Source organism: Brevundimonas lutea (assembly GCF_003704105.1).
Taxonomy (GTDB): domain Bacteria; phylum Pseudomonadota; class Alphaproteobacteria; order Caulobacterales; family Caulobacteraceae; genus Brevundimonas; species Brevundimonas lutea.
In genome coordinates this window covers 1-226,582 of record NZ_QUOQ01000003.1, presented here as the reverse complement: position 1 = coordinate 226,582, position 226,582 = coordinate 1, and the positions used below count along the sequence as shown (strand labels likewise).

Sequence of the window (226,582 nt, the reverse complement as noted above, 5' to 3'; positions counted from 1 at the left end):
CTCTACATGCATTTTCCGGACAAGCGGGCGATCCTGGCGGAGATATGCCGCGAGGCGTTCGAGATGTTGCTGGACCACAGCCGGCGGATCGCGGCCTCAAGCGCCAGTCCGGAGGAAAAGCTGAGAGCGATGACGGCGGACTATGCGCGGTTCGCCCTGCAGCATTCCAACGCCTACAGCCTGATCTACATGACCCGCCCCAGCGAGGCGAAGGAGGGAGCGGAGGACGCCGCCCAGGCCATGGGCGCGGACCTGTATCGCCAGTTTCTGGCGCCGGTGGAGCAGCTGGACGCCGAGGGTCGGCTGACCGCGCCGGTCGAGGTGGCGGCACAGGCGCTGTGGGCGTCGGTGCACGGCGTGGTGTCGCTGCGGATCACCAAGCCCTATCTGGCCTGGGCGGAGGCGGAAACGCTGTGCCGATTGACCACAGACGCTCTGCTCGCCCGGCTGCTGCGCTGAGGTCGGCAGCAGCCGGATTGGCTACGCTGGTGCTGAGCGCCGGTGTGGCAGAAGCGCGGCCCCTGTCGATCCTGTCGCTGGATCAGTGTGCCGACCAGTTCGTACTGGCCATGCGCGAGGAGGGCGACCGCCTGACCCTGTCGCCGCGCGCCGATGACGCAGACTCCTATATGCGCGAGGCGGCGGCCGGGCATCGTCTGGCGCGGCCGGGGCTGGAGGCGGTGGTGATGGCGCGTCCGGATGTGGTGGTGCGCTACTGGGGCGGCGATCCGGCGCTGCTGCGCGGCCTGGAGCGGCGCGGCCTGCCGGTGGTGACCATCCCCGACGCCACGGACTTCCACGGCGTGCGGGCCAATGTGCAGGCGGTGGCCAAAGGCCTGGGCCGGCCGGAGGCGGCCGATCCGCTGGTGGCGGAGATGGATACGGATTTGGCGGCGGCGGGGACAGGGCTTCGGACGCGGTCGGCGCTGTATCTGACGGCGGGCGGGTTCACGGCGGGGGCTGGGACACTGATCGACGCGATGCTGACGGCGGCGGGCCTGCGCAACGCCGCGCCGGCGCCGGGCTTTGGGCCGGTGTCGATCGAGCGGCTGGTGATGCAGCCGCCGGCGCGGTTCGTGCTGGGTTTCTTCGACGATGTGCGACGCGACCGGCGCGGGCCGGGGCGGCATCCTGCGCTGGCGCGGCGCATGGCGGAGCGGCCGAGGATCAGCCTGCCCGCCTCTGAGCTCAGCTGCCCGGCCTGGTTCGCGGCGAGTGCGGCGCGACGTCTGGCGGAGGTGGGAGAATGAGCCGGCTGGAGCTCTGCCTAATGCTGGGGGCCGTGGCGGCGCTGGCGCTGGGTGTCGCCATCGGCGAGACGGTGTTCACCGGGCGCGACTGGGCCGAGGCGTTCGGACAGCCGGGCTCGGCGCCGGCCGAGGTGCTGTGGCAGGTGCGGGCGCCGAGGTCGGTGTGCGCCTTTCTGGTCGGGGCGGCGCTGGCCGTGTCGGGGGCGGTGCTGCAGGGGCTGTTGCGCAACCCGCTGGCCGATCCGGGGGTGCTGGGAGTCTCGGCCTCGGCGGCCCTGGGCGGCGCGCTGGCCCTGATCCTGGGCGCGGGCGCGGCGCCGGGCGTGATCGAGCTGGCCGCCCTGGCCGGCGCGGGGCTGGCGGGCGGCGCCCTGGTCGCCGTGGCGGCGCGGACGCGGTCGCCGGAGACCCTGATCCTGTTCGGGGTGGCGCTGTCGGCCTTCGCGGGCGCCCTGACGGCGCTGGTGTTCAATCTTTCGCCTAGCCCGATCGCGGCGGCCGAGGTGATGAACTGGCTGATGGGGTCGGTGCAGAACCGGTCGTGGATAGACGCCGCCTGGGTGGCGCCCGTGGTGGTTGTGGTCGTGCTGCTGGCGCGAGCGTCGGCGCCGGGCCTGAGGCAGCTGAGCCTGGGCGAGGAGGCGGCCGAGATGTCGGGCCTGTCGATGCGGCGTATGCGGCTGATGGCTGTCTTGGCGGCGGCCCTGGCGGCGGGGGCGGCGACGGCGGTGGCGGGAGTGATCGGCTTCGTCGGCCTGGCGGCGCCGCATCTCGTCAGGGCTGCGGTGAGGGGCGATCCCGGGCGACTGCTGATCCCCTCGGCGCTGGCGGGCGGGCTGATGCTGACCCTGGCCGATGTGCTGGCGCGGACCATGCCGACGGATCAGGAGCTGAAGCTGGGGGTGCTGAGCGCCCTGGTCGGGGCGCCGCTGTTCGCCCTTATCGCCTGGCGCGCGGCGCGCGAGTGGCGGCTGTGAGCGGCCCGGCGCTGGAACTGATCGGGGCGCGGGCTGCGCTGGGTCGCCGGACGGTTCTGGACGGCGTCGTTCTGACCGTCGCGGCCGGAGAGGTGGTGGTGCTGGCCGGGCCGAACGGGGCGGGGAAGACCAGCCTGATGCGGGGGGCGCTGGGTCTGATTCCGCTGGCGGGCGGCGAGGCGCGGCTGGGCGGACAAGCGGTGAGTTCGCTGTCGCCGGGCGACCGGGCGCGGCGGGCGGCCTGGCTGCCGCAACAGCGGCGGCTGGCCTGGAACATGCCGGCGGTCGAGGTGGCGGCGCTGGGGGCGCCGTTCCTGACCGGTTCGGAAGCCGTGGCGCGCGCGCGGCGCTGGCTGGAGCGGCTGGAGGCCGGACATCTGGCGGACCGGGGCGTGGCCGAGATGTCGGGCGGGGAGCGGGCGCGGGTGATGCTGGCCCGTCTGCTGGTCACCGAGGCGCCGCTGCTGGTGCTGGACGAGCCCCTGACCGACCTGGACCCCGACGCCCAGCTGCTCGTGCTGGAGGTGTTGCGCGAGCGGGCGCAGGCGGGGGCGGCGGTGCTGGCCAGCCTGCACGACCTGGGGCTGGCCGCTCGTGCCGGCGACCGGGTGGCGGTGATGGCGAAAGGCCGAATGGCAGCGGTCGGCGCGTCGATGGAGGCTTTGCGGCCGCAAGTCCTGTCCGAGGTGTTCGAACTGACCGGTGCATGGGTGGAGACGAGGTCCGGCCCGGCACTGAGCGTCGAGCGCGCCGTCAGGGCCTAGGGCTCGCCCTGACGAATACGCGCCACCACATCGTCGGCGACCGCGTTCGGCACGGCGAAGCTGAGCACGTACTGGGCGATCTTCCAGCCGTCGTCGGTCCGAACCAGCACACCCGAGCCGCGCGTCTCTCCATAGCTGGCGTTGTCCAGCCGCTCGTCGAACCAGGCCACGTCGCCGGACGGCGCGATATCGATGACCCGTTCGCGGGCGCGGTAGGTCCAGGCCGTGTCGCGCTGGAAATAGGGTTCGGCGAAGGCGCGGAACTCGGTCATGGTCCAGCGCTCGGTCGCGTCGGTGCCGATGAAGCGGGCGCTGGGCGTGAAAAGGTCGAAATAGACCGCTTCATCGGCGCTGGCCGCCGTGGCGTGGAGCTGGTCCAGCACCCGCCCGACCTCGGCCTCGGCGCCGGTTTCGGCGACGGCGGCAACGGGCGCAGAGGGCGCGGCCTCGGTCGGAGGCTGCAGGGCGAGGGCGGCGGACAGGATGAGGGCGCTGATCATTCCGGCAGGCTAGGCCCGTCTGGTGCGGCCGTCGAGCGATCCCGCCGGTGGCCTTGCCATTCGTCCGCAAACCCCCGACATAGCGGGTCCGCCCGGAGCCCTCGGAGACGCCCCCGCCGCCATGGTGACGCTGATCGACACCCTGAAGACGTCGCCGTCGCAGCTGCGTCACCCGGAGAAGGCCAATCGGCCCGAGACGGCGGTGTTGCGCAAGCCGGACTGGCTGCGGGTCAAGGCGCCGGGGTCGGGCCAGTACAACGCCACCAAGGCGATCGTGCACGAGAAGGGGCTGAAGACCGTCTGCGAGGAGGCGGCCTGTCCCAACATCGGCGAGTGCTGGAGCCAGAAGCACGCCACCCTGATGATCATGGGCGACACCTGCACGCGGGCCTGCGCCTTCTGTAACGTCAAGACGGGCCTGCCGCAGCCTTTGGACCCGGAAGAGCCGGGCAAGGTCGGGCTGGCTGTAGCGCAGCTGGGCCTGAACCACGTGGTGATCACCTCGGTCGATCGCGATGACGTCGCCGACGGCGGCGCCACCCACTTCGCCGAGGTTGTGCGTGAGATCCGTCGCCAGGCGCCCCGGACCACGATCGAGATCCTGACACCGGACTTCCTGCGGAAAGATGGCGCGGCCGAGGTGATGATCGACGCGCGACCGGATGTCTTCAACCACAATCTGGAGACCGTGCCGCGCCTGTATCTGAAGATCCGGCCCGGCGCGCGGTACTTCCACTCGCTGCGGCTGCTGCAGCAGGTCAAGGAGCGCGACCCCAACCAGTTCACCAAGTCCGGCATCATGGTCGGTCTGGGCGAGACCAAGGAAGAGGTCATGCAGGTGATGGACGACATGCGCTCGGCGGGCGTCGATTTCATCACAATCGGCCAGTACCTGCAGCCGACCCGCAAGCACGCCGCCATCGACCGGTTCGTGACGCCGGAAGAGTTCAACGCCTATGCCGCCATTGCGCGGGCCAAGGGGTTCCTGATGGTGTCGTCCTCGCCGTTGACCCGCAGCTCGCACCACGCCGGCGACGACTTCGCCCGGCTGAAGGCGGCGCGGCTGGCGCAGACCGGTCGCTGACAGGCACTTGGCCGTCCATCGCGTCACCCGCGTCCTGCCTTACCGGCCGGACCAGCTGGCCCAGCTGGTGGCCGACGTCGGGGCCTATCCGGACTTCGTGCCCTGGGTCAGTTCAATGCGGACCTGGAACGCCCGGAATGAGGGTGACATCAGCAAGTTGGACGCCGAGGCGCACGTCGGGTTCGCCTTTCTGAAGGAGCGGTTCTCGACGTGGGTGAAGCATGATCGCGCGCGGCATGTGGTCGAGGTCGGTCTGTTGCGCGGTCCGTTCAGGCATCTGAAGAACCGCTGGGAATTCCATGACCATCCCGAGGGGTGCCGCGTGGAGTTCATGATCGACTTCGCCTTCAAGACGCGGCTGCTGGACGCCATGCTGCACGCCAATTTCGACCGCGCGGTCGGGCGGCTGATGGGCTGTTTCGAAGCACGGGCGAAGGCGCTGTACGGGCCGGCGGCGGTCTGAGCGTCAGGCGCGGGCGGTCGCGCAGTTGATGGGCGACGTCGCCATGGCCGTCTGCTGAGGCGGCGCGTCGCCGGCCTTCAGGTAATCGCTCCAGTCGAACATGGGCTGTTGGCACAGGCTCGTGCTCAACCGTCCGCCCTCCGCGCCGGCCAGGACGATCACATACTGATCCGCTTCGTAGGTCATGCCGCAGGTTGCGCTGACGGTGTGGTGTTCGATCGTGCGGCTGTCCTGATGCTCGCCCTTGAGGGTGCGCAGGGCCACGAAGCGGGTCTTTGTCATGCCGTCGACACCGGGCGCGGCGGTGCGTTCGACCCGACCGATGAAGACCAATTCGGCGTCGGCCATCTGCGCGGCGGCGCTCTCGGCCCGGAGGCAGCTGCAAGCCTCTGCGCCTGTGGCCGAGAGGAAGAGACCGCTCGCGAGGAGGGCGGCGAGAGCGAGGGGCCTAGGGCTGGGCATCAAAGTCTCCGGTGGCCGGAAAGGCTCAGGGCTGAGGCGTGGTCGTCGTGACGACCGCAGAGCCGCCTGTGTCGGTGACCGGCGGCGGCGCCTGGACCTCCACCACGGCGGGCGGCGGCGGGGTGACGGCAGCCTCGGCCGCGCGGGCGGCGGCGGCGCTGGAGGCCTCCAGACGCGCGCGGGCGTCGGACAGGGCGGCGTCGGCGCGGGCGGCGTTGGCTTCGATCACCGCCTGCTGGGCGGTCGAGGAGGCGATGGCGGCCTCGGTCTGGGCGGCGATCAGGGCGTCGTCGGCGACGTCATCCTCGCGCGTGAACAGCCAGGCCAGGCCGATCAGGATGGCGATCACCAGCAGGCCGATCAGGAACCAGACGGCCGGATTGGCAGGATCGCGAACAGGCACGGTGCGTTCGACGACCACGGTGTCGGTCGGCTCGCGGATGATGACGGTCTCGGTGTCGGGTTCGCGCATGGTCGTCCTCCCGGAGCCAAGGCGGCCCCGCAGCGACGAACGTCAAGCTTGACCGGGAGTTCCGGCCCAGTGACGCGGATCAGACCCGCGTCCAGCCTTCGTCGATGGCCCAGACGGCGAAGGCGTAGTCGTGGGCGACCTCCTTCAGATAGTCGAACCGGCCCGAGGCGCCGCCATGGCCGGCCTCCATGTTGATCTTCAACAGCACCGGCTTGCCCGAGGTGGTGGCGGGCCTGAGGCGCGCGACCCACTTCTCCGGCTCCCAGTAGGTGACGCGCGGGTCGGACAGGCCGCCGGTGGCCAGGATCGGCGGATAGGCCTGAGCGGTGACCTGATCGTACGGGCTGTAGCTCATCATGTAGTCGTAAGCCTCGGCGTCCTCGATCGGATTGCCCCACTCGGGCCATTCCGGCGGCGTCAGCGGCAGGGAGGTGTCGGACATGGTGTTGATCACGTCGACGAAGGGCACCTGGCCGATCACGCCGCCCCACAGATCGGGCCGCATGTTGGTCACGGCGCCCATCAACAGACCTCCCGCTGAGCCGCCCTGGGCGACGATCTTGCCCGCCGAGGCATAGTCGCGATCGATCAGGTGTTCGGCGGCGGCGATGAAGTCGGTGAAGGTGTTCTTCTTGGTGAAGCGGCGGGCCGAGAGGAACCAGTTCCAGCCCTTGTCCGAGCCGCCCCGGATGTGGGCGATAGCGTAGATCCAGCCGCGATCGACCAGGCTGAGCCGGTTGGTCGAGAAGCTGGCCGGCATCGGGATGCCGTAAGAGCCGTAGCCGTAGAGCAGCACGGGCGCCGAGCCATCCACGGGCGTGTCGCGATGGCGCAGCACGGTGACCGGGACCAGCTCGCCGTCCGAAGCCGGGGCGTTCAGCCGCTCGACCACATAGGCGGCCGGATCGTGGCCGGATGGCACCTCCTGCACCTTGCGCAGGGTCCGCTCGCGGGCGGCGAGGTCATAGTCGTAGGTCGAGGTCGGGGTGGACGGCGAATTGTAGGCGTAACGGCTCTGGGTCGTGTCGAACTCCGAGGCGCCCATCAGGGTCAGGGCGTAGGCGGGTTCGTCGACCGCGATTTCGTGCTCGGCGCCCTGGCGGTCGCGGACCACGATCCTGGTGTTGGCGTCGGCGCGTTCCTGGCGGGCGATGTGATCGCGGGTCAGGTCCAGGCTCTCAATGAAGCGGCCGGGCGTGTGGGCGACCAGGTCCGTCCAGTTCGCCTTGGCGGGAGACGCGGTCGGGGCCTCCACGATCTTGAAGTCGATGGCGTCATCGGCGTTGGTCCGGATCACCCAGCGGTCGCCCCAGTGGTCGAGGTCGTACAGGCGGCCGGTATGGCGCGGCTCGACCACCACGGGCGTGCCGGTCGGGTCGGCGGCGGGGATGATGCGGGCTTCGGACGTTTCCTGATTGGCGATGGAGATGACCACGAAGGCGTCGTCGGCGGTGCGGCCGACGCCCTGGAAGAAGCCGTCATCCTGCTCCTCATAGACCAAGGCGATGTCGCCGCCTCGCGCGAGGCGGCGGAAGATCTTGTCCGGGCGGCCGTTGTCGTCGCGGTTGGTCCAGAAGATCCACTGGCTGTCGGGCGAGAAGGTCAGGTTTGCGCTGGCCGACTCGATCGGCTCACCCACCAGCTGGCCGGTCTCCAGATCCTTGACCAGGATGCGGTGGACTTCCGAGCCCTGGCTGTCCTCGGCATAGGCGAACAGTGTGTGGTCAGGACTGTTTCCGACATCGCCGGCTTCCCAATAGGCCTTGCCCTCGGCCTCGGCCGGGCCGTTCAGCAGGACCTGTTCGCCCTCGACCTGACCGACGGGGCGGCGGCACCACAGGGGATGCTGAGCCCCAGCGTCAAAGCGGGTGTAGTATTCCCACGGCCCGTCCTTGGCGGGGACGGAGCTGTCGTCCTCCTTGATGCGGCCGCGCATCTCGCGGAACATCTCGTCCTGCAGTGGCAGGGTCGAGGCCATCATCGCCTCGCGGTAGGCGTTCTCGGCCGTCAGGTGCTCCTTGACGTCGGCCTTGATCAGAGTCGGGTCGCGCAGCACCGCCTGCCAGTTGTCGTCCTTCATCCACTGATACTCATCGACCCGGGTGCGGCCCAGCTGTTCGATGATGACGGGGATCTTCTTGGCGACGGGCGGGGTCGGTGCGGTCATCGAGGCTCCGGTTGAGGACTGGGAAGCGGGGGTCTGGGAAAAGGCGGGGGCGCCCACGGCGGCGGTTGCGGCTGCGGCGGTCGAGGCGGCGAGCATCTGGCGGCGGTTCATGGAAGTCCCCGATGGAGTGGCGGCGGACCTTGTGCCCGCGCGGCCGACGCCGTCAAATGTCAAAGTGTTCATTCAGCCCCAAGACCTGCCGCCGCCCGAAATCGTGGTCGAGGCCCCGGCATCGCCCGCCGCAGCCGCACCGGCCTGGGACCTGACCGTCGGCCTGATCAACGCCACGGTGCAGCTGGACCAGCCGCTCGGCGATGGCACGCGCACGGTCGGGACAGGCTTCCTGGTCGACGCGCCGACGCCGGACGGCCAGCCGCGCACCCTGCTGGTCACCGCCGCCCATGTGCTGGAGCGGATGCCGGATGACGAGGCGCGGGTCGGCTGGCGCAGTCCGCGCGAGGGCGCGGTCGGGTGGCGGTTCGAGCCCCAGCAGGTGGCCATTCGCGACGACGGCGTGGCGCGCTGGACCCGCCATCCGGACCAGGACATCGCCGTGATGCGGATCGAGGCGCCGGAGGCGTTTACACGCGCCGCCATCCCGCTGGGCTGGCTGGCCGAGCGGGACGGCCTGGATACGCTGGGCGTCGGGCCGGGCGACGAGCTGATGGCGCTGGGCTTTCCACGCGGCCTGTCGTCGAACCGGGCCGGATTTCCGATCCTGAGGGTGGGGCGGGTGGCCTCGTGGCCTTTGACGCCGATTGAGGCGTTCCCGACCTTCCTGCTGGATTTCAAGGTCTTCTCCGGCAACTCGGGCGGGCCGGTGTTCTGGACGGCCCAGGCGCGGCGTCGTCCGGGCGTGGTTCCGCCGGATCATCCCTTCGTCGCCGGCGTGCTGGTCCAGTCGGTGATCCTGGACGGCGAGCAGCTGGACATCGGGGTGGTGGCTCACGCCGCATATATCCGCGAGGCGATCGCGGTGATGGATGGAAGCTCACAGCCTGCGCGGACGGCGCAATAAACGCCCGTCTGCCCAGTGAGGGCCGAGGACTAAGCCCGCGCACGCCGGCACGTCATCAGCAACTCACGCAAGCCCTCCTGGACCCCGGCCTTCGCCGGGGAGGCGGTGAATGGTTAGCGCGCGAAGACCTCACGGCCGCCGACGATGGTGCGCTCGACCCGGCCTTGCAGGCGGCGGCCGTCGAAGGGCGAATTCTTGGATTTCGAGCGCAGAGCCTGGGCGTCGATGACGACGGGCGCATTCGGATCGAACACGACCAGATCGGCCGGAGCGCCCTCGGCCAGAACGCCAGCCTCAAGGCCCAGCAGGGCAGCTGGCCCCTGGGTCAGGGGGCGGAGGATTTCCAGCAACTCCAGCCCCGAGGAGTGATGCAGGGTCAGGGCGGCGGGCAGCAGGGTCTCCAGCCCCACGGCGCCGGGCGCGGCCTCGGCAAAGGGGCGGCGCTTGTCCTCGGCCGGGGCGGGGGCGTGGGCCGAGGTGATGGCGTCGATCAGCCCGTCGCGCACCGCCTCGATCAGGGCCTGACGGTCCGCCTCGGTGCGGAGCGACGGGTCGAGGCGGAAGAAGGTGCGATAATCGCCGATGTCCACCTCGTTGAAGCACAGGTGGTTGATCGAGACACTGGCGGCGACCTCCAGACCGCGCGCCCGGCCACGGGCCAGGGCCTCCAGCGCACCCTCGGTCGAGATCTGATCGACCAGGAAGCGGGCGCCGGTCAGCTCGACCAGGGCCAGATCACGCTCAAGCCCCATCCGCTCGGCCAGAGCCGGGGCGCCGGAGAGGCCGAGCCTCCCGGCCAGCTCTCCGCCCGTGGCCACCGCGCCCTCGCAGAGCCATGGATCGGCCGGGCGGTGGGCGATCAGGCCGTTGAAGACGGTGGAGTAGCTCATCACCCTTTGCAGGGTGCGGCTGTTGGCGATGACGCGGTCGCCGTCGGTGAAATAGAGGGCCCCGGCCTCGTCCATCAGACCGATCTCGGCCATGCGGCGGCCGTCGAGGCCGCGCGTGGCGGCGCCGGCCGCGAGGATGCGGACGAGGTTCAGGGCCGCGCCGCGCCTCTGAATGAAGTCGATCATGGCCGGGTCGTCGATAGCGGGGTCGGTGTCCGGCTGGACGACAATGGTGGTGACCCCGCCGGCCGCGGCCGACAGGGCGGCGGACTTCAGCGTCTCCTTGGGCTCGGCGCCCGGCTCGCCGGTCTTGACCCGGATGTCGATCAGGCCGGGCGCGAGGCAGAGGCCGCCGAGATCATGGGTCTGATCCACCGCGCGGCTGGGCGAGCCGTGCAGGACCTCGGCGATCACGCCATTGTCGACGATCACCCCGCCCGGGCCGTCGTAGTCGGTCGCGGGTTCCAGCAGGCGGGCGTTGGCGTAGAGGGTGACGGTCATCGGCCGGCCTCCTCCTCGCGGCGCGTCACTAGCGCGGCCAGCACGGCCATGCGGGCAGCGACGCCCATCTCGACCTGATCCTGGATCAGGGAGATGTCGGGGTCGTCCGCGATGTCGGAATCGATCTCGACGCCCCGGTTCATCGGACCCGGGTGCATGACCCGGACACCGGGCGCCGCATGGGCCAGCTTCTCGCGATCGAGGCCCCAGAAACGGAAATACTCGCGGGTGGACGGGACCAGCGCGCCCTCCATCCGCTCCAGCTGCAGGCGCAGCATCATCACCACGTCGCAGCCGCTCAGACCCTCGCGCATGTCGTGATGCACCTCGCAGCCCCAGCGGCGCGCCTCGGACGGCATCAGGGTCGGCGGGCCGACCAGGCGGACGCGCGCGCCCATCATCTGGAGCAGGGCGACGTTCGAGCGCGCCACGCGGCTGTGGCCGACATCACCGCAGATGGCCACGGTCAGGTTGGAGACATCACCAAAAGCCCGGCGCATGGTCAGCATGTCGAGCAGGGCCTGGGTTGGGTGTTCGTGGCGGCCGTCACCGGCGTTGACCACGGCGCAGCCGACCTTCTGGCTGAGCAGGGCCGCGGCGCCCGAGCCGGAATGGCGCACCACCAGCACGTCGGGCTTCATGGCGTTCAGGGTGGCGGCGGTGTCGATCAGGGTCTCGCCCTTGGCCACCGAGCTGGCCTGGGCCTGGAGCGAGCTGACGTCGGCGCCGAGGCGCTTGGCGGCGATCTCGAACGAGGCCGAGGTGCGGGTCGAATTCTCGAAGAACAGATTGACCACGGTGCGCCCGGCCAGGAGGTCGAGCGTCCGGCCTCCCTGGCGGTTCAGATCGACGAACAGGTCGGCGAGATCGAGCAGCGCCTCGACCGACGGCGGGTCGAGATCGGCGCTGGACAGGAAATGGGGCTTGGGGAACGGGACCAGCCGCGCGCGGATATCTTCGGTGACGGCGGCGGGCTGGGTCATCGAAGCGTCGCTATAGGGGAGGGGAGGCGCGAGGGAAAGCCCGTGTCAGCCGCGCAGCCGATCCAGCGCGCCTTGCAGGATCCAGGCGGCGGCGGTGCGGTCGACGACGCCGGCGCGGCGGCTGCGGGTCAGGTCCAGTTCGTCGATCAGGAACCGCTCGACCGCCGTGGTCGACAGCCGCTCGTCCTGAAAGGCGACGGGGGTGGGCTGGATGCGGTCCAGATTGCGGGCGAAGGCGCGGGCCGACTGAGCGCGCGGTCCCTCCGAACCGTCCATGTTGAGCGGCAGGCCAATGACCAGGGCTGAGGCGTTCCGCGACGCCATCAGCTTCAGAACCGCTGCCGCGTCCTGACCGAATTTTGTCTTGCGGATCAGCTCCAGCGGAGAGGCGATCATGCGGGTGGCGTCCGACGCGGCGACCCCGATGGTCTTCTCGCCCAGATCGAGACCCAGCCAGGGGGTGCCCGGCGGCGTGTGTGCGGCCAGGTCGGCGAGGTCGTGGACCGGCACGCGCTCAGGCCCAGCGGGGCTTGCGCTTGTCGAGGAAGGCGCCGACGCCTTCGCGCCCTTCGTCGGACACCCGAGCGCGGGCGATGCGGCGGGCGGTGTCCTCCATCAGGCGATGGTCGATCTCCTGACCGGCGAGGTCGTTCACCAGCCGCTTGGATTCGCCCATGGCGCCCGGAGCGTTGGCCTGGAGGCTGTCGGTCAGCATGGTCACGAAGCTGTCGATGGCCGCGGCGTCCGGGAGCACCATGTCGATCAGGCCGACATGGGCGGCATAATCGGCGTCCATGGTGTTGCCGGTCAGGAACAGGGCGCGCGCCGTGCGAGGACCGACGGCCTCGATCACATAGGGGGCGATGGTGGCGGGGATCAGACCCAGCTTGACCTCGGAGAAGGCGAACTTGGCGCCGTCGACGGCCACGGCCATGTCGCAGGCGGCGACGATGCCCGCGCCGCCGCCCATGGCGGCGCCCTCGACGATGGCCACGGTCAGGGCCGGGATGTCGTGCAGGGCCTTGAGCATCCTGGCCAGGCCCATGGCGTCTTCGCGGTTATCGCTTTCCGACCAGGTCGCCGCGTCGCGCATCCAGCCCAGATCGGCGCCGGCGCTGAAGGTCCCGCCCGCGCCCCGGATGAAGACGACGCGGACATGGTCGGCCCCATGCAGGGTCTCGAAAGCCTCACGCAGGGCGGCGATAGTGGCGGCGTCGAAGGCGTTCTTCCGGGCCGGGCGATTGATCGTGATGAAGACCTCGCCGGCAGGTGTGGAGTCGATTCTCGCCAGACTGTCGTCGGCGTCGGGCGCCGGGTCGCTGAGCAGCGGATGCGAAATCCGATTGATCTCGGCGGCCTCGGCGTCGGTGACGTCGAGCGGGGCGGGGGACGTCGGGTCGGGCATTGTGGCCTCCGGGAGAACGGCGACAGGGCGAAGGCCTGACCTGCGGGTCGTCACCCTACGACCGGCTTCATGTCGGCCAAGGAAAATGGACGCCTGGAACAGCCATTGCCAGCCCATCATCCAAGATTTCCGAACTGTCTTCGCCGCCGGGAGACGTCGCTCAGGACTTGCCGCCGCCTCTGGGGATTGGCATCACCTCCCGCGCGGGCGGCTAGCTCAGCTGGTCAGAGCACCTCGTTTACACCGAGGGGGTCGGGGGTTCGAACCCCTCGCCGCCCACCATTCTCACGTCGAAGACTTCGCCCTCGCCGCCTCATCCGGCGTCGGAACCTGCACCGCCAGCGTAACGGGCCGCTCCGTCGCTTCGGAGACAAGCTGCGCCGTCCGCGTCTCGATCATCTCTTCCAGCCGCGCCATGAACTCGGCCTTGTCGAGGCCGGTGGGTATGGCGTCGAGGAAGTCCAGCGTCGCCACGCCCGGGTGTTTGCGGAACTCTTCCTGGGGCCAGAACAGGCCGAGGTTGGAGGCGAGGGGAACGACCGGCATGTCGAAGTCGCGGTACATGTGCCAGACGCCAGTCCGATAGCGGAATTTCTCGCCGACCCTGGCCAGATTCCCCTCGGGATAGATGAGGATGCGGCGGCCCTCGGCGTGAGCGTCGGCGCCACGCTGTTTCAGGGCGTCGCGGGCGTCGCGGCCGCCGCAGTTGTTGACCACGATGGCCCCCAGCTTGCGCAACACCGTGCCGAGCAGGGGGAACTTCTCCAGGTGGTCGCCGGTGACGAAGGCGAGGTCGTCGAACTGGTCATAGGTCGCGAAGCCGTCGCCCCAGCTCTGGTGCTTCGAGGCGATGATGAAGGCGCCCGCGGGCAGGCGCTCCTTGCCGCGCACATCAAGCTTGATCCCGGCCAGGATGCGCATGGCCTGGACCATGCGGCGGACATAGCGGCGGATGACCCAGCCGGTCAGGCCGCGCCCGGGCGCCATCGCCGCGATGACGGCCATGAGGGTATAGCCGATGGACAGGGTCCAGTAGGCGACGGCGAAGGCCAGACTGCGCAGCATGGAGCCGTCATCCCACGCCGAGGCGCATCCGTCACGCCGCCAGCAGCGAGGCCTCGGCGTTGACGACGCGGTTGCGGCCGCCGCGCTTGGCGACATACAGGGCCTTGTCGGCGCGGTCGAACAGGTTGCTGGCGGCCTCGCTCGGGGCGCGCTGGGCGACACCGACCGAGAGGGTCACGGCGCCCAGGTCGTCGTTGGTGGAGCGGCGCTTCAGGCTCTTGCCCGCCACCTCCTCACGGAAGACGTTCAGCGCCTCGGTGACGGACGCAGCGTCCTCGCCGGGGAAGATCACCGCGAATTCCTCGCCGCCATAGCGGGCGGCGACGCGCGGCGGATTTGCCAGGCGCGCCAGGACGCTGCCGACATAGCGCAGCACCTGATCGCCGGTCTGGTGCCCCCAGGTGTCGTTGAAGGACTTGAAGTGGTCGATGTCGACGACAGCGAGGGTCACCGTCGTTCCGCCGGCCTGAGCCTCGGCGCACAATCGCTCCAATTCCTCGTCGAAGGCCTTGCGGTTGGCGAGGTTGGTCAGGGCGTCGGTCATGGCGTCGCGACGCACCTGCTCCAGGTGTTCGCGCAGCTTGGAGACCTCACGCGTCGAGGCCTCGAGACGGCCTTCCAGGGTTGCGGCCTCGCGCTGGGCCTTGCTTGTGGCGGTGGCGAGCGATTTGACCACCTTCTTCAGCTGGTTGGCGGGCACGGCGTCATCCATGCCGGCCGAGGCCTCCGCCAGGGTCGCCCCATAGGCGGCCTGGGACTGCTGGGCGCGCGACAGGGCTGCGGAGACGTTGGACAGCTCGCGGTTCAGCACAAGGCCGGCGTCGCGGATTTCCTCGGACAGGCGCGCGCGGGGCAAATGTTCGGCCGCGAGAAGCTCGGCGGCGGCCTCGGTGAACGGCTCGTCGCCGTCCAGCAGCCGGCGCAGGTCCTTGCCAAGCGCCCCTTGCGGGTCGCTGAGGTAATGCAGCCAGAGTTCGAAATTGAGCGGCGTGGGCCAGACACCGGCCGCCTCCATCTCGGCGACGGCGGTTCGGGCCAGGGTGAAGGCCTGCGGGCCCCGAAGGGTCGTCTCGATCTGCGCCGCCATGCCGTATCCCATCCCTCGCCCGCCGTTCTGGCGTGGCGAGGGGAGGGTAGGACCGATCGCCCTTATGCGGAGTTAAGGCGAGGGATCAGCGGCCGATGGGCGCCGGACGCCGCAGGAAGGCGGGGATGTCGCCGCCGAAGCCGGCGCCTTCCAGTTCGCGTTCGCGGCCCTGATCCCTAGCGGGCTTGCCGCCCGGCTTGCGGTCGGCTTGGCGCAGGGCGGGTTCGGGGCGCGTTTCGGGACGCGGCTCAGAACGAGGGGCGACCTTGGGCGCGGCCTGGGCAGCGACCGGAGCCGGGGCCTCGGTCGCCGAGTCGGGCTTGGCGCGACGCGAGCGGCTGCGGCGAGGCTTTTCGGCGGCCGCGTCGGTGGCGGGGACGGGCTGAGCGCTGTCCATCGCCACAGTCGGTGCGACTTCCGCCGACGCGGGGACCGGAGCGGCGTCTGGCTTGGCGCGGCCGCGACGCTCGCCGCGTTCGGGCTTCGCGGCCCGCTCGGGGCGGCCTCGGCCGGCGCCGACCGATGACCAATCGATGTCCAAGGTCAGTTCCTCGGGGTCCATCTTGATCAGCTTCAGCACCTTATCCAGGCCCTTGTCGTCGGCCGGGGTGACGATCATGAAGGTCTGGCCCTTGCGACCGGCGCGGCCGGTTCGGCCGATGCGGTGCACGTAGTCGTCGGCGTGGTGCGAAACGTCGTAGTTGAACACGTGGCTGACGTCGGGGATGTCGAGCCCGCGCGCGGCGACATCGGACGCGACCAGCAGCTTGAGTTCGCCAGAGCGAAACGCCGCCAGCGTCTTCGTGCGCAAGCTCTGATCCAGGTCGCCGTGAATGGGCGCGGCGTCGAACCCATGCGATTTCAGCGACTTGGCGACGACATCGACTTCGGACTTGCGATTGCAGAAGACGATGCCGTTCTTCACGTCGTCGCGGGCCACCAGGGCGCGCAGCGCGGTGCGCTTGGCCTTGGGGTCTGAGGACGGGATGCGGACCAGATACTGGGTGATGGTTTCGGCCGTCATGGCCGGACGCGAGGCCTCGATCCGGGTCGGATCCTTGAGGAACTGGGTGGTCAGGCGGGTGATCTCGGGCGGCATCGTGGCCGAGAAGAACAGGGTCTGGCGCTTGGGCGGCGTCAGTTTGAAGATTCGCTCGATGTCGGGGATGAAGCCCATGTCGAGCATGCGGTCGGCCTCGTCGACGACCATGATCTCGACGCCGGTCAGAAGCATCTTGCCGCGCTCGAACAGGTCCAGCAGCCGGCCGGGCGTGGCGATCAACACGTCAACGCCCTTGTTCAGGGCGGCCACCTGGTCGCCCATGGAGACACCGCCGATCAGCAGCACCCAGCTGAGCTTGGTGCCCTTGGCGTATTTGGCGAAGCTCTCGGCGACCTGGTCCGCCAGTTCACGGGTCGGGGCCAGCACCAGGGCGCGGGGCATGCGCGCTCGGGCGCGGCCGGTGGACAGCTTGTCGACCAGGGGCAGGGTGAAGGCGGCGGTCTTGCCGGTGCCCGTCTGAGCGATGCCCAGAACGTCGCGGCCGGCCAGCGCAACCGGGATGGCCTGGGCCTGAATCGGAGTCGCTTCGGTGTAGCCGGTGTCGGCCACGGCCTTGAGGGTGGTGGGCGAAAGGCCCAGCGTGGTGAATTCGGTCATGTAGTCCTGAATGTGCGGAGACGGGGCGCGAGAGGCGCCTGATCGTCGGGGGGCGATGGTGCGCGTCTCCCCGCGTGGGAGACGTTGCACGGAACCGCCCCTCTCGGGCGAGCGGGCGGCGCGGATTCGCCAAACCTGTTCCGAACAGGCCGTTCATATGGATGACCCCACGGAATAGTCAAGTATTGACGCGCCCTTGGCTGCGGCCTGAGGTCGCGGTGCGCCCTCCAGAGCACGGTTTGACCGCCTCATCGCCAAACATGACAAGCTCTTCACTTGAGCCCGCGGGCGCAACGTGGGCGAGAAGGCGGGAGACCTCAGGTCGCGACCCGCGCGGAACCGCCGCGCCAGAACCAATGCTTCGGGGGAAGTTGAATGATCCGATCCGCACGCCGCCTTCTGCTGGCTACCGCCGGCGCCGTCATCCTGACTGGGTTGCCCGCCATGGCGTCCGCACAGGACGTCGCGCCCGCATGGCCCCAGGCGACCAGCGACCTGCCCGCCGACGAGGCCGTGCGCTTCGGCACCCTGCCCAACGGCATGCGCTACGCCCTGATGGCCAATGATACCCCGCCGGGACAGGCGTCGCTGCGGCTGCGCATCGACGCGGGCTCGCTGCACGAAGGCGAAGATCAGCTGGGTCTGGCCCACTTCACCGAGCACATGCTGTTCAATGGGACGGAAGAGATTCCGGAGAACGACCTGCTCCGGATCCTTGAGCGGCGCGGCCTGGCCTTTGGCGCCGACACCAACGCGACAACCAGCTTTGATCAGACCTTCTACCGCCTCGACCTTCCCCAGACGGATGACGGCACGGTTGACGACGCGCTGAGGATCCTCCGCCAACAGGTTTCATCGGCGCTGATGGATCCCGCCGCCATCGACGCCGAACGAAATGTTATCGTCGGCGAGGAGCGCACCCGCAACACGCCGCAACTGCGATCCGCCATCGCCCAGTTCGGCCTGCTGGCCGAGGGTCAGCGCCTGGCCGACCGGATGCCGATCGGCGACCTCGACATCATTCGCAACGCCCCGGCAGAACGTTTCGTCGCCTTCTATGACGCCTATTACCGGCCCTCTCGGACGACCCTGATCGCGGTCGGGGACTTCGACCTCGACGCCATGGAAGCAAAAATCCGCGATCAGTTCGGCGACTGGACGCCCCGCGCCGCCGACGGGCCCGAGCCGGATCTGGGGCAGATCGCCGATCGTGACGCCGAAACGGCGATCCTGGTCGAGCCCGGCGTCGTCTCGAACGTGCAGATCAACTGGGTGCGGCCGCCCGACCTCGACCCCGATTCGGCGTCGGAGCGACGCGAGGACCTGATCCCGGCCCTTGGCTTGGCGGTCCTGTCACGCCGCTTGGGCGAGATGGCTCGCGCCGACGATCCGCCCTTCATCCAGGCCGGAGCCAGCACGGCGGGGCTGTTCGACACCCTGGAGCTGACGACGGTGCTCGCCGTCTTCAACGAGGGCCAGCACGCGCGCGCCATTCAGACGCTGGAGCAGGAACAGCGCCGTCTCACCCAGTACGGCGTCAGCCAGACCGAGCTCGACCGGGAGATCACCGAGGTCCGCACAGCGCTGGAGAACGCCGTGGCGACCGCTCCGACACGGACCACGCCCGGGCTCGCCAACGCCCTGCTCAGCAACGTCAATGAAGACACCGTTTTCACCACGCCCCAGACCAACCTCGACCAATTCAACGCCGCCGTGGACGGCCTGACCGCCGAGACCGTCAACGCCGCTCTGCCGGCCGTCTTCGCGGGTGAGGGACCGCTGACTCTGATCGTGTCGCCGGTGGCGATTCCGGAGGGTGAGGACGGCATCACCCAGATCATCGAGGCGTCTCGTCAAACGCCCGTGGAGGCGCGCGCAGATCAGGCCGACCTGCAATGGCCCTACGCCGAGTTCGGCGCGCCCGGCCAAGTTACCGACCAGCGCGAGATCGCCGAGATCGGTGCGACTGTCGTGACCTTCGACAATGGCTCGACCCTGACGGTCAAGCCGACGGACTATCGTGAAGATCAGATCCTGGTGGCCTTGCGCACCGGCCGTGGCGAGCTCGCCATGCCGGCTGATCAGCAGAGCGTGCTGGCCATCGGCTCCGGCGTGCTGACGGCTGGCGGCCTGGGCCAGCTGACCGCCGACGATCTGGAACGCGTGCTGTCGGGCCGGGTCTATTCCTCCGGGTTCAGCATCGGCAGCGACGCGTTCGAATTCTCCGGTGCGACGCGGCCCGAAGATCTGGGTCTGCAGATGCAGGTTCTGACCGCTTATCTGACCGATCCCGGCGTGCGCCCGGCGCCGTTCGAGCAGATCAAGGCGATCTTCCCGCAGATCATCGCCCAGAGCTCGGCCACGCCGCAGGGCGTTTTCAGTCTGCGATCGCCGGAACTGCTGGCCAGCGGTGACCAGCGCGCGGCCATTCCCAGCGCCGAGACGCTTCAGTCCTGGAACAACGACCAGCTGAAGGCGGCGATCACCGAGGCGCTGGCGACGGGGGCGGTGCATGTCACCATGGTCGGCGACGTGACCGTGGAGGACGCCATCGCGGCGACGGCTTCGACCGTTGGAGCCCTGCCGCAGCGGGCGGCGGCTCCGGAACCCACCGCGACTTCAGCTGTGCGGCGGTTCCCGCAACCGGTCTCCGAGCCGGTTCAGCTGACCCACACCGGCCCGGCCGAACAGGCCCTGGCCTATGTGGCGTGGCCGGCGACGGATGCCGTCACCGATCACACCGAGGCGCGGACCATCGACATGCTGCATCGGGTCATGACGCTGCGAGCCCTCGAGGAAATCCGGGAACGCCAGGCGCTGACCTACAGCCCGAGCGTGGACTTCAGCGCGTCTCAGACCTTCGAGGACTACGGCTTGATCTCGATGGCCGGACTGGTGACGCCGGAGAACATTCAGCCCTTCTTCGCCGCCGCTGAAGCAATCGCCGCCGACCTCGCCGCCAATCCGATCGACCAGGACGAACTGGACCGCGCCCGCCGTCCCGAGGTCGAGGCCCAGCGCCAGGCCCAGGCCGGTAACGCCTGGTGGTTGTCGGAGCTGTCGGACATCGTCGAGAAACCGGGCGACGTAGGCCAGATCACCACGGCGATCAGCGATCTGGAAGCGGTGACACCCGCCGACATCCAGGCCGCCGCCCAGCGCTATCTGCGGCCGGACACAGCGTGGAAGGCGACGGTCGTGTCGGAAAATCCGCCTTCGACCGCGACGCCTGCGCCCGCCGCGCAGCCAGCGGGCTCCTAAGCCTCAGGGGCGGCGGTCGGGGCTTCAGTCCCGGCCGCCGTTCCGGTCATCAAGCTCGCCATCCGCTCGATGGACTGCGCCAGTTGCTGACGCTCTTGCAGCGCCAGTCGGCTGAAGGCGGTCATGAAGCCATCGCCGAGCAGCCCCGGGCTGTCGGTCAGAGCCTGGCGACCGGCGTCGGTGAGGCGCAGGTGGACGATCCGTCGGTCACGCGTCGAGCGGTAGCGTTCGACCAGGCCCTTGGCCTCCAGCCGGTCCAGCACGGCCACCACGGTCGGCGGCGACATGGCGGCGTCGCGCGACACGGCCTGGGTGGTCACCTGGCCCAGCGACTGAACCGACTGCAGCACCACAAGCTGGGGAATCGTCAGGCCGGTCAGACGGACGATCTCGCGTGAGCGCAGCTCGATGGCCTGGGCCATGCGGCGGACCCCGCGGACAAGGGCCCTCTCGGGGCTCTCGGGCGGAGAGGCGGCGGATGAGTTTGCGGCGGAATCCGGGCGCATTGGGTTGAATCCCTTCGTTCCGAAACTATTTGTGGACGCTGCTTCCACGGATCAAGGAGGGGCCATGTGCGGCCTGAGCGGCGAAATCAATTTCGACGGGCGACCGGCCGACGCCGCCGCGCTGCAAAGAATGACCGACGCCCTGGCGCCGCGAGGGCCTGACGGCTCCGGCATCGTCCTGCGCGACAATGTCGGCCTGGGGCATCGCCGCTTGAAGATTATCGACCTGTCGGAAAAAGCCCAGCAGCCCATGGTCGATTCCGATCTCGGCATCACCCTGGCCTTCAACGGCTGCCTCTATAACTATCCTGAGCTGCGGAAAGAGCTGGAGGCCAAGGGCCACCGCTTCTTCTCGACCGGCGACACCGAGGTGATCATCAAGGCCTGGAAGGAATGGGGCGACCGATGCGTCGACCGCTTCCTGGGCATGTTCGCTTTCGTCCTGCACGAGCGCGACACCGGCGTCGTGGTGATCGCGCGCGACCGGTTCGGCATCAAGCCGCTGTACCTGGCGGAGAAGGGCAGGCGGCTGCGGTTTGCCTCGACCCTGCCGGCCATCCTGGCGGCGGGCGACGTGGACACGGCGATCGATCCGGTCGGCCTGCACCACTACATGAGCTTTCACGCGGTGGTGCCGCCGCCGCACACCATCCTGAAGGGCGTGACCAAGTTTCCGCCGGCGACGATCCGCACGATCCAGCCGGACGGCTCGGCGCGCGACCGGCTGTACTGGGCGCCGGACATGACCCGCCACGCCGAGGACGCCAACCTCTCGGCCGAGGACTGGCGCGACCGGGTGCTGGATAGCCTGCGGACGGCGGTGCGTCGCCGCATGGTCGCCGACGTGCCGGTGGGCGTGCTTCTCTCGGGCGGGGTGGATTCCAGCCTGGTGGTCGGCCTCCTGGCCGAGATGGGCCAGACCGGGCTGATGACCTTCTCGGTCGGGTTCGAGGAAGCCAATGGCGAGAAGGGCGACGAGTTCGTCTATTCCGACCTGATCGCCAAACACTATGACACCAACCACCACCAGATCTTCGTGCCGCACGACCGGCTGATGCAGGCCCTGCCGGGCACGATCCAGGCGATGTCCGAGCCGATGGTCTCCTACGACAACGTCGGCTTCTACCTCCTCAGCCAGGAGGTCTCGAAACACATCAAGGTGGTTCAGTCGGGGCAGGGGGCCGATGAAATCTTCGCCGGCTACCACTGGTATCCGCCGCTCGTTGGGTCCAGCGACCCGGTCGGGGATTACGCCAAGGCTTTCTTCGACCGCGACCATGAGACCCTGAAAACCCAGCTGAACGGGGATTATGTCGCCGACACCGACGTCAGCCGAGCCCTGGTCGAGGCGCATTTCGCGCGGCCGGGCGCCGAGACGCCGGTGGACAAGGCGCTCAGGCTCGACAGCCAGGTGATGCTGGTCGACGACCCGGTGAAGCGGGTGGACAACATGACCATGGCCTGGGGGCTGGAGGCGCGCGTGCCGTTCCTGGACCACGAACTGGTCGAACTGGCCGGGCGCATTCCGCCGGAGCACAAGCTGGCCCAAGGCGGCAAGGGCGTGCTGAAGGAGGCGGCCCGCCAAGTGATCCCGTCCGAGGTGATCGACCGCAAGAAGGGCTATTTCCCCGTGCCGGCCCTCAAATACATCCAGGGCCCCTATCTGGAGATGGTGCGCGACGCCCTGACCAGCCGGGCGGCTCGGGAGCGGGGCCTGTTCCAGCCGGACTATCTGGAGCGGCTGTTCGACGATCCGACGGGACACATCACGCCCCTGCGCGGCTCGGAGCTGTGGCAGGCTGCGGTGCTGGAGATGTGGATGCAGAGCCATGGCGTCTGAACCGCGCCCCAAGCGCGCGCAGCCACACCGCTTGGAGCGCCTGCGCCACGAGGGCCTGAAGCCTCAGGTGAAGGGCCGCGCCGGCATGGCCGAGAACGCCGTGGTCGATTGCGGCTGGGGACGGCTGCTGTTCGCCCAGACCTACCCCGCCGCCGGGCCGTTGATCGAGGCGTTGAGGGCTGAGGGGCCGGACCGGCGCGACATCGCCTTCTATGTGCGCAATCCGCACGTGCTGCTAGCCCAGGCGCCGCAGGAGCTGTTTCTCGACCCGTCGCATACCTATCGGCTGAACCTGGCCACCTATCGCGCGGGCCGGCGGCAACCGCGCGGCTTCTCCGTGCGGCGACTGGCGTCGGAGGCCGACGCCGAGGCGATCAACCGCATCTATGCGACCCGCAAGATGGTCCAGGCCCCTCCAGGCTTCATCTGGTCGCGACGGGATGACCGGACCCTGACCTACCTCGTGGCCGAGGATGCCGTGACCGGTCAGGTGATCGGTACGGTGACCGGGGTGAACCATCAGCGCGGCTTCGGCGATCCGGAGTGCGGCTCGTCCCTGTGGTGCCTGGCGGTCGATCCCCAGGCGACCCTGCCGGGGGTGGGCGAGGCCCTGGTCCGGCGGCTGTCCGAGCATTTCAAGACCCAGGGTCTGAACTACATGGACCTGTCCGTGATGCACGATAACGATCAGGCCATCGCGCTTTACGACAAGCTGGGATTCCGGCGGGTGTCCTTCTTCGGGGTCAAGCGCAAGAACCCGATCAACGAGGCGCTGTTCACGGGGCCGACCGACAATCATGGGCTTAATCCCTACGGCCGGATCATCGTCGACGAGGCGCGGCGGCGCGGCATTCATGTCGAGGTGATCGATGCCGAGGGCGGCCTGTTCCGCCTGACCTGGGGCGGCCGTTCGATCCGCTGTCGCGAGAGCCTGTCGGAGCTGACCTCTGCCGTCGCGCTCAGCATCTGCGACGACAAGCGCATGACCCGGCGGATTGTCGAGGAGGCCGGGGTCCGCGTGCCCGAGCGGTTCGATCCCGAGGACGAGCCCGGCCTGACGGCAGCGCTGGAAACCCACGGACAGCTGGTGGTCAAGCCGGCCCGCGGCGAACAGGGCAAGGGCGTGGCTGTGGGGCTGTCGAATCTGAAAGACGTCCAGGCGGCGATCTCGGCGGCGCGCCAGCTGTGCCCCGAGGTGCTGGTCGAGGAGCAGGTGGCGGGCGAGGATCTGAGGCTGGTGCTGATCGACTACAAGGTGGTGGCGGCGGCGGTGCGGCGGCCGCCTCGCGTGGTCGGCGATGGTCGCTCGACCCTGCGCGCCCTGATCGAGCATCAGAGCCGTCGGCGCATGGCGGCGACGGGCGGGGAGTCGCGCATTCCCCTGGACGGCGAGACCGAGCGCGCCCTGGCCGAGGGCGGCTGGACGCTCGACGATGTGGCGCCGCAGGGCGCGGAGATTACGGTGCGCAAAGCGGCCAATCTTCACCTGGGCGGCACCATCCATGATGTCACCGAGGAGATTCACCCGGCCCTGGTGCGCGCGGCCGTCGCGGCGGCGCGGGCCATCGACATTCCGGTGACTGGCATCGATCTGATGGTGAAATCGCCGCGCGAAGCGGACTATGCCTTCATCGAGGCCAATGAGCGCCCCGGTCTGGCCAATCACGAGCCTCAGCCTACGGCCGAGCGCTTTCTGGACCTGCTGTTCCCGTTGTCTGCTCAAACAGCCGCGCGGACCGCCCTGAACCGCGCCGATCACTGAGGAGCCGCCGTGGCCACGACCGACGCCGATACCCCGCCCGCGATCGATCTCGACTATCTGACCGGCCGCCTCGACGGGCTGCTGAGGACGCCCAGCCCGACCGGCTACACGGACGAAGCGGTGTGGATGCTGTGCCGCGAACTCAAGGCGCTGGGGCTGGAATTCGAACTGACCCGGCGCGGCGCCATCCGCGCCCGCCTGCCGGGCCGCGAAGCCAAGCCGGCCCGTGCGATCGTCGCCCATGTCGATACCCTGGGCGCCCAGGTGAAGGCGGTGAAGGACACCGGCCGGCTGGAGCTGGTCCCCATCGGTCACTGGTCGTCGCGCTTCGCCGAGGGCGCACGGGCGACCGTCTTCTCCGAGGGCGGGGCTTATCGGGGCACCATTTTGCCGCTCAAGGCCTCGGGCCACACCTTCAACGAGGAGGTGGACACCCAGCCGGTCAACTGGCGGCAGGTGGAGCTGCGCATCGACGCCGTGACCCACAGCCGGACGGACACCGAAAAGCTGGGCGTCGACATCGGCGACATCGTCGCCATCGATCCCCAGCCGGAATCCATGGACACGGGCTTCATCGTCTCGCGCCATCTGGACGACAAGGGCGGGGTGGCGGCCATGCTGGCGGCGCTGGAGTGCCTGATCCGCGAGGACAGGACGCCCGAGGTCGACACCTACTGGCTGTTCACCATCGCCGAGGAGGTGGGGCTGGGCGCCTCGTCGGTGCTGGTTCCCGACGTCGCCGCCATGGTGACGGTCGACAACGGCACCACAGCGCCCGGGCAGAACTCGTCGGAGTTCGGCGTAACCATCGCCATGGCCGATCAGACCGGGCCATTCGACTGGCACCTGTCGCGAAAACTGGTCCAGCTGGCGCGCGATCACGCCATTCCGCATCAGAAGGACGTGTTCCGATATTACCGCTCGGATTCGGCGTCGGCGCTGGAGGCGGGGGCCGACATCCGCACCGCCCTGGTCACGTTCGGCATCGACGCCAGCCACGGTTATGAGCGCATCCATCAGAGCGCCCTAGTCGACGTCGCGCGCCTGCTGATCGCCTATGTCGAGAGCCCGGTGGAGATCGAACGCGACGCCAATCCGCTGGCCGGAGTGAAGGGCTTCACCCACCAGCCGACGGAGTAGGCGAGGGCGCTAGTGCTTGACCCGGACATAGGCGCCGGGGGCGGGATCGCCGGCCTTGAGCTTGCCCGACCCGACCTTGCGGGCCTTGATCATCTTGTCGCCGGCCAGGCCTGCCTGCCATTCCGGCCACCAGGAGCCGGGCTTCTTCTCGGCGGCGGCCAACCAGTCGTCGGCGCTCTCGGGCATGGCGTCGTTGGTCCAGTAGCCGTGCTTGTTGGCCGCCGGCGGGTTGATCATGCCGGCGTTGTGGCCTGATCCGCCCAGCAGGAACCGCACCGGCCCGCCGAAGTGGCGACGCTGGGCGTAGGTGGCCCGCCAAGCCGACACGTGGTCGTCGTGAAAGCCGATGATTGTGACCGGCGTCTTCACCGCCTTGAGGTCCAGGGCGACGTCGCCGATGGACATGGCTCCGGGCTGGCTCAGCGCGTTGCGGCGCAGGATCTGGTCGCTGTATTCCTTCAGCGTCCGCGCCGGCATCCGGGCCGCGTCGTCGAACCACCACAGCAGGTCCGAGGCGCGGGCCTCGTCGCCCATCAAATAGTGCTGAACCACCGACGACCAGATCAGGTCGTTGGCCCGCACGGTCGAGAACAGCTGCGCCAGGGCCTGGCCCTCGATATAGCCGCGATGATCGAGGTGGCGATGAAACGCCTTCACATCGCTCTCGCCCGTGAACACCGCCCATTCGCCGATGTCGGAGAAGTCGACCAGGCTGGCGATCAGGGTCGCGGAGGCCACGCGCTCGGCGCGACCGGTTCCCGCCAGCCAGGCCAGGGCCATGGCCGCCAGCGTGCCGCCCAGGCAGTAGGCCACCAGGTCCAGGTCCGGCTCGCCAGTGGCCTGTTCGACCGCGTCCATGGCGGCGACGACGCCCTCGATCACATAGTCGTCCAGCCCCACGTCCGCGTGGCTGGCGTCCGGGTTGACCCAGGAGACGACGAAGACGGTGTGTCCCTGATCCACCAGCCATTTCAGATAGCTGGCCTTGGGCGTCAGATCGAAGAGGTAGAACTTGTTGACCAGCGGCGGCACGAACAGCAGCGGCCGGCGATGCACCTTGTCGGTCGCCGGCGCGTACTGGATCACCTCCATCAGCCGGTTCTGGAACACCACCGCGCCGGGCGTGGCGGCGATGTTGACGCCCAGCTCGAAGTCATTGGGCGCGCGCCGTCCGACCAGGCCGTCGCCCCGCGCGACGTCTTCCAGCAGATGGATCAGGCCGGTGATCAGGCTCATGCCCCCGGTCTCGACCGCGCGGCGTGCGACCTCGGGGTTGGTGTGGGCGAAGTTCGAGGGCGACAGGGCGTAGGTCAGCTGCCGCGCCAGAAAATCGACCTGACGGCGCACATCCTCGCCGACCGGGGCCGCCGCGATGAAGTCCTGGATCTGGCGGCCGGCCAGCAGATAGGCCTGTTTCAGGGCGTCATAGGCCGGTTCGCTCCAGCCCGCGGCCGAGAAGCGGCGATCGCCGCGCGCGGGCGCGGCCACGTCTTCGGTCTCCATCCCCCAGGCGCGCAGCGCCGTGGTGCGCCACAGGGCGGTCCAGTCGCCGAGGTTTTTGGCCTGGGCCTCGACCAGGGCGGCGGGGTTCATCATCACCGCCGTATTGAATTCGACCACGGCGCGGGCCAGCGTCGTGGGATCGTAGGGCAGGGGCTCGGGCGATGTCGCTTTCAGCGCCGCCGTGCGCGCCGCCGCCGTCGCCACCTCGGCCAATCGCGTCAGGGCCTCGGCCGCCACCTCGGGATCGGGCAGGGTGGGGATCGGCGGTTCGCGGCGGGTGTCGGCGACGGTTGCGGTCATCGGGCGGCGCTCCGGTCTCAGGTGGCGGTCAGGACGTCAATCGCCAGGCCGTCATGCGGCGCTACGAACAGCAGGGCCAGCGCGCGGTCGGGATTGGCGGCGGTCCACACAGGGCACATCTCGCCGCAGGCGTCGATCAGGGCGACCGTGTCCATGTCGGCGGTAACGCGGACGGTGGGGGCAGCGAGGGTGTCGAAGGCCATGGGAAGCATCCGTGAGTGGGCGGCAGGTGATGGCGGGACGTTTAGCGTGGCGGATTTGTCTTCGCCATGCCAAGGTTCGCCCGATCGTCGTGCATTTTTGCACGGGAGGGCGGATGGCTGAATTCAATTGGAACGACCTGCGAGCCTTCCTCGCCGTAGCGCGCACGGGCCGGCTGTCGGCGGCGGCCGGGCGTCTCGAGGCGGACCACACCACGGTCGGGCGGCGCATCGCAGCGCTGGAGGCCGAGTTGGGCGCCCGATTGTTCGACCGCACGCCCGGCGGCCACGTCCTCACGCCACACGGCGAACGACTGATGCCGATGGCCGAGACGATGGAGAGCCTGGCCATCCGCGCGGCGGGCGAACTGGGCGAAGCCGATCAGGCCCTGACCGGCGTGGTCCGCATCGGCGCCCCCGAGGGCTTCGGCAGCCACGTCATCGCCCCGCTAATGGCCACCCTGGCCGACCGGCATCCGGAGCTGGAGATCCAGCTGGTGGCCATGCCCGGCCTGGTCAATCTGACCAAGCGCGAGGCCGACATCGCCGTGACCCTTTCGGCGCCCCGCGAGGGACGGCTGGTCTCCCGGCGCCTCACCGACTACCGCCTCAGTCTCTACGCCGCGCCCGCCTATCTGAACGCCCGGCCCCCGATCGCCGGCCGCGCCGACATGAGGGATCACCGCTTCATCGGCTATATCGACGACCTGCTGTATGCCCCCGAGCTGGACTACATGGATGCGCCGGACGTCGAGGTGACGGTGCGGCTGCAGAGCTCCAACCTCATCGCCCAGCTGGAGGCCTGCAAGGCGGGGGCGGGGCTGTGCGTGCTGCCGGACTTCATGGCGGCGTGCGAGCCGGGTCTGGTCCGGGTGCTGCCGCAGGCCGTCCGGCTGGAGCGCTCGCTATGGCTGGTCACCCACGCCGATCTGCGTCGCCTGGCCCGGATTCGCGCCGTCACCAGCCTGATCATCGACGCCGTGCGCGGCGATCGAAAACGCTTCGTCGGAACCTGAGCCTCGCGCCGCCGCTTTGGTCGACAGGCTGTTCGTCCCTCGCGGAGGACATCGTGCGTCGCCTGACCATCATCGAGCACATCTCGCTGGACGGCGTGGTCCAGGCGCCGGGCGGGCGCGACGAGGATCCCGGTTATCCCAACGGCGGCTGGGCCCAGCCGCTGCACGATCCCGCCGTGGGCGCGGCCATCGATGCGGCCCAGGGGACCGGCTTTGACCTGCTGCTGGGCCGGCGCACATACGACATCTTCGCCGGCTACTGGTCGCGCTTCTCGGGCGACCCGATGGCCGACAGCCTGAACGCCGCGACCAAGTTCGTGGCCACCCACCGACCCGACGACCTGTCCTGGGGGCCGGCCGAGGCGATCGGACCGAACCTTGCGGAGGGCGTGCGCCGGCTCAAGGCGACCGAGGGGCCGAACCTGGTCCTGTGGGGCAGTTCGACCGTGACGCCCGTGGTGATCGGGGAGGGGCTGGCGGACACCATCGTGCTGCTGACCTTTCCGGTGCTGCTGGGCTTCGGAAAGCGCATCTTTTCGGAGATCGCCGAACCGCGCGAACTGGCCCTGGTCGGCAGCACGTCCACCGCATCGGGCGTGCTGATCAACACCTACCGCCCCGCCGGGCCGCTGCGCACCGGAACCTTCGACGAACCGACGGCCTGAGCGGCCGGCAATTCAGGGAGACCGATCATGACAGACCTCGTCACCTGCCTGTGGTTCGACCACGGCGAGGCGCGCAAGGCCGGCGAATTCTACGCCGCCACCTTTCCGGACAGCCATGTCGACGCCGGGCACGCCGCGCCCTCGGATTTCCCCGGCGGCGAGCAGGGCATGGAGCTGACGGTGGAGTTCACCGTGCTGGGGCGCGCCTTCGTCGGGCTGAACGGCGGCGACAATTTCAAACCCAACGAGGCGGTCAGCTTCATGGTCGTGACGGGCGATCAGGCGGAGACCGACCGCTACTGGAACGCCATCGTCGGCAATGGCGGTCAGGAGAGCGCGTGCGGCTGGTGCAAGGATCGCTGGGGTTTCTCCTGGCAGATCACACCAAGGCGCTTGCTCGACCTGATGGCCGATCCCGACCCTGCCCGCGCCAAAAAGGCCATGGAGGCGATGATGACAATGCGAAAGATCGACATCGCCACGCTGGACGCGGCGGTCGGCTGATCTAAGCCGCTATACGCTCAGCCGGCTGAGCGCTGACCCGCTCAAGACGCTACGGATCCGTTGCCCTCAAGTCCGCCGTCGTCGATAGGACGAAGGACGCCTCGCCTCGGAGCTACTCACCCCATGGCGAAACCACCACCCAAACTGACAAAAGCCGTCTCAGAGAAAAATCTGGCCTTGCTCGGCGAGCAACGCCTCGCAGGGCTGCTAATGCTGGCGGCAGCGGGTGATCCTGGATTCAAGCGGCGGCTTAGGCTCGAGCTCGCCGCCGAACTCGGCGCGGCTGACCTGGCGGCTGAATTGGACCGCCGACTTGATACGCTGCGCGAGGGACGGGGCCGTATTTCCTGGCGCAAGCGGCCCGCCCTGGTGCGTGAACTGTCGGGCCTGCGCGACCTGATTGTCGACAGGCTGACCGATCAGGACGCGGCCCTGGCCCTGGACCGGCTGATTGCGTGGTTCGACCTTGCCGATCCGCTCGCGGGGCGCGTGAAGGACAGCAGGGGTGAGCTGACGGAGATGTTCGAGGGCGCGGCTCCAGAGATCGCAAGGATCGCCGACCGCGTTGGTGTCGAGGGCGCCGCGCCTCGGCTCCAGTCAGCCCTGGATATGCGAGCGGCGATCTGGGCGCCGGTCCTGGGTCGGGCTGCTCCCGTGATGAGCCAGGCGCTCGCCGGTCGTCTTGCGGCCTTGCTACGACCCGGTCTCGAAACCGCCTCAGCTCGTCGGAGACTGGTGGCGCGCCGGCTGTCGGATCGGGCTGGAGATGTCGACGTCTGGCTGGAAACGCTCACCGCCGAAGAGCGACGTTCGTCGGGGCTGGGCGCCGAGGCGGCGCGGCGACTGGCGAGGGACGGGCGTCCGGCGCAGGCGCGCGCGGCCCTGGAGGCGACACGACCTCCTGTTCCGCGCGTTGTGCGAGGCCGGGAGGAGCGCCGTGATCCAGCGCCTGACGAGCGTTGGCGATCGGCCGAAATCGCCGTGCTGGACGCCGAAGGGCGAACGAAGGAGGCGCTGGAGGCGCGGTGGCTGCAGTTCGAGCGCACCTTGTCGCCCGAGGTGCTGCGCGAGCTGGTGGGACGGCTGGACGACTTCGAGGACGTGGTGGCGATCGACCGGGCGCTGGCGTTCGCCCAGACCTATTTCGATCTCATGCAGGGTGTTTCGTTCCTGATGGACTGGGGCGCGATGCGAGAGGCCGCCGAGGCTGTCCTGGCGCGTCCCGAAGATGTGCGGGGCGACGTCGAGAGCATCCCGCTCTGGGCGTCGCGGCTGGCCGGGCGTCATCCCGAAGCGGCGGCGCTGCTGCTACGCGCCCACGTCCGCGCCCTGGTCGCCCAAGGCCACGGTGGCGATCAACTGGCCGGTGTCCTCGCCGAACTCGATGCCTTGGCCGCCCCGGCCGATAGGGCGACTGCCAACAGGCCGGCATAACCACGCGTCACGCGGTCGATTGCGGAGGTCAGCGCTCACACCCAGAGATGACCGACAGCGTCGGCTTGCAAGCAAAGAGGAAACCTCGGTTTCTCGCGTCCTTCGGCTTCGGCTGACGCTACGCAACGACCGCAGGACGGCGTGCTGGCGGGTGAGCGGGCTGCAAAACACCGGTCGCGTCCGCGGACACCAGCCGACTTACAAGTTCAGCTTGAGTCGTGTCGGAACAGGGTTACGCTAAAGGGTCAGGTGGGCCCAAACGGCCATCCGATGGAGTTCGTGGTGGCCCCAGTCGAGACACAGTCGATGCTCCGCCGATGGCGCGACGGCGACGCGACGGCGCGTGATCGCCTCATGGAGCAACTCTATCCGGAACTCGAGCGCATCGCGGCCGCGCGACTCCGTCACGAGGCGACGTCATCCTTGGCGACCTCGGATCTCGTCAACGACGCCGTCCTTCGACTTATGGCGACCGAGAACCTTCAGATTCGGGATCGCGCGCATCTGCTGGCGCTCGCCTCCCGGGTTATGCAGCATATCCTCGTCGACCACGCGCGGGCCAAGATGTCCGGTCGCCGGCGACATGTGAAGGTTGAATTGACCACTCAGGCGCAGCGAGGTCCTCGCATCGATCTTCTGGCGCTCGATGCCGCCTTGATCCGCCTGAAGGTCCTGGACGAGGCGCTCATGGACCTCGTGAACATGCGCTACTTCGGCGGAATGACGATCGAAGACATCGCCGCGGTGACCGGGCTGTCCGCCCCTACGGTCAAGCGGAGATGGGAAACGGCCCGTGCCTGGCTTGCGGACGCGTTGGCTCAGCCGATTCCTTCATGACGTCGGCGGCGGACGAGCGTGCCGCGCTGGAGCTGTTCGAAAGCCTCTTGGACGTTCCCGAGGCCGACAGGGAGCGCTGGCTCGCCGCGCGGTCGCCATCTCCCGAAGTCCTGTCGCGGCTTGAAGCCCTGCGTGCCGCGATCTTTCAGTCTGAAATTGCGACCGGCGGCGCTTTGTCGGCGCTGGATGAGGAACCGCCACCCGAACGTCTCGGCGCCTACGCCATCGTGGGATTGATCGGCCGGGGAGGGATGGGATCCGTCTATCTCGGCCAGCGCGCGACCGGCGACTTCGCCCACGCGGTCGCGATAAAGATCATCAAGCCAGGCTTGCTGTCGGACGCCTTGATCGAGCGGTTCCAACACGAACGCCAGATCCTGGCGCGCCTGACCCATCCCAATATCGCCCGGCTTTACGATGGTGGGGCGACGGCGGCGGGCTCGCCGTACATCGTCATGGAGTATGTCGACGGCCGCCCGCTCGACCAATGGGTCGGAGACACAGCGCCGGAAGCGGCCGTACGGTTTCGCATCTTTCTGGACATCTGCGGCGCCGTCGCGTTCGCGAACCGAAACCTGATCGTCCACCGGGATGTCACTCCTGGAAATGTTCTGATCACCCCTGAAGGGGTCGCAAAACTGATCGATTTCGGAATCTCCCGAAATGTGGATCATCAGACGACGCCGTCGGATAACGCCGCGCCGTCTCACACGCCCGGCTTCGCCGCGCCGGAACGGCTGGCGGGTTTGGAGGTGTCGACCGCGACGGATGTCTTTTCACTGGGAAGACTGCTGGAGGCTATGGTTCGACCGGGGCCGGCTGATCGCGAACTGCGCGCGATCATTGATAAGGCGACCGCGCCGCGACCCGACGATCGCTACGCGACGGCCGACGCCTTGCACGACGACGTCGTCGCCCTGAGGTCCGGCCGCCCCGTCAAGGCCATGCCGTCCAGTGGGACCTACCTGCTGCGGAAGTTCATCGGCAGGCACCCGTTCGCGACAGCAGGGGCGGCGGGGACCGTGCTTTTGCTCTCCGCCGGTCTCGCGGTGACCCTGACGGCATACGCGGTCGCCGAGCAGGCGCGTCGGGCCGAGGCGGCGCGCTTCGATGAGGTGCGCAGCCTGGCCAGCTTCATGTTGTTCGATCTCAACGCCTCAATGGATCGTATCGCGGGAACAACCGCCGCACGCGCAGCCGTGGCCCGCCGCGCGCAGCACTATCTCGCGGCTCTCGCACGTTCTCCCGAGGCGTCCCCGGACCTGAAGCTCGAAGCGGCCAAAGGTTTCGTGGCCCTGGCGCGCACCCAGGGCGTGCCGGCCCAGCCCAACCTTGGGGACACACCCCAAGCGAAGACCAATCTCGAGACGGCGATAGCGATGCTGCGCGATCCGCAACTGACCGCGTCGCCGAACGCACGTCCGGTCCTGATCGAGGCTTTGACCTCACTCGCGCTGGTTCAGGCCCATGCCGACGGCGACACGTCCGCGGCAGGTCAATCGCTCGCGAAGGCCGAGCAGATATTGGCGCTGGCGCCGAGATCTCCCGAGCGCGCCTGGCGCGAGGCGCGTCGCAGCTTTCGCCGCGCCCAGCTGGAAATCGCCACGCTCGAGAATGATCCAGATCGGCTCGATCGCCTGGCTCTGGCGCTTGAAGGCGACCAGACGGGCTGGCCTCCTTCGGAGCGACGGTCGCAAGCGGCCATGCTGGACCAGGCCTATGCAGACTATTACCGGGCCAGCGCCGGATACCTGCGCGACGATTTCAACGGCGGCCTGGTGGCGGCAAGGCGCGCCGATCGGCGCTTCAAGCAACTGGATACCGGATCGCGCGGCGATCCGGTCGTGCTCTACGCGCGAGCCTGGAATGCATACCTGGGATACGGCCTGGCCTCGGGCCTGCCGGACGGCGAAGCAGAAATGGACCGTTTTCGCTCAGACGCCCAGGCGACTCTGGACCGGCTGCTCGCGATCGAATCCGATGACGCCGCGCTCAAGTCCTTTGCAGGCAATATGCGCCAGATCCACGCCCAGGCCATGAGCCTCAAGGGTCGCCATGCCGAAGCGCTCGCGATCCAGGCCGAGGCGCTCGACTTTTACGAATCCGGACTGGGTACTGAACGGACTTCAGGTCGGCTCAGTCGATTGGCGATCGCTCATCACGTCATGGGTCAGATCGCCGACGAGGCAGGACAGCAAGGACGGGCCTGCGTTCATCACCGGCAAGCCAAGACCCTGATCGATGAACTCGCGGCGCGGCGAGAGCTGATTGGATACCTCGCGGATTTGTCGCCGGATGTGGCCGCGAACCTGGCGACCTGTGCGGCGTCAGCGCCCCGGCGGCCACCGCCGTGATCCGATTCTGGTCAAACCGACGCTAGACCCATCGGAGCCACCGGTGGGGCTCGGTATCGGGGAAGATCGTGTCCATGGATAAGTCGAACCAGACGGCGCGCTTCGTGCTGACCGAGCGGGCGACGCTACAGTCGCCGATTTCCTTGGCGTATGCGGCGAGCGCCAGCGCAATGGCGGCGGAGCCGCAGGCGATAAGAGAGCTCATCGTCGGAACTTCCAGTTCCGAAGACATCACGAGCGCTGGCCGGCTCGCCATCATCCTGGGTGAAGGCGGCGCCGATCGGATCAGTATCCACTCGTCGACCACGGACGCCCTGGTGTTCGGAGGCGCCGGTTCCGACACCATCAGCTCTCAGGGCTACTTCCTGTACGCGGTCGGAGGGGCCGGGGCCGACGTGCTCGAGGCGTCATGGATGGGGCGACTGTGGGGAGGAGAGGCCACGGTCAGCATTGATGCCCCCACCGTGCTGTCGGACAACTACTCCAACCTCAATGCCCGGTTCGACGATCTGGTGGACGACCAGGTGCGAGACGAACTTCGCGGCGGCCGGTCGAGCTGGGACGACGTCTATGTTGGCCGCTACGACGTCGCCAGCGACGCGGGCGGAGGGGCCGACCAGGCGTTCCTGGTGTTTCAGGCCTTCTCCAAGGGTGTCACGCTGGACCTGTCGGGCGATGACGCGCTCGCTGTCGCGACCAAGGCGCTGGACGCCTCCGTGGTCGGGTTCGAGTATTTCACCTTCCTCGGCTCTCCGGGGCCGGACATCGTGACGGTCGGCCTGGATGTCAGCGCCGTCCACGGAGGCGCCGGCAACGATGTACTCACCGTCGATCCCGACCTGGATTGGGGATCGGACTGGATGAACCTCTATGGTGGGGCCGGATCCGACATCCTCACGGGCGGGACGGCGAACGATCAGTTGATCGCCAATGACGATGGTTTCGACGGGGACCAGCTCTTCGGAGGCGCCGGCCGAGACATCGGTTACGTCAGTGACAACGACAGCTTCGACGGTGGAGAAGGGGACGACCTCTGCTCCGTGAGCTTCGAGCACCGGGCCGAGGGCGTGCGGCTCGACCTGCGCCGCAGTGTCGAGCAGCGGCTGGAGCAGGCCACCGGCGGGACCTATCTGAACGTCGAACGCTTCAGCGTGGCCGGCACAAACCACGGCGACGTCATTCGCGCCTCAAGCGGGCTCTATGTCGACGGTTTGGGTGGCGACGACATCCTCTACGGCCATGCGGGAGCGGACCTGCTCACCGGCGGGTGGGGAGACGACATCCTCCACACCGGCGGCGACGAGGGCGGTGGCGACAGCTTGCGAGGCGACGCCGGCGACGACACGGTCGTCTTCACCGGCAAATCCACCGATTACGAGATCGGAGAGAAGGTAGCGGTGGTCAACCTCGTACAGGTCACGCTGAAAAGCGATCCCGACGTGGTGCATTACCTTTACAGTATCGAGCGCCTTCAGTTCTCGGACACGACGATCCGCATCGACCGAGAGCCCGAGATTCCCCTCCTTAGGCTGGGGACGGATGGCGTGGATTATCTCAAGGGAGGCTACACTCCTCAATCGGGCCTGGTCGTCACGCTCAGGGGATTGGGCGGGGACGACTTCGTCCTGGGAAGCGACGGACAGGAAATTCTGGACGGTGGCGACGGGGTCGATGTGCTGGTCGGCGATGGTGGCGACGATGTCTATATCGTCGACCGACTGGAAGACCGGGTTCTTGAAGGGGCCAGCGGCGGCATCGACACCATCGTGGCCGGGTTTAGCTATTCGTTGGCTGGCCGGCCCCATGTCGAGAACCTCACCCTCACCGGGTCGAAGGACATCGATGGCCGAGGAAGCGACCTGAATAATGTGCTCATCGGCAATGCCGGGAAGAACCTGCTGACCGGTGGCAAGGGCGACGACACCTATCATGTCCAGACCCAGGGCGACCGGGTCGCCGAGAAGGCGAACGAGGGGACCGACCTGGTGATATCGTCAATCAGCTGGTCGCTGGACGGGTCGCAGGTCGAGAACCTGACCCTGACGGGGTCGGCTGCGCTGAACGGCGTCGGCAACGCCCTGAACAACGTCATCACCGGGAACGCCGGGAAGAATGTGCTCACCGGGGGCCGGGGCGACGACACCTACATCGTGCAGACGCTTGGCGACCGGGTCGTCGAGCGCAGCGGTGAGGGCCGCGATCACGTGGTCTCCTCGATCGGCTTCAGTCTGGCGGGTCAGTACATCGAAAACCTGACCCTGACCGGCACGGCGTCGATCAATGGGTCCGGCAACAGTCTCGACAACGTTCTGACGGGCAATGCCGGCGTCAATGTCTTGTCCGGCGGAACGGGAAACGACACCTACGTGGTCCAGACCGCGGGCGACCGTGTGGTGGAACTGAACGGTCAGGGCGTGGACCGGGTGCTGTCCTCGGTCAGCTTCAGCCTGGCGGGCCAGTATGTCGAACATCTGACGCTGACGGGCTCCGGCGCCATCAATGGAACGGGCAACAGCCTGGCGAATACTCTGGTCGGCAATGCCGGGAAGAACGTTCTTGCCGGGGCCCAGGGCAATGACACCTATGTTGTCCAGACCGTCGGCGATCGGGTTCTGGAAAAGGACGGCCAAGGGTCCGACCATGTGTTGTCATCGGTGAGCTTCGACCTGTCCGGACAGTTCATCGAAGCGCTGACCCTGACCGGGTCTGCGGACATCAATGCGGCCGGCAACAGTCTGGCCAACACCATTGCAGGCAACGCCGGCGACAACCGGATCTACGGCGCAGGCGGGCAGGACAGACTGTCAGGGGGCGGGGGAGCCGACACCTTCATCTTCCGCAGTACGACGGACTCGACGGTGGCCCTGTCGGACCGCATCACCGATCTGTCCCGCGACGATCTGATCGACCTGTCAGCCATTGATGCGAACACGGCGGCCGCGGGCAATCAGGCCTTCAGCCTCGTCGACAGCTTCACCAACGTCGCTGGCCAGGCCCGGCTGACCTTCTCGGACGGGGTCACCATGCTCGATCTGGACATCAACGGGGATGGCCGATCGGACTTTCTCCTCCGCATCCAGGGCGACCATCGGGACCACGACGGCTGGGTCCTCTGATCGACCGACACGACCTCCGGCGGCTCGGCTCGGCGTCGCTGATGGCGGACAGGGTGGGTGTCCCATCGCCCTTGTCGATCAAGCGCATAGAGATCCTAGCCGCGCCAGCCCTGTAAGGGCTCTCGCGCGGCAGGGTTAGGACCTAGAAGCGAGCGTTCGCCGGTTTCCGCGCGCGCAGGATTTCCGTCTCGGTGGGCTGTCTCAGCACCTCGAGCGTCTCGCCGGTCCACCGGATCAATCCCAGACGACGCATGGCCTCGAGCCAGCCCTCCATGGGCCACCGGCCCCATTTGGCGCGGAAGTGGCGGGCGTTGACGGTCAGAGCGTCGAAGTGCTGCAACGGCGGATCGCAGCCGTCGTGGTGCTGATGAAAGACCGGATGGCCTCCGAGAAAGATCAGCGGCAGTCCGGCCCGGGCGACCTGGAACCCGAAGTCGGTGTCCTCGGCGCCGTAGCCCACATAGGCGGGGTCGAACCCGCCGAGCCGCTGGAAGGTCTCCCGCCTCAGCGCGAAGGCCAGGGACCAGAACAGGCCCGGATTGGATTCAAGCCGCTCGCCGGACGGCGGGAAAGGGCGGACGGGGTGGGGCTCTGCCAGGGCCCGGAGTGCGGCGTCGGCGGCGGGATAGGGCGCGTCCTGTGCGGGCAGGTAGAGCGCTTCTGGGCAGACGACCGCATCGGTCCGGGCGAGGCGTTCCGCCAGGCGTCCGATCAGTGCGGCCGACACGATGCAGTCGACATCGAGGAAGAGCAGAATATCGCCGGAGGCCTCGTGGGCGGCGAGATTGCGCGCCCCGGCCAGGGGAAGGTCGGCGCCGGACAGGGTGAGATGTCGTGTGGGCGCTTGCGCCCCCCGGATCTCCAGGGGCCGATCGCTCATGTCGACGATGACGATCTCATCGGGGGCGACCGACGATCGCGACACGCCCGCGATCAGTTGGTCGAGATGAGCCTGGCGATCGCGAACCAGGGTGAGGACGCTGACGCTCAGCATCGTCGCCGCCACAGGTCGAGGCGGTACCGCGCGCGGCGTTCGTCTGAGCGCCGGTCGAGGATATCGGAGAGACCCGTCCAGAGCCGGTCCGTGGCGCCGTCGGCGGTCTGGGGATAGTCCGTCGGGCCGGTGTAGTGGACGAGCAGCAGATCGCCGCCGCGCTCGAGCGACTCGCGAACGAAGGCGGCGCAGCGGTCCAGATCGCCGTCGCTCCAGTAATAGGCCACTTCCGACAGGACCATCAGATCGAACGCTCCGACGGGTCGCGTTCCGGGGAAATCCATGCGCTCGAGCCTGACGTTGCCAAGCGGCGCCAGGCGTTCGGCGGCCCGTCCGATGGCGCGCGCGCTGATGTCGACGGCGACGAGGGATGAACAGGTCGTCGCCAGACGCTCGGTCAACACGCCCCCGGCGCATCCGACCTCGAGCCCGCGTTCGTAGCGGCGTCCGGCCAGGGCGGAGAGACTCCGGTCGAACTTGCGGCGCTCATAGTCGCGCGACGCCAGCCCCCAGGGGTCCGTATCGCCCTCGAAGATATCCTCGAAATAGCGACGTGGGAGCGAGGCCTCACCCATGTGGGACGGTCACGGGGTAAAGCCGGTCAGACCGAGCCGCGAGAGACGGCTCGCGCGGAAGGCGGAAGCCCGGGCCGAACAGGGCGCTGGTCTGGCTCCGATGTCGGGCCAGGGCGCCGGCGCGCATGCCGGCCCGGAGCGGCCTGCTGGCGTAGCCTGACCGGGCGGTTGCGTCCGGGTGGCTCCAGACGTGATATTCGAACAGCGCCACGGGGCGAAGCGCCCGGGCGACCAGGGCGCGGGCCAGGCGGGCGGCCGCCTGATGGTCGCAGTGCGCGTCCGCGAGCGATGTCACGGCGATCGCGTCGATCCGTCGCCCTCTGACGGTCCAGGCCAGCCGCCGCAGGCTGCGGTCCCAGAGAGGGTCTCCAGGCGCGGGCGGATGGGCGTCGGGCCAGTCGAGGAACTCGGGTCGGCAAGCCGCGCGTCCCGCAAGGCTGCGGAGGGCGGCGCAGGCCTCGCGACGGCGCTCGGAGACTAGCCGGGCGGTGAATCCGTGTTCCCCCGGGGCGTGCGACCCCGCGCCGTCGGTCAGGATGACGACGCCGCCCAGGCGATCGTCCGCCGCCGCCTCGTGGATCAGCGCGCCCGCGCCCAGGGTTTCGTCGTCCGCGTGGGGGGCGATCACCAGCCAGCGCGCCGACTTCCAGGCGGACCGAGCCAGGGGCGTCGGATATCCCCGCGGTCTCACCACAGCGCGCCCCCATCCCCCCAGATGTCGGACCTAAGCCAGGCTTGGGCCGCCTGATCCCTGACCTGGTCCGGCTGCGCCTGTCTCAGGTAGAGGCTCAGGTCCCGTGAAACCTTGTCGATCCGCTCGCCGTCGAAGGCGCTTCGCGTGCCGATGGCGCGGGCCGCCCTCTCCATCACGTCCAGGGCAGCGCGCTCGACCACGCCTCGGGTGACGCGCGCCACATCCTCGGCGCCCGGCGCGCCTTCGGCGAATCGCCGCGCCGCCTCCCTGACCCAGAGATGGGCGGTGCGCGCGGCGGTGGCGGCCTCAATGAATTTCATGCGCTGCAGCGGGTCTTGCCGGGCGGCGTCTGAAAGACCGTCCCGCAGCGCCATCACCAGGGCCTCGACGCCGCCGAGCTGAACGGCGGTGAAGCGCCAGGCGCCGGCGGTGAACCGCGGCTCGCGATCGTAATCTCCGGGCTCGCCCAAGAGCGCCCACGGCTCAGCGATCATGCCGGAGACGTCATAGGACCCGCTGACGGTCGCCTTCATGCCGCGCACCCGCCAGGCGCCGAGATCGGTCCGGCTCGGATCGTCGGCGGCCACAAGGCAGAGTCGACGCTCGCCCCGCTCCGGCGCCGCGGTGATGAGGGCGTAGTCCAGGCTTCCGGCCCCCGTGGCGAAGATCTTGCGTCCCTCGAGCCGGCCGGCGTCACCCAGCCGCACACCCGGAGGCGGCTCCGTCGCCCAGACCCCGAAGACGCAACCGCGCGTGAGCGCCTGGGCGAGCCACGCCAGCTGGGCCGGGGTCGCGTACCAGTCGAAAAGCGCCAGGGCGTTGAGGTGACCCTCGAAGATGCGGCCGACGCTGAGGTCGGCGCGTCCTACCTCCCTGAGCGCGTCCATCATGGCCAGGGCCTGGGCCTCCGCGGTGTCGAAGGCGTCGCCGCCCGACCGCTCCGGCGCGAACCGTGTCATCAGGCCGGCGGCCCGCAGACGGTCGAGGCTCTCTGTCGGAAAACGCGGCGAGGCGTCATAGCGAACGCCGAGCGCGACCAGAGCGTCCATCCAGTCCGGCGGCTCGGGGGCGAGGTCTTGGCGGGCGACGGTCATGATCGGACGGGTCCTTCATCGGCCAGGTCCAGCAGCCAGCGCGCCGCGGCCTCGGGACCGCCGCCGCACAGCGTCGCGCGAGGTCGGGTCGACCGGGCCTCTTCCAGGATTTCGGGCCAGGCCTCGGGGTCCGGCCAGGTCTTCAGGACGACGGCGGCGCCGGCGCGGGCCAGGGCCGCGCCCTTGGCGACCTGTTCGCCATGCGGCCGGTCTTCGGGGATGCAGACGAAGGGCTTGCCGGCGGCCAGCACCCGCTCGACCAGTCCATCGCCCGCGCCGCCGACGACGATCTCGGCCTCGGCGATCCGGCGTTCGACATCCTCCACCCAGCCGAGGAGTTCGACGTTGTCGGGCGGGTCTGCGTCACGCGTCACGGGCCCGGCCACGGTCCATCGGATCTTGGGAGCGGCGGTGGCGGCGGCCGCAACGGTTGACAGGGGGAGCGGCGATCCCCCCGCGCCGCGCACCACAAGCACGCCATGCCCCGGTGCGAGGCCCGTCGTCGCCCGCGGCGCCAGATAGTGGGTCTTGGCCCGGATCCAGTCGGGCGTGTCCTCGGCCTCAAGCGCCTCGGCGAAAGGCGAGATCAGCCCCCCGGCGGCCCGGAAGGCTTCCATATGGGCGGGGTCGCGACGCGAACCCGACAGGCGGACGTAGACGGTCGGGGTCGAGGCCAGTCGGCTCAGCATGGCGATCTCGACCGACACATCGACCACCATCAGGGCGGGTCTCTCGCGCGCGATGAAGGCGGTGATCAGGGCGACACGGTCGCGGACGCCCTGAAGCCGTTGGGGATCATAGTGCAGGGCCGCGGTCCCCGCCGCCGGACGGCCCGCGGCGAATTCGGACACCCTGTCGGGCCGGTCATCGGGCAGGTCGATCGCGCGCAGGGTCGGGTCCGCATGCCGCTGATTGAGGCCCGTGCCCAAGAGGACGAACCGTTCGGGGGCCTGGCGGGCGAGGCTGACGGCGCGCTGCCGGTGCCCCTCGCCCTGGTGATGGGCATAGTAGCCGATGATCGCGCTCATGCCGCCTCGCGGCCTGCGGAGGATGCCCAGCCGGCCAGGTTCATGTCGCAGGGGAGGGCGGGGAGATCCCGCTCTTCGATCGCCACCCGGCGGTCGTCGCCCGATGCGCCCCGCGTGCGGCGTCGCCACAGGGCCCGTCGGCGCCAATGGTCGAGGGACGGGGCCATGATGGGAAGGCCCGCCGCGGCCTTACGGCGGACCAGCTCGTCGGCCATACCGCCCGCGGCGCGCCCCGCCAGTCGAACCGAGACGCGGGTCCAGACGTCATGGGGGTGGGCCAGGAGGGCGCCGGTCGCTCGCGCGGCGTCGACCAGGGCGCGATCTTCTCCGGTCGGCAGGAGCGGCACGCCGCCGGCCGCTTCATAGGTGGTGGCCGTCATGGCAAGGCTCGCGCCCGTATGGTCGCCGTGACGGGGCGGGGGATCCCAGGCGCGAGGATCGAGGGCGTCCTCGATGGCGCGCACCGCCGTCCAGTAGTCATCCCAGAGCCGCGCCTGGCGTTCGAGCGCCTCGTCCCCCGGATCGCGGTCGTCACGCGCCAGCCGCCCGCCGATGACGTCGGCGGGACCGTCGAGGGCCTCGAGGGTCAGCCTCACCCAGTCGGGGGGCGGCCGGGTGTCGGCGTCTGTGGAGATGAGCACGCCGTCGGGTCCGAGCTCAGCGGCGCCCCAGTCCATGACCGCTTTGCGCGCCGCGCCGGCATGCGGGACGGTCGAAGCCTCGGCGTCAATGCGCCAGCGGAGATCGAGCCGGTCCGCGAACCGCATCCGGGCCGCGTGAAGCCGCTCCTCCGTGGCGTCCGCGGAGGGGGTGTCGTTGACCCATACAAAGACAGGCGTGCGTTGGCCGAGGTCCTGCGCGGCCAGCGCCCCGAGGAGGACGGGCAGGCGGGCCGCCTCGTTGCGCGCGGGCACACAGACGCAGAAACGGGCGCGGCTCATGCGATCAGCCGTTCGCCGTCGGGCAGGACCGCCGGTTCCCGCATCGCGGCGATGGCGTCGGCGTAGAGCTCGAGATAGGCGTCGAGCATGGCCTCGGCGTCACAGGCGGCCTGAGCGCGCGCGCGACAGGCGGCCCGTGACAGGGACACGGCGGTCAGGGCGGCCCGGGCGAGATCGACGGCGTCTCCGGGCGCGGCGAGCACGCCGGTGTCCGGCGTCACGATTTCGGGGATGGCGCCGCGGGCGAAGGCCGCGACCGGCGTGCCGCAGGCGAGCGATTCGGCGACGACCAGGCCATAGGGCTCGTCCCAGCAGGGGGTGCACAGAAAGGCCGAGGCCTGGCCAATGGCCACCGACAGTGCGGCGTGATCCAGATGACCCAGATAGGTGACGTCCGGGCCCAGCCGCGGCCGGATTTCCCGGTCGTGGTAGTCGGCGTCCAGCAGCGGCCCGGCGAAGCGCAGCGGCAGGCCCGCGATTCGGGCGGCGTCCAGGGCCAGATGCAGGCCCTTCTCGGGCACCACCCTGCCGAACCAGATGAGGTGGGCCTGTCCGGTGGGTTCGGGCTGGAACCCGAACCGGGTCAGTTCGATGCCGTTGGGAATGATCCGGTCGAGCGGCCGGACCGAACGCCATCGCCGACCGAGATCTTCGGACACGCCGACGAAATGGGCATGGGGCGAGCGGCATTCCCGCACCCCGCTTTCCAGCCAGCAGAAGGGCGGCGTGTGGAGGGTGGTCACAAGCGGCATGGGCAGAGCGTCCGCCATGGCTGCCGGGAGATAGTGGAGGCTGTTGTTCTGGACCACGTCGAAATCGCTGCGCCTCAGGCGGTTCATCAGGGCGAGATAGGCGTGGTGTTCGCGAAAAAAGGCGACGTCGTGCGCCTCGGTCGTCCCGACGCTGAGCAGCGCCGTCTCGGGGCAGATCGCCTCGAGCCCGAGCGTCGGATCGGAGCGGGTCGAGGCGAACAGGGTGACCTCGTGGCCCCGGTCGCGCAGGGCGCGGCACATCAGGTGGGTGTGCATCTCCAGGCCGCCGGCGAAGGGCTCGGCGATGGAGTGTTTGAGGTGAGCGATGACTCCGATGTGCACGCTTGTTCCGCCCCTTCGGCCCGCGCAACGGTGGCGGCCAGCGGATGGCCAAGCCTCGCAGGATACCATTGGTTCCTATGTCCCGCAGGCGGCAGAGGCGATTGCTTGATCGCGCCTATCCTGCACCGAAGACAGTCGATGACCTTGCCGTGCCTGACGTGGCGTGATGTCCAAGCCCGCAATAGAGCTTTGCGCAGGACAGGGGTCGGCCGACACGGGGATCGGATTGCACTGGGTCGATCTCTGGGAAACAAGCACCGGGCGATCCGGCACGCCGGGTCTCAGAGGGTTTTCGTTGCGCCGCTCGCGAGGCGGATGTGTGGAGGTGCGGCACAGTCATGTCCGAAAAGCCATTCGGCAACCGGTTCCTGGACGCGCTCTCCTTGGAGGATCGCCAGGCGCTGACGCCTCGCCTTCGCGCCGCCTTTCTGGAGACCGACCAGATCATCATCGATCAGGGGTCTCGGGTCAGCGAGGTCCATTTTCCAATCGACGCCCAGCTCGCCAACCAGGTCCGGTTTCCCGACGGTCGCGCCATCGAGACGGCGGTCGTCGGTCGCGAAGGCCTCAGCGGCCTGGCGCCCTTCATGGCCGACACGGTCTGTGCCTGGGAGGTGGTGGTGCGCTCGGGCGGCCGCGTTCATGTCATCGACGCCCAGGTTCTACGATCCCTCAGCGAGGAACGGCCGACCCTCATGCGTCGCCTTCTGGCGCTCACCGACTTCTATCAGACCCAGGCGTCCCAGACGGCCGCCTGCAATGCGCTCCACCCGGTTCTGCCCCGTGTCGCGCGCTGGCTGCTGACGGCGCGGGATCTTGCCGACGGGGACCGGATCCGGTTCACCCAGGAAGAATTCGCGCGACTGCTGGGCGCCCAGAGAAGCACGGTCAGCGAAGCCGCTCACCAACTCAAGGCGCGCGCGCTCATCGACTATCGGCGGGGTCAGATCCTCATTCGCGACCGGTCCGGGCTCGAGGCCGTGGCCTGTGACTGCTATGGGCTGCTCCGCGCAAAAATGGCCGAGGTCGGCCTCGGATAGATTGGGAGTACGGTTCAGGGAACTCCGCCGTCGCCCGCCAATTGAGCGCGCATGCTGCGTTATTGTTTCGACCTCCATGACGGGCGCACCCTGAGGGATGCGGATGGAGAGTTGCATCGCGACCACGCGTCCGCGCTGCTCCGCTCCAGCGACGAGGGCTTCCACTGGAGCGCTGTTCGACATGTCCCTGAGATGCTGGGCTGTGACATAGGCGTCCGGGAAGACGGTAGATGTCGTTGACTTCGCCGAGGACGGCGATCTCGCCGGGTTCGTCGATACGGTCGTCGACCACATAGCCGGGCCGGACGCGGCCGTGCTCTGACGCCCGTCTAGACGCCCGGATCCTGACTCTCCGCGATGATCGGGCCCGAGGTCGTTCGCGTGATCCCTCGGCTCCCGGATACCGGCGACGGGATCGCAGCCCAATCCCGAGGCGCCTCTAGAGGGCTTCGGCGACGGCGCGCGGCCCCGCAAGGGCGCCGGCCAACGCCATCCGGGCCCGCTTCGTTTCTCGATGCGGCGGATCGCCGAACATGCGGGCGTACTCGCGGCTGAACTGGGAGACGCTCTCATAGCCGACGGAGAAGGCCGCCGAGCCGGCGCGCTCGCCTTCGGTCAGCATGCGACGCCGGGCGTCCAGCAGCCGCAGATGCTTCTGATACTGAAGCGGCGACATCGCGGTGAGCGACTTGAAATGCTGATGGAAGGCCGAAGGGCTCATGCCCGCCAGGCTCGCCAGCTCGCCCACGCTGAGCGGTTCGTCGAAATGATCGCGGAGGTGATGGATGGCCACGGCGATGCGCCGGGGCGGACCTTCGGGCAGGACCATGCGGGCGACATTGGCGGCCGCCTTGCCGGTCATCAGCCAGTAGGCGATCTCCCGCATCACCCCCGGGTAAAGAATTTCGACCGCCGCGGGCTGCTCGACCAGCTCGATCAGGCGGATCATGGCCGCGGCGATCCGCTCATCGACCTCCTCGACGACCAGCCCCAGGCCCGCCGGGCCGCCGGGGCGGGCGGTTTTGTCCATCCGGGTGACGACATCGAGAATGATGTCGGGATCGAGCGCCAGGGTCGCGCCAATGAAGGGCTTTTCCGGGGTGGCCTCGATGATCTCGCTGAGCACCGGCACCTCGACCGTGATCACCAGCGACTGCATATGGCCATAGGTCAGGGTGCTGTCACCGATCATTACCCGCTTGGCCGCCTGGGCGATCAGGCACAGGGACGGGCGATAGGTCATGTGTCGGGGCGGCACGACGCCATGGGTCCGGATCAGTCGCAAACCCGGCACCGGAGTTTCGATCCCGCCGTTCTCGACGCCCTGTCGGTCGAGAATCCCGGCGATGGCGTCGATCAGTCGGCTGGTCATCGAAACCTCCATTGTATGACCCAAGGGCTACGCCCTTGCGTTCCGGTCCGCAATGCGGGTTGGAGTTTTAGGCAAGAAACGCGGCGCATCCGACATTCGCTTTTTCGACGCGTCCCTCACCCTGAGGCTTCAACTTCCGCCCTGATCCGGAGCCCAGCCATGACCCGATGGACCGCCGCAGACATCCCGCCCCAGACCGGCAAGACCGCCCTTGTGACCGGCTCGGCCGGGCTCGGCTTCGAGACCGCTCGCGAACTGGCGCGCGCCGGCGCCCGGGTCATCGTCGCCAGCCGCAATCCCGAGACCGGGGCCGAGGCCATCGCCCGGATCAAGGCGGAGATCCCGAACGCGGTGCTCAATTTCGAGGCGGTGGATCTGTCCAGCCTGGCCTCGGTCTCCGCCCTGGCCGCCCGGCTCCGGGCCCAGACGGACGCGCTGAACCTGCTGGTCAACAATGCGGGGGTGATGACGCCGCCGCGCCGCATGGAGACCCCCGACGGCTTCGAGCTCCAGTTCGGGACCAACCATCTGGCTCATTTCGCCCTGACCGGCCTGCTCTTGCCGCTGCTGGTCAACGCGGGCCAGGCGCGGGTGGTGACCCTGTCCAGTATCGCGGCGCGGGGCGGCAGGATCGATTTCGCCGACCTCCAGCAGACCGACTATCGCCCCATGCCCGCCTATTCCCAATCCAAGCTGGCGTGCCTGATGTTCGGGCTGGAGCTGCAGCGGCGGAGCGTCGCGGAGGGCTGGGGCCTGACCAGCATCCCCGTCCATCCGGGTATTTCGCGCACCGGGCTGCTCTACAACACGCCGGGCGGAGCCAGCGGCGTGCGGCGCGCGATGCGCGCGATGCTTTGGTTCCTTTTCCAGCCGGTGCCGCAGGGCGCTCTGCCGAGCCTTTTCGCCGCCACGGCCCCGCAGGCGCGGGGCGGGGTATACTATGGCCCCGACGGCCGGGCCGAGCTAAGCGGCTTTCCCGCAGAGGCCCGCATTCCCGCGCCAGCGACGGACGAAGCGGCCTGTCGGCGTCTGTGGGAGGTGTCCGAGGCCCTGACCGGCGTGCGGTTCGAGGCCGGCCGATGACCGCCGTTGATAGCAGCGCCCCTGCCTATGCCGGCGGATGGCGGTTGTGGGCCCTGTTGGCGGCGCTGCTGCTGATCAGCGCCATCAGCCAGATCGACCGCATCCTGCCCTTCATCCTGGCCGAAGCGATCAAGACCGACCTGGGGCTCAGCGACACCCAGATCGGCCTGCTGACCGGGGCCGCCTTCGCGGTCTGCTACACCCTCCTGTCGCTCCCCTTGGCGAGGATGGCGGACCGGGGTTCGCCTCGGCTCGTGCTGCTGGGGTGTCTGCTGGTCTGGAGCGTCATGACGGCGCTGGGCGGACTGGCGGCCGGCTTCGCCGTCCTCGCCCTGACCCGGTTCGGCGTCGCTTTCGGGGAAGCGGGCGCCATGCCCGCCGGGCACGCCCTGATCGCCCGGCAGGTGGAGCCCTCGCGGCGTGGCCTGGCGCTCGGCCTGTTCTCCATGGGCATTCCGCTGGGCACCATGGTCGGCTTCACCGCCGGCGGAGCCATGGCCGACACCGTGGGCTGGCGCACGGCCCTGGTCGGTGCGGGGGCGCTTGGCGGCCTGGCGTTCCTCCTCGCGGCCCTGGTCATCCGGCCAACGCCGCCGCGGCCCCGCGCCGCGGCCGACCGCACGCCCTTTTTCCGGGAGGCCCTGCGTCTCGTGGCGGCGCCGGGCTTTCGATGGCTGTTCGCAGCCGCGGTCCTGATCGGCTTCGCCTCCGTGCCCTTCTACGTCTTCGCCTCCCCCTTTTTGATCCGAACCCACGGCCTCACGGCCGGCGAGGCCGGCCTGTCGTTCGGCCTGCTGCAGGGCGGCCTCGGCGTCGTTGGTGCCCTGCTGGGCGGACGGGGCTTCGATCGGGCCATGCGCTCCGGGCGGGGCCGCATCATCGGCCTGCCGGGCTGGCTGTTCCTCGTCGCGGCCGCCACGACCGCCGCGGCCCTGTTCGCGCCGACCGCATGGATGTCGATTGTCCTGTTCGTGCCGACGATGTTCAGCTTCGCCCTCCTGCTGCCCTGGGCCTTCGGCGCGGCGCATCTGGTGGCGGGTCCGGGCAAGCAGGCCATGGCCACCAGCCTGATGTTGATCGGATCGGGCCTCGTCGGGCCCGCGCTCGGTCCCGTCATCGTCGGGGCCGTCAGCGACGCCGCGGCCGCCGATGGTCTGGGCAACTCCCTGGGCCTTGGGCTTCTGGTCGTGCCTCTGGCGAGCGCCTTGACGGGCATCGCCACCCTCGTCGCCAATGAGCGCATCGCCGCGACGCTGCGGCGCCCCTGATCCCTCTGAAAAACCCCAACCATGACAGATGGCGCCCAACGCCCTCCAGAACGGCTTGGGGTTTGAGGGAGAAGGGGCTTCCGACTGGCGCTATCGGTGACGGCTGTGGGCGACTCCCGAACTCTGAACTTATACGGAAGGAGGGGCGCCGGCACCCGGCATCGGCAGACGCGCGCAGCCGGACCGTCACCGAGCGGGCGAGACCCGGGCCGCTCGATCCTGGTTGAAAATGGAACGTCCCGACGCCGAGGTTGCTGATTGATGTACGCGGCGCCCGACGCGGCTTGCTGCAGGCGCCCCCGCCGAGGAGGAGAGCAACGTGCGATTAGTGAAACTTCCCGACCAGACCGATGTCCCGGCGCTGGGGCAGGGGACCTGGCGGATGGGCGAGGATGCCGGGCGGCGCGAAGAGGAGATCGCAGCCCTGCGCACAGGCATAGACCTTGGCATGACCCTGATCGACACGGCCGAGATGTATGGCGATGGGGCAACCGAGACCCTGCTCGGCGATGCCCTGGAGGGCGTTCGCGACCAGGTCTTCCTGGTCAGCAAGGTCTATCCGCACAATGCCGGACGAGGCCGTATCGAAAAGGCATGCGAATCCAGTCTGCGGCGGCTCAAGACAGATCGCCTCGACCTATATCTGCTGCATTGGCGCGGCTCCGTGCCGCTCGAGGAGACGATCGAGGGCATGGACGCCTTGATCAAGGCCGGCAAAATCCGCCGGTGGGGGGTCAGCAACTTCGATACCGCGGACATGGAGCAGCTGCTGCGCGCCGGCGGGCAGGCCTGCGCGACCAACCAAATCCTCTACAATGTGACGGAAAGGGGGGCGGAGTTTGATCTGCTGCCGCGACTGGCCGAGCATGGCACGCCGGCCATGGCCTACAGCCCGATCGGCCAGGGCGAGCTGCCGACGTCTCCCGGTCTCTCCGCCGTCGCCGGGCGCCACGACGCCACGCCTTTCCAGGTCGCCCTGGCGTGGGTGCTTCGCGATCCCCGGATCATCGCCATCCCCAAGGCCGGCGACGCGGCCCATGTCGCCGATAATCGCCGCGCCCTGGACCTATCTTTGACGTCGGAGGATCTAGCGGCGATCGACGCCGATTTCCCGGCTCCGACTCGCAAGACACGCCTCGCCATGCTCTGACGCCAGGTGGGGCTGTCGCCGGGCTTGGGGGGAGTCGGCGAGCTCATGGGTTGCCGCTGAATCTCGAACGTCTTCAGTCGCTCGTTGGGATTGACCGTTTGGCAGGACGCCCGCTGGCTGCGCGCCGAAACAGGGCCGCGGAAGCCAGCCAGATCAGGCAGAAGACGATGCTGAGCACGATGACCGGCCTCGGCCAGCTTTCCGAACCCTCACCCCATCCACGCAGGACCGCAAGGACGCCGATGACAGCCTGGATCAGGGCGGCCGACGTCATTGACAGGACGAGGCCGTCGGCGCGGAAGCGGCTGGCCACCGCGCCTACGAAGGCCGCAAGGATCACGGCCAGATAGAGGAGGTTGGCGGGATGGTCCTCCGATCCGATGATGCCCACGGCGCCGTTGATCCAGAGCAGCAGCACGAAGGCGAGAACGGCGAGGCCCGCGCCGATCCGATAGGACCAGTCGCGCGATGCTCGCACAGCCAGTTCCCCGATGCCCCCTGCGCCGAGCAGAACGACGCCGGCGAAGACGAAATCGGATGTCGTCCACCGCACCTCGTCGGTGAAGCGCATGGCGATGGCGGGGGCGATGAGCAGCCCGGCCACCGCCGTCCAGCCGATGAGGCGTAGCGTCCGGGTCAGGCGGTCGGTGAGGGGGGGTGCGAGATCGTTCGTCATTGCCTTGGTTTCCGGCTTGGGTGAGGTTCGCACGGTGACCGTCAGGGCGATGAAAGTCCTGACATGGAGATGAGGGAATCCTGAAATCGTGGCGGGCCCCTATCGTTTCGATCGCTATGTTCTGGACCCTGCGGACCGCCGGCTGACCGAGGACGGACAGACGGTGGCGTTGCCGGGCCGGTGCCTGGATGCGCTCATCCTACTGGTCGCCGAGCCAGGCCGGCTGGTCACCAAGGCGCGCTTCATGAGCGAGGTGTGGAACGGCGTGCCGGTGACCGACGAGGCGCTGACGCAGTGCGTGCGCACCCTGCGCAAGGCCCTGGGCGACGAGGCGGGGCGGGCGTCCTTCATCCAGACCGTGCCCCGGCACGGCTATCGTTTCATCGCTCCGGTGGAGCAGGCAGAAGCGACCCCACCCGGCGCCGCCAGCATCGCAACGCCTCCAACGGTTGGTTCGACGGCGGTGACCCCGGCAGTCAGCGGCCCAGGCACGCGGTTTGTGGAGCGCCTGATCGGCCTGGGCCGAGCCGGTCTGATCGGCGGCGGCGTCGCCGGTCTGGTCGGCGGCCTCATCTACGGGTTCGCGGGCGTGGCGGACGGCGGGGGCGGGGCGGTATCCGGCCTGCTGGTGCTCGCCGCCCTAACGTCAGGGGTCGGGATGGTCGGGGGAGCGGGCGTGGGCTTCGGGGTCGGAGCGGCGGCCGCCGCTTCCAAGAGGCGCCTTCCATGGTTTCTGATCGGAGGCGCGGGCGGCGGCTTGGTCGTGGGTGCGGTGGTGCGGCTCGTGGGCCTGGACGCCTTCTCCCTGCTGTTCGGCGCGGCGCCGACGGCGATGACGGGGGCGGGGGAGGGGCTGATGCTGGGCGCGGCGATCGGCGCCGGGGTCTGGATCGCGCGCGGTCGGACGCGGCGGGTAGCCCTGTTGGCCGGCGCCGTTCTCACCGGCTTGGCGGGCGTGGGCGCCGCCCTGCTCGGGGGGCGGTTGATGGGCGGAAGCCTGGCGGCCCTTGCGACCCAGTTCCCCGCTGCGAGAGTGAACCTGAATCAGGTAAGCAGCCTGTTGGGCGAAGCGACCTTCGGACCGGTCAGCCAAATGGTGACCGCCGGACTGGAGGGCGCCGTGTTCGGCGCCGCCATGGTGCTGGCGCTCGATCTTGAGCTCCTTCATCGGCCGACCGGCAGACCTGCAGCAGGAGAATGACGCCGCTATGCTCCGACGTATTCGACAGGCCGCCTCACACCCCCAACGCCGCCGTCCGCGCGTTTCCTGACGTGCGGCCATCACACTCCCTCAGCCACTTCGACGTCTGCATCACGACCTTCGTTGCTGCTCGGAATGTCTGTTTACCTTCCCCACCTGAGCTTGCGCCGCACCTCCCGAACTACTCGGCAGCGGCCGCCGTTTTCGACCATGCAGCTCGGTTGACGTAGCTGAGGAGCGCGGCGGGGAATGCGACGCCCGCCGTTACGAGCGCCAGTGCGGTCCCAAGCGCGCCTTGCGAGCCGGAGCCCAGCGAGTCGCTCAGGATCCCCACGAGCGGCGGTCCTAGCCCGAGGCCCACAAGGCTGACGGTTGCGAAATAGACGGCGTTGCCCGCTCCCCGCAGGCGGCCGGGGACAAGGGGCTGAAAACTGGCGAGCGCCGCGACGGCGACGGCGCCCAGCACCAGCGCCAGAGCAAAGAAGGCCGCCGCGACCTCAACCGGGCCTTCGGCGGCGCCCAGGAGGGCGGCGCAAGGTGCGGCGGGGAGGAACACCAGGGCCAGCGCCGTGGCGGGCGAACGGCCGGTGCGCCGCATCCTGTCGATCAGGCTTCCACCCAGAAAATGTCCCGCAGGGCCGGCGATCAGAACCACGACACCAGCCAACATCGCGCCCTGCGCCTGTTCAAGCCCGGCCGCGCGGACGAAGAGGCTGGGCGCCCAGGCTCCGAGCGCCTGGGTCAGCAGGATCGCGGCCGAGGACACGGTCAGATGAATGCCCAGCGCCAGGCGATGACGTCTGGCCCATCGAAAGGCGTCTCCGTTCGCTATTCGTACCGCACCGAGCATCGGCGGCGGCTCGGCCATGCGGAACAGCAAGACGGCCAGGATCAGGTTGGGGACCGCCGTCAGGAAGAACATCAGCCGCCAGGGGGCGGGCGCCCGGAGGTCTGGCCAAGCCCCGGAGACGGCGGCGAAAAGCGCCAGGAGCGCTCCGCCCGCAAGCAGCGCCCCGCTTCGCCCGAGCGCCGCTCCGGACGTGAAGGCCGCCACCCTGCGTCCTCCTCCACCCGGCGGTGATTCCTGCAGCAGGATGGACAGCGCCGCGGGCGCCAAGGCCGCCTGGCCAAGCCCGACGACAAGCCTGGCGACCAGCAAATGCTCCCAGGTTTGCGCCAGCCCCAGGGCCGCCGAAGCCAGGCTCCATACCACCAGGCTCCAGGCGATGAGGCGGTAGCGTCGGGCCCGGTCCACCCACGCCCCGGCCAGGATGGTGCCAAAAATGTAGGCGATCACGAAGGCCGGGCCCAGCAGCAGACCCATGGCGCCGTCGCTGGCGCCGAACCGGGCCTGGAGCACGGGCGCGGCCACGGCGGGCAGAACGCGGTCGGCGTGTGCGGCGAAATGGACGCCGGCCAGCAACAGGACCGCGGGAGCCAGCCGGAATTCCGGCGGGCGTTCCGCGGCGGGGCCGTCCCGACCCGACGTCAACGGAACTCCGCCATCCATGCCGTCCATCGCTGACGGGCGGCGTTCGCCGCCGGATCTTCGCGACTGGCGGCGCGATAACGACCGGGGCTGATTCCCGTCACGGCCCGGAATTGCCGGCTCATATGGCTCGCGTCCGCGAAACCGAGGCGCTCCGCGAAATCGGCCAGCTGTTCAGCGCCCCCATCCACCAGAAGGCGTTCGAGCCGCGCCAAACGCACCTTGCGGACAAAATTGACCACGCCTCCGTCGGGCTCGGTCAGCCGATAAAGGGTGGCGCGGGACAGCGCGCAGGCTTGAGCGATCTCCAGCGGGTCCAGGTCCCGTCGCGTCAGATTGGCTTCCACATAGTCACGGATCAAGGCGCGGCGGATCATCATGCGGCGCAGACGATCGGCTCCCGCCTGGCGCCGCCCCTCCGACCGCAGCATGTCCAACATGATGAGAAGCAGGCGTGGCCCCTCCAGCGCTAGTCCAATAGGATCGCCCTCCGCCCATTCCGCCATGCGACGTCGCAGCACCGCTGTGCGTGCAGGGCTGATGAAGCGCCCGTGCGCCGAGTCCGCGGCCGCGGCCATCACAAGGGGCCGGGCGATGCTGGCCGTCAGGAGATGCACGTCCACCAGCCTCAATCGCATGGGCAGGCGCGTGTCCAGCAACACCGCCTCGCCTTCCGCCAGAGCCTGGAATCCATCTCCGCAGTCGACCTCGGCAGAGCCTCCGAGGTTCAGCTGCAGTGTGAAATGATCAAAGCCGTTCGCGACGACGTGCTCGGGTCTGCGCTCATGGCGCAGGCCGCGCAGCCTCCGATCGAACAGGATAACCCGGTCGAGACGGATGGCGGTGATATCGGCGCGGAAATTCCCAGCCTCCTGAAACGCCTCGCCTCCGCGGGCGTACAGCCGGCAATAGTCCTCCCAGCTCGCGCCGGGCTCGTCGCAGCCGCCCCTGAACCTGAAGCTGTCGCCCGGCAAGGGAGGACGGGCGTTCGCTGACGTTTCCCGAGGTGCGATTGGCCGGGCTGAACTCGGGCTCATAGGATCCTCAGTCTGCGCCGCCTCCCATCATACCGCTCTAGACGCCTCGGCCTTCGAGTTGTCGGTCGGAGTAAATCAAGGATCACGTCAATCGGCCGCAGGCGGAAACAGGCTGAACAACCCCGCGACTGCGCAGCCTGACCGCATCCGGGCCCAGACGACAAGCGCAAGGATCAACCGAATGCGGGAATTCGACATGGCGGGGGGTCAGCTCGAACAATCGTCGGGCGCGGCCAAGGTTGAGACGCACAGACATTTGGAACGCGGGGTCGAGGCGGTAACACCGGTCTCGCAAGTTCTCACCCCGCCCCGCGCGGAAAACACTGACCAGGCCTCGGGCCCGGTCTCACCCGGAGTTCCCATGAAGCGCCTTATGCTCGGAGCGGCCGCTGCTCTCGCCTGCGCCCATCCCGCCGCCGCGACCGCCCAGGAAAGCGGCGAGGTTGTCCTGGCCTTCTACGAACGCGGCGGCAGCTGGGTCTATCCCGCCACGGTCAGGTCGGTCTCAGGGGATTGGGTGACGCTGGAATGGGACACCGGCTCGACCAGCGTCGTCGACAGGAGCCGCGTCGGGCTGTTTCACTGGACGGTTGGCAGCGAGCTGAATTGCAAATGGGATGTCGACGGGAAGTTCTACACGGCGCGGATCACCCGGATGGGTGATGACGGGAGAAGCATGAGCATCGTCTGGACAATGGACAACTCGAGGGACCGCATCACCACCAGCAAGTGTCGCTCTGCGGGTTAGCCGGGCGAACCACCGAGGCAACGTCGCTTCTTTTCGCAAGAGGCGGCGCCGCCTCTCCACCGGACACCCGGCGCCAGCGCGGGCGCCCGTGTGGCAGTGGAAAAAGGCCATCCGGTCCTGACCGGTGGCTGGAGGCGCTCACGGCGAGATTTCGTTCCTACGACCAGTGCACACTCGGGGGTCTGACTACATGCGCTCGTTGCTGATCGTCGCCACAACTACCGCCGTCTTGGCGGCCTGCTCGCTTGCCGAGCCGTCGCCCGCATCGGGGCCCACCGCGGCGACGTTGGCCCCGCCGGCAACCGCCGAGGCGCTTCCGGCGCTGGTCGGGGAGTCAGCCCCCAACCGCGCCCTCGCGTGCTACGCTCTGAGCACGCTTCATGCGCAGGCGGAGCAGAGCCAATGGCGACCGCGGTATGAGAAGATCGCGGCCCTCTGGGCAAACGAAGTGCTGCGCCAGGCCGGCGGCGACGCGGCCACAGCCGACCGGCGTCGGACGGAGGCAGTCGAGGCGCTTCGCTCCACGCCCGAGGCCGTCCGCCGCGCGGCGAAGAGTTCGTGCAGCGACGTTCCCGTGTCGGACACGGAAAATATGGCCGGGGAGCAACTCCGCCTGACCCAGACAAGCCAGGACATCTATGCTGAGGATTGGGAGCGTCCCCTTGCGATTGCCGACCTCCCGGAACTGATAGGCGAGGGGGCGGAATCCCGCACGGTGTATTGCCAGGTGTTCACCGCCCTGCAGGCAGCAGAGGGCGGAGCCGATCGCCGGCGCTATCAGCCTGCCTCTGATCTTTGGGGGCTGCAGAACCGGCGCGAGAACGACGGAAGCGCGGAGGCGGCGGCCCAGTTTGCGGCGAGCACCACCGCCTTCATCACGACAAACGGGCCGCCCCGGCCAGTGCTTCGCACGGCGGCTGACCAGTGCGTGGCGGCGGCCCCTCCGGAGCAGCCGGACGCATGAAACCCGTCATTCCTCCCACGATGACAAGGCCGCCTCCCAAGCGTGTCATGCCGATCGCGGCCTTCGCTCTGGCGGCGGCCGCCTGTTCGCCGGATCCGACATCGACGGCGCAGGTAGCGCCTGGAGCCTCGGCCGGGTCCGAGGACGGGGCCGCCATGGTGGATGCGTCAGGTTTCGCCGGCGCGGAGGCCTTCTTGCGGGACGCCCTGGCCGTGTACGCGTCGCCGGTCGGCGCGGAGGCGAACGACGCGAGGCCGGCGGACAGGGGCACGCCCGCCCAAATCCGGCGTCTGTTCACCCCGGCCTTGGCCCAAAGGCTGATCCGCGACGCCGCCATCGAAGGCGGCGCCGGCATCGGCTTCGACCCGGTCTGCATGTGCAATGACGACTCCGCGCTGGTGACGCGTTCCTTCGAGTTCGCCCCGCAACCCGACGGCCGCGTTCGGTCGACGGTGTCCTTCGATTCATTCGACTCATCCGGTGTGAATTATCCTTCGGTCCTGATTTATTCGCTCGAACAGACGCCCGCGGGCTGGCGCATCGCCGAGGTGATGGACCGGAGAGGGACGCAGGACGATGTGAGCCTTCTTCAGACCCTGGGGTTGGACTAGTGGCTGCCGTCTCTGCATCCGGCCGCCGCCGTTCATTTTTGCGCAGACCTCGTCGAGCTGCCGCCGAGGCTCCTGCTGGCGCATACATCGGGTCTTGCCGTGCCTTTGGAATACCTTCCAACACCGCGCTGTCCTTGAATGGCCAAGGCGGTAAGATTCGTGCGGCGCCGCATTGGCGCGTGGGGCCATCACTATGACGTCGACATCCGTTTACCTCGCCGCGCTGGGCGCGATTTCGCTTGCCGCCTGCGGGCAGCCCGCCGGTTCCGCCAGCTCCGCTGCACCACCGGCTCCTGCCGGCTCCCCGGAGCCGACGGCTACGCCCGACAGCGGCCCTCGCGTGGTGGTGGACAATGAGACCGGCATTCAGATCACGCCGGCCGCCGGGGGTGCGGCGGTCACGGTGCCGTTTGGCACGGAACGCACGCAGGCTCAGGCGATGCTGGTCGCGGCGCTGGGTCAGCCCAGCGAGATGATGAACCCGGACTGCCCTTGGGGGCCCGCCACGCTGTGGGATTGGCCGTCAGGAGCCGCGGTGGTCGTGAACAATGAACTGGTAGGATGGACCGGGGACGGCGGGGATTTCGGCTATACCTGCATCGCGGACTAGATGGGCTCTCCCCGGGACCTGTCAGTCAACCGGAAACTCTGTCTGTCGGATCGCTGACAACTTCGCCGGGCCTGACCCCATACGACCACAACCAGGCGCCGCACCGCGGCGACGGAGGCTGCGACCACAGTTGAGAGGAGAGCCGGCGGTTTCCCCCCGAGGCGGGGGCCATCAACGTCCGGCACGCGCCAGCAGCGGTCATTGGCATCGGTCCCGAAAGCAGACCTTCATCGGGGCGATCGTCGCAGGTCCGCAACCGACCCGTTGCGGACTCCGGGTGAAGACCGGGTTTCACGACGAGGCGGGCGCCTCTCCGTGGGTGATGGTGAGGGATCGCGCCGGGGTGGAGCGCGACGCCAGACTGGCCGTGAACAGTCCAAGGCCGGAGGTCGGCAAGAGCGCGACGGTGAGATCGGGACCCAGAGGTCTGGCCCAGCTGGCGCAGGTCGGGGCGCGGGCCTGGAGCGTTGACGATGCGCCTGGCGGGGACCGATGGAGCCGCGAGACGGGTCGCGGAGATCATCGACCGGTGCTTCTTCGGCAGAGCCTGGCGCCTTCGTGAAACTTTCTCTGCGTCGATCCGCGCGGCGCTGCGTTTGACAGCTTGCGGGCATCCGCTGGGTGCGCGCACTCTGCAAAGCCGGGTAACAGGGAGGGCGAATGACGTCAGCATTCGACGAAATGACCGGCGACGGGTCGGGAGGGGTGCGCGACAGCTACCGCGCACTGGCGTCCTGGCTGGAACTGGCGCCTCCCGATTTGCTTCAGGCGCGGTCACGCCAGGCGGAGCTGTTCTTCCGCCGAATGGGCGTGACCTTCGCCGTCTATGGGGACGCCGAGTCCAGCGAACGACTGATCCCGTTCGATGTCGTGCCCCGTATCATCGACATGGAGGAATGGGCCCATCTGGAACGGGGATTGAGTCAGCGGGTGACGGCGATCAACGCCTTCCTGCGCGACATCTATGGACCCCAGGAGTGCCTCAGGGCCGGCGTTGTCCCGGCGGAGCTCATCCTGACAAATCCGCAGTATCGGCCTGAGATGCAGGGCCACCGTCCTCCCGGCGATGTCTGGTGTCACATCGCCGGCATCGACCTGGTTCGCACGGGCGAGGACGGGTTTTACGTTCTGGAGGACAATGTCCGCACCCCGAGCGGCGTCTCCTACATGCTGGAGAACCGCGAAATGATGATGCGGCTCTTTCCCGATCTGTTCGCGGAACATCGCGTCCGGCCGGTCGATGGTTACATCGATAGTCTTTTGACATCACTTCAGGATACGGCCCCTGAACGGGCGGGGGACGATCCCACCATCGTGGTGCTCACGCCCGGTCCATTTAACTCCGCCTATTACGAACACAGTTTCCTGGCCGACAAGCTGGGGGTGGAGCTGGTCGAGGGCGGCGATCTGTTTGTCGACGACGATACTGTCTTCATGCGGACGACGGAGGGGCCGAAACGCGTCGACGTCATCTATCGCCGCATCGACGACGACTACCTGGATCCCTTGACCTTCAGGCCGGACTCCACCGTCGGCGTCCCGGGCCTCATGGCCGCCTATCATGCGGGACGAGTCACCCTGGCCAATGCGGTCGGGACCGGGGTCGCGGACGACAAGGCGGTCTACACCTACATGCCCGAAATCATTCGCTTCTTCACGGGCGAGGACGCTCTCCTGAAGAACGTGCCGACCTGGCGCTGTCGTGAGCCCGAGGCCCTCAAGACGGTGCTGGAGCGGCTGGATGAGCTGGTGGTCAAGGAGGTCAGCGGGTCGGGAGGCTACGGCATGCTCGTCGGTCCGGCGGCGACGAAGGCCGAGATCGCCGATTTCCGCGCCCGGCTCACGGCAAATCCCAACGATTTCGTCGCCCAACCCACACTCGGCCTGTCCACGGCGCCCACGCTCGACGGCGGCGAACTCTGTTCGCGCCATGTGGACCTGAGGCCCTTCGTGTTGACCGGCCCCGCCGAGAGCCGCGTGACGCCGGGCGGCCTCACGCGGGTGGCTTTGAAGCCGGGCTCGCTGGTGGTGAATTCCAGCCAGGGCGGCGGCACCAAGGACACTTGGGTGCTGGACGTCTGATGCTTTCCAGGACCGCAGCAAATCTCTACTGGACCGGCCGCTACATGGAGCGTGCCGATTTTCTCGCGCGGATCCTCGAGGCGGCCATCCGCCTGGCCGCCCTGCCGGCGAAAGACGATCCCGCTGTGACCGCTTGGGCGAGCGCGGTGGCGTCCTCGGGCGTCAAAGCCGCCTTCGACAGCACGGGCCGCACGCCGTCGGAGAAGTCCGTGCGCGAGTTCCTGGCTTTCGGCGCGGATAATTCCACTTCGATCAAGGCGTGCATCACCCGCGCCCGCGCCAACGCCCGGTCCGTCCGAACGGCGCTGACGATCGAGCTTTGGGAAGCCATCAACGGCGCCTGGAACGGGCTGAACGAGATCGGCGAACCGACCCGCCGCGCCGACTTCATCAACTTCCTGGATTTCGTGAAGTCGACATCCCTGGCGGTGGAGGGGGCGACGTCGCGGACGATGCTGCGCAACGACGCCTACTGGTTCCTGCGCCTGGGCATGGCGATCGAGCGCGCCGACAATACCGCTCGCCTGCTGGACGTAAAATATCATCTGCTGCTCCCGCCCGGCGAGCGCGTGGGGGGGCAGCTGGACTATTTTCAGTGGACCACCTTGCTCCGGGAGGTTTCGGCCCTGACCGCCTATCGCTGGGTCTATCGGGAATCCGTGCGGCCCTGGCTCGTGGCGGATCTGATGGTGCTGAACCGCCAGATGCCGCGCTCGCTGGCCAGCTGCCAGGGGATGATCGTCAGCTATCTGGAACGGCTGGCGACGGATTACGGCCGGCGCGGGCCGGCTCAGCGTCTGGCCTCCGCTCGTCTCGCGCGGTTCGAAGAGGCGCGCATCGAGGACATCTTCCAGTCCGGACTGCACGAATACATCCAGGCCTTTCTGAGCGAGAATCATGCGCTCGGCGCGGCGATCCATGACCAGTATCTGATCTGACCATGCGGATACGGATCGACCACACCACCCGGTATGACTACGCCCGAGCGGCGCGTTCCATCATTCAGGTGCTGCGCCTGACGCCCCGTTCCTGCGAAGGCCAGCAGGTCAGGGACTGGCGCATCGAGACCGATGTCGACACCCGTTTGCGTCGGTCCGAGGACGCCTTCGGCAACATTGTCCACACGCTCTATACCGAGCGTCCGACAAACATTCTGACAATCCGCGTCTCCGGCGAGGTGTCCACCGTCGATACCGGCGGCGTCGTGCGCGGACAGACGGAGAAGTTGTCGGAGCTCGTCTATCTGCGCGAAACGCCACTGACGCGCGCGGATGCGGCCCTGAACGCCTACGCGCACGCAATCGGCGACGGCCGAACGCTTGACCGGCTTCACGCCCTGATGGCGGCGATACACCGGGACGTGGCGTTCCAGGTGGGCGCCACCTCCGCCGCCCATTCCGCCGCCGAGGCCTTCACACAACGACGCGGGGTCTGTCAGGACCATGCGCAGATCTTCATCAGCTGCGCGCGGCGACTGGGCGTGCCCGCGCGCTATGTCTCCGGCCACCTGAGCCGACTGGACGGTCTGTACGAACAGGAGGCGGCCCATGCCTGGGCAGAGGCCTATGTCGAAGGTCTGGGCTGGGTCGGCTTCGATCCCGCCAACGGGATCTCCCCGACGGAGCACTATGTTCGCGTCGCCATCGGCCTGGACGCGCTAGGCGCATCGCCAATCCGAGGTACGAGTTACGGGGGAGGGGACGAGCACCTGTCCGTCGCCCTACATGTGCGTCCCGTACAGCAGCAGCGGCAACAGCAGCATCAGACGAGGGCGGGCGGTCTTTAATCTGCTAGCCTCAGACGATTCGCATCGCGGGGAGCGAACGGGCGCCATGACCTATTGCGTCGGCATGCTGGTGAATGAGGGGTTGGCGATGATCGCCGACACCCGCACCAACGCGGGCGTGGACAACATCTCCTCCTATCGCAAGCTGCACCTCTACAAGGGCACGGGAGACCGGATCCTGGCGGTCTGCACCGCCGGAAACCTGTCGGCGACGCAGACGGCCCTGGCCCTGTTGGCCGAAGGGGTGACCTTGCCCGACTCCGAGGGGCCCGAGACGCTGGAGACGGCGCCGACCTTGTTCCGCGCCGCTCAAATCCTCGGTCACGCCCTGGCCACGGTGCGCGCCACCCTGAATACGCCGCCGACGCCGACCGCCGACAGTCTGAACGTCAATGCATCCATGCTGCTCGGCGGCCAGATCGCAGGTGGCAAGATGGGACTCTACCTCATCTACGGGCAGGGCAACTTCATCGAATGCGGCTCGGACACGCCTTACCTTCAGGTCGGCGAACTGAAATACGGCAAACCGATCCTTGATCGCGCGCTGCGCGCCGACACACCGCTCTCGGAGGCGGTGAAGCTGGGTCTGATCTCTTTCGACTCGACCATCCGTTCCAACATCGCTGTTGGCCCGCCCCTGGATCTCATCGTCATGCCGCGCGACCAGATGGTCGGTGTTGAGCGACGGATCGCTCCGGATGACGCTTACTTTCGCGATCTTGGCCGCCGCTGGTCGGAGGCCCTGGCGACCGCCCATCGGGCCATGCCGAATCCGCCCTGGATGAATGACGCGGACGCTGTCAAGTTGAGCGCGGCCGTCGCCTGACCGCGCGCTCGGCCGTCGGAGGCCGGCGCCAGGAACACCCCCGGCTGGGCGGCGTTGACGCGTGATCCTCCCTCCTTCGAGACGCTTCCATGAAACTGCGCGTACGCGCCCAACTGACGTACCGCTTCGATCCGCCAACCGACGCCATTTACAAGATGCAGGTGGCTCACTGGCCGGGTCAGCACATCCTTGAAGAGACACTGACTTTCGATCCCTCCGTCGCCTTTAACGAGGACGAGCACGCCGAGTCCGGATCACGGACATTGCGCTGTCATGTCGAGGGAGAGGTGACGCTGAGCTATGAGGCCGTGGTCGAGAACGGCCAGCTGCAAGACCTGTCGCTGAACGTGGCGCAGCACGACTGGAATGAGTTGCCGGCCGACGTGCTGCCCTATCTGTCGCCCAGCCGCTATTGTCCGTCAGACCAGTTCGGCCGGTTCGCGACGCGCCAGTTCGGCGAAACCTCGGGCGGCGCGCGCGTGTCCGCGATTCTGGATTGGATCGCCGCCAACATCGATTACGAGCGCGGCGTTTCCGATACCGAGACCACGGCGGCGAGAACCTTCATCGACCGCGCCGGGGTGTGTCGCGACTTCACCCATCTCGGCATAACCCTCTGCCGCGCGTCCGGCATCCCGGCCAGAGCCGTCAGCGCCTATGCCCTTCAGCTGGAGCCGCCCGACTTCCACGCCGTCTTCGAGGTCTGGTTGAACCACAGCTGGTGGCTGGTCGACCCGACCCGCCTCGCGCCGGTGGCCGGATTGGTGCGGATCGCCAGCGGGCGCGACGCCGCCGACATCGCATTCCTGACCACGCAGGAACGCTGCGAAGTTATCCGTCAAGTGGTGACGGTCACCCCCGCCTAGATCGCGCGGGGGCCGTCATAGCCGCATCTGGCGCAGACCCGACCTCAGGGCGCTGAGAGCCGTGCACACGTATGGGCGGGCGGCAGGCTTTAGTCACTTGGTCACGAGGCAGGAACAGACTGTCAGGATGATCTCCCGGGACAGACTCATCGTATCTGCATCTGCGCTGCCCGCCGTCCTAGGCTTCGGCATTGCATTGGGCGTCACAGGCAAACTCATCGTTTCAGCGGTCGTCGGAGCTGTCGCCTGTACTGTCGCAGCAGCTATCTCGCTGACGCCGCCCGTGCAGAGCGCACGAACTCGCCTGCTGCGCCGTAAGTATCCCACCGGCTTCTAGATCGAACGATTCTCAGCTCCCTGGCGCCGGCGGTTCGGAAAGAGCCGAAGCGGACTTTGAGCCGGCGCCAGCCGAACGTCTGCTCTCCGGCGGTCAGCCAACGTCCGCTGCTGGCGCTTTGCGGACGCCGAGCTAGCGACGAACAGCGAAAGTCTGCCAAGCTGACTAGTCCGCGCTCCAATGAGGAACGCTTGGTGGGACACAAAATTCAATCCATGGAAACATGAACTGAATCAGGGTCTGTGGCGGACAGGTTGTCCGCCAGGAGCTTCTGTCGGGACGCCCAGGAGGTGTCGTCGCGGCCACGCGGCCTGCGCGCTTGTACATTCCGCATCACCGTCGCGCTACGGTCGTACAACTCCGTCGAATTTTCGGCCCTCGCCTGGACCGCCAACGCCTCGGCCAGGAGCGACTGGCCGATCGCCCAAGACGCCGAGTCCGGATCGGTGAACACGTCCGCGGCGGCCTCGGCATACCGAACCGCCTCGGCCGCTTCGGTTGCGCCAGCGGGATGCAGCCGCAGCGCGTATTCCCGCTTCATCATGCTGGCCATAAAATTGGCGCTGAAGAAGAAGAAGGATTCCGCCGATCCGCCCCGCGGCGTGTCGGCCACGGCCATCGTTATGATATCTGCCGCTTCGCGATACTGCTCCAGCGTCGCCGCTCGCGTTCCCGGATAGATCTGGATGGCCAGCCAATAGTTCAATTCGCCTCGGATGTCCGGCGCCTCCGCCGTGGCGGGAGACTCCAGCGCTTGACGGTAGTGGTTGATGGTCGCCGTCTCGCTCCAGCGGCCATGCTGGCGCATCATGTCGCCCAGGTCGCGCTGGGCGATCAGCCAGGCGCGTGGCTCCTCGCTTGGCGAGATCAATTCCGCGGCCTGGGTCACGCGCGAGATCGCCTCGGCGATCAACTCCGGCCGGTCCTCGGTCCGGTTCTGCACCTCGAGGGCCTCGGCCAGGTTGAGCGAAGCTATTCCGACGCTTTGTCGGTCCACTTCAACCGACGTGCGATCGATAACCCGGCGGTAAAGCGAGACAGCGCGCTCCAGATCGGCCGGATCGGCGGTCAGGTTGTGGCGCTGGCTGATCACGCCGCTCCCCCCCCAGCCCCCCGTCCGGCTGCGATGGTGTTCTGACGTCTGACCGACTTATGGAACCAGCCCAGACCCGGGGCGCTGTTGTGCGATGCAACATAACAGGCGTTTCGCGATCGTGGCCGGCGGTCTATCCCTCAACTACGCCAGGATCGGCGCGGGACACCCCGTGGTCTTCATCCACGGCGCCCTGACGACGCTCGACGATGGCCTGATCGCCCTGGCCGAGGCCTTGGCGCCTGGCCATGAACTGATCGCCTTCGACCGGCCGGGGCACGGCGACAGCCAGGCCGACGGCGGATCCGGCTCCGCCTGGCGCCAGGCGCGGCTGATTCATGAGGCGGTTCAGGCGCTCGGCCTCGATCGGCCCACCCTCGTCGGTCATTCCTTCGGCGGTTCGGTCGCGACGGCCTATGCGATGCTGTTCCCGGACGACATCTCCGGCTGCGTCGCCATCGCGCCCATCGCCTTCCCCGAACCCCGTCTGGAGCAGATGATGTTCGGATCGCGCGCCGTTCCGGGCGTCGGCGAGCTCACCAACGCCATGGCGGCGCCCGTGGACGCCCTAATTCTCCCCCTGCTGTGGCATGCCATGTTCCTTCCGCAGGCCATGCCGACCGGCTTCGCCGCCGAGTTCCCCTTCGCCCAGGCCGGTCGGCGCTCCCAGCTGCGTGCGGATGGGCAGGACGCGCTCAACATGGCTGTCGATCTGACCCGCAGCGCCCTGAGCTATGCCGGCGCCCGCGTTCCCCTGAAGGTGCTGCAGGGCGACCGGGACGCCGTGGTCAATCCCCTCGTCCACGGACGACGTCTGGCTGCTCTGTGGCCGGGCGGAGAGTTCATCAACCTCCCCGGCCTGGGTCACATGGCGCACCATTTCGCTCAGGATGCGGTCGTGGATGCGATCGCTGCGGTCGGGGGCGCCGCTCCATCGACATCGCGGCGGACGTCGCCCTCTAGGAAGCTCGCCGTCGCCTGATCTCCCCGGCCGCGCCTCGGGTCCGGGGCTCCGGGGTCGGAGCGGCGGACGCCCGAGCGGGCGGCTGGGTCGGCATTTCGATCTCTTCCCGCAGGGTGAAGCGACGGAGCGATCAACAATCGCGTCTTCGCCTCAATCTGCGGAGACCCGCAGCCTATGATCCCCCTCCACAAGAAGGACCGAGCGCATGAAGGAATCCAAGGGAAAGTCCAAGAAGGCCGGCCCGCCGAAACAGAACGCCTCCCAGCCGAGCCTCAAGACGCTGCCGTCCGGCCCTCCCGCGAAACCGAAGAAATAGCCTTCGGCCGGGCGGCGGGGCGTCGCCGCCGGGCGACGCGCCTATTGCGGGCCGGCGCTATCCGGCCTGGCGCACCGTCTCGACGCTCGGCGGTCCCGGGCGAAGAGAGGCGAGCGCATCGAACAGCGCCGATGGGCTGATTGGCTTGGGGAGGTGGAAGCCGGCGCCCGCGGCCAGGCTGGCCTCGACATGCTCCGGCAGGCTGTTGGCCGTCAGCATGATGATCGGTGTGGGCGCGCGGCCGTCGCGCGACTCAATCGCGCGAATGGCCCGGGTTGCGGTGACCCCGTCCATGACGGGCATCATCATGTCCATGAGAATGACGTCGAACGGCGCCGACTGGAAGGCGGCGACCGCCTGGGCGCCGTCCTCCACGCAGGTCGTCTCGGCCTCGATCGTCTGCAGGATGAGCTCGGCCACCCGGCGGTTGGTCGGATTGTCGTCCACCACGAGAACGCGGTCCAGGCCCGGCCCGGGTGACGGCGTCACCGTCGGCGCGGTCGTTGCGGCCGCGACCTCGCTGAGCGGTAGGGTGAACCAGAAGGTGGCGCCCCGGCCCGGGACGCTCTCGCAGTCCAGCACTCCGCCCATGGCTCCGACCAGCTCGCTGCAGATCGCCAGGCCGAGGCCCGAGCCGCCGAACCGGCGCGTGATGGCGCCGTCCGCCTGCTGAAACCGACCGAAGATCTTGTCGCGCTGGTCGGCGCTGAAGCCGATCCCCGTATCGCGAACCTCGAAGCGGTAGCTGTCGCCGCTGCGCGCGACGCGGATGGAGACGGCGCCGGTCTCGGTGAATTTCACCGCGTTGGCCACAAGATTGGTCAGCACCTGTTTCAGGCGCAGAGCGTCGGCGGCGACATGAACGCGGACGTCGTCGTCCAGGCTCAGGTTGAGCGCCACCCCCTTGGCTTCCGCAGCCAGGGCGGCGATCGCCGCGACGTCCTCGACCACGCCCGCCAGGGATGTCGGCGCGGGTGTAATCTCGAGCTCGCCGGCTTCGATCCGCGCCAGATCGAGGATGTCGCCGATGAGGCGGCCCAGCTGGTCGGAGGAGGATTTGATGATGGCGGTGAGATCGCGCTGGTGGTCGGACTGTGGGGTTTGCGACAGGAGATCGACGACCGCGACGACGCCGTTCAGGGGGGTGCGGAGCTCGTGGCTCATATTGGTCAGGAAGGTCGTCTTGGCCTGATTGGCGGCCTCGGCCTCGGCGATGGCGGCTCGTAGCGCCGAGGCCTGGGCGACCCGTTCGGAAATGTCGCGGATATGGGCGTGGATGTGCGGCACGCCGTGGACCTGGGCGACCGACATCCACAGCTCGATGTCGATGAACCCGCCGTCCGCGTGGCAGGCGCGCAGCTCGATCCGTCGCCCGACTCGCGCACCCCCGCGTTCTCTCCAGGCGTTCAGGCCCTGGCGATGGGCCGCTTTCTGCTCGGGCGGCACGATGATATCGATATTGTGGCCCAAGGCCTCGTCGGCCCTGCGGCCGAACAGCCGCTCGGCGCCGTCGGACCATTCGATGATGACACCGTGGTCGTCGCATTCGATCAGGGCGTCCGCGGAAGCGGTCAGCGCCGTGTGAAGCGCCTGTTCTCGATGCCTTGCGGCGAGATCCTCGCCGACGACCCTGGCCAGACGGCCGAGGGAGCGGGCGACGGCGGGATCGAAGTCCCGGGGTGATGGGTCGAAGACGCAGACCGTGCCGACCGCGTGTCCGTTCACCATCACCGGAGCGCCCGCGTAGAAACGCAGGTGTGGCGCGCTGGTCACCGACTTGAGCTTGCTGACGCGAAAATCCTCGCGGGCGTCCGCGATCCAGGTCGTCCGCTCCGCGTCGGCGATGACGTGGGTGCAGAAGGAGGACCACCGGCAGGCCTCCGCCGTGGGGTAGTCAGAGACGGCGCCGGAAAACCAGACCCGTTTCGCGTCCACCAGGGACACGAGCCCCCAGCGCGCTCCGGTGAGCTCGCGCGCCATCTCGGCGATCTCGTCGTGCTGGGGGGGGCGGCCATGGTCCAGGAGGCCGAACGAGCGAACCATGTCTATGCGGGCGGCTTCGCTTGTCAGGGTCGGCAAGGTGATCATCGGGGCATCCGCGGGGCGCCGCCGCGCGTGGCCCGGGGGCCCGGCGTTGCGACGGTCAAGGGTTGGCGGGAAGGGGGGGCGGGGAGCGGGGCGGCGAGACCGAACGGCGGAAGACGGCGTGAGATCGCGCCGGCCCTCGGCGTCTTGAGGCCGTGAGACCTGGCTGTCCACGAACCCTGTCGGGCCGGGTGTGGGGCGGGGGCACGCCGCCGGTGCGCGCCCAAGGGCCCGTCGGGAGGCGTGGCTGACGTCAGGGACGCCCGTCCCTGGGTCACAAATCCGGCGTCGCTTATCCGCGGCGGGACATCTCCAGAAGAGACAGCTCGCGCGTCGAGCGAAACGAGGGCGGTTTCGCTCATCTTGAAGATTCGACCCAATGACATGCAGCGGGAGAAGCCGAAGATCACACGTGACAGATTAACTTATGATGTAGACCAAGATTGATGAGGGCGTTTAACGGCTCGCGGTTTCGCGCTCATCGGGCCGGCGACGCGACGCGCCGTTCGGGCCGCATGGGGCCAGGTCAGACCCCGGACGCGTCGAGCCTCAGGCTGCGGCTGATCCCGGCCAGGATCGCGCCGGGTCCGCCCGGGTCCGCGGTCTCGTCGGGAGGTTCGGACCAGACGTCGGCCTCCGCCTCGGCGGCGATGTCGACGATCTCAAGGGCGTCGGCGACGGTGATCACCCTTTGTGCGATAAGGCCGTGCATAAGGCTTTCCACCAGAAGTATCGCCGCCTGGCCGTTGGCGTCCGGCGGCGTCGGCATGACGCCGTCGCCGTTTCGACCTGTGTTCTCGATAGACATCGCAATCTCCATACCCGCCATTCATCTCGACCATAACGTGATGATCGAAGCCTGCCGGGTTTGACGATCTAAGGGATGCAGGACGAGGAACCTCTTACCTACATCAACTTTGTATAATAACGAAGAGCAATATCTTAAACTGGCGTCGCGTGAGACCCTGTCCCATGAGCAATCGGTTTATCGATAAGCTGAAGGGATTCGCCAGCCTCACCGCGACGGAGAGCGCGGCCCTGGCGGCGCTGACGGCTACGCCCCGGCCCTATCCGGCGAAACACGACCTGATCCGGGAGGGCGATCGGCCCGGACCGGTCTTCGTGGTGCTCGACGGCTGGGCGTGTCGCTACAAGATCCTGCCCAACGGCTCGCGCCAGGTTCTCGCCTATCTGATGCCTGGCGATTCCTGCGATCTGCACATCGGCCTGCTGGCCGAGATGGATCACAGCATCCAGACCGTCACCCCGGCCGTGGTGGCGACGATCGAGCGCGCGGACATGGACGCCTTGATGGGCAGGCACCCCGGGATCGGCAAAGCCATGTATGTCGGCCAACTGATCGACGAAGGCACCATGCGGGCCTGGATCACCAGCATGGGCCGCAGGGCCTCCATCGAGCGCGTCGCCCATCTGATGTGCGAACTCTATCTGCGCGCCCGGAATATCGGCCTGACCCTCGAGCCGCGCCTGGCGCTGCCGCTGTCGCAGTCGATGCTAGCGGACTCGCTCGGCATGACGCCCGTGCACCTCAACCGCGTCATGAAGGAGCTGCGTGGAAGCGGCGCCATGACGCTCCAGCGCGGCAGTCTGATTATCGAGGATCCGGCCCGGCTGATACGCATCGCCGGTTTCGACGAGAACTATCTGCACCGGCGGCTTCGCACCGGGGTCCGGTGATTCCAGATGGGGGCGGACACCCGGCGACCTGTTGGCTGCGACCCGAGGCGTCGCTCTCGCTCCAAGGCGATGCCCGGCCGGCGAGGAAAGGGGTGATCGCACCGCCGGAGCGGACCTCAGCGTCAGTGGGTTCGAAGCGCCTCCCCGGCGGGCCGCATTCGTCGATCCAGGCGGAGCGGACGTTTGATCACGGCGGGGGACATCCATGCGACCCTGCGGGCCTCGCCGGGCTCATGTGCCGGCGACCTTATTCAGCGGCTGGCGGTCGATGTGTTCGGCAGAGCGCATTGAGATCGCGCGCCAGTTGGGGGCCGAACAGGCGCTCCGCCTATCGGGCCATGGGGTTTCGCACCGCCATCGACGATTTCGGGGCCGGGTTCGCCGGCCTTGGCCTCCTGACCAAGTTCCAGCCCGACATCGTCAAGCTGGACATGGACCTGATCCGCGGGATCGATCGGGACACCATCAAACAGGTGGTCGTGCGCAACACCCTGGAAATGTTGCGCGACCTGGGGATCCGGCCAGTTTGCGAAGGGGTGGAGACGGCCGACGAATACGCCGCGCTGGTCGATCTGGGCGTGGAGCTCATGCAGGGCTACCTGTTCGCGAAGCCCGCCCTGGCCCAGAGGCCGCAAGTGACTTGGCCGCAACTCGGGCGGGCCCGAGCGACCGGCGGCGCCGGGACCCGCTGAGAGCCTCCGATCTCCACTGCCTCGCGTCGCCCGCAACAGCCGGTCGATCCAAGACGGCCGGTGGGAAGGCTTACAAGCGAGCCGGAGACAGAGGGGCGTGCTCAGGCATACTCGTTATCGAAGCCCTTGAAGGTTCATCGAACCCGACGGACGCCAAGCGCGCGAACAGTTCACGGGGGCGGAGCTGGATCGCTGAATGGCGGAGCCCGGGGCGATCAGCTCACGTCATGCTTGGCGCGGAGACCTTGCGTAGGCCGGGTCCGAAGATCGTCCCCCGTGTTGGTCCGAATTCCGCCCACGATCCCTCGTCAGGTTCCCGTGCTGGTCAGACCGGCCGCGTACACAGTGGCGCCGGTGACCCGGCAAGGCGGATCCTGATGCAAACGAAGAGCGCGGCCGGCCGGACCGAGATGCGCCAAGATCGGTCATTCGAGCACAGGCTAAAACGCGACATTCAGAGACATCTTGAGACTTTTAGAGGGTCCGCTCGCTGGAGGGAGCAAACCTCATGAGCGGTAACACCACCCGCCGGGGCGTCAGTCTCGCTGGAGGCTCTCCGGATGCCGTCATCCCCGGCGGTCTGCTCGCGACCTTTGTCGTCGGCGTCATCCTCGGTTCGCTCACCGGCCATCTATCCGCGCCGCGGCGCCAACCCGCGGTCCTCGGTCGGGTCGCCCTGCTCCTGGCCTGCGCCGCCGCACTGAGCGCGGTCGATCGACCGCTGCTGGCGGCGATCGCCATGGCCCTGGCCATGGGAGCCGAGAATGCCGTGTTCGAGCTCAACGGTGAGGTCCGGATCGGCTTGACCTATATGACCGGCACCCTGGTCAAGCTAGGCCAGAGGATCACCGCCGCCCTGCTGGGCGGCGACCGGTTCGGCTGACTGCCCTATCTGTTCCGGTGGATGGGGCTGGCCGCGGGCGGGTTAGCGGGCGCCCTGACCTATGCCCGCCTTGGGGTCAGCGGGCTGTGGATCGCTACAGGCGTCGCCGGCGCGCTTGAGGTTGTGGCCGCCAGGATGTGGGGCCCGGCCGGCGTGAACCGGACTCCGACGCCGTTTGACGGCGTTGATCAGGCCGCCATGCTGCCTGTCCGGACGAACCGAGTGTGCCAGGACAGGGCCTCGTCTAGCAGCATCGGCGTCTGCAGGCCGTAGGATCCCTTGAGCGCGCGCTGATAATAGTCCTCCAGCATCGGGCGGAAGCTCGGATGGGCGCAGGTGTCGATGATGACGCGCGCCCGCTGCTTGGGCGACAGGCCGCGCAGGTCGGCCAGGCCCTGTTCGGTCACGATGACCTGGACGTCCTGGTTGATGTGATCGACGTGGGAGACGGCGGGCACCAGGGTCGAGATCTTGCCACCCTTGGCCGTGGAAGCGCTCATAAAGATGGAGATATAGGCGTTGCGCGCGAAATCTCCGGAGCCGCCGATCCCGTTCTGGATGCGCGATCCCATGACATGGGTCGAGTTCACATTGCCGTAGATGTCGGCCTCAATCATGCCGTTCATGGCGATGCAGCCCAGGCGCCGGATCACCTCGGGGTGGTTGCTGATCTCCTGCGGCCTGAGGATGATCCGGTCGCGGTATTCGCCCATGTTGTGATTGACCCGCTCGGTCAGCTCGGGGCTGAGGCTGAGCGCGGTCGAAGACGCGACGCGAAGCTTGCCGCTGTCCATCAGCGCCATCATCCCGTCCTGAATAACCTCGGTGTAGGCGGTCAGATCCTCGAACGGCGCGTCAATTAGGCCGGTCAGCACGGCGTTGGCCGTATTGCCGACGCCCGATTGGAGCGGCAGCAGCGACGGCGGCAGACGTCCTTTCGACACCTCGTGCTCGAGGAATTCCAGCAGATGTCCGGCGATGGCGAGGTCGTCCGCACCGGGCGCGGTGAAACCGGCGTTGCGGTCGGGCCTGTCGGTCTCGACGATGGCCACGATCTTGTTGGGGTCGCAGCGGAAGCAGGGCTCGCCGATGCGGTCCCCGGCCCGGATCAGCGGGATCGGCACCCGGTTCGGTGGCAGCGCCGTGCCATAGTAGATGTCGTGCATCCCCAGGAGCTCCGGGTTCTGCCACCGGTTGACCTCGAGGATCACCTGAGCGGCCCGATCCAACCAGGTCTTATTGTTGCCGACCGAGGAGGCCGGTATCAGCGCCCCGTCCTCGCGGATGCCGGTGACCTGGATGATGGCAGTGTCCAGCGGGCCGAGGAAACCCTGCCAAGCCACCGGGGCGACCTGGCTCAGATGCATGTCGAAATAGGCCATCTCGCCGCGATTGATCCGGTCGCGGCAGGTCGGATCGGAGTTGTAGGGCCGCCGGAACTCGATGCCGTCCGCCTTGGCCAGGGCTCCGTCTAGTTCCGGGCCGGTTGAGGCGCCCGTCCAGATCCGCAGTTTGAAGGGCCGGCCCGCCGCATGCTCCGCCTCGATCCGGGCCGCAAGCGCGAGCGGCACGGCCGTCGGATAACCCGAGGCGGTAAACCCGCTGAGACCGACCGTCGTGTTGGGCGCGATCAGCAGGGCGGCGTCCTCGGCCGACATGACCTTGGCGCGGTGTGAGGTGCTGGCGATGCGGTGGTCAGTCATGGTCTGATCTTTCCCAGGTCCTGATATGGCCCTGCCAATAGGTGAAAGCCCCGGCCGGCATTTCCCACGACACCTCGCCGAAGAACGGCAGCCAGACGCCGTCATGGAGCCGGTAGTGCGAGAAGGCGCCGCGCCAGGGCGCCGGCGCGGTGACGCCGTCGATCAGGGCCCCCCGGTCCGGCGCGAAAGCGCCCGCGATGCGCCCCTCCCTGTCCAGGTCGAGGGTGACCTCGGCCGCGCTCTCGCCCGAGCCCGCCCCGACCATCAGCCGGTCCGGCCCCTCCTCGCGCCAGCGCAGGCCGGTGTTGCGCAGAATGGCGTCCGGTGCCCAAGGCAGTTCCGCCAGATAACGCATCAGCTCGCCTCGGGTCAGCTGCGCCGTCGGCGCGGCATGGGCCAGCCGGACGATGCCGAGCGCCCGGACATCGAGGATGCCGGACCCGTCCACCAGGGCATCCCGCACCGACACCATGCCGAGCGGGCCGGTTCGCGCCTTCCAGTCGAAGGCGCAGCGGGCGACCGAGATCGTCTGACGCGCCGTGAACATTCCCCAGGCTGCCGCCGCCGACTGTCTCATTCGGCCGGTCTGAGTCAGGCGAACGGACGCTGGCCCCTTCGAGCGCGCACCGAGCCTGCGGGCCAAGTCGGCGACGCCGGACGGCAATCGCGCGGACAGGACGTCGTCTTGACCTGACATCAGTCCCGGCTCGTCCGAGGATTCCGGTTGAGCTCGATCAATGGCTCAGCAACAGACAGACCGGCGACCGGTCCAGCAGGCCACGAGTCACGCCGCCCACCACCCACTCGCGCAGACGGGCGTGGCCGTACCCCCCGGCGACGATGAGACCGGCTCGATGTTGCTTGGCGACCCCGATGATCTGGTCAGCCCTCGGACCGCCGTCGCCACTGATGACCTGAGCCGCGGCGATGACATCGTGCCGGCTGAGGAAGGATGCAACGTCCTCAACCCGCACCCACGCGTCATTGACTTGCCCAGGCGCGCAGACTTCGACCACATGCACGATGGATGAGGCCGCTAGCAGCGGCAGGGCCGATGCGACCGCGCGCTGCGCTTCCTGGCAATCCCTCCACGCGACAACGGCCGGAGCCCCGATCGGACTTCTTGCGGGTGCCGGCGGCACGATCAGGACCGGGCGACCGGCGGCCATCAGCACATCCGCAGGATCGGGAGAGCGCGTCGGCGCGCGAGCCGGATCGCGACGCCCGAGAACGGCAATGTCGGCGGCGCGCAAAGCGGCCACGACGAGATCCGAGGGATAGCCCGCCGCGCCGCGCCACTCGCCCTGATCGGCGTCGTCGCCCAACGCTGTCCGGAAGACGGTCTCGGCCCTCGCGAGATCGGCCTGGGCCATATCCCGGAACAGGCCGGCGGTCTCTCCCACCATGGCTCCGACGGCATACGGGTCTGCCTGCGGGCTGTCCGGCAGACTGCCAGCGATGCCGATCACCCGCGCCTTCGATAGCCCGGCGATTTCGCGGGCCAGGAGAATGCGTGCGAGGGCTTGGGGGCCCTCATCGACGTATACCAGCAGGCTGGCGAAGCGCATGGCGTCTGATCCCGTTCGCGACGATCAGACTCGCTCCCGACTATGCCCGCATTGATCCGGATCAACGATGTCGATCGGCGGTGATGGCAAACGGAGGGCTGATCGGGAACCTCCATGAAACACGTCGTCGTCATTGTCTGTGCTATCGCAGTGGGCAGTTGCGGAAGCCTTGAACCCACGCAGCCGACGCGGCCGGGCCTGTCAGACATTGTCAGCAGTATGCCATCCCCACAGCGCGGGACAGCCTACGCTCAGGCCAACTGCGCCAGCTGTCATGCGACTGGAAGCAGCGGCGAAAGCCCATTGCTTGTGGCTCCGCCGTTCAGGTCTCTAAGCCTGCGTTATCCGGTATCGGATCTGGCCGAAGCCTTCGCCGAGGGGATTATCACCGCTCATCCGGCGATGCCCGAATTCGAAATGACGCCGAGCGAGAACGCCGATCTGATTGCCTATCTCGAAAGCGTACAGTCGCCCACAGATCCGGGAACTTAGCCTATGTTGTTACGCAGCTCCGAAATCCATGATGTCGTTCGTAATCTCTTAGCAAACCAGCTAGGGATTGAGGGCTACAAAGCGTATAGTCACAAATGTTCGACACGCCCACGCTGCAGCTTAAGCCGCGATCACCTCCTCTTCCCGGGTGCGAGGAAAGGTCCAAACTGAGCGACTGCTCCAGTTGCGGCGCGCGCGCCCTGACCGTCTGCGGCGCGGTAGACGATCCCGACCTGCAACGCCTGAGCGACCTGGCCGAGGTCATCACCTTGAAGGCCGGCGCCGTGCTGGTGCGGGAAGGAGACCCGGCCCCGCATGTGTTCACCCTCACGTCGGGGTCGATCAGGGTCTATAAGCTGCTGCCCGACGGCCGCAGACAGATCACCGGCTTCCTGTTCGCCGGAGACTTTCTCGGGCTGGCAATCGGCGATGCGTATGTCTTCACGGCCGAAGCCATGGAGGCCTCGATCGTCTGCCGATTTCGCAAGGGTCCGTTTCGAGCGCTGATCGAGACCTCGTCGCCGCTCGAACATATGCTTCTGCACCGGACCATGCATGAACTGGCGGCTGCCCAGAACCAGATGCTGCTTCTCGGCCGCAAGACGGCGATCGAACGAATGGCCTATTTTCTGCTGGATCTTCCCGGTCACGATCCTGCACGCCCAATCGCGCCGGGACATGTCAGATTGCCGATGAAACGGGCTGAGATCGCCGATTACCTCGGTCTGACCATCGAGACCGTCAGCCGGGTCCTCACCCGCATGAAGGTCAAGGGCTTGATCTCGACGCCGTCGCTGAACGAACTCATCATCGAACGACCCGACCGGATGCGGCAGCACGCCCTGGGCGAAGTCTAACGACCGCCCCCCCTCCGGGCCGGTCGTCCAGACCCTAGGACTGGGCCAGTCGCGTCAGGGCGAATGTGGCCAGCAGCGCGGCAATCAGGCTGAACAGGACGCTGGAGCCGACATTAGCGGCGTTTGGATGATCGCGTACGGCCGCGGATAGGTGGCGCCGCGTGGTCGCGGCGGCCCGCTTGCCGTCCTGGCGCAAGTGATCGGCCATGTGGCTCAGGTCATGCGTCGATCTGGCGACGGCACTTGGCCCTTTCGAGCCGGGACCGTTCGAGGCGGCCCCGACGTCAGGCGCCAGCGCATTGGTCACGTCGTGCATATCGTTGGGCAGAGGCTCGGAAGTGGATCGGGTCATGGGGGCTCTTTCAGGTGACGAGATGATCCAACCTCATGATCCGGCTGGGGTCTGTGATCTGGATCAAGGCGATGCATCGGGGCAGGCCCTACGCATCTGGCACTGCCGAGGATCCGGGCCCGCCGGGCTTGGCGTCGGCAGCCGGTCTCTTGGAGGCCCAAGAAATGACCATGAACGCCCTCGCGCCACCTTCGGACATCGCCACCAACCTTGCGCTGTCCCTTATCGCGGCCTCTGTCGCACCTGTCCTCCTGCTGGACGAGGAGCTGACAATCGTGGCCGCGAGCGTGTCGTTCCGTGACGCCTTCAACGTGGGTTTCGACGACATTCCGGGTGCAAGGCTGGCCGATCTCGGTGATGGGGAATGGAACACGCCTCAGCTCTGGTCCCTGCTCAAGGCCACGGCCTATGGGCAGGCTTCGATCACAGCCTATGAGATGGAGCTTCAGTCAGCTGAAGGCCCCAAATACCTCGTGCTGAATGCTCAGAGGCTGGACAGCGGGATCGGCCAAGGGATCCGGCTGCTGCTCTCGATCCAGGACGTCACTGAGATGCGTGCAAGCGATCGGGAGAAGGACGCCCTGGTCCGCGACAAGGCCATCCTGGTGCAGGAGATGCAGCACCGCATCGCCAACAGCCTGCAGATCATCGCCAGTGTCCTGATGCAGAGCGTGCGCAAGGTCGGCGCGGACGAAAGCCGCGATCATCTGCTCGACGCGCACCAGCGGATCATGTCGGTCGCAGCTGTCCAGCGTCAGCTCACCAAGTCCACGCTCGGCGATGTAGAACTACGTGGCTACTTTGCTGACCTGTGTCGCAGCATCGGCGACTCGATGATCCGGGACCACAACCGGCTGAGGCTGACCGCGTCTGTCGATGACAGCGTCGCCAACTCCGGCAAGGCCGTCAGTCTGGGCCTGATCGTGACCGAACTGGTGATCAACGCCCTCAAACACGCCTTTCCCAAGGATCGTGAGGGGCAGATCACGGTCGATTACCGGGCTATCGGCCCAGGCTGGGTGCTGACCGTCTGCGACGATGGTGTCGGCATGCCCAGAGGCGCCGGCAGCCCCAAGCCCGGGCTTGGAACCGGGATCATCACGGCCCTGGCCACTCAGCTCGGCGCGGTCATTCAGATCGTCGACGCCAAACCCGGCGTGCGGGCCTCGATCACCTGTGATCCATCACTCGCTCATTCGTCCTGAAAGGACATCCACCTTGGTCAACTCGATCCTGTCCCCTGGCGACAAGGCCCTCGCTGAAGAACGCGAGGCGCAGCCCGCCATCCACCACCCGGCGCGCGGCTTCTCCGACCGGTTCGCCCTTGGCTTCACCAAACTCCTGAGATTCTCGGCCGACACATTCTTCGCTAAACGCTACGGCCACCGCGCGATCGTGCTTGAAACCGTGGCGGCCGTTCCGGGCATGGTCGGCGCCACCATCCAGCACCTGACCTGCCTGCGCCGCATGAAGGACGATGACGGCTGGATCCGCACCCTGATGGAGGAGGCGGAGAACGAGCGCATGCACCTGATGACCTTCATCGAGGTGGCCAAGCCGACCTATTTTGAGCGACTGGTGATCCAGCTCGCCCAGGGCATCTTCTACATCATCTTCTTCCTGCTCTACCTGGTGTCATCACGCACCGCGCACAGGCTCGTCGGTTATTTCGAGGAAGAGGCCGTCATCAGCTACACCCTGTATCTGAAGGAGATTGACGAGGGCCGATCGCCGAATGTGCCGGCCCCGGCAATCGCCATCCACTATTGGAATCTACCGGCGGACGCGACGCTGCGTGACGTGGTTCTGGTGGTGCGGGCCGACGAGGCCCATCACCGGGATGTCAACCACGGCTTTGCCAGCAGCCTCGGTGGCACGCCGGTCGAGCGCTCTGCCGCGGCTCCTTATCCGCCGCACGCGGCTGAGCTCCGCGCCTAGGAGATCGCTCGATGTCCAGCCGCCTGCATGCCGAGCGCCATCTTGTGGGGCGCGTGGGCTGGCTGCGGGCGGCCGTCCTCGGCGCGAACGACGGCATCGTCTCGACCGCGAGCCTGATCGTCGGTGTCGCCGCCGCGGAGGTAGGCCGCAGCGGCATCCTCATCGCCGGGGTCGCCGGTCTGGTCGCGGGGGCCATGTCGATGGCGGCCGGGGAGTATGTGTCCGTCAGCTCGCAGGCCGACGCGGAGAAGGCCGACCTAGACCGGGAACGCGCCGAGCTGGCAGCCTCACCAGAGGGAGAGTTGAGGGAGCTGGCAGGCTTGTTCGTGGCGCGCGGTCTGACGCCGGCTCTGGCCCATGACGTCGCCACACTGCTAACCGCGGCCGACGCCCTGAGCGCCCATGCACGCGAGGAACTGGGCATCTCGTCACTCACCACCGCCCGCCCCATCCAGGCGGCCCTGGCATCGGCGGCGGCTTTCTCGATCGGGGCGGCGGTGCCGCTTCTGGTGGCTGTCGCGGTGCCGGCGTCGGCAACGGTTTTCGCGGTTACAGCCGCCGCAGTTCTCAGCCTGGGGATCCTGGGCGCCGTCGGGGCGACGGTGGGCGGGGCCAGACCATGGACGCCTGTCCTACGCGTTACCCTGTGGGGCGTGGTGGCCATGGCGATCACGGCCGGTATCGGCCGCCTGTTCGGCGCTGTCTTATGAAGGCACTGCATGATGCCAGTGCCGTCGGGGCGATCGGTCGCGAGCATTTCGCCCTCATTGGCGCTGGGCACGTCGGCGCGCCGACGGCTTATTCCCGAATAGTCAGTTCGAACGTCGATCAAAGAGGCACCGCACCTAAAGCCGCAAAAGGGCTCGACGCGAACTCTCAACGGGCTGCCTAAAGCGGACGATCAAGCCATGGCGTGCACCAAAACGTCCGGCACGTTATAACGTATCGTCAACTGGTGGCGCTCATTTTTTGGACCTCTGCCGGCCAGAGCCTCTAGCGTCACGACCTCAGCCGCATCCGCTCCTTCCAAGCCCTGGAGTTGTGGATTCTCTCGATGGGATTGCGTTTGGGTTGGCGCTCTTGCGGTTCCGGCCGGCGCTCTATAGCCGGCGCCGCGGGCGCGCCAGCTTGATGTCCGTGCCGGATCTGTAAAAGAATTTCCGGAAGGCTCGGAGCCGCAAGAATCCTCTCAATCGTCTCATCGTCATAGTCATCCGCGCTTGCCTCGTCCTCTGGTGGACAGGCGAGAGCATTGAGCAGCTCGAACGGGTCAAGGGGTTTATTCATAGTAGTTCTCCATGATTCGACCACCGTGATCATGTTAAATTATGGTAAAAAATGTCCCAGCACATTTCTCCTCTGTTTGTGATCTGCCAGCCCATCACGAATTCTGGTTTTCAACATGGGGTGCAGGTGACAGAGAGCTGTGGTCTGTCACTTCAGGCGGAAATGTCACCCCCAATCGCGCGCAAGTCGGGGGTTTCGCGTGGATTTTCTTCCACGTTTTCAACGCCCGTAATGCATTCTTCCCAAGACGCTGGGCAAACAGGTCGCGTCACTTGGCGCATCAATGGGTGCGCGGCGAAACACCATTTTGTCCTGAGCGCACACCTTTGGGGAGGCGCCAAATACGTTACAAATGAGGGTGGCGGACAGGGTGGGATTCGAACCCACGGTGGGCTTCCACCCACGGCGGTTTTCAAGACCGCTGCCTTAAACCACTCGGCCACCTGTCCTCGACCGCGCATCTAGCGGGGAAGTGAAGCGCGCGGAAGGGGCGGGATGGTCAAGCGGGATTAACCAAAGCTGAAATCCTCGCGGGCATGCTGGCCGCCATCCGTTGAGGAGCGTCCGATGCCGACCGCCTTTCGACCGCCGCTGGTCGCCGCCTTGGCCCTGGCGAGCCTGACCGCGGCCTGCGCCTCAGGCGGCCGAGGGGGCGGAGCGTCCTTGCCCGTGGTTAGTGATCCGGCGCCCATCGTGTCCGGGACCATGCGGCCGTACCGGATCGCCGGGCGACTGTACCAGCCCGCCGAGGACCCCGACTATGAGGAGGTCGGCATGGCCTCCTGGTACGGCGGCCAGCATCACGGGCGGGCCACCGCCTCGGGCGAGCGGTTCGACATGAACGCCCTGTCGGCGGCCCACAAGACCCTGCCCCTGCCGGGTCTGGTCGAGGTCACCAATCTGGAGACGGGGCGCAGCGCCGTGGTGCGGCTGAACGACCGGGGCCCGTTCTCGGATGGTCGGATCATCGACCTGTCGCGCGCCGCCGCCGAGGAGATCGGCATGCTGGCGGCCGGAGTGGCGCGGGTGCGGGTGCGTTATCTGGGTCCGGCGCCGCGCCAGGGTGGGGCTGGCCCGGTGCGCCAAGCGGGACATCAAGCGGCGCGCTCCGATCCGCCTCGTCGCGGGCGCGGCGATGACGCCATCTGGGTACAGGCCGGCTCGTTCAGCGAGCGTGACAACGCCCGCCGCGCGGCCGAGCGTCTGGGCGGCGACGCACGGGTCGACGATGTCCGCAGCGGCGGCCGACGCCTCTATCGTGTTCTCGTCGGGCCGTGGAGCGACGCCAACGCCGCCGAGCGCCGTCGCATGGCCGTGGTGGCCGAGGGCTTTTCGGACGCCATGCTGATCTCGAGCGATTCTGGCGCCTGAAGGCTTGCCTTGAGGCCGCCGGGCGTCATCTTGGCGGCGTGACTCGCGGGCGTTTCATCACTTTCGAAGGCGGGGAGGGGACGGGTAAGTCCACCCAGGCCCGCCGCCTGGCCGACGCCCTGCGGGCGGATGGGCGCGAGGTCGTGCTGACTCGCGAGCCTGGCGGATCGCCGGGCGCCGAGGCGGTGCGCGATCTGGTCGTCAACGGCGACAAGGACCGCTGGTCGCCGGTCGCCGAGACCCTGCTGATGTACGCCGCCCGCGCCGATCACCTGGACCGCATCATTCGGCCGGCCCTGGCGCGCGGCGCCTGGGTGGTGTGCGACCGATTTTCCGACTCAACCCGCGCCTATCAGGGCCTAGCGGGGGGCGCGGCGCCGGAGTTGATCGAGGCCATCGACGCCGCCGTCGTGGGCCCCGACCGGCCGGATCTGACCCTGATCTTCGACCTGCCGCCCGAGACAGGGCTTGAACGGGCGGCGGCTCGAGGCGGCGAGGCGCGGTTCGAGGCCAAGGGCGCGGACTATCATCGGAAACTGGCAAACGCCTTCCGCACGCTGGCGGGGCGCGGCGAGGGGCGAGTGCTGATCGACGCCTCGGGCGCGCCCGATGAGGTCGCCGCGCGGGTCGACGCGGCGTTGCGCCAGGCCCTGCCGCTGGAGGCGGGCGCGTGAGCGAGCATCCGCGGGACGCCTTCGACACGGTTCCGGCCCCGGGGGCCGAGGCGGCCTTCCTCGACGCGCTGGATCGCGGGCGGCTGCACCACGCCTGGCTGCTGACCGGGGCGCAGGGGCGGGGCAAGGCGACCTTCGCCTTTCGCGCCGCCCGTCGTTTGCTGGGCGCACGGCCGGACCCCCAGCGCGGGCCCTTGGGCGCGCGCCCCGACGATCCGGTCAGCCGCCTGGTCACCGCTCAGTCCCATCCCGACCTGATGGTGCTGGAGCGCGCCATCGAGGGCGGCAAGCTCAAGAAGTCCATCTCGGTCGACCAAGCGCGCGAGCTGCCGGAGTTCTTCTCCATGAGCCCATCGGTGGCGGCCTGGCGGGTGGCCATCGTCGACGCCGCCGATGACCTGAACCCAAACGCCGCCAATGCCTTGCTGAAAATCCTTGAAGAGCCACCGGAGAAGGGCGTGGTGTTTTTGGTGTCGCACGCGCCCGGACGCCTGCTGCCGACCATCCGCTCGCGCTGCCGTCGCCTGGCCTTTCCGGCGTGGACGGAGGATCGGCTGTTTGACCTGGTCCGCGATCGGTTGGGCGCCACAGAGGAGGCGGCCCGAGCAGCCGCCGCCATGGCGCAGGGGTCGCCCGGTCAGGCTCTGGCGCTCGCCGGCGCGGCGGCGTCCGAGCTGGACCAGCTTGCGCGGCGCTGGATCGCCGAAGGTCCGCGCGACGCAGCGGAGACGATCAGCCTGGCCGACAGTTTCCGCAAGGGTGACGGCGCCCAGCGCTTCGACATGCTGTTCGACCGGCTGCGAGCCGCCGCGCGCGAGCAGGCGGTGACGGCGGGGCAGGGGGGCGTGCGCTGGGCCGAGCTGTGGTCGCGACTGGGCGAGCTGCCCGATCAGGTGGCCGGGCTCAATCTCGACCGCGGGGAGGCCCTGGCCGTGGCCGTAAGCGAGATCGAGCGGGCGCGCCGCCAGTCGGGACGGGCCGCCGCCTAATGTTGATCGACAGCCACGTCAATCTTCACGCGCCCCAGTTCGACGAGGACCGCGACGCCGTCATCGCTCGCGCCCGCGAGGCGGGGATCGGGCTGATGGTCGAGATCTCCGACCGGCTGTCGACCTTCGAGGCCACCCATGCCCTGGCCATGGCGCATCCGGACATCTGGTGCACCGTGGGCGTCCATCCGCACGAGGCGCGGCATTACACCGATCTGACGCCTGATCGGTTGCTCGAACTGGCGCAGCGCCCTCGCGTGGTCGGCATCGGTGAGTGTGGGCTGGATTTCCACTACGACCTCAGCCCCCGCGACACCCAGGCCGAGGTGTTCCGCGCCCATATCCATGCGGCCCGTCAGAGCGGGCTGCCGCTGGTCGTGCACACGCGTGAAGCCGATGACGTCATGACCGCCACCCTGCGCGAAGAGACGGCGGATGGGCCGTTCCGGTTCTTGATGCACTGCTATACGTCGGGTGCTCAACTTGCGGAAATAGCGGCCGATTTTGGCGCCTGGTTCTCGGTTTCCGGCATCGCTACCTTCAAGGCGGCCGAGGATGTGCGCGAGCGCGTCCGCGCCATGCCGCCCGAACGCATCATCGTCGAGACCGACTGCCCCTATCTGGCCCCCGTGCCGCACCGGGGCCGGCGCAACGAGCCGGCCTATGTCACCCATGTGCTGGACGCCCTGGCCCAGATCCGGGGCTGGAGCCGCGACGAGACGGAGGCCCGCACCACGGAGGCCTTCTTCGCCCTGTTCGACCGTATCGAGCGGCCGGCATGAGCGGCGAGCTGGAGATCACCATCCTCGGCTGCGGCTCGTCAGGCGGCGTGCCGCGCGGAGACGGCGACTGGGGCGACTGCGATCCGACCGAGCCCCGAAACCGCCGTACCCGCTGCTCGCTGCTGGCACGCCGGCGCGGGGAGGGGGGCCAGACCACGGTCGTGATCGACACATCGCCGGACCTGCGCGCCCAGTTGCTGGCGGCGGAGGTCACCGCCCTGGATGCGGTGCTCTACACCCACGACCACGCCGATCAGACCCACGGCATCGACGACCTGCGCGTCTTCGCCCTGCGGCGGCGGGAGAAGATCCCGTGCTGGATGGACGCGGCCACGCACGCCGCCCTCACGCACCGCTTCGACTACATCTTCGCGCCGAAACTGGGTTATCCCGCGATTTGCGAGCCTGTGGATATCCCGCCCTTCGGCGCCGCGTCCGAGGTGCGAGGCCTGGGCGGCGCCATTCCGATCACCACCTACGATCAGGCCCACGGGCCCATCCGCGCTGTCGGATACCGTCTAGGAAATGTCAGCTATTCCAGTGATGTATCAGACATTGATGAGGCAGCATTGGAAGTCGTGCGCGGCTCGGCTGTGTGGATCGTCGACGCCCTGCGCTGGACGCCGCACCCGACCCACGCCCATGTGGACAAGGCTCTGGACTGGATCGCGCGCGCCGGCGTCGGCCGCGCCATCCTGACCAACCTGCATATCGACCTGGACTACGCCACCCTGAAGGCGCGCCTGCCCGAGGGCGTCGAGCCCGCCCATGACGGCATGACCTTCACCGTTCCGATGTAGCGGGGAGGGGCGACCCGAACGGCCGCCCCAAACCGGATCAGAACCGGCCCTTCAGGCCCACGGCGAAAGTGCGGCCGTATTCCTCGAACTGGAAGGTGTAGCGCTCCTCGCCCTGATAGAGCTCCAGAGGATCGTTCAGCAGGTTCTGGGCCTCGAAAAGCACCTCGACCGCCGGGGTGATCCGGTAGGACGCGGTAAAATCCAGCTGCTGGCTGTCCCGGACGAACAGGTCGAAGTTCTTGTCGTCGCCGATCTCCTCCAGATACTCGCCGCGGAAGGCGTAGCTGAGCCGACCCGAGAAGCCGCCGCGCTCATAGCCGACGTAGAGGTTGGCGGTCTCTTCGGCGGTCTGGGGCAGGGAGAAGGTGTCCGAACGGCCGTCCACAGTGAATTCGGAGTCCAACAAGGTCAGATTGGCGCCGACCAGCAGGCCCTGCATGGCGCCCGACCAGACGCCCAGGTCCTGCTGGACATTGAACTCGAGACCCCGGATCGACGCCTCGGTTCCGTTGACCGGGCGGGTCACGTCGAAGCCCGGGAACTCCGCGTCGTCCTGGAAGGTGCGCTCGACGATGAAGCCGTCGATGTCTTTCGAGAAGACGCCGAAGGACACGACCGAGCCGCTGCCGGCGTACCAGTCGATCATCAGGTCCAGATTGGCTGACTCATAGGGGTCCAGCTCCGGATTGCCGGCCTCGATCTCCAGGTCCTCAGTGTTGATCTCTGCGCGTGGCGAGATGTCCGAAAAGCTGGGCCGGGCGATGGTGTTCGACCAGGCCGCGCGGATCACCAGATCGGGCGTGGGCTCGTAGCGCACATGCACGCCCGGCAGCACATTGGTGTAGTCGGTGCTGACCGAGCGCGACGACAGGCTGAGATCGCCGTTGTCGTCGAAGGTCAGCTGATTGCCGTCGGCGTCGAACCGGGTGTTCTCGACCCGGGCGCCGGCGATCACCCGCCAAGGACCGTTGTCCCAGGTGCCCATCAGATAACCGGCGGTGACGTCTTCGGTCGCCTGAAAGTCCTCGGCGTCCAGCAGCACCAGGTTCTCGGCCGCGTCCTGGGGGCGCTCGGCGAAGCCGCCCTGATTGAAGAAGTCGACGAAGGCGCCGCTGGAAATGCCGTCGCCCAGCGGATGGAAGGGATAGTTGAAACCCGAACCCGTGAATTGGTCCAGGCGCGCGTCAGGCACGTCCCGCAGCTCGGCCTCGCCGGGATCGGAGTCCTTGTCCTTGGTCCGGTAATCCAGGCCGGCCTTGATCGTCAGGCCCGGCATGAAGGCGTCGGCTCGGGTGACGTCCAGGGTCAGGTTGGTGTCGTTGTCGTCGACGAAGATCGGCGCGATCACCGCCCGGTCCAGTACATAGTTGGCGTTGTCGAGGTAGCCGGGGTTGTCGATGGTGAAGCTGGGGATGCCGCGCCCGTAGGTCACATTCGCCGTGCCGCCCGAGACGTCGTTCTCGAACCGGCCCTCGACCTCGTCGGCGACGTTCTCGTCGGTGATGGAGTGGCCCAGCTGGTATTCGACGGTCCACAGGCCGCGCACGTGCTCGCCGCCGGCGGACAGGGCGAAGGTTTCCTGCTCCTTGGTGCGGAAGCGGATGCGGCGGCGGAAGGCGTCCTCGGGGATGTCGGACCAAGTGACGGTGTCGCCCTCGACCGCCGTCACCTCGCCATCGGCGAACACGAAGCCGCTGCGCTGGCGTGTCTCGGCGTCCTTGAAGCGGCTGAACAGGCCGTTGGCGTAGAAGGTGTCCTCGCCAGACGGCCGGTATTCCAGGTTCAGATTGGCCCCGAAGCGCTCGCGGTTCACGAAATACTTCCGGGCGTCGATTTCCTCGATGACGAAGACGTCGTCGCCCAGATCGTCGTTGAAATCGTAGACCGCCTCGATGTTGTCCGACTGGAAGTTCCGGTCGACGAAGTTCACGCCGGCCGAGACGCCGAAGTCAGGCGCGCCGCCGCTCAGCGAGAATACGTCGCTGAAGTTGAGCCGCAGATCGGGGCTCCAGTCCTCGCTGAGCTCGGCGTAGGAACCCTCGACACGATAACGGAAATTCTGGCGGCGGCTCTCGTCGAACGGCGAGCCTGAGCGCACGTCGATGGCGCCGCCGACGGCGTCACCCGGCATGTCGGGAGTAGGGACCTTGACGATTTCCAAGAGGTCGATCGAGCCCGCAGGGATGACGTCCAGCGGCACGGCGCGGTCGCCGGCCTCGGGCGTGCCGATGCGCATGCCATTGATGGTCACGGTCGACAGGCCGGGCGGCACGCCGCGCACGCTGACGAACCGACCTTCGCCCTGGTCGCGGGTGATCGACACGCCCGGCAGGCGCGACAGGCTTTCGGCCACGTTCTGATCGACGAACTGGCCGACGTCGTCGGCGGCCACATAGTTGGCGATGGCGTCCGAGCGACGGTAGTTGGCCAGCGCGTCTTCCTGGGCGATCCGCTGCGACTGGACGACGATCTCGTCCAGAACCGTGACGTCGTCCTGTTGCGGCTGTGCCAGCGCGGGCGTGGCCACGGCGGTCAGTAGCGCGATGGCGGAGGTGGAGGCGAGCGCGCGGCGAGCGGTCATGATGTCGATCCCTCGACGCGACCCTCCGAATCCGGAGCGTTTCCAGCGCGTCGTGAGCCCGCCTATGAAGCCGCTGCATGACAGCTTGGCTGTGGTTCCTTGTCAGAATGACGAAACGACCGTCTGCGGTCACTGTGTCGCGGATAGCGTTGTGATCCGAGCACACTGAACGTCACATTTCGCATAATATATCTTAGGCGCATTGTGGATCATGCGAACCGGCTTCTCCCGAGCCGCGCCAGCCTGCTACCCTTCCGACCTCAGAGAGGATCGAAAATGGCGGGTCTCAAGGACAAGCGCGGCTTCATCGACAAGGACCGGCTGGACCTGTCCGAGCGCAAGGCCGTGGAATACTGGATGAAGCGCTGGGGCGTCAGTCGCGACCAGATCACCGCCGCCCACCGCAAGGTCGGCCGCCTGACCAAGGACATCGCGGCCGAGCTGGGCAAGAAGCGCTAAACGGCGGCGCCTATTCCTCGGCCGCCTCGACCCGCTCATTGACCAGCACCGGCGCGCCGTAGCCCAAGGCCTCGAGACGCCCCGCCTGGGTCGCGGCGTCCCCGACCACGACATAGGTCATGGCGTCGGTGCGGATCAGCCGGCTCGCCAGCGCCTGGATCTGCTCCACGGTCATCGCCTCGGTGACCGCCTGTTCGCGGGCCACATAATCGCGCGGCAGGCCATAGTCGCCAATATTGGCCAAGAGGCCCAGCTTGGCGCCGGCCGTCTCGAACGACCGCGCGCGGCTCTTGGTCATGTAGCTCTGCGTTACGTCGAGATCCTCGGCCGTGAAGGTCGCGCCAAAGTCGCGGGCGATGTCGCGGGTCAGGGCCGCGGCCTCCAGCGTCACATTGGCCCGCACCGGGCTGGCGATGCTGAACGTCCCGAAGTCATCACCGCCCGCGAAGCCCGAACGGATTCCGTAGGTATAGCCCTGCCCCTCGCGCAGTTGCTGGGTCAGGCGAGACGCGAAACCGCCACCGCCCAGCCGGTAGTTCATCATGGTGGCCGGATAATAGTCCGGATCGGCTCGCGTCAGAGCCGGATAGCCGAACATCAGCACCGACTGGCTGGCTCCCGGCACATCGTAGAAGACCACACGCGACGCCTCGGGCGCGGCCGGACGCGGCCATTCCGGAACCTCGACCTCGCGCGCCTGCCAGCGCGTGCCCAGCCCCTGTAGAGCCGCCGTGACCGTGGCCTGATCGACGTCGCCGACCACGCGAACGCGGGCGATGTTCGGCGCCAGGTTCGTGCTCATGTATCGCTTGAGGTCGTCCATGGTCAGGGCGGCCACCGAGGCCTCCGTGCCCAGGGCGCTGTCAGCCAGGATGTGGTCCTCGCCGTAGGTGACCAGGTCGAACACCCGCGCGGCCCGCAGCATCGGCACGGCGCGCTGGCTCTGGATCGCGGAGGTGGTGGCCGCCTTGGCCAGAGCCAGTTCGGTCTCGTCCCAGCGCGGCTCCAGCAGCACCTCTTCGACCAGGGCCATCGTCGGCGCGAAATTGCGCGCCAGGGTCCGGCCGGAAATGACGAACCGCTCGTCCTCGGCCCGGATGTTCAGGGTCGCGCCCAGCGACTTCAGGGCGTTCTCCAGCTCGGCCGGCGTTTTGTCGGCCGTGCCCTTGTCCATCAGCTGCGCCAGCAGATTGGCCGCGCCGGGTCGCTCCGGATCGTCGAACAGGCGGCCACCGTCGATGGTGATCTCGAAACTGGCCAGAGGAACCTCGTCGTCCTGGATGCCCATCACGGTCAGGCCGTTCGGCAGGCTGGCGTCCCAGATGGCCGGAACCTCGACCACCGGCGTGGCGCCGGACGGCGGCTCCTGGGTGCGGTCGAAGCTGGAAGGCGTGCGGGCCACCTGGGCCCCCTGCCCCGCCGCGGGATCGACCGCCGCCTCCGCCCCCTGGACGATCGGCTCGATCACAACCTCGGCCTGGGTCGAGCCCTCCAGGGCCAGGGCCAATTGCCCCTGCGGCACGAAGCTGGTCGCCACGTGCGGGCGATCCTTGATGTAGGTGCGGTAGACCCGCATCACGTCCTCGGCGGTGACGGCGCGCAGGGCCGCCAACTCCGCGTCTGCCGAGCCGCCGAACAGGTCGTAGCGTGCCAGGCTCGACGCCTTCTGCAACACGCTGCCGAGGCGGCCGTAGAAATTCGCCTCGTTCATGGTCTTGATGCGCGCCAGGGCCTCGGCGTCGACACCGTCCCGCTCGAACCGGGCGAAGCCAGCATCCAGCGCGGCGCGCACCGTGTCCAGATCGACTCCTTCGAAGCCGCGCACCACGACATAGGCCTCGCCGGCCAGGCGGCCGTTGTCGGAATAGGCGATGACCTCGTCGGTCAGCTTCTCCTCGTCCACGAGCACGGCCGTCAGCGGCGATTCCTTGCCGTCCGTCAGCAGCTCCTGCAGCACATCCAGCGCCTGCTCGTCCGGGTGCATCCGCGGCACGGTCGGCCACACCAGGGTCAGTTCTGGCAGCTGGGCGAACTGGTCCTCGTGGAACAGGCTTATGGTGTCCGACAGCTGGGCCGGCCGGGGCTCAGGCTCGGCCACAGGCGATCCTGCAGGGATCTCGGCGAAGTATTTCTCGACCCAGGCTCGCGCCTGCGCGGTATCGAAGTCGCCGGCGACGACCAGGGTGGCGTTGCCGGGCGTGTAATGCTGCCGATAGAAGCCGCGCACGTCCTCAAGCGTCGCCGCATCCAGATCGGCCAATGAGCCGATCACCGACCAACTGTACGGATGGTCGGCGGGATAGAGCGCGCCGGGGATCACCGTGTGGGTGTGGCCATAGGGCTGGGTGTCGACCGACTGCCGCTTCTCGTTCTTCACGACCTGCTTCTCCTTGGCGAGAACAGGGTCAGTGACGGTGTTGATGAAATAGCCCAGCTTGTCCGCCTCGGCCCAGATCATCTTCTCCAGGGCGTCGTTGGGCACGGTCTGGAGATAGTCGGTGATGTCGCGGCTGGTCGAGCCGTTGGCGCCTGAGCCGCCGATCCGGGCGCTCATGGCGTCCAGCCCGCCGGGACCCAGGTTCTCTGAATTCAGAAAGAACAGATGCTCGAACAGGTGGGCGAAGCCGGTGCGCCCCGGCAGTTCGCTGGCCGATCCCACATGCGCCGCCAGCACAACGGCGACCACGGGGTCGGAGCGGTCGATGTGGAACACCACCTTGAGGCCGTTCTCCAGCCGGAACTCCTCGACCGGCATCAGGCTCTCGGTTGAGGCCGACGCGGCCGGGACAGCCCCCTGCCCGGCTTGCTGAGCCACCACCGGCGCAGCGATCGACATCAGAGCGACGGCCGACAGACCGGCCAGCAGTGTGGATTTTAGGCGCATGGATCAGTTTCCCTCGAGGCCGGACACGCTAGCGGGGGGAACTGGAGCCGGAAAGAGCGTCAGGGACGATCGCGGATTAACAATCGTCCACACCGACCTATCCCGCCTCCCCGGCGTAGGCCGGGGGCCAGGAGGGCTTGTGTGAGATCGTTGCGAGGGTCGGCGCTCGCTGTCCTGGACCCCGGCCTACGCCGGGGAGGCGGAGCGATTTAGGCAGGCGCAAACTCAGCCAGCCTACCCCTGCCCCAGGATGTCCTCGGGTGTCTCGACCACCTGCAGCTGGCGCTCGACCCAGTAGGAGTCGATGTGGATCGCCGTGCGGGCCGTGTTGTTCTTGACCGGCTTCAACTCGGCGATCATCCGCACGTGGTCCAGGTTCACCCAGTGGACCTTGCCGTCGTGGTTGGTGACCCGCGCGAAGCGACCGCTCATATGTGAATCACCCGGCCATAGGCGTCCAGCGCGGCCTCGTGCATGGCCTCGGACATGGTCGGGTGCGGATAGACCGTGCCCTGGATGTCCTCCTCGGTCGCCTCCATGGTGATGGCGGTGACATAGCCCTGGATCATCTCAGTGACCTCGGCGCCGATCATGTGAGCGCCGATCAGGGCGCCGGTCCTGGCGTCGAAGATGGTCTTGACGAAGCCGTCGGTGTCGCCCGAGGCGATGGCCTTGCCGTTCACCTTGAAGGGGAAGCGGCCGATCTTGACCTCGCGCTTGGCGTCGCGCGCGCCCTGTTCGGTGATCCCGACCGAGGCGACCTGGGGCTGGGAATAGGTGCAGCCGGCGATCGGCGAGTGGACGTTGGGGGTCGCGAAGCCGGCGATGTGCTCGGCGGCGTGGATGCCTTCGTGCGAGGCCTTGTGCGCCAGCCAGGGCGCGCCGGTGCAGTCGCCGATGGCGTACAGACCTTTGACGTTGGTCTGGCAGTGCTTGTCGGTCTTGATGTGCCCGCGGTCCAGCTCGACGCCCAGCGCCTCCAGACCGATGCCGTCGGTGTTGGCGGTGATGCCCACTGCCGAGATGCAGACCTCGGCCTCCAGGGTCTCGGCCTTGCCCTTGGCCTCCAGCGACACCTGCACGCCCGCCCCGCCCTTGGCGACCTTGGTCACCTTGGCGTCGACGCGGAACTTCATGCCGCGTTTCTCGAAGGATTTCTGAGCAGCCTTGGATACCTCCTCATCCTCCACCGGAAGGATGCGCGGCAGGGCCTCGACCACGGTGACCTCGCAGCCCAGGGCCCGGTAGAAGCTGCCGAACTCGATGCCGATGGCGCCCGAGCCGATGACGATAAGGCTCTTGGGCATCTTCTTGGGCGCCATGGCCTCGCGGTAGGCCCAGATGCGCTCACCGTCGGCTTCCAGCCCGATTTGCGGCAGCGCGCGGGCGCGGGCGCCGACGGCCAGCATCACCGTCTTGGCCTCGACCGTGCGCGACTTGCCGTCCTTTAGCGCGATGACGACCTTGGGGGCCGAGCCGCCCTTCTCGAGCTTGGCGGTCCCCTCGATCACCTCGATCTTGTTCTTCTTCATCAGAAAGCCGACGCCGGCGTTCAGCTGTTTCGCCACGCCGCGCGAGCGCTGGATGATGGCGTCGAAGTCGAAGCCGACCTTGTCGGCGGACAGGCCATAGTCCTTGAGGTGGCTCAGGCTCTCGTACTTCTCGCCGGACTTCAGCAGGGCCTTGGTGGGGATGCAGCCCCAGTTCAGGCAGATGCCGCCCAGATTCTCGCGCTCGACGATGGCGACCTTCAGGCCCAGCTGGCTGGCGCGGATCGCGGCGACATAGCCGCCCGGGCCCGAACCGATGACGATGAGATCGAAGTCAGCCACGCGCGTCCTCGCTTCTTCACAGGGGGTTTCCGCGTCCTCTTAACGCGCGACCGGGGCCGGGGGCCACACCCCCGCTTCGCTGAAACCGAAAGTCAGGCCGAGATGAAGGTGACGAAGGCCTCGCGATCCATGGCCGACAACGCGATGACGATGGCGACAGGCATGACCGCCAGCAGAACATAGGCGGCGAGATGCACGGTTCCCCGCCATAACGCCTGGCCTCGACTCAGGCCGTAGTACCGCGCAGCCGCCACAGTGACATAGGCCAGATAGGGCGGGATGAAGACCCAACCCGGCAGGGCGGCTCCCCATTTGTTGGCCAGCGCCAGCAGAATCAGCAGGGCGAAGGCCGTGACGTGGCCCCAAAGGGCGAAGATGAGGTGCTCCATCAACATCCGGCGTCGCCCGAAGAAGGGCGCGAGCAGCAGGGCGTAGGCCGGCAGCAGCAGCCAGACAACGTTAGGCAGCCATGCCGTCAGCCGCTCGGCGACAATCGCCAACTCCCGGTTGTTCTGGTTTTCGTAAAGCAGGTTCTGACGATCGTACTCGGTCGAAGCGCGTGCCGCCTCGGCCTCGATCGCCGCCGTGACCCGGGGATCGACGCCCGGTTCCACCGTCCGCTGCATCCAGACTTCGGCCTGGGCGACATTGGTCAGGTGCACCGTGTATCCGTTCGGATCGGCGCGCGCGGTGATCGGCGCGGCGGGATCGATCGGCTGGGCGACGAACTGGTACATCGACACGCCGGCGAAATTCAGGGTCAGCAGGAACAGCGCCGTCATCACCACGAACAGCTTGGTCGGCGACTGATAAATGCTGCCCGCCGCGTCGCGGCAGGCTTCGAGATAGCGGCCCGGCTTGATGATGAGGGCGACCAGGGTCTTGGCGGTGCGGCCGTCGACCAGGTTTGTTTCGGAAAACGCCTCCTCGGCCCACTCCCTTAGCGGACGGGGCGTGGCCTCGCCGTCCTGTCCGCAGGCGTGGCAATAGCGGCCGGCACGCGCGACGCCGCACGCGCCGCAAGCCTCGGCATGGGAGGCGGTGACACCGTCCGCGACTTGATCGACCATCCGCCCCTCCCCTCGCCTCCAATTAGAAGCGCGAACGACGGTTCGGCAAGCGCCCAGATCGACTGGCCCGATCAGGCCAGCATGGTCACCGGGTCTTCGATCATCTGCTTGAAGACCTGCAGGAACCTCGCGCCCACCGCGCCATCGACCACGCGGTGATCGCAGGTCAGGGTGACGGTCATGACCGTGGCGACCGCCAGCTGGCCGTCCTTGACCACCGGCCGCTGTTCGCCCGCGCCCACACTCATGATCGCGCCCTGGGGCTCGTTGATGATCGAGGCGAAGCTCTTGATGCCGAACATGCCCAGGTTCGAAACCGAGAAGGTGCCGCCCTGGAACTCGTCGGGCTTCAGCTTGCGGTCGCGGGCGCGCTTGGCCAGGTCCTTGGATTCGGCCGAGATCTGACGCAGCGACTTGGTTTCGGCCTTCCTGATGATCGGGGTGATCAGGCCGCCGTCGATGGCCACCGCCATGGCCACGTCGGCGTTGTGGTGCATGGCGATGCCTTCCGGCGTGTAGCTGGCGTTGGCCTCCGGCACGGCCTTCAGGGCCATCGCGCTGGCCTTGATGACAAAGTCGTTGACCGAAACCTTGACCCCGTCCTTCTCCAGCATGGCGTTGACGCGCGCGCGGGCGGCCAGCAGGCCGTCGATGTCGCAGTCGATCGTCAGGGGGAAGTGCGGCACGTCGCGGAAGCTGTCGGTCAGGCGCCGCGCGATGGCCTTGCGCATGCCATCCAGCGGCACGAGGTCATAGCTGCCGGCCGGGATGCCCTGCTGCTCCAGCGACTGAACCTTGCGAGGTTCGGCGGCAGGCGCGGACGCCGAAGCCGAAGCCTTGGCGCCGCCCTTGCCTACGCTCTCGATGTCCGCCTTGACGATACGACCATGCGGCCCGGTGCCCTTGAGCGAGGCGAGGTCGAGACCGGCCTCCTTGGCCAGTCGGCGCGCCAGGGGCGAGGCGAAGATGCGTTCGCCGTCCTTGGTCGGCGCGGCCTGGGCTTTGGTATCGGGCGACTGCGCAGGTTTCACGTCCGACTTGGCCGGAGCCTCGGACTTCTGCGCTTCCTTGGCCTTGGCCGGCTCGGCCTTGGCGTCATCCTTCTTCGGCGCCGGCGCGACATCGTCTCCCGACAGGCGGGCGATCGGCGTGTTGACCTTCACGCCCTCGGTCCCGGCCTCGACCAGAATTTCCAGAACCTCGCCCTCGTCGACGGCCTCGACCTCCATGGTCGCCTTGTCGGTCTCAATCTCGGCGATCACATCGCCGGCCGACACGGTGTCGCCGACCTTGACGTGCCATTTGGCCAGCACGCCCTCTTCCATGGTGGGCGACAGGGCGGGCATCAGGATGTCGGTCATTGCACGCTTCCCTTGGCGCTGGGTTCGGCGACGGTCTTGACGTTGTCGGCCTTCACCACCTCGCTGATCCCCGTGAGGATGCGATCATAGGCCTGTTTCTCGTTCTGGCCGTGACGCACCGCATAGCCGTGCGCCATGTGCCGCGCGGCATAGGCCAGCATGCGGCCGAACTGGGTCGGATCGTTGAAGGCCGGCTTGATCGACATCACCGGCTCGTTCTTCGACCACCACATCCGCAGAATCTCGATCGCCTCCGGATCGGCGGCGACGCTCTCCGGCGTGGTCAGCTGGTGTTCCGGCGCCTCGCTCACGCCACCACCGCCTTCACGGCCTTGACGATCTTGTCCACGCCCGGCAGCGACAGCGCCTCCAGATTGGCGGCGTAGGGCAGCGGGACGTCCTCCTGGTGTACGCGCAGGGGCGGGGCGTCCAGATAGTCGAAGGCGTGCTCGATCACCCGGGCCACCACCTCGGCGCCAACGCCCATCGGACCCCAGCCTTCCTCGGCCGAAACCAGGCGGTTGGTCTTCTTGACGCTCTCGACGATCGTCTCGTGATCCAGCGGTCGCAGCGTGCGCAAGTCGATCACCTCGGCCTCGATCCCCTCCTCCGCCAGCTTCTCGGCGGCGGCCAGGGCGAAGCCGACCATGCGGCTGTGCGAGGTGATGGTGACGTCCGTGCCCTCGCGCCGGACCTTGGCCTTGCCGATGGGGACAAGATAGTCCTCCACGTCCGGGACGTCGAACTCCAAGCCGTACATCATCTCGTGCTCGAGGAAGACGACGGGGTTGGGATCACGGATGGCCGATTTCAGCAGGCCCTTGGCGTCGGCCGCGTCATAGGGGGCGACGACCTTCAGACCCGGCACATGGGCGTACCAGCTGGAATAGTCCTGGCTGTGCTGGGCGCCGACCCGGCTGGCCGCGCCATTGGGGCCGCGGAACACGATCGGGGCCTTGATCTGGCCGCCCGACATATACAGCGTCTTGGCCGCCGAGTTGATGACGTGGTCGATGGCCTGCATGCCGAAGTTCCAGGTCATGAACTCAACGATCGGCTTCAGCCCCGCCATCGCGGCGCCGACGCCCAGGCCGGCGAAGCCGTGCTCGGTGATTGGGGTGTCGATGACACGTTTGTCGCCGAACTCCTGCAGCAGCTCGCGGCTGACCTTGTAGGCGCCCTGATACTGGGCGACTTCCTCGCCCATCAGGAAAACGTCGGGATCGCGCCGCATCTCCTCGGCCATGGCGTCGCGCAGGGCGTCGCGGATGGTCGTCTTGACCAGCTTGGCGTCGGCCGGGATTTCCGGGTCCTTCAGCGTCTTCTTGGGCGTGACGGGCGCGGGGCCTTCGCCCTCGGGGCGGGTCTCGGCGGCCTCGGGGGCCTTCTTCTCAAGATCCCCGGCCTTTTCGGCCTTGGCGTCGTCCTTGGGCGCCTCTGCCTTCGGCGCGGGCGCGGCGTCGTCACCGGACAGGCGGGCGATCGGCGTATTGACCTTCACGCCCTCCGCGCCTTCCTCGACCAGGATCTCGGTGACCTCGCCCTCGTCGACGGCCTCGACCTCCATGGTCGCCTTGTCGGTCTCGATCTCGGCGATCACATCCCCGGCCGAGACGGTGTCCCCCACCTTGACGTGCCACTTCGACAGCGTGCCCTCCTCCATGGTGGGCGACAGCGCCGGCATCAGAATGTCGGTCACTGGGCGGCCTCCGTATAGACGTCGGTATAGAGTTCGGACGGGTCGGGCTCGGGGCTTTCCTGGGCGAACTGGACGGCCTCGGCGACGATGGCCTTGATCTCGGCGTCGATGGCCTTGAGCTCGTCCTCGCTGGCGTTCGCGGCCTGGAGCAGGGTCTTGATGTGGTCGATCGGGTCGCGGGTCTTCTTGACCTCGTCGACCTCCTCCTTGGTCCGGTACTTGGCTGGGTCGGACATCGAGTGGCCGCGATAGCGGTAGGTCTTCACCTCGAGGATGTAGGGTCCCTCGCCTGCCCGGGCGCGGTCCACGGCCTTTTTCACCGCGTCACGCACGGCGATCACGTCCATGCCGTCGACCTGTTCGCCGGGGATGCCGAAGCTGGCGCCGCGCTGGCTGAGATTGGTCGTGGACGACGAGCGGTCGATGCTCGTGCCCATGGCGTACTGGTTGTTTTCGATGATGTAGATGGCCGGCAGCTTCCACAGCTGGGCCATGTTGAAGCTCTCATAGACCTGGCCCTGGTTGGCCGCGCCGTCGCCGAAATAGATGAAGCTGACCGAGTCATCGCCCCTGTACCAGCCGGCGAAGGCCAGGCCCGTGCCCAGCGCCACCTGCGCCCCGACGATGCCGTGGCCGCCATAGAAGCCGGTCGGCACGTCGAACATGTGCATCGAGCCGCCCTTGCCCTTGGACGAGCCCCCGATGCGGCCCGTCAGCTCGGCCATGACCTCCTTGGGATCCATGCCGGCGGTCAGCATGTGGCCGTGGTCGCGATAGCCGGTGATGATCCGGTCGTGCCCCTGTTTGATCGAGGCCTGCACGCCCACCGCCACGGCTTCCTGGCCGATATACAGGTGGCAGAAACCGCCGATCAGACCCATGCCGTACAGCTGGCCCGCCCGCTCCTCGAAACGGCGGATCAGCACCATCTCGCGGTAGTAGCCCAAGAGCTCGTCCTTGGACGCGCCGATATCGTTCGCCAGCTTTTGCGGAGCGTCTTTCGACGCGCTCTTCTGGGCCGCGGCCTTCGCCATCCGGCATCCTCCGATGGGACCCCTCAGGGCCTCTTATCGCCAGGGTCCGAAGACCCTCTTCGCGTTAGGGAAAGGGCGCTTTAGCCGCTTCGTTCCCACAAGGCAAAACCGCCAAGCGGGGCTGTAACGGAAGTTCAGGAAGCGGTGACGGCGTTCCGGTCCAGCCGGATCACATAGTCGCGAGGATCGGCGAATCCGAGCACGACGCGGGCCCGCTCCTCCAGCAGGTCGCGCGACAGGTTGTCGGTGCGCAGATACAGCGCCCGCACCTCAAGGTCGGCTCTCTGCTCCTGAAGGCTTTCCAGCTGCGCCGTGCGGCGCTCCAGCATGGCGTCGCGGTCGGCGCCGGTCAGCAGGCCGCGCTGACCCGTCAGGGCCTGGACCCCGAAATAGACGATCAGCAACGCCAGACACGCGGTGGGGAGGTAAGGCTTCATCCGTTCGGGCAACTCTGACGCTCCTTCTGAGCGCGAACAAAACACGGTTGCTCATGCGTGCCCGAAAATGCCTAACGAACCGTAGCTTGGCCTTAACAGCAGAGGCGTGAGTTCAGAGGCCTACGCCCTCGTCAAACCCCAGCATCAGATTGAGGTTCTGTACCGCCGCGCCCGACGCGCCCTTGCCCAGATTGTCGAGCAGAGCGACCAGCCGGACCTGACCGCCATTCCGGTCGCCGAACACATGCAGGCGCAGGCGGTTGGTGCCGTTCAAGCTCTCAGGATCGATCCCGGTCATGGCCTCGCTCTCGGCCAGCGGCATGACGTCGACGAACCGGGCGCCGTCATAGGCCTCGGCCAGCACGGCATGGACCGCCGCCACCGATGGCGCCCCCGGCAGGGCGGCCAGATGCAGCGGGACTTCGACCAGCATGCCCTGGCGATAGGCCCCCACCGCCGGGGCGAACAGCACCGGCCGCGTCAGACCCGCGTGCGCCGTCATCTCCGGCACGTGTTTGTGGCCCAGCGCCAGGCCATAGGCGCGATAGGGAGGCGCGCCCTGCCCGCTCTCGAACTCGGCGATCATCGCCTTGCCCCCGCCGGAGTATCCGCTGACCGCGTTGACGGTCATGGGCTGGTCCGCCGGGATCAGTCCCGCCCGCACCAGCGGCGCGACCAGCGCCAGAAAGCCGGTCGGATAGCAGCCGGGGTTCGACACCCGAGTTGCCCCCGCGATGGCCTCGCGCTGTCCCGGCCGTAGTTCCGCGAACCCATAGACCCAGGCCGGATCGACCCGATAGGCGGTCGAGGCGTCGATCACCTTCACCGCCGGATTGTCGATCATCCCCACGGCCTCGCGGGCCGCCTCGTCCGGCAGGCACAGGATCACCGCATCGGCCGCGTTCAGCGCCTCGCGTCGCGCCGCGACGTCCCGCCGCCGGTCGCCCAGCAGGATCAGCTCCAGATCGTCGCGCGCCTCCAGCCGCCGCAACACATCCAGCCCGGTCGTCCCGGCCTCGCCGTCGATGAAGAGGGTGTGCACCGTCGTCTCCTGGTTCGCGACCCAACAACGAGAAAAGAAAAAGGCGCTCCGGGTTTCCCCGAAGCGCCCCTTCGTAATCCCACTGCCGGGATCGGCAGTTAGCGCTTCGAGAACTGGAAGCTGCGGCGGGCCTTGGCGCGGCCGTACTTCTTGCGCTCGACGACGCGGCTGTCGCGGGTCAGGAAGCCGTGCGGCTTCAGCAGCTTGCGCAGCTCCGGCTCGTAATGCGTCAGGGCGTGCGACAGGCCGTGGCGGATGGCGCCGGCCTGGCCCGACAGGCCCGAGCCCTCGACCGTCACATCGACGTCGAACTGGGTGGCGCGGTCGGTCACCTGCAGCGGCTGGGCGATCATCATGCGCAGCACGGGGCGAGCGAAATACTGCTCCTGGTCCTTGCCGTTGATGGTGATCTTGCCGGAGCCCGGCTTGATCCACACGCGGGCGATGGCGTTCTTGCGCTTGCCGGTCGAATAGGCGCGGCCCTGGGCGTCCAGCTTCTGGGTGTATTCCGGGGCGGCCTCGGCGGTCGTTCCCAGGCCCTTCAGGGCGTCGAAACCGGTGGCGGCCTCGGTGTTGGTCACGTCGGTCATGCTCAGACGCTCCGGGTGTTCTTGGAGTTCAGCGACTTAAAGTCGATGGTCTCGGGCGATTGGGCCTGGTGGGTGTGCTCGGCGCCGGCGAACAGGCGCAGGTGCGTCATCTGCTGGCGAGCCAGCGGGCTCTCCTTGGGCAGCATGCGCTCGACGGCCTTTTCCAGCACGCGCTCGGGGAAGCGGCCGTTGAGCACCTTCTCCGGGGTGGTGGACTTCACGCCGCCCGGGTGACCGGTGTGACGGTAATAGACCTTGTCGGTGGCCTTGGCGCCCGTGAAGACGACCTTGTCGACGTTGGTCACGACGACATAGTCGCCGCAATCGACGTGCGGGGTGTAGTCGCCGCGGTGCTTGCCGCGCAGACGATTGGCGATGAAGGTCGCGAGGCGGCCCACCACGACGCCTTCGGCGTCGATGTGGATCCACTTCTTCTCGACCTCGGCCGGCTTCAGCGAAGCCGTGGTGCTCTTCAGCATCGGGAGGGTTCCTGGAGGGACGAAAGCGGGGTCGAACCGGGGACCGGTCCGAGCGAAGGCGGGCTGATACAGGAGGTGGGCGTGGCCGTCAACGCGCTTGGCGGCAACGAAAACGGTATAAACAATGGAAATCGTTCGTAAATCTAATTGCGGTATTAAAATACCTACAATCCGCCACCTCTGATCGACACAAACCGCCTCGGCTGAGAGCGCAGGACCACCCACAGATTGACCGTGCCGATGGCCAGCACTGCCGCCGCGCCAGCCTGATGCAGGGCACCAAGCGACAGCGGGACTGCGTGGATCAGGGTCATCACCCCCAGGACCGCCTGCAGCCACAGCGAGGCCGCCAAGGCGTAGCCCCAGAACCCCATCCCCTCGGCCAGCCGCCAGCGGAAGGCCTGCAATGCATAGAGGCTGCCCATCAGCAGCAGGGCGTAGGCCCAGACCCGGTGGACGAACTGAACCAGCCCCTGGTCATGAAGGAAGGCCACGGCCCCCTGCCCCCAATCGACTGGTGGGAAGACCTGGCCGTTCATCAGCGGCCAGTCGGTATAGACGAAGCCGGCCTTGGCGCCCGCCACCAGCCCGCCCAGCAGACACTGGAGGAAAACCGCGCCCAATAGGAGGGCCGCGCCCCGGGCCCACCCCTGCGGCGACCGCGACGGCTCCGGCCCGTTCCAGGCCTCGAGCCCGGTCCAGATCAGCCCCATGAAGATCAGTAGGGCCAGGCCCAGGTGGGTCGCCAGCCGCTCGGGCGCGACATCGACCCGATCGACCAGCCCGCTGGCCACCATCCACCAGCCGATCAGCCCCTGCAGGCCGCCCAGCCCCAGCAGCACGACGCAGCGCCAGATCAGCCGGCGCGGCATCCGCCGGATGACCAGGAACACCAGGAAGGGCACAGCGAAGGCCACGCCGATGATCCGCCCCAGGAACCGATGCGCCCACTCCCACCAGTAGATGCCCTTGAATTCGTTCAGGCTCATGCCGGCGTTGACCAGCTCGTACTGGGGGATCTGGCGATACTGGTCGAAGGCCGCGCGCCAGTCGGCATCGCTCAGGGGCGGTATGGCGCCCAGTAACGGCTTCCACTCGGTGATCGACAGGCCCGAGCCGGTCAGGCGTGTGACCCCGCCGACCACGACCATGGCGAACACCAACGCCGCCACGCCGAACAGCCACAGGGCCACGGCGCGGGATCGATCGGGTGGGGCGAAACGGCTCATTCGACGACGGTCATCTCAACGGCTAAGAACGCCCGGCGGATATGCCCGCCGCGGCGGCCGGACGCCAGCGCCAGGCGCCATCAGGAGATCGTGAGCCTTGCAGTATCTCGACTGGATCGTGGCTATCGGCCTGACGGTGGCGTTGGCCGTCGGGGTCGACATGGCCAGCGGGCGGCGCGGCATCATCAAGCATCTGCTGGTCTCGGCCAGCGGCGCCGTCGCGGGCGCTTTCCTGGGCGTGCGCGTCTTTCAGACAGCGACCTTCAACGGCTGGGCCTGGGTAGGCTGGACGGCCATGGGCGCCGCCCTGGCGCTGGCCGTCTTTCTTTTGACCCGCAGCAAGCGATGACGCCGAGAGCTCCCAATCTGCGACGTCGCCGGGCCATCGCCGCCCTGGCCACCATCGTCTTCCTGATCGCCTATGTCTGGGCGGTGGTGTCGTTCAGCCCGATGGTGCCCGACAACCCGTGGATCGAGTTGCTGTACTACGCCGTGGCCGGAATCGCCTGGGGCGTGCCGCTGTTTCCCCTTCTGGCTTGGGCCGAGGGCGGCGCCAAGAAGCGGCGTTGAACGCGAAACGGGCGGCGGGATCGCTCCCGGCCGCCCGTTCTCTCGGATCTCTCGATTACAGAGAGATGGTCGGAGCGACAGGATTCGAACCTGCGACCCCTTGACCCCCAGTCAAGTGCGCTACCAGGCTGCGCCACGCTCCGAGAGGCGGTCCCTATAGACGTGACCGCGCGCGCCGCAAAGCCCCGAGCCCGGCTTTTTCCGATGCGGCCCGATCAGGCGATTTTCGCCATCTCGCCGGTGATCCGCTCGGCAACCTTCAGCCGGTCGGCCGGGGTCGGCCAGTCGCCGGAGACAACGATCTTTTGATCCGGCCGAATGCGCCAGAAGGCCTGGTTCTTCTGGATCAGTCCGACCAAGCCCGCCGGGTTGGGGAAGGCGTTGTTGCGCAGCGTCAGCACCGCGCCCTTGGGCCCGATGTCGATGCGCTCGATACAGGCCTTCTTGCAGCGGGCCTTGATCTCGACGATGCGCAGCAGCTGTTTGGCCTCGTCCGGCAGGGGGCCGAAACGGTCGATCAGTTCGGCGGCCAGGGCCTCGCGGTCGGCCCCCTCCTCGGCGTCCGACAACCGTCGGTACAGGCTCAGGCGGACGTTCAGGTCCGGCACATAGTCCTCGGGGATCAGCACAGCGGCGCCGACATTGATCTGGGGCGACCAGCCGCGATCGGGGGCCTGTTCGCCCTGTTCCTTAAGCTCGGCGACGGCGTCCTCCAGCATCTGCTGATACAGCTCCACCCCGACCTCGCGAATGTGGCCCGACTGCTCGTCACCCAGCAGATTGCCGCCGCCCCGCTGGTCAAGGTCGTGGCTGGCCAGCTGGAAGCCGGCGCCCAGGTTGTCCAGCGACTGCAGCACCTGCAGCCGGCGCTCGGCCGACAGGGTCATGGGCTTGGTCGGATCTGTGGTCAGATAGGCGAAGGCCCGCGCCTTGGCCCGGCCGACCCGGCCTCGGATCTGATACAGCTGGGCCAGGCCGAACATGTCGGCGCGGTGGACCACCAGGGTGTTGGCCGTGGGGATATCCAGCCCCGACTCGACGATGGTGGTCGACACAAGCACGTCGTACTCGCCGTCGTAGAAGGCGCTCATCACCGCTTCCAGCTGCGTCGCCGCCATCTGGCCGTGGCCGACCACGAACTTCACCTCGGGCACCTGTTCGCGCAGGAACCGCTCAATGTCCGGCAGGTCCTTCAGGCGCGGCGCGACATAATAGCCCTGACCGCCGCGATATTTCTCGCGCAGCAGCGCCTCACGCACCGTCACCGGATCCCACGGCAGCACATACGTCCGCACCGCCAGGCGATCGACGGGAGGGGTGGCGATGATCGACATCTCGCGGATGCCCGACAGCGCCATCTGGAGTGTGCGGGGGATCGGCGTAGCGGTCAGCGTCAGCAGGTGGACGTCGGCGCGCAGGCTCTTCAGCTTCTCCTTGTGCTTGACGCCGAAGTGTTGCTCCTCGTCGACGATCACCAGGCCCAGGTCCTTGAACCCGACCTGTTCGGACAGGACGGCATGAGTGCCGACCACGATCTCGATCGAGCCATCTTTCAGACCCGCGCGCGTCTCGGCGGCCTCCTTGGCCGGGACCATGCGCGACAGCTGGCGCACCTTGACCGGCCAGCCGGCGAACCTTTCGGTAAAGGTCTTGTAGTGCTGCCGCGACAGCAGGGTGGTCGGGCAGACCACCGCCACCTGATGGCCGCTCATGGCCGCCACGAAAGCCGCGCGCAGAGCCACCTCGGTCTTGCCGAAGCCGACGTCGCCGCAGATCAGCCGGTCCATAGGCTGGCCCTTGCCCAGGTCCTCCAGCACGTCGCCGATGGCGTTCAGCTGGTCCTCGGTCTCCTCATAGGGAAAGCGGGCGCAGAATTCGGCGAACAGCCCCTGCGGCGGGGTGACGGCGTCGGTGGTGCGTAGCGCCCTCTTGGCGGCCAGGGCGATCAGCCCCTCGGCCATGGCGCGCAGCCGCTCTTTTGCTTTCGCCTTCCTCGCCTGCCAGCCCGCCCCGCCCAGCCGGTCCAGCTGCACGCCGTCGCTGTCGGTCCCGTAGCGGGTCAGCAGGTCGATGTTCTCGACCGGCAGGTAGAGCTTCGACTCCCCTGCGTAGATCAGCTCCAGGCAGTCGTGCGGCGCCTGCTGGATATCCAGCGTCTTCAGGCCTTCGTAGCGGCCGATGCCGTGATCCAGGTGAACCACCAGATCGCCGGTCGTCAGGGCCGAGGCCTCGGCCAGGAAATTCGACGCCCGGCGCTTGCGGCGCGGCCGGGCCAGCCGGTCGCCCAGGATGTCGGTCTCGGAGATGACCGCCAGGTCGCCGGAGACGAAGCCATGCTCCACCGGCAGGACGGCGCGCAGATACATCTCGGGATTGGCCCGCAGCACGTCGGCGTGGTCCCGGACGGCGACGACCGGCTCCAGGCCATGATCGCCCAGCATGATGGCTAGCCGGTCCGACGAGCCCTCGGTCCAGGAGGCAAACAGCACCCGCTTGCCTGCGGCCTTCAGGGCCTGGGCGTGGGCGGCGACGGCCTCGAACAGATTGACGCTGTCCTGGGCCCGCTCGGCGGCGAAGGTGCGGCCCAGCAGGCCGCCCAGATCCTCGGCGCCGTCGGCCTGAAACGGGCTGAAGCGACGAACCCGGTGATCGGCTACGGCTCGGGTCCAGGCCACATCATCGAGATAAAGCCGGTCGGGCGGCAGCGCACGTTGGGCCGCGCCGCCCTTGCCATTGGCGGCCTCGGCGCGCGCCTCGGCGGCGTCGGCGGCGATGGCCCAGCGTTCCTCGCGGGCCTGATCCACATTGTGGTCGAGGAAAAGCTGCGAACCCTCTGGCAGATAATCGAAAAGGCTTTCCAGCCGCTCGTAGAGTAGCGGGATCCAGTGCTCCAGACCCTGCCGCCGCGCGCCTTCGCTGACCGCGACATAGAGGGGGTCGTCCGTGCCCGCGCCGAACAGGTTCAGATAGCCGCTGCGGAACCGCGAGATGGTCTCGGGCGACAGCAGCGCCTCCGACACCGGGGCCAGGGTCACGGCTTTCAGCTGACGGGTCGAGCGCTGCGTGGCCGGATCGAAGGCGCGGATCGATTCCAGCTCTGAACCGAACAGGTCCAGCCTCACCGGCTCGTCGAAGCCTGGCGGGAACACGTCGATCACCCCGCCTCGAATGGCGAACTCGCCCCGCTCCGACACGGTCGAGGCCCGGACATAGCCGTTGACGGAGAAATACCGCTCCAGCGCCGCCGTATCGACCTCGCGCCCAACCTTGGTCTCGAAGCCGGCGGCCTCGGTCACCTCGCGCGGCGGCGTCTTCTGCGTCGCCGAGGCCACCGTGGCGATGACCAGCAACGGCGTCTTGTCGGCGGGATCGCGGGCCGCCAGCCGGGTCAGGGCGGCCATACGCTGGGCCTGGACCGCCGGTGTCGGGCTCAAGCGGTCATAGGGCAGGCAGTCCCAGGCCGGAAACTCTAGGGTTTCAACACCATCGGAGAAGAAGTCGAACGCTTGGGAGAACGCCGCCGCGCGCTGATAGTCGCGCGCCACGAACAGGGCCACCCCGCCCTCGGCCTTCAGCCGCTCGGCCGCCGCCAGTGCGTCCAGCCCCTCGGGCGCGCCGGACAGGGTCAGGTCATCGACCACGCCGGTCGGATTGGCGCGGGCGTCCATCAGCCGATCCCCTTGCGGACCTCGGCGGCCACCTCGTCGCGCAAAAAGGCCTGGAGCCGGCGCATCACCGGGCCGTCCATCTCGGCCGGGACCGGGTTGCGGCCCACGATCCACGGATAGAGAAACTCATCGTCCACGTCCAAGAGACGCTCCAAATCACTGATTTCCTGTTCGGACAGGGCCTCGCCGTGCCGGTCCACGAAGGGGCCCATCACCAGATCGGACTCGCGCGTTCCCCGCCGCCAGGCGCGAAAGGCGATACGCTGCAAACGGGTCTTCACGCACGGGTCGGCGTCGGCCACGGGGTCTCCGGTCCGGTCAAACAACTGGGTGGGTTCACATAGCGTTCCGCCACGCCCGGCGCCACACTGAGCGGTGATGCGGCCGGAGATTCTCTTTTCCCTGTTCGCCGGGTCCGACAGCCTGAAGGGCGTCGGCCCGCGCCTGAAGCCGCTCGTCGAGAAGCTGGCGGGGCCGCTGGTGCGCGACGTGCTGTTCCTCAGTCCCTCCGGCGTGCTGCGCCGCCGGCGTACCACCTCAACTCAGGCCATCGAGGGCGAAATCGCCGTGATGGAGGTGCTTGTCGACAGCCACATCGCGCCCAAGAAGCCCGGACAGCCGTTCAAGGTCCGCGCGTCGGACGACACCGGCTTCGTCCATCTGATCTGGTTCGGCGGCTCGCCTCAGCACGTCCAGCGCCTGCTGCCACGCGGCGAGCCACGCATCGTCTCCGGCAAGGTCGAGCGGTTCAACAACGAGGTGCAGATCGCCCATCCGGATGTGCTGACCCTCGACAAGATCGACGAACTGCCGATGTCCGAGCCGGTCTATCCGGCCACAGCCGGCCTGACCTCGCGGGTGCTGCGGCGGATCGTGCTGGCGGCGCTGGATCAGGCGCCCGAGCTGCCGGAATGGCAGGATTCGACTTGGCTGGCGCGCCAGGGCTGGACCGGCTGGCGACCGGCGATCCAAGCGCTGCACGAACCCCAGACCGAGGCGGATGTCGGACCGGACGCGCCGCACCGTCAACGCTTGGCCTATGACGAACTGCTGGCGCACCAGCTGGCTCTGGCCCGCCGTCGCGCGGCGCGGGTCGCCGCCCCCGCTCCGGTGATCCGCCCCGGCGAGGCCTCAGACGTCGTCGAGACCGCCCTGCCCTTTCGCTTGACCGGCGCGCAGGTTCAGGCCCTGGCCGAAATCCGCGGGGATCTGGCCTCAGGCCGCCAGATGGGCCGGTTGCTGCAGGGCGACGTGGGCTCGGGCAAGACGGCGGTCGCCGCTCTGGCCATGGCCGACGCGGCGTCGTCCGGTGTCCAGGCCGCCCTGATGGCTCCGACCGAGATTCTCGCGCGCCAGCACCACGAGCGCCTGGCGCCTCTGTTCGCCCGCGCCGGCATCGACACCGTGCTGCTGACCGGCCGCGACACGGCGGCCGAGCGGCGCGGCCGGCTGCTGGCGCTGGCCGAGGGCTCGGCCGGCGTCGCCATCGGCACCCACGCCCTGTTCCAGGATGGCGTGCGGTTCAGGCGGCTGGGCCTGGCGGTGATCGATGAGCAGCACCGGTTCGGGGTCAACGAACGCCAGCGGCTGCAGGCCAAGGGCGACCCGGCCGTGGGCGCGGTCCACCTGCTGACCATGTCGGCGACGCCCATCCCGCGCACCCTGGAGATGACCCAGTACGGCGATCTGGAGGTCTCGCGCCTGACCGAGAAGCCGCCTGGCCGCACCCCAATCACCACGGCGGTCCTGCCGCTGGCCCGGCTGGAGGAGGTGGCCGAGCGGCTCAAACGCGCCGTGGCCGAGGGCGCGCAGGCCTACTGGATCTGCCCGCTGGTCGCCGAATCCGAGGCCGCCGACCTGGCCGCCGCCGAGGGCCGCGTGGTCGAGCTGCGCACCCGGCTAGGCGTCGAGGTCGGGCTGGCGCACGGCCAGATGCCGGGCCCGGATCGGGAGAGCGTCATGGCCGCCTTCGCCGCCGGGACCATCCCCGTTCTGGTCGCCACCACGGTGGTCGAGGTCGGGGTCGATGTGCCCAACGCCACCATCATGGTCATCGAGCACTCCGACCGGTTCGGCCTGGCGCAGCTGCACCAGCTGCGCGGACGCGTCGGGCGCGGCGAGCGGGCCAGTTCCTGCATCCTGCTGTACGGCTCGGGCGAGAGCGGCGAGTTGGGCGAGACGGCGCGCCAGCGGCTCGAGACCCTGCGCCGCACCGACGACGGCTTCGAGATCGCCGAGGAGGACTTTCGTCTGCGCGGCGGCGGCGATCCTCTGGGCCTGCGCCAAAGCGGGTTTCCGGCCTATCGCTTCGCCGATCCGGTGCGGCACGGGGGCTTGATGATGGCGGCCTATGACGACGCCCGACTGGTGCTCAACCGCGATCCCGAACTGGTTACCGAGCGGGGTCGGGCGATCCAGGTTCTGGAGGCGCTGTTCGACTGGCGCTCGCACCGGCCGGGGAGCGACTGACCGGATTGGCCTCGCGCCAGAAGGTCAGACGCCCTTCGACATCCTGTTCAAGATCAGCCCAGAACAGATTGTAGGGGCTTGCCATTCGCCGCTCGGTCCAGCTGCCTTCCGGGTGGAAAGCGGGCGAATTTGGCTCGCTGAAGCGTAGCACGCCGTCACGGCACTGGGTCGCCGTCAGCCGCGACTGGATCGGCGGCCGTGCGCCCCATTCGAGGCCCGTGGCGCTGGCCCCGCCGCGATGGCGCCGGGCGTCGGCGGCCTGGTCGCTGGCCGCGCCGAGCACGGGATTGACGCACAGGGGCGTGCGCTCGCCCAGGTCCTCCAGCCACCCCTGATCGTTCCAGACCACGGCGCGGCGCAGGCGGCGGTTGACCGCGCTCTCGTCGCCCTCGCCCACTGCCGACCAAGCGACGACGCAGCCCACTTGGATCGGGGACGTGCAGGCCAGAACGGCGGCATCCTGATCGTAGCGATCGGCCGGGACCAGGGTGTCGATCAGATAGACCGCGGCCAGACGGCCCCGCAGCGCCTCATCGGCGGCCACCCGCTCGCGGAGAAGCCGGTCCAGAAGATCAGCCCCCTGCTCTACCCCCGCCAGCACGATCGGCCCTTCGGGATGGCGCGCCAGCCAGGCCTCGAAGGCCTCGGCGATATCGCGATAGGCGAAGGCGCGGGCCTCGCGCGCGTCATCACGCAGCGTCAGACGGGCGTAGAGGCCGGCCTGGCGATAGCGGGGCGCGCTTATCACCCCCGCCCGCGCGAACGGCCCGGCGTAATTCGGCAGCACGACGCGTTCCAGAAAGGCGTCGGCGCGCGGGTCGCCAATCGGGGCCAGCCATTCGGCGCCGGCGAAGGTGGTTGGGTGCACGAAGAACACCGCCGCGTCGCCCGAGCCCTGGGGCAGCACGGCGTCGCGCAGGGCCCAGGCTCCTGGGTCGGCGTAATCGGGCGCCGGCGGTGGGTCGTAAGCCTGGAACGGAATATTGGGATCCAGCTTGGCCCGCAGGATGTCGCCGCGCCAAACGGCGATCCCGGCCGCGACCACCAGCACCAGGACCAGCAGCAGCCAGCCGCAACCCTGGCGCAAGGTCAGGCGTGCTCGGCGGCGCGCCACCCTAGGCCGCCTTCATCGATAGGGGTCCGGCCGGCTCAGGAAATCCTGGACGTAGCGCTGGACCCCCTCCTCCAGCGGCGTGGAGGCGCCGGTCCAGCCGGCGGAACGGATCCGATCCATCCGCGCCTCGGTGAAATACTGATACCGGTCGCGGATCACCTCGGGTATGTCGATGAAGCCGATGTCGGGCTCGTGTCCGGCGGCGGCGAAGGTCGCCCTGGCCAGATCGAGGAAGGATCGCGCCTGGCCGGATCCGGCGTTGAACACACCCGAGACCTCGGGGCTGTCCAGCAGCCACAGAACCATATCAACCACGTCGTCGACGAAAACGAAGTCACGCAGTTGCTCGCCGTCGGCGTAGTCGGGACGGTGCGAGCGGAACAGCTCGACCCGCTCGCCCGCCGCGACCTTGGGCCAGATCTGGGCCACGACCGATTTCATGCCGGCCTTATGATATTCGTTCGGCCCGTAGACGTTGAAGAACTTCAGTCCTGCCCACTGCGGCGGCGCCGCTTCCCGATCGGCCTTGGCGCGGGCGTGAATGTCGAACAGGCTTTTCGAGTAACCATAGGCGTTTAGCGGTCGGAGCGATTTAAGGCTCTCAAGATCGTCCGCGTCGTCGAACCCAGCCTCTCCGTCGCCATAGGTGGCGGCCGAGGAGGCGTAGACCAGCCGCCGGTCGCGCACGGCGCACCAGTCGAACAGGTCGCGGCTGAGGGTGAAGTTGGAATGGATGATGTGGTCGGCGTCCGACTCGGTGGTCGAGGACACCGCCCCCATGTGCACCACGGCCTCGATCCGCTCGCCGTGCTGCTCCAGCTGATCGAACAGAACCTCGGGCGCCCAGAAATCGTGGATGGCGTGTTTAGCGATATTCCGCCACTTGCCGCTGTCGGCCGCGCGCAGCCGATCGACAACCACAACATCGGCCCCGCCCCGCTCGGACAGGCGCGCCACGATGTTCGAGCCGATGAAGCCCGCCCCGCCGGTGACCACGATCATTGGGCGGCTCATGGCTTGTCCTTCATCTTCTCGATGGTGCGGGTCGTCGAAAAGCCGTCCTTGAAGTCCGCCAATCGCACCTCGCCGCCCCAGCTCTCGACCAGATCGCCGCCGACCACCCCGTCACGCGTGTAGTCCGAGCCCTTGATCAGCACATCGGGCTTCAACCGCTCGATCAGGGCCAGAGGCGTCGGGTCGTCAAAGGCGGTGACGCGGTCGACGCTGGCCAGGCCGCCGATCACCACGGCGCGGCTGTCGAGGTCGTTGACCGGCCGACCCTCGCCTTTCAGCCGTCGCACCGACTCGTCGGTGTTCAGGGCCACGATCAGCCGGTCGCACCAGCCGCGCGCCTGGGCCAGATAGGCGACGTGGCCCCGGTGCAGGATGTCGAAACAGCCGTTGGTGAAGCCGACGCGAACACCCTGCCGCTTCCAGGCTTCGACCTCCTCGTAGAGGATGTCGATCGGCGTGACCTTGGCGTGAGCGATGGCGGCATGGCCGGTCATCTCGGCGTCGATCAGCTCGGCGGGCGTCACCACGGCGGTGCCGCTCTTCCCGACCACGACGCCCGAAGCCAGAATGGCGAAGGCCACCGCCTCCTCCAGATCCGCGCCCGCCCCGATGGCCAGGCCCAGGGCCGCCAGCACCGTGTCGCCGGCGCCGGAGACGTCGAACACCTCGCGCGCCCGGCCGGGGACGTGGACGACGGGGGCGCCCCTCCGCATCAGGCTCATGCCCTTGCCCGCACGCGTGACGATCAGGGCCTGGGCCTCGCAGCGCTCCATCAGCGCGTTCAGCGCCGCCTCGACCTCGGTGTCTGTTCCCGTCGGCAGACCGGTGGCGGCGGCCAGTTCGGAGGCGTTGGGCTTGATCACCGCCACGGCGCCGTAGCGGGCGAAGTCATGGCCCTTGGGATCCACGATCACGGGCTGGCCCGTGGCGACCGCGGCGCGCGCCACGGCTTCGCTCACCGCGCCCTTGGCGTAATCTGAGAGAAGAATGACGGAACTGTCTGAGAAAGCCTGCGTCTTGACCAAGACGTCGCCACCAGAGGCTTCGGTTTCGGCGTCCAGCCGAAGCAACTGCTGCCCGGCCGCAACAAAGCGCGTTTTGACCGTCGTGACGCCATGGCCCGCGACCTGGAGGAAGGTGTCGATGCCCTCCTCGCGCCCAAGGGCGGCCTTCAATTCACGCGCCGCGGCGTCGTCACCGATCAGCCCGGCCAGCCGCGCCCGACCGCCCAGGGCCGCGACGTTTCGAGCCACATTGCCAACGGCGCCCGGCATGGCGACCTCGCGCTGGGCCTTGAGAACCGGGATGGGCGCTTCAGGCGAGATGCGGCTGACTTCGCCATAGACATAGCGATCCAGCATCAGGTCGCCGACGCAGGCGACGCTGACCCCATTGATCCGATCGAGCAGGCTCTGAAGCTGGCCGAGGTCCATGGTCACGGAGCTATCTCGCGGGCGGCGCGGCGTCCAGTCAGGCCGCCGCCCTAGCTTCGCCCTTGAACCCGCTCTTGCGCGCCAAGTCGTCGAAGGCGATCAGTTCGGCGGCCAGGGCCTCGAACTGATTTAGCGGCACCATGTTCGGGCCATCAGACGGCGCATTATCCGGGTCTTGGTGGGTTTCCATGAACACGGCGTCGACGCCCACGGCCACGGCGGCGCGCGCCAGAACCGGCACGAACTCGCGCTGGCCGCCCGAGGAGGTCCCCTGCCCGCCCGGCTGCTGGACGCTGTGGGTGGCGTCGAACACTACAGGGCAACCGATGTCGCGCAGCACCGGCAGGGCGCGCATGTCCGAAACCAGAGTGTTGTAGCCGAAACTGGCGCCGCGCTCGCAGGCCATGACATTAGGGTTTCCGGCGCCGGTCACCTTGGCGATGACATTCTTCATGTCCCAAGGCGCGAGGAACTGGCCCTTCTTGATGTTGATGGCTTTGCCGGTGGCGGCGGCGGCCAGCAGCAGATCGGTCTGACGGCTGAGGAAGGCGGGGATCTGCAGCACATCCACCACCTCACCGGCGATTCGGCAGTGCTCCTCGGTGTGAACGTCCGTCAGAACGGGAAGGCCCAGGGTGTCGCGGATCTCGGCGAAAATCGGCAGCGAGCCCTCTAGGCCAAAACCACGCGCGGCGCCGGCCGAGGTCCGGTTCGCCTTGTCGAAACTGGTCTTGTAGATGATGCCGACGTCCAGCCGCTGGCCGATCTCCTTCAGGGCCGAGGCCATCTCCAGCGCGTGCTGGCGGCTCTCCAGCTGGCACGGACCGGCGATGAAGACGATGCGCTGGCCGCCGCCGATGGAGACGGGGCGCGACAGGCCCTCGGAAATGTCGATGACGGCGTTGGGTCGGCTCACGGATCGGTCCTTCGGATCTGCGGGAGGCTGGTTTGCGGCGGGGCGATGCGGCCAACAGGTGGCGTCGCGCGTTCGATGCCGCAAGCTAGCATGCGGGGGCCGAGCATGGCGACTGACGAGACGACAGCGATCCTGTGGCTGCGGCGCGACCTGCGCCTGGCCGACAACCCGGCCCTGAACGCCGCCGCCGAGGCCGATCGGGTCGTTCCGGTCTTCATCCTGGACGACAGTCTGCTGGGCCGGCCGATGGGCGCGGCGTCTCTTTGGTGGCTGGACAAGTCGCTGCGGGCGTTAGCTGGGGCGCTGGAAGACAAGGGTGCGCCCCTGATCCTGCGACGCGGGGATTCCGAAGCCGAACTTCGCCGCCTGGTCGAGCAGACGGGCGCCGCGCGGGTGTGCTGGAACCGACTGGTCGAGCCCGAGGCGGCCGAGCGCGACGGCGACATTCGTCAGGGGCTGGAGGCGGACGGGGTCGAGGTGGAGGTCTTCGACGGCCTGACCCTGGCCAAACCGGGGACGATACGGACCCAGACGGACGGTCCGTACAAGGTCTATACCCCGTTCGCCAACGCACTGTGGAAGGCGGCCGAGCCGCCGCCGCACACGACGGGACCACGGCAGATGAAGTCCGTGTCGCGTCTGCAGAGCGACGACATCGACGACTGGAAGCTGCACCCGACCCGGCCCGACTGGTCGAAAGACTTCGACGGGACGCCCGGCGAGGACGGCGCCAAGGCCGCCTTGCGCCGCTTTCTGGACGGGGCCCTGGACGACTATGCCGATGGACGCGACATCCCGGGCAAGCTGGGCACCAGCCGCCTGTCGCCGCACCTGCACTGGGGCGAGATCAGTCCCTGGCGAGCGATCGAGGCGGCGCGCGACAGCCGGGGGCCCGCCGCCCAGGCCGATAAGTTCGCCTCCGAGGTCGCCTGGCGCGAGTTCTCGGCGCATCTGCTGCACGACTTCCCGCAGATGGTCGAAAAGGCCTTCCGCCCTGAGTACGACCGCATGCCCTGGCGCACCGACGCAGAAGGGCTGGAGGCCTGGAAACGCGGCCAGACCGGCTATCCCATCGTCGACGCCGGCATGCGCCAGCTGTGGGCCGCCGGCTGGATGCACAACCGGGTTCGGATGATCGTGGCGTCGTTCCTGATCAAAGACCTGCTGATCGACTGGCGCGAGGGCGAGGCCTGGTTCTGGGACACCCTTGTGGACGCCGATCTCGCGAACAATGTGCAGAACTGGCAGTGGGTCGCGGGATCCGGGGCCGACGCGGCGCCGTATTTCCGTATCTACAACCCGGTCACCCAAGGCGAGAAATTCGATGGCGACGGCGCCTATGTGCGGAAATGGGTTCCCGAGCTTTCCCGGCTCGACAGGCGCTGGCTGCATGCGCCGTGGACCGCGCCGGCCGAGGCGCTGGAGCGCGCGGACGTCAAGCTTGGCCGTGACTATCCGCGCCCGATCGTGGATCATGCCGAGGCGCGCAAGCGGGCGCTTGACGCGCTCAAGTCAGTCGGATCGTCCGACGCCGAGGATTGAGGCCCCATGACCGCTGTCGCCTATCAGCAGGATCCAATTCCGCACGGCGCGCCGCCGGTGGCGCGCATGCTGCTGCGCCTGCTTGGGCAGAACTGGAGCATCGGACGGCTGCACGTCACCCTGCCGGGCGGCGCCACCCATGACATGACCGGGTCCGAACCGGGCCCCAGGGGCGCGATCACCATTCACGACTGGCGTTTCGCGCGCCGGGTGCTGCGCTCCGGCGATATCGGATTCGCCGAGGGCTATGTGGAAGGCGAATGGGACACGCCCGATCTCGCCGCCCTGCTGGAGGCCCTGGCCCGAAATCACGATAACATTCGCCGGCTGTTCGACGGCAACGCGCTGATGAAGGTGGTCAACTGGGTCGGTCACCGGCTGAACCGCAACAGCCGAGCCGGCGCCAAGTCGAACATCCACGCCCACTACGATCTGGGCAACGCCTTCTATTCGGCCTGGCTCGACCCCTCGATGACCTATTCCTCGGCGGTGTTCGCCGGGCCCAACGATAGCCTCGAGGCGGCCCAGGTGCGCAAATACGAAACCTTGGCGCGGGCCATGGACCTGAAGCCGGGCATGAGCGTGCTGGAGATCGGCTGCGGCTGGGGCGGGTTCGCCGAATACGCCGCGCGCGAGATCGGCGCCCAGGTCACGGCCATCACCATCTCCAGGGAACAGCACGCCTTTGCGTCCGAGCGGATCGCACGGGCAGGACTGACGGACCGCGCCGACATCCGCCTGATCGACTATCGCGACGTCGAGGGTCGCTTCGACCGGGTCGCATCGATCGAGATGTTCGAGGCGGTCGGCCAGGAATATTGGCCGGCCTATTTCGGCAAGATTCGCCAGTCGCTGACCGCCGGCGGCAAGGCCGGCCTGCAGATCATCACCATCCAGGACGCGCTGTTCGGCGGCTACAACAAGAGGACCGACTTCATCCAGAAATACATTTTTCCCGGCGGCATGCTGCCCAGCGAGGCGACGCTGAAGCCCGTGATTGCGGGGGCCGAGTTGAGCTGGTCGGCGGTGGAGCGGTTCGGCCTGTCCTACGCCGAGACCTTGGCGGAATGGATGCGGCGGTTCGACGCCGCCTGGCCGGGCATCGCACGGATGGGATTCGACGAGCGATTCCGCCGACTGTGGCGCTTTTATCTGGCCTATTGCGAGGCGGGATTCCGGTCTCGCCGAACGGACGTGATCCAGCTCGTGCTCGAGGCCTAGGGCGCGTCATGACCGGCCCGCTGATCTCGACCGACGACCTCGAGCGGGACTTGCGCAACCCCGATCTGAGAATCCTCGACGCCAGCTGGCATCTGGACGGAACCAACGCCCGCAAGGCCTTCGAGGCGGCGCGCATTCCCAAAGCCCGCTTCTTCGATTTGGACGCGGTGTCGGACCAGGACAGTTCCCTCCCCCACATGCTGCCGTCGCCCGAGGCCTTCGCGGCCTCGATGGGCGCGCTGGGCATCCGCGAGAGCGACGACATCGTCGTCTATGACGCCCTGGGCCTGTTCTCGGCCGCCCGGGCCTGGTGGATGCTGCGGGTCATGGGCGCCGAAAGGGTTCGGGTTTTGGACGGCGGCCTGCCGGCCTGGCGCGCGGAAGGGCGTCTGTTGCAGACCGGGCCGATGACGCGGCCCAGGCCGGTGGCGTTCCACGCCCGCCTGGACGCCGAGGCCGTCGCCGATCGATCCGATGTCGCCGCCTCCCTGAATGATCCGGCGCGGCGGGTCCTCGACGCACGCCCCGAGCCCCGGTTCACGGGCCGAGCCGAAGAGCCTCGGCCGGGGCTGAGGGTCGGCCACATGCCCGGCGCGGCGAACCTGCCGTTCAAGGGTCTCCTGACCCAGGATGGCCATCTGCAGCCGGGCGACCAGCTGGCCGCGGCCTTCCGAGACGCGGGCCTTCAAGACGACCAGATCGCCCTCACCACCTGTGGGTCCGGTGTGACCGCGGCCGTGCTCAGCCTGGCGCTTGCGGTGCTGGGCCGCGACAACCGGCTATACGACGGCAGCTGGGCCGAATGGGGCGCCGATGACGGAGGGCCGGTGGTCACCGGCGATGCCGGGCCTCCACCTCGCTGAGCGCGATCGGCAGCGCGCGATGGGGCGGCAAGCCCAGACGGGTCGCCGCCGCAGCCAGCCAGCCGGCGTGGATAAGCCGCACCTCGACGGGAATAGACGCGAGACCGAGCCCCTGGGCCGCCGCGAACCGATGCCGACCGCAGGTATGACGCACCAGGGCACCGTCCGCCGCCACCGCCACCCCGATGTCTCGCTCCACCCACTCGCGCCACGGCGCGCGCCGGAGGGCGGGAGGCGGTCGCCGTTCGGACGACGCCCGGCTCACGGCCTGCAGCCCCTGGCGTTCGAGGCTCTCAATCAGGGCGAGCCCCCGCAGATAGTGACGGTCAAGATCGGAGATCGACTTCAAGGAGACGCCGTCGCGGCGCGGCGCCTGGCCCGCCGCGATCTGCTCGGCGAGCACCCGGTAACGGCTGGTGCGTCGGAAGTCCGCGCGCCAACGGCAGAGGTCGAGCATCTCGACATGCGAGCGACTGTCGCTGACCGGATAGGTGATCTCGCGCCAGTCGCCGCCATCCACGAAGGCCTGGTCGGCGCTGCGCACGTCGCCGTCGTCGTCCCAGGCGTCGGCCAGTCTGTGGGTCAGTCGGACAGGATCGATCCGCAGGTCCAGCGCCTCGCCGAACACCAGTCGCGCCTGGCCTGGAGACACCGCCGCCCCGCGCCCCCGCGCCGCCCGCTGCTCCACGACGTGGTCGAACCGACGCCCGAACCCGATGGCCGCGCCAAGCCCATGAAGCGGCGAGACCTTCCCCAGCCAGCGCCGCAGCCCGTCCCCGACCGGTGCGCCGCCGTCGCGGACCCGCACCAGGCGATAGGCGGGCGGCGACGGCGCCTCCATGACGTCAGGCGACGACGGGCCGGGCCGGATCCAGCTCGGCCGCGTCCTCGGCGCTGATGTCGGGCTCGCCGCGCGACACCACCGTGGCCACCACCAGATCGCCGGCCACATTCAGGGTGGTGCGGCACATGTCGAGGAAGCGGTCGACGCCCAGCACCAGGCCGATGCCCTCGGGCGGCACCCCGACCATGGCCAGGATCATGGCGATGACCGGCAGCGAGCCGGCGGGCACTCCGGCCGTGCCGATGCCGCCCAGGATACAGACCAGCATGACAACCACCTGCTGACCGATCGACAGTTCGATGCCGAAGAACTGGGCCAGAAACAGCACCGTGACGCCCTCGAACAGGGCCGTGCCGTTCTGGTTGGCCGTGGCGCCGACGGTCAGCACGAAACGGGCGATGCGGCGCGGCAGCTTCAGGGTCTCGTCGGCGACCCTCAGCACCACGGGCAGACTGGCGTTGGACGAGGAGGTGGCGAAGGCCACGACCATGGCCTCGCGAATGTCGCTGAAGAACTGGATTGGGTTACGCTTGCCCAGGCTCCAGACCAGGATCGGATAGACCACGAACATGTGGATCGCCATGGCCAGCACGGCCACGCCGACGAAGGCCCCCAGCCGGATCAGCAGGTCCCAGCCGAACACCGCCGCCAGGTTGAACATCAGGCAGGCGACTGCGATCGGGGCCAGCCGGATCACCAGGGTGATGAGCTTCATCATCACCTCGAACAGGCCCTCGATGGTCTCCTGCAGCCGGTCCGTCGCCGGGCTCTTGGCCAGCACCAGGCCAATGCCGAACAGCAGGGCGAAGACCATCACTGACAGGATCTGGTTTTCGCTGGCCGCGAGGAAGATGTTCGAGGGGATCATCTCCAGGAAGAACGAGCCGGCGCTGACGCCCTCGGGCGCGTTGCCGACGATACCGGCGGCGCCCTCGGCGCCCTGGGCCAACAGCTGCTGGGCCAGCACCGGATCCACCCCATCGCCGGGCCGCAGCACATTGACCAGGACCAGTCCGATGACCACGGCGATGGCCGACACACAGATGGTGAACAGCAACGTCTTCCAGCCGACCCGACCGAGCGCCGACAGGTCGCCCATCTCCGCCACGCCCATGACCAGGGCCGAGAAAAGCAGCGGGATGACCAGCATGAACAGCAGACGCAGGAAGATCTGACCCGCCGGGCCGGTGATGTTGTCGATCACCCACTGGACGGCGAAGGCGTCGCCCGACCCGGTCAGATTGACCGCCAGACCGCCGAGCAGACCGACGGCGAACCCGATCAGCATCCACCAGTGCAGCGCCAGCTTCTTGCGCACCACGGGCGCGTCGGTCGTCATGGTCATGCGGTGTTCCCCCTCGGAAGTCCCATGGCTCAGCGAATCGGCAGGCCGTAGATCAGGCCACGGGGCTGAGCGTTCCATTGTGCGTTGAGACCGCGCGCCAGGTCGAGCGCCGACCGCTCACCCAGATTGCGGTCGAAGATTTCGCCATAGTTTCCGCCGGCCAGGATGGCCTGCAGGGCCCAGTCCTGCTCCATGCCCAGCATGGCGCCAAACTCGCCCTCGGCGCCCAGCAGGCGACGCACGCGCGGATCGGGAGACGTCTCCGCAAGATCCTCGGCGGTCTCCTGGGTGACGCCCAACTCCTCGGCCAGGATCACGGCGTTCAGGGTCCAGCGCACGATGTCGGTCCAGGCCGCGTCGTCGCTGGAGGTCACGGGACCCAGCGGCTCCTTGGAGATGACGTCGGGCAGCACGGCGTGCTGGCCGGGCGCGCTCAGCGCCGTACGCGCGGCGGCCAGGGCCGACAGGTCGGCGGTGAAAGCGTCGCATTCCTCGCGGTCATAGGCGTCGCGCGCCTCGCGCTCGCTGGCCACCACCACGGGCGTGTACTCCAGCTGGCGGCTACGGAAATAGTCGTCGAGATTCAGCTGGGTGGTCGAGGAAGCCTGGACGCACACCCGGGCTCCGTTCAGCTCGGATGCGCTGGTCAGGTTCAGCTCGCGCCGCACCAGAAAGCCCTGGCCGTCGTAGTAGTTGACCCCGGCGAACTCGAGGCCTTCGCCGCCGTCGCGGGTCATGGTCCAGGAGGTGTTGCGCCACAGCACATCGACCCGGCCACTCCGCAAAGCGGCAAAGCGGTCCTGGGTGTTCAGCGGCACGAACCGCACCGCGTCCGGATCGCCCAGGGCCGCCGCCGCCAGAGCCCGGCAGAAGTCGATGTCGAAGCCCCGCCACTGACCCCGATTGTCGGTATAGGCGAAGCCGACCAGCCCCTCATTGACGCCGCAGTTCAGCCGACCGCGGGCGCGGATGGCGGCCAGCGTTTCGCTCTCCTGCGGTTCGATCTCTCCGGTTTCGATCGGCGCGGGCGGGGCGACCTCGGCCTCCGGCTCGGCACCCCGGTCGCCGCAGGCCATGAGGACCAGGCCCGAGACCAGGGTCAGGACGGCCCCTCTGGCCGCCGCGCCGAATTCCGTCATCGTGCGCCTCCGCTTCCCCCCGCATCCGGTGTTAGAAGGCCCGAGGCCCCCGTGGCAACCTTGGACCCGCCGAAATGGACGGCTCAAGTAGCGCGAGGCGCGATAGCCGCAAATGAAATGCCGATGAGCGAACACGACTCCACCCGCCTGATCCGAGCCGCGACCTCACGGCCGACCGAGGGCCGACGGCCGGTCAGCCCGCCGGTGGAGCGCGCCTCGACCCTGCTGAACCCGTCGGTTGGCGTCATGCGCGACGAGAGCCTCGGGCCGGTCTATGGCATCGACGGCCTGGCGCCGCAGCGGGCCCTGGCCCAGCTGGTCGCCGATCTGGAGCGGGCCGAACGGGTGACCCTGACCTCGTCGGGCCTGTCGGCCGTGACCCTGCCGATCCTGGCTCTGGCGCGGGCCGGCGACGAGGTGCTGACCACCGACGCCGTCTATGGCCCTAGTCGCCGCTTCCTGACGCGCTTCATGGCCGAGCGCGGCGTGACCACGCGCTTGCACCCGGCCGAGGCCACGGCCGCCGAGATCGCCGCCATGATCGGCGAACGGACCCGCATCGTGCTGATCGAATCTCCCGCCAGCCTGACGTTCGAGATGATCGACGTCCCGGCCCTGGCCACAGCCGCGCGGGCGAAGAGCGTGGTCACGATCATGGACAACACCTGGGCGGCCGGTGTGGCCTTCAAACCGCTGGTCCACGGCGTCGATGTCAGCGTCCAGGCCCTGACCAAATATGTCGGCGGCCATTCCGATCTGCTGATGGGCGCCGTGGCGACGGCGGACGCGCGGCTGGGTCGCCTCATTCATCAGGCCGCCGAGGACCTGGGCGGCCACGTCTCGCCCGACGACGCCTGGCTGGCCCTGCGCGGCGCCCGTACCCTCAAGACCCGGCTGGACCGCCACGCCGCCTCGGCGCTGCAGGTCGCGGAGTGGCTGGCGGACCATCCCAAGGTCGCCCGCGTCCTCTACCCGCCCCTGCCCGGCTCGGTCGGCCACGATCTTTGGGCGCGCGACTACACCGGCGCGGCCGGTCTGATGGGCGTGGTGCTGAACGGGGGCGCGGAAGCCGAGGCCGAAGCCATCCTCGACCGCCTCACCCTGTTCGGCCTCGGCTATTCCTGGGGCGGCTTCGAGAGCCTGGCGACGCACGAGACGGGTCAGTTGGGCTTCAGACAGGCCCCGCCGAGGCTGGAAGGCCCGCTAATCCGCCTGCACATTGGACTGGAGAATGCGGACGATTTGATCGCAGACCTCGAGGGCGCGTTTGCCGGGGTGGTCCCATGAGACGACGGCGCCCTCGGGTCGATTGGGTGCATCTGGCGCTTTGGACGGCGCCGTTTGTGGTCGCGGTCGTGATCGCCATCCTCATGATCGTCCCGGTGTGGAATCTGGGTGGGTGGCTGAGCTAGGACAGCCGATAGTCGTATCGAAATCCGCCCTTAACCGGCGGCGTGCCACCCTCCTCCGCATGCAGCACCGACTGGATCAGATGCGGCGTCGGGCGGCGCGTTATCTCGAACGCAAGCCGATGGCCGTCCGCCCCGCGCGGGGCGTGCTGAGCCTCAGCTTCGACGACATTCCGATGTCCGCCTGGACCGAGGCTGGACCTGTGCTGGCCCAGCATGGGGTCAAGGCCACCTACTATGTCTGTGGCGGCCTGGCGGGCGGGCGTAACCTCGACCTGCCGCAGTTCGAGACCGAGCATCTGCAGGCCCTGCACGCGGCCGGCCACGAGGTCGGCTGCCACACCTATGAACACGCCAGCGTCTTGAGGCTCAGTCCGGCCGATCTGGCCGCCAGCCTGGAGCGAAACGCCCGCTGGGTGAGCGAACGGCTGCACGGCTATCGGATGACGACCTTCGCCTATCCCTTCGGCGACTGCGCTCTGGAGGCCAAGCCGGTGATCGCCGGGCGGTTCGACCTGGGACGGGGTGTGCGCGACGGGATCAACGCCGGCCGCGCCGACCGCGCCAATCTCCAAGCCATCGGTCTGGAGAGCCGCCGCTTGCCCGGATACGACCTGGAGGCGCTGGTTCAGCAGACGGCCGACAGCCGGGGCTGGCTGATCGCCTATGGCCACGACGTCTCGGACCGGCCAACGCCCTATGGCTGCACGGTCGAGGATCTGGATCAGTTGATCCGCCTGGCACGGGCCGCCGACCTGGACATCCTGCCGGTGGGCGAAGCGTGGGGCCGGATGGGCGGCTAGGCCGCCTCGCGCACCTCTTCGACCACGCGGCCCTTGGCCCAGGCGATCAGTTCGGCGCGGGGCCAGGCCACCAGCCAGCCGCTCGGAACATACTCGCCCGACTCGATCATGGCCCGCCGCGTGGGCGATGAGGCCGCCGCGCGTTCGCTGTGGATCGGCGCCGGGCCCTGGTGCACGATGAAGGCGCCGCCCTTCAGCGGATTGAGCCTGAGATAGGCCAGACGAGGGCTGATTGTCTCCAGCGGCGGATCATAGAACCAGGACGAGCCGATCATGCCGCCCAGTTCGGGCCGGCGCTCGCAGATCGCCGCCGCCGTGGCCCAGGCGCGATCCCAGCCGGCCTCGTTGAAATCCTCCAGCTGGCGCGCCTCGGTGTGCACCTCCAGCCACGGCTTGTTCCAGCCGAACGATCGCACATAGGCCAGCAAAGGCGCCCAGCCGTGGCCGCCCAGGCCGTTTCGGACGATCTGGCCCGGCCCCAGCGGCGAGGACAGGTCGATGGTCTGGGTCCGCGCGCCCGGCACGCTCAGCGCCAGGACGAAGCGCACGTCCTTGGCCCAATAGTCGCGATCATAGGGATCGGCGCCGGCGGTCAGGAAGTCGGCTAGCTTGTCGATCCAGTAGGGGTAAAGCTCCATGACCTCGGGCGGCAGGTCGGCGTCGCGCGCCGTCGCCGGCAGGTCCAGCGCCCAGCGGGCGACCAGACCGCGTCGCATCGCGTCGGACGCGCCCTCGCCGAGAGCCGTGTCGGCGGCCTCGGCCGGCAGGTCGAAATTCCAGTGCGAGGCGCTTTCGCGGGCGGGCCGCACGGCGGCGGTCGCGGCCTGGTCGACACGCGCTCGGTCGGCGGCGTCGAGGCGATCGAGGACGGCCTGGAAGGCCGTAGCTTGGGTGGGTGTCAGGCGTTCCATACGCGTACCTTGGCACACGCGGGTGTGCGAAGATTTAAGCGCCAAGGTGAACGAATTGGCGCGCCCGGCAGGACTCGAACCTGCAACCGTCCGCTTAGAAGGCGGATGCTCTATCCGGTTGAGCTACGGGCGCATCGAGCGGCTCAGTAGCGCAAGGCGCGATAGCCGCTAAGGCAAATACTTGGCTCAAGTAGCGCGAAGCGCGATGGCCGCCAATCAGTGCGTCCAGGGCTGGCGTCTGCCGGGGGCGAAGTTGTCGGCATAGGCCTTGAGGATCATCGGGGCGGCCTTGGGCTCGACCAGGCGGAAGGCGATGCCGTGGCGCTCGGCATAGGCGACCGCCTCCTCCTGGGTCTCGAAGGTCAGGCGCACCTGGCCGTTCATGTCCGTCGAGGAGGTCCAGCCCATCAGGGGGTCGATTGTGCGCGCCGAGGCGGGCTCGAATTCCAAAATCCAGTCGCGGGTCTTGGCCTTGCCGGACTGCATGGCGGTCTTTGCCGGGCGATAGATGCGGGCGAGCATGGGCGGGTCTCGGTGACGACGGGCGTGGCGTCGTCATACAACGCTTTGGACGGGGCTCAAGGCGCATCAGATGCGACGAAATGCAGAGAGGGCTTTATTTCGCCGCTGTGCAGGTCCATATAGTCCCCGTCGACATCTCTGCGTTACGCACTATCTCTTCTGCTACGCATTGAGATCCGCCGTTTCCCTAGACCGACAGGACCGCTGGAATTCTCCATCGATCCCACGCCAACTGGAGGTCATGATATGGCTACCGGCACCGTCAAATGGTTCAACCCCACCAAGGGCTTCGGCTTCATCGAGCCCAGCGAAGGCGGCAATGACGTCTTCGTGCACATCTCGGCCGTCGAGCGCGCCGGCCTGGCCACCCTGAACGAGGGCCAGACCGTCAGCTACGAGCTGGAGCAGGACAAGCGCAGCGGCAAGATGTCCGCCGGCCAACTGCAAGCCGGCTGATCGACCCGATCACCGTCTGAAGAGCCCCGCCGGCGCAAGTTGGCGGGGTTTCTTTTTGGGCGGGGCCGAAGCGCGTTGCGGCCGTGGCTCCGCCATGTCAGAAGCGCGCGGTTCGGAGCGTAGCGCAGCCTGGTAGCGCATCTGCTTTGGGAGCAGAGGGTCGCAGGTTCGAATCCTGCCGCTCCGACCAGTCCCCTAGTTTTCGAAGAACGGATGCCGGACCTCGTCACCCGCTTCGGCGCCGATTTCTTCCATGCGGCCGGCGCGGACCTCCAGCACGCCCGTGGCGGCGCCGTTCGACGGAATGCCGGTGTCGGAGTTGGGGGTGGTGTGGCGGGCGATGGAAACGATCCGGCCCGCCCCATCGATATAGACGATGTCCAGCGGGCTGGGCGTGTTGCGCATCCAGAAGCTGCGTTCGGCGCTATCATCGAACTGGAACAGCATGCCCCGGTCGTCGCCCAGCGGAGGCCGGAACATCAGGCCTTGGGCGCGCTCCGCCTCGGTGTCGGCGATCTCGACCCAGAAGTCGTGCTGGCCGTTGTCGGTGACGACGCTGAGCCGCTGCATCGGTTCGCCGGTCGGTCCTTCGGGCGGCGGCTCACGCCCGGCGCAGGCCGTCAGGGCGAGGGATAAACCTGCCGCCAGCAAAGCGTTTTTTATCATGGACATGAACACGCCCTCTTACTCGAAGGGCGAGGATCAGTCGCCCGACTGGATGTCCGCCACAACCAGTCCGCGAGGCCCTTGAGCGAACCGGACCCGGACCTGATCCCCGGGCGCCAGATCGGCCAGGCCGCAGCGGCGCAGCGTCTCGATGTGCACGAAGATATCGTCGTCCTGGCCCTCGCGCACCACGAAACCGTAGCCCTTGGTGCGATTGAACCATTTCACCACGGCCGCCTCGGCGTCTCCGGGCAGAGGCGTCGGCGCGGGCCGCGAGGGACGTCGCAGGAGATCGCCCTCAAATTGCCGAGGCGGCGGGGCGCTGGCAAAGGCTTCCAAATCCTCGATGGCGACGACCTGCCAGCCCTTGGGGCGGCGCGCGACCTGGCAGCGGATCGCCGCCCCCTCGCCCGCCGTCTGGTGCCCCGCGTCGCGAAGGCTGGTGATGTGCAACAGAACGTCCCGACCATCCGTCAGCAACGGATCGTCCGGCACGATGAAACCGTACCCCTTGCCGGCGTCGAACCACTTAACGCGACCTGTGATCGCAACGGCCGCCGGCGCTTCCAGCGCCTCGGTCTCGATACTCGTCATAGCCCCCTCGCCGCCTTACCTCGGCGGATGGGTCAGCTTAACACGGTTATCCCAACTGAAAATATCGAATTTCGATAAGCAACGCTTGGAAGCGCTCACACGCCTGAGGCGCCGTCCAGCACCGCACGCACGCGGCGCGCCAAGTCGGTGCGGCGGTAGGGCTTGCCGATCAGCTCGTACCCCGCGCGTTCGGCCTCGTCGCCGATATCGACGGCGCGGTCGGCCCAGCCGGTCGTCAACAGGATCTTGCGCTGCGGGTCGCGCTTGTGAACCTCGTTGGCCAGGGTGACCCCGTTCATGCCCCCCGGCATGACGATGTCCGTGAACAGAAGGTCGAACATCACACCATCGTCGATCCGTTGCAGAGCCTCGATGGCCGTGGCGGCGGTGACGACCGTGTAGCCGAAATCCTCGAGAATTCCGCAGCCCATCTGGCGCACCTCGGCGTTGTCTTCCACCATGAGGATCGTCTCAGTCCCGCCGCGAGGGGCCCGGCCGGGAGCCTCGGACGGGGTCGCCTCCTCCCCGGCGGCCGAGGGGAAGATCAGACGCACCGTGGCGCCCTGCCCCTCGACGGAGTCGATCTCCAGCCGCCCATGGCTCTGCCGCATGAAGCCATAGACCATGGCCAGGCCCATGCCGGTCCCCTGTCCCACCTCCTTGGTGGTGAAGAAGGGCTCGGTCACGCGCGACAGGATGTCCGGAGGAATGCCCCCGCCGGAATCTTCGACAGTGAGCTCCACGTACTCACCAGGCGTGAGGCCCAAGGCGTTCCCGGGACCCAAGCTTCGGTTGTGCGTCCGGATACAGACCTTGCCCCCGTCCGGCATGGCGTCACGCGCATTGATCAGGATGTTGAGCAGCGCCACCTCGGCCTGAACCGGGTCGACCCGCGCCAGTTTCAGATCGTCCGCGAAAGCGCTGTCGATCTCGATGGACGAGCCGAGGGTGCGATCCACCAGTTCGCGCAGCCGATCGACCAGGCGGTTCAGATTGGTCGGCCGACCGTCCAGTCGCTGTTTGCGGGCGAAAGCCAGCATTTGGCCGGTCAGGGTTTCGGCGCGCCTCGACGCTTCCAGCGCGGCCTCCAATCGACGACGCAGGGCCGGATCGTCGGTCCGGGTCAGCGCCGAATCGAGATTGCCCATCACCACGGTCAGCAGATTGTTGAAGTCATGGGCGATGCCGCCGGTCAGCTGGCCAACCGCCTCCATCTTCTGGGCCTGACGCAGCGCGTCCTCGGCGTCCTTGCGTCGCGAGACGTCCAGCTGGGAGGCGAAGAAGTAAAGCAGCCGACCATCGGACGCGAACACCGGGCTGATGAACAGGGCGTTCCAGAAGGCCGAGCCATCCTTGCGGTAGTTGAGGATCTCGACGGCGATGTCGGTGCGTTTCTCGATCGCATTGCGGACGGCGGCGACCGTCTCGCGGTCAGTGTCCTCGCCTTGGAGAAACCGGCAATTCCGGCCCACCAGCTCGTCCGTCGCGTAGCCGGACAGCTCGTGAAAGGCGACATTGGCGAAGACGATCGGATTGTCCGGCAGGTTGGGGTCGGTGACGATCATCGGCATCCGCGTCATCTCGACTGCGGCGAAGAAGATGTCGTCCTGGCCCGAAAAGCCCTCGGCGCTGACCGAGGGATGGGCCGGGTGTTTGAGGGCTGCGGGTTCGCTCATGCCGTTCCTGTCGCATACTTCGCCAATGGCGAAGCCAGATCAAAATGCGAAGGGGGCTGAAAGGCTCCGCGTGGCAGTCCCTAGGGGAATCGAACCCCTCTTTTCAGGTTGAAAACCTGACGTCCTAACCGATAGACGAAGGGACCGCTGCGCGGAGAGCGGGCGATATAGCCGCCGATTCCGTAGGTCGCAACCCCTTTCGGGGCGCGAATGTCGCCTCAGCTGCGGCGCGGGTCGTGAATATCGTCGATCTCGAACTGGACGCCCCGGCGACCGTTCCAGTCATCGGCCTTGAGACGCCCCGCCACGTCCAGCCCGCCCTGCCCGTTCAGGAGCGCGCGACCGCTCGGGAGGTCCGCCACACGCCAGGCGATGGCCCGGATCGAGGCGCCGTCCGGGGCGACCAGACGACAGCGCACATGACCGCCGTTCATGGCCACCGGCTCGCGCGCCTGGACGCCGGACAGGGCGAAGACCGGCTCGGGATTGCCAGGGCCAAAGGGGGTCAGCTGCTCGAACTGGTCGAACAGGTCGCGGGTAGCGGCGCGCGGTTCAATCAGGGCGTCGATTTCCAGCGCGTCGAGGGCCGCCGCATCGGCACACTCCCCGGCCAGCAGGGCGTTTAGCCGCTCGCGCACCGCCGCGACACCACCCGGCGCCACGGCCAGGCCCGCCGCCATGGCGTGACCGCCGCCGGACAGCAGCAGGCCCTCGTCGAACGCCCCCTGCACCGCCCGGCCCAGGTTCACGCCTGGCTGGGACCGGCCCGAGCCCTTGCCGACCCCTGTGGCGGGATCCACGCCGATGACGACGACGGGCTTTCGCCACCGCTCTCGCAGGCGTCCGGCGACGATTCCGACCACCCCGGGATGCCAGTCCTCGCCCTCGACCACGATGACCGCGCTGTCGTCGGCGTGGGCGCCTGCGGCCTCGACGCGGCGCACCGCGGCCTCGGTGACCTCGCGCTCGACCTCGCGGCGGGCGGTGTTTAGGGCGTCCAGCTCCTCGGCCAGATCATGGGCCTCGGCCGGGTCGTCGGTGGACAGCAGGCGCGCGCCCAGGTCGGCGCGGCCGATGCGGCCGCCGGCGTTGATCCGCGGCCCGAGCACCCAGCCGGCGTGGCTGGACTTGGCGGGACCCGGCTCCATGCCGGCGACGGACAGCAGAGCCCTCAAACCCGGATTGGACCAGCTCGACATGGCCTGGAGGCCCAACTTTGCGAGCGCCCGATTGAAGCCGGTCAGGCGGGTGACGTCGCAGATGGCCCCCAGCGCGGCCAGGTCTAGCCAGGCCCGCAGGTCGGGCTCGGGCCGGTCGGCGAACATCCCTCGCCGCCGCGCCTCGCGGTTCAGGGCGGCCAGCAGCACGAACACCACCCCCGCCGCCGCAAGATCGCCCTGGCCCGACCTGTCGCCCGGCCGGTTCGGATTGACCACTGCGCGGCAGGCGGGTGGGCGGTCGCGCATCAGGTGGTGGTCGATCACCACCACCTCCAGCCCGATCGAACAGGCGTGGGCCACGGCCTCGACCGCCGCCGCGCCGCAGTCGACGGTGATGACCAGTTCGGCCCCCTGCCCCTTCAGCGTCTCGAAGGCGCGGGGGCTGGGGCCATAGCCTTCGGTCAGGCGGTCGGGAACATAGAAGGGCAGCTCCGCCCCCATGGCCCGGAACCAGCGGATCAGCAGGGCCGCGCTGGAAGCTCCGTCCACGTCGTAGTCGGCGAACACATGGACGCGTCGCCCGGCCTGAACCGCATCGACGATGGCCTCGGCCGCCGTATCCATGTCGGTGAAGCTGGACGGATCGGGAAACAACGCCCGTAATGTCGGACGCAGGAAGTTTTCGGCGCCGTCGGCATCGACGCCGCGCGCCGCCAGAGCCCGCGCCAGGGGTTCGCTCAGCCCCTGCCCCTGGCTAAGGGCGCGGACCACGGCCGGATCGGCGGCGCGCTGGCGCCAGACCCGGTCGGTCAGCGACCGCTCGACGCCCAAGAAGGCGACAGGTCCCGCCAGGGCGCCGCCGTCGGCCATCAGGCCGGGCGCACGGTGTGGATGCGCCGCACCGTCTTGGAGGCCGAATCCATCACCACCGTATGGGTCGACACCTGGCCCCCTGAGACCCGCACTCCGTCCAGCATGGCCCCCTTGGTCACGCCGGTGGCGACGAAGATGGCCTGGTCAGAGACCAGTTCGTCCAGCGCGTATTTGCGCTCGAAGTCGGTGACGCCGGTGCGGCGCGCGCGCTCGCGCTCGTCGTCATTGCGGAAGATCAAACGGCCCTGGAAGAAGCCACCGACGCATTTCAGGGCCGCGGCCGCCAGCACGCCTTCAGGCGCCCCGCCGGAGCCGAGATAGAGGTCGATGCCCGTCTCAGGCTCGGCGGTGTGGATCACACCCGCGACGTCGCCGTCGGTGATCAGCAGCACCTTGGCGCCGACCGAACGCAGCGCCGCGATCAGTTCGGCGTGTCGCGGCCGGTCCATGACGCAGACGGTGATGTCTTCCGGCGACACACCCTTGGCCTTGGCGAGGGCGCGGACATTGTCCTCCGGACTGTTGTCCAAGTCGACCGTTCCGGCTGGATAGCCCGGCCCGATGGCGATCTTGTCCATATAGGTGTCGGGCGCGTGCAGCAGGCCGCCCCGAGGTGCAAAGGCGACGACGGCCAGGGCGTTGGCCATGGCCTTGGCCGTCAGGGTCGTGCCCTCCAGCGGGTCCAGGGCGATGTCGATGGCCGGTCCCTTGCCGGTTCCCACCTCCTCGCCGATGAACAGCATGGGCGCCTCGTCGCGCTCGCCCTCACCGATGACGATCCGGCCCTGAATATCGAGGGCGTTCAGGGCGGTGCGCATGGCGTCCACAGCCACCTGATCGGCGGCCTTTTCGTCGCCACGACCGGTTAGATGGTGCGCGGCGATGGCGGCGCGCTCGGTCACCTCAGCGGCCTGGGCGACCAAGGCGGCCCAAGTGGCGGCGTCAAGGCCTTTCGCGGAAGCGGTCATGGTGTCTCCTCGGGTGCTGTTGTCCCCGGATTCGCAGGTCCGGGTGAAGGTCTGGAGACAGACTGTGTCAGTCTCGGTCGTAGGGCCCGGGCGTCCTGGGCGATCAGTCGCGGTCGATGGGCGGCGGCGGCGTTGCGCGCCGACGCAGTCTCTCGGCCTCGGCCTCGATGTCCTCACGCGTCTGGACGGCGATCGGCGCGGCGAGTGTTTGATCCACGCGCGATTGAATGGCCGCGCCCAAGGCGGCGGGATCCTCGGTGTCCCACTCGATGGCCTCCACCTCGGCCGACAAAGCCTGTTGCGTCACGCCCAAGGTGCTGACCTCGGCGGCGATCTGGGTCGCAGTGGGCAGGCCGACGGGCTCCGGAGGAAAATCCTCCCAGCGGGGATACTCGCGATTGGCGGCCACCAGGGCATCGACGCGGGCCGACACCGGAGAGGCCTCGTCGGTCACCGTATCGAAGGGGGTGGCTGCGCACCCGCCCAGCAACGCGAGACCGGCGGTCAGGCCCGCCGTCGTCAGCGCGATCTTTTTCGGAAGGCGGGCGTTCATTTCGACGGCGGTCATATGCCACAATCCGCCCGTGAGGAAGGGCGACCGCCGCCCGAGCCCCGAGAGGATCCGCCCATGGCCGACGCCCCCGAGACGCCGCGCCCGCCCCGCAAGGCCGGCCGCCCCACCTCGGCCAAGCGCAAGACGCCGAAGGCTGCCAAGGCGAAGGCGTCGAAATCCGATACGCTCGTGGCCGCCCCGTCGCCCAAGGCGCCTCCGGAGGCGCCGAAGCCGGAACTCGTTCCCGAAGCCCGTCCCGGCGGCGCGCCAACCGCTGGGATGTCCGCCGCCTTCCCCGGCGCCGAGCATCAGGCGATGCTAGAGACCCTTTCGGTCAATCTGGCCAAGGCGGCGATGACGGCTCAGGCGGCCCTGGCTGAGGCGGCTATGGCCCAGGCCGGCCGCGCCGCGCCGGGCGCCCTGCCCTCGGCCGACCCCATGAACATCGCCCCGGCCATGACCGAGGTGATGACCGGCCTTGCCGCCCGGCCCGAAAAGCTTTTCGCCGCCCAGGCCGATCTGTTCGGCCGCTATATGGAACTGTGGTCCACCACCACCCGCCGCATGGCCGGCGAGGCCGTCGAGGCTCCCAAGGCCACCGACAAGCGGTTCAAGGATCCGGCCTGGAGCGAGAATCCGGCCTTCGAGGCGATCAAGTCGTCCTATCTGATCACCGCCGACTGGATGAACGGGCTGGTGTCCGGGGTCGAGGGCGTCGATCCGCGCACCAAGCGGAGGGCCGAGTTCTTCACCAAGCTGCTGACCGACGCCTTCTCGCCCGCCAACTTTCTCGCCTCTAACCCGGCGGCGCTGAAGGCGCTGGCCGAGACCAATGGCGAGAGCCTGGTCAAGGGGATGCAGAACTTCGCCGAGGACATGGAGCGCGGGCGCGGCAAGCTGAAGATCAGCCAGGCCGACTATGGCCGCTTCGTCGTCGGCGAGAATGTCGCCACCGCGCCGGGCCAGGTGGTTTGGCGCGATGACCTGTTCGAGCTGATCCAGTACGACGCCGTGACCGATAAACAGCGCGCGGTGCCGCTGCTGATCTTCCCGCCCTGGATCAACAAGTTCTACATTCTGGACCTGCAGCCGGCGAACTCGATGATCCGCTGGCTTTCCGCCCAGGGCTTCACCGTCTTCGTCTGCTCCTGGGTCAATCCAGATGTCGACAAGGCCGCCTACGGCTTCGACGAATATTTGAGGAAGGGCATCTACGCCGCGGTCTCCAAGGTGATGGAGCAGACCGGCTCCGCGAGGATCAACACCGTCGGCTACTGCATCGGCGGCACTCTGTTGGGCGCGGCTCTGGCGCACATGGCCCAGACGGGGGTCCAACCGGTTTCCTCGGCGACCTTCTTCGCCGCCCAGCACGATTTCCACGAGGCCGGCGATCTGTTGCTCTTCACCGATGAGCACTGGCTCTCCGAGATCGAGCAACAGATGGATGCGGCCGGCGGTGTGCTGCCTGGCGCGGCCATGGCCGACACCTTCAATGCGCTGAGGGCCAACGACCTGATCTGGTCGTTCTTCGTGTCCAACTATCTGATGGGCAAGGCGCCCCCGGTGTTCGACCTTTTGTTCTGGAACGCCGACCAGACCCGAATGCCCAAGAAGCTGCACCTGGATTATCTGCGCCAGATGTACGGCCGCAACGCCCTGACCCAGGGCCAATTCGTCATCGGCGGCGAGACCGTCGACCTGTCGAAGGTCACCATCCCCCTGTATTTCCAGGCCAGCCGCGAGGACCACATCGCGCCGATGAACTCGGTCTATCGCTCGGCCCAGGCCTTCCGCGGCGCGGACGTGACCTACACCCTGGCCGGATCGGGCCACATCGCGGGCGTGGTCAACGCGCCCGACGCCAACAAGTACAATCACTGGATCAACGACGATCTGCCCGACAGCCTGGCCGACTGGCAGGCCGGCGCGGTCGAACATCCGGGCAGTTGGTGGACCCACTGGGCGACATGGCTGCATGAGAAGTCGGGTGACTGGATTCCGGCCCGCGATCCCGCCAAGGGTCCCCTCCCCGCGTTGGAGCCCGCCCCCGGCAGCTATGTGAAGGTGAAGTCTTGAACCGCATTGGGCCGAATGGCCTCCTCGCCGTCGCCACCGCGTTCGCCTTCCTGCTCGTGATCGCGTCGGTGACCGTATACGGCGGCGACCAGCCGTGGTGGCGGCACATCGTCACTGCTGTTGTGGTCGTGATCGCTTACATCCTGCTGCAGCCCCTGGCCCGCAAGCTGATGAAGACCGAGCGGCGTCCGCTAGTCAGCGCGGAAGCGCCGGATGCGGCCGTCTGGGCCTCGATCTATCCCGGCATCCTGATCCTGAGCTCCGCCCTGCCGATGATCTTTCCCGGCGTCAGCTTCGGCCTGCTGGTGGTCATCGGGGCCGTGATCTTTGGCGCGACGATCGAGTCCGCACGCGCGGCGCGAGACGGCGCCTAGGTCGGTACGAACTTCAGCGCCACGCCGTTGTTGCAGTAGCGCTTACCGGTCGGGCGCGGGCCATCGTCGAACACATGGCCCTGATGCCCCAAGCAGCGGGCGCAGTGATACTCCGTGCGCGGAATGCCGATATCGAAGTCGGTCTTGGTGCTGATGTTGTCGGCCATTACCTGCCAGAAGCTGGGCCAGCCGGTGCGGCTGTCGTACTTCCAGTCTGAGCGGAACAGCGGCAAGTCGCAGCCTCGGCAGACGAAGGTCCCGGTCCTTTTCTCGTCATCAAGCGGACTGGTGAAGGGACGCTCCGTTCCCGCCTGGCGCAGCACGCGATAGCTGGCCGCCGGCAGCCGCTCGCGCCACTGGGCGGCCGTCATCCGACGAAACGGCGAGTTCGCATAGCGAGCCTCGCTGGCCTGGGCAGCCTCCGGGGTGCAGCCCGCCAGCGTCATGGCGCCGGCGGACAGGAGAAGGTGACGTCTGGACACGGTCATGGCTCAGATACGCTCGTTCGCCGCAAACAGTTGCTGATCGGGCGGTTTCGCCTAGATCTGCCCTCGGACGCTCGCTGCGATCAGGCGCAGACGCTTGAGCGGTTCCGGGGCATCCGGGTCGCGCAGGCTGGCGACGGCGACGGCGGGAAAGGCCGCAGGGGGCAGGGTTCTCAAGGCGCGATTGGCCGTCGGGCGCAGCGCGGTGGCTTCGTCACGCTTCCCCGTCAGGACCAGGCCGCGGACACGCGCCGCATCGACGACCGCATCGTCATGTCCCGATCCGGCCAGAATGCGGACCGCCGCCTGCATCGGTCCGACGAAAAGGGCGTCAAGATCATGGGGCTCACGCCGGACGCGGCCGATGTGAGCCTCGATCAGGTCGTCGAACGCGTCCTTACGCAGTTCGGCGCGAGCGATGACCGGAGCCAAGGCCTCCAGCACGGGATGCCCCTTCCTCGGCCGCCCTGCGAACAGGTCGCCCAGCTGGTCCCGCCACCAGGTGAAGCGCATCTCGGCGAGCAGCGGCTGGCTGACGCGCGTCGGGATCGCCGCCAACTCCGCCTCGAAGGCGTAAAGGGCGATCAGCTGCGCTCGCGCCTCCGGATCGACAACCAGCCGGCTGGCCAGCCATCTGTCGATGTCAGCCTCTCGAACCCGGTCATCGAGGTCGCTGTTCACGTCGGCGCAGCGGCCGGTCGTAAACTGTTCATCAACGACCAGCCGAACGCCAGCATGAAGAGCCCGAGGGTCGTTTCCATGCCGCGCTGATACAGGCCGACCAGTTCAACCTCGGCGACAATGGCGGGAAAGCCGACGATATTCGCGGCCAGGGCCACGAACCCGATCGCCGCCAGCCATCGGGCACGGCTGATCGCGGCCCACAGCGAGAGGAGCAACACACCGAGGATGGCGCACAGGTAGCCGAGGACGGCGAACAGATCGTGCAGCATGGCCGCGGGCGACGGATCGGCGCGGCTGCACTCGAAATCGCAGGGATAGACCCCCGCTCCGGTCATCCCGATCCCGTTCATGGCGAGAAGAATGCAGGCGACCACCGCCAAGGCGCTTCGCCGAAGAATCCACGCGGCCATGATGAAGAAGACCGTGACCAGCAGTCCGTTCGGGACAAAGCCCCACTGGCTGACAACGCCGCCCGTCGGCGCTCCCGTCGCGCCGAGTTCGCTGATGTACTGGCGCGCATGATCATAGCCTTGATAATGCCATCCGCCCCAGACGACCGCGACGAGCAGCGCGCCTACACCGGCGACGATGCTGGCGAATGCGATGCGACTGAGCCCCCTGTCAGACAACTGCGTTCCCCATTCCCCAGGAGAGACGCCGACCTCAGGGCCGGCTGGCCATGCCCAGCTTGATCGGTTCGGCCTCCTCGACCGCGCCGCCGCGCTTCACACCCCACAGCAGGATGATCGGCGTGCCGACGTAGATCGAGGAATAGGTGCCGATGATGATGCCCATCATCAGGGCGATGGAGAAGCCGAACAGCGCCTCGCCGCCCAGCAGGGCCAATGCCGCCAGCACCATGATGGCGGTGATGCCGGTGATGATGGTGCGGCTCAGCGTCTCGTTGATCGACAGATCGATCACCTCGCGCAGCGGCATGGTCTTGTACTTGCGCAGGTTCTCGCGGAGGCGGTCGAACACCACGACGGTGTCGTTCATCGAATAGCCGATCACGGTCAGGATGGCCGCCACCATGTTCAGGCTGAACTCCAGCCGGAACAGGGCGATGACCCCAAACGTCAGGATCACATCGTGCACCAGGCCAGCGATGGCGCCGAAGCCGAACTGAGGCTCGAACCGGAACCAGATATAGAGGAACATCAACACTACGGCCGAACCCAGCGCCAGCATGCCGGACATGAACAGCTCGCCGGACACCTTGGAGCCGACCACGCTGACCCCGGAATAGGTCACCTCGCCGACCGCGTCGGAAATGGCCGCCTCCACGCGCTGAACCACCTCGGTCTGGTCCTCGCCCTCGGGAATCTGGAAGCGGACGATGGCGTTGGATTCGCTGTCGATGCCTTGGACCTGGACGTCGCCAAGACCAGTTTCGCCGACCGCATCGCGCACCGCGCCGAGGTCGAGCACCTGTCCGGCGGGCTTGGCGACCTCAAGCGACGCGCCGCCGCGGAAGTCGATGCCCATATTCAGGCCGGGATAGAAACAGGCCACGATGGACGCGGCGCAAACCACCGCCGAAATAACGCCCATGATCGGGGCGTAGCGAACGAAGCGGAAGTTCGTCTTCTGCGGCAGCAGCTTGATGAGGGGCCATCCACGCATGATCACGCCGCCTCCGAGATCGGCAGTTTCTTCGGCTTGGCGGTCTTGAGCCAGTAGGCCAGCAGCACCTGCGACACCATCACCGCAGAGAACATCGAGGTGAACACGCCGATGGTCAGGGTCCACGCGAAGCCCCGCACCGGACCGGCCCCGAAGACGAACATGATCATGGCCGCGACCAGCGTGGTGAGGTTGGCGTCGATGATGGTGCCCATCGCCTTGTTGAAGCCCGCGTCCATCGAGGCGATTACCGATCGACCCTGGCGCGCCTCGTCGCGCATACGCTCATAGATCAGCACGTTGGCGTCGACGGCCACGGCGAAGGTCAGGATCAGACCGGCGATGCCCGGCAGGGTCAGGGTCGCGCCGGTCATCGACATGGCGGCGATGATCAGCAGACCGTTCAACACCAGGCCGATTACCGAGATGCCGCCGAACAGGAAGCCATAAGCCAGGATCATGAACACCACGATGATCACCGCCCCCACGGCGGTGGAGATCGCGCCGGCCGCCACCGCGTCGGCGCCCAGCTCGGCGGTCACCGTGCGGCGCTCCTCGACATTCAGCGGCGCCGGCAGGGCGCCGCCGTTCAGCAGATTCACCAGCTCGGACGCCTGCGCGATCGTGAACGACCCCGTGATCTGGCCCGAACCGGTCAGAATCGGAGAGATGATCGTCGGGGCCGAGATGATATTGCCGTCCAGAATGATGGCGAAGGGTCGGCCCACGTTCTGGCTGGTGGCCTCACCAAATCGACGAGACCCCTGCGAATCGAAGCGGAAGTCGATGGCCGGACGACCCGATTGATCCGATCCGACCGAGGCGTGGGTCAGGTTTTCGCCAGAGACCAGCACCCGACGCTTGACCAGCATCGGTTGGCCCAATTCTTCGTTGATCAGCAGTTCGGCGTCCGGCGGCACCCGGCCGGCCTGAGCCTCGGCGACGGAGTTGTCGACGTCGACCATCTGGAAGGTCAGCTGAGCCGTCTGGCCGATCACCCGCTCAAGCTGGGCCGGATCGCTCTCCCCCGGGGCCTGGACCACGATGCGGTTGGCGCCCTGGCGGGTAATGGAGGGCTCACGTGTGCCCAGGCTATCGACGCGGCGGCGAACCACCTCGATGGCCTGATCCACCGCCTGCGGCCCCATGCCGTCCAGCGCCTGACGCGTGAATGTGAAGCGAATGCGGTTGTCGCCGATGCGCTGGACCGCGCGGTCGGCCACCCCCTGGGTGCCCAGTCGCACAAGGTTCTGCAGAGCCTCGACGCCCGCGTCCTGGGCCGAGGCGTCGGACAGGGTGATAACGGCGCCGTCCGCCTGAGGGGCGATCGAGGCCACGCCGACCCCGGCTTCCTGCAGGGTCACCCGGGCATCTTCGACCAGGTTCTCGACCCGGCTTTGCTGAAGCTCGCCCGTATCGACCTCGAGCAAAAGGTAGGATCCGCCCTGTAGGTCGAGGCCCAGGTTCAACGTGTTCTTAGGCAGAAACCCCGGCAGCGCCGCGCGCTGGTCCGCGGTCAGCATGTTGGGCAGGGCGAACAGGATCGCGAAAGCGGCGGCCACCAGGACCAGGATCACTTTCCAGCGGGCGATATTGACCATCAGTGCTTATCCGGGCCGGCCAAGCGAGACGCTCAGGCCTTGGTGTCGTTGGCGATGACGGGCTGACCCTTGGTGCGGACTTCCGACACCATCGACTTGATGACCCGGACATTCACGCCCTGGGCGATCTCGACCATGGCTTCGGCGTCCTCAACGCGGGTGACCTTACCGACCATGCCGTTGGACATCACCACCGTGTCGCCCCGCTTGATGCCCGACACCATCGCCTGGTGCTGCTTCACGCGCTTCTGCTGGGGCCGGATCAGCATGAAATAGAACAGCACGAAGATCGCGATGAACGGCAGGAACTGAATAAGAGTGGTGGAAAGTCCGTCGGCGGGCATGTCGGCTCCAGGCAGGCACGAAGGGGCGCGCCATGCGCCGCCCCCGAAAGCAAGGCGCGGAACCTAGGGGGGCAGCCGATGATTTGCAACGCGGCCAATGATCATCCTCGGGCCCAAGGAGCGACAGGGGCAAGAAGATCAGTTTTGCTCGGCCTCGGCATCCTCGCGACCGGCCTCACGACGCGACGAGATGACCTCGTTAGTGACAGCAGATACCTGGCTGCCTGGATTGACCCTCGGCGGGTGGGTTGCATACAGCGCCCTGAGGTATGTCATGTCCCAGTCGGTCAATCCCGACGGCGCGTCCTCGTCCGAAAACAGGCCCAGGATCGTGCGATAGCCGTCCACGGTGGCGTCGGGGTCAATCTGGGCAAGCGTCACCATGGCGGCGTAGTCGGCGAGTTGCGCCACCGTCTTTCCGCGCATCTGATCGATGTCGATGATGACGAAGGCGCGAACGATGTCGTCGCGGATCTGGCTCGACAGGCGGGAGGCCGCGAAGCGGTCGATGACCGGCGCGTCTGGCCCTCCCGTCGCCGAATTCGTCTGGCCCGGCAGGCGTATGGCGATCGTGCCGGTATCGGAATCGATCGGCATGCTGGTCACCCACCACCGCACCGGCCGTTCTTCATCCTGGAAGGCGCGCAGTGCGCTGGCGCCGAGATCCGTCGCCGATGACCCCAGCCTGAAGGTGCTGGGCTCGCGCTGAACCCACTGATCAGCTACTGCGCGTCCGTCTTCGGCCGCGATGATGAAGATGTTGGGGCTACAGCCCGGATCGCCCGGCGTCAGCCCCAGCTCTTGGGCCACGCCGGATACGCGATCGGCAATGGCCTGCGCGGTGTCCGGGCGCAGATTGACGACCCCCACGCACAAGTTCGAATGCCACCGGGCCAGACCGCGACGGCGGGCCGGCGCCGCGATCTCGTTGACGAAATCCCGGACGTAGGTGTCGAGTTGACGCCCTTCCACGACGATTTCGTCCAGCACCGTCGTGTCGTCATCGATTGGCGGCACGGCCTGGGGCTGGGTCGCGAGCAGACCCGCCGCCGCGACCAACGAAATCAGAGACATGGCTTGAACCTTCTACCGACATGGCTCCCCAGCCCCGGGCAGCCTCGGCCGCGTTCGACGCGAGGTCAACCTAAGGTTTTGTAATGTCGCCGCTGTCGGCAGCGACACATGGCCGCGACGATCAGTCCTCGTCTTCGTCCTTGAGCAGGTCGTCCTTGGAGATCGGCTCGTCGGTCACCTTGGCCTGGCCGAACACCAGGTCGCAGACCTTCTCCTCGTAGATCGGGGCGCGCATCTGGGCGGCGGCGTTCGGGTTCTGGCGGTAGAAGTCCAGCACCTGCTTCTCCTGGCCCGGATAGTTGCGGGCTTCGGCCATCAGGGCGTTGTTCAGCTCCTGATCGGTCACCTGGACATTGTTGGCGCGACCGATCTCGGCCAGCACCAGGCCCAGACGCACGCGGCGCTCGGCGATCTTGCGGTATTCTTCCTTCAGCTTCTTGTCGGACTTCTTCTTGTCCTCGTCCGACAAGCGGTCGGCCTTCTTGTCGGCCTCGACCTGCTGCCAGATGCCCTCGAACTCGGCGTCGACCATCTTGGGCGGCAGGGCGAAGTCGTGACCCTCGTCCAGCTGGTCCAGCAGCGCGCGCTTCAGCTTGAAACGCGACATCCGCTGGTACTGCTGGTTCAGGTTCTGGCCCAGCAGCTCCTTCAGCTTGTCCAGCGATTCGAGGCCCAGGCGCGTGGCCAGTTCGTCGTTCAGCTCGGCGTCCTTGGGCGCCTTGATGGCCTTGACGGTGACGTCGAAGGTCGCGGCCTTGCCGGCCAGATGGGCCGCCTGATACTGCTCGGGGAAGGTCACGTTCAGGACCTTCTCGTCGCCGACCTTGGCGCCCTTCAGCTGCTCTTCGAAGCCGGGGATGAACTGGTTGGAGCCGATCACCAGATTGGCGTCCTCGGCCGAACCGCCCTCGAACACTTCGCCGTCCAGCTTGCCGACGAAATCGATGGTGACCTGGTCGCCGTCGGCGGCCTTCACGGCCTTGCCCTTCTTGTCTTCGTAGGTCTTGGCCTGTCCGGCCAGATCCTTCAGCGCCTCGTCAATGTCGGCGTCCGAGGCCTCATAAACCGGGCGGGTCAGTTTCAATTTCTTGGGATCGACCGGGGTGAAGTCCGGCATCACCTCCAGCGACATTTCGTAAGAGAGGTCCTCCTGGCCGGCGACGACCTTGTCCATGTCGCTGGTCAGCTTCATCTCGGCCGGGGCGGCGGGGCGCACCTTGGCTTCGTCCAGGGCCTTCTGGCTGGTCTCGTTCAGCGTGGTGTTGACGATCTCGCCCATCAGGTCGCGGCCGAAGGTCTTGCGCACGTGCGACGGCGGCACCTTGCCCGGACGGAATCCCTTCAGGCGCAGCTGCGGCTGCACTTCCTTGATCTTGGCGTCCAGCTTCGCGTTCAGCTCGGTGGCCGGCACGGTGACGGCGATAACGCGGCTGAGGCCTTCGGTGGACTTTTCGACGACTTGCATGGGTGACGCTTCGGGGACGGGCCGCACGGGCGGCGAAGGATGGGACGAGACCTAAGGGGCGCGCGCGGACGCTCGGGCGCGCCGGCGGCTCGCTTCGGAAGGCGGCTCTTATGTCGATTTGCCCCCGGAAGGTCAATGTGGAGCGACGCCGCCGCTTGCCCCGACCCGCCACGCCGCTATGTCAGCGGCATGGCCTCCTCCCCCACTCCCATCGCCGCCTTCATCGCCCCGGTCACGCCGCTGCAACAGAACTGCACGGTCGTCTGGTGTTTGAAGACACTCAAGGCTGCAGTTATCGATCCCGGCGGTGAGGTCGACAAGGTGCTGGTCGAGGTCGCCCGGCGCGGCCTGACGGTGGAGAAGATCTGGATCACCCACGGCCACCTCGACCATGCTGGCGGCGCCGCCGAGATGGCCGAAAAGACCGGCGCGCCGATCGAAGGCCCCCACCCTGCCGATCAGTTCTGGATCGACGGCATCCCGCAACAGGGCCAGATGTACGGCATCCCGGGCCTGCGCAGCTTCACCCCCGACCGCTGGCTGGACGAAGGCGACACCCTCCAGGTCGGCGAGACCCGTTGGGAGGTCTATCACACCCCCGGACACACCCCCGGCCACCTGATCTTCTTCAACCGCGAGGCCCGCTTCGCCCAGGTCGGGGACGTGCTATTCCAGGGCTCGATCGGCCGCACCGACTTCCCCCAGGGCGACCACGAGGCCCTGCTGACCTCAGTCCAGACCAAGCTCTGGCCGCTGGGCGACGACGTGGCCTTCGTCCCCGGCCACGGCCCCGGCTCGACATTCGGCCGCGAGCGCCAGACCAACCCCTTTGTCTCGGATCAGGCGCTCGCGAACCGCGCCCGTTAACCTCTGCGCCCAAAAAACGAGCGGTTTACCCTGTTGGCTTCGATCCTCTGTCGGGGCACATCGGGGGTCACGACGATTCAGCGGACGGAGGGGCGCATGGCCCGGATGGAGCGGCGTCTCGGCGCCTGGGCGGCGCGCGCGGCGGGTCTTGTGGTCCTGACCCTGGCGGCGGCGGCGTGCAGCACCTATCCCGAGGGTCCTCGCTATCCGATCTACGCCGAGCCACCAGCGCAGCCGCGGCCTTATACGCCCCCGCCGGCCGAGCAGCCCGACACGCCGCCCGCGCCGGACGACATCGTCCCGCCGCGCCCCATGCCCGTCGATCCGATCGAGGCCGAGGCCCTGCCGCCGACCACGGATCCGACCCCCACCTGGCCCCAATCGCCGCCGCCCACGACCGCACCGCCCGCAACGCCACCCCCCGAATGGCGTCCGGCCGAGCCTGCCTCCATGACGCCCGGAGCCGGCTATCTGATCCAGACCGGCGACACCCTGTCCGGCATCGCCCGGCGCTTTCAGACGCCGGTGCAGATCCTTATTGATCTGAACGGCCTAGGTCCGCGCGGCGCCCTGACCCAGGGCCAGACCCTGATCCTGCCCGACAGCGCCGTCGACACCGGACGCGATCCCTACGCCACCGGCCCGTCGCCTCGCGGCGTGCGCGTCCCCAACGGCGCCGCCCCGCCCCCGCCGCCTCCGCCGCCCTCGGGCAATCCCGCCGCTCCGGCGCCGGTCAGCGATTCGGCAGATGGTCGCGGTGTGTTCCAATGGCCCGTGCGCGGCGAGGTCATCCGCCGGTTCGGCCCGGTCGGCACCGGCGAGCGCAACAACGGCATAAATATCGGCGCTTCGGCCGGCGCCCCGGTCAACGCCGCCGCCGCCGGGCGGGTGGCCTATGTCGGCGATGATCTGGTCGGTCAGGGATTGGTCGTGCTCCTGATCCACGCCGACGGCTGGCGCAGTGTGTACGGCCATCTCGGCTCAAGCCTGGTCGAGGACGGCGACGAGGTGCGTCAGGGCCAGCAGATCGGCACGGTGGGCCTGACCGCCGGCGACGGCCGCCCCTCCATGCACTTCGAGACCCGCCGAATGCAGGGCGACGACCCCACGCCCATCGATCCTCTTAGCCTGCTGCCGCGCTAGGGGGTTCGCGGGAACATCCCCGGCGAGGCGGCGCTTCTCTTCGATCATCCTGAGCGAGGAGAGCCCATGAAGGCCGTCGTCCTGAACTGCACCCTGAAGCCGTCGCCGGCGACCTCGTCGACAGAGGCGCTGGCCAAGGTGGTGTTCGCCGAACTGGAGAAGGGCGGCGCCGAGGTCGAACTGATCCGGCTGGTCGATCTGGACATCAAGCCCGGGGTCACCGGCGACGAGGGCGACGGCGATCAGTGGCCGGACGTGGACGAAAAGCTCAAGGCCGCTGACATCGTGGTCTTCGCCACCCCGACCTGGCTGGGGCAGATGTCGAGCGTCTGCCTGCGCGCCCTGGAGCGCATGGACGCCTGGTTCGCTGAAACCGACCACTCGGGTCGCCCGGTCGCGTTTGGCAAGGTGGCCGGTGTGGTCATCACCGGCAACGAAGACGGCGCCCACAATATTGTCGCCACGGTCTGTCAGGGCCTGATCGACATGGGCTTCACTATCCCGGGCCAGTCCTGGACCTACTGGCACCTCGGCCCGGGCCCTGGTCCTGACTATGTCGAGACCGATCAGGGGCACGACTATTCCGACCGCGTCGGCCGCAATGCCGCCCGCAACCTGATCGCTCTGGCCAAGGTCATGAAGCCGGAAGTCTATCCGGTCCCGGAAAGCGGCGACTAGGCTCAGGCCGCCGGGATCACCGCCCCGTCGTATTTCTCGGCGATGAAGTCGCGCACCTCCTGGCTGCGCAGCACCTCCGCCAGCGTCTGGATGCGGCGGTCGTTGGTGTCCTCGGGCCGGGCGACCAGATAGTTCACATAGGGGCTGTCGCCGCCCTCAAGAGCGCGAGCGTCGGTGCGTGGATTTAGCCCCGCATCCAGCGCGTAGTTGGTGTTGATCACCGCCAGATCGACCTGGTCGAGAATGCGGGGGATGGTCGCCGCCTCAATCTCGCGGAAGGTCAGGCCCTTGGGATTGCCGGTGATGTCGCGCACGGTCTGCAGCGGGTTGTCGCCGTCTCGCAACTGGATTAGCCCCGCGCTCTGAAGCAGCAGTAGCGAGCGCCCGGTGTTCGAGGCGTCGTTGGGCAAGGCCACTTCGCCCCCGTTCGGCACCGCCTCGATTGAGGCGTGACGGCGCGAATAAGCGCCCAGCGGCTCCACATGCACCCCCGCAACCGTCACCAGGTTCGTGCTGCGCGCGGCATTGAACTCATCCAGATAGGGCTTGGTCTGGAAATAGTTGGCGTCGATCCGGCCCTCCGCAAGTTGGACATTCGGCTGAACGTAGTCGTTGAAAACCCGAACCTCGATCGGAGCACCGCGCTCCGCCATCAGCGGCTCGATGAATTCCAGGATTTCGGCATGCGGAACGGCGGTGGCGCCGACCACCAGGGCGGCCTCGGCGTCCGGGGTCGCCTCGCCCCGAGAACAGGCGGCCACGATCAGGCTGGCGGCGGCGAGAAGGATCAGGCGTCGGGTCATGTCATGTCTCGGGGGAGCGAGAGGGCGGAAGGGCTGTTCTAGCGTGGTGAAACGCGACTGGCGAGCCTAGAGCGCGAGCGGAATCGACCGGGTGCGCTGGACGATCAGCGGATGCACGCCGGCGGCGGCGCAGACGATGCTGGGCTGGCGCGGATCGGCCCGGTTGAAGGCCCACGGGCGACCGTGATGATCGGTGACCAGAGCACCGGCCTCGGTCGCCACCAGAGCGCCGGCGGCGATGTCCCAGTCCCATTTCGGCGTCAGGGCCAGGGTGGCATCGAAGGCGCCGGACGCCACCAGAGCCATACGGTAGGCGATGGCGTTGCGGCGTTCGAACCGCATCGGCGGCCACGGCTCGACCCATTGCGGTCCTTCCAGGATCCGGGCGTCGGCCAGCACCGAGGCGTCATCCAGGCTGGCGACGTCCGCCGCCGCGATGGGCTGGCCGTTCAGTCGGGCGCCGCCGCCCAGGGTCGCCTCGAAGGTCTCGTTCAGGGCCGGGGCATGGATCACCGCCGCGACCGGTTGGTCTCCGTCGATGACAGCGATGGGCACGCACCACCACGGCCGGTCCTTCATGAAGGCGACCGTGCCGTCGATGGGGTCGACCACGAAGATTCGTCGCCGGGTCAGCCGCTCCGGGGCGTCGGCCGTCTCTTCCGACAGCCAGCCATAATCGGGGCGCGCGCTCAGCAGGCGATTCCGCAGCAGGGCGTCGACCTTGAGGTCGGCGCTGGTCACGGGTGATCCGCCGGGCTTGGAGCGGATATCGAGCCCTTTCGCCCGCTCGCTCAGCGCCAGGGCGCCGGCCTCGGCGGCGGCGGCGCGGATCAGCGCCAGGTCGTCGAGAAGCTCAGCGCTCATTTGCCCGCGATGGCGACGCGGTCGATCAACAGGCTGGGCGTGTTGAAGCTGGAGCGGAACTCCAGGTCGGAGCCCACCACCAGCCGCTTGTAGAGCTCCGTCAGGGGGCCCGCGACCGTGACCTCGCTGACCGGATAGGCCCGCTCGCCGTCCTCGAACCAGTAGCCCGACACCCCCGCCGACCAGTCGCCAGTGTTGGGGTTCAGCGACGGCCCGAACATTGAGGTAACCACCAGTCCCCTGCCCGCCTCACGCATGAGGCCGGCGAGGTCGTGCTCGCCCGGCTCGACATGGAGATTGTGGCTCGACACGCCGGCCGCGCCAGCGCCGCCGCGCGAGGCATGACCGGTTGTTTCGAGGCCCAGTTGCGCCGCGGCCGCCGTGTTCAGCAGCCAGGTGTTGATCACGCCCTTGGTGACCAGCTCGCGCCGTTCCACCTCGACCCCCTCGTCGTCGAAGGGCGTCGAGCCCAGCCCGCGCGGCCGGAACGGATCGTCGATCAGGGTGACGCCGTCCGACAACACCGGCTGGCCCAGCCGATCCTTCACGAAGCTGACGCCGCGCGCCACGGCGGCGCCCGACATGGCCTGGACCAGGGGCGAGATGATCTGGCCCGAGACCCGATTGTCGAAGATCACCGGCGCGGTGGTCGAGCCGATCTTGCGCGGGCCCAGGCGGGCGACGGCGCGATGTCCCGCCTGCTCGCCGATCCAGTGGGCGCCGGGCAGGTCGGTCAGGTGCCGCGTGGCGCGGTTTTCGCTGCCGCGCTCCATGCCCCCGCCGTCCTTCTGGGCGATGACGCCGACGCCCAGCGCGTGGGACGATCCGCGATGCCGCCCGTCGAACCCATGAGAGGTGACCAGCCGCCAAGTCCCCTCGGACCAGCTGGCCTCGCCGCCTTCGGATTTGGCTACGCCGTCCACGGCGCGTGCCGCCGCCTCTGCCTCGACCGCAGCGGCCTCAAGCTGTTCGGCCGATCGCTCCACCCCGTCGAACAGGTCCAGATCGCGGTGCGGGCCGCGCGCCAGCCGATCCTCGGGCGCCAGCGTGGAATAGGGATCTTCAGGGGCCAGCTTCGCCATGGCCACGGCCCTGTCTACCAGTCTCTCCAGCGTCCGCTCGGACAGGTCCGAGGCGGACACCGTCGCCTGCCGCCGGCCGATGAAGACGCGCAGGCCCAGGTCGCGGCTCTCCTCGCGCTCGACCGATTCCAGGGCCCCGTTTCTGACCCCCACCGACAGTGTGCTGCGATCGGCGAAGACGCACTCGGCGGCGTCGGCGCCGCCCTTGAGGGCGCGCTGGATCAGGTCGGGGAGCAAATCAGTGGATGTGTCAGAAGCCATGCCCCGATATGGCCGGGCCGTCCCGTCAGCGCAACGCGTCAGACCACGGCGTAGGCGATCAGCACGATGGCGGTGATCAGCAGAGGCATCCAGGTGAACATCATCCCGACCACCCGGCCGATCGACGACGAAGGCAGGAAGATCAGCCCAGCCGCATGAACCACACGCCCGAACAGCAGGGCGCCGCCCAGGCCGTGGATCAGATAAGCCGGGGCCGAGAGCACGGCCAGCAGCACCAGCGCGGCTATGCCGACCGGCAGATATTCGGTGGCGTTCCCGAAGGCCCGGATGGCCTGGGCCAACTCCGGCACACCGCCGTCGCCGAACGCCACCAGATGCCGACGACGCCGCCGCACCACCAGGCTGGACAGCCCCAGCAGCAGCAGCATGCCCAGGCCCGCCCACAGCGCTGCGGCCTGAGCCGAGGCGGTGACCCCGTCCACCGTCAGGTCTCCCGCGCGATGGGATAGAGGCGATACCGGTCGTCGTAATAGGGCGTCCGCTCATAGAACCACTGCAGCCGCGCGTCGCCATCGGCGGCGAAGTCCGGCTCGGCCGCCAGCTTGGTTTCAAACTCGGCCTTCAGGGCGGGATCGGCGGCCAGCATGCGGTCGGCCAGGGGCGCGATGGCGTAGGCCTCCATGTATTCGACCCGGTTCAGCACCTCGGGGATCATGCCCCAGGCGAAGAAGCCCTCCGACGATTGCGGCTCCAGCAACAGCACGGCCACGTCCCCGAGGGGCTGATCCGTCGAGACACGGACCGAGCCGGGCGGGAAGGCCCAGTTGCGACGCTCGGCTTCGACCGTCTTGACGGAGATCGGCACATGGCCCTCGTTGGTGCGGGCCGACACCACCGGATCCACCAGCCGCAGCATGTCGACGGTCACGGTCCGCGGAGCGTCCAGCGTCTCCATCGTCACGCCGTGCAGGCGCAGCCGCTCGATCAGGTCCGGCCGATGGCCCGGAACCCAATAGGCCTGGGGCCGATCCAGCATGAGGGTGGGACGGGACACGTAGAAGGGCACCTGCCACAACTCGGGGTCGGGCTCGCCCAGCCAGCGGATTTCGTCGCGCCCGGACGCCTCGCTGCGATAGGTGTCATAGCGGATGCCCTTGAAGGCGCGGGTGTAGGCCGGCTCGGGATCGCTCTCGAAATTGGCCGGCACCTGTTCAGGACGCAATGCGCTGTCCTCGGCCACGGCGCGGCGCAGGTCGGCGCCCTGTTCAGCCAGGAGGCGCATCGCCTCTTCCAGGAAGACGTAGGTTCCCAGCACCCGCTGCTCATGCGGCTTCAGGCTGTGGTTCTCGATCAGGATGGTCGGCACATGCGCCGCCGAGCCCCAGCCGTTTGAAAAGCGCTCGCCGAGGCCCCCGTCCGATAGCCCCGCCCTGGGGTTCGCATCGTCGATGCCGAAGACCAGCTCGCCAGGGATATGCCCCTGCCCTTCCAGCGCCGCGTTCATGGCCGGCTTGAAGGTGTCGTCCAGCCAGCGCGCCGTGGCCGGACTGCGGCTCCACACGCCGTTCTCGCCGTTGAAGCCGTAGGTGACGTCGTACTGGTAATCCAGGCCGTCGGTGACGTGGATGTCGACATAGAGGTCGGGCCGGTACTTCAGGATCAGGCCGCGCACCGCCTGCATCTCGATCTGGTCCAGCTTCATGTAGTCGCGGTTGAGGTTCTGGTTGGTCGCGGTGTGACGCCAGCCCTGGACGCGCGGCCCACGCTGGTTCGGGCGCGAATAGGCGCCCGCCCGCTCGTGCCCATCCACAGACAGGATCGGCACCAGGATCAGATTGACCCGATCGAGCAAGCCGTCCTTGCCGTACATGGCGATATCGCGGAGCAGCATCATGCCGGCGTCCTTGCCGTCGATCTCGCCCGGATGGATGCCGGCCTGGGCCAGCAGAACCGGCTTGGCCGGATCAAAGGTCGCGCCGTCCTTGGACGCGATCACGGCGTAAATGGGCCGACCCTCAGGCGACACGCCGAACGCCTCGATGCGGATCAACTCCGAGGCCGCATCCAGCCGGTCGAACCAGGCGCGCGTGTCGGCGTAGTCTGGCGAGAAGTCATGCTCGGAATCGGCCTCAAAGGCGGTGACCCACGGATCGGCGGTGTCACGCAGCAGCGACCGGCTGGCCCCATCCCACGCCGGCGCCGGCGGCAGGAAGTCCTGATCCCACGGCGCGGCGTTGGAAACGGGCGGCGGGGTCTGGGACATCACGGGACTCGACGACAGGAGGGTCAGGCTTAGGGCGGCAACGGCCGCGGCGATCAAGGCGCTTCGCATGGGCCAAGGCATGGCCCGGATGTCGTCGAACGGCAAGGCCGTCCGCAAAGCTCAGGACGGAGGCCGCGCCGAGGTCAGCCCGGCGCGGCCGATGGCGTCAGTAGGGACTAACGCCGCAGTTGCAGATTACGCCCTTGGGCTGCAGTTTCTGGCAACGTTCCAAGCAGTCGCCACCCTGGCCGCTGGCCGAGCATTGCCAGACGCACTCGCAATAGCCGGCGCAGTTGGCCGCCGCACAGGCGGGCTGGTTGTTGGCGGTGGCTCCGCCGGTGAGGGTCAAGGCCGCCGCGACGGCGAGGCCCGACATGATTGTGCGTAGCTTCCTCATCGTTGGTCTCCCTATCAGAGCCCCCTTGGAGCCCAGACTTTCAGTGCAGACCGCCCAAGGCCAATCACAGGGCGTAACACGGTAGGGTTACCGGCAGCGCGTTCGCAACCTGTGATGCCTCGTCGCTAATCCGGGCCGCCACTCGCCGTACGGGTCGCGGCCGCCTTCTCCGTCAGTTTTCGCAGGGCCGTGGTCACAGCCGAGCCATAAAGCTGGCCCTGCACGTCGGTGTAGTGTTCGGCCATCAGCCGCTTCTTGATGTCGCTGACGCTGGCGCATTCGCCGCTCTCCGCCAGCTGATAGGCGCGTTCGAGTGTCGTTGGTCGATGATTCATGGCTCTGATATGGTGACGCTTGGCCCGAATTCCAGTTCGGCTATTCCGCCTCACCCACTAGGTCTGGTGACGCGACTTCGCGCCGTTCGGACGTGGAGCCCGCATATCTCTCTTCCAGCCACCGCAGCGGCTGGAAAAATTGATAGGCAAAGTCACCCATCCGCGAAGTCGGATAGACAACATGCATTCGGCCGTCGGGCGACCTGGAGGCGCCGTGTTCGCCGCGGTAGGCGACATAAGTCCCCGCCCAGATCACCAGAAGGAACAGCGCCGGGCCCAGCAGCGTCCAGCCGTGACGCCTTACTCCCATATCGGCGAGCCGTCGCCCGGCAGCCCGAGCCGATCCCACATCTCCGAGACCCGCTGGACCACCGCCTCATCCATGCGGATTTCCTCGCCCCACTCCCGCTTGGTCTCGGGCGGCCACTTGTCGGTGGCGTCCAGGCCGATCTTGGAGCCCAGGCCGCTCTCCGGGCTGGCGAAGTCCAGATAGTCGATGGGGGTGTTCTCGATGACGGTGATGTCGCGCGCCGGGTCCATCTTGGTGGACAGGGCCCACATCACGTCCTTCCAGTCGCGGGCGTCGATGTCGTGGTCCACGACGATGACCCACTTGGTGTACATGAACTGCCGCAGATAGCTCCACACGCCCAGCATCACCCGCTTGGCGTGGCCGGGATAGGCCTTCTTCATCGACACCACGGCGATCCGATAACTGCACCCCTCGGGCGGCAGCCAGAAGTCCACGATCTCCGGAAACTGCTGGCGCAGCAGGGGGATGAAGACCTCGTTCAGCGCCTCGCCCAGCACGCTGGGCTCGTCCGGCGGCCGGCCGGTGAAGGTGGACAGATAGATTGGGTCCTTGCGCCGCGTGATCGCCGTCACTCGGAACACCGGGAAGGTCTCGACCGAATTGTAATAGCCGGTGTGATCGCCGTAGGGCCCCTCCGCCGCGTGCTCGTCCAGAAGCACCTCGCCCTCCAGCACGATCTCGGCCTGGGCCGGAACCATCAGGGGCTGGGTCTTGCAGGCGACCAGCTCGGCCTTGGCCCCGCGCAGCAGGCCGGCGAACTGATACTCAGACAGGGTGTCCGGCACCGGCGTCACCGCCGCCAGGATCGTCCCGGGATCGGCCCCCAGCACCACCGCCACCGGCAACGGCTCGCGTTTTCCGGCCTTCTTGTGCCGGGCGTAGTGCTGGGCGCCGCCCCGGTGGGCCAGCCAGCGCATGATGGCGCGGTCGCGCCCCAGCACCTGCATCCGGTAGATGCCCAGGTTGAAGTTATCCTCGCGGTCGTCCGACGGACCCTTGGTCACCACCAGGCCCCAGGTGATCAGCGGCGCGGGTTCTCCCGGCCAGCAGGTCTGGATCGGGAGAGACCCCAAATCGATCCGGTCGCCGGTCTCGACCACCTCCTGCACCGGCGCCTTCTTCACCGTCTTCGGCCGCATGCCCATCACAGTCTGCGCCAGGGGCAGCATCTCCCAGGCGTCTTTCAGGCCCCGCGGCGGCTCGGGATTGCGCAGGAAGGCCAGCAGCTCGCCCACCTCGCGCAGTTCGCCCGCCGTGGTCCGCTCGCGGCCCTCCAGAGTAACCCCCATGGCCACCCGCTTCACCGTGCCGAACAGATTGACCAGCACCGGAATGTCCGACGGCGTCCCGTCCGCCTTCACCGGCCGTTCGAACAGAACCGCCGGCCCGCCGTTCCGCAGCAGACGCGTCTGGATCTCGGTCATCTCCAGCACGGTCGAGACCGGCTCGGACACCCGCACCAGCTCGCCCGCCGCCTCCAGCCGGTCGATGAAGTCACGCAGGGATCTGTAGGCCATAGGAACTCCGCCGAACGTCAGCCGAGACGCCTATCCCACCCGCTCTTCCCTGTCATCGCGTCTGAACCTCGCGGATCAGGGAGCCGAACAGGTTGACGTAGTCGTCGGTCCAGGGCCGCACCTCCGTGTCGCCGATGGTGCGCCAGCGCGGGTCGCTTCGGAATTCGGCCAGTCCCTGCTCGGTCGGCGACAGGATCACCACCTCGGCCGAGGCGTCGGCCATCTCGCCGCCCTCGTTGGTTTCGCCGTACAGTTGGTGCAGCTCCGGCGCCCCAAGCCGACGCGCCGCGGCGATGACCGGTTGGGTGATCTCCAGGTTGCGGTTGGATAGATGCAGCACCACCACCCCATTCTCCTTGACCTTGTTGAGATAGGTCTGGAGCGCCTCGACGGTCAGCAGGTGCGTGGGAATTGCGTCCGAGGAAAAGGCGTCGACCAGCAGCAGATCGTACTGGCGATCGGGCTGTTGCTCGATGGTCAGGCGCGCGTCGCCCAGCACCGTGTCAACGGGAGCTTGGGCGCAGCCGTTGATGAAGCTGAACCAGTTCGGGTCGCGCGAAAGTCGATCCACCATAGGATCGATCTCGAAGAAGGTCATTCGGTCGTCCGGACGCACATAGGCGGCCATCCCGCCCGAGCCCTGACCGATCACCCCGATCGTGCTGTCCCAACGCCGAAGCTGGACAGCCTCGGTCACCTGACCGATCGGTCCTGTTCGCGAGTAGTAGAGCGTGGGACTGCAGGCGAATTCGGGATTGCGCGCCTGGGCTCCGTGCAGGGTCGTCCCGTGCATCAGCATGTGAACATTGCCGCCCATCTGCGGATCGTTGAACCCGGCGACCCGCATGACGCCGAAGAAGCTCCGCTCGGTATGCAGCCAGTCGTATCGACTGACGACCTGGTGCGACGACAGGGTGACGATGGCGATGGCGCAGGCGAACAACAGCGCCCGGTCCCGGATCATGAAGGCGGCGATGGCCGCCCCGCCGTAGAGGAAGCGCGCGATCATCTCGATATCCTGAACCGAGATGATCGACAGCGCCTCGGGGTTATGGAGCACGTACTGGATCGCCAGCGGCGGCCCCAGACAGATGACGACGACGGGGGCCAGCCACATCCACTCGATCGACGTCGCCCGGCCCTTGCCCCAAGGCCGAAACAGCGCCGTGAGCACCAGAACAAGCGGGTATTCGATCACGGTCTGGAAAACGACCGGCGCCAGCAGGGCCGTGAAGGCCCCGCCCACGACGCCGCCCAGCGACATCAGCAGATAGAATTCCGTCAGCCGGTCCGGGGCCGGACGCCGCGCCGCCAGCAGTTGGTGGCACATCAGCGTCGTGAAGAAGAAGGTGGCGATGTGGATGGCGAAGATCACCGCCCACTCGCCCGTCTTGAACGGCAGCAGCCCCAGGCACGCCGCCACCAGAGCCGCCTGGATCGTCAGCGTCAGCCACAGCGGGATCCACGGTCGCGACTGGAAAGCGATGACGAAGGTCAGCAGATAGAGCGCCAGCGGGATGACCCATAGGAAGGGTGCTGACGCCACGTCCGTGGTGAGGTGGGCAGTGACCCCCAGCATCAGGCTGGACGGCGCGGCCGCTAGCAGAACCCACCGACCCTTTTCCAGCCAGGGGATTGGCGCTGAGCGCGGCAGGACCGGCGCCTCGGCTAGCCCCTCGGCGCGTCGCCGCCAGACGACGAAGGCGAGCGCGGCGATCAGAACGATGAAGGCGCCGTAGCCCCCGGTCCAGCCGTAACGCTGGCCGCTGAGCGTCATCAGGGGCTCGATCACCACCGGATAGGAAATCAGGGCAAGGAAACTGCCGAGGTTGCTGGCGGCGTAGAGCACATAGGGATTCTGCCCGTCGTGGTGGCCGGCCCGGACCCGTGCGAACCAGGCCTGCAAAAGTGGCGCGGTGGCGGACAGCACGGCGAAAGGCGCGCCCACCGAAATCGCCAGGGTGCCGAGCAGCCAAACGATCGGCTGGGCCGGGTTCGGGTCGCCGAGGGCGCCGTTGATCGACAGCGGCAGCAGGGAGGCGGCCAAAAGCAGCAGGGCCAGATGAATTCCTACCTGCGCCTTTATCGACCGCACGCGTTGCAGAAGGTGGGCGTAGAGATAACCGGCCAGCAGCGCGGCCTGAAAAAACACCATGGCGGTGTTCCAGACGGACGGCGACCCGCCGAGCGTCGGCAGCACCAGCTTGGTGATCATCGGCTGCACCGCGAACACCAGCGACGCCGACAGGAAGATCGCGAGGGCGAACAGCGCCGGGGTCAGCGGATCGCCCCGGGTGAGGCCAGGCTCGGGCGCGGCGGTGTCGGCGACGGCGTCAGTCATACGGCGATCTCGGCAGAGCGGTGGTATGGACCGCGCCCCCGTGGACGGTCCCTCGATCTCCCCTTATCCCGACTCGCGAAACTTGGAGAGGCGACATGTTCGCACCCCCGATCATCGATCGCGCTGAAGCCGTCATCCGACGCGCCACGGCCCGCGGCCTGCGCCTGAGGACGGCTGAAAGCTGCACCGGCGGTCTGGTCGCCGGCGCGCTGACGGCGATCGACGGGTCGTCTTCGGCAGTCGATCGAGGCTTCGTCACCTATTCGAATGAGGCCAAGTCAGCGCTGCTCGGCGTTCCGGCAGCGGTGATCGAGGCGCATGGCGCGGTGTCGCGCGAGACCGCGGAGGCCATGGCGCGCGGGGCCGTCGCCGGCGCCCTGGACGTACTGGCCATCTCCATCACCGGGATCGCCGGCCCAGGAGGCGGTTCGCCCGAAAAACCCGTCGGCTTGGTGTGGTTTGGCGTGGCGCTTGGTGATCGGGTCGAGACCGTGGAGCGCCGGTTCGGCGTCCTCGGCCGCGATCAGGTCCGCCAGGCGGCGGTCGAGGTGGCGCTAGACCTGATGCTCGACACACTGACCCCGCCGTCATGAGCGAAACAAAAGTGGATGCTCGCGGACACCGCTGCCCGGTCCCTACCTTGCGACTGCGCAAGGCGCTGTCGCTTGCGATGCCGGGAGAGACCGTCATCCTGCTGGCCACAGACCCGATGGCGCGTATCGACGCGCCGCATCTGGCGGCTCAGCTGGGGGCCGAGGTCATCGGTGTGACCGAGACGGACGGCGTCCTCACCATCACCGTACGGACCGACGCGAAGACAGGCTGACGACTTCGGCCGGTTCAACGCCGCGATCGGCGCGGGCCAGAACGGCCTTTCGCTCGGCCTCGCGGCGCGCCAGGATTTCCAGCTCGGTGGTGAAGGCCCCGCCGTAGAAGACGGCGTTGACGTTCCACGACAGCCAGATGAGCAGAATCACCACGGCACCCACCGAACCGTAGGTCGCGCCCAGATGCACGATCTGCTCGACATAGATGGCGCAAAGCCAGGAGAAAACCATCGACATCGCGGTCGCGACCAGCCCTCCGGCCAGCGCCGGCGCCCAGGCGACCCGCACTTTGTGCGACATCGCGTATCGATAAAGACAGGTCAGGCCGAAGGCGAGGCCGAGCGGCGGCCAGAGCTGATCCCAATGGAGCCCGCCTGTGGCGGCTCCGACCGCAGCGTGCTCCATGATGCGGGCCGTCACAACCGCGCCCGAAACGAGCGTGAACAGGCCAAAAGCGAACAAAGCCACCACGAAGGCCAGCATGTTGAACTTGAAGAAGCCATGCGGCTCCTTCTCATCATGAATCAAGTTCAAACCAGCCAGCAAGGCCTTGAATCCCCTATGCGCGGCATAGGCGCCGATGACCAAAGCCACGGCGCTCTGGGCCGAGATGCTGCGCGCCGAAGCGGTCGTCAGGCGGGTCACCTCGCCTTCGAACACCGTCCGCGCGGCATAGGGTAGAGCCTCGGCCAGGGCAGCCGCCTGTGTCGTCGCCTGGCCGGTGGTCAGGACCACCTTGTAGAAGCCGATCAGGATGGCGATCGCGGGAAACACCGCCAGCAGCGCGAAAAAGGACACCCCGCCGGTGTAGAGCATCACGTCCCGGCCCCAGCTGCGCGCGAAGGCGCGACCCGCCAGTCGGGTCCAGAAGGCCAGGGAGGTGTAGTCGACGGCGTCTCGGCTCAACAACAGCGCTCGCTCCTTTGTCGGGCTGGCGACCCTAATCCAGCTTGTCCCCGATCGAAAGCGGCGACGCGGTTTCGCTCTCACCCGCCTGTCGATATAGCTGGGACCGGATGACGGCGGGACGAGGGGATTCGGCATTGGAACGACAGGCGCGCGTGCTGCTCCTGGCCGCGACCGACGCCGTGGTCGAGCCGCTGTCGATCGGGCTGGACGCCCTGGGGTGGCGCAGCATCACGGCCCGCTCATCTGCCGCGGCGGCGGCGGCTCTGGCCGACGGACAGATCGAAGCCGTTGTCATCGACACTCAAGGCGCTCCGGCCGATCTGGCTGCCGCAACCCTCCGCGCGGCCGCGGCGCCGCGCAGGATCGCCGTGGTGGGTGTCGGAGACGGTGCGATCGAGGGCCTGGACAGCCGCATGGCGGACCCTGTCCACCCCGCACAATTGGCCCTGCGTCTCGAGCAACTGATCCGCGCCGCGGTCGCGGAGGAAGAGTTCGATCTGCGCAAACAGACCTTCGCGGACCACGGCGAGGCCGATCTGGTGATTGAGGAGAGCGCCACGCCGCCGCGTATCCTGGTGGCCGGTCAGGCGGATCGTCGGTTCCTGGCCCTCTCCAACGCCCTGTCAGAGCGCGGCGCCGAGACTGTGGCCGCCCCCACTCCCTACACCGCCTTCGACTTCCTGCATGAGAGCGCCTTCGACGCGGCGGTGCTGTGGGGCGGCGCGGATCATGCGCCTGCCCTGTCGATAGCGGCCGGCATGAAGCGCAATACGCGCCTCTACCATATCCCTCTTGTTCTGTATCTACGTCAGCAGGGCGAGATAAACCTTGGAGAAATATACAACAAAGGTATGGCCGATGTCGCCTCGGCCGATACGGCGGAAGACGAGACCGCCGATCGGATAATGGCCTTGGCCCGGACCTATCGCCGGCATCAGGCGATCCGCCGGGCTCTGGAATCGGTGCGCGGGTCCAGCCTGACCGACGCCGCAACCGGTCTGGTCACGCGAGAGGTGTTCGCCGCCCACCTGGCGCGTGTGGCCGAGGGCGCGCGCGCGAGACGCAGGGCGCTGTCGGCCTGTATCCTGCGGGTCGCTCCGACACAGTCCGTCAATCAGGCGCGTCAGGACGGCTGGCTGGATCGCGCCATGCCCCAGATCGGCTCAATGCTGTCGCGACTGGTTCGGGCTGAGGACACCGCCGCGCGGCTGGCGCCGGAGGTGTTCGCCCTGGCCCTGCCCGCCACTCCCGGCCCGGCCGCCCGTCTCGCCGCCCAGCGCATCGCCGCCGTGATCGGCTGCACCGCCTTCGACGCCGGTCAGGACAAGCCGCCCTTCGTGGTCGAATTCGAGATCGGCTGCGCCGATCTGCTCCCTGGCGAGGACCCGGCCGACCTGCTGGAGCGCGCATCGCGAGCATTAGGTCGCTAGGGCTACTGACCTTTCGGTGAACTTGACCGTAAGCCGACGCGTTCGGGTCGGATGCCGAACGATCCCCTTGCCTCTCCGGCGCCCTGGTGGACCCTCGCGCGGGGCGACGGACCGGTGCTGGCCACCGCCATCCACGACGGCCACGCCGTGCGCACCGCCCTCGCCGACCGCTTCGCCCTGGATGACGCCGGGCGACTGCGGGAAGAGGACCCGTTCACCGGCGACGCCATCCACGACGCGCCGAACCGTTTCGTCGCCCATCGCTCGCGGTTCGAGGTCGATCTCAACCGCCCGCTCGACACCGCCGTCTACCAGAGCCCCGACCAGTGCTGGGGGCTGGAGGTGTGGCGTTCGGCTCTGACCCCGGCTGAGGTCGAGGCCTCTCGCGACTATCATCGTCGCGCCTATGCCGAATTGGGCCGGGTCACCGATCAGATGGCCGAGGACTTCCCCGCCTTCGTCGTCCTTGATGTCCACAGCTACAACCATCGCCGCGACGGCGCCGACGCCGCGCCGACGCCGGTCGAGAAGGCTCCGGACATCAATATCGGCACCTTCTCCATGCCGCGTGAGCGGTGGGCGCACGTGGTCGATCCCTACCTCTCGTTCCTCTCTGACTACGATTTCAACGGCCGTCGCCTGTCCGTCGCCGAGAACCTGGCCTTTCAGGGCAAGGGCGAATGGAGCCGCTTCGTCCATGACCGACACCCGAAGCAAGGCTGCGCCATCGCCTTCGAGTTCAAGAAGTTCTTCATGGACGAATGGACCGGCGCCCCGGACCCTGCCGAGCTGGACGCCATGCGTCGGCTGATGCGCGACTCCGTCGCCGTCCTTGGCGACCTGATCCAGAGCCGCGACCCATGAGCGAACGGGGGGCGCCGACCGAGGCCGAGTTCATCCAAGACCTTTCGGCGCGCATCGCCGCCGGCAAGTCGGTGCGCCGCAAGCTGCCCGCCGGCGGCCGCATCCATGTCGACCGCCCCCTGCCCTTCGTGGTCGTCCACCGCCGTCGCCGCACCCGCTCGGCCAGCGCCGCCCTGGGCGTGGCCAGCGCCAGCCCGGTCTACGCCATCTGGCCGATGAAGGCCGAGGGCGACGCCTTCGCCTACGATCTGGTCGAAGCCCTCAGCCAGACCCTCGACCGGTCCCTCGGCGCCTTTCTGGTCGCCGAGCTCTACGACCTGCCGGTGCCCGAAACCGACAAGGCCGATTCCGCCGCCCCCACGCCGTATCGCTTCCAGGTCGGAGCCTCGGACCATCCTGAGGCGCGCCGCGCCGCCCAGGCCCTCAGGACCGCTCTCGAAAAGCTGGAGCTGGAACGCCAGACGCCGCGCATCGACCCCCGGCCCGAGCATCAGGATCTGATCGCCCTGCCCGCCGACACGCCGCGCATATCCCTCGGCATTCCCCGCACCTATCGTACGCCCGGCGGCGAGGGGGTGTTTCCCGGCGTCCTGCACGATCTCCAGACCGGCGTCCTGGACGCTCTGCTCCACGCCCTGTGCGGCGTCGTCGCCGCCTCGGACCTGCCGACGCCCAAACACTACCGCGCCCTGGGCCGCCGAGGCTTCATCCGCGCCGCCCGCCATGTGGACGGCCAGTTGGCGGACGTGGCGAGCGGCTTCGACTTCCTGCTCTCGGTCTCGCCGATCAACACCGCCCAGGCCTGGGAGACCTTCCGCGACGGCGGACGGGATCACGAGCCCGTCTTCCATTACCGTCCCCTCACCGTCGACGCCTCGCGCGAAAAACGCGCCCTCTACGCCATCGATGTCGACGGCGTCGAAGACCCCGTTCTCGAGACCCTGTTTCGCGAAAAGCAGCAGGAGATCGACCTGCAGCTGACGATGCTCCAGTCGCGCCAGACGCCACGCTTCCGCGACGCGTCGGTCATGCTCTACGGCCGCGTCCGTGACCGTCTGGCCGAACAGGCCGCCGCCGTCCTGGCCTCACTCAACGCCCGGGACCCCGCCCCGACCGACGAGGAGGACGCGCCCGACACCGTCGATTGCCACGCCGTGCGCGACGCCGCCACCGCTTTGGTCGCCTGCTATCGCAAGCGTCTGGACGACTTCAAGGCCGACATCAGCCTCCGCGACGACGTCACCGGGCTGATGGTCTCCGGCCCCCGGCTGATGATCTCGCGACACACCCAAATGCGCGCCACACGCGTCGATCCGCTGCTTCAGCACGAGGTCAGCATCCACCTGCTCACCTATTTCACCGGCAAGCAGCAGGGCCTGCAGATCTTCCGCTCGGGCCTGGCCGGCTATGAAGGCATCCAAGAAGGTCTCGGCGTCTTCGCCGAATTCGCCGTCGACGGCCTGACCCGCGAGCGTATGCGCTTGCTCGCCGCCCGGGTGATCGCCGTGCGCGCCATGATCGACGGCGCGGGCTTTCTCGAAGCCTGGCGACTGCTCACCCGCGACCACGGCGTCTCCTCGCGCATGGCCTTCCACATCTGCGCGCGAGCCTATCGCTCCGGCGGACTGGCCAAGGATTACATCTACTTGCAGGGCCTTCTGGATGTGCTGGACTGGCTGGCCTCAGGCCGCTCCCTGACTCCGTTCTGGTCCGGAAAGATCGCCATGGCCCATGTGCCAGTGATCGACGAACTGCACGAGCGCGGCTTCCTGCGCCCGGCTGCGGTCACGCCCGAATTTCTCGACCGGGATCAGGCTCGCGCCAATCTCGACCGCGCCGCCGGGGGTCTGACCCTCGCCGATCTCCTCTGACCCAAAGGACGCCCGCCATGCAGATCGCCTTCTTCGTCAATGGCCTCGACAGCGAGCACCCCCATTACACCACCACTATCCTGGCCAATGAATGCGTCCGGCGCGGTCACTCGGTGGTCTACATCACGCCCGGCGACTTCGTGATCCAGGGCGACAACTCCATGTGCGTCCACGCCACCTGCGTTCCGAAGAAGAAGTACCGCACCTTCAAGGAGTTCTTCGCGGCTCTTCAGGAGAACAGCGAACGGCGCCTGATGCCGATCGAGGAGATCGACGTTCTGATGCTCAGGAACGATCCCTCCAACGATGCCGGAGAGCGCCCTTGGGCCGAGGGCGCCGGCATCCTGTTCGGCCGTGAAGCCGCGCGACGCGGCGTGCTGGTGCTGAACGATCCCGACGGCCTCGCCCGTGCGGTGAACAAGCTCTATTTCCAGGGCTTCCCCGAAGAGGTCCGCGCCGAAACCCTGATCTCCAAGACCGCCGCCGACATCAAGGCCTTCTCCGAGGCGCACGGAGGCAAGGTCATTTTGAAACCCCTCCAGGGCTCGGGCGGTCAGGGTGTCTTCGCGGTCGGCGGCAAGGACGCGCCAAACCTCAACCAGATGATCGAGGCCATCGGGCGGGACGGCTACATCATCGCCCAAGCTTATCTACCGGCCGCGTCGAAGGGCGATATCCGCCTGTTTCTGATGAACGGCGTCCCGCTCAGGATCGGCGCCAAATATTGCGCCTTGCGCCGCGTCGCCGCCAAGGGCGACATCCGCTCCAACGTCCACGCCGGGGGCTCGATGGAGGCCGCCGAGATCGGCGAAACCGAACTGCGCCTGGCCGAGGTCATCCGCCCCAAACTGGTCCGCGACGGCATGTTCCTGGTCGGCATCGACATCGTCGGCGACAAGATCCTGGAGGTGAACGTCTTCAGTCCGGGCAACCTTCACACCTGCTCCAAGCTTGCCGGGGTCCGGTTTTCCACCCCGATTCTGGAGTCGATCGAGCGCAAGATGGAAATCCGCCGCGAACCGTCCTGCAGCCTGGATAATCAGGCGCTCTCGGTGCTTTAGGGCGTCAGCTTGCCAAGGCGGCCAGCAGGCGGGCGCGGGCGTATTCGACCTGATCGAGCGCGCGCTTCAGGGCGCGGTTTGGCACGACCTCGCGTTCGACCGTTCCCGCCGTCGCACCCGACGCGCCAGGCCCCACCAGAACGGCGTCGAGGCCGCCCTCGTCATACAGACGCTGAACGCCCTTCAAGGTCAGCCCCTCGTCGTGCAAACGTCGGCGGATCGCCGTCAGCACCGCGACATCGGTAGGGCGGTAGAAGCGCCGGCCGCCCGCTCGCTTGACCGGCTCCACGAAGTCGAACCGGCTCTCCCAGAAACGCAGCACATGCTGGGCGACGCCGATCTCGGCCGCCGCCTCGGAAATGCTCTGGAACGCCTTGGGGCCCTTGGACACCGTCAGGCCTGGCCGCCGTCGACACGCGCCTTCATGATCTGCGACGCGCGGAAGCTTATGACCCTGCGCGGATGAATGGCGGCCGGTTCGCCGGTCTTGGGATTGCGGCCCATGCGGGCGCGCTTCTCTCGAACTTGGAAGACGCCAAAGCCGGACAGTTTGACCGTCTCGCCGCGCTCCAGGCTCTCGACGATCAGTTCCAGCGTACGTTCGACCATGCCGGCGCACTCCTGCCGCGGCAGGCCCAGTTCCTCATGGACGGCTTCGCACAGGTCCGCCCTCGTCAAGGTCTGCGACAATTACCCCTCCCCAAACCTCAAGCACCGGCACTCGCGGGGCGCCATCCAAGCCCAAGCGCGCCGCGAATCATAGTCCAGAAACGCGTTAATGCGCTGGAATGCCGCTGATCACATACGGATCGCGCAGGCGCCCCAGGTCAGGCCGCCACCCATGGCCTCCATCAGCACCAGGTCTCCGGGCTTGATCCGCCCATCCCTGAGCGCAACGTCCAGGGCAAGCGGAATGGACGCCGCCGAGGTATTGGCGTGGTCGGCTACGGTCAGGATCACCTTGTCCTCGTCCAGCCCCAGACGGTCGCCGACGCCCTTGATGATCCGCTGGTTGGCCTGGTGCGGCACGAACCAGTCGACTTCGGACACCTCGATGCCGGCCGCCTCGGCCGCCGCCGTCACCGCCTCGGCGATGTTGATCACCGCGTGGCGGAACACCTGGTTGCCGGCCATGCGCAGATGCCCCACGGTGCCGGTGGTGGCCGGTCCGCCGTCGACATACAGCAGGTCCGTCTTGGTCCCATCGCAGCGCAGGGCGAAGCCCAGCATGCCCGTGTCGGCCTTGGTCCCCTGCCCTTCGCGCGGCTCCAGCACCACCGCCCCGGCCCCGTCTCCGAACAGCACGCAGGTCGAGCGGTCGGTCCAATCCATCAGGCGGGTCATCTCCTCGGCGCCGATGACCAAGGCGCATTTCGACAACCCCCGCGCCACGAAGCCGTCGGCGACGCTCAGCGCATAGACGAAGCCTGAGCAGACCGCCTGTACGTCAAAGGCGATGCCCACGCCCGCGCCCAGCTTGCGCTGCACGATCGAGGCGGTGGCGGGAAAGGTCATGTCCGGCGTGGTCGTCGCGACAACGATCAGGTCCACCTCGTCCGCCGTGCGGCCCGCGGCCTCCAGGGCGCGGCGCGCGGCCTCGACCGCCAGGTCGCTGGTCGGCTGGTCGTCGCGGGCCTTGTGGCGCCGGCGGATGCCGGTGCGCTCGCGGATCCATTCATCGGTCGTCTCGACCAGTTCGGCCAGGTCGGCATTGGTGACCACCTGTTCCGGCAGATAGGCGCCGGTGCCGGTGATGGCGCTGCGGATCACGCTCACTTGCTACTCTCCTGGGCGCCCGCCTTCACCAGACCGGCGACCCGACCCAGGCTCGCGCCCACCTTGTCCAGATAGTCGCTGCGGCCCAGTTCCGCCGCGATGCGGATGGCGTTGCCGAAGCCGCGCGCGTCGGCGCCGCCATGCGACTTGACCACGATGCCGTTCAGACCCAGCAGCGGCCCGCCGTTGATGGCGCTGGGGTCGATCTTCTGGGCCATCTTCCTCAGGGCCGGCATCGCCAGGGCGGCGCCCAGTTTCGACTGGATTCCGCTGGTCAGGGCCTCGCGCAGCAGGGCGTTGATGAAACGCGCCGTGCCCTCGGCCGTTTTCAGCGCGATATTGCCGGTGAAGCCGTCGGTGACCACGACGTCCACCGTGCCCTTGGCGATGTCGTCGCCCTCGACGAAGCCGTGATATGCGACCAGATCCGACGCCCTCAGGATCGCCGCCGCCTCGCGCACCTCGTCATGGCCCTTCACGTCCTCGGATCCGATATTCAGCAGGCCGACGGTCGGCGTCTGCGAACCGTGCACCGCCTGGTGAAAGGCCGCGCCCATGATGGCGAAGTCCAGCAGCTGCTCGGCGTCGCTCTCGACATTGGCGCCGACGTCCAGCACCGCCGTCACCCCTTTCAGGGTCGGCCAGCTGGCCACGATGGCCGGGCGCTCCAGGCCGGGCGCCGACATCCGCAGCCGCAGCTTGGAGATGGCCATCAGGGCGCCGGTGTTGCCCGCCGACACCGCCGCCGAGGCACGGCCGTCCTTGACCGCCTCAATGGCGTTCCACATCGACGAGCCCTTGCCCCGCCGCATGGCCTGGGCGGGCTTCTCGTCGCCTGCGATGACCTTCTCGGCCGGCCAGACTTCGGATCGGGCCGCCACCTCGGGGTGTTTTCTCAGCTCAGCCTCGATCGCCGCCTGATCGCCGTGCAGCAGGAAACGGGTCACACCGTCGTCGCGTCGCTTCAGCCAGTCGGCCACGCCGCCGACAACCACGGGCGGACCAAGGTCGCCGCCCATGGCGTCCAACGACAGGATGAGGGGGGAAGCCACGCTGGGAATCGCTCCTCGGTCCGGGGATGAAGGACCGCTCAGGGTCGGCGACGATAGCGCCGGGCGCCGGGGATGCAACCGGCCTGCCGCCGGGTCAAGTGCCGCCGCCGGCATCCTTCGGTTTCAAACGATTGAGCACATCGAAGGGCGAGCTTTCGCGCGGACCATCCGGCTGTGCGAATTCCGCGCCAGGCTTGCGAGGGAACGGGTCGAGACTCAGCGCCAGCTGCTCCAAGGCGTAAGCGGCCAGATCGACCACGCCCTCGACCTCGTCGGGCGTATCCTCCTCCAGGCTGATGTCGATCTCCTCGGCCGGCCCGCGCGGATGCTCGACGGCCTCCACCAGGCCGATTTCAAAAGGCGCGTCGATGGTGACCGGCAGCGGCTCCAGCGTCAGGCCGCAGGTCTGCACAGCCTCGGCCCGCACACGACCCGAAAGCATCCAGCCGCGCCCGGACGGCTTTAGCGACACCTCTGCAGAGAGCGCGTCCAGCCCCTGCAAATCCAGCGCCTTCATTACCCGGCCGCGCGTCGCAGCATCAGCCTCCAGCCGTCGCTCCAGGCAATTGCCGATCTCATTCAGGCGGATCGTCTCGCTCCACGGCAAATCGCTCACGCCGCCACTCCTTCCACCACGTTCGGCCAGATCACCCGTCCAGCGGACAGGTCGCTCATCTTCTGGTTCTCCAGCGACGCGCGGGCCTTAAGGGCGTAAACGCTCAGCAGTCCAGCTTCGGAAGCCTCAGGCCGATCGTAGACGTTACGCGCCAGCGCCGAGGACAGCCCCGCCTCATCTCCAGCTTTCAGAAGCGGCTCGTAAGTCGCCATACGCCCGTACAGCTGCTCGCCCAGCTTGCGCATCTTCTTGGGCACGGTGGTGTCGCCAACGCCCAGTTCGCGCAGCGTGTCGTCCAGCGCCGCCACATAGACATCGAACAGGGCCTGCCCGGCCTCACGCCCGGCCTCACCATCGTCCCGCAGGCGCATCACCAGCAGCAGCATATGCAAGGTGTAGAGTTCGAAACGGGCGTCGATCTCGTCGGCGACGCCGAGCCGCGCGTAGAACGCCGGCTGGCGAGCCTGACTGACCACCGCGGCGTACATCCGCTCGCCGGCGACGCGACCCGATCCAGATCCGAACAGACGCTTTAGCAAGTGGGTCATCCTCCTGCGGCTTTGCCCCTTTTCGGCCGCGGCGTTGAACTAATCCTCCGGCCCGGCTAGGTCAAAGACCGCATCAGTCTCAGGCGTCCCGCATGTTCCGTCCCGCCGTTCTTGTCACCGCCGCTCTTCTGATCGGGACCTCGGCGTGCGCGCCCCAGATCGGCCGCCACGGCTTTCAACCGGTTGATGTGACGCCGGGAGAGATCGAGACCGGGGTGGATACGAAGTCGACCGTGCTGGCCCGCCTGGGCTCACCTTCGGCAACCTCCACGTTCGAGGACAACATCTGGTATTACATAAGCCAGACGACCGAACGGTATACGTGGAACCCATCGGGCGTCGCGGCCAGGTCGGTCACGGCGATCAGCTTCAATGAAGGTGACGACACGGTCGCCGAAGTTCGCCAGCTGGGCCTCGAAGATGGTCAGCAAGTGGCCATGAACGGGCGAGAGACACCCACACGCGGCCGCGAGCTGTCGGCGATCGAGCAAATTCTCGGCACCGTGGGCCGTGGCCAGCTGCCGCGCACAGAAGACGACGTCCCGGGCCAGCGCCGGCCTGACTAAAGCTCAGATCGCCATCGCGCCGCCAAGCATCATGCCCAGCACGGCGGCGGCGACGGCGCCCAGGACCACGATGATCCAGCTGCTGTCCGCCTCTTGATTGGGCGATGCGGCCATCTCCCCCATGTCATTGGCTGGGCGGATCGGTTCGCGACGCGGCTCCGGCGAACGCCAGGCGACAGATGCATAGGCTTGCGGCGCGGGGCCGCGATCGAGGCGGGGGGTGGTCCTGAACTGCTCCATGCCGGAGACAACGGAAAGCGGCCGGCGCCGTTCCGCCATGTTTTCACACCGACTGAACCGCTTAGGCGCGGTTCCTGGTCGGGGCGTGGGCCAATCGTAGCAGGTTCGCCGCCCCCGGCGCGCCGAAGGGCGTCCCCGCCAGGATCAGGATACGCTGACCATTGCTGGCCAGGCCGAATTCCATGGCCGCGTCGACAGCGTCGTCGGTGAGGCTTTCCAGCGACTCGGGTTGCTTGCCCAGTCGCGGCTCCAGTCCCCAGACCAGTGCGAGCCGTCGTGCAGTTTCGGGCTTGGGCGTCAGCGCCAGCACTGGCTGCAGCGGACGCTCGCGCGCCATGCGCCGCGCGGTCCCGCCAGTGGTGGTGAACACCACCATACAGGCCGTCGATTGCGCCTCGGCGGCCTTGCGCGCAGCCGCCACCAGGGCGTCGACATCGTGTTCATCCATACCGGCGTGCTCGGCGTCCATCAGTCCGGGCCACAGCGGATCGCGCTCCACCCGTTCGATGATCCGGCTCATGATGCCGACGGCCTCCAGCGGATAGTCGCCCGACGCCGTTTCGGCCGACAGCATCAGGGCGTCGGCGCCCTCATAGACGGCGTTGGCGACGTCGGAGGCCTCGGCCCGGGTCGGCGCCGGCGCCGAGGTCATGGACTCCAGCATCTGGGTGGCCACGATCGCCGGCACGCCGCGCTGGCGGGCTGCGCGCAGGATGCGCTTCTGGGCCACCGGGACCTCTTCGGGGTCCAGCTCGACCCCCAGATCGCCGCGCGCCACCATCACGCCGTCGCAGTAGTCGAGGATGCTGTCCAGCTGCTCCAGGGCCTGGGGCTTTTCGATCTTTGCGAGGCAGGCGGCCTTGCCGTCCACCAGCCGCCGCAGCTCGGCCATGTCTTCGGCTCGCTGAACGAAGCTGAGCGCCACCCAGTCGACGCCAAGCCGCAGGGCGAAGGCCAGATCCTCACGATCCTTGGGCGTCAGCGCCGAGATTGGGATCGAGGCCTGGGGCACGGCCACGCCCTTGCGGTCCGACAGCTTCGAGCCGCTCTCGACCTCGACATCCGCCCAGTCGTCGGCGCGATCGACGACCTTGAGCCGAACCCGCCCGTCGTCGAGCAGCAGCATCATGCCGGGCCGCAGCGCCTCGAAGATCTCCGGGTGCGGCATCGAGACGCGCGTGGTGTCTCCAGGCGTCGGATCGAGATCCAGCCTCAGCCGGTCGCCCGGCTTGATGTCGATGGCGGTGTCGCGAAACTTGCCAAGACGCAGCTTTGGACCTTGCAGGTCGGCCAGCACGCCAAGAGGGCGCTTTACCGCCAGCTCGGCGCCACGCACAGCCTTCAATGCGGCGGCATGATCCTCGTGAGACCCGTGGCTAAAGTTCAGCCTGAAGACGTCAGCGCCCGCTTGGGCCAGCGCCTTCACGGTCCCCGGCGCGCGGCTGGCGGGGCCCAAGGTGGCGACGATGCGGGCGCGGCGGGCTCTGTTCATGTCCGGGCCTCAACGTCTCGGAATGCGGGCTGTTGCGTGACTGTTGTGCCCACATTCCTTAGGCGCGTTAAGCCAGCGAGATGCAGCGAAACCTGAATTGAGCCCCTGATCGGACGCGAGACAGGATCGTTGGTCAGCGCAGGCTACCGTGTTCTGCGCAGAACAGGTCGTGAGCCCTGGCTCCGACGTCAATCAATGCGTTGGCTCCTGAAGCCACGCCCCAAGCGCCTAGCGAGATGACGAGAGCGATCATCACGCGACGCTGCCGACGTGTTTCGGTCTTCGCATTCATGGTGTGCTCCTTCCAGCTGCGGCACCCTAAGTCCAAGCCGGTCTCACAGGGAAAGCAATTCGGATCGATAGCTCTAATCAGCCGCGGCAGGTGGTCTGCGCAACAAGGAAAGGGCCCGACGTTGCCGCCGGGCCCTTCCTAACTCACTCGCCTGAAGCTCAGCTCTCGCTGTGTTCCAGTTCTGCGGCCAGATCGGCCGGCAGCGGCTCGACAGCCGCCTCACGCTGCGCGGTCAGCTTGGCGTCTCGCTCGTTGGCGATCTTCTGCAGAGCCCGGAGATAGGCGCCGGTGCCCGCCGGGATCAGCCGGCCGACGATGACGTTCTCCTTGAGGCCTTCCAACGTGTCCTTCTTGCCGTTGACCGAAGCGTCGGTGAGGACGCGGGTGGTCTCCTGGAAGGACGCCGCCGAAATGAAGCTGCGGGTCTGCAGCGACGCCTTGGTGATGCCGAGCAGCACGGGCTGAACCGTGGCCGGGCGAGCCTTCTTGCCCAGCTTGGCGTTTTCCTCGGCCGCTTCTCCGGCGTCGACGTGATCACCCTTGATCAGGGTGGTGTCACCCGAATCCAGGATTTCGACCTTCTGCAGCATCTGGCGAACGATCACCTCGATGTGCTTGTCGTTGATCGGCACGCCCTGCAGTCGATAGACCTCCTGAACCTCGTTGACGAGGTATTCGGCCAGCGACTCGACCCCCTGGATGCGCAGCAGATCGTGCGGATCCGGGTTGCCGTCGATGATGTAGTCGCCCTTCTGGATCAGATCGCCGTCCTGAACGGAGATATGCTTGCCCTTGGGGATCAGGAACTCGACCGGATCCGCCTGGTTGCCGTCCGCGTCCGGCTCCGGGGTGATCTTGATGCGGCGCTTGTTCTTGTAGTCGCGCCCGAATTCGACACGACCGTCCATCTCGGCGATGACCGCGCAGTCCTTGGGACGACGCGCTTCGAACAGCTCCGCCACCCGCGGCAGACCGCCGGTGATGTCGCGGGTCTTGGCGCCCTCGGTGGGCAGGCGGGCCAGCACATCGCCGGGCTTGACCGTGTCACCGTTGGCCACCGACAGGATCGCTCCGACCGGCAGCAGATACCGGGCGTCTCCGCCGGACGACAGCTTGGCGTAGGTCTCGCCCGACACCACACCCAAGGCCGGACGCAGGTCCGAACCGCGCGGGCTGGCGCGCCAGTCGGTGACAACGCGCTGGGTGATGCCCGTGGCCTCGTCCGTCTCTTCCTTGACGCTCAGGCCGTCGGCCAGGTCCTCGAAGCGAACGTTGCCGCCCACCTCCGTCAGGATCGGGGTGGTGTAGGGATCCCACTCCGCCAGACGCTGGCCACGCTTGATCTCAGCCCCTTCGGCCACGCGGATGCGCGCGCCGTACGGGATCTTGTGGCTCTCGCGGTCCTTGCCGTCGACGACGACCGTGACCACGACGTTGCGGCTCATGGAGACCAGGTCGCCGTGCGCCGCCTTCACCGTCGGGCCGACGATCTTGGCCTTACCGGCGTTGGTCGCTTCGACGAAGGAGGTCTCGGCCACCTGGGCGGTGCCGCCGATGTGGAAGGTCCGCATCGTCAGCTGGGTGCCCGGCTCGCCGATCGACTGAGCCGCGATGACGCCCACGGCCTCGCCCATGTTGACGTTGGTGCCGCGCGCCAGGTCACGGCCATAGCAGGCCGCGCAGATACCGGCCTCGGCCTCGCAGGTCAGGGCCGAACGGACCTTGACCGACTGAACACCAGCAGCGTCCAGAATCTCGACCTCTTCCTCCTGCAGATAGGTGTCGGCCGGAAGCAGCACGGTGTCCGTGCCGGGCTCCTTGATGTCCTCGGCCGCATAGCGACCCAGGACGCGAGCGCCCAGCGAGACCAGCACGTCGCCGCCCTCGACCACGGCGCGCAGGGTGATGCCCCGCGTCGAGCCGCAGTCTTCCTCGGTGACGATGGAATCCTGGGCCACGTCCACCAGACGGCGGGTCAGATAGCCCGAGTTGGCGGTCTTGAGCGCGGTGTCGGCCAGACCCTTACGGGCGCCGTGGGTGGAGTTGAAGTACTCCAGCACGGTCAGGCCTTCCTTGAAGTTGGAGGTGATCGGCGTCTCGATGATCTCGCCCGAGGGCTTGGCCATCAGCCCGCGCATGCCGCCCAGTTGCTTCATCTGGGCCTGCGAACCGCGGGCGCCGGAGTTGGCCATCATAAATACCGAGTTGATCTCGGCAGTCCGGCCGTCCGGCAGCAGCTTCACCTGGGCGATCTCGCCCATCATGGCGTCGGCGATCTTGTCCGTGGACTTGGCCCAGGCGTCGACGACCTTGTTATACTTCTCGCCCCGCGTGATCAGGCCGTCGGCATACTGCTGTTCGTACTCCTCGACCTGCTTGCGGGTGCTCTCGACGATTTCGATCTTGGCGGCCGGAATGACGATGTCGTCCTTGCCGAACGAGATGCCGGCCTTGGCCGCCTCGCGGAAGCCCAGCTGCATCATCTGGTCGGCGAAGATCACCGTCGCCTTCTGACCGCAGTGGCGATAGACCACGTCGATCAGATTGCCGATCTCTTTCTTGGTCAGGTTCTTCTCAAGCAGGCGATAGCCGACGTTCGGGTTGCGCGGCAGCAGCGCCCCGAGCTTCATCCGGCCCGGGGTCGTGTCGATGACCTTGGTCACTTCCTTGCCTTCGGCGTCCTGCTCGGTCCAGCGCGCCTTGATCTTGGTGTGCAGGGTCACAACGCCGGCGTCGAGCGCCGCGTCGATCTCGCCGATGTTGGCGAACAGCTTGCCCTCGCCGGGTTCGCCGTCCTTGACCAGGGACATGTAGTACAGGCCCAGGACGATATCCTGCGACGGCACGATGATCGGCTTGCCGTTGGCCGGCGACAGGATGTTGTTGGTCGACATCATCAGCACGCGCGCTTCCAACTGGGCTTCAAGGCTCAGCGGAACGTGCACGGCCATCTGGTCGCCGTCGAAGTCGGCGTTGAAGGCGGTGCAGACCAGCGGGTGCAGGCGAATGGCCTTGCCCTCGATCAGCTTGGGCTCGAACGCCTGGATGCCCAGACGGTGCAGCGTCGGAGCGCGGTTCAGCAGCACCGGGTGCTCGCGGATCACCTCGTCGAGGATATCCCAAACCTGCGGCTGCTCACGCTCGACCATCCGCTTGGACTGTTTGACCGTGCCCGACAGGCCCTTGGCGTCCAGCCGCGCATAGATGAACGGCTTGAACAGCTCCAGCGCCATCTTCTTGGGCAGGCCGCACTCGTGCAGCTTCAGTTCGGGACCCACGGTGATGACCGAACGGCCCGAATAGTCGACGCGCTTGCCCAGCAGGTTCTGGCGGAAGCGGCCCTGCTTGCCCTTCAGCATGTCGGCCAGCGACTTCAGCGGCCGCTTGTTGGCGCCGGTGATGACCCGGCCGCGACGGCCGTTGTCGAACAGGGCGTCGACCGATTCCTGCAGCATCCGCTTTTCGTTGCGGATGATGATGTCCGGCGCGCGCAGCTCCATTAGCCGCTTCAGGCGGTTGTTCCGGTTGATGACGCGGCGGTACAGGTCGTTCAGGTCGGACGTGGCGAAGCGACCGCCGTCCAGCGGCACCAGCGGGCGCAGTTCCGGTGGGATCACCGGCACGACGGTCAGCACCATCCACTCGGGCTTGTTGCCGCTCTCGATGAACGCTTCCATCAGCTTCAGGCGCTTGGAGGCCTTCTTGGCCTTCAGCTCCGAGGGGCTGTCAGCCAACTCGGCGCGGTGCTTCTCGGCCTCGGCGTGCAGGTCGATGCCCATCAAGAGGCCACGAACGGCCTCGGCCCCGATCTCGGCGGTGAAGCCGTCGTCGCCGAACTCTTCCTGATAGGCGTAGAACTCGTCCTCGGTCAGCAGCTGGTTCTGCTTCAGCGGGGTCAGGCCCGGCTCGGTGACGATGTAGTTCTCGAAATACAGGACGCGCTCGACGTCCTTCAGCGCCATGTCCAGCATCAGCGAGATGCGGCTGGGCAGCGACTTCAGGAACCAGATGTGGGCCACGGGCGCGGCCAGCTCGATGTGGCCCATGCGCTCGCGACGGACGCGGGCCAAGGTGACCTCAACGCCGCACTTCTCGCAGATGATGCCCTTGTACTTCATGCGCTTGTACTTGCCGCACAGGCATTCGTAGTCCTTGGTCGGGCCAAAGATACGGGCGCAGAACAGGCCGTCACGCTCGGGCTTGAACGTGCGGTAGTTGATGGTCTCGGGCTTCTTGATTTCACCGAACGACCACGACCGGATCTTCTCCGGAGAGGCCAGGGCGATACGGATCTGGTCGAAGGTCGGGGTGACCGGGACCGGATTGAAGATGTTCAGGACTTCCTGGTTCATCTTTGGCAGTTCCTTCTGCGGCGACGCCGCGAAAATCGTTCAGAGACGGAGGGCGATCGAACCGCCCTCCCCGCCTCGCGACGGAGAGGGCTCAAGGCTTCGATCAGCTGTTCTCCAGCTCCACGTTCAGACCCAGCGAGCGCATTTCCTTGATGAGCACGTTGAAGCTCTCCGGAATGCCCGCCTCGAAGCTGTCGTCGCCGCGGACGATGGCCTCGTAGACCTTGGTGCGGCCGGCGACGTCGTCGGACTTCACCGTCAACATCTCCTGCAGGGTGTAGGCCGCGCCATAGGCTTCCAGCGCCCACACTTCCATCTCGCCGAAGCGCTGGCCGCCGAACTGGGCCTTGCCGCCCAGCGGCTGCTGGGTGACCAGGCTGTACGGCCCGATGGAGCGGGCGTGGATCTTGTCGTCCACCAGGTGGTGCAGCTTCAGCATGTAGATGTAGCCGACCGTGACGGGGCGCTTGAACCGCTCCCCGGTCTGGCCGTCGAACAGCCACGACTGACCCGAACGTTCCAGGCCCGCCTTCTCCAGCAGGTCCTCGATGTCGTTGATGTGGGCGCCGTCAAACACCGGCGTGGCGAAGGGCACGCCCTTGGACAGGTTCTGCGCCAGTTCGATCAGCTCGCCTTCGTCCTGCGGCAGGGGCGTTTCCTTGCCGTAGATTTCGGTCAGCCGCTCGACCAGCGCCTTCTTCTGCCCGCCGTGCTGCCAGGCCTCGAGCAGGCCCGAGATCTGCTTGCCCAGACCCGCCGCGGCCCACCCCAGGTGGGTCTCGAAGATCTGGCCGATATTCATGCGCGACGGCACGCCCAGCGGGTTCAGCACGATATCGACGTGGGTGCCGTCCTCCAGGTGCGGCATGTCCTCGATCGGCAGGATCTTGGAAATGACGCCCTTGTTGCCGTGACGGCCGGCCATCTTGTCGCCGGGCTGAAGCTTGCGCTTCACCGCGACGAAGACCTTGACCATCTTCATCACGCCCGGGGGCAGTTCGTCGCCGCGTTGCAGCTTCTCGACCTTGTCCTCAAAGCGACGGTCCAGAGCCTTACGGGCGGTTTCGAACTGGGCCTTCATGGCCTCCAGTTCGCCCATGGCCTTTTCGTCGTCGAGGGCGACCTGCCACCACAGGCCGCGCGACAGTTCGCCCAGCTTGTCCTCGGTGACCTCGCCGCGACCCAGGCCCTTAGGACCCGAGACGGCGTTCTTGCCGATCAACAGCGGCTTCAGGCGGCCGTAGACGTTGCGCTCCAGGATCTTGAGCTCGTCGTCACGGTCCTTGCCGAGACGCTCGATCTCGTCGCGCTCGATCGACAGGGCGCGTTCGTCCTTGTCGACGCCGTGACGGTTGAACACGCGCACGTCCACGATGGTGCCGGCGACGCCCGGCGGCAGACGCAGCGACGTATCGCGCACGTCCGAGGCCTTTTCGCCGAAGATGGCGCGCAGCAGCTTCTCTTCCGGCGTCATCGGGCTTTCGCCCTTGGGCGTGACCTTGCCGCACAGGATGTCGCCGGGCTGGACCTCGGCGCCGATCGCCACGATGCCCGCTTCGTCGAGGTTGCGCAGGGCCTCCTCGCCGACATTCGGGATATCGCGGGTGATCTCTTCCGGCCCCAGCTTGGTGTCGCGGGCCATGACCTCGAACTCCTCGATGTGGATCGAGGTGAAGACGTCGTCGCGCACGATCCGCTCGGAGATCAGGATCGAGTCTTCGAAGTTGTAGCCATTCCAGGGCATGAAGGCGACGAGGGCGTTGCGGCCCAGCGCCAGTTCACCCAGGTCGGTCGACGGGCCGTCGGCGATGACGTCGCCGGCCTTCACCGCGTCACCCACGCGCACGATCGGGCGCTGGTTGATGCAGGTCGACTGGTTGGAGCGCTGGAACTTCGACAGGCGATAGATGTCCACGCCCGAACGGCCGGCGTCCTGCTCATTGGTGGCGCGCACCACGATGCGCGTGCCGTCGATCTGGTCGACGACACCGTCGCGGCGGGCCACGACCACGGCGCCGGAGTCACGCGCGACCACATCCTCCATCCCGGTGCCGACCAGCGGCGCGTCGGCGCGCACCAGCGGCACGGCCTGACGCTGCATGTTGGCGCCCATCAGGGCCCGATTGGCGTCGTCGTTCTCCAGGAAGGGGATTAGCGCCGCAGCCACCGACACCACCTGCTTGGGGGAGACGTCCATCATGTCGACGGCGTCCTTGTTGAGCAGCTGGGACTCACCGTTGATCCGGCCGGGGACCAGGTCCTCGACGATCTCGCCCGACCTCAGCTCGATGTTGGCCTGGGCGATCGTGTACTTCGCCTCTTCCATCGCCGAGATGTAGACCACCTCCTCGGTGGCCTTGCCGTCCTTCACACGCCGGTACGGGCTCTCGATGAAGCCGTACTTGTTGACGCGGGCGTGGGTGGCCAGCGAGTTGATCAGGCCGATGTTCGGGCCTTCCGGCGTCTCGATCGGGCAGATGCGGCCATAGTGGGTCGGGTGCACGTCGCGCACCTCGAAGCCGGCCCGCTCACGCGTCAGACCGCCCGGGCCAAGCGCCGACAGGCGACGCTTGTGGGTGATCTCCGACAGCGGATTGGTCTGGTCCATGAACTGCGACAGCTGCGAGCTGCCGAAGAACTCACGCACCGCCGCCGCCGCCGGCTTGGCGTTGATCAGGTCGTGCGGCATGACCGTGTCGATATCGACGGAGCTCATCCGCTCCTTGATGGCCCGCTCCATGCGCAGCAGGCCGACGCGGTACTGGTTTTCCAGCAGTTCGCCGACCGAACGCACCCGGCGGTTGCCCAGGTTGTCGATGTCGTCGATCTCGCCGCGGCCGTCCTTCAGCCCGACCAGGATCTGCAGCACCTTCAGCACGTCTTCCTGACGCAGCACGCGGATCTCGTCGGAAACCTCGGGGGTCTCCAGACGCATGTTCATCTTCACCCGGCCGACCGACGACAGGTCGTAGCGTTCGGAATCGAAGAACAGCGAATTGAACATCGCCTCGGCCGCTTCCGGCGTCGGCGGCTCGCCCGGGCGCATCACGCGATAGATGTCGAACAGGGCGTCCTCGCGGGCCGAGTTCTTGTCCACCCGCAGGGTGTTGCGCATGTAGCCGCCGACCGTGACGTGGTCGATGTCCAGCACGTCGATGGTGGTGAAGCCGTTCGCTTCCAGCAGCTCGATCGTGGCCTGGTCCAGCTCGTCGCCGGCCTCGGCGTAGATCTCGCCCGTCTGCATGTTGACGGCGTCATTGGCCAGATAGCGGGTCAGCAGGGCGTCAGGCGCCAGCAGCAGCGACTTCAGGCCGCCGTCGGCCAGCTTCTTGGCCTGGCGGGCGCTGATCTTGGTCCCGGCCGGAGCCGCGATCTCGCCGGTCTCGGCGTCGACAAGGTCGAACTCGGGCTTCACCCCGCGCCAGCGCTCGGGCTTGTAGGGCGTGACCCAGCCTTCGCCGCGCTTTTCGTAGGGCACGGTCTCGTAGAAGGTCTTGAGGATCTCCTCGCCGTCCATGCCCAGGGCCATCAGGAAGGTGGTGGCGGGCAGCTTCCGGCGGCGGTCGATACGGACATAGACAATGTCTTTGGCGTCGAATTCAAAGTCGAGCCACGAGCCGCGATACGGGATCACCCGGGCGGCGAACAGCAGCTTGCCCGAGGCGTGGGTCTTGCCCTTGTCGTGGTCGAAGAAGACGCCCGGCGAACGGTGCATCTGCGAGACGATGACGCGCTCGGTGCCGTTGACGACAAAGGTGCCCTTGTCCGTCATGAGCGGGATATCGCCCATGTAGACGTCCTGCTCCTTGATGTCCTTGACCGACCGGGCCTGGGTCTCCTCGTCGGTCTCGAACACGATCAGGCGCAGCTTGACCTTCAGCGGCGCGGCATAGGTCATGTCGCGCTGGATGCATTCCTCGACGTCGTACTTGGGCTCCTCGAACTCATAGGAGACGTATTCGAGGATGGCGCGCTCGTTGAAGTCCTTGATCGGGAACACCGACTTGAAGACCGTCTCGATGCCCTCGTCCTTGCGCTGGCCCGGACGGACGTCGCGCTGCAGGAACTGCTCGTAGGAGCTGCGCTGCACGTCGATCAGGTTCGGCATCGCCACCGCTTCGGGGATGCGGCCGAACGAGCGACGGATGCGCTTCTTGCCGGTGAAGGTCTGGGCGGAGGCGATCTGGCCGTTGATGGTGAGGCCGCCGGTGGAGTCTGCCATGTATCGTTCCCAATGCGCCAGGCTCGGGGCCGGCGTCGAAATGCAGCGGCCACGGCTTCGCCTGCTGGCGACCCGTGACCATCGGTTTCGGCGTCCACCCTCGGTCCGGGGAAGGACCAGGACGCCTGAAATGTCGGGCTCCCTTGGGGAGGAGCGCGCCTTCGCACCGGTCGGAGGGCGACAAACCGGGCCTCGGCGCTTTCGCGCGAAATTCTCTGGAATCTGCGGGAGGCGCACATATACGCCGTTCTTCGGCGAAATAAAGGCCCCAAGGCCCGGAAGGAGGGTGAAAAATACCGGCTGGCCTGTCGGGCTGGCGATGCTAAGCCTCACCGCATGATCCGCGCCCTCGCCCTCGCCCCCGCCGCCTTCCTCGCCGTCGCCTGCGCCAGCGCGCCGCCGGTCGATCTGACCGCTCCTCCCGAAGTCCGCCCCGCGACCGGCGAGGCCAGCCAGGCCAACTGGGAGGCGGGTCAGCAGGCCTATCTGGACTGGAGCGCCCAGCGGAAGGACTGGACGACCACGGCCAGTGGTCTTCAGTATCGGCGCGTCTCGGACGAAATGCCGCAAGGCGACCAGCCGGCGGAAACCGACACCGTGCGCGTCCATTATCGCGGCGTCTTCATCGACGGCCGCGAGTTCGACAGCTCCTACAGCCGCAACGAACCGGCCGAGTTCCCGCTGAACCGCGTCATCGATGGCTGGACCGAGGGCGTCGCCCTGATGCGCGAGGGCGAGACCTTCGACTTCGTCATTCCCGCCAATCTGGCCTACGGCTCGCGGGTCATGGGCGGCGGCGAAATCCCGGCCAATTCGACCCTGCTGTTCCGGGTCCAGTTGCTCGAGGTCAATCCGGCTGCATGACGTCGGCGCGCCCCCGAGCCCAACGCTCTTCGATCAGATCGGCGACCCGGTCCGCGACGTCGGTCATCGGCAGTTCGGGGTTGGCGGCGAAATAGGCCTCCCGCCGAGCCTCCAGCGCGGTGCGCTCCGGCGTATCGCCAGTCAGGGCGCGGACCTTGGCCTTAAGTTCCTCAGGGTTCGACGCCTGATCCGCCACCCCCATGCCCGGCAGATCCACGACATAGGGTTCGCCCGTCGTGTTGATCGACAGCGTCGGCACCCCCAGCACGGCGGCCTCCAGCCCGACGTTCGAGAACTGGGTGATCACCAGATCGGCGGCCCGGATCATGGCGTAGATGTCTCCGTCTCGCGTGACCCTCACATCGCCGGACGACACGTCATCGACGCGACGCCGAATCACCGCCATCTGCGCGTCGGTCGTGCGCGGGTGCAGCTTGACGATCAGGGTCACGCCCTTCAGCCCGCCGGCCGCACCGGCGACCAGATCGGTGACATCTTCGCCCAGCGCGCCCTGCGAATGCTGGGCGCCATAGACGACCAGGGTCCGGTCATCGGCGATCTCCAGCCCCGCGCGCGCCTGGGCCCTGTCGATCTTCAGGATCGTCTTCAGCTGGTCGCTGATCATCACCGACCCGGCGCGGCGCACCTCTTGGCCCGGCGTGTCGCCAAGGCATCGATAGACCTCGATCTGATCCTCGCTGATCCCGAGGTAGGTCGGCGCCAGTGAGGGGCGGTATCGGGGGTTCGCACTGATGAAGAAGACCTGCAGGTCGATCACCGGCACGCCGAGCCGATTGGCGGCGACCGTCAGCCCCCTCGCCGCCGTCATCCGCCCGGGCACGGTCACCACGGCGCCGACCTGGCCGGTCTTCACCCGCGCCACGAGATCCTCGATGGCGTCGAGGTCGGCCGCAAGCGTCCGGACCAGCACCGTCGTCAGCCGCCAGATATTGCCTCGTACCGGATCCAGCACGGGCACTGCTCGCCCTTCGCCCGCCAGGTGATCGTGTAGCCGCGACAGCGCCGCCTTGACGGCGGTCTGGGCGTCGTCAGAGGGATCGGGCATGTCCGCGACCGCCTCGATCGGCAGGCGCGCCAGCTTCGCCCAGCGGTCGGCCCCCGTCTTGTGCCCGTTGAACACCTCGAGCAGATAGCCGCGCTCGGCCAGCCGAGCTGACAGGGACGCGCAGGCCTTGAGGTAGCTCGGATCGGCCAGATTGGAGGTCAGCAGCATTCGGCTGCGTGCGCCCCCTCCCCGGCTCGCTGGCGACAGACCCTCAAGCGGGTTGGACAGAGGGGCTTCCTCCGCCGGACCCATGGCCGCGCGAGCGAAGGCCAGCAGCCGGTCTTCCTTGGCCGTCGGATCGGTCCACAGCGCATTTAGCTTGTCGCGTTCGGCCCGCGTTTCGACGTCGCTGGCGATCAAAACGTCGAACCCCTGCCGATCCAGCAGCCAGGCCAGCTCAAGGCCGGCGCCGATCCGCCCATCGCGCAGAACGACGAGAATACGCCGGGCCGCCGCGCTTCGCAGGTGCGCGATCAGGTCCAGCTGCTTCTTGTAATGCGGATAGAGGCGATCCTCGACCGCCAGCGCCACCACGTCCCGCCAGCCGGCGTCCGACGTGTCGCAAATGACCTCGGCCACACGTTCGGCCGCGCTCCGGCACGCCATGATGCAGTCGACGACGGGCTGCGAGTTGAGGTCGATGGACAGAGCGGAGATCGGAGTGGTCGATCTCGAGGCGATCTCTCCCTCCGGAATGTCCGCCATCCTGATTTCGCGGAGCGCCCCGCGATGTTCAGATAGAAAGTCATCCAGAGCCGGCCGCGTCTTGCCAAAGGTGACCAGGACATCGATCGGCTCTGAAATCGCGCTCGGGGCCTCAATCGACGCGGCGCTGAACAGCTTGCCGGCGCGATAGACGCCCCAGCCGTGAGAACACACCGGCCCGTGTTCTGTCAGCACGCGTGCCCTCGCGAGGGCGGCCCGTCCACGCCGCAATGTCACCGGATCGAGATCGTCCGCCTTGTGCGCGGCAATGAGAGCAGCAGCCGCGAAATGTCTCGATAGAGATTCGAGCGGCTCCACAGCCTCGCGCCACGGAAAATCCGCGCCCCGCTTGCCTTCACGTCGAACCACTTCGACAAAGCCGTTGATGACCGACAGGGGGCGACGTCGAGCCAGATGACGACGAACCTCCACCTTTAGCCCAGCGTCCTGATCGCTCAGGGCGAACAGCAACCGCAGCAGGGTGACGGTCGACACATCCTTGAGGTGCGGGCCGAAGTGGCGCCGATCAATTTCCAGCCGACTGAACAGGTCGGCCAGTCGAAAAACCTGAACGACATCGCCCTGCCCCGAGATCAAGGTTTGAACCAGGTCTCCTGTTTTTTCCTGTCTGCGCAGCGTATCCAGCAAGCGATAGGCATACAGCCCGTTCCTAGGCTCCTTTTGAGCCACGAAGCGGATCAACGTTTCAGCTTCCGCGTAGCGCTTCGCGCCGATCAACTTTTTGAAGACGGCGTGAGCCCAGGCGACTGAGGCCTCTCCTTGGCGCGCGAGGTCGATTATTTCCGATGCGCTGACATGGTCCGCCGCCAACGCAGCGACGCGCCCTCCAATCTCACTGTCAGCGTCAACTTCGCTGCGGGCCGCATCAATGAAAAGCGCTAACGCGCTTGCTTCCTGGCCGTCGAAGACAGCGATCAACTCGGAAATTCTGGCTGTCGAGATCACCGCACGACCGCTGGTCCAGGTCTCTGAGCTCCCACCGACGGGCCCAGGTGCAGTCACAAGTTCCGGCGCGAGCGCTTCATCCGGCCTGCTGGCTGGCGAGGATTGGAGCGACTTCAAGATTCTGAGCATGGCGCCGTTCTTCTTGAAGTGTTTGTGCAGCCGAGCCTAGACCACGCGCGCTTGGGTAAGCGCAACTCCTGATCGTCCCCTTCGCGCAGATGCTTCGATCACGATCGCTCGGACGCGTTCTTTCGCGCCAGCTTCTCCAGCACCCGCCCTCGCCCCTTGGCCAAGGCATGGATCACCCCGCGAAAGGTCGCGACTTCCTGCTCGGTGAAGGCGGCGCGGCCCAGCATGACGCGCAGGTTCTGGCTCATGGATCGCTTCTTCTCCGGCGGATGGAAAAAGCCGCCGGCGTCGAGCTCGGCCTCCAGGTGCTCGTACATGCCGACCAGCAGGGCGTTGGCCGCCGGAGGATCGCCCTCGCGAAACCTGGGCGGCGGGGCGTCCAGCAGCCGGGTGCGCCACTCATAGGCGTTGATCGCCACCGCCTGGGCCAGGTTCAGTGAGTGATGGCGCGGGTCGATAGGGATGGTGACGATGCCGGCGCACAGCACGATGTCCGCGGTCTCCAGTCCCGCCCGCTCGCCGCCGAACAGCAGGCCGACGCCTAGGCCCGAAGCGCTGTCGTCGTACAGGCGCTCCACTGCCTGGCGCGGGGTCAGGACGGGCTGGCGCGTCTCGCGCGGGCGGGCCGTGGTGGCGAAGACGGTGGTCAGGTCGGCCATGGCCTCCGCCACGCTGTCGAAAAGCCGCACCCCCTCCAGCACCCAGTCGGCACCCGACGCGGTGGCCCAGGCCCGGTCCTGGGGCCAGCCGTCGCGCGGGCTGACCAGCCTGAGCTCGCCCAGGCCGAAATTGGCCATCACCCGCGCCACCGCACCGATATTGTCGGCCAGCTGGGGCTTGTCGAGGATGACGACGGGGGGCGTGAGGTCCATGCCGCCTCCTCTAGCGACCCTGCCGCGCCGGAACCAGTGAGGAGCTGTGGATCGGGGGATGACGTCGTCCCGCCAGCCTGCCATTCCTTCGCCATGCGCCCATTCGCCCCCCTCGCCGCCGCCATGATGCTCGCCGCGCCCGCAGCGGCGCAGACCGACCAGCAGACGGCGGCCCCGCCCGATCGCCACACCCTGTCTCTAGCCGCTGGCTACAAGGCCGCCTTCCTGTGCAGCGGCCTGTTCAACGCCGGGCTGGATCGGGAGACGGTCGCGGAAGACGACCTCACCCGAATCTATGTCGAGCTACGCCAGCCGGTTCAGGACTTGCCAGCCGTCATCGACCGCGAGGCGCGCACCGTGTCCGTCGCCTTCGCAGAGGACTTCCCGGCGCGGGTTGCCGTGTGGCGGCCCCATCTCGGTTGCGTCCAGGCCCCGCCTGGCGGGAACGCGGATACGCCCCTGCCTCGCGTGACCGTTGAGGGACCGGACCTGGCCGCTACCGACGCCCTGCCCTGGCCAATGGGCGATGCCGGCGCGGCGCCCGCGGCACCACCCTCCCCGGCCCTTTCAGCTCTGGTCGATAGCGCCTTCGACCGCGCCAGCTTCGGCGAAGGGTCCGAGACCACCGCCGTCATCGTGGTCAAGGACGGCCGGATCATCGCCGAACAGTACCGCGACGGTTTCGGCCCCCACGTCTCCCAGCGCACATGGTCTGTGGGCAAGAGCCTGGCGGCCAGCGTCATCGGCGCGGCGGTGATGGATGGGATCATCGACGTTGACGCCCCGGCCCCGGTGCCCGAGTGGCGCCGCGATGGCGATCCGCGAGGAGCCATCACCACAGAAGACCTTCTGCATATGGCCAGCGGGCTGTGGACCGAAGGACCGGGCAACCGCACCGACGATGTCTATTTCGGCGGCACGCTGGTGGCCGAACGTTCGGCGGGCCTGCCGCAGGAGGCGATGCCGGGCGCGCGCTGGCGCTACGCCAACAACGACACCCTGCTGGCCATGCGCGGGCTGCGCGGGGCCATGAACGACGATGACCGCTTCCTCGCCTATCCGTTTGAGCGCGTGTTCTGGAAGATCGGCATGACCCGCACGGTCCCGGAGACCGACTGGGGCGGCGACTTCATCTTCTCCAGCCAGGTCTGGACCACGGCGCGCGATCTGGCGCGCCTGGGCCTGCTGTATCTGAACGACGGACTGTGGAACGGCGAGCGGGTGCTGCCCCAGGGCTGGGCCGACTATGTGGCGACCCCGGCGCCGGCCCAGCCGGCCAATGCGGCCACCGGCGGCGCGGGCTATGGCGCGCAGTTCTGGCTGTTCGGTCCCGACCAGGACCTGCCCCAGGGGACCTACGCCGCCCAGGGCAATCGCGGCCAGTATCTGATGATCGTTCCCAGCCGGGACGTTCTGATCGTCCGGCGCGGCTTCGACTCCGTCGGGCCAGGCGGCGAGGGCTTCGATATCGCCCGCTTCAGCGCAGAAGTGCTCTCGGCGCTGGAAGACTGATCAGGCGGCCAGGCTGACCACGCCAGCGTCGATCCAGCGACGGGCGGCGCGCTGGGCTTCGGAGATGTCCTCGGAGTCCATCTCCTGGCTCAGTTCCTTGCGATAGACGCGGGCTTCGACCGAGCCCTTCATCGCCGCCAGATTGAAGATCATGTGAGCCGAGACACGGTCCATCGGGCAGCCGCCCTGGCCGGTCGAATACATCAGCCCGAGCCGGAACAGGGCGTCGCCGTCCATTTCCGGGGTCGGCAGGGGCATGGCCCCCTCCTGGTCGTGCGCGATTTCCTGCGCGTTCATCGGTTCATCCTCCGCACGAGACCTTTCTGGTCCCGATCCTGGATAACGATGAAACGCCGCCAGCCTTGAAGTTAAAGTTAATGACGACCCGGGCGGAAAAGCCTTTTTTGTAAACGACTTATGACCGTCGGCTAGCGGCCACGCTGCCCGAACAGCATCTTGCGGGCCGCCTCGGCGTCCTTTCCCGACGCTCCGAGGTCACCGCGCAGGTCGTCGCCGAGGGCCCGTCCCCGCTGCACAGCCTCGCGCCCACCGACGCGGTCAAGCCAGGCTTTCAGGTTCGGAAATTCGTCGATCGACTGCCCCTGTGGCCCCGGCAGGATCCACGGCCAAATGGCCATGTCGGCGATGGAGTAGTCACCCGCCACGAACTCCCGCTCGGCCAGGCGTCTATCCAGCACGCCGTATAGGCGATGCGTCTCGTCGGTGTAGCGCCTGACCCCATAGGCGATCTGGCGCTGATCCTTGATCAGAGCCGGCGCGTATTGGCGAAAGTGATGGGTCTGGCCCGCCATCGGCCCCAGGCCGCCGACCTGCCAGAACAGCCACTGATCCACCTCGGCACGGGCGCGGACATCCGTCGGATAGAATTGCCTCGACTTGTTTCCGAGATACTGGAGGATCGCCCCACTCTCGAAGATCGATAGCGGCTCTCCGCCCGGCCCGTCGGGATCGACGATGGCCGGCATGCGGTTGTTGGGGCTGATCGCCAGAAACTCGGGCCGGAACTGTTCGCCGGCGCCGATGTTCACCGGCTTCAACTCATACGGCAGGCCCATCTCCTCGAGGGCGATCGACACCTTCCAGCCGTTGGGCGTGGGCCAGTACCAGAGCTCTATCGGGGCGGGCATGGGCGTCTCCTGTAACAGATGATGATGCCGATCTGGGGTGGGCGCCCGCCACACGCAACGTCGCCGACTGAACCGGCCGTTCAGGACGGGTTCATGCGGCGGCCGCGATCCTGCCGTCATGTTTAACGGGCCGGGCGGCCGTCTCCGTCGCGCGGCCCGCATCGAGGAGACGATGATGAAGACCTTCTGGAAGGCGACCGCCCTGGCCTTTGCCCTGACCGTGGCCGCCGCGCCGGCCATCGCCGAGGCCCAGCCCCGTCAGGATCGCCGCGAATGGCGCCAGGACCGCCGCGAGGATCGACGCGAGTTCCGCCAGGACCGCCGTGGTCCCGAGCGTAACTTTCGACAGGACCGCCGTCAGGATCGACGCGAGTATCAGCGCGATCGCCGCCAGGACCAGCGTTGGGACCGTCGAAATGATCGACGCGACAACCGCTGGGACCGCAGGGATGACCGGCGCGAATGGCGGCAGGATCGTCGGGTGGATTACCGCTGGGATCGTTCGAACCGGAACTGGTATGTCGGTCGGCCCGAGTTTCGGGACTATCGCGGCCATCGCGCCGGCTACTGGTACGCTCCCAGCTACGGCTATCACCGCGTTCAGCCGCGCTATGCCAACTACAGCTGGAGGCGCGGCTCGGTACTGCCCTACGAGTACCGCCGCTACTATGTGAACGACCCCTACTTCTACAACCTGCGCCCCGCCCCACGGGGCTATCGCTGGGTTCACGCCAATAATGACATCCTGCTGGTGGCCTTGGCCACCGGGGTCATCGCCGACACCCTGCTCAACGTCTACTGAAGACGCCGCAAAGGCGCTCACGCCGCACCGAGGACCCCGTCCAGTCGCCTGGACGGGGTCTTTGCTTGCGCGCCTTGTCGGCCGCCCGACAATCAGCGTTCAGTCCGGGTTCATGGACAGATTGCGATTGTGCATGTGAGCCGCCCATTCAGGGCGTGCGGGGATCAAGAGGACCATGAAGCGTTCGCTCATGATGGCCGCCTCGGTCATCGCCTTCATTCTTCCGGCGCTCAGCCCGACGGTGGTCGCGGCTCAGGAGCGCGGCCGCGAGGCCCGCGCCGAGCGCCCCAGCCGGGCCGAGCGCCCGCAACGCCCGGCGCGCGCCGAACGCCCCCAGCGTCAGGCCCGCCAGGAGCGCCCGACCCGAGAGCGGCCCGAACCTGCCGTTCGACAGGAGCGCCCTGAGCGGCCAGATCGTCCCAGCCGTCCGGTCGAGGCGGAACGCCCGGTGTCGCGCCCCGACCCCCGACCTGAGCGCCCGGACCGCCCTGAAAGGCCGGATCGCCCCGGCCGTCCCGTCGAGGCGGACACGCCGGTGTCGCGCCCCGAGCCGCGTCCCGATCGGCCCCAGCGGCCCAATCGTCCCGAGCGACCCGACAGGCCCGACCGCCCCGACAGGCCCGACCGCCCGGATCGCCCGGGCGCCGGGTCGGGCTGGAGCGGCGGCGACCGCGACGGCCGCTGGAACAGCAACCGCGATCGCTGGCAGCCGCCGCGCAATTTCGACGGCCGTCGCGAGGATCGCCGCCGCGAATATCGCCGTCAGCTGGAACGAGACTGGAACCGCGATCGCTGGCTGAATGACTGGCGTTATCGTCACGGCTACGACTGGTGGCGCGGCAACGACTGGTTCGGCGGCTACTCCGGATCCCGCTGGGGCTGGTACTACGCGCCGGGCTACGGCTACTGGCAGGTGCCGCGCGCCTATTACAACCGCACCTGGCGCGTCGGCGACTTCCTGCCGGATGCTTTCTGGCGCTATCGCCTGAACGATCACCGCTTCTACGGCCTGCCCTGGCCGCCGGAGGGCGCGCGCTGGGTCTATGTCGACAACAGCCTGTACCTGATCGACGAGTACGACGGCTACATCATCGACGTCATCCGAGACGCATGGCGCTGGTGACCTGGAACTGAGAGCCCAATCAAGACGAAGCCCCGCCGGTCAATCCGGCGGGGCTTCTGATTCACAGGCCGTGAAGCGAGGCGTTCAGGCGAACACTTCGGCCGTCTCCGGCGTCGAGGGCCCGCGGATGTCTCGATAAGCCGCCATCGCCGGGCTGAGAAAGATTGCGTACGTCAGCGCGCTGATGCCCGAGCTGAGCACAATGTAGGCAATCATCGCCGGCGTCAGGTAGGTGGAAAGGCTCGACATGTCGGGAGCCATCATCTGGCTCACATCCCCGCCGAACGCGAGCATCAGCGCCATGCCCATGAACCAGCCGAGCAGCGCGACAAGCACACCAAGAACAACAGCCAGCAGGTAGCAGCCGAACAGGCGCCAGAAGTAACCCTTCGTCGCTCCCCACGATTGAAAGATGCGGATCCGCCGGTCGAGAAACGTCATCGGTCCGGCGAAGGAGAACTTCACGTAAAAGGCGATGCTGGCCACGAACATGCCCAGATAGATCAGAGCCATCATAATGAATATGCCGGCGATGTTGGGATCGCCTCCACTACCTGTCGCCGCCGCGAGAACGCCGCCGATGATCGCCACGACCAGTGTGACAGCGAAAATGACCACGAACCCGAGGATGCCGACAATCAGCGCGACTAGGATTTGTCGGACCTCGTCGGCCCCCAGGCGCAGGAATCCCAATCGATCCGCCGCGTCGGTCAGGGTCGCGCGATAAACGGCAGTCGTCAGTACCCCGATGAAAACCAACGTGACCGGGATCAGCACGGCGTAGAGGCCGATCAGGGGGGCGAACAGATCCATCATCTCTTCGGGACTTCCGCTCGGGTCGCCACCCATCTGCATCAGCGAGGTCAACGACGACCCAGCGATAAGGATCATCGAGACGATGGTGACGATATTGAACGCCAGCGTCGCCAAAGCCCAGGCGATGACCGCACGCGGATGTCTGCGCGCCAGTCGGAATCCTTCCAATGCAGCGTCGGTCGCGGAAAACGCCATGACCCGATCCCCTTTCAGGTTTGAACAGCCGCTTCGACCCTAGACGACCCGCCCGCCCCCGTCAGCGGCCTTCGCGAGGGAAGCGGATTAAGCTTTGGTCATGGGGCGGCACGCGTCGGCTGGCCCGCCGTCGGCGCGGGCGCTAGAAGCCCGCCATGACCTCCCCCTCCCCCATCCATGTCATCGGCGGCGGCCTGGCCGGTTCCGAGGCCGCCTGGCAGATCGCCGAGGCCGGCGTGCCCGTCATCTTGCACGAGATGCGCGGCGTGCCCGGCGTGAAGACCGACGCCCACCACACCGACGGCCTGGCCGAGCTGGTCTGCTCCAACTCCTTCCGCTCGGATGACTGGGAGCACAACGCCGTCGGGCTGCTGCACGCCGAGATGCGGGCGCTGGGGTCGATCATCATGGCCTGCGGGGACGCGCATCAGGTGCCGGCCGGCGGCGCGCTGGCCGTGGACCGCGAGGGCTTCTCCCAGGCCGTCACCGCGAAACTGGAGGCGCACCCGCTCGTCACTCTCGTGCGCGAGGAGATCGCCGGTCTGCCGCCGGGAGAGTGGGACAAGGTCATCGTCGCCACCGGCCCCCTCACCTCCCCCGCCCTGGCCGAGGCGATTCTGGAGACGACGGGCGAGGAGAGCCTCAGCTTCTTCGACGCCATCGCCCCCATCGTCCACGCCGACTCGATCGACTTCGACATCGCCTGGCGACAGTCGCGCTATGACAAGGCCGGGCCGGGCGGCGACGCCGCCGCCTACGTCAACTGTCCGATGGACAAGGCCCAGTACGACGCCTTCATCGAAGCCCTGCTCGACGGCCCCAAGGCCGAGTTCAAGGACTGGGAACACGTGCCCTATTTCGACGGCTGCCTGCCGATTGAGGTCATGGCTGAGCGTGGCCGTGAGACCCTGCGTCATGGCCCCATGAAGCCGGTCGGCCTGACCAATCCGCGCGACCCGACCGTCAAGCCTCACGCCATCGTTCAACTGCGCCAGGACAATGCGCTGGGGACCCTGTTCAACATGGTTGGTTTCCAGACCAAGCTGAAGCACGGGGCGCAGGCCGAGACCTTCCGCATGATCCCGGGCCTGCAGAACGCCCAGTTCGCGCGTCTGGGCGGCCTGCACCGCAACACCTTCCTGAACTCGCCCAAGCTGCTGGACCGGCAGTTGCGCCTCAAGGCCATGCCGCGCCTGCGCTTCGCCGGCCAGGTGACGGGGGTCGAGGGTTACGTCGAATCGGCCGCGATGGGTCTGCTGACGGGTCGATTGGCGGCGGCCGAGAGGCTGGCGGAGGCTGGAAGGGGCCAACCGATCGAGCCGCCGCCGCCCGCGACGGCGATGGGCGCCCTCGTCGGGCATATCACCGGCGGGCACCTGGAGGGCTCCAAGTTCCAGCCGATGAACATCAACTACGGCCTGTTGCCGCCGCTGGAGGCGCCGCGCGTCGACGAGAACGGGGCCCGCATCCCGCCCAAGGACCGCGGCCGGGCCAAGAAGCGGCTGATGAGCGTGCGCGCGCTGGAGGCGCTCAAGACGTGGCGGGATGCGGCCTGATGGCGGACGAAGCCGAACTGGAGCGGCTAACGGCTCGGCGCGTGACACTGATCTACCGCCTCGACCTCATCGCGAGGGGCGCCCAGATCACCTATGACGACGGCACGCCCGTCGACATGGCGTCTGAAAAGGCGCGGCTGGAGACCGAGGTAGCCCGGCTAGATCGCCGTATCGACGCCCTGACCCAGACCCTCCACTGATGATCCCGTCCCGCGAGCGGTCTCCCACCGAGTTCGTGCGCGCGGCCATGCGCCGCCGTGTCACCGCCGTGTTCAACGACGCCACCAAGGGCGAGCGGCCGGTGATGCGGCGGGCGGACGCGCTGTTCCCCCCAGACTCGGTGGCCTGGCGGGTCCACGGCGACGTGGTCTGCATGCTGACCGGCGGTATCGCCAGCCTGATGCTGCAGATGCTGCATCCCAAGGTGCTGGCCGGCGTGTGGGATCATTCCGACTTTCGCGCCGACATGCACGGACGGCTGAAGCGGACCGCGAAGTTCATCAGCGTCACCACCTTCGATTCGGCGCCTCGCGCCGAAGCCCTGCTGGAACGTATCAACGCCATCCACGGCCAGGTCAGGGGCGTGCTGCCGAACGGCGAGCCCTATGACGCCTTGGACCCGCGCCTCCTGGCCTGGGTCCATGTCACCGAGGCGATGTGTTTCCTCGAGGGCTGGCGCCGCTACGGCGAGCCGGACATGAGCCGGGCCGACCAGGATCGCTATTTCGACGAGATGGCGCGGATCGCCGGCCCCCTCGGCGCCGATCCGATCCCGCGATCCCGCGGCGAGGCGGAGGCCTTCATTCAAATCATGCGCCCCGAACTGGTCAGCGACGAGCGGACGCAGGAGGTGCGCGACCTGGTCCTGCGCCAGAACCTCGGCGCCTGGCACACGGCCCCGGCGGCGCGCGTGATCATGGCGGCCGGCGTCGACCTGCTGCCCGCGTGGGCGCGACAGCTTCATCGGCTGCCTCGAAGCCCTGTCGACGCCTTCGCGGCCGCCCAGGCCAAAGCGATGGCCAGAACGGTCCGGTGGGCCTACGCCACCTCGGCCAACGTGCGCGTCTGGCCGCAGGATGTCCGCGAATTTCCTTGGCGATGAAGCCCGACGGGTCGGATCATCCTGACGGGGTTCGGCCCGCCGCGAGCGTCAGTTTCGCCTGACACACTATGCGGCTAGAAGAGCCGTACCGGGTCCAATCAGGCCGCGTCCGAGGTTTCGATGGAAAACCACCTCAAAGCGCTCCGCACCCGGCGAGGCTGGACTCAGGCCCGTCTCGGCCAGGCGCTGGGCGTCTCCCGCCAGGCGGTCAACGCACTCGAAACCGAACGCCACGATCCGTCCCTGGAGCTCGCCTACCGCATCGCGGCGGAGTTCGACCGCCCGCTGGAGGAGATCTTTCCCAACCCTCACAGGTGAGCGTCAGGCCGGGCCTGGATCTCAGCCCAACAACATGCGGTCGCCGAAATAGTCGGCCTGGTCGCCCAGCAGTTCCTCGATGCGGAGCAGCTGGTTGTATTTGGCGGTGCGGTCCGAACGGGCCAGCGAGCCGGTCTTGATCTGTCCGCAGTTGGTGGCGACGGCCAGGTCGGCGATGGTCGAATCCTCGGTCTCGCCGGAGCGGTGGCTCATCACCGAGGTGTAGCCCGCCCGGTGGGCCAGATCGACGGCATCCAGAGTCTCGGACAGGGTGCCGATCTGGTTGACCTTGATCAGGATGGAGTTGGCCAGGCCCTCTCCGATGCCGGCGGCCAGACGCGCCGGGTTGGTTACGAACAGGTCGTCGCCGACCAGCTGGATCTTGTCGCCCAGACGCTCGGTCAGGGCCTTCCAGCCCTCGAAGTCGTCCTCGCCCATGCCGTCCTCGATCGAGACGATCGGGAAGCGTTCGCACAGGTCGGCCAGGTAGGCGGCCATGCCCTCGGCATCCAGCGTCTTGCCCTCTCCGGTCATGGCGTATTTGCCGTCCTTGAAGAACTCGGTCGAGGCGACGTCCAGCGCGAGGTGGAAGTCCTCGCCGGCCAGATAGCCGGCCGCCTGACCCGCCTTGGTGATGAAGGCCAGGGCCTCGTCGGCCGACTTCAGGTTGGGGGCGAAGCCGCCCTCGTCGCCGACATTGGTGTTGTGTCCGGCGTCCTTCAGTTGCTTCTTCAAGGCGTGGAAGATCTCGGCGCCCATGCGTAGGGCTTCCGAGAAATTCTCCGCCCCGGTCGGCAGGATCATGAATTCCTGGATGTCGATCGGATTGTCGGCGTGGGCCCCGCCGTTGATGATGTTCATCATCGGCGTCGGCAGCATGCGGGCCGAGACCCCGCCGACATAGCGATACAGCGGCAGGCCGGCCGAGATGGCGCTGGCCTTGGCGGCGGCCAGGCTGACACCCAGGATGGCGTTGGCGCCCAGCCGCGACTTGTTCTCGGTCCCGTCCAGCTCGATCAGGGCGCCGTCGAGGCGGCGCTGGTCCTCGGCGTCGAAACCCGACAGGGCGTCGAAGATTTCGCCGTTGACGGCGTCCACCGCCTTCTCGACCCCCTTGCCGCCCCAGCGCTCCTTGTCGCCGTCACGCAGTTCGACCGCTTCGTGCGCGCCTGTCGAGGCGCCCGAGGGCACGGCGGCGCGACCGAAGCTGCCGTCCTCCAGCGTCACGTCCACCTCGACCGTCGGATTGCCGCGGCTGTCCAGGATCTGGCGGGCAGTGATATCGACGATGTCGGTCATGACGAGAGGTCCGGTCGTGAAGGATGAGCGCGCGGTTTAGCGGGCGGCGGGCGGTATTCCAACGGCCTTCATGACCTGAGCGGGGCGGGTTCTTCACAACGAACACGACGATCTCACAAGGGGCACGACGAGAGCGGCGCTCTCTTCAACGTTTGCGGTCACCGCCGAAAGGTCAGGCAAGGCGCTGACGCGCCGCAGTCCCGTTGTGTTCGTTGTGGACCCGTCGTGCCCTCTGTGATGAACCTCTCACCCAGAAGATATTCGGAGAAGGCTTTCATGATGACTCGACGGGACATGGCGATGGCGGCCGGGGCGGCCTCGGTCATCGGACTGGCGGGACGCGTGGCGGCGCAGGGGGCGGCCCCCATCGCCCTCGCCTCAGGCGATCCCTGGCCGCCGCGCGAAACGATCCCGCTGTGGCCGAATGGGCTGCCGGGCGGGGACAGCAACCGCCCGGCCTTTAATCCGTCGATCAACGGCGCTCCGGACGATCGGCAGCTTTGGCTGCGAGGCGTGTCCGACCCGGCCATCCACATCTACCGCCCCGAAACGCCCAATGGCGTGGGCGTGCTGTCGATCCCGGGCGGCGGCTACGACTTCGTTTCCTTCGAGAACGAAGGCGCCAACATCGCTCACGCTCTGACGCCTCACGGCTACACCGTGTTCGTGCTCAGCTACCGCCTGCCCGGCGAGGGCTGGGCGGACGGTCCGGACGTGGTGCTTCAGGACGCCCAGCGCGCCATGCGGCTGATCCGAAGCGGAGCCGACGGCTTCGGCGTGCGGCCCGACCGGCTGGCGGCGCTTGGATTCTCGGCCGGGGGGCATCTGGCCGGCATGCTGGCGGTGGCGCACGAGAGGTCGGTCTATGAGCCGATGGACGCCGCTGACACCGTCCCGGCCCGGCCGGACGCGCTGGGCCTGGCCTATCCGTTGGTCGGGTTCGATCGGAAGTTCACGAGTTCGGGATCGTCGGGCAAGCTGCTGGGCGCAGACCCGACGCCGGAGCAGCTGGCCGCCTGGTCGCCGGTTGGACTGATCGACGAGGCCGTGCCGCCCAGTTTTCTGGTCCACTCCCTCGACGACGGGCTGGTGGGATCCCAGAACCCGATCGCCTGGGCCGAAGCGGTGCGGGACGCCGGTCAGAAGGTGGAGCTGCATCTGTTTGATTCCGGCGGTCATGGCTATGGCCCCGCCACTCGGCCGGGACACCCGGCGGCGTCCTGGCCCGACCTGTTCGACGCCTGGCTGACGCGCCGCTTCGAGGTTTGAACCGTCCAGCAATCGTGGCGGGTTCTGGGCAAGCCATGCCACAATATTGACGTTGGGTAAGCCGCACCCTGCCGTTGTGGGAGGCTGATCCCCGGCCTCCGAGGCGGAGGCGTGATCGATGATGATGATGGCGACGGGCGGCCCTGGACTGGTCAGCCCTCTGGAGTTCGGCCAGACCCGCAAGCCCATGCCGAAATGGCTGTTCGGCGCGGTGGCGGCGTCGGTGCTTATTCACGGCGCGGCGGGCGTCTGGCTGTACAATCAAAGGTTCGAGATGCCGGTGATCGAGACGCCGCCGGAATCCAAGCCGATCGACACTATCCTCTGGCAACGACCCAAGGCTGCGTCCCCGCCCGTGGCGCAAAAGACGGCGCCCCAAACGCCGGTGCACGATCCGATCATTACCACCCAGCCGCGCGTGACCATTCCGCTGACGCCGCCGGACGTGATTCCCACCGAAATCGCCGTCGGGTCGCTGGTCAGCACGACGCCAAGCTCCGCACCCAGCGAAGCTGGCACGACCAACGCCGTCGAGGCGCCCACCGCGCCCGCGGTGATCACACGTCCGGAGTGGATCCAGAAGCCGACAGGCGCCCAGTTGCTGGACGTCTACCCCAATCGGGCTCTCGACAAGGGCGTGGCCGGGTCGGCGACCCTGCGCTGCACAGTCACCGCGGCGGGTCGCCTGTCGGGGTGTTCGGTCGCGTCCGAAACGCCCGGCGGCTACGGATTCGGCCGCGCGGCAATGAGCCTGACCCGCTACTTCGCCGTCAGTCCGCGTCTGGTGGATGGCCGGCCGGTGGCGGGCGCCGAGGTGGATATCCCGATCCGCTTCAACGCCGGCTAGGGTCGTAGAAACCGGTCGGGATCGAGGGCGGGCTCAGGCCCGGGTCGGCCCTCGATCCCCGCCAGCACCGCCCGCGCGACGAGAGGAGCCAGCATCCAGCCGTTGCGGCGGGGCGCCAGAGCCAGATGCAGACGGTCGCCTACCGGTCCGGCCATCGGCAATCCGTCGGGGCTAGCGCCCCTCACGCCGACACGCGCGACCCCCTCGCTAATCGGAGCGCCGACCAGGGCTTCGCCCAGCTGCCTGTGCCGCCAGATGGTCTCGACATCCTCGGAAAGGTCTCGACGACCGGTCTCCATCGTGGCTCCGATAAGCAGGCGACCGGGGCGCCCCGGGGCGGCATAGCCTTCGGCGGCGCGTTGGACGCGCGACGCCTGTCCTTCGGCCTCAAGCAGCTGGCCCCTGATCGGCTGGATGCCGTCGATCAGGCCAGCGACTGACTCCGGCAGACCAGTTAGCGAAGGCGCGATTCCTGTGGCCAGCAGCAGATGGCGGCCGGTGAGTTGGCGGCCGTCGCCGAGGTGAACCGACCAGCCCTCCCCACTCCGCTCAGTCGCCACGGCCTGCTGCTCGATCAGTTCCAGGCCGTTGCTCTTGCGCAGGACGGCCAGCGCCGCCACGGGCTCGACCCGCGCTTCATCGAGCACGCGCACGACCTCCCCCGCGGTCCGGCCGTCGAACCCCAGCGCCTTCAGCCGCGCCAGACGCTTTTCAGGATCCGGGCCCAGCCAGTCCGAATCCTCCCGATGCAGCGCGAGACCGAATCGTTCGGCGAAATCAGGCCACAGAGCCGCGGCGCGGCGCAAAAAGGCTGCTCGTTCCGGATCGCAGCCCTCCAGCACGCCTTCCAGCGCCGGGGCGATCATTCCGGCGGCCACGGACGAGGCGTTGGCTCCGCCGGGATCGACTACGGCGACTGCGCGACCGGACGCGCCAAGCTCGGCCGCTGCGGCGAGTCCGAGGACGCCGGCGCCCAGAACGATCACATCAGGGGAAGAGGGCATGGCCGGCACGGGCGCTGGATCGCGCCCGGCGAACGGCTTGGCAAGCCTATTCGGCCGCCATGCGCGCGCTTTCGGCCTCGTCGAGGCGCCGTCCTAGCGCCGCGTGCTGCTCCCACAGCGCCTTGGGCAGACGGTCGCCGAACCGATCGTAGAAGGCCGGGATCAGTGCCGCTTCCTCGCGCCAGACGTCGATATCGACGCCCAGCAGGGTGTCCATCGCACCGTCGGACAGGGTCAGGCCGGAGGTGTTGATCTGGCCTGGCTTGGGGGTCAGGCCGATCGGCGTCTCAACCGCCCCGACCTCGTCCTCCAGCCGCCGGACGATCCAGTCCAGCACGCGGACATTGTCGCCGAAGCCGGGCCAGACAAATCGTCCCTGATCGTCTTTTCGGAACCAGTTGACGAAGAAGACCTTGGGCAGATGCGCCGGGTCGCGCCCCTCGCCCATAGACAGCCAATGGCCGAAATAATCGCCCATGTTGTAGCCGCAGAAGGGCAACATGGCGAAAGGATCGCGGCGCAGCTCGCCGATGGCGTTCTCCGCCGCCGCCGTGCCTTCCGAGGCCACGGTCGAGCCCATGAAAACGCCGTGCGCCCAGTCATAGGCCTGGGTCACCAGCGGCACGGCGGAGGCGCGGCGGCCGCCGAACAGGATGGCCGAGATCGGCACGCCGCGCGGGTCTTCCCACTCCGGCGCGATGGTCGGGCACTGGCCGGCCGGGGCGGCGAAGCGGGCGTTCGGGTGGGCCGCCGGCTCACCACACGCGGGATCAAACGGGCGACCCTTCCAGTCTGTCAGGCCTTCGGGCGCGATCCTGGTCAGTCCCTCCCACCACACGTCGCCGTCGGCGGTGCGGGCGGTGTTGGTGAAGATGGTGTTGGAGCCCAGGGTGGCGATGGCGTTGGCGTTGGTCTCCGCGCTCGTCCCCGGCGCCACGCCGAAGAAGCCGGCCTCGGGGTTGACTGCATACAGCCGCCCGTCATCGTCGAACCGCATCCAGGCGATGTCGTCGCCCACCGTCTCGGCCTTCCAGCCCGGCAGCGTCGGCTGGAGCATGGCAAGATTGGTCTTGCCGCAGGCCGAGGGGAAGGCGGCGGCGACATAGTGCACGCGCTGCTTCGGGTCGGTCAGCTTCAGGATCAGCATGTGCTCGGCCAGCCAGCCCTCGTCGCGGGCCATCACCGAGGCGATACGCAGGGCGTAGCATTTCTTGCCCAACAGGGCGTTGCCGCCATAGCCGGAGCCGTAAGACCAGATCTCGCGGCTCTCGGGGAAATGGACGATCCACTTGTCGGGATTGCAGGGCCAGGCGACGTCGGCCTGACCCTCGGCCAGGGGCGCGCCCAAGGTGTGGATGCAGGGCACGAACACGCCGTCCTCTCCCAGGGCCTCGAGCGCCTGCGCCCCCATGCGGGTCATCACCCCCATCGAAAGGGCGACATAGCCGCTGTCGGTCAGCTCGACGCCCAAGGCGCTGATGGGCGAGCCGATCGGGCCCATGGAAAAGGGCACGACATACATCGTCCGCCCGGCCATGCAGCCGTCGAACAGTCCGTCCAGCCGCGCGCGCATCTCGGCCGGATCGGCCCAGTTGTTGGTCGGGCCGGCGTCGGCCTTCTCCTCGGAGCAGATGAAGGTGCGGCTCTCGACCCGGGCGACATCGCCGGGATCGGAGGCGGCGTAGAAGCTGCCGGGCTTCTTTTCGGGATCCAGCGGTATCAGGGTGCCGCGCTCGACCAGATCGGCGGCGATGGCCTCCCGTTCGGCCTCGGAGCCGTCGCACCAGTGGATGCGCGCCGGTTTGGTCAGGGCGGCGATCTCCGCGACCCAGGTCCGGAGACCCGCATGCGTCGTCGGGGCCGGGCTTAATCCCGGAATGGTTTGCTCGCTCATGCCCGTCTCCTGATGCTCCCGGTCCGGCGCTCTTGCTGGCGCCGTGACCGCGCGATCGCATCGATCACGCTCTGTTACAGGCGGGAGGAAGCACCGGCGATGCACCGCCGTCAACCACGGCACGTTTCGTGCGCGACACTGGCCCACAGTTCAGTATCGGGGCGAATTCCGGTCGCGCGCGATGACGATAGAGCCTAAGTCGGGCGCATGACCGACTTGCCCGATCTCCCGCCCGGCGCCCTCACCTCACCGTCCGTGGGACGCAACGCCGAGCCGATTCTCAAGGTGCTCGCCCCGCTGGTGCGTCCGGGCGCCGAGGTTCTCGAGCTGGCCTCCGGCTCCGGAGAACACGCCGCCATCTTTTCGCGCGTCCTCAAGGACGTGAAATGGCGACCCACCGACCCGGACCCGGAGGCTCGACGCAGCATCGAGGCGTGGCGGGCGGCTCACGGCGGAGACAATCTGCTGCCCGCGCTCGATGTCGACGCCGCCGCACCGACCTCATGGCCCCGTCCGCCGATGGAAGGCCCCTACGATCTGGTTGTGGCCATCAACCTGATCCACATCAGCCCCTGGGCGGCGACCCAGGGTCTGATGATGGGATCGGCCGTGGTGCTGAAGCCCGGCGGCGCGCTATTCCTCTATGGACCGTACCGCGAAGCCGACGTCCCGCTCGCGCTCTCCAATGCGACCTTCGACGAGGGCTTGAAGGCGCGCGATCCGTCCTGGGGCCTGCGCGACCTCGACGAGGTTAAGGCGATCGCCGCCGACAATGGTCTGACCTTCGAAGCCCGCCACGAGATGCCGGCCAACAATCTGAGCCTGGTGTTCCGCAAGGTCTGACGACCGTTACCCCGATTTAACTCGACCGGGCGTCCCCTCTTCCCGCAGACAGGGAGCGATATCGGGGGTTCGCGTTCGCCATGTCCTTGGCTCTGGCCACACTTCTGTATGAATGGCGTCGCTACATGGCGGCGGTGATGGCGCTCGCGCTGTCCGGCCTGCTGGTGCTTGCCATGACCGGCGTGTTCATCGGCATCGGCAAGGGCTTCACCGCCCAGATCGAGCGTTCCAGCGCCGACATCATCATCATGCAGCCCGGCGCCAAGACCCTGTTCGGCGGCCCCTCGGGCGTGCCGCGCCGCTTCATTCCTCAGGTCTACAACCATCCCGCCGTGGACGAGGTTCAGCCCTTCGACATGGCCGGCGGCACCTTCCAGTCGGTGCGCGACGTCGATCCGACGATGAGCCAGGCCGAGCGCGCAAAGATGGGCGCGCCCAAGCAGAACTTTGTCATGACCCAGATCATCGACACCAATGAGGGTGCGGTGACGATCCCGACCGACTATTCCGAGGAGTTGGTCGACGCCCTGCGCCAGCCCTACACGGTGGCGATCGACGAAACGACCCTGCCCAAGCTGGGCGTCAAGCTGGGCGACAAGGCGCTCTACAACGGCCAGACCGTAACCGTGGCGGCGGTGCTCAGCGGCTATCCCAGCATGATGCAGCCGGCCATCGTCATGTCGCGCGATACCCTACGGCGCGTGGGCCAGGCGGACACCGGACCCCGCGTCGGCCCGCTGATGGTCAAGCTGGCCGACGGATCCCAGCCGGAGATCGTCAGCGCCCAGATCAACGCCATGGGTAAGGGTCAGTGGAAGGCCTGGACGCGTGACGAACTGGCCCAGGCCAACGCCAACGCCATGTTCGAGGAAGGCATCCTGGTCATCATCATCGGCGGCTGTGTGGTGCTGGGCGTCATCATCGGGGTGGCCATCACCTGGCAAACCCTGCGCGGCGCCATCATGGCCAACATCAAGGAATTCGCCTCCCTGCGCGCCTTGGGCGTCAGCATGGGAAGTCTCCGCCGCATCGTGCTGGAGCTCAGCTTCTGGGTCGGCTGCGTCGGCGTGGTGGCGGCCATCACCCTGACGTGGCTAATCGGCCTTTTGGCCTCGGCCAACGCCGTGATCATCGCCCTGCCCCCGATCCTTCTGATCATCGTCGGCGGCGGCCTGATCGCCATCGCCATGCTCTCCGGCCTCCTGTCGCTCGGCATCCTGCGCAAGAGCCAACCCGCGGACCTGCTGCGATGAACGCCCACACCAAGGTTCACGGAGCCCACGGCGACTTCGCCGTCGAGGCCAAGGGGCTGGTCAAGCGCTTCAAGAGCGGCCGTGGCTTCGTCGAGGTGCTGAAGGGCGTGGACTTCGACGCCCGCCACGGCGATCTGACCATGGTCATGGGCCCGTCCGGCTCGGGCAAATCGACCCTGATCGCGGCCCTGTCCGGCCTGCTGCGGCCGGAAAAGGGACAGGTGGACGCCCTGGACGTCGACAATCTCTGGAAGCTGTCGCCCGGCCGCATCGACAAGTTCCGCCTGGACCACTGCGGCTTCATCTTCCAGGGCTTCAACCTGTTCCCGGCCCTGACGGCTCTGCAGCAGGTCGAGACAGTGTTGAAGTATCAGGGCCTGTCCAAGGATCGGGCCAGGAAGCGCGCCACCCTCGCTCTGGAAGAGGTCGGCCTGGGGCCACGCCTTCACCAGAAACCGTCGTCGCTGTCGGGTGGCGAAAAGCAACGTGTCGCCATCGCCCGCGCCCTCGCCAAGGACCCGAAAATCCTGTTCGCTGACGAACCGACCTCGGCGCTGGACGGCGAGAACGGCCAGGTGGTCATCCGCCTGCTGCGCCGCGCGGCCTCCGATCACGGCGCCGCCGTCATCTGCGTCACCCACGACCCGCGCCTCGAGGCCTGGGCCGACCGGGTCATCCACATCGAGGATGGCGTGATCGTCAGCGATGAACGCCGCGTCCCCGACCCCAACGCCGTCCTGGCGTCCCACCACTGATCTTGTGACCGGATAAGCCCATGCCCGCCTTCCTGAAAAACAAGTGGCTCTGGATCGGCCTGATCCTGCTGGTGCTGATCGTCGGCGGCTTCCTGTTCATGCAGCGCTCGGCCCAGGCGCGCCTCGCCGCCGTCGAGAAGGCCGCGGAGACGGAGGTCGAAAGCCCTTACGCCGCCATCGCCAATGGGCGCGTCGATGTCGAGGGCGGCCTGATCCAGGTCGCGGCGAGGCGCGGCGGCGTGGTGCGCGACGTACTGGTTCAGGAGGGTGACATGGTGGTGGCCGGCCAGATTCTGGCCCGCCAGGAAGACGACGAGCCGCGCCTGGCCCTGTCCCGCGCCCAGGCCGAGGTGGCCCAGGCCGAGAGCCAGATCGCCATGACCGACGTCGAGATCAACACCGCCCAGCGCGAGTTCGAGCGTCTGCAGGGGCTGGTCGACAGCAATTTCATCGCCGCCCAGCGTATCGATCAGGCCCGCGACGCCATCGCCACCGCCCAGGCCCGTCGCCAGTCGCAGCAGGCCGCCGTGGCGACCGCCCGCGCCCGGCTGCGTGAGGCCGCCTATAATCTGGAGCTGACTGTGATCCGCGCGCCGACGGCGGGCCGGATCGTGCGCCGCTATGCCAACCCGGGCGCCGGCGCCTCGACCCTGAACGTCTCGACCATGTTTGATCTGGAGCCGGATACCGAGCGGATCGTCCGCGCCGAAATCGTCGAGGCCGACATCCCCAGCATCTCCGCCGGCCAGGCCGTGGAGATCCAGCCCGAGGGCGATCCATCCAAGAACTACGTCGGCGCCGTCATGCGTCGCGCGGCGGTGTTCGGGGCCCGCAAACTGGCCTCCGACGATCCGTCCCAGCGGTCGGACGAGCGTGTGGTCGAGGTGGTGGTCTCGGCCGGCGACGCGCCGCTGCTGATCGGTCAGCGGGTGCTGGTCAAGTTCATGAAGCCCGGCGAAGCCGCCGGCGCGCCTCGCGAAGCCTCGGTCGGCGTTCCGCCCGAACGGGCCATGAAGAAGGTCGGCTAAACCGGGTCAACGACCCTCGAACCGCCCCGGCCGCTTCTCGATCACCGCACTGACACCTTCCCGGTGGTCGTCGGTCAGGTGGGCCAGCGCCTGCGTCGCCGCTGACAGCTCCAGCATCTGGTCCAGGCTCATGTCCCGACCCTGACGCAGCAGTGACTTGGCTATGCGCAGGGCCTGGGGCGGCTGGGCGGCCACGACCTCCGCCTCGGCCAGCGCCTCGGCCATCAGCCTCTCGTGAGGCACGACCCGGTTGACCAGCCCCCAGCGCTCTGCCGTCTCTGCGTCGATGCTGCGGCCGGTGAACAACATCTCCGCCGCCCGGGCATGGCCGATGTTGCGCGGCAGCAGCCACGAACCCCCGTCGCCCGGGATCAGCCCCAGCTTGAGAAATGGAACGCCGAAGCTGGCCCGGTCCGAGGCGATCCGGATGTCGGCCAGCCCGGCGATATCGCAGCCCAGCCCCATCGCCGGCCCGTTGATCGCCGCGATCAGCGGCAACTCCAGTCCGTATAGGCTGCGCACGATCCGGTGCACGACGCGGCGATAGCGCTCGCGGATTTCCGCGCCAGATCCTGCGAACAGGTCGCGGCGGTCACGCATGGCCTTCAGGTCGCCCCCGGCCGAGAACGCCCTGCCCTCCCCCGTCAGCACGACGCAGCGGATGTCGCCATCGCCGTTGGCGGCGTCGCAGGCCGCCGCGAATGCGTCGCCATCGGTGAGGTCCGGTAGGGCGTTCAGCCGGTCGGGCCGGGCCAGGGTCCAGATCAGGACGCCGCCACGGCGTTCGGTGCGGATCAGATCGGACATTCCCGGCTCCAGACGTGCAAAACCCCGGCCTTGGTGAAGACCGGGGCGTCGGACCGCAAGGGCCGTTGGGATCAGAAGGCGGCTCTGGGCGCCTTCAGGCTGTTGGTCAGCCGCTCCAGCGGGCGACGCCGCAGCCTGTTGACCGGCATGTTCCGCACGTTCAGCGCCGTTCCGCCCATCAGGGCGAAGCCCATCAGCGCGTCCTGCAGTCTGTGGATTCGATCGTTCATGAGGTCTCCTTTCGAAAGAACGATGAAGGGAGACGCGAGCCCTTTCGGGCCGATCACTGGGGGCGTGGACCGCCCTCTTCGTCGTTTCGCATCGCGTCGGAGATGGTTTCCAGCTAGGCCGTTTTCAAGATGTCGCCTCCGAAAGCCATCGCCACCCCGTGCATCAAGGTCTGTGTCGTCGACGGCGCCTCGGGTCTCTGCCTGGGCTGCTTGCGCACCCTGCCGGAGATCGCGGAATGGGCTCTCTTCACTGACGAGAGACGCGAGCAGGTCATGGCCGACCTGCCGTCTCGCCGTGACCGCCTGCCTCCCGAAATGCGGTGACCGGAGCCTCGCCCGCGTTAACCTTCGCCTAGGCACGTCTTTTCACCGGACTCATACGGCCGTCGGTTCATAAGGGCTCTCATCAGCCGCAGAAGCGGCGCGTGCGTGAGTGCGATGGTGCGGATCGACCTGTCATCCCTGGGCCTTGTAGCGGTGGCCACGTCCGTCGCCCTGCTGACCGTCCACGGCTTCGAGGCCATGGCGTCCGATCGCGAGGCTGTTCCGGCCCCGGTCGTCGCCGTCGCCGCGCCTGCCAAACCAGCCACCGGCGGCGTGGCGCGCGTTGATCGCGCGGACGACGGTCACTATTGGGCCGAGGCCGAAATGGACGGCCGGCGGGTGCGGCTTCTGGTCGATACCGGCGCCAGCACGGTCGCCCTGACCCGCGACGACGCGTTGCGCCTGGGTCATCGCCTGATCGCGTCAGACTTCGACCAGGTGGTCCATACCGCCGGCGGCGAAACTCGCGCCGCTCGCGTTCGGCTGCGAACCGTTTCGGTCGATGGCGTCGAGGTGGCGGGCGTCGAGGCCCTGGTTGTCGAGCGCGGTCTCAAGACGTCCCTACTGGGCATGAGCTATCTGGGTCGCCTGTCGAAGATCGAGGCCACGCCCGATCGCCTGACCCTGACGGCCTAGAGCGCCTTCACCACCACCGAGATCGCCGTCAGCGCCAGGAAGACCGCGAAGGCGCGGCGCAAGGTGCGGCGATCCAGCCGGTGGGCCAGCCGCGCGCCGTAGGGGGCTACGCCCACGGTCACTACGCCCATGATCAGGGCTCCGGGCAGATTGACAAACCCCAGGGACAACGGCGGCCGTCCGTCGGCGCTCCAACCGAAGGCGATGAACCCCAGCGCCGCCGGCAGGCCGATGGCCAGACCGAAGCCCGAGGCGGTCGCCACCGCCTGGTGGATGGGGCGACCGCACAGGGTCATCAGCATGCCGCCCAGGCTGCCGCCGCCCACCCCCATCATCGCCGACAACAGGCCGATCAGCGTCCCCAGCAGGCCGCGCAGCGGGCCGTCAGGCAAGTCGCGCCTCAGCGTTATCCGCTCAGGAAGCAGGCCCATCTGGGCCGCCACCAGCATCAGACAGGCCGCATAGACGATGCCCAGCGCGGCCATCGAGGCGAATCCGGCGATGATCGCCCCGATCAGCCCGCCCAGAGCCACCCACGGCGTCCACTGGCGCAGCACCGTCTCATCGACCGCGCCATGCCCCCTGTGCGCGGCCAGCGATCGGACCGACACCGCCACGATGACCGCCAGCGACGTCCCCACCGCCACATGCAGATTGTGCTCGCCGCCCACGCCCAGCACCGAAAAGGCGTAGAACAGCGCCGGCACCATCACCGTGCCGCCCCCGACGCCGAACAACCCGGCCACCAGCCCCGCCAGCACCCCCGCCGCCAACAGGGCCGCCACCAGCCCGGCCAGTTCGGCCAGCGGCAGACTGGTCACGCGGCCTGATCCGCGCGGCTGTCGCGCCGCGCCTCGGCCTCGCGCACCGCGTCCATGGCGCGATCGACCACCTCCAAGGCCGCTCCCGGGGCGATCGCCTCCACGGTCAGGATGCGGCGGAACGTTCGCGCGCCCGGACGACCGTGCATCACGCCCAGCATGTGCCGGGTCATAGACGCCAGGCCGATACCCTCTTCCAGCCGCGCGGTCAGATAGGGCTTGTAGGCCTCGATCGCGCTGAACGGATCGATGTCCGACCCCGCCTCGCCGAACAGCCGCCGATCGACCTGACCCAGGAGAGCCGGCTCATGATAGGCGACGCGCCCCAGCATGACACCATCCAATTGGACGCCATCGGCGTCATCCAAATGGGTTTCGGCCTCGTCCAGCGAGGCGATTCCGCCGTTGATGACCACGGTCAGCTCAGGCCGTTCGCGCTTCAACCGCCGCACCAGGGCGTAGTCCAGCGGCGGGATGTCCCGGTTCTCCTTGGGCGACAGGCCCTTCAGCCAGGCCTTGCGGGCGTGTACGATGAAGGTGGTGATGCCGACGGCCGCGGAGGCGTCGACCGTGGCGAACAGGCTCTCGCTCGGCTCCTGATCGTCTACGCCGATCCGGCATTTGACCGTGGCGGGCACGGCGACCGCCTCGCGGATCGCCGCCATACACTCGGCGACCAGTTGGGGCTCGCGCATCAGGCAGGCGCCGAACCGTCCCGACTGCACCCGGTCGGACGGGCAGCCGACGTTCAGATTGATCTCGTCGTAGCCCATGTCGGCGCCGATCCGCGCCGCCTCGGCCAGCTGCGCCGGCTCGGACCCTCCCAATTGCAGCGCCACGGGATGCTCGCACGGATCGAAGCCCAGCAGCCGCTCGCGGTCGCCGTGGATCACCGCCGGCGCCGTGACCATCTCCGTATAGAGCAGCGCCCGCCGCGTCAGGACGCGGTGGAACGCCCGGCAATGCCGGTCCGTCCAGTCCATCATCGGGGCGACGGACAGCCTGTGGGCGGGAACGGCCGTCACGCGGAACGCCTCCTCGAAGAAACGGCGCACCGCCTAGCGCGAAACCCGGCCTAGGGCGAGCCTTGGGCCGAGACATCGCCCTTCACGTGCTGGTCCAGCCAGCGGGTCATTTCCCAAAGCGTATGGCCGACCGACTCGCGGGCGCGATAGCCGTGGGCCTCCAGCGGCAGGACGACATAGCGGACCGTCGCCCCGTGTCCCTTCAGGGCCGCGTAGAAGCGCTCGGACTGCACCGGGAAGGTGCCGGAATTGTCGTCGTCCTGGCCGTGGATCAGCAGGATCGGCTCATTGACCTGATCGGCGAAGGTGAAGGGCGACATCTCCGTGTAGGTGTCGCCGGCCTCCCAATAGGTGCGCTGCTCGGCCTGAAAGCCGAACGGCGTCAGGGTGCGGTTATAGGCGCCCGAGCGCGCGATCCCGGCCTTGAACAGGTCGGTGTGGGCCAGCAGGTTGGCAGTCATGAAGGCGCCGTAGCTGTGGCCGCCCACGGCGATCCGGTTCGGATCGGCGACGCCGCGATCGACCACCGCCTTAACCGCCGCCTCGGCGCTCATGCGCAGCTGTTCGATATAGGTGTCGTTGGGCTCGGCCCCGTCGCGGCCGACGATCGGCATGGTCGGGTTGTCGAGCACTGCATAGCCCTGGGTCAGCAGGAACAGATGGCTGGAGCCACCGGGCCGCACGAAGCGGTTGTCGGTATCCACCACCTGACCGGCCACGGCGGCGTCGGTGAATTCGGCCGGATAGGCCCACATCACCAGCGGCAGCGGCCCGTCACGCTGGGCGTCATAGCCCTCGGGCAGATAGAGGGTGCCCGACAGCTGCACCCCGTCCGCGCGCTCATAGGCGATCAGCTCACGGGACACATTGGCCAGCTGCGGCGCCGGGTCGGGGAAGTTGGTCAGGGCCGTCAGGCTGTTCGAGGCCACGTCGCGGATCTGTAGGTTGGGCGGATCCAGCCGCGTCTCCCGCCGCGTCACCAGCCGCCGGCCCTCGGGGTCCAGCAGGCCGACGATGGTTTCATATTCACCAGAGACCGAGGCCCACAGCCGCTCGATCTCGCCGCTCTGGATGTTCTGCTTGGCCAGGAAGGGGAAGGAGCCCTGGCGCGTCGCGCCCGCGCCTTCCAGCAGGATGGCGTCGCCGCCGTCGACGAATTGCATGACGTACCGGCCCTGGTCATTGGGTTCGACCAGGGGCGATCCGGGATCGTTGTACCGATCCTGATAGTTGCGCTCGACCAGCACACGTCCCTGCCCCGGCTGGGACGGATCGACGAGGTAGCGCGCCTCGCTGCGGTCGTTGAACCAGCGGCTGTTGACGATGGCCACATCATCGCGGCCCCAGTCCACGCCGGAATAGCGCTTGTCGAGATCGATCAGGGTTGTCGGCTCGCCCGAGAAGGGCGCGGCCAGCATGAAGACACGGTCGCGCACGGCGGCCTCGGCGCGGCTGTCGCCGCCGTCCTGGGCCTCGGTCCAGACCAGGGTCGCGTCCGCGTCGGCGCGCCAGTTGATCGAGCGCGGGCCGGTGGCCACCGAGTCAAACGGCGGCGGAATGTTGTCGCGCAACGGCAGGTCGGCGACCTGATGCACCACCTGGCCATTCAGATCGGTGACCGTCACCTCGGACGGGAACAGGGCGGCGGGCACCACATAGCTGTACGGCCGCTTGGCCCGGGTCTGCAGCAGGAAGCGGCCGTCCGGCGACGGCGACACGCCCAGGATCACGCCCGGTTCGCCGATCGGCCGCGCGGCGCCGTTCAGCGGTAAGAGGGTTAGCTGGCTGGTGAAATAGTGGTCGAACAGGGCCTCGTCCCCGGCGTTCGACAGCAGGTCCTGATAGGTCCGGACCGGCGCGGCGCGTCCGGCCGTCTCCTCGACGATCGGACCGGTCGGCGGCCGACTGACGTCGGGCGCCGCGCCCCGGCCTTCCGGCGTCATGCGGGCGACCAGGCCGGAGCCGTCAGGCAGCCAGGAAAAGCCCGAGCCCGAAGCGGCGTTGACCCGCGCATCCGTCAGCCGCCGCGCCTCGCCCGAGGCGGCGTCGGCGACCCACAGCTCCAGCCCGTCCGCCTGCCCCATCAGGAAGGCGACATGATCCCCCGTCGGCGACCAGGACGGCGCCGTCAACCGCGCGCCCCCCGGCAGGGCGACGCGACGCGGCTCGCCGCCCGCGACCGGCTGGAAGCTGATGCCGGTCAGCCAGCTGACCCGACTGTTGGCCGGCCCGTTGTTTCGCGGATTGATGCGATAGCCGGCCAGCTTGAGCATCGGCTCGGCCAGCTCCGAGATCGGCGGCAGGTTCGACCGATCGAACAGCGCCAGCCTCTCGCGTTCAGGGCTCAGGCTCGGCGTTGGGGTGGGGTCGGTGTCCAGAATGGCGTCGATCGGCGCGGGTGCATCCTGATAGGCCGGCCCCGCCTGCGCGGCCGCGTCCTGCGCCAGCACCGGCCCGGTCATCGCCAGTCCCGCCGCCAGGATCAGCGCCGTTGTCGCCACGCCCATCGATCGTCCGTGCATCCTCGTCCCCGTCTCTCATCGCCCGGCCGAGTCGCCGGGTCGCAATCTATCGACCACCGATCCCACGAAGACCAGCCCGGCGGACCCGGCGCGGCGACGTGTCCTCAGCGTTTCGCCGCCAGCACCGCCTCGCGCCCGACCGTCAGGCGGACGGTGATGACCTCGCCCACGGTCGGCGGCGACCCTGTCGCTCGAAACCGCGCCCGCGCCGCGCCGCGCGCCACCGACACCTGATGCTCCGCCCCCAGAAACCGCACCCCCGTCACGCGCGCCTCGACGCCCTCGGCCGCTGGCGTCAGCTGGTCGGAGCGGACAAGGACACTCGCCAGACCCTCAGGGACGCCGTGCGCCTGCACGGGCCCGAACGCCGTCTCCGCCACCCCATCGACGACCGTCGCCTCCAGCACCTGGATCTCCCCAAGCAGTTCTGCCGCCACCGCCGAGACCGGGGCGCGGTAGCAGGCCTCGGGCGTCCCCGTCTGCAGGATGCGCCCGCCGTCCATCAGCGCCAGATCGTCGGCCATCATCAGGGCGTCCTCGGCGTCGTGGGTGACCACCAGCACCGCCGCGCCCTGGGTCCTGAGCACCGTCAGCAGATGGTCCCTCACCTCGCCGCGCAGATGCCGGTCGAGGCCCGAGAACGGTTCGTCCAGCAGGATCACGCCCGGCTCCCGCGCCAGAGCCCGGGCCAGGGCCACGCGCTGCTGCTCACCGCCCGACAACTGATGCGGCCAGGCCGCCGCGCGGTCGGCCAGGTGGACCCGATCCAGCTCGGCCAGAGCCCGCTTGCGTCGCCGCTCGCGCGGCAGATGGCGCAGGCCGAAGGTGACGTTGTCGAGCACGCTCAGATGCGGAAACAGGGCGTAGTCCTGGAACAGCAAGCCGATGCCCCGGTCCTGCGGCGCGACCTGGCGCCCGGGTTCCGACAGCAGCCGGTCGCCCAGATGGATCGAGCCGGCGTCCACCGGCTCAAGCCCGGCGATCTGGCGCAACAGGGTGCTCTTGCCACAGCCCGAGGGTCCGAGCAGCGCCGTGATCCGACCGGGCGTCAGAGTGAGGTCCGCGTCCTCCACCGCCATCCGCCCGCCATAGCGACGGGTCGCCCCCCGCACGGTCAGCACCTCGCCCGTCATGCGTCCGACCCCGGCCGCGAAGCCGCCACCCGGCGGGTCAGCCAGATCACGCCCGGCAGGGCCAGACCGACGATGATCAGCGACGGCCATCCGGCCTGGGGCAGGCGTTCGTCCAGGGCGTAGTTGGAGGCCATGACCGCCAGGGTGTCGAAGTTGAACGGCCTGAGGATCAGGGTCGCGGGCAGTTCCTTGAGCACATCCACCAGTACGATCAAACCGGCCGTGAGCAGCGCGCCCCGCGCCAGCGGCAGCCGCACCGCCCAGGCAGCGCCCAGTTCCGAGCGCCCCAGAGCCCGAGCCGACCGCACCATCGACGGCGTCACCTTGGCCAGGCCGGCCTCGATCGGCTCGACCGCCGCCGCCATCAGTCGGGCGGCATAGGCGTAAATCAGCAGGATCACTCCGGCGCCCAGACCCGTCGTCGCCCCGGGGATCAGGCTCCAGACCAGACCGGCGGGCAGCAGCAGTCCGATCGCCATCACCGCCCCCGGCGTCGCATAGCCCAGCCCAGCCACCCGCGCCGTGACCGGCAGCTTGTCCGCTCCGAGGGCCAGCAGGGTCGCCAAGGCCACGGTTACCACCGCGCCCGTCACGCCCATCAACAGGGTGTTGCGTCCGGCCTCGATCAGGCGTGGCCACTCCGGCCTGACATCGATCGAACTGACCAGCAGCCACCCCATCGGCAGGATCAAAGCGACCGTCAGCAGCAGGACGCAGAAGCCCGTCGCCAGGGCCGCGCGCCATCCCTTGAGGTCCGTCACCGGCAGCGGCCGCCAGCGGGCGCCTGTCGTCTCGAAGCCCCGGCCCTTTCGTCCCCACCGCTCCAGCCACAGCAGCACGGCCGCCGTCGCCATCAGCGGCAGGGCGAACTGGGCCGCCGAGGCGGTCGAGCCATAGACCGACCAGGCCCGCACCACACCAGTGGTCAGGGTCTGGACCGCCAGGAACTGCACCGCGCCGTAGTCGGCCAGGGTCTCCATCACCGCCAGGGCCACGCCCGCCGCCAAGGCCGGCCGAGCCAGCGGCACTGCCACGCGCCACACAGCGCGCGCCGGACTGGCGCCAAGCATCCGCGCGGCCTCCACGGCGCTGACCGACTGGTTCACCAGGGCGGCGCGCATGGCCAGATAGACGTAGGGGTAGAAGGCGCAGCCCAGCACCAGCACCGCGCCGGGGACGGATCGCATCTGGATCGCCAGATCGAACCCCAGCGCGTCCCGCATCCAGAATCTCAGCGGCCCGGCCACGTCCAGCAGGTCGGCATAGGCATAGGCCAGGGCGAAGGCCGGGGCCGCCAGCGGCAGGGCCAGGGCCCAGGCGAACACCCCCCGTCCCGGAAACCGGTGCATCACCACCAGCCACGCCGCGACCGATCCCACGACGGCGGTGACCAACGCCACCAGCGCCGCCAGCACAGCCGAGGTCAGGGCGTAGCGGGCCACGTCCCGCGCGGCGATGTCCGCGCCCGGTCCCGACAGGGCCGCGATCACCACCCCGACCAGAGGCAGCAGCGCCGTCGCCGCCGCCAGCAGGGCCAGCAGCCGCAATGGCGAAGGCCCGCCCCGTCTCGCGACCAGGCGGGCCTCCTTCCTGTTCGTGGCGTCGGTCGCCGTTATCGCCAGCCCGCCGCGCTGATCATCGACTGGGCCTGGGCTTGGTTCTGACCATAGACCGCCACCGACATCGGATGGGCCGTGAAGTCGGCGTAGGCGTCGACCGGGGCTGGCGCGGCCACGTCGGGACTGGCCGGGAACTCGTTATTATACTGCGACACCAGGGTCTGTGCCTCCGGCGACGACAGGAATTCCAGCAGGCGCACGGCGTTGTCGCGGTTCGGCGCATTGGCCGCCACGCCGCCGCCCGAGATGTTCACATGCGAGCCCTGGCCGTCCAGCGACGGGAAGGCCAGCTTGACCGTCTCGGTGACCTCGCGATCACCCGCGTCGTCCCCGTTGGCCAGGCGGATATAGTAATAGCTGTTGGTCAGGGCGACCTCACACACCCCTGCGGCGATGGCCCGGATCTGGTCGCGGTCGCCGCCTTCGGGCGTGCGGGCCAGGTTGGCGACCACCCCCTCCACCCACTGTTGCGTCTTCTCGGGGCCCCAGGCCTCGATCAGGGCGCCCACCAGCGACAGGTTGTAGACGTTGTCGCCCGAGCGGACGCACAACCGGCCGCGGAAGCGCGGCGAGGCCAGTTCCTCATAGGTATCGACCTCCTCGGGCTGCACCTTGGTCGAATCATAGGCCACCACGCGCGCGCGACGCGAGAAGCCGTACCATTCGCCGCCCGGCGCCCGCAGGTTCGCGGGGATGCGGCTGTTCAGGGTCTCGGAGCTGGTCGATTGCAGCAGGCCGGCGTTCTGGGCGCGCCACATCGCGCCCGCGTCGGCGGTCACGAATACGTCGGCGGGGCTGTTGTCCCCCTCGGCCTCCATGCGCGCGATCAGCTGGTCGGCGTTGCCCTCGATCCGGTTGATGCGGATGCCGGTCTGCTCCTCGAACATCTCGTACAGGCGCAGGTCTGCGTCGTAGTGACGGGCCGTATAGAGATTGACCTCGCCTCCCTCCCCGGCCGCGGGCGCGGCGTCGGTGGCCTCGCCCTGCTGACCGCAGGCGGCGACGACGAGGGCCGCCAGGGCGACGAACAGGGACGGGTTCGGACGACGGATCATGGGCTCAGCTCCACTGTTGGTCCGCCACGCCTACAGACGTTGAGAATGTTTCGCAAGAACAGTCGCCGCGGCGGCCTGACGCAGGTGCGTCCTCAGTCCGCCTCTTCCGTAACCACAACGCCCTGACGACGCGGCGTCACATATGGCGCGGGCTGCGGCGTGACCATGTTGCCGCGCATCAGCTGTCGACCCGCCGTCAGGCCGCCGGTCAACTGCAGGTCCAGACGCGCCGCGTCGCGGCGGCGGACATCCTCGATGGTGTCGCGGGCCCGCTCTTCATCAGCGCCCAGTTCGATCAGCACCGCCTCACCGAACTTCAGCGCCGATTCGAACGTCTCACGGATCTGGTAATCGACGCCGGCCTCGATCAGCCGGATCGAGTGGCCCCGATCGAAGGCCCTGGCAAACACCTTGGTCAGTGGGAACTCGGCCTTCATCAGCTCGACGATCCGGTCGGCGACCTCGGGCTTGTCGACGCAGACCAGCACCGCCTCCACCGACCCCGCGCCGGAGGCGTGCAGCACGTCCAGCCGCGAGCCGTCGCCGTAATAGACCTTGAACCCGAACTGGGCCGCCGCCTGGATCATGTCCACGTCGTTCTCGATGATGGAGACCTCGACATCGCGGGCCAGCAGCGGCTGGGACACCACCTGGGCGAACCGGCCGAAGCCGATGATCAGCACCTCGCCCCTCAGGCCGTCCGCCCGCTCCACGTCCACCACGCCGTCCACATCGGGCTCCTCGGCCGGCAGGAACCGTTGCATGACGATCATGGTCAGCGGGGTCAAAGCCATGGACAGGATGACGATCGCGCTCATCACCGACCCGGCCCGGGCGTCGAACACCCCGGCGGTCAGGGCGGCAGCGTAGAGCACGAAGGCGAACTCGCCGCCCTGGGCGAAAAGCACGCTGCGCTCCAGCGCCTCGCGATGGCCGGCCTTGAACAGCCGGGCGATGCCGTAGATGCCCAGGCCCTTGACCACCATGAAGGCCAGCAGACCCGCCAGCACCACGCGCCAGTCGGCGACAACCACGCCAAGATCCAGCGACATGCCCACCGACAGGAAGAACAGGCCCAGCAGGATCGCCCGGAACGGCTCGACATCGGCCTCCAGCTGATGCCGAAAGGTCGAGTCCGACAGCAGCACCCCGGCCAGGAAGGCGCCCATGGCCATCGACAGCCCGCCCATGTCCATGGCCCAGGCCGCCAGCACCACCACCAGCAGGGCCGCGGCCGTCATGGTCTCGCGCCCGCCGTTCTTGGCCAGGAAGCGGAACACTGGGTTGGAGACGTAGCGGCCGGCGATCAGCACCGCGACCAGCACCGCCACCGCCAGGCCCACGGACTGCCACCACGGCGGCGCCGTCTCGCCGGCCGTGCCCATGACGCTGGCCAGTATGGCCACGATCGACAGCAGCGGCACGATGGCCAGGTCTTCCAGCAGCAGGATCGACACCGCCCTCTGGCCCGCCGGGCTGCCGCGCTCACCACGCTCCTCCAGCGTCTGCATGATCACGGCGGTGGAACTGAGCACGAAACCCATCGCGCCGATAAAGGCTACGGGCGCCGACACGCCCGCCGCCATGGCCACAAGGGTCAGCAACAGGCCGCAAGTCATCACCTGAGCCGCGCCCAGGCCGAAGATCTCGCGCCTCAGGCTCCACAGCCGATGCGGCCGCATCTCCAGACCGATAATGAAAAGAAAGATGACCACGCCGAACTCGGCGACGTGCAGGATGGTCTCGGGTTCGGAGAACAGCCTCAGACCGAACGGCCCGATGATCACGCCCGCCGCCAGATAGCCGAGCACAGAGCCAAGCCCCAGCTTGCGGAACACCGGCGCGGCGATAACGCCGGCGCCCAGCAGGGCAGCGACCTGCGCCAATCCGATTGTCGCGCCCGCTTCCGCCATTGTCGCCCCCGTATCCAAGTCTGACTATGGGGGTCCGGGCCCGGAATGGCGAGGGGCGGCTAGACCTTCTCGGCCAACAATGCTTCGCGGTAAGGATCGACCCAGATATTGCGGGCCCTAGTGCTGCGCTCGGCGTGATAGATGTGAGCGAGTTCGGCATAGCTGCGGTCGAAATCGTCGTTGACGAAGATGTAGTCAAAGTCGCCGCAGTGTTCGATCTCGGTCTTGGCGTTGCGGATCCGCCGCTCGATCACCTCCTCGGCGTCCTGGGACCGAGTCACCAGACGGCGACGGAGCTCGGCCAGACTGGGCGGCAGGATGAACACCCGCACCGCGTCACCCGGGCATTTTTCGGCGATGTCGCGGGCGCCCTGCCAGTCGATGTCGAACAGCACGTCGCGACCTTCGGCCAGAGCCCGGTCGATGGGGGCGCGCGGAGAACCGTAGCGCGCGCCGTGGACATTGGCCCACTCCAGGAAGGCGTCGGCCTCCACCAGTCGGTCGAACTCGGCGTCGTCGACGAAATGATAGTCGCGGTCGGCCACTTCGCCCGGACGGATCGGACGCGTGGTCATCGACACGGACAGTTCAAGCCCCCCGTGGTCGGCCATCAGCCGACGGCACAGCGAAGTCTTGCCGGCCCCCGACGGGCTGGCGACGATCAGGAGGACGCCCCGGCGGGGCGTGCGGTCATTCGACATTCTGAATCTGTTCGCGCAACTGTTCGATGGTGGCCTTCAGCTCAAGGCCCACGGCGGTCAGAGCCGTGGTCGCGGACTTGGAGCACAGGGTGTTCGCCTCCCTCATGAACTCCTGCATCAGAAAGTCCAGCTTACGACCGGCGGGAGGCGCGGAAATCAGGGCACGGGCGGCGGCGATATGAGCCCTCAGCCGGTCGATCTCCTCGCGCACGTCGGCGCGCACGGCCAGGGACGCCGCCTCGGTGACGATGCGGTCCTCAAGCCCGTCGGCTTCCGGCGCCAGCTCTCGCATGCGACGGGTGAAGCGCTCGCGGATGGTGTCGGTCTGAGACGCCGCTTCGGTCTCGGCTTGGCCGACCAGGGTCTCGATCCGGTCGATGAAGCCGAGGATGACGGGCCGGAGCGCGGCCCCCTCGCCCTCCCGCGCCGCCTTCAGCGCGTCCAGCGCGGCGGCGATGTCGGCGGCGATCGCGCTTTGCACGGCTGCCAAAGCCTCGGCGTCGTCGGCCTCCTCGGCGACCTCGACCACGCCCCTCAACGACAACAGGCCGTGAGCGCTGGCCGGCGTCGCGCCCGAAGCCTCCAGCTCCCTGGCCAACGCCAGATACTGATCCAACGCCGCGCGATTGATCGCCAGGGCGCCCTGGCCAGCCGTGCGCCTGGCCTGAACCCCTACGGTCAGTTGGCCCCGCGCGAAACGCGCCTGGGCGGCGTCGCGGGCGGCTTTCTCGAGAGCGTCAAAGCCGGGCGGTCCCCGGAACCGCACCTCCAGCGATCGGCCGTTCACCGAGCGCGCCTCGACCGTCCAGCTCCAGTCGCCCGCCGCGCCCTCGGCCCGCCCAAAGCCCGTCATGCCCGAAAGCGCCGTCATTCTCCGGGCTCGATCAGGGTGATTCTGGCACGTCCGGTATTCTCCACCGAGGGAACTGGGCCGGCCGTCTCGTCGACCGACTCGGGCCCGCCCGGCAGCCCAGCCGGCGGCGCGGCGCCCTCGGTGCCTGACCCTGCTGCACGACGCTCGGCCTCGATCTGGCGCCAGCGCGCGACATTGACGAGATGTTCGTCGAACGTGCGCGCGAAGACGTGCCCGCCCGTCCCGTCGGCGACGAAGAAGAACTCGTTCGAGGCTGGCGGATTCAGAACTGCCTCGATCGCCTCGCGGCCCGGATTGGCGATCGGCGTCGGCGGCAGGCCGCCGTTCAGATAGGTGTTCCAGGGCGTGTCGGCCTGTAGTTCCGACAAACGCAGGCCCCGTCCCAGCGGCCGACCCTGACTGACGCCATAGACCACGGTCGGATCGCTCTCCAGCCGCATGCCCTGACGGATCCGGTTGGAAAAGACGGCGGCGACGCGCGGCCGCTCGGCCTGAACCCCGGTTTCCTTCTCGACGATCGAGGCCAGGATCAGCGCCTCCTCCGGCGTGCGGACCACGCTGCGCGGACCTCGCGCGGTCGCCCAGAGCTCGGCAAGGTTCTCCTCCTGGGCCTGCTGCATCCGGCGGATCACCGAGGCGCGCGTTTCACCCCGCGTGACCTCATAGGTTTCGGGCCACAGTGAGCCTTCCTCGGGAATGTCGGCCACCTCGCCGGTCAGCACCGGCTCGTCGTTGAGAATGTCGACCGCCTGGGCCGAGGACCAGCCCTCCGGAATGGTCACGAAGTGACGCACCACCCGGCCGTTGACGAGCATGTCGATGACTCCGGAAAGCGATGCCCGGTCCGGAATTTCATATTCGCCCGCCCGGATGCGCCGATCCGCGCCGGTCAGGGCGACGGCGGCCTTGAACAGGTCGGTGGAACGGATCACCCCCGCCTGGTGCAGTCGCACGCCAATGGCGTCCACGCCCGCGCCAGATGGCAGCACGACAATGGTCTGATCTCCGTCCCGGGCGCTCGGTCCCGGCCCCCAATAGACGATCCACAGCGACGCCAGCGCCACGATGAGGAAGACGCTGACCGTCGCGGTCGCGCCCAGCAGCCAGCCCGCAGGCCCACGTCCGCGCTCGACGCGGTCCCGCCGCCAGAACGGCCTCATGCGACCCGCTTGAAAATGACGGAGGCATTGGTGCCGCCGAAGCCGAAGCTGTTGGACATCGCCACCTCGATCGCCTTGGCCTTGCCCTTGTGTGGGACCAGGTCGATCGCCGTCTCGTGCTCGGGGTCGTCCAGATTGATCGTCGGCGGCGCCATCTGGTCGCGGATGGCCAGGACGGAGAAGATGCTCTCGATCGCCCCGGCGGCGCCCAGCAGGTGCCCCGTCATCGACTTGGTCGAGGAGACAGCCAGATCCCTGGCATGATCCCCGACCAGCCGCTCAATGGCCTTCAGCTCGATCCAGTCGGCCATGGTCGAGGTGCCGTGGGCGTTGACGTAGTCCAGGTCCGACGGCTCCAGCCCAGCGCGCTTCAGGGCCGCCTTCATAGCCCGGAGGCCGCCGTCGCCGTCCTCGGCCGGGGCCGTGATGTGATAGGCGTCGCCGCTCATGCCGTAGCCGACGACCTCGGCGTAGATCTTCGCCCCCCGCGCCTTGGCGTGCTCGTACTCCTCCAGCACCATGATACCGGCGCCCTCACCCATGACGAAGCCCGCGTGGCCACGATCGTAGGGCCGCGACGCCTTCTCCGGCGTGTCGTTGTAGGCGGTGCACAGCGCCTTGCAGGCCAGGAAACCGGCGATGCCGATCGGGACGATGGAGCTCTCCGCCCCACCCGCGACCATGACGTCGGCGTCGTCCAGCGCGATCATCCGGGCTGCATCGCCGATGGCGTGGGCACCGGTGGCGCAGGCGGTGACGACCGAGTGATTGGGCCCCTTCAGGCCGTGACGGATCGAAATCTGGCCCGAAGTCAGGTTGATCAGGGCAGAGGGGATGAAGAAGGGGCTGACCCGGCGCGGGCCCTGTTCCTTCAGGATGATGGCGGTGTCGGCGATGGGACCCAGGCCGCCGATGCCGGAGCCGACCATCACCCCGGTCCGCTCCCGATCCTCGTCACTCTCGGGCTTCCAGCCGGCGTCGGCCAGGGCTTCGTCCGCCGCGGCGATGGCGTAGACGATGAAGTCGTCCACCCGCTTCCTGTCCTTGGGCGACATCACCTTCTCATGGTCGAACACGCCCGGCGTGTCGGGGGCGCCGCCGCCCCGTCCGTCCACCGACGGAATCTCGCCGGCGATGGTGCAGCCATAGCCCTCTGTGTCGAAGGACGTGATCGGCCCGATGCCTGAGCGGCCCTCCAGAATGCCCTTCCAGCTGTGCTCCACGCCCCAGCCTAGCGGGGTCAGAAGGCCTAGGCCGGTGACGACGACACGACGCATGTCGGGGCGCTCCTTCACTGTGAATCGCGGGCGGACAATAGGGGCGGTTTCAGGCCGCCGCTAGGTTTCGGGCCAAAACGAACAACGGCCGCCGGTGCGCCCGGCGGCCGTCGAAAATCCGTTCGGACTGCCGAAATCAGCCGGCGGTCTTCTCGTCGATGAACTTCACGGCGTCGCCGACGGTCTGGATGTGCTCGGCGGCGTCATCCGGGATCTCGATGTCGAATTCTTCCTCGAAGGCCATGACCAGTTCGACGTTGTCGAGCGAGTCGGCGCCCAGGTCGTCGATGAAGCTGGCCTTTTCCGTGACCTTGTCCGGATCGGCGTCCAGGTGGTCGATGACGATCTTGCGGACGCGTTCGAGCGTGTCGGACATTGGTTTCCTGCCTTCTGATAGCCCGAGGGGCCTTCTGATAGTGTCGCAATCGGAACGGCCTTGCCAAGCCCCGGTTGCGTCGCGCTCCCTCTAGCACAGACGTGGCGGGGGAAAAGAGGCGTCACACGGATTGATGATTTGGGCGCGGAAGCGACCTCCGCCGCCTCAGATCATCGCCATGCCGCCGTTCACATGCAGGGTCTGGCCAGTGACATAGGCCGCCTCGTCCGACGACAGATAGACGGCGGCCGCCGCGATCTCGTCGCCCGTGCCCAGGCGGCCCGAGGGAATCTTGCTCAGGATGGCGTCCTTCTGGGCCTCGTTCAGGGCGTCGGTCATGGGCGAGGCGATGAAGCCCGGCGCGATGCAGTTGACCGTGATGCCCCGGCTGCCAACCTCCTGCGCCAGCGATTTGGAGAAGCCGATCATGCCGGCCTTGGAGGCCGAATAGTTGGTCTGTCCCGGATTGCCGGTCACGCCAACCACCGAGGTCACGCCGATGATCCGCCCGGAGCGGCGCTTCATCATCCCCTTCATGGCTGAGCGGGACAGGCGGAAATAGCTCTCCAGATTGATGCGGATCACCTGCTCCCAGTCCTCGTCCTTCATCCGCATCAGCAATCCATCTTTCGTGATGCCGGCATTGGCGACCAGGATGTCCAGAGGCGCCCCGGCGGCCTCCTCGGCCCGTCCGACCAGGCCGTCCACCGATTCGGCGTCCGACAGATTGGCGGCGGCGGCGAAAGCCCGCTCACCCAACTCGCCCGCCAGATCGGCCAGCACCGCCTCGCGCGTGCCGGACAGCACCACATTGGCGCCCTGAGCATGAAGGGCGCGGGCCACCGCCCCACCGATACCGCCGGTCGCGCCGGTCACAAGGGCGGTCTTGCCGGAAAGGTCGAACATAAGAGGGGCTCCGAAGAAGTGGCGGGTTGATCACTGCCTACCGACTCCCGCTCGACATCGCCAGCGCCCGGCGCCAGCGTGCGAACCGCATTATCGGAGCATCCCTATGAGCGCCCTCGCCATCTCCCCCAGCCGTCGGGGTCTTCTGTTCGGAGCGGGCGCGCTGGCGCTCGTCGGGTGCGCCGCCGGTCAGGGACGATGGCTGGACGGACCGCAGGCCGCGCTGCGCTATCCTGCTCTTCAGGGCGTGCTGAACGGCTGGGTCGCCGACGGTCGGCTGTCGGGAGCGGCCATCGGCCTGAGGCATGGCGACGCGCCCGAGGCCTATCTCCACGCCGGGCGGCTGGACTACGACGCCTCCACGGCCCTGGTCGACCGCAACACCCTGTTCCGCATCTACTCCATGACCAAACCGATCACCGGGGTGGGCGCGGCGCTGCTGATCGAGGATGGGCGGCTGGCTCTCGACACGCCGGTCGCCGATCTGGTTCCCGAGATGGGCCGGGTCGAGGTGGCGCGGAACCCGGATCGCGGGCTGGATGGCCGCGCGCCCGCCTCGCCCATGACGGTACGCCATTTGCTGACCCACACGGCGGGCCTGACCTATCACTTCTTCGACGGACCGATCGCCGACGCCTACCGCCGCGCGGGCATTTTCCCCGTCACCGGCTACAGCCTGGCCGAAAAGCCCATCGACGGTCCCAAGGTCCACGACCTGGACGAATTCGGCCGCCGGCTGGGCGAAATCCCGCTGCGCTTCGATCCGGGTACGGAATATCACTATTCCATCGGCCTGGACCTGCTTGGCCTGGTCATCCAGCGCGCCTCAGGGATGAGCTTCCCCGACTTCCTGCAGCGCCGCCTTTTCGACCCCATCGGCATGCGCGACACCCTGTGGAGGATCAGCCGCGCCGATCAGGCCCGGCTGATGGCGCTCTACGACTATTCCGGCGGTCAGCGGGTCGTCCGCGACGACCGCACCAACAGCGCCTATGCCGAACCCGTCTCCCTGTTCGCGGGCGGGGCCGGCCTGATCTCGACGGCCAGCGATTACCTGGCCTTCCTCACCACCCTGCTGGACGACGGCCGCGCCGGATCGGTGCGGGTGATGGCGCCAGATACCGCCCGGCTGATCCGGACCGACATCCTGCCCGAGGGCGTGGAGCCCGAGAACGGCGCCTTCCGCTTCGGCTTCGGCGGCTCGGTCAAGGAGCCTTCCGGGGAATACGGCTGGGGCGGCGCGGCGGGCACGATCGGCTGGATGAACCCCACCACCCGCACGGCGCTCACCGTCATGGTCCAGCACTTCGGCCAGCAGATCGACGTGGACGGGGATGTCCGGCGCGCGCTGGAGCGCGATGTGGGCTGACCTCTCCCTCCCCGTCAGGGGAGGGCAGTCGACGCGAAGCGACGACGGGTGGGAGGGGCCGAAGATCGCTTGCGCCGGAGGCGGACGATTCCTGAGCGCCCCCACCCGGTCGCTTCGCGACCACCCTCCCCCGAGGGGGAGAGAAAGCCTCAGTACAGCAGGTGAGCTCGCCGCTCCTCCAGCCATGCCGTCTCGTCCGGCACTGTCAGCGCATCCAGATCACTGGCCTCGGCGCCCGCATCATCGACCCATTCCCGCAGACCCGGACCGCCGTTGATGACGTCGATGGCGAGACGGCCGAAAGCGTATTCGTAAGGAAAATCGCGCCACAGCGGATAGTCGGGATACAGCCGGCGGATCGCCTTGAAGGCCAGGGCCTGCACCCGCCACGGCCTGAAGCTGTCGTGATCGTAGGCCGGTCCCTCGCAGTGGATCTGCACGCCGTTGCACAGCTGGCCCGCATGCTTGTGGAAGGTCGGCTGGAACCACAGGTCGCGCAGCACGCAGCCGTCCAGCCACTGCGGCGCCAGCGCCCGCATCTCGGCGATCACCTTGCGGGCGTCGATGTCCGGCGCGCCGAACAGTTCCAGCGGGCGGGTGGTGCCGCGCCCCTCGGACAGGGTCGTGCCCTCCAGCATCACCGTGCCGGCATAGGCGCGGGCCATGCTGACGTTGGGCGCATTGGGGCTGGGGTTGATCCACGGCCGCTCCAGCAACGGCCAGCCAAAGCCGGGCGCTTCATCCGGCCGCCAGCCTTCCATCGTGATCACTCGGTAATCCACGTCGATCTTGAAGTGATGGATGAACCACTGCCCCATCTCGCCCAGGGTCATGCCGTGCCGCATCGGCATCGGCCCGGCGCCCACGAAGCTCTCCTGGCCGGGCAAAAGGATCAGGCCCTCGATCGGCCGCCCGGCCGGGTTGGGCCGGTCCAGCACCCAGACCTCCTTGCCGTGCTGGGCGGCCGCTTCCAGCACATAGAGCAGGGTCGTCACGAAGGTGTAGATGCGGCACCCCACGTCCTGCAGGTCGACCAGCAGCACGTCGAACGTCCCCATCCACTGACCGCGCGGTCGCCGGACCTCGCCGTACAGGCTGAAGACGGGGATGCCGTGGACCGCGTCGGTTTCGTCCGGGCTCTCCATCATATTGTCCTGAAGGTCGCCCTTCATGCCGTGCTGCGGCCCGAAGGCGGCGGTCAGGCGGATGTCAGGACAGGCCGCCAGCGCATCCATCGAATGGGTCAGGTCGCCGGTGACCGAGGCCGGATGCCCCAGCAGCGCCACCCGCCGCCCCTCCAGCGCCCGCCGCAGTTCGGGTTCGGTCAGCAGGCGGTCGATGCCGAACTTCATGGATGCTCCGGGGGCAGATCGAGGACGAACGAGTCGCGATGGTGAAAGTCCGGCTTATCGGACGGATGGGCCAGCGCCCAATACGATTTCGAGCCGTCCTTCATCTCGATTACCGCTGACAGGCCCAGGCGGGCAGCGCCGGCAGGCAGATCGATCCAGCCCTCCAGCGCCATCAGGTCCGAGGCGCCGTCCAGACCGTCGATTGTAACGGTCTCGGCGGCCTGGACCATGCCCTCGCGGTAGCTGTCGAAGCGGTAGCTGGCCCACTGCCTGGATGGCGACAGGTTGAATTCCCGATAGCCGTCGTCGGTCAGCACGAAGGCCTCGAAACAGGTGTGCTCCCACAGACCGTCGCGTCGGGCGGGATTGGCCGGGGTAGGCCAGGCGATGCCGTCGACATCGCCCTCGGCCACGAACCGCAGCCACAGGCGGTCGCCGCGCCGCTCGGTCATGGCGGTGAGCTTCAGCGCAAGAGGCCCTCCGAATGCCTTGAGAGCGCATACCGTCGCCCCATGGTTCAGGGCGCGAACCAGACGAAGCAGAAGGTGCTTCCCATCTTCCGACGTGGAGATCAGGCAGGCGTCGCCCCATTCGTTCACGGCGGCGAATGGCTCTCCGGCAATACGGACCGTGGCGCTTGGGCCGTGGTCGTCAATCGCCCAGGAACCGAACTCCGCAAGGGCGATCTGCCGAACCCGGTCGATCTCTTCTGACGCGAACTCCAGAGAAACACCGTCTTGGAGGAACATGACCTTCCCAACCATCCGGGCGTCACCCATCAGAAGCTCCTCCGCAATGATCCGGCAGTCGCGCTTGATGTCCGTCATGCGTTCGTCCCCCTTCGCCGCATGGATCAGCCCGTGCTACACGCCGCCTCCCCGTCCCGCCAGCCACGCCGATCCGATGACCGACCAGCCCGCCTTCGCCTCCGACTTCCTCAAGACGCTTCAGGCGCGCGGCTATATCCATCAGATGACCCATCCGGCCGAGCTGGACGCGGCGGCCGTCGCGGGCGTGGTCACCGGCTACATCGGCTTCGACGCCACGGCGCCCAGCCTGCATGTCGGCAGCCTGATCCAGATCATGATGCTGCGCCGGCTGCAGCAGGCCGGCCATCGCCCCATCGTGGTCATGGGCGGCGGCACCACCAAGGTCGGCGACCCGACCGGCAAGGACGCCTCGCGGCCCCAGCTGACCGACGCCGACATCGCCTCAAACATCGCCTCGATCCGCACGGTGTTCGAGACGTTCCTGACCTTCGGCGATGGACCGACCGACGCCGTCATGATCGACAACGACGACTGGCTGTCGACCTACGGCTATGTCCAGTTCCTGCGCGACTATGGGACCCATTTCACCGTCAACCGCATGCTGAGCTTCGACTCGGTCAAGCTGCGCCTTGAGCGCGAGCAGCCGATGACCTTCCTGGAGTTCAACTACATGCTGATGCAGTCCGTGGACTTCCTGGAGCTGAACCGCCGGCTGAACGTGACCCTGCAGATGGGCGGGTCGGACCAGTGGGGGAACATCACCTCCGGCGTCGATCTGGTGCGCCGGGTGGATCAGAAGGCCGCCTTCGGCCTGACCACGCCGCTGCTGACCACCGCCTCCGGCGGCAAGATGGGCAAGACGGCCCAGGGCGCCATCTGGCTGAACGCAGACCAGCTCAGCCCCTACGACTACTGGCAGTTCTGGCGGAACGTCGACGACGCCGACGTGGGCCGGTTCCTGCGCCTGTTCACCGACCTGTCGCTGGACGAGATCGCGGCGTTGGAGGCGCTCGAGGGCGCGGCCATCAACGACGCCAAGAAGGCCCTGGCCGACGCGGCCACCACCATGCTGCACGGCGCGGAAGAGGCCACCAAGGCGCGCGCCGCGGCGGAGAAGGCGTTCGAGCAGGGTCAAGTGTCGTCCGACCTGCCGACCGTCGAGCTGCCGCGTGGTGAGGTGATCGGGGCGATGATCGCCGCCGTCGCCACCCGCGCCGGCCTGACCGCCTCCAACGGCGAGGCGCGCCGTCTGGCGCAAGGCGGCGGGCTGAAGCTGAACGACACGGCCGTGACCGATGGCGCGCAGAACCTGGTCGAGGAAGACGTGCGCAACGGAGTAATAAAGCTGGCCGCCGGCAAGAAGAAGATCGTGCTGGTCCGGCCGGTCTGAACCGCCTTGCCCCGGCCGCACTCCTCGCCCAGGCTCGGGTGATTCCCCACACCGGACCCCGCCATGCGCCCTGCCCGCCTTCTTGCTCTGACAGCCGCGATCGGCGCTTGCCTGCTGCTTCAGGGCTGCCTGGTGGGGACGGCGGTCGGCGTCACCGGCGCGGTGGTCGGCACCGGGGTCAAGGCGACCGGCGCGGTGCTGGGCGCCGGTGTCGACGCCGTGACCACCTCCGACGAAGAAACCAAACTCAAGCGTGAGCGAGAGCAGCGCGCCTGGGAGCGCGAACAGCGCCGGTGTGAAGAAGCTCAACGGCGCGGCCGCGACTGCTAGGCGGTCACGCCCAAGGCTTTCAGTCGCTCAATGTGGACGGGATGGCCATAGGAGACCGCGAACGCCAGCCCCGCGCGGCTGCGCGCCTCGTAACGATCGGCATCCGCCGTCAGGGACTCGACCATCCCCCTGACATCCTCGGCTCGCCCATAGAGGCTGGCGTCGCCGAACACGGGCTGGAAGCGTTCCGGTAGGATGGTCGGCACGCCCGCCGCCATGGCCTCAAGGATCGCGCGCCCGAACGCCTCCTCCAGCGTCGGATCGGGGAAATAGACGAACACATCCAGCCCCGCGAGATAGTCGGCCACGCCGATCGAGTCGAAGGGATGGACCTGCCACCCCGCGGGTCGCCGGCCGATGACCGCCTCCGCTACCTCGGCCCCGCCCAGGATGCTGACCCGCAACGACCCGTCGTCGGGATAGGCGGCCAGTAGCTGCGCCGGGTCCATCGGCCACTTGCCCGGAAAGTCCCGCCCGTGACGGCCGATCACCGGCGGCTGGTTACCGCTCGGTCGCCGCGCCTGCCCGGCCCAACCGGACAGATCGACCACATTGATCCAGTCCTCGGACGCTAGGTCGACCTGGGCGGCATAGGGCAGCATGGCGCCCCGCACCGCCGGACCGATGGGTCGCCACACCGGCCGCGCGCCGAACATCCGCTGAACCACCGCATCCACCTCGGCGGGTTCATAGATCAGTTCCCCGCCGATCAGCCCCCGCCACGGCGTCTGGTTGACGATCACCGAGGTCGATCCCGCCGTCACCCGCGCCACGGCGCTGTTGAAATTGGCGGCCGCCGGCGGCCAGCGCACGATCAGGGTGCCGGCCTCGACCGCCTGCTCCGAGGTCAGCAGATGCACCCCCTCGTAGTCGATCAGATCGAGAATCTTGTCCGAGATCGGCGTCCTGGCGCGCAGGATCGGCGAGTCCAGCTGGATCAGGCCGGTGCTTAGCCCGGCCCGCGCCTGGGCCACGATCTCCTGAACGTTCGATGCTGTCGTGCCGCCCGACAGTCGAAAGTCGGACGCCAGCACGACGTCCAGGCGTTCCGGCGCCGCCCGCCCGCGCACCACCGCCGGGCGAGGGAACCTTGAGCCGGCCCCGCGCTCCATGCGGCCATCATGGTCGTCACGCCGGTGCCAGGCCTCGAATTGCGTTCGGTAGGCGGTGCGCGCCGACTGGCCCCGCGCGGCCAGACCCAGGGTCGCGTGCCCGGTCAGGCTGGTGGCCGACTGGCGCACGATGGCCAGCGGCCCGGCATCCAGCTTGGCGATAGTCTCGCGCCCGAACCGCCGGCGCAGCCGCGCCACATACTCACCGTCCGCCCCGAACCGCGCCTCGTCCCAGAAGCCGACGGCCTCCAACGCCTGCTGGCGCCGGAATAGCACCGAGGAGAAATTCCAGCGGAAGCCGCTCACGCCCCCCGACCGGCTGGCGAAGCGCAGATCGGGGGTAGCCGTCACGCAGCGGCTCATGTTTCCGATCGCCTCGGGCTGATCCAGCAGCGCCGCCACTTGCCGCTCCAGCCGCTGCGGATGAGCCCAGTCGTCCGAGTCGTGACAGGTCACGAACACGCCGCGCGCCTCCGCCAGCCCATGATTTCGGCTGACGTATGGGCCGCCGTTCGCGGCGTTCCGCAGCAAGCGGATGCGCGGCTCGCTCTCGGCCAGCCGTTCGGCCACCGCCCAGCTGCCGTCGGGTGAGGCGTCATCGACGACCAGCAACTCCCAGTCCAGCCAGCTCTGGCGCTGGATCGAGCGGATCGCGGTCTCCAGCGTCGCCTCGGCGTTCCACACCGGCATGATCACCGACACCAGCGGTCCGCCCGCGGCCGCCGGCGCGTCCGCGTCGATGTGATCCAGGTCCAGCGGCCCGCCCTCGACCACCCGCAGCGACGCCAGATCGTAGGGTGAGAACAGCCGATTGATGACGACCAGACGGTCCTGGTCCGACGCGCGCCGCGCATGCAGGAGATTGGCCTCGGCCAGCGTCAGATTGGCCGACGACATCGGCGCCGCCTCCAGCGCGGCCCGGGCCTCGTCGAGCCGGCCCATGTCGGTCAGCAGCCGCACCTTGAGGGGCTCCAGCCCCGGCCGCGTCGCCCCTCGCGCCTGGATCGCCTCCAGATGCGTCAGAGCCTCGGGCCAGCCCTGAGGCCCCTGCGCCAGCGCCAGGCCCGCAAGCGCCCACGCCGCCTGAACCGCCGCCTCCGCATCCTCGCTGTTCGACCCGATCAGCCTGAGTTCGGCGGTCGCTCGCTCGTCGAGGCCCTTGTCGGCATAGCGCAGCCAGTGATCCACTCGACGCCGCGCCCGCTCCGCCGCGCGGGTGCTGGTCTGTCCTTCGGACCATCCGCTCGCCATAGATCCGAGCTCATAGGCCGCCAGCCCGGTCTCCGCCGCCAGCCGTCGCCAGCGCTCCTTGTCCTCACCCGTCGTCAGTTCCACCAGCCGCCGCAGGTGCGGGGCGGCGTCGCCGAACCGCCCCTCTTGGCGCAGGCGTTCGGCCAGACGGGTGCGGATCACGATGTTTCGCGGATGGCTTTCCGCGAAGGCGGTCAGCACCCGCTCCGCCTCGGTCCGATAGCCGCGGCGGTCGAGCACGGAGGCCAGGCGTTCGGCGGCGCTGGTCGCCTCCGTGCGCCGCAGCACCGCCGTCCATCGTTCGGCCGCCTGTTCCAGATCCAGTCGCTGCTCGGCCAGCCGCGCCCATTCGGTCAGCGCGCCGAGATGAGTGGTGTCAGCCTCGAACAACCGACTGAACGCGGCCTCGCCGTCTTCGAGCCGACCGGACCGCCGCAGGGCGCTGACCAACCGGCGTGGATCGTCGCCACGCAGTCCGCGGCGCGCTTCCAGCGCCAGATACAGGTCGGCGGCCTGATTGAAATCGCGCTCCTGCCACGCCAGCCGCGCGCGCAGTCGCGGCAGGCGTGGGTCACGCGGCTGAATGATCTCCGCCTCCCGAGCCGCCTCGCGCGCGGCGGGGAAGTCCTCGCGTTTCAGCGCCCGGATCATCCGCGCCACGCTGCCGACCGCGACTGTTTCGACACCCAGGGTCAGAGCCTCGACCCGGCCCTGGCCCCCCAGTTGCAGGATCAGCGAGGCGCGGGCGCCCTGGGCCGGGGCCGGGAACCGCGCATAGGGGCGCGCGGCGTGAAACCCGGACTTGCGTCGGTCCAGCGCCACGCCGGCGGCGTCGAAATACTGGACCCACAGCTGGCACTCTGGCGGCAGACCTTCCGCCCCCGCGATGGCGTCGATCCGGACGATGCCACCCGCCGGCACGTCGAACAGGGTGGCCTCCGGGGGCGCCGCCGCATCATCCGCCAGACCCGCCGCCAGCAGATAGCGACGCTCGCCGGCCTCCAGGTCGAAGCTTAGCCTGTCTGACTCCAGCTGAACGCGCTCGCCCAGCGGACGCCGAAAGCGCCACGCGAAGGTGTCTCGGCCGACCGCCGTCTCGAGAATGGCCACCAGGGGCGATGCCGTCATGGGCGCGTCGATGCCTGCCGACAGCCGCCGTGGCAAGCCGCTCTGCGCCCGGTCATTCCCGGTCCAGGGCCTCTTCGTCGCAGATCATTTCGCCGTCCTCATCCGCGACCGCCCGACCCGGCTCCGGAAACTGTTTCGCGAGATCGCCGACGAAGAACTGCCGCATCACCGACTGCACCCCGAACAGGTTCACGTTCCTGAGGTCGGGATCGAAGAACATGGCCCGGGACGGGTGCCCCGCCACGATCTCATAGGAGGGGAAGTAGCCGACGTGTTCATGGTCTGCGGCCAGGTCGCCCGCGACGGCCCGCAGCACGGACTTGGAGTAGAGGGTGGCGGGCAGGACGTGATCCTCCGACGCCGTCGCCACCAGCGGCACGGGCGAGACGGTGAACAGCACCCGCGCGCCCGGATTCACCTGCTTCAGCCCCGCGATAAAGGCGGTCAGGTCGGCCATGATCTCGGGGTAGCGCAAGTTGCGGAAAACGTGCGCCTGCGGATCATACCGCCCCGCGATCGCGCCCGGCGCGCTGGGATAGGCCGTGCCGTCCGCACGGCTCTCCCAGGTTTCGGTCAGTCCCAAGGTGAAGACAAACAGGTCCAGCGTTTCGAACATCCGCCGAACGGCGGCCAGATGTCGCTCCCGCAACCGCGCCACCGTCTCGGCGCTGTCCTGCCCGACCGGATCGACGCTGGGCCTCAGCGCATCGAAGAACCGGCCGTTCCGCTCCCACACCCCGTCCGCCGGAGACCGTCTGCCGAAGCATTCCTCGAACAGCTGGATCAGCTGTCGTGAGGTGTAGATGTTGCCGTAGCGACAGGAATAGACGCCAAAGCCGAACCGTCGGGCCTCTTCTTCGGAGACGAAGACCTCCGGCGCGGTCTCACAGTCCATGAAGGCCGCCCCCCGCGCCGACAGCTGGCGACCGATATGTTGGGCGAAGCAGCTGCCGGCTGTGGCGATCCGGTCGCTCCTTTCCAGGGCGATGGGGACCCACAGGTCCGCGAGATCGGCGATGTGCCGGTCGCCGACCGCGCGCTTCCAGAAATTCCGCTGCGGCAGGTCGCGATAGGGATGGTCGCTCACTCGGGTCGCTCCTGATCGTCCAGCATCGCTGCGGCGATGGCGTCTGCCAGCGAGATGTCTGCCGCCGCGTGTTCGGACCGCGCCCCTGTGACGGCCGGCCGGGCCGCGCCGCCGCTGGTCAGTCGATAGTGGATGTCGTTGATCTCGCCTGCATCGACCGCCTTCGCCAGCAAGGCCGCGCGCACCCACGGCAGATAGGCCGAAGCCGGCGCCGAGCCGCTGTGCCGCGGAATGCCCCAATAGCCGATGTCCAGGATCGGCCCGTCGCCTTGCCCCCGCAGCCCGCGCAGGAAGGCCGGGAACTGCGTCGTCATGTGCCGGCGGTCGCCGCGCGACTGCACATAGATCACCAGGCTGTGGTTCGAGCGGGCGTAGAGTGAACCGATATGCAGGGCGACCTTTTCGGCCAGACTGGGAAAGTCCATCGCGTCGGGCCAGGCCTTGGTTCGCAGCGCCTCGGTGGAGCTGGCGATATAATGGCGCAGATCGGTCTGCGGATTGGCTGCCACCGCCACGCTGCCGGGGTCGCTCCAGGCGTAGAACAGGGCCGCGAACCCGCCGGACGATCCGCCGACATAGACCCGGCGCTCCGCGCCCAGCGCCTCGGCCAGCCGCGCAATCAGCCTGGGCAGAATATCCTGCAGCGGCGCCGTCTGGGTTCCCAAATACCACCCCGCCGCCAACTGCGGGTCGGCCAGCAGGGTGGTGTCGGTGATCGACACCTGATGCGCCGGGGGCAGGTCCGGCAGCAGGCCGGCGAAATGCGGCCAAGCCCGCGTTTCCCGATCCATGGCTCCGTGGAACAGGATCACCAGAGCCTTGGCGCCGGGCGTACGGCGCAGGCGCACGGGCACGACGATGTCCTCGAACGCGATGTCGTAATAACCGTCGTCGGTGACCGCCTGATCGATCGTGACCCTGGGCCGCGGACCGGGGGCGCCGTCCGCGTCGCCCTCTCCTACCCGGCGCTGCGCCGCGCGGGCCCGCGCGCTCCAGCGTTCGGCCTCTTCCGGCCTTTGCACGGCGAGCTCCCTGAACGCCCCCGCCGCTTCCTCGGCGCGATCCGACCGCATCAGGAGTTCGGCCAGGACAGCGCGGACGGGCGAGGCGGGGTCATCCGCCAGCGCCCGGACCAGCGCCGCCTCCGCATCGTCTCTGCCCGTGCTTTCGATGAGCCTCCCTGCCACGCTCGCCGCCCGTCGTGCGTCGGCCGCGATCAACCGCGCCCATCGGTCCATGGCGTGTGGCCAACGGCGGGCGTCCTCGGCGACGCGCGCGTGCTCGTCCAGCAGATCGAGGTCCTGCGCCGCGTCGGCGCCCCACCGTTCAACATCGGCATCGGCCAGATCATGCTGCCCCGCCCGACGCCGCGCGGCGATCAGCCGATGGCGCTCCCCGACGGCCAGATCCCCCCGAGCCTCCAGCGCCGCCCAACCCTCGGCGGCGCCGAGATGATCTCCGGCCAGCTCCGCGACGCGGATGGGCGCGCGCTCCACGCCAGGAAGATGCGGCGTGACGCGTCTCAGGGCCTCCAGCGCCAAAGCGGCCGCGCCGGCGTCCCTGTCGGCTAGCGCAGTGTCGAGGGCTCGCGGCCCGCGCTCGCCAACGTCGATGCCGAGGATCACCTCATCCTGACCGAATCCGCTGCAGACCAAGCCCAGCGTGGCGACGGCCGCTGCTTCCGGAACGCGAAATCGACGCAGCGGACGCGTGCCGTCGATTGGCCGCACATGCTGTTCGACGGCATGGCCATCGGCGTCCCAAAATCTGAGAAGGAGCCGCAGGCGCTCAGGCGGCGGCGCTTCCGACAACAGATCGATGGTGACCCGCTCTCCGGGGGTCACGGCGGCGAAAGGATCGTCGACGCCCAAGGCGAGCGAAATAGCGATGTCCCCGTCTCTCAACGCGAGATTCGGTTCCTCGGCGAGCGTCCGCTTCGGCGTGACGTCCCCGTCCAGCGTGCGCAAGGTGACACGGGGGAGATCATGGTCTGAAACTGCGCTCAGGCTCCAGGCTCCCTCGGCGAATGACGGATCAGGCGGCGGCCACGGTGTCGCCGCGAAGTCCACGTTGCGCGCAGGCGTTGCGGGTGTCCAGCACCAGGGGCGCGTGGGCAACCAGCGCGGCGTAGTCGATCGCATCGTGATCCGTCACGATGATGGCGGCGTCGCACGCCGGCCAGGGTTCCGAGGCCGCATAGGCCCCGTGACGCGGATGGGTCGAGGCGCGCACCGAACTTACATGCGGATCGACGAAGCGGAGGTCGGCGCCCCGCTCCTCCAGCAGCTCCAGCATCTTCAGCGCCGGGCTTTCCCGCACGTCGGCGACGTTCTTCTTGTAGGCCACGCCCACCAGCAGGATGCGCGCGCCGTTCAGCCCCTTGGCGAAGCGCGCATCCAGCTCCTCGGCCAGGCGCTGCACCACATAGCGCGGCATCGCCGTGTTGATCTGTCCGGCTAGCTCGATGAACCGCGTGGCTAGATCGTACTCCCGCGCCTTCCATGTCAGATAGAAGGGGTCGATCGGAATGCAGTGGCCGCCCAGTCCGGGGCCCGGATAGAAGGGCATGAAGCCGAACGGCTTGGTCTTGGCGGCGTCGATCACCTCCCAGACGTCGATGCCCATCTCGCTGAAGACCATCTTTAGTTCGTTCA

Annotated in this window: 208 protein-coding genes and 6 tRNA genes (1 of these 214 cut by a window edge); 90 read left to right on the top strand and 124 right to left on the bottom strand. The window is 68.0% G+C overall.

The window, feature by feature from the left end; all coding sequences use genetic code 11:
* The 4 genes in view from EES48_RS15100 to EES48_RS05065 are tightly spaced (at most 29 nt apart) and all read left to right on the top strand, a layout consistent with a single transcriptional unit that may run on beyond the window.
* On the top strand, positions 1–459 hold the 3' portion of the coding sequence (locus EES48_RS15100; protein WP_240623259.1) for a TetR/AcrR family transcriptional regulator. It extends 174 nt beyond the left edge of the window; only the last 459 of its 633 coding nucleotides appear in the window; its start codon lies off the left edge, out of view; its stop codon occupies positions 457–459.
* A gap of 29 nt (positions 460–488) precedes the next feature.
* The gene (locus EES48_RS15095) at positions 489–1,250 is read left to right on the top strand and encodes an ABC transporter substrate-binding protein (RefSeq protein WP_240623229.1); all 762 of its coding nucleotides are present in this window, start codon (positions 489–491) and stop codon (positions 1,248–1,250) included.
* A complete protein-coding gene (locus EES48_RS05070; protein ID WP_122465303.1) occupies positions 1,247–2,227 on the top strand; it encodes a FecCD family ABC transporter permease in 981 nt (326 codons plus the stop codon). Before EES48_RS15095 ends, EES48_RS05070 begins: the two co-directional genes overlap by 4 nt.
* Positions 2,215–2,991, top strand: coding sequence for an ABC transporter ATP-binding protein (locus EES48_RS05065; protein WP_122465302.1), 777 nt, complete (start codon positions 2,215–2,217; stop codon positions 2,989–2,991). Before EES48_RS05070 ends, EES48_RS05065 begins: the two co-directional genes overlap by 13 nt.
* On the opposite strand, the gene EES48_RS05060 is transcribed toward EES48_RS05065, so the two are convergent.
* Positions 2,988–3,491: a nuclear transport factor 2 family protein gene (locus EES48_RS05060; protein WP_122465301.1), complete on the bottom strand. Its 504-nt coding sequence runs from the start codon at positions 3,489–3,491 to the stop codon at positions 2,988–2,990. The genes EES48_RS05065 and EES48_RS05060 overlap by 4 nt on opposite strands.
* A 121-nt stretch (positions 3,492–3,612) precedes the next feature.
* On the opposite strand from EES48_RS05060, the gene lipA reads away from it, so the two are divergent.
* Positions 3,613–4,575 carry a lipoyl synthase gene (gene lipA / locus EES48_RS05055; protein ID WP_122465300.1) on the top strand — a complete coding sequence of 321 codons (963 nt, stop codon included), beginning with the start codon at positions 3,613–3,615 and terminating at the stop codon, positions 4,573–4,575.
* Positions 4,576–4,582: 7 nt separating this feature from the next.
* Positions 4,583–5,038: a type II toxin-antitoxin system RatA family toxin gene (locus EES48_RS05050; protein ID WP_122465299.1), complete on the top strand. Its 456-nt coding sequence runs from the start codon at positions 4,583–4,585 to the stop codon at positions 5,036–5,038.
* Between the two features lie 3 nt (positions 5,039–5,041).
* Here the strand turns inward: EES48_RS05050 and EES48_RS05045 are convergent, their stop codons facing one another.
* The 3 genes from EES48_RS05045 to EES48_RS05035 all read right to left on the bottom strand — a co-directional run bounded on the left by EES48_RS05045 (position 5,042) and on the right by EES48_RS05035 (position 8,250).
* Positions 5,042–5,386: a hypothetical protein gene (locus EES48_RS05045; protein WP_122465298.1), complete on the bottom strand. Its 345-nt coding sequence runs from the start codon at positions 5,384–5,386 to the stop codon at positions 5,042–5,044.
* A 139-nt stretch (positions 5,387–5,525) separates the two neighbouring features.
* The gene (locus tag EES48_RS05040; RefSeq protein ID WP_122465297.1) at positions 5,526–5,972 is read right to left on the bottom strand and encodes a hypothetical protein; all 447 of its coding nucleotides are present in this window, start codon (positions 5,970–5,972) and stop codon (positions 5,526–5,528) included.
* 79 nt (positions 5,973–6,051) lie between these two features.
* Positions 6,052–8,250: a S9 family peptidase gene (locus tag EES48_RS05035; protein WP_122465296.1), complete on the bottom strand. Its 2,199-nt coding sequence runs from the start codon at positions 8,248–8,250 to the stop codon at positions 6,052–6,054.
* On the opposite strand from EES48_RS05035, the gene EES48_RS05030 reads away from it, so the two are divergent.
* Positions 8,249–9,157, top strand: coding sequence for a trypsin-like peptidase domain-containing protein (locus EES48_RS05030; protein ID WP_122465295.1), 909 nt, complete (start codon positions 8,249–8,251; stop codon positions 9,155–9,157). The two genes, EES48_RS05035 and EES48_RS05030, sit on opposite strands and share 2 nt — an antisense overlap.
* 113 nt (positions 9,158–9,270) lie before the next feature.
* Here the strand turns inward: EES48_RS05030 and pyrC are convergent, their stop codons facing one another.
* Genes pyrC through EES48_RS05010 form a run of 4 tightly spaced genes read right to left on the bottom strand, consistent with a single transcriptional unit; the run spans position 9,271 to position 12,936 of the window.
* On the bottom strand, positions 9,271–10,548 hold the full coding sequence (gene pyrC, locus EES48_RS05025) for a dihydroorotase (protein ID WP_122465294.1): 1,278 nt from the start codon (positions 10,546–10,548) through the stop codon (positions 9,271–9,273).
* Positions 10,545–11,531, bottom strand: coding sequence for an aspartate carbamoyltransferase catalytic subunit (locus EES48_RS05020; RefSeq protein ID WP_122465293.1), 987 nt, complete (start codon positions 11,529–11,531; stop codon positions 10,545–10,547). Before EES48_RS05020 ends, pyrC begins: the two co-directional genes overlap by 4 nt.
* A gap of 45 nt (positions 11,532–11,576) precedes the next feature.
* Positions 11,577–12,041, bottom strand: coding sequence for a Holliday junction resolvase RuvX (gene ruvX / locus EES48_RS05015; protein WP_122465292.1), 465 nt, complete (start codon positions 12,039–12,041; stop codon positions 11,577–11,579).
* A 4-nt stretch (positions 12,042–12,045) separates the two neighbouring features.
* Positions 12,046–12,936 (bottom strand): enoyl-CoA hydratase-related protein, encoded by an 891-nt coding sequence (locus tag EES48_RS05010; protein WP_122465291.1) that lies wholly within the window; start codon positions 12,934–12,936, stop codon positions 12,046–12,048.
* Positions 12,937–13,141: 205 nt separating this feature from the next.
* Here EES48_RS05010 and EES48_RS05005 point away from each other — a divergent pair.
* Positions 13,142–13,218: transfer RNA gene (locus EES48_RS05005), tRNA-Val, on the top strand.
* A 3-nt stretch (positions 13,219–13,221) separates the two neighbouring features.
* Here the strand turns inward: EES48_RS05005 and EES48_RS05000 are convergent.
* The 3 genes from EES48_RS05000 to EES48_RS04990 all read right to left on the bottom strand — a co-directional run bounded on the left by EES48_RS05000 (position 13,222) and on the right by EES48_RS04990 (position 16,748).
* Entirely contained in the window at positions 13,222–13,998 is a 777-nt protein-coding gene (locus EES48_RS05000) for a lysophospholipid acyltransferase family protein (protein WP_122465700.1), read from the bottom strand.
* A 34-nt stretch (positions 13,999–14,032) separates the two neighbouring features.
* Positions 14,033–15,088, bottom strand: a complete 1,056-nt coding sequence (locus EES48_RS04995; RefSeq protein WP_122465699.1) for a GGDEF domain-containing protein — start codon at positions 15,086–15,088, stop codon at positions 14,033–14,035.
* A gap of 85 nt (positions 15,089–15,173) precedes the next feature.
* Positions 15,174–16,748 carry a DEAD/DEAH box helicase gene (locus EES48_RS04990; protein WP_122465290.1) on the bottom strand — a complete coding sequence of 525 codons (1,575 nt, stop codon included), beginning with the start codon at positions 16,746–16,748 and terminating at the stop codon, positions 15,174–15,176.
* A 375-nt stretch (positions 16,749–17,123) separates the two neighbouring features.
* On the opposite strand from EES48_RS04990, the gene EES48_RS04985 reads away from it, so the two are divergent.
* The gene (locus EES48_RS04985; protein WP_205679360.1) at positions 17,124–20,009 is read left to right on the top strand and encodes a M16 family metallopeptidase; all 2,886 of its coding nucleotides are present in this window, start codon (positions 17,124–17,126) and stop codon (positions 20,007–20,009) included.
* On the opposite strand, the gene EES48_RS04980 is transcribed toward EES48_RS04985, so the two are convergent.
* Positions 20,006–20,431, bottom strand: a complete 426-nt coding sequence (locus EES48_RS04980) for a MarR family winged helix-turn-helix transcriptional regulator (RefSeq protein ID WP_240623228.1) — start codon at positions 20,429–20,431, stop codon at positions 20,006–20,008. The genes EES48_RS04985 and EES48_RS04980 overlap by 4 nt on opposite strands.
* A 148-nt stretch (positions 20,432–20,579) precedes the next feature.
* On the opposite strand from EES48_RS04980, the gene EES48_RS04975 reads away from it, so the two are divergent.
* The 3 genes from EES48_RS04975 to EES48_RS04965 are packed head-to-tail and all read left to right on the top strand — an operon-like array spanning position 20,580 to position 25,257.
* Complete coding sequence (locus EES48_RS04975) at positions 20,580–22,355, top strand: N-acetylglutaminylglutamine amidotransferase (RefSeq protein WP_122465288.1); 1,776 nt, start codon at positions 20,580–20,582, stop codon at positions 22,353–22,355.
* Positions 22,345–24,117 carry an N-acetylglutaminylglutamine synthetase gene (gene ngg, locus EES48_RS04970; protein ID WP_122465287.1) on the top strand — a complete coding sequence of 591 codons (1,773 nt, stop codon included), beginning with the start codon at positions 22,345–22,347 and terminating at the stop codon, positions 24,115–24,117. The genes EES48_RS04975 and ngg overlap by 11 nt, the downstream gene beginning before the upstream one ends.
* A gap of 9 nt (positions 24,118–24,126) precedes the next feature.
* On the top strand, positions 24,127–25,257 hold the full coding sequence (locus EES48_RS04965; protein WP_122465286.1) for an osmoprotectant NAGGN system M42 family peptidase: 1,131 nt from the start codon (positions 24,127–24,129) through the stop codon (positions 25,255–25,257).
* Positions 25,258–25,266: 9 nt separating this feature from the next.
* Here EES48_RS04965 and EES48_RS04960 read toward each other — a convergent pair whose 3' ends face one another.
* Positions 25,267–27,060, bottom strand: a complete 1,794-nt coding sequence (locus tag EES48_RS04960) for a PHA/PHB synthase family protein (RefSeq protein WP_122465285.1) — start codon at positions 27,058–27,060, stop codon at positions 25,267–25,269.
* Between the two features lie 17 nt (positions 27,061–27,077).
* Complete coding sequence (locus EES48_RS04955; protein ID WP_122465284.1) at positions 27,078–27,263, bottom strand: hypothetical protein; 186 nt, start codon at positions 27,261–27,263, stop codon at positions 27,078–27,080.
* A 113-nt stretch (positions 27,264–27,376) separates the two neighbouring features.
* Between EES48_RS04955 and EES48_RS04950 the strand changes: the two genes are divergently transcribed.
* The 7 genes from EES48_RS04950 to EES48_RS04920 all read left to right on the top strand — a co-directional run bounded on the left by EES48_RS04950 (position 27,377) and on the right by EES48_RS04920 (position 37,186).
* A complete protein-coding gene (locus EES48_RS04950; protein WP_122465283.1) occupies positions 27,377–28,276 on the top strand; it encodes a LysR family transcriptional regulator in 900 nt (299 codons plus the stop codon).
* Positions 28,277–28,329: 53 nt separating this feature from the next.
* Positions 28,330–28,941 carry a dihydrofolate reductase family protein gene (locus EES48_RS04945; RefSeq protein ID WP_122465282.1) on the top strand — a complete coding sequence of 204 codons (612 nt, stop codon included), beginning with the start codon at positions 28,330–28,332 and terminating at the stop codon, positions 28,939–28,941.
* A gap of 27 nt (positions 28,942–28,968) precedes the next feature.
* Complete coding sequence (locus EES48_RS04940) at positions 28,969–29,445, top strand: VOC family protein (RefSeq protein ID WP_122465281.1); 477 nt, start codon at positions 28,969–28,971, stop codon at positions 29,443–29,445.
* 123 nt (positions 29,446–29,568) lie between these two features.
* Positions 29,569–30,879, top strand: coding sequence for a DUF6880 family protein (locus tag EES48_RS04935; protein ID WP_338067369.1), 1,311 nt, complete (start codon positions 29,569–29,571; stop codon positions 30,877–30,879).
* Between the two features lie 270 nt (positions 30,880–31,149).
* Entirely contained in the window at positions 31,150–31,716 is a 567-nt protein-coding gene (locus EES48_RS04930) for an ECF-type sigma factor (RefSeq protein ID WP_122465279.1), read from the top strand.
* Positions 31,713–34,070 carry a serine/threonine-protein kinase gene (locus tag EES48_RS04925; protein ID WP_162998025.1) on the top strand — a complete coding sequence of 786 codons (2,358 nt, stop codon included), beginning with the start codon at positions 31,713–31,715 and terminating at the stop codon, positions 34,068–34,070. Before EES48_RS04930 ends, EES48_RS04925 begins: the two co-directional genes overlap by 4 nt.
* Before the next feature lie 74 nt (positions 34,071–34,144).
* Entirely contained in the window at positions 34,145–37,186 is a 3,042-nt protein-coding gene (locus EES48_RS04920; protein WP_122465277.1) for a calcium-binding protein, read from the top strand.
* A gap of 142 nt (positions 37,187–37,328) precedes the next feature.
* On the opposite strand, the gene EES48_RS04915 is transcribed toward EES48_RS04920, so the two are convergent.
* The 7 genes from EES48_RS04915 to EES48_RS04885 are packed head-to-tail and all read right to left on the bottom strand — an operon-like array spanning position 37,329 to position 43,606.
* Positions 37,329–38,180: a glycosyltransferase family 2 protein gene (locus EES48_RS04915; protein WP_122465697.1), complete on the bottom strand. Its 852-nt coding sequence runs from the start codon at positions 38,178–38,180 to the stop codon at positions 37,329–37,331.
* Entirely contained in the window at positions 38,174–38,755 is a 582-nt protein-coding gene (locus EES48_RS04910) for a class I SAM-dependent DNA methyltransferase (RefSeq protein ID WP_122465276.1), read from the bottom strand. The genes EES48_RS04915 and EES48_RS04910 overlap by 7 nt, the downstream gene beginning before the upstream one ends.
* Positions 38,748–39,446 carry a PIG-L deacetylase family protein gene (locus tag EES48_RS04905; protein ID WP_240623227.1) on the bottom strand — a complete coding sequence of 233 codons (699 nt, stop codon included), beginning with the start codon at positions 39,444–39,446 and terminating at the stop codon, positions 38,748–38,750. The genes EES48_RS04910 and EES48_RS04905 overlap by 8 nt, the downstream gene beginning before the upstream one ends.
* Positions 39,443–40,543: an acyl-CoA dehydrogenase family protein gene (locus EES48_RS04900; protein WP_122465275.1), complete on the bottom strand. Its 1,101-nt coding sequence runs from the start codon at positions 40,541–40,543 to the stop codon at positions 39,443–39,445. The genes EES48_RS04905 and EES48_RS04900 overlap by 4 nt, the downstream gene beginning before the upstream one ends.
* Positions 40,540–41,571 carry a glycosyltransferase gene (locus tag EES48_RS04895; RefSeq protein WP_240623226.1) on the bottom strand — a complete coding sequence of 344 codons (1,032 nt, stop codon included), beginning with the start codon at positions 41,569–41,571 and terminating at the stop codon, positions 40,540–40,542. The genes EES48_RS04900 and EES48_RS04895 overlap by 4 nt, the downstream gene beginning before the upstream one ends.
* The gene (locus EES48_RS04890; protein WP_122465274.1) at positions 41,568–42,512 is read right to left on the bottom strand and encodes a glycosyltransferase; all 945 of its coding nucleotides are present in this window, start codon (positions 42,510–42,512) and stop codon (positions 41,568–41,570) included. The genes EES48_RS04895 and EES48_RS04890 overlap by 4 nt, the downstream gene beginning before the upstream one ends.
* On the bottom strand, positions 42,509–43,606 hold the full coding sequence (locus EES48_RS04885) for a glycosyltransferase (RefSeq protein WP_122465273.1): 1,098 nt from the start codon (positions 43,604–43,606) through the stop codon (positions 42,509–42,511). The genes EES48_RS04890 and EES48_RS04885 overlap by 4 nt, the downstream gene beginning before the upstream one ends.
* 338 nt (positions 43,607–43,944) lie before the next feature.
* On the opposite strand from EES48_RS04885, the gene EES48_RS04880 reads away from it, so the two are divergent.
* A complete protein-coding gene (locus EES48_RS04880) occupies positions 43,945–44,646 on the top strand; it encodes a Crp/Fnr family transcriptional regulator (RefSeq protein ID WP_122465272.1) in 702 nt (233 codons plus the stop codon).
* 439 nt (positions 44,647–45,085) lie between these two features.
* Here the strand turns inward: EES48_RS04880 and EES48_RS04875 are convergent, their stop codons facing one another.
* Complete coding sequence (locus EES48_RS04875) at positions 45,086–46,018, bottom strand: AraC family transcriptional regulator (protein ID WP_162998024.1); 933 nt, start codon at positions 46,016–46,018, stop codon at positions 45,086–45,088.
* A 159-nt stretch (positions 46,019–46,177) separates the two neighbouring features.
* Here EES48_RS04875 and EES48_RS04870 point away from each other — a divergent pair, with 159 nt between their 5' ends.
* From EES48_RS04870 to EES48_RS04860, 3 genes are all read left to right on the top strand, one after another.
* The gene (locus EES48_RS04870; RefSeq protein ID WP_122465270.1) at positions 46,178–47,101 is read left to right on the top strand and encodes an SDR family oxidoreductase; all 924 of its coding nucleotides are present in this window, start codon (positions 46,178–46,180) and stop codon (positions 47,099–47,101) included.
* Entirely contained in the window at positions 47,098–48,369 is a 1,272-nt protein-coding gene (locus EES48_RS04865; protein WP_122465269.1) for an MFS transporter, read from the top strand. Before EES48_RS04870 ends, EES48_RS04865 begins: the two co-directional genes overlap by 4 nt.
* A gap of 328 nt (positions 48,370–48,697) precedes the next feature.
* Positions 48,698–49,519, top strand: coding sequence for an aldo/keto reductase (locus EES48_RS04860; protein ID WP_240623225.1), 822 nt, complete (start codon positions 48,698–48,700; stop codon positions 49,517–49,519).
* Positions 49,520–49,592: 73 nt separating this feature from the next.
* Here the strand turns inward: EES48_RS04860 and EES48_RS04855 are convergent, their stop codons facing one another.
* Complete coding sequence (locus tag EES48_RS04855) at positions 49,593–50,195, bottom strand: hypothetical protein (RefSeq protein ID WP_122465268.1); 603 nt, start codon at positions 50,193–50,195, stop codon at positions 49,593–49,595.
* An 88-nt stretch (positions 50,196–50,283) separates the two neighbouring features.
* Between EES48_RS04855 and EES48_RS04850 the strand changes: the two genes are divergently transcribed.
* A complete protein-coding gene (locus tag EES48_RS04850) occupies positions 50,284–51,396 on the top strand; it encodes a winged helix-turn-helix domain-containing protein (protein WP_205679358.1) in 1,113 nt (370 codons plus the stop codon).
* Between the two features lie 181 nt (positions 51,397–51,577).
* Here EES48_RS04850 and EES48_RS04845 read toward each other — a convergent pair whose 3' ends face one another.
* Complete coding sequence (locus EES48_RS04845; RefSeq protein WP_162998023.1) at positions 51,578–52,888, bottom strand: MFS transporter; 1,311 nt, start codon at positions 52,886–52,888, stop codon at positions 51,578–51,580.
* Complete coding sequence (locus EES48_RS04840; RefSeq protein WP_162998022.1) at positions 52,885–53,859, bottom strand: helix-turn-helix domain-containing protein; 975 nt, start codon at positions 53,857–53,859, stop codon at positions 52,885–52,887. Before EES48_RS04840 ends, EES48_RS04845 begins: the two co-directional genes overlap by 4 nt.
* Before the next feature lie 244 nt (positions 53,860–54,103).
* Here EES48_RS04840 and EES48_RS04835 point away from each other — a divergent pair, with 244 nt between their 5' ends.
* The 9 genes from EES48_RS04835 to EES48_RS04795 all read left to right on the top strand — a co-directional run bounded on the left by EES48_RS04835 (position 54,104) and on the right by EES48_RS04795 (position 62,415).
* A complete protein-coding gene (locus EES48_RS04835; protein WP_122465264.1) occupies positions 54,104–54,670 on the top strand; it encodes a tudor domain-containing protein in 567 nt (188 codons plus the stop codon).
* A 190-nt stretch (positions 54,671–54,860) separates the two neighbouring features.
* Positions 54,861–55,634 carry a hypothetical protein gene (locus tag EES48_RS04830; protein ID WP_122465263.1) on the top strand — a complete coding sequence of 258 codons (774 nt, stop codon included), beginning with the start codon at positions 54,861–54,863 and terminating at the stop codon, positions 55,632–55,634.
* A gap of 194 nt (positions 55,635–55,828) precedes the next feature.
* Positions 55,829–56,245, top strand: coding sequence for a hypothetical protein (locus EES48_RS04825; RefSeq protein ID WP_162998021.1), 417 nt, complete (start codon positions 55,829–55,831; stop codon positions 56,243–56,245).
* 193 nt (positions 56,246–56,438) lie between these two features.
* The gene (locus EES48_RS14770; protein WP_162998020.1) at positions 56,439–56,855 is read left to right on the top strand and encodes a hypothetical protein; all 417 of its coding nucleotides are present in this window, start codon (positions 56,439–56,441) and stop codon (positions 56,853–56,855) included.
* A gap of 660 nt (positions 56,856–57,515) precedes the next feature.
* A complete protein-coding gene (locus EES48_RS04815) occupies positions 57,516–58,937 on the top strand; it encodes a circularly permuted type 2 ATP-grasp protein (RefSeq protein WP_122465260.1) in 1,422 nt (473 codons plus the stop codon).
* On the top strand, positions 58,937–59,875 hold the full coding sequence (locus tag EES48_RS04810) for an alpha-E domain-containing protein (RefSeq protein ID WP_122465259.1): 939 nt from the start codon (positions 58,937–58,939) through the stop codon (positions 59,873–59,875). The genes EES48_RS04815 and EES48_RS04810 overlap by 1 nt, the downstream gene beginning before the upstream one ends.
* A 2-nt stretch (positions 59,876–59,877) precedes the next feature.
* Positions 59,878–60,723 carry a transglutaminase family protein gene (locus tag EES48_RS04805; protein ID WP_122465258.1) on the top strand — a complete coding sequence of 282 codons (846 nt, stop codon included), beginning with the start codon at positions 59,878–59,880 and terminating at the stop codon, positions 60,721–60,723.
* A 46-nt stretch (positions 60,724–60,769) separates the two neighbouring features.
* On the top strand, positions 60,770–61,549 hold the full coding sequence (locus EES48_RS04800; protein ID WP_122465257.1) for a proteasome-type protease: 780 nt from the start codon (positions 60,770–60,772) through the stop codon (positions 61,547–61,549).
* An 89-nt stretch (positions 61,550–61,638) separates the two neighbouring features.
* Positions 61,639–62,415 (top strand): transglutaminase-like domain-containing protein, encoded by a 777-nt coding sequence (locus EES48_RS04795; protein WP_122465256.1) that lies wholly within the window; start codon positions 61,639–61,641, stop codon positions 62,413–62,415.
* A 545-nt stretch (positions 62,416–62,960) separates the two neighbouring features.
* Here EES48_RS04795 and EES48_RS04790 read toward each other — a convergent pair.
* Positions 62,961–63,665, bottom strand: a complete 705-nt coding sequence (locus EES48_RS04790; protein WP_162998019.1) for a hypothetical protein — start codon at positions 63,663–63,665, stop codon at positions 62,961–62,963.
* A 301-nt stretch (positions 63,666–63,966) separates the two neighbouring features.
* Between EES48_RS04790 and EES48_RS04785 the strand changes: the two genes are divergently transcribed.
* Positions 63,967–64,827, top strand: a complete 861-nt coding sequence (locus EES48_RS04785) for an alpha/beta fold hydrolase (protein ID WP_162998018.1) — start codon at positions 63,967–63,969, stop codon at positions 64,825–64,827.
* A gap of 355 nt (positions 64,828–65,182) precedes the next feature.
* On the opposite strand, the gene EES48_RS04780 is transcribed toward EES48_RS04785, so the two are convergent.
* On the bottom strand, positions 65,183–67,213 hold the full coding sequence (locus tag EES48_RS04780) for an ATP-binding protein (RefSeq protein WP_122465253.1): 2,031 nt from the start codon (positions 67,211–67,213) through the stop codon (positions 65,183–65,185).
* Positions 67,214–67,736: 523 nt separating this feature from the next.
* The gene (locus EES48_RS04775; protein ID WP_162998017.1) at positions 67,737–68,018 is read right to left on the bottom strand and encodes a hypothetical protein; all 282 of its coding nucleotides are present in this window, start codon (positions 68,016–68,018) and stop codon (positions 67,737–67,739) included.
* 164 nt (positions 68,019–68,182) lie between these two features.
* Here EES48_RS04775 and EES48_RS04770 point away from each other — a divergent pair, with 164 nt between their 5' ends.
* The 3 genes from EES48_RS04770 to EES48_RS04760 all read left to right on the top strand — a co-directional run bounded on the left by EES48_RS04770 (position 68,183) and on the right by EES48_RS04760 (position 70,483).
* A complete protein-coding gene (locus EES48_RS04770) occupies positions 68,183–68,908 on the top strand; it encodes a Crp/Fnr family transcriptional regulator (RefSeq protein WP_122465251.1) in 726 nt (241 codons plus the stop codon).
* 233 nt (positions 68,909–69,141) lie between these two features.
* Positions 69,142–69,600 (top strand): EAL domain-containing protein, encoded by a 459-nt coding sequence (locus EES48_RS04765; protein ID WP_122465250.1) that lies wholly within the window; start codon positions 69,142–69,144, stop codon positions 69,598–69,600.
* A gap of 508 nt (positions 69,601–70,108) precedes the next feature.
* Positions 70,109–70,483, top strand: coding sequence for a DUF1275 family protein (locus EES48_RS04760; protein WP_122465249.1), 375 nt, complete (start codon positions 70,109–70,111; stop codon positions 70,481–70,483).
* 188 nt (positions 70,484–70,671) lie between these two features.
* Here EES48_RS04760 and EES48_RS04755 read toward each other — a convergent pair whose 3' ends face one another.
* The 3 genes from EES48_RS04755 to EES48_RS04745 are packed head-to-tail and all read right to left on the bottom strand — an operon-like array spanning position 70,672 to position 73,754.
* A complete protein-coding gene (locus tag EES48_RS04755) occupies positions 70,672–72,186 on the bottom strand; it encodes an acetyl-CoA hydrolase/transferase family protein (RefSeq protein WP_122465248.1) in 1,515 nt (504 codons plus the stop codon).
* Positions 72,179–72,883, bottom strand: coding sequence for a DUF6544 family protein (locus EES48_RS04750; protein WP_338067368.1), 705 nt, complete (start codon positions 72,881–72,883; stop codon positions 72,179–72,181). The genes EES48_RS04755 and EES48_RS04750 overlap by 8 nt, the downstream gene beginning before the upstream one ends.
* A 37-nt stretch (positions 72,884–72,920) precedes the next feature.
* On the bottom strand, positions 72,921–73,754 hold the full coding sequence (locus EES48_RS04745) for a universal stress protein (protein WP_122465246.1): 834 nt from the start codon (positions 73,752–73,754) through the stop codon (positions 72,921–72,923).
* 114 nt (positions 73,755–73,868) lie between these two features.
* On the opposite strand from EES48_RS04745, the gene EES48_RS04740 reads away from it, so the two are divergent.
* Together EES48_RS04740 and EES48_RS04735 are read left to right on the top strand one after the other, a co-directional pair.
* Entirely contained in the window at positions 73,869–74,246 is a 378-nt protein-coding gene (locus tag EES48_RS04740) for a c-type cytochrome (protein WP_162998015.1), read from the top strand.
* 95 nt (positions 74,247–74,341) lie between these two features.
* Positions 74,342–75,103: a cyclic nucleotide-binding domain-containing protein gene (locus EES48_RS04735; protein WP_122465244.1), complete on the top strand. Its 762-nt coding sequence runs from the start codon at positions 74,342–74,344 to the stop codon at positions 75,101–75,103.
* A 34-nt stretch (positions 75,104–75,137) separates the two neighbouring features.
* Here the strand turns inward: EES48_RS04735 and EES48_RS04730 are convergent, their stop codons facing one another.
* Positions 75,138–75,455, bottom strand: a complete 318-nt coding sequence (locus tag EES48_RS04730; protein WP_122465243.1) for a hypothetical protein — start codon at positions 75,453–75,455, stop codon at positions 75,138–75,140.
* A gap of 170 nt (positions 75,456–75,625) precedes the next feature.
* Here EES48_RS04730 and EES48_RS04725 point away from each other — a divergent pair, with 170 nt between their 5' ends.
* The 3 genes from EES48_RS04725 to EES48_RS04715 are packed head-to-tail and all read left to right on the top strand — an operon-like array spanning position 75,626 to position 78,103.
* Entirely contained in the window at positions 75,626–76,660 is a 1,035-nt protein-coding gene (locus EES48_RS04725) for a sensor histidine kinase (protein WP_240623223.1), read from the top strand.
* Positions 76,661–76,673: 13 nt separating this feature from the next.
* Positions 76,674–77,393, top strand: a complete 720-nt coding sequence (locus EES48_RS04720; protein ID WP_122465242.1) for an alternative oxidase — start codon at positions 76,674–76,676, stop codon at positions 77,391–77,393.
* 11 nt (positions 77,394–77,404) lie between these two features.
* A complete protein-coding gene (locus tag EES48_RS04715) occupies positions 77,405–78,103 on the top strand; it encodes a VIT1/CCC1 transporter family protein (RefSeq protein ID WP_122465241.1) in 699 nt (232 codons plus the stop codon).
* A 936-nt stretch (positions 78,104–79,039) separates the two neighbouring features.
* Here EES48_RS04715 and EES48_RS04710 read toward each other — a convergent pair.
* Positions 79,040–79,129 (bottom strand) — tRNA-Ser (locus EES48_RS04710).
* 118 nt (positions 79,130–79,247) lie between these two features.
* On the opposite strand from EES48_RS04710, the gene EES48_RS04705 reads away from it, so the two are divergent.
* From EES48_RS04705 to EES48_RS04685, 5 genes are read left to right on the top strand one after another with little or no spacing between them, the layout of a single operon-like run.
* Positions 79,248–80,051, top strand: coding sequence for a septal ring lytic transglycosylase RlpA family protein (locus tag EES48_RS04705; RefSeq protein WP_122465240.1), 804 nt, complete (start codon positions 79,248–79,250; stop codon positions 80,049–80,051).
* 38 nt (positions 80,052–80,089) lie between these two features.
* On the top strand, positions 80,090–80,725 hold the full coding sequence (gene tmk / locus EES48_RS04700; RefSeq protein ID WP_122465239.1) for a dTMP kinase: 636 nt from the start codon (positions 80,090–80,092) through the stop codon (positions 80,723–80,725).
* Positions 80,722–81,714 carry a DNA polymerase III subunit delta' gene (locus tag EES48_RS04695; protein WP_122465238.1) on the top strand — a complete coding sequence of 331 codons (993 nt, stop codon included), beginning with the start codon at positions 80,722–80,724 and terminating at the stop codon, positions 81,712–81,714. The genes tmk and EES48_RS04695 overlap by 4 nt, the downstream gene beginning before the upstream one ends.
* Positions 81,714–82,496, top strand: a complete 783-nt coding sequence (locus EES48_RS04690; RefSeq protein WP_122465237.1) for a TatD family hydrolase — start codon at positions 81,714–81,716, stop codon at positions 82,494–82,496. The genes EES48_RS04695 and EES48_RS04690 overlap by 1 nt, the downstream gene beginning before the upstream one ends.
* Positions 82,493–83,296: an MBL fold metallo-hydrolase gene (locus tag EES48_RS04685; protein ID WP_122465236.1), complete on the top strand. Its 804-nt coding sequence runs from the start codon at positions 82,493–82,495 to the stop codon at positions 83,294–83,296. Before EES48_RS04690 ends, EES48_RS04685 begins: the two co-directional genes overlap by 4 nt.
* 37 nt (positions 83,297–83,333) lie before the next feature.
* Here the strand turns inward: EES48_RS04685 and EES48_RS04680 are convergent, their stop codons facing one another.
* The gene (locus EES48_RS04680) at positions 83,334–85,877 is read right to left on the bottom strand and encodes a TonB-dependent receptor (RefSeq protein WP_122465235.1); all 2,544 of its coding nucleotides are present in this window, start codon (positions 85,875–85,877) and stop codon (positions 83,334–83,336) included.
* Between the two features lie 276 nt (positions 85,878–86,153).
* Here EES48_RS04680 and EES48_RS04675 point away from each other — a divergent pair, with 276 nt between their 5' ends.
* Positions 86,154–86,336 (top strand): DUF3606 domain-containing protein, encoded by a 183-nt coding sequence (locus EES48_RS04675; RefSeq protein ID WP_122465234.1) that lies wholly within the window; start codon positions 86,154–86,156, stop codon positions 86,334–86,336.
* 10 nt (positions 86,337–86,346) lie between these two features.
* Here the strand turns inward: EES48_RS04675 and EES48_RS04670 are convergent, their stop codons facing one another.
* From EES48_RS04670 to EES48_RS04610, 13 genes are all read right to left on the bottom strand, one after another.
* The gene (locus EES48_RS04670) at positions 86,347–89,220 is read right to left on the bottom strand and encodes a M16 family metallopeptidase (protein ID WP_122465233.1); all 2,874 of its coding nucleotides are present in this window, start codon (positions 89,218–89,220) and stop codon (positions 86,347–86,349) included.
* Between the two features lie 234 nt (positions 89,221–89,454).
* Positions 89,455–89,652 (bottom strand): hypothetical protein, encoded by a 198-nt coding sequence (locus tag EES48_RS04665; protein WP_122465232.1) that lies wholly within the window; start codon positions 89,650–89,652, stop codon positions 89,455–89,457.
* Positions 89,649–91,052 (bottom strand): dihydrolipoyl dehydrogenase, encoded by a 1,404-nt coding sequence (gene lpdA, locus EES48_RS04660; protein ID WP_122465231.1) that lies wholly within the window; start codon positions 91,050–91,052, stop codon positions 89,649–89,651. Before lpdA ends, EES48_RS04665 begins: the two co-directional genes overlap by 4 nt.
* A gap of 92 nt (positions 91,053–91,144) precedes the next feature.
* Entirely contained in the window at positions 91,145–92,122 is a 978-nt protein-coding gene (locus EES48_RS04655) for a hypothetical protein (RefSeq protein WP_122465230.1), read from the bottom strand.
* Positions 92,123–92,193: 71 nt separating this feature from the next.
* Positions 92,194–93,483 carry a pyruvate dehydrogenase complex dihydrolipoamide acetyltransferase gene (locus tag EES48_RS04650; RefSeq protein ID WP_122465229.1) on the bottom strand — a complete coding sequence of 430 codons (1,290 nt, stop codon included), beginning with the start codon at positions 93,481–93,483 and terminating at the stop codon, positions 92,194–92,196.
* Positions 93,480–93,794, bottom strand: coding sequence for a DUF5076 domain-containing protein (locus EES48_RS04645; RefSeq protein WP_122465228.1), 315 nt, complete (start codon positions 93,792–93,794; stop codon positions 93,480–93,482). Before EES48_RS04645 ends, EES48_RS04650 begins: the two co-directional genes overlap by 4 nt.
* Positions 93,791–95,182, bottom strand: a complete 1,392-nt coding sequence (locus EES48_RS04640; protein WP_122465227.1) for a pyruvate dehydrogenase complex E1 component subunit beta — start codon at positions 95,180–95,182, stop codon at positions 93,791–93,793. The genes EES48_RS04645 and EES48_RS04640 overlap by 4 nt, the downstream gene beginning before the upstream one ends.
* Entirely contained in the window at positions 95,179–96,216 is a 1,038-nt protein-coding gene (gene pdhA, locus EES48_RS04635; protein ID WP_122465226.1) for a pyruvate dehydrogenase (acetyl-transferring) E1 component subunit alpha, read from the bottom strand. The genes EES48_RS04640 and pdhA overlap by 4 nt, the downstream gene beginning before the upstream one ends.
* 134 nt (positions 96,217–96,350) lie before the next feature.
* On the bottom strand, positions 96,351–96,653 hold the full coding sequence (locus EES48_RS04630) for an FtsB family cell division protein (protein WP_122465225.1): 303 nt from the start codon (positions 96,651–96,653) through the stop codon (positions 96,351–96,353).
* Positions 96,654–96,765: 112 nt separating this feature from the next.
* Positions 96,766–97,695 (bottom strand): N-acetyl-gamma-glutamyl-phosphate reductase, encoded by a 930-nt coding sequence (argC, locus tag EES48_RS04625; RefSeq protein WP_122465224.1) that lies wholly within the window; start codon positions 97,693–97,695, stop codon positions 96,766–96,768.
* A 98-nt stretch (positions 97,696–97,793) separates the two neighbouring features.
* Positions 97,794–98,285, bottom strand: coding sequence for a 30S ribosomal protein S9 (gene rpsI / locus EES48_RS04620; protein WP_122465223.1), 492 nt, complete (start codon positions 98,283–98,285; stop codon positions 97,794–97,796).
* A 2-nt stretch (positions 98,286–98,287) separates the two neighbouring features.
* Positions 98,288–98,761, bottom strand: coding sequence for a 50S ribosomal protein L13 (gene rplM, locus EES48_RS04615; RefSeq protein ID WP_205679387.1), 474 nt, complete (start codon positions 98,759–98,761; stop codon positions 98,288–98,290).
* Positions 98,762–98,928: 167 nt separating this feature from the next.
* Positions 98,929–99,993 carry a COX15/CtaA family protein gene (locus EES48_RS04610; protein ID WP_122465221.1) on the bottom strand — a complete coding sequence of 355 codons (1,065 nt, stop codon included), beginning with the start codon at positions 99,991–99,993 and terminating at the stop codon, positions 98,929–98,931.
* 97 nt (positions 99,994–100,090) lie between these two features.
* Between EES48_RS04610 and EES48_RS04605 the strand changes: the two genes are divergently transcribed.
* Entirely contained in the window at positions 100,091–100,342 is a 252-nt protein-coding gene (locus EES48_RS04605; RefSeq protein WP_122465220.1) for a transglycosylase, read from the top strand.
* Entirely contained in the window at positions 100,339–100,563 is a 225-nt protein-coding gene (locus tag EES48_RS04600) for a DUF2842 domain-containing protein (protein ID WP_122465219.1), read from the top strand. Before EES48_RS04605 ends, EES48_RS04600 begins: the two co-directional genes overlap by 4 nt.
* A 66-nt stretch (positions 100,564–100,629) precedes the next feature.
* Here the strand turns inward: EES48_RS04600 and EES48_RS04595 are convergent.
* From EES48_RS04595 to EES48_RS04585, 3 genes are all read right to left on the bottom strand, one after another.
* Positions 100,630–100,706: transfer RNA gene (locus EES48_RS04595), tRNA-Pro, on the bottom strand.
* Between the two features lie 72 nt (positions 100,707–100,778).
* On the bottom strand, positions 100,779–104,231 hold the full coding sequence (gene mfd, locus EES48_RS04590) for a transcription-repair coupling factor (protein WP_122465218.1): 3,453 nt from the start codon (positions 104,229–104,231) through the stop codon (positions 100,779–100,781).
* Entirely contained in the window at positions 104,231–104,533 is a 303-nt protein-coding gene (locus tag EES48_RS04585; RefSeq protein ID WP_122465692.1) for an FAD assembly factor SdhE, read from the bottom strand. Before EES48_RS04585 ends, mfd begins: the two co-directional genes overlap by 1 nt.
* 76 nt (positions 104,534–104,609) lie before the next feature.
* Here EES48_RS04585 and recG point away from each other — a divergent pair, with 76 nt between their 5' ends.
* On the top strand, positions 104,610–106,700 hold the full coding sequence (gene recG, locus EES48_RS04580) for an ATP-dependent DNA helicase RecG (protein ID WP_122465217.1): 2,091 nt from the start codon (positions 104,610–104,612) through the stop codon (positions 106,698–106,700).
* On the opposite strand, the gene EES48_RS04575 is transcribed toward recG, so the two are convergent.
* From EES48_RS04575 to kdsA, 4 genes are read right to left on the bottom strand one after another with little or no spacing between them, the layout of a single operon-like run.
* A complete protein-coding gene (locus tag EES48_RS04575) occupies positions 106,624–107,814 on the bottom strand; it encodes a DUF3089 domain-containing protein (RefSeq protein WP_205679356.1) in 1,191 nt (396 codons plus the stop codon). The genes recG and EES48_RS04575 overlap by 77 nt on opposite strands.
* Before the next feature lie 12 nt (positions 107,815–107,826).
* The gene (gene rfaD / locus EES48_RS04570; protein ID WP_205679354.1) at positions 107,827–108,828 is read right to left on the bottom strand and encodes an ADP-glyceromanno-heptose 6-epimerase; all 1,002 of its coding nucleotides are present in this window, start codon (positions 108,826–108,828) and stop codon (positions 107,827–107,829) included.
* Positions 108,825–110,261, bottom strand: a complete 1,437-nt coding sequence (gene rfaE2 / locus EES48_RS04565) for a D-glycero-beta-D-manno-heptose 1-phosphate adenylyltransferase (RefSeq protein WP_122465215.1) — start codon at positions 110,259–110,261, stop codon at positions 108,825–108,827. Before rfaE2 ends, rfaD begins: the two co-directional genes overlap by 4 nt.
* A gap of 37 nt (positions 110,262–110,298) precedes the next feature.
* Positions 110,299–111,177: a 3-deoxy-8-phosphooctulonate synthase gene (gene kdsA, locus EES48_RS04560; protein ID WP_205679352.1), complete on the bottom strand. Its 879-nt coding sequence runs from the start codon at positions 111,175–111,177 to the stop codon at positions 110,299–110,301.
* A gap of 105 nt (positions 111,178–111,282) precedes the next feature.
* On the opposite strand from kdsA, the gene EES48_RS04555 reads away from it, so the two are divergent.
* From EES48_RS04555 to sseA, 3 genes are read left to right on the top strand one after another with little or no spacing between them, the layout of a single operon-like run.
* A complete protein-coding gene (locus EES48_RS04555; RefSeq protein WP_122465214.1) occupies positions 111,283–112,719 on the top strand; it encodes a cryptochrome/photolyase family protein in 1,437 nt (478 codons plus the stop codon).
* A 6-nt stretch (positions 112,720–112,725) separates the two neighbouring features.
* Positions 112,726–113,940 carry an SAM-dependent methyltransferase gene (locus tag EES48_RS04550; protein ID WP_122465213.1) on the top strand — a complete coding sequence of 405 codons (1,215 nt, stop codon included), beginning with the start codon at positions 112,726–112,728 and terminating at the stop codon, positions 113,938–113,940.
* Between the two features lie 8 nt (positions 113,941–113,948).
* Positions 113,949–114,803 carry a 3-mercaptopyruvate sulfurtransferase gene (sseA, locus tag EES48_RS04545; protein ID WP_122465212.1) on the top strand — a complete coding sequence of 285 codons (855 nt, stop codon included), beginning with the start codon at positions 113,949–113,951 and terminating at the stop codon, positions 114,801–114,803.
* Here the strand turns inward: sseA and EES48_RS04540 are convergent.
* The 3 genes from EES48_RS04540 to EES48_RS04530 are packed head-to-tail and all read right to left on the bottom strand — an operon-like array spanning position 114,772 to position 118,131.
* On the bottom strand, positions 114,772–115,644 hold the full coding sequence (locus EES48_RS04540) for a hypothetical protein (protein WP_122465211.1): 873 nt from the start codon (positions 115,642–115,644) through the stop codon (positions 114,772–114,774). The genes sseA and EES48_RS04540 overlap by 32 nt on opposite strands.
* Positions 115,645–115,648: 4 nt before the next feature.
* Positions 115,649–116,992, bottom strand: coding sequence for a dicarboxylate/amino acid:cation symporter (locus EES48_RS04535; RefSeq protein WP_240623221.1), 1,344 nt, complete (start codon positions 116,990–116,992; stop codon positions 115,649–115,651).
* Between the two features lie 29 nt (positions 116,993–117,021).
* The gene (locus tag EES48_RS04530) at positions 117,022–118,131 is read right to left on the bottom strand and encodes an amino acid ABC transporter substrate-binding protein (protein WP_205679351.1); all 1,110 of its coding nucleotides are present in this window, start codon (positions 118,129–118,131) and stop codon (positions 117,022–117,024) included.
* Between the two features lie 123 nt (positions 118,132–118,254).
* On the opposite strand from EES48_RS04530, the gene metC reads away from it, so the two are divergent.
* The 3 genes from metC (at position 118,255) to EES48_RS04520 (ending at position 120,343) form a co-directional block, all read left to right on the top strand.
* Positions 118,255–119,418 carry a cystathionine beta-lyase gene (metC, locus tag EES48_RS04525; RefSeq protein WP_122465687.1) on the top strand — a complete coding sequence of 388 codons (1,164 nt, stop codon included), beginning with the start codon at positions 118,255–118,257 and terminating at the stop codon, positions 119,416–119,418.
* The gene (locus EES48_RS15245; RefSeq protein ID WP_276309588.1) at positions 119,415–119,543 is read left to right on the top strand and encodes a hypothetical protein; all 129 of its coding nucleotides are present in this window, start codon (positions 119,415–119,417) and stop codon (positions 119,541–119,543) included. The genes metC and EES48_RS15245 overlap by 4 nt, the downstream gene beginning before the upstream one ends.
* 119 nt (positions 119,544–119,662) lie before the next feature.
* Positions 119,663–120,343, top strand: coding sequence for a polysaccharide deacetylase family protein (locus tag EES48_RS04520; protein ID WP_240623220.1), 681 nt, complete (start codon positions 119,663–119,665; stop codon positions 120,341–120,343).
* Here EES48_RS04520 and EES48_RS04515 read toward each other — a convergent pair.
* The 3 genes from EES48_RS04515 to EES48_RS04505 all read right to left on the bottom strand — a co-directional run bounded on the left by EES48_RS04515 (position 120,340) and on the right by EES48_RS04505 (position 121,776).
* Positions 120,340–121,254 (bottom strand): hypothetical protein, encoded by a 915-nt coding sequence (locus tag EES48_RS04515; RefSeq protein WP_122465209.1) that lies wholly within the window; start codon positions 121,252–121,254, stop codon positions 120,340–120,342. The two genes, EES48_RS04520 and EES48_RS04515, sit on opposite strands and share 4 nt — an antisense overlap.
* Positions 121,255–121,310: 56 nt before the next feature.
* Positions 121,311–121,387: transfer RNA gene (locus tag EES48_RS04510), tRNA-Arg, on the bottom strand.
* Positions 121,388–121,470: 83 nt separating this feature from the next.
* Entirely contained in the window at positions 121,471–121,776 is a 306-nt protein-coding gene (locus EES48_RS04505) for an ETC complex I subunit (protein ID WP_122465208.1), read from the bottom strand.
* A gap of 246 nt (positions 121,777–122,022) precedes the next feature.
* Between EES48_RS04505 and EES48_RS04500 the strand changes: the two genes are divergently transcribed.
* On the top strand, positions 122,023–122,232 hold the full coding sequence (locus EES48_RS04500; protein ID WP_122465207.1) for a cold-shock protein: 210 nt from the start codon (positions 122,023–122,025) through the stop codon (positions 122,230–122,232).
* 113 nt (positions 122,233–122,345) lie between these two features.
* Positions 122,346–122,422 (top strand) — tRNA-Pro (locus EES48_RS04495).
* Positions 122,423–122,427: 5 nt separating this feature from the next.
* Here EES48_RS04495 and EES48_RS04490 read toward each other — a convergent pair.
* The 7 genes from EES48_RS04490 to EES48_RS04460 all read right to left on the bottom strand — a co-directional run bounded on the left by EES48_RS04490 (position 122,428) and on the right by EES48_RS04460 (position 128,737).
* Complete coding sequence (locus EES48_RS04490; protein ID WP_122465686.1) at positions 122,428–122,904, bottom strand: DUF192 domain-containing protein; 477 nt, start codon at positions 122,902–122,904, stop codon at positions 122,428–122,430.
* Positions 122,905–122,934: 30 nt separating this feature from the next.
* Positions 122,935–123,492: a cold-shock protein gene (locus EES48_RS04485; RefSeq protein ID WP_122465206.1), complete on the bottom strand. Its 558-nt coding sequence runs from the start codon at positions 123,490–123,492 to the stop codon at positions 122,935–122,937.
* A gap of 95 nt (positions 123,493–123,587) precedes the next feature.
* Positions 123,588–125,168 (bottom strand): histidine kinase famiy protein, encoded by a 1,581-nt coding sequence (locus EES48_RS04480; protein ID WP_122465205.1) that lies wholly within the window; start codon positions 125,166–125,168, stop codon positions 123,588–123,590.
* Between the two features lie 71 nt (positions 125,169–125,239).
* Positions 125,240–125,314: transfer RNA gene (locus EES48_RS04475), tRNA-Glu, on the bottom strand.
* A gap of 72 nt (positions 125,315–125,386) precedes the next feature.
* On the bottom strand, positions 125,387–127,198 hold the full coding sequence (gene recJ, locus EES48_RS04470; protein ID WP_122465204.1) for a single-stranded-DNA-specific exonuclease RecJ: 1,812 nt from the start codon (positions 127,196–127,198) through the stop codon (positions 125,387–125,389).
* A complete protein-coding gene (gene glpX, locus EES48_RS04465) occupies positions 127,198–128,169 on the bottom strand; it encodes a class II fructose-bisphosphatase (RefSeq protein WP_122465203.1) in 972 nt (323 codons plus the stop codon). Before glpX ends, recJ begins: the two co-directional genes overlap by 1 nt.
* A gap of 103 nt (positions 128,170–128,272) precedes the next feature.
* Positions 128,273–128,737, bottom strand: a complete 465-nt coding sequence (locus tag EES48_RS04460; protein ID WP_122465202.1) for a hypothetical protein — start codon at positions 128,735–128,737, stop codon at positions 128,273–128,275.
* A 60-nt stretch (positions 128,738–128,797) separates the two neighbouring features.
* On the opposite strand from EES48_RS04460, the gene phaC reads away from it, so the two are divergent.
* On the top strand, positions 128,798–130,798 hold the full coding sequence (gene phaC, locus EES48_RS04455) for a class I poly(R)-hydroxyalkanoic acid synthase (RefSeq protein WP_122465201.1): 2,001 nt from the start codon (positions 128,798–128,800) through the stop codon (positions 130,796–130,798).
* Positions 130,795–131,172: a hypothetical protein gene (locus EES48_RS04450; protein WP_122465200.1), complete on the top strand. Its 378-nt coding sequence runs from the start codon at positions 130,795–130,797 to the stop codon at positions 131,170–131,172. Before phaC ends, EES48_RS04450 begins: the two co-directional genes overlap by 4 nt.
* On the opposite strand, the gene msrB is transcribed toward EES48_RS04450, so the two are convergent.
* From msrB to tig, 8 genes are all read right to left on the bottom strand, one after another.
* On the bottom strand, positions 131,169–131,660 hold the full coding sequence (gene msrB, locus EES48_RS04445) for a peptide-methionine (R)-S-oxide reductase MsrB (RefSeq protein WP_122465199.1): 492 nt from the start codon (positions 131,658–131,660) through the stop codon (positions 131,169–131,171). The genes EES48_RS04450 and msrB overlap by 4 nt on opposite strands.
* Positions 131,661–131,711: 51 nt before the next feature.
* Complete coding sequence (locus tag EES48_RS04440) at positions 131,712–132,338, bottom strand: squalene/phytoene synthase family protein (RefSeq protein ID WP_122465198.1); 627 nt, start codon at positions 132,336–132,338, stop codon at positions 131,712–131,714.
* Entirely contained in the window at positions 132,335–132,970 is a 636-nt protein-coding gene (locus tag EES48_RS04435; RefSeq protein WP_122465197.1) for a DUF998 domain-containing protein, read from the bottom strand. Before EES48_RS04435 ends, EES48_RS04440 begins: the two co-directional genes overlap by 4 nt.
* 34 nt (positions 132,971–133,004) lie before the next feature.
* Positions 133,005–133,973 (bottom strand): protein translocase subunit SecF, encoded by a 969-nt coding sequence (gene secF / locus EES48_RS04430; RefSeq protein WP_122465196.1) that lies wholly within the window; start codon positions 133,971–133,973, stop codon positions 133,005–133,007.
* Positions 133,970–135,568 carry a protein translocase subunit SecD gene (gene secD / locus EES48_RS04425; protein WP_122465195.1) on the bottom strand — a complete coding sequence of 533 codons (1,599 nt, stop codon included), beginning with the start codon at positions 135,566–135,568 and terminating at the stop codon, positions 133,970–133,972. Before secD ends, secF begins: the two co-directional genes overlap by 4 nt.
* 32 nt (positions 135,569–135,600) lie before the next feature.
* On the bottom strand, positions 135,601–135,912 hold the full coding sequence (yajC, locus tag EES48_RS04420; RefSeq protein ID WP_122465194.1) for a preprotein translocase subunit YajC: 312 nt from the start codon (positions 135,910–135,912) through the stop codon (positions 135,601–135,603).
* 138 nt (positions 135,913–136,050) lie between these two features.
* On the bottom strand, positions 136,051–136,902 hold the full coding sequence (locus tag EES48_RS04415; protein ID WP_205679349.1) for a hypothetical protein: 852 nt from the start codon (positions 136,900–136,902) through the stop codon (positions 136,051–136,053).
* 205 nt (positions 136,903–137,107) lie between these two features.
* The gene (gene tig / locus EES48_RS04410; RefSeq protein WP_122465192.1) at positions 137,108–138,451 is read right to left on the bottom strand and encodes a trigger factor; all 1,344 of its coding nucleotides are present in this window, start codon (positions 138,449–138,451) and stop codon (positions 137,108–137,110) included.
* A gap of 189 nt (positions 138,452–138,640) precedes the next feature.
* On the opposite strand from tig, the gene EES48_RS04405 reads away from it, so the two are divergent.
* From EES48_RS04405 to EES48_RS04395, 3 genes are all read left to right on the top strand, one after another.
* Positions 138,641–139,318 carry an MBL fold metallo-hydrolase gene (locus EES48_RS04405; RefSeq protein ID WP_122465685.1) on the top strand — a complete coding sequence of 226 codons (678 nt, stop codon included), beginning with the start codon at positions 138,641–138,643 and terminating at the stop codon, positions 139,316–139,318.
* A 96-nt stretch (positions 139,319–139,414) separates the two neighbouring features.
* Positions 139,415–140,461, top strand: coding sequence for a M23 family metallopeptidase (locus tag EES48_RS04400; RefSeq protein ID WP_240623219.1), 1,047 nt, complete (start codon positions 139,415–139,417; stop codon positions 140,459–140,461).
* A 66-nt stretch (positions 140,462–140,527) separates the two neighbouring features.
* Positions 140,528–141,139, top strand: coding sequence for a flavodoxin family protein (locus EES48_RS04395; protein ID WP_122465191.1), 612 nt, complete (start codon positions 140,528–140,530; stop codon positions 141,137–141,139).
* Between the two features lie 2 nt (positions 141,140–141,141).
* Here the strand turns inward: EES48_RS04395 and EES48_RS04390 are convergent, their stop codons facing one another.
* The 9 genes from EES48_RS04390 to EES48_RS04350 form a co-directional block, all read right to left on the bottom strand.
* A complete protein-coding gene (locus EES48_RS04390) occupies positions 141,142–141,942 on the bottom strand; it encodes a MetQ/NlpA family ABC transporter substrate-binding protein (RefSeq protein ID WP_122465190.1) in 801 nt (266 codons plus the stop codon).
* Between the two features lie 66 nt (positions 141,943–142,008).
* Entirely contained in the window at positions 142,009–142,806 is a 798-nt protein-coding gene (locus tag EES48_RS04385) for a 3'(2'),5'-bisphosphate nucleotidase CysQ (RefSeq protein ID WP_122465189.1), read from the bottom strand.
* The gene (locus EES48_RS04380) at positions 142,803–144,149 is read right to left on the bottom strand and encodes a TldD/PmbA family protein (RefSeq protein WP_122465188.1); all 1,347 of its coding nucleotides are present in this window, start codon (positions 144,147–144,149) and stop codon (positions 142,803–142,805) included. Before EES48_RS04380 ends, EES48_RS04385 begins: the two co-directional genes overlap by 4 nt.
* A 38-nt stretch (positions 144,150–144,187) precedes the next feature.
* A complete protein-coding gene (locus tag EES48_RS04375; protein WP_122465187.1) occupies positions 144,188–144,592 on the bottom strand; it encodes an MAPEG family protein in 405 nt (134 codons plus the stop codon).
* A gap of 2 nt (positions 144,593–144,594) precedes the next feature.
* Positions 144,595–146,442, bottom strand: coding sequence for a M14 family metallopeptidase (locus EES48_RS04370; RefSeq protein ID WP_122465683.1), 1,848 nt, complete (start codon positions 146,440–146,442; stop codon positions 144,595–144,597).
* A 97-nt stretch (positions 146,443–146,539) separates the two neighbouring features.
* A complete protein-coding gene (locus EES48_RS14765; RefSeq protein ID WP_162998013.1) occupies positions 146,540–146,770 on the bottom strand; it encodes a hypothetical protein in 231 nt (76 codons plus the stop codon).
* A gap of 125 nt (positions 146,771–146,895) precedes the next feature.
* Positions 146,896–147,105, bottom strand: coding sequence for a hypothetical protein (locus EES48_RS04365; RefSeq protein ID WP_122465186.1), 210 nt, complete (start codon positions 147,103–147,105; stop codon positions 146,896–146,898).
* 300 nt (positions 147,106–147,405) lie between these two features.
* The gene (locus EES48_RS04355; RefSeq protein WP_122465184.1) at positions 147,406–148,935 is read right to left on the bottom strand and encodes a UbiD family decarboxylase; all 1,530 of its coding nucleotides are present in this window, start codon (positions 148,933–148,935) and stop codon (positions 147,406–147,408) included.
* 52 nt (positions 148,936–148,987) lie between these two features.
* Complete coding sequence (locus EES48_RS04350; protein ID WP_122465183.1) at positions 148,988–151,276, bottom strand: fused MFS/spermidine synthase; 2,289 nt, start codon at positions 151,274–151,276, stop codon at positions 148,988–148,990.
* A 95-nt stretch (positions 151,277–151,371) separates the two neighbouring features.
* Here EES48_RS04350 and EES48_RS04345 point away from each other — a divergent pair, with 95 nt between their 5' ends.
* Both EES48_RS04345 and EES48_RS04340 read left to right on the top strand, forming a co-directional pair.
* On the top strand, positions 151,372–151,869 hold the full coding sequence (locus EES48_RS04345) for a CinA family protein (RefSeq protein WP_122465182.1): 498 nt from the start codon (positions 151,372–151,374) through the stop codon (positions 151,867–151,869).
* Positions 151,866–152,102: a sulfurtransferase TusA family protein gene (locus EES48_RS04340; RefSeq protein WP_122465181.1), complete on the top strand. Its 237-nt coding sequence runs from the start codon at positions 151,866–151,868 to the stop codon at positions 152,100–152,102. Before EES48_RS04345 ends, EES48_RS04340 begins: the two co-directional genes overlap by 4 nt.
* Here the strand turns inward: EES48_RS04340 and EES48_RS04335 are convergent.
* Positions 152,071–153,009: a YihY/virulence factor BrkB family protein gene (locus EES48_RS04335; RefSeq protein ID WP_240623218.1), complete on the bottom strand. Its 939-nt coding sequence runs from the start codon at positions 153,007–153,009 to the stop codon at positions 152,071–152,073. The two genes, EES48_RS04340 and EES48_RS04335, sit on opposite strands and share 32 nt — an antisense overlap.
* A 137-nt stretch (positions 153,010–153,146) precedes the next feature.
* On the opposite strand from EES48_RS04335, the gene EES48_RS04330 reads away from it, so the two are divergent.
* From EES48_RS04330 to EES48_RS04315, 4 genes are read left to right on the top strand one after another with little or no spacing between them, the layout of a single operon-like run.
* The gene (locus EES48_RS04330; protein ID WP_122465180.1) at positions 153,147–154,442 is read left to right on the top strand and encodes a diguanylate cyclase domain-containing protein; all 1,296 of its coding nucleotides are present in this window, start codon (positions 153,147–153,149) and stop codon (positions 154,440–154,442) included.
* Positions 154,443–154,493: 51 nt separating this feature from the next.
* Positions 154,494–155,306, top strand: a complete 813-nt coding sequence (locus EES48_RS04325) for an N-formylglutamate amidohydrolase (RefSeq protein WP_122465179.1) — start codon at positions 154,494–154,496, stop codon at positions 155,304–155,306.
* Complete coding sequence (locus EES48_RS04320) at positions 155,303–157,177, top strand: peptidase MATCAP family protein (RefSeq protein WP_122465178.1); 1,875 nt, start codon at positions 155,303–155,305, stop codon at positions 157,175–157,177. The genes EES48_RS04325 and EES48_RS04320 overlap by 4 nt, the downstream gene beginning before the upstream one ends.
* 17 nt (positions 157,178–157,194) lie before the next feature.
* Positions 157,195–158,238 (top strand): glutathione synthetase, encoded by a 1,044-nt coding sequence (locus EES48_RS04315; protein ID WP_122465177.1) that lies wholly within the window; start codon positions 157,195–157,197, stop codon positions 158,236–158,238.
* 4 nt (positions 158,239–158,242) lie between these two features.
* Here EES48_RS04315 and EES48_RS04310 read toward each other — a convergent pair whose 3' ends face one another.
* From EES48_RS04310 to EES48_RS04285, 6 genes are all read right to left on the bottom strand, one after another.
* Positions 158,243–158,629, bottom strand: a complete 387-nt coding sequence (locus EES48_RS04310) for a MerR family transcriptional regulator (RefSeq protein WP_122465176.1) — start codon at positions 158,627–158,629, stop codon at positions 158,243–158,245.
* Positions 158,630–158,631: 2 nt separating this feature from the next.
* Positions 158,632–158,928 (bottom strand): integration host factor subunit alpha, encoded by a 297-nt coding sequence (locus tag EES48_RS04305; RefSeq protein WP_122465175.1) that lies wholly within the window; start codon positions 158,926–158,928, stop codon positions 158,632–158,634.
* Between the two features lie 108 nt (positions 158,929–159,036).
* Positions 159,037–160,014, bottom strand: coding sequence for a beta-ketoacyl-ACP synthase III (locus EES48_RS04300; protein ID WP_122465174.1), 978 nt, complete (start codon positions 160,012–160,014; stop codon positions 159,037–159,039).
* Entirely contained in the window at positions 160,011–161,066 is a 1,056-nt protein-coding gene (gene plsX, locus EES48_RS04295; protein ID WP_276309586.1) for a phosphate acyltransferase PlsX, read from the bottom strand. Before plsX ends, EES48_RS04300 begins: the two co-directional genes overlap by 4 nt.
* Positions 161,067–161,160: 94 nt before the next feature.
* Positions 161,161–161,682, bottom strand: coding sequence for a YceD family protein (locus EES48_RS04290; protein WP_240623217.1), 522 nt, complete (start codon positions 161,680–161,682; stop codon positions 161,161–161,163).
* Positions 161,679–162,230 (bottom strand): ubiquinol-cytochrome C chaperone family protein, encoded by a 552-nt coding sequence (locus EES48_RS04285; protein ID WP_122465172.1) that lies wholly within the window; start codon positions 162,228–162,230, stop codon positions 161,679–161,681. Before EES48_RS04285 ends, EES48_RS04290 begins: the two co-directional genes overlap by 4 nt.
* A 92-nt stretch (positions 162,231–162,322) precedes the next feature.
* Here EES48_RS04285 and EES48_RS04280 point away from each other — a divergent pair, with 92 nt between their 5' ends.
* A complete protein-coding gene (locus EES48_RS04280; RefSeq protein WP_122465171.1) occupies positions 162,323–162,796 on the top strand; it encodes an outer membrane protein assembly factor BamE in 474 nt (157 codons plus the stop codon).
* A gap of 3 nt (positions 162,797–162,799) precedes the next feature.
* On the opposite strand, the gene EES48_RS04275 is transcribed toward EES48_RS04280, so the two are convergent.
* From EES48_RS04275 to rpoB, 4 genes are all read right to left on the bottom strand, one after another.
* Positions 162,800–163,075, bottom strand: a complete 276-nt coding sequence (locus EES48_RS04275; RefSeq protein ID WP_162998012.1) for a hypothetical protein — start codon at positions 163,073–163,075, stop codon at positions 162,800–162,802.
* 22 nt (positions 163,076–163,097) lie between these two features.
* Positions 163,098–164,528: a pyruvate kinase gene (pyk, locus tag EES48_RS04270; protein WP_122465169.1), complete on the bottom strand. Its 1,431-nt coding sequence runs from the start codon at positions 164,526–164,528 to the stop codon at positions 163,098–163,100.
* A gap of 450 nt (positions 164,529–164,978) precedes the next feature.
* Complete coding sequence (gene rpoC, locus EES48_RS04265; RefSeq protein ID WP_122465168.1) at positions 164,979–169,172, bottom strand: DNA-directed RNA polymerase subunit beta'; 4,194 nt, start codon at positions 169,170–169,172, stop codon at positions 164,979–164,981.
* Between the two features lie 103 nt (positions 169,173–169,275).
* Entirely contained in the window at positions 169,276–173,394 is a 4,119-nt protein-coding gene (gene rpoB, locus EES48_RS04260) for a DNA-directed RNA polymerase subunit beta (RefSeq protein WP_122465167.1), read from the bottom strand.
* Between the two features lie 336 nt (positions 173,395–173,730).
* Between rpoB and EES48_RS04255 the strand changes: the two genes are divergently transcribed.
* Positions 173,731–174,258: an FKBP-type peptidyl-prolyl cis-trans isomerase gene (locus EES48_RS04255; protein WP_122465166.1), complete on the top strand. Its 528-nt coding sequence runs from the start codon at positions 173,731–173,733 to the stop codon at positions 174,256–174,258.
* On the opposite strand, the gene EES48_RS04250 is transcribed toward EES48_RS04255, so the two are convergent.
* On the bottom strand, positions 174,242–176,626 hold the full coding sequence (locus EES48_RS04250) for a hypothetical protein (RefSeq protein WP_162998011.1): 2,385 nt from the start codon (positions 176,624–176,626) through the stop codon (positions 174,242–174,244). The genes EES48_RS04255 and EES48_RS04250 overlap by 17 nt on opposite strands.
* Positions 176,627–177,222: 596 nt before the next feature.
* A complete protein-coding gene (locus EES48_RS04245; protein WP_122465164.1) occupies positions 177,223–177,996 on the bottom strand; it encodes an RNA methyltransferase in 774 nt (257 codons plus the stop codon).
* Positions 177,997–178,089: 93 nt separating this feature from the next.
* Between EES48_RS04245 and EES48_RS04240 the strand changes: the two genes are divergently transcribed.
* A complete protein-coding gene (locus EES48_RS04240) occupies positions 178,090–179,508 on the top strand; it encodes a serine hydrolase domain-containing protein (protein ID WP_122465163.1) in 1,419 nt (472 codons plus the stop codon).
* Here the strand turns inward: EES48_RS04240 and EES48_RS04235 are convergent, their stop codons facing one another.
* On the bottom strand, positions 179,509–179,805 hold the full coding sequence (locus tag EES48_RS04235; RefSeq protein WP_122465162.1) for an SEL1-like repeat protein: 297 nt from the start codon (positions 179,803–179,805) through the stop codon (positions 179,509–179,511).
* Between the two features lie 131 nt (positions 179,806–179,936).
* Positions 179,937–180,656: a glutathione S-transferase family protein gene (locus EES48_RS04230; RefSeq protein WP_122465161.1), complete on the bottom strand. Its 720-nt coding sequence runs from the start codon at positions 180,654–180,656 to the stop codon at positions 179,937–179,939.
* A 172-nt stretch (positions 180,657–180,828) separates the two neighbouring features.
* Between EES48_RS04230 and EES48_RS04225 the strand changes: the two genes are divergently transcribed.
* Both EES48_RS04225 and EES48_RS14990 read left to right on the top strand, forming a co-directional pair.
* Entirely contained in the window at positions 180,829–181,458 is a 630-nt protein-coding gene (locus EES48_RS04225; RefSeq protein ID WP_240623216.1) for an RcnB family protein, read from the top strand.
* A 175-nt stretch (positions 181,459–181,633) separates the two neighbouring features.
* Positions 181,634–182,581 carry an RcnB family protein gene (locus EES48_RS14990; RefSeq protein ID WP_240623215.1) on the top strand — a complete coding sequence of 316 codons (948 nt, stop codon included), beginning with the start codon at positions 181,634–181,636 and terminating at the stop codon, positions 182,579–182,581.
* A gap of 84 nt (positions 182,582–182,665) precedes the next feature.
* On the opposite strand, the gene EES48_RS04215 is transcribed toward EES48_RS14990, so the two are convergent.
* The gene (locus tag EES48_RS04215) at positions 182,666–183,592 is read right to left on the bottom strand and encodes a hypothetical protein (protein WP_122465160.1); all 927 of its coding nucleotides are present in this window, start codon (positions 183,590–183,592) and stop codon (positions 182,666–182,668) included.
* A 155-nt stretch (positions 183,593–183,747) separates the two neighbouring features.
* On the opposite strand from EES48_RS04215, the gene trmFO reads away from it, so the two are divergent.
* The 4 genes from trmFO to EES48_RS04195 all read left to right on the top strand — a co-directional run bounded on the left by trmFO (position 183,748) and on the right by EES48_RS04195 (position 186,568).
* Complete coding sequence (gene trmFO / locus EES48_RS04210) at positions 183,748–185,148, top strand: methylenetetrahydrofolate--tRNA-(uracil(54)-C(5))-methyltransferase (FADH(2)-oxidizing) TrmFO (protein WP_122465159.1); 1,401 nt, start codon at positions 183,748–183,750, stop codon at positions 185,146–185,148.
* Positions 185,148–185,348 carry a hypothetical protein gene (locus EES48_RS04205; protein ID WP_122465158.1) on the top strand — a complete coding sequence of 67 codons (201 nt, stop codon included), beginning with the start codon at positions 185,148–185,150 and terminating at the stop codon, positions 185,346–185,348. Before trmFO ends, EES48_RS04205 begins: the two co-directional genes overlap by 1 nt.
* Entirely contained in the window at positions 185,348–186,250 is a 903-nt protein-coding gene (locus EES48_RS04200) for an oxygenase MpaB family protein (RefSeq protein ID WP_122465157.1), read from the top strand. Before EES48_RS04205 ends, EES48_RS04200 begins: the two co-directional genes overlap by 1 nt.
* A gap of 120 nt (positions 186,251–186,370) precedes the next feature.
* Positions 186,371–186,568 (top strand): helix-turn-helix transcriptional regulator, encoded by a 198-nt coding sequence (locus tag EES48_RS04195; RefSeq protein WP_122465156.1) that lies wholly within the window; start codon positions 186,371–186,373, stop codon positions 186,566–186,568.
* Between the two features lie 21 nt (positions 186,569–186,589).
* On the opposite strand, the gene eno is transcribed toward EES48_RS04195, so the two are convergent.
* Positions 186,590–187,867, bottom strand: a complete 1,278-nt coding sequence (gene eno / locus EES48_RS04190) for a phosphopyruvate hydratase (RefSeq protein WP_122465155.1) — start codon at positions 187,865–187,867, stop codon at positions 186,590–186,592.
* Between the two features lie 276 nt (positions 187,868–188,143).
* Between eno and EES48_RS04185 the strand changes: the two genes are divergently transcribed.
* Both EES48_RS04185 and EES48_RS04180 read left to right on the top strand, forming a co-directional pair.
* Entirely contained in the window at positions 188,144–189,136 is a 993-nt protein-coding gene (locus EES48_RS04185; RefSeq protein ID WP_122465154.1) for an alpha/beta hydrolase, read from the top strand.
* Positions 189,137–189,254: 118 nt separating this feature from the next.
* Positions 189,255–189,983 carry an energy transducer TonB family protein gene (locus EES48_RS04180; protein ID WP_122465153.1) on the top strand — a complete coding sequence of 243 codons (729 nt, stop codon included), beginning with the start codon at positions 189,255–189,257 and terminating at the stop codon, positions 189,981–189,983.
* Here EES48_RS04180 and EES48_RS04175 read toward each other — a convergent pair.
* Positions 189,980–190,987, bottom strand: a complete 1,008-nt coding sequence (locus EES48_RS04175; RefSeq protein WP_122465152.1) for an NAD(P)/FAD-dependent oxidoreductase — start codon at positions 190,985–190,987, stop codon at positions 189,980–189,982. The two genes, EES48_RS04180 and EES48_RS04175, sit on opposite strands and share 4 nt — an antisense overlap.
* 46 nt (positions 190,988–191,033) lie before the next feature.
* A complete protein-coding gene (locus EES48_RS04170) occupies positions 191,034–192,881 on the bottom strand; it encodes a phosphoenolpyruvate carboxykinase (GTP) (protein WP_122465151.1) in 1,848 nt (615 codons plus the stop codon).
* Between the two features lie 207 nt (positions 192,882–193,088).
* Here EES48_RS04170 and EES48_RS04165 point away from each other — a divergent pair, with 207 nt between their 5' ends.
* The 4 genes from EES48_RS04165 (at position 193,089) to EES48_RS04150 (ending at position 196,760) form a co-directional block, all read left to right on the top strand.
* Positions 193,089–193,724 carry a DUF938 domain-containing protein gene (locus EES48_RS04165; protein WP_122465150.1) on the top strand — a complete coding sequence of 212 codons (636 nt, stop codon included), beginning with the start codon at positions 193,089–193,091 and terminating at the stop codon, positions 193,722–193,724.
* A gap of 80 nt (positions 193,725–193,804) precedes the next feature.
* The gene (locus tag EES48_RS04160; protein ID WP_122465149.1) at positions 193,805–194,977 is read left to right on the top strand and encodes an ABC transporter permease; all 1,173 of its coding nucleotides are present in this window, start codon (positions 193,805–193,807) and stop codon (positions 194,975–194,977) included.
* A complete protein-coding gene (locus EES48_RS04155; RefSeq protein ID WP_122465148.1) occupies positions 194,974–195,732 on the top strand; it encodes an ABC transporter ATP-binding protein in 759 nt (252 codons plus the stop codon). The genes EES48_RS04160 and EES48_RS04155 overlap by 4 nt, the downstream gene beginning before the upstream one ends.
* A gap of 20 nt (positions 195,733–195,752) precedes the next feature.
* Positions 195,753–196,760, top strand: coding sequence for an HlyD family secretion protein (locus EES48_RS04150; protein WP_122465147.1), 1,008 nt, complete (start codon positions 195,753–195,755; stop codon positions 196,758–196,760).
* 6 nt (positions 196,761–196,766) lie between these two features.
* Here EES48_RS04150 and EES48_RS04145 read toward each other — a convergent pair whose 3' ends face one another.
* Together EES48_RS04145 and EES48_RS14760 are read right to left on the bottom strand one after the other, a co-directional pair.
* Positions 196,767–197,567 carry a crotonase/enoyl-CoA hydratase family protein gene (locus tag EES48_RS04145; RefSeq protein WP_122465146.1) on the bottom strand — a complete coding sequence of 267 codons (801 nt, stop codon included), beginning with the start codon at positions 197,565–197,567 and terminating at the stop codon, positions 196,767–196,769.
* A gap of 71 nt (positions 197,568–197,638) precedes the next feature.
* Positions 197,639–197,797 carry a hypothetical protein gene (locus EES48_RS14760; protein ID WP_162998010.1) on the bottom strand — a complete coding sequence of 53 codons (159 nt, stop codon included), beginning with the start codon at positions 197,795–197,797 and terminating at the stop codon, positions 197,639–197,641.
* 129 nt (positions 197,798–197,926) lie between these two features.
* Between EES48_RS14760 and EES48_RS04140 the strand changes: the two genes are divergently transcribed.
* Positions 197,927–198,121 (top strand): DUF1289 domain-containing protein, encoded by a 195-nt coding sequence (locus EES48_RS04140; protein ID WP_122465145.1) that lies wholly within the window; start codon positions 197,927–197,929, stop codon positions 198,119–198,121.
* Between the two features lie 114 nt (positions 198,122–198,235).
* Entirely contained in the window at positions 198,236–198,757 is a 522-nt protein-coding gene (locus EES48_RS04135) for a retropepsin-like aspartic protease family protein (protein ID WP_122465144.1), read from the top strand.
* On the opposite strand, the gene EES48_RS04130 is transcribed toward EES48_RS04135, so the two are convergent.
* The 13 genes from EES48_RS04130 to fabG all read right to left on the bottom strand — a co-directional run bounded on the left by EES48_RS04130 (position 198,754) and on the right by fabG (position 214,139).
* On the bottom strand, positions 198,754–199,578 hold the full coding sequence (locus EES48_RS04130) for a sulfite exporter TauE/SafE family protein (protein WP_122465143.1): 825 nt from the start codon (positions 199,576–199,578) through the stop codon (positions 198,754–198,756). The genes EES48_RS04135 and EES48_RS04130 overlap by 4 nt on opposite strands.
* Positions 199,575–200,603 carry a tRNA dihydrouridine(20/20a) synthase DusA gene (dusA, locus tag EES48_RS04125; RefSeq protein ID WP_122465678.1) on the bottom strand — a complete coding sequence of 343 codons (1,029 nt, stop codon included), beginning with the start codon at positions 200,601–200,603 and terminating at the stop codon, positions 199,575–199,577. The genes EES48_RS04130 and dusA overlap by 4 nt, the downstream gene beginning before the upstream one ends.
* A gap of 50 nt (positions 200,604–200,653) precedes the next feature.
* Positions 200,654–203,125: a S9 family peptidase gene (locus EES48_RS04120; RefSeq protein WP_240623214.1), complete on the bottom strand. Its 2,472-nt coding sequence runs from the start codon at positions 203,123–203,125 to the stop codon at positions 200,654–200,656.
* A gap of 104 nt (positions 203,126–203,229) precedes the next feature.
* Positions 203,230–204,258, bottom strand: a complete 1,029-nt coding sequence (locus EES48_RS04115; protein WP_205679348.1) for an ABC transporter ATP-binding protein — start codon at positions 204,256–204,258, stop codon at positions 203,230–203,232.
* Positions 204,255–205,805, bottom strand: coding sequence for an ABC transporter permease (locus tag EES48_RS04110; protein WP_122465141.1), 1,551 nt, complete (start codon positions 205,803–205,805; stop codon positions 204,255–204,257). Before EES48_RS04110 ends, EES48_RS04115 begins: the two co-directional genes overlap by 4 nt.
* Positions 205,806–205,870: 65 nt before the next feature.
* Positions 205,871–206,932, bottom strand: coding sequence for an extracellular solute-binding protein (locus EES48_RS04105; RefSeq protein WP_122465140.1), 1,062 nt, complete (start codon positions 206,930–206,932; stop codon positions 205,871–205,873).
* 92 nt (positions 206,933–207,024) lie between these two features.
* Entirely contained in the window at positions 207,025–208,818 is a 1,794-nt protein-coding gene (locus EES48_RS04100; RefSeq protein WP_276309584.1) for a monovalent cation:proton antiporter-2 (CPA2) family protein, read from the bottom strand.
* Positions 208,819–208,904: 86 nt separating this feature from the next.
* A complete protein-coding gene (gene gmk, locus EES48_RS04095; protein WP_122465138.1) occupies positions 208,905–209,546 on the bottom strand; it encodes a guanylate kinase in 642 nt (213 codons plus the stop codon).
* Positions 209,536–210,417, bottom strand: a complete 882-nt coding sequence (locus EES48_RS04090; RefSeq protein WP_122465137.1) for a YicC/YloC family endoribonuclease — start codon at positions 210,415–210,417, stop codon at positions 209,536–209,538. Before EES48_RS04090 ends, gmk begins: the two co-directional genes overlap by 11 nt.
* Entirely contained in the window at positions 210,414–211,580 is a 1,167-nt protein-coding gene (mltG, locus tag EES48_RS04085) for an endolytic transglycosylase MltG (protein WP_122465136.1), read from the bottom strand. The genes EES48_RS04090 and mltG overlap by 4 nt, the downstream gene beginning before the upstream one ends.
* On the bottom strand, positions 211,577–212,857 hold the full coding sequence (gene fabF, locus EES48_RS04080; RefSeq protein ID WP_122465676.1) for a beta-ketoacyl-ACP synthase II: 1,281 nt from the start codon (positions 212,855–212,857) through the stop codon (positions 211,577–211,579). The genes mltG and fabF overlap by 4 nt, the downstream gene beginning before the upstream one ends.
* A 136-nt stretch (positions 212,858–212,993) precedes the next feature.
* Positions 212,994–213,233, bottom strand: coding sequence for an acyl carrier protein (locus EES48_RS04075; RefSeq protein WP_021697838.1), 240 nt, complete (start codon positions 213,231–213,233; stop codon positions 212,994–212,996).
* 165 nt (positions 213,234–213,398) lie between these two features.
* Positions 213,399–214,139: a 3-oxoacyl-[acyl-carrier-protein] reductase gene (fabG, locus tag EES48_RS04070; protein WP_122465135.1), complete on the bottom strand. Its 741-nt coding sequence runs from the start codon at positions 214,137–214,139 to the stop codon at positions 213,399–213,401.
* A gap of 106 nt (positions 214,140–214,245) precedes the next feature.
* Here fabG and EES48_RS04065 point away from each other — a divergent pair, with 106 nt between their 5' ends.
* Positions 214,246–215,508: a serine hydrolase domain-containing protein gene (locus EES48_RS04065; RefSeq protein WP_122465134.1), complete on the top strand. Its 1,263-nt coding sequence runs from the start codon at positions 214,246–214,248 to the stop codon at positions 215,506–215,508.
* A gap of 149 nt (positions 215,509–215,657) precedes the next feature.
* Here EES48_RS04065 and EES48_RS04060 read toward each other — a convergent pair whose 3' ends face one another.
* Positions 215,658–216,860 (bottom strand): exo-beta-N-acetylmuramidase NamZ family protein, encoded by a 1,203-nt coding sequence (locus EES48_RS04060; protein ID WP_122465133.1) that lies wholly within the window; start codon positions 216,858–216,860, stop codon positions 215,658–215,660.
* Positions 216,857–217,687 carry a DOMON-like domain-containing protein gene (locus EES48_RS04055; protein WP_122465132.1) on the bottom strand — a complete coding sequence of 277 codons (831 nt, stop codon included), beginning with the start codon at positions 217,685–217,687 and terminating at the stop codon, positions 216,857–216,859. Before EES48_RS04055 ends, EES48_RS04060 begins: the two co-directional genes overlap by 4 nt.
* Positions 217,688–217,763: 76 nt before the next feature.
* Here EES48_RS04055 and tyrS point away from each other — a divergent pair, with 76 nt between their 5' ends.
* Both tyrS and EES48_RS04045 read left to right on the top strand, forming a co-directional pair.
* Positions 217,764–219,020, top strand: a complete 1,257-nt coding sequence (tyrS, locus tag EES48_RS04050; protein ID WP_122465131.1) for a tyrosine--tRNA ligase — start codon at positions 217,764–217,766, stop codon at positions 219,018–219,020.
* A 63-nt stretch (positions 219,021–219,083) separates the two neighbouring features.
* Complete coding sequence (locus EES48_RS04045) at positions 219,084–219,350, top strand: hypothetical protein (RefSeq protein WP_122465130.1); 267 nt, start codon at positions 219,084–219,086, stop codon at positions 219,348–219,350.
* On the opposite strand, the gene EES48_RS04040 is transcribed toward EES48_RS04045, so the two are convergent.
* The 4 genes from EES48_RS04040 to EES48_RS04025 all read right to left on the bottom strand — a co-directional run.
* Positions 219,347–222,841, bottom strand: a complete 3,495-nt coding sequence (locus tag EES48_RS04040; protein WP_122465129.1) for a glycosyltransferase — start codon at positions 222,839–222,841, stop codon at positions 219,347–219,349. The two genes, EES48_RS04045 and EES48_RS04040, sit on opposite strands and share 4 nt — an antisense overlap.
* Before the next feature lie 52 nt (positions 222,842–222,893).
* Complete coding sequence (locus EES48_RS04035) at positions 222,894–223,928, bottom strand: GSCFA domain-containing protein (RefSeq protein WP_122465128.1); 1,035 nt, start codon at positions 223,926–223,928, stop codon at positions 222,894–222,896.
* Positions 223,925–225,832 carry a hypothetical protein gene (locus EES48_RS04030; RefSeq protein ID WP_162998009.1) on the bottom strand — a complete coding sequence of 636 codons (1,908 nt, stop codon included), beginning with the start codon at positions 225,830–225,832 and terminating at the stop codon, positions 223,925–223,927. Before EES48_RS04030 ends, EES48_RS04035 begins: the two co-directional genes overlap by 4 nt.
* Positions 225,833–225,962: 130 nt before the next feature.
* Positions 225,963–226,582: nucleotide sugar dehydrogenase (locus EES48_RS04025; protein ID WP_276309583.1), on the bottom strand; the 620-nt coding region annotated here is incomplete at its 5' end.

Bases quoted from the DNA above. Each gene is read 5' to 3' on its own strand.
- EES48_RS05070 (WP_122465303.1), top strand. From the start codon at position 1,247: ATGAGCCGGCTGGAGCTCTGCCTAATGCTGGGGGCCGTGGCGGCGCTG.
- EES48_RS05060 (WP_122465301.1), bottom strand. From the start codon at position 3,491: ATGATCAGCGCCCTCATCCTGTCCGCCGCCCTCGCCCTGCAGCCTCCG.
- lipA (WP_122465300.1), top strand. From the start codon at position 3,613: ATGGTGACGCTGATCGACACCCTGAAGACGTCGCCGTCGCAGCTGCGT.
- EES48_RS05045 (WP_122465298.1), bottom strand. From the start codon at position 5,386: ATGGCCGACGCCGAATTGGTCTTCATCGGTCGGGTCGAACGCACCGCC.
- EES48_RS05040 (WP_122465297.1), bottom strand. From the start codon at position 5,972: ATGCGCGAACCCGACACCGAGACCGTCATCATCCGCGAGCCGACCGAC.
- EES48_RS05030 (WP_122465295.1), top strand. From the start codon at position 8,249: ATGGAAGTCCCCGATGGAGTGGCGGCGGACCTTGTGCCCGCGCGGCCG.
- EES48_RS05035 (WP_122465296.1), bottom strand. From the start codon at position 8,250: ATGAACCGCCGCCAGATGCTCGCCGCCTCGACCGCCGCAGCCGCAACC.
- pyrC (WP_122465294.1), bottom strand. From the start codon at position 10,548: ATGACCGTCACCCTCTACGCCAACGCCCGCCTGCTGGAACCCGCGACC.
- EES48_RS05020 (WP_122465293.1), bottom strand. From the start codon at position 11,531: ATGACCCAGCCCGCCGCCGTCACCGAAGATATCCGCGCGCGGCTGGTC.
- EES48_RS05010 (WP_122465291.1), bottom strand. From the start codon at position 12,936: ATGCCCGACCCGACGTCCCCCGCCCCGCTCGACGTCACCGACGCCGAG.
- EES48_RS04995 (WP_122465699.1), bottom strand. From the start codon at position 15,088: ATGGCGGCGCAGATCGAGACGACCCTTCGGGGCCCGCAGGCCTTCACC.
- EES48_RS04990 (WP_122465290.1), bottom strand. From the start codon at position 16,748: ATGACCGAATTCACCACGCTGGGCCTTTCGCCCACCACCCTCAAGGCC.
- EES48_RS04985 (WP_205679360.1), top strand. From the start codon at position 17,124: ATGATCCGATCCGCACGCCGCCTTCTGCTGGCTACCGCCGGCGCCGTC.
- EES48_RS04980 (WP_240623228.1), bottom strand. From the start codon at position 20,431: ATGGCCCAGGCCATCGAGCTGCGCTCACGCGAGATCGTCCGTCTGACC.
- EES48_RS04975 (WP_122465288.1), top strand. From the start codon at position 20,580: ATGTGCGGCCTGAGCGGCGAAATCAATTTCGACGGGCGACCGGCCGAC.
- ngg (WP_122465287.1), top strand. From the start codon at position 22,345: ATGGCGTCTGAACCGCGCCCCAAGCGCGCGCAGCCACACCGCTTGGAG.
- EES48_RS04960 (WP_122465285.1), bottom strand. From the start codon at position 27,060: ATGACCGCAACCGTCGCCGACACCCGCCGCGAACCGCCGATCCCCACC.
- EES48_RS04955 (WP_122465284.1), bottom strand. From the start codon at position 27,263: ATGGCCTTCGACACCCTCGCTGCCCCCACCGTCCGCGTTACCGCCGAC.
- EES48_RS04950 (WP_122465283.1), top strand. From the start codon at position 27,377: ATGGCTGAATTCAATTGGAACGACCTGCGAGCCTTCCTCGCCGTAGCG.
- EES48_RS04940 (WP_122465281.1), top strand. From the start codon at position 28,969: ATGACAGACCTCGTCACCTGCCTGTGGTTCGACCACGGCGAGGCGCGC.
- EES48_RS04935 (WP_338067369.1), top strand. From the start codon at position 29,569: ATGGCGAAACCACCACCCAAACTGACAAAAGCCGTCTCAGAGAAAAAT.
- EES48_RS04930 (WP_122465279.1), top strand. From the start codon at position 31,150: ATGGAGTTCGTGGTGGCCCCAGTCGAGACACAGTCGATGCTCCGCCGA.
- EES48_RS04925 (WP_162998025.1), top strand. From the start codon at position 31,713: ATGACGTCGGCGGCGGACGAGCGTGCCGCGCTGGAGCTGTTCGAAAGC.
- EES48_RS04920 (WP_122465277.1), top strand. From the start codon at position 34,145: ATGGATAAGTCGAACCAGACGGCGCGCTTCGTGCTGACCGAGCGGGCG.
- EES48_RS04915 (WP_122465697.1), bottom strand. From the start codon at position 38,180: ATGCTGAGCGTCAGCGTCCTCACCCTGGTTCGCGATCGCCAGGCTCAT.
- EES48_RS04910 (WP_122465276.1), bottom strand. From the start codon at position 38,755: ATGGGTGAGGCCTCGCTCCCACGTCGCTATTTCGAGGATATCTTCGAG.
- EES48_RS04900 (WP_122465275.1), bottom strand. From the start codon at position 40,543: ATGACCGTCGCCCGCCAAGACCTCGCCCCCGAGCCGCCGGACTGGATG.
- EES48_RS04895 (WP_240623226.1), bottom strand. From the start codon at position 41,571: ATGAGCGCGATCATCGGCTACTATGCCCATCACCAGGGCGAGGGGCAC.
- EES48_RS04890 (WP_122465274.1), bottom strand. From the start codon at position 42,512: ATGAGCCGCGCCCGTTTCTGCGTCTGTGTGCCCGCGCGCAACGAGGCG.
- EES48_RS04880 (WP_122465272.1), top strand. From the start codon at position 43,945: ATGTCCGAAAAGCCATTCGGCAACCGGTTCCTGGACGCGCTCTCCTTG.
- EES48_RS04875 (WP_162998024.1), bottom strand. From the start codon at position 46,018: ATGACCAGCCGACTGATCGACGCCATCGCCGGGATTCTCGACCGACAG.
- EES48_RS04870 (WP_122465270.1), top strand. From the start codon at position 46,178: ATGACCCGATGGACCGCCGCAGACATCCCGCCCCAGACCGGCAAGACC.
- EES48_RS04865 (WP_122465269.1), top strand. From the start codon at position 47,098: ATGACCGCCGTTGATAGCAGCGCCCCTGCCTATGCCGGCGGATGGCGG.
- EES48_RS04855 (WP_122465268.1), bottom strand. From the start codon at position 50,195: ATGACGAACGATCTCGCACCCCCCCTCACCGACCGCCTGACCCGGACG.
- EES48_RS04835 (WP_122465264.1), top strand. From the start codon at position 54,104: ATGCGGGAATTCGACATGGCGGGGGGTCAGCTCGAACAATCGTCGGGC.
- EES48_RS04830 (WP_122465263.1), top strand. From the start codon at position 54,861: ATGCGCTCGTTGCTGATCGTCGCCACAACTACCGCCGTCTTGGCGGCC.
- EES48_RS14770 (WP_162998020.1), top strand. From the start codon at position 56,439: ATGACGTCGACATCCGTTTACCTCGCCGCGCTGGGCGCGATTTCGCTT.
- EES48_RS04815 (WP_122465260.1), top strand. From the start codon at position 57,516: ATGACGTCAGCATTCGACGAAATGACCGGCGACGGGTCGGGAGGGGTG.
- EES48_RS04810 (WP_122465259.1), top strand. From the start codon at position 58,937: ATGCTTTCCAGGACCGCAGCAAATCTCTACTGGACCGGCCGCTACATG.
- EES48_RS04805 (WP_122465258.1), top strand. From the start codon at position 59,878: ATGCGGATACGGATCGACCACACCACCCGGTATGACTACGCCCGAGCG.
- EES48_RS04800 (WP_122465257.1), top strand. From the start codon at position 60,770: ATGACCTATTGCGTCGGCATGCTGGTGAATGAGGGGTTGGCGATGATC.
- EES48_RS04795 (WP_122465256.1), top strand. From the start codon at position 61,639: ATGAAACTGCGCGTACGCGCCCAACTGACGTACCGCTTCGATCCGCCA.
- EES48_RS04780 (WP_122465253.1), bottom strand. From the start codon at position 67,213: ATGATCACCTTGCCGACCCTGACAAGCGAAGCCGCCCGCATAGACATG.
- EES48_RS04775 (WP_162998017.1), bottom strand. From the start codon at position 68,018: ATGTCTATCGAGAACACAGGTCGAAACGGCGACGGCGTCATGCCGACG.
- EES48_RS04770 (WP_122465251.1), top strand. From the start codon at position 68,183: ATGAGCAATCGGTTTATCGATAAGCTGAAGGGATTCGCCAGCCTCACC.
- EES48_RS04765 (WP_122465250.1), top strand. From the start codon at position 69,142: ATGTGCCGGCGACCTTATTCAGCGGCTGGCGGTCGATGTGTTCGGCAG.
- EES48_RS04760 (WP_122465249.1), top strand. From the start codon at position 70,109: ATGAGCGGTAACACCACCCGCCGGGGCGTCAGTCTCGCTGGAGGCTCT.
- EES48_RS04755 (WP_122465248.1), bottom strand. From the start codon at position 72,186: ATGACTGACCACCGCATCGCCAGCACCTCACACCGCGCCAAGGTCATG.
- EES48_RS04750 (WP_338067368.1), bottom strand. From the start codon at position 72,883: ATGTCAGGTCAAGACGACGTCCTGTCCGCGCGATTGCCGTCCGGCGTC.
- EES48_RS04745 (WP_122465246.1), bottom strand. From the start codon at position 73,754: ATGCGCTTCGCCAGCCTGCTGGTATACGTCGATGAGGGCCCCCAAGCC.
- EES48_RS04740 (WP_162998015.1), top strand. From the start codon at position 73,869: ATGAAACACGTCGTCGTCATTGTCTGTGCTATCGCAGTGGGCAGTTGC.
- EES48_RS04735 (WP_122465244.1), top strand. From the start codon at position 74,342: ATGTTCGACACGCCCACGCTGCAGCTTAAGCCGCGATCACCTCCTCTT.
- EES48_RS04730 (WP_122465243.1), bottom strand. From the start codon at position 75,455: ATGACCCGATCCACTTCCGAGCCTCTGCCCAACGATATGCACGACGTG.
- EES48_RS04725 (WP_240623223.1), top strand. From the start codon at position 75,626: ATGAACGCCCTCGCGCCACCTTCGGACATCGCCACCAACCTTGCGCTG.
- EES48_RS04715 (WP_122465241.1), top strand. From the start codon at position 77,405: ATGTCCAGCCGCCTGCATGCCGAGCGCCATCTTGTGGGGCGCGTGGGC.
- EES48_RS04705 (WP_122465240.1), top strand. From the start codon at position 79,248: ATGCCGACCGCCTTTCGACCGCCGCTGGTCGCCGCCTTGGCCCTGGCG.
- EES48_RS04690 (WP_122465237.1), top strand. From the start codon at position 81,714: ATGTTGATCGACAGCCACGTCAATCTTCACGCGCCCCAGTTCGACGAG.
- EES48_RS04685 (WP_122465236.1), top strand. From the start codon at position 82,493: ATGAGCGGCGAGCTGGAGATCACCATCCTCGGCTGCGGCTCGTCAGGC.
- EES48_RS04680 (WP_122465235.1), bottom strand. From the start codon at position 85,877: ATGACCGCTCGCCGCGCGCTCGCCTCCACCTCCGCCATCGCGCTACTG.
- EES48_RS04675 (WP_122465234.1), top strand. From the start codon at position 86,154: ATGGCGGGTCTCAAGGACAAGCGCGGCTTCATCGACAAGGACCGGCTG.
- EES48_RS04670 (WP_122465233.1), bottom strand. From the start codon at position 89,220: ATGCGCCTAAAATCCACACTGCTGGCCGGTCTGTCGGCCGTCGCTCTG.
- EES48_RS04665 (WP_122465232.1), bottom strand. From the start codon at position 89,652: ATGAGCGGTCGCTTCGCGCGGGTCACCAACCACGACGGCAAGGTCCAC.
- EES48_RS04655 (WP_122465230.1), bottom strand. From the start codon at position 92,122: ATGGTCGATCAAGTCGCGGACGGTGTCACCGCCTCCCATGCCGAGGCT.
- EES48_RS04650 (WP_122465229.1), bottom strand. From the start codon at position 93,483: ATGACCGACATCCTGATGCCCGCCCTGTCGCCCACCATGGAAGAGGGC.
- pdhA (WP_122465226.1), bottom strand. From the start codon at position 96,216: ATGGCGAAGGCCGCGGCCCAGAAGAGCGCGTCGAAAGACGCTCCGCAA.
- EES48_RS04630 (WP_122465225.1), bottom strand. From the start codon at position 96,653: ATGAAGCCTTACCTCCCCACCGCGTGTCTGGCGTTGCTGATCGTCTAT.
- rpsI (WP_122465223.1), bottom strand. From the start codon at position 98,285: ATGACCGACGTGACCAACACCGAGGCCGCCACCGGTTTCGACGCCCTG.
- EES48_RS04610 (WP_122465221.1), bottom strand. From the start codon at position 99,993: ATGAGCCGTTTCGCCCCACCCGATCGATCCCGCGCCGTGGCCCTGTGG.
- EES48_RS04600 (WP_122465219.1), top strand. From the start codon at position 100,339: ATGACGCCGAGAGCTCCCAATCTGCGACGTCGCCGGGCCATCGCCGCC.
- mfd (WP_122465218.1), bottom strand. From the start codon at position 104,231: ATGGACGCCCGCGCCAATCCGACCGGCGTGGTCGATGACCTGACCCTG.
- recG (WP_122465217.1), top strand. From the start codon at position 104,610: ATGCGGCCGGAGATTCTCTTTTCCCTGTTCGCCGGGTCCGACAGCCTG.
- rfaD (WP_205679354.1), bottom strand. From the start codon at position 108,828: ATGAGCCGCCCAATGATCGTGGTCACCGGCGGGGCGGGCTTCATCGGC.
- rfaE2 (WP_122465215.1), bottom strand. From the start codon at position 110,261: ATGGACCTCGGCCAGCTTCAGAGCCTGCTCGATCGGATCAATGGGGTC.
- EES48_RS04555 (WP_122465214.1), top strand. From the start codon at position 111,283: ATGGCGACTGACGAGACGACAGCGATCCTGTGGCTGCGGCGCGACCTG.
- EES48_RS04550 (WP_122465213.1), top strand. From the start codon at position 112,726: ATGACCGCTGTCGCCTATCAGCAGGATCCAATTCCGCACGGCGCGCCG.
- sseA (WP_122465212.1), top strand. From the start codon at position 113,949: ATGACCGGCCCGCTGATCTCGACCGACGACCTCGAGCGGGACTTGCGC.
- EES48_RS04540 (WP_122465211.1), bottom strand. From the start codon at position 115,644: ATGGAGGCGCCGTCGCCGCCCGCCTATCGCCTGGTGCGGGTCCGCGAC.
- EES48_RS04535 (WP_240623221.1), bottom strand. From the start codon at position 116,992: ATGACCATGACGACCGACGCGCCCGTGGTGCGCAAGAAGCTGGCGCTG.
- EES48_RS04530 (WP_205679351.1), bottom strand. From the start codon at position 118,131: ATGACGGAATTCGGCGCGGCGGCCAGAGGGGCCGTCCTGACCCTGGTC.
- metC (WP_122465687.1), top strand. From the start codon at position 118,255: ATGAGCGAACACGACTCCACCCGCCTGATCCGAGCCGCGACCTCACGG.
- EES48_RS15245 (WP_276309588.1), top strand. From the start codon at position 119,415: ATGAGACGACGGCGCCCTCGGGTCGATTGGGTGCATCTGGCGCTTTGG.
- EES48_RS04520 (WP_240623220.1), top strand. From the start codon at position 119,663: ATGGCCGTCCGCCCCGCGCGGGGCGTGCTGAGCCTCAGCTTCGACGAC.
- EES48_RS04515 (WP_122465209.1), bottom strand. From the start codon at position 121,254: ATGGAACGCCTGACACCCACCCAAGCTACGGCCTTCCAGGCCGTCCTC.
- EES48_RS04505 (WP_122465208.1), bottom strand. From the start codon at position 121,776: ATGCTCGCCCGCATCTATCGCCCGGCAAAGACCGCCATGCAGTCCGGC.
- EES48_RS04500 (WP_122465207.1), top strand. From the start codon at position 122,023: ATGGCTACCGGCACCGTCAAATGGTTCAACCCCACCAAGGGCTTCGGC.
- EES48_RS04490 (WP_122465686.1), bottom strand. From the start codon at position 122,904: ATGTCCATGATAAAAAACGCTTTGCTGGCGGCAGGTTTATCCCTCGCC.
- EES48_RS04485 (WP_122465206.1), bottom strand. From the start codon at position 123,492: ATGACGAGTATCGAGACCGAGGCGCTGGAAGCGCCGGCGGCCGTTGCG.
- EES48_RS04480 (WP_122465205.1), bottom strand. From the start codon at position 125,168: ATGAGCGAACCCGCAGCCCTCAAACACCCGGCCCATCCCTCGGTCAGC.
- recJ (WP_122465204.1), bottom strand. From the start codon at position 127,198: ATGGCCGACGGCGGCGCCCTGGCGGGACCTGTCGCCTTCTTGGGCGTC.
- glpX (WP_122465203.1), bottom strand. From the start codon at position 128,169: ATGACCGCTTCCGCGAAAGGCCTTGACGCCGCCACTTGGGCCGCCTTG.
- EES48_RS04460 (WP_122465202.1), bottom strand. From the start codon at position 128,737: ATGACCGCCGTCGAAATGAACGCCCGCCTTCCGAAAAAGATCGCGCTG.
- phaC (WP_122465201.1), top strand. From the start codon at position 128,798: ATGGCCGACGCCCCCGAGACGCCGCGCCCGCCCCGCAAGGCCGGCCGC.
- msrB (WP_122465199.1), bottom strand. From the start codon at position 131,660: ATGACCGTGTCCAGACGTCACCTTCTCCTGTCCGCCGGCGCCATGACG.
- secD (WP_122465195.1), bottom strand. From the start codon at position 135,568: ATGGTCAATATCGCCCGCTGGAAAGTGATCCTGGTCCTGGTGGCCGCC.
- yajC (WP_122465194.1), bottom strand. From the start codon at position 135,912: ATGCCCGCCGACGGACTTTCCACCACTCTTATTCAGTTCCTGCCGTTC.
- tig (WP_122465192.1), bottom strand. From the start codon at position 138,451: ATGCAAGTCGTCGAAAAGTCCACCGAAGGCCTCAGCCGCGTTATCGCC.
- EES48_RS04405 (WP_122465685.1), top strand. From the start codon at position 138,641: ATGGCCTCCTCCCCCACTCCCATCGCCGCCTTCATCGCCCCGGTCACG.
- EES48_RS04400 (WP_240623219.1), top strand. From the start codon at position 139,415: ATGGCCCGGATGGAGCGGCGTCTCGGCGCCTGGGCGGCGCGCGCGGCG.
- EES48_RS04395 (WP_122465191.1), top strand. From the start codon at position 140,528: ATGAAGGCCGTCGTCCTGAACTGCACCCTGAAGCCGTCGCCGGCGACC.
- EES48_RS04390 (WP_122465190.1), bottom strand. From the start codon at position 141,942: ATGACCCGACGCCTGATCCTTCTCGCCGCCGCCAGCCTGATCGTGGCC.
- EES48_RS04385 (WP_122465189.1), bottom strand. From the start codon at position 142,806: ATGAGCGCTGAGCTTCTCGACGACCTGGCGCTGATCCGCGCCGCCGCC.
- EES48_RS04380 (WP_122465188.1), bottom strand. From the start codon at position 144,149: ATGGCTTCTGACACATCCACTGATTTGCTCCCCGACCTGATCCAGCGC.
- EES48_RS04370 (WP_122465683.1), bottom strand. From the start codon at position 146,442: ATGCGAAGCGCCTTGATCGCCGCGGCCGTTGCCGCCCTAAGCCTGACC.
- EES48_RS14765 (WP_162998013.1), bottom strand. From the start codon at position 146,770: ATGAGGAAGCTACGCACAATCATGTCGGGCCTCGCCGTCGCGGCGGCC.
- EES48_RS04365 (WP_122465186.1), bottom strand. From the start codon at position 147,105: ATGAATCATCGACCAACGACACTCGAACGCGCCTATCAGCTGGCGGAG.
- EES48_RS04355 (WP_122465184.1), bottom strand. From the start codon at position 148,935: ATGGCCTACAGATCCCTGCGTGACTTCATCGACCGGCTGGAGGCGGCG.
- EES48_RS04350 (WP_122465183.1), bottom strand. From the start codon at position 151,276: ATGACTGACGCCGTCGCCGACACCGCCGCGCCCGAGCCTGGCCTCACC.
- EES48_RS04345 (WP_122465182.1), top strand. From the start codon at position 151,372: ATGTTCGCACCCCCGATCATCGATCGCGCTGAAGCCGTCATCCGACGC.
- EES48_RS04340 (WP_122465181.1), top strand. From the start codon at position 151,866: ATGAGCGAAACAAAAGTGGATGCTCGCGGACACCGCTGCCCGGTCCCT.
- EES48_RS04325 (WP_122465179.1), top strand. From the start codon at position 154,494: ATGCCGAACGATCCCCTTGCCTCTCCGGCGCCCTGGTGGACCCTCGCG.
- EES48_RS04320 (WP_122465178.1), top strand. From the start codon at position 155,303: ATGAGCGAACGGGGGGCGCCGACCGAGGCCGAGTTCATCCAAGACCTT.
- EES48_RS04315 (WP_122465177.1), top strand. From the start codon at position 157,195: ATGCAGATCGCCTTCTTCGTCAATGGCCTCGACAGCGAGCACCCCCAT.
- EES48_RS04285 (WP_122465172.1), bottom strand. From the start codon at position 162,230: ATGACCCACTTGCTAAAGCGTCTGTTCGGATCTGGATCGGGTCGCGTC.
- EES48_RS04280 (WP_122465171.1), top strand. From the start codon at position 162,323: ATGTTCCGTCCCGCCGTTCTTGTCACCGCCGCTCTTCTGATCGGGACC.
- EES48_RS04275 (WP_162998012.1), bottom strand. From the start codon at position 163,075: ATGGCGGAACGGCGCCGGCCGCTTTCCGTTGTCTCCGGCATGGAGCAG.
- pyk (WP_122465169.1), bottom strand. From the start codon at position 164,528: ATGAACAGAGCCCGCCGCGCCCGCATCGTCGCCACCTTGGGCCCCGCC.
- rpoC (WP_122465168.1), bottom strand. From the start codon at position 169,172: ATGAACCAGGAAGTCCTGAACATCTTCAATCCGGTCCCGGTCACCCCG.
- rpoB (WP_122465167.1), bottom strand. From the start codon at position 173,394: ATGGCAGACTCCACCGGCGGCCTCACCATCAACGGCCAGATCGCCTCC.
- EES48_RS04255 (WP_122465166.1), top strand. From the start codon at position 173,731: ATGATCCGCGCCCTCGCCCTCGCCCCCGCCGCCTTCCTCGCCGTCGCC.
- EES48_RS04245 (WP_122465164.1), bottom strand. From the start codon at position 177,996: ATGGACCTCACGCCCCCCGTCGTCATCCTCGACAAGCCCCAGCTGGCC.
- EES48_RS04240 (WP_122465163.1), top strand. From the start codon at position 178,090: ATGCGCCCATTCGCCCCCCTCGCCGCCGCCATGATGCTCGCCGCGCCC.
- EES48_RS04235 (WP_122465162.1), bottom strand. From the start codon at position 179,805: ATGAACGCGCAGGAAATCGCGCACGACCAGGAGGGGGCCATGCCCCTG.
- EES48_RS04230 (WP_122465161.1), bottom strand. From the start codon at position 180,656: ATGCCCGCCCCGATAGAGCTCTGGTACTGGCCCACGCCCAACGGCTGG.
- EES48_RS04225 (WP_240623216.1), top strand. From the start codon at position 180,829: ATGATGAAGACCTTCTGGAAGGCGACCGCCCTGGCCTTTGCCCTGACC.
- EES48_RS14990 (WP_240623215.1), top strand. From the start codon at position 181,634: ATGAAGCGTTCGCTCATGATGGCCGCCTCGGTCATCGCCTTCATTCTT.
- EES48_RS04215 (WP_122465160.1), bottom strand. From the start codon at position 183,592: ATGGCGTTTTCCGCGACCGACGCTGCATTGGAAGGATTCCGACTGGCG.
- trmFO (WP_122465159.1), top strand. From the start codon at position 183,748: ATGACCTCCCCCTCCCCCATCCATGTCATCGGCGGCGGCCTGGCCGGT.
- EES48_RS04205 (WP_122465158.1), top strand. From the start codon at position 185,148: ATGGCGGACGAAGCCGAACTGGAGCGGCTAACGGCTCGGCGCGTGACA.
- EES48_RS04200 (WP_122465157.1), top strand. From the start codon at position 185,348: ATGATCCCGTCCCGCGAGCGGTCTCCCACCGAGTTCGTGCGCGCGGCC.
- EES48_RS04195 (WP_122465156.1), top strand. From the start codon at position 186,371: ATGGAAAACCACCTCAAAGCGCTCCGCACCCGGCGAGGCTGGACTCAG.
- eno (WP_122465155.1), bottom strand. From the start codon at position 187,867: ATGACCGACATCGTCGATATCACTGCCCGCCAGATCCTGGACAGCCGC.
- EES48_RS04185 (WP_122465154.1), top strand. From the start codon at position 188,144: ATGATGACTCGACGGGACATGGCGATGGCGGCCGGGGCGGCCTCGGTC.
- EES48_RS04180 (WP_122465153.1), top strand. From the start codon at position 189,255: ATGATGATGATGGCGACGGGCGGCCCTGGACTGGTCAGCCCTCTGGAG.
- EES48_RS04175 (WP_122465152.1), bottom strand. From the start codon at position 190,987: ATGCCCTCTTCCCCTGATGTGATCGTTCTGGGCGCCGGCGTCCTCGGA.
- EES48_RS04170 (WP_122465151.1), bottom strand. From the start codon at position 192,881: ATGAGCGAGCAAACCATTCCGGGATTAAGCCCGGCCCCGACGACGCAT.
- EES48_RS04165 (WP_122465150.1), top strand. From the start codon at position 193,089: ATGACCGACTTGCCCGATCTCCCGCCCGGCGCCCTCACCTCACCGTCC.
- EES48_RS04160 (WP_122465149.1), top strand. From the start codon at position 193,805: ATGTCCTTGGCTCTGGCCACACTTCTGTATGAATGGCGTCGCTACATG.
- EES48_RS04155 (WP_122465148.1), top strand. From the start codon at position 194,974: ATGAACGCCCACACCAAGGTTCACGGAGCCCACGGCGACTTCGCCGTC.
- EES48_RS04150 (WP_122465147.1), top strand. From the start codon at position 195,753: ATGCCCGCCTTCCTGAAAAACAAGTGGCTCTGGATCGGCCTGATCCTG.
- EES48_RS04145 (WP_122465146.1), bottom strand. From the start codon at position 197,567: ATGTCCGATCTGATCCGCACCGAACGCCGTGGCGGCGTCCTGATCTGG.
- EES48_RS14760 (WP_162998010.1), bottom strand. From the start codon at position 197,797: ATGAACGATCGAATCCACAGACTGCAGGACGCGCTGATGGGCTTCGCC.
- EES48_RS04140 (WP_122465145.1), top strand. From the start codon at position 197,927: ATGTCGCCTCCGAAAGCCATCGCCACCCCGTGCATCAAGGTCTGTGTC.
- EES48_RS04135 (WP_122465144.1), top strand. From the start codon at position 198,236: ATGGTGCGGATCGACCTGTCATCCCTGGGCCTTGTAGCGGTGGCCACG.
- EES48_RS04120 (WP_240623214.1), bottom strand. From the start codon at position 203,125: ATGCACGGACGATCGATGGGCGTGGCGACAACGGCGCTGATCCTGGCG.
- EES48_RS04115 (WP_205679348.1), bottom strand. From the start codon at position 204,258: ATGACGGGCGAGGTGCTGACCGTGCGGGGGGCGACCCGTCGCTATGGC.
- EES48_RS04105 (WP_122465140.1), bottom strand. From the start codon at position 206,932: ATGATCCGTCGTCCGAACCCGTCCCTGTTCGTCGCCCTGGCGGCCCTC.
- gmk (WP_122465138.1), bottom strand. From the start codon at position 209,546: ATGTCGAATGACCGCACGCCCCGCCGGGGCGTCCTCCTGATCGTCGCC.
- EES48_RS04090 (WP_122465137.1), bottom strand. From the start codon at position 210,417: ATGACGGCGCTTTCGGGCATGACGGGCTTTGGGCGGGCCGAGGGCGCG.
- mltG (WP_122465136.1), bottom strand. From the start codon at position 211,580: ATGAGGCCGTTCTGGCGGCGGGACCGCGTCGAGCGCGGACGTGGGCCT.
- fabF (WP_122465676.1), bottom strand. From the start codon at position 212,857: ATGCGTCGTGTCGTCGTCACCGGCCTAGGCCTTCTGACCCCGCTAGGC.
- EES48_RS04075 (WP_021697838.1), bottom strand. From the start codon at position 213,233: ATGTCCGACACGCTCGAACGCGTCCGCAAGATCGTCATCGACCACCTG.
- fabG (WP_122465135.1), bottom strand. From the start codon at position 214,139: ATGTTCGACCTTTCCGGCAAGACCGCCCTTGTGACCGGCGCGACCGGC.
- EES48_RS04065 (WP_122465134.1), top strand. From the start codon at position 214,246: ATGAGCGCCCTCGCCATCTCCCCCAGCCGTCGGGGTCTTCTGTTCGGA.
- EES48_RS04060 (WP_122465133.1), bottom strand. From the start codon at position 216,860: ATGAAGTTCGGCATCGACCGCCTGCTGACCGAACCCGAACTGCGGCGG.
- EES48_RS04055 (WP_122465132.1), bottom strand. From the start codon at position 217,687: ATGACGGACATCAAGCGCGACTGCCGGATCATTGCGGAGGAGCTTCTG.
- tyrS (WP_122465131.1), top strand. From the start codon at position 217,764: ATGACCGACCAGCCCGCCTTCGCCTCCGACTTCCTCAAGACGCTTCAG.
- EES48_RS04045 (WP_122465130.1), top strand. From the start codon at position 219,084: ATGCGCCCTGCCCGCCTTCTTGCTCTGACAGCCGCGATCGGCGCTTGC.
- EES48_RS04040 (WP_122465129.1), bottom strand. From the start codon at position 222,841: ATGACGGCATCGCCCCTGGTGGCCATTCTCGAGACGGCGGTCGGCCGA.